This window comes from Streptomyces sp. NPDC050842, from assembly GCF_044456565.1.
In the GTDB taxonomy this organism is placed as follows: Bacteria; Actinomycetota; Actinomycetes; order Streptomycetales; family Streptomycetaceae; genus Streptomyces.
The window spans coordinates 900,369-1,125,741 of the sequence record NZ_JBITGA010000001.1 but is presented as its reverse complement, the minus strand read 5'-3'; the positions used below and the strand labels follow the sequence as shown (position 1 = coordinate 1,125,741).

Genomic DNA, 225,373 nt, shown 5'->3' with positions numbered 1-225,373 from the left:
TGCTCGCAGATGCCGATCGAGGCGGTGCACAGGTTGAACTTGCCGACGTTGACGGTGTTGAGGGCTGCGTCGAAGGCGGCGCGACCGGTGTGCAGGACGTCCTCGGCGGCGACCGGGTACTCCTCCAGACGGAACTCGCTGACGTACTTCGAGGAGTCGACGACGTTCTTGACGAGGTGGTACGCCGGGTGGCGGCTGTCGGCGGCGAAGAAGACGTAGGCGTCGGGACCCTCGACGTCGGTCCGGCGGCCGAAGACGGAGACGAGCCCGGCCGCGTTGCCGTTGCCGATGTAGTACTTGGAGCCGGTGGCGCGGAAGCCGCCCTGGCCGTCCGGCTCCAGGAGCATGTCGGTGGAGTAGATGTCGGCGCCGTGGGACTTCTCGGAGAGCCCGAAGGCGAACACCTCGCCCTGGGAGAGGAGTTCGGCGGCGCGGGCGCGGGCGGCGGCGTTGTCGCTCTGCCAGACCGGGCCGAGACCGAGGATGGTGACCTGCCAGGCGTACCAGTAGTCGAGGCCGTAGAAACCGAGGATCTCGTTGAGGGCGGCGATGCGGGCGGTGTCCCATCGCTTGTCGCCGTCGTGCTCACCGGCGGCGGAGGACGGCGTCAGGAAGGTCGCGAAGAGCCCTTCCTCGGCGGCGAAGGCGAGGAAGTCGCCGAGCCAGGCCCTGGTCCGGTAGTCCTCGATGATCCGGCGCTTTCCGCGCGCCTCGAACCAGTCGACGGTGGCGCGCAGGAGCCGGCGGGTCTCCGCGTCGAAGTGCGCGGGGTCGTAGGTGTGCGGGTTGAACAGCAGCGGGTCGGCCATGACGTCCGCCTTTCCGGCTCGGGATGAGGGTGGTGGTGGGGCTGGGTGTGGTGGTGAGTGCTGGGTGTCGTGCTGGGTGTGGTCGTACAAGGGAGGTCACACAGACCCGGTCGCACAAGAGAGGACATACGGACCTGGTCGTACGGCACGGTTCACTGCCCTGCGTGGAACCGGCCGAGTGTGGCGAGGACGTCGTCGAGCCAGGCGATCATCATTCGCTCGTACGCGATGCCGCCGCGCAGCACGACGTGCTGGAGCTCCCGCTCGGCGTCGAGCGGGCCGCTCTCCGGCGGCTCTCCGAAGTCCCGTGCCTCGCCCGCGAGGTAGTGGGCAAGCCGCTCCGTGTGGGCCTGCCGGTGCCGCTGGACCTCGCTGATCAGGGCGGCCGGGTCGTCGAAGGCGGCGCCCCGGATCTTCACCGCGAGGTCGTGCCGCACGCTCTCGGGCTCGATGGGTTCGTGCAGCCACCTGGAGAGCGCGTCCCGTCCGGGCCCGGTGACGGAGTACTCCTTCTTGTCCGGGCGCCCCTGCTGCGGCACGTCCCGGACGTCCACCCAGCCGTCGCTCTCCATGCGCTTGAGCACGCGGTAGATCTGCTGGTGGGTGGCGGTCCAGAAGTATCCGATGGACCGCTCGAAGCGCCGGGCCAGCTCGTAGCCGGACCCGGGCTTCTCGAGCAGGGACACGAGGATCGCGTGGTCGAGCGCCATGCACCCGATCCTGCTATGCACTTCGTTGCATAGCAAGCGCGCCCCGGTGAGACGCGGCTCACCTCGCGGGAGCGTTCATACACCCCGACGGCTACGGTCTCCACCACGTCGTCGGCAACGTCCGGGGATGGTGCGGCGGCCGGTTCACACCTGGGGGCCGGCCGGGTGATGCGCGGAGGCTCGTGCGCCCTGCGCCGCTTCCGGGACCGTTCGCTGTCACCGGCCTAGCTGATGACCGCTGGCATCGCACGCGCCGAAGCCGTCGAGTCCAAGGTCGACGCCTTCGCCGAGCAGACCTTCGAGCACGCGCTCGCCGCCGCGCGCGAGGCTGAGGCACGGTACGGGGGCAAGGGGGCGGCGCCCCGTGCGCTGGAAGGGTTCCCGGTCGCGACGAAGGAGGAACAGCCCCTCAAGGGCCGCCGCAGCACGGGTGGTTCGCTGGCCTTCCGGGACGAGATGGCCGACGAGACGCACCCGGTCGTCGAGCGGCTCCAGGCCGCGGGCGGCATCGTGCACGCACGGACCGCCACGACGGAGTTCAGCTGCGCGGCCTTCACGCAGTCGCGACTGTGGGGTGTGACGCGCAACCCGTCGAACCTGGAGTTCAGCCCGGGCGGTTCGTCGAGCGGCGCCGGCGACGCCCTCGCGGCCGGGGAGACGACGCGCGCGACCGGCTCCGACATCGGCGGCTCCCTCCGCATTCCCGCCTTGGGAAGCACGCCTGCGGGTCCCGGTCTTCCGCCCGATCGGGCCCCCCGTCAGCCGACCGCCGTGCGTGCATCAGCACACGGTCGGTGGCCGAGTCCCGGTACGCGTCCCGTCGCCCGCAGACGTTTCAGCTCGGCGTGCCCCACGAAGGCCGTAAAAGGTGACGCGGCGTAGGCCGCAAGCCCGACACGAGCCTGTCGCCCCCGGGCGTGACGCAGGCGGTGACCCGATCGTTCCGGGCACGGATCATCGGGTCCTGGGAGGGTGATGATTCCTACGGTGAAGACATCAGAAGGAAGGACACGCCCCCGTGCTGGAGGAGCTCAACCAGGCGCTCGACCACATCGAGCGCTGCCTTGAGGCGGAGGCCGGCCGTGAGGTCGACGTCGCCGAGGTCGCCCGGATCGCGATGACGTCGGAGTACCACTTCCGGCGTCTGTTCTCGGCGCTCGCCGGGATGCCGCTCTCCGTGTACATACGGCGCCGGCGCATGACACTTGCCGGGGCCGAGGTGCTGGGCGGGGAGCGGACGCTGCTCGACGTGGCCGTGCGGTACGGATACGGCTCGGGCGAGGCGTTCGCCCGGGCGTTCCGGTCGGTGCACGGCATCGGGCCGGGCGAGGCCCGGCGCACGGGTGCGACGCTCACGGCGCAGCCGCGCATGTCCTTCCGCGTCATCGTCGAAGGGAGTACGACCATGCGGTATCGCATCGTCGAGAAGGAAGCGTTTCGGGTCGTTGGCAAGAAGGCGCGGGTCCCTCTCGTGCACGAAGGGGTCAACACGGCGGCCGCGGCGCATGTGGAGAGCCTGGACGGACAGGCGATCGTACGGATGAAGGAGCTGGCCGACGGGGAGCCGAGCGGGGTCCTGTCGGCAGTGATGCACCTGACGGACAGCCGGGAGGAAGGCGCCGAGGTGGACTACTGGATCGGAGTAGCCACCGGCCCCGAGACGGCCGCGGAAAATCTCGACGCCCTCGACGTGGCGGCCGGGACGTGGGCGGTTTTCGACAACCACGGGCCATATCCGAGCGCCCTCCAGGAGCTGTGGCGAGACGTGTTCACGCAGTGGTTCCCCTCGAACCCGTACGCAAGTCGGCCGGGTCCTGAGCTGCTGCTCACCCAGCCGGTGGAGATCGGCACGGAGACGGACTCCCAGCTGTGGATCCCCGTCGAGCGGGTCAGCGGGAGCGCCGGGGCGTGAAGACCGGGGCCTGGATGTCGCCTCCCGCCCGGGAAGACGACATCCAGGCCCTTGCCGATGCGTAGGTCGGACTCCGGAGCGGTCTTCGACGACGCCCGAGCTCCGTGGCAGTGTCAGGCCGGGGGACGGCGGCGAGATCCCGTTCGAGGCCGTTGACGAACGCGTGGAGGCTGGGCAGGTTGTCGGCGCGGACCGCGTTGCTCCGCTGCCGGAGCTGGTCGCCCCTGGAGCTGAGTGAAAGTCTCCCGAACGTACCGACGAGCCCGGCGAGGGCATCCAATTCGGGGCAGTCGGCGAGGACGGATGTGAGCTTGGACGCACCGCGCGCTCGACCGCACCCCCGTCGCGCTGCCCGCCCCCGTACCAGCGCTCTGGTTACCCGGTTGGGTGCCACGGGCGGGCAGGGTTGGCGAGAAGTCCTCGAAGCCGGCAGCGAGCGGTCCAGGTGGGGGACGGGTTCGGCCAGCTCGGCGGCCAGGTCCGAGGCCGCGATGTCGACGGCGCCCTGGGTCAGGTCACGGTACGGAGCAGGGTGCGCCAGCCGTGGTCGGCGAGTCGGGTGCAGGCGTCGGCGACCGGGTCGATGAGGGGGTTGGAGGGCGGCGCCGCGACGGCCTCGTACCGGACGGTGACCCCGGGGAATCCGAGGAGGAGACCACCGGCGGCGGCTCCCTTCACAAGTCCGCGCCGAGAGGGCACCACGATCGCCTCCTGGGATGTGCAGAATCCACCTCACCGATCGTTGATTGTGGCGGCTGGGGCACGGTGGGCGACCGACCGACGCGGGCTTGGCTCCGAACGGCATGCAGGATGCCGTTTAGGGCTCGGTGCGAGGTGTGTCCGGAGGACGAACGGGACACCCGCTGCCCGCTCCCCTTCTACACCGGGGCTGATCCCGCGAAGACTGCCGCGTGCTCCGCGGCCCACTCGGAGAAGGTGCGGGCCGGTCGCCCTGTGACCTTCTCCACCGTGTCGACGACCGTTCGGCCGACCTCCGGGGTGTTCCCGTACGCCTCGAGCAGAAAGCCGATCACGTCCTCCGGGTGACCCTCCGCCCGCCACCGGGCAACAGCCTCCTCCCCCGTCAGTTCGACCAAGGAAACCTCCCGGCCCCGGGCAGCGGCGATCGCCGCCACCTTGCCGCCGACAGTCAGCAGTTCGGGACCGGTGATCACGTACTCGCGACCCCCGTGGCCCTCCTCGGTCAGAGCGACCGCGGCGACCGCGCCGATGTCCCCCTCGTGGACCATGGCGCTGAGCCGCGAGACGAACGGCTCGCACACCTCGCCCCGGGCCGAGATCCCGGCCGCCCATTCCAGGGCGTTGGCCATGAACTCGACGGGCATGAGCACGGTCCAGGCCAACGATTCTTCGGCCCGCACGGAGGCCTCCAGCAGGGACGGTCCGCCGCCGTGCAGCACAGTGACCCGGCGTACCCCAGCCGCACGGGCCAGCTCCAGGATCCGCGGGCCTGTCTCCAGAGGGGCGAAGTAGGGCCCCGCGAAAGTGATGAGGTGAAGGCCGGTCACTCCCTCCAGTGCCTGGGCCAGACCCTCGGGTTCGGTCAGATCACCCTGGACGACCTCGACACCGACCGGAAGACCGGCGCGGGACGCGTCCCGCGTGAGAGCGCGGACCTGATGACCACGGTCGAGGAGTGCGGCGACGACCTGACGGCCGACGGTGCCGGTGGCTCCGGTGACAAGAACCCTCTGGGCCTGGAACCCGTCCCCCGTTTCGTTCCGCCCCTGCGTAGGCGTATGCGTCTGTGCGTGTGTCTGCGTCATGGAATGACCGTAGGAAGACTTGCGGTCAGCTTCTGTCCGTAAGGAGCAAGGGACAATCGACGAGTGCCCTGACCGGCCCGGAGTCGGTAACCGCTCGGCAGCAGACCGAGGCAATCGCGGAAGCACTGGGTCGGGACGTGTCCTTCGCCGAGATCAGCAGCCAGGAGGCCCTCGCACTGATGGCCGCGGTCTTCGGGGAGGAGGCCGCGGACGCGGTGCTCGACGTCACGGGCGGAGACGTCAACGACGAGCTGCTGACGGTGCGTGACACGGATTCACAGATCACCGGAACCCCGGCCCGGCCCGGCCGTTCCGGCAGTGGGCTTCGGAGAACGCCGCCGCCTTCCACTGAAGCGTCACTCGGGCCGCGCGACGCCGGGGGACGACGCGGCGGGCTCGCCGGTAACAACAAGCGTGAGGCCCGAATCCACAGGATTCAGGCCTCACGTCATTCAGTAGCGGGGACAGGATTTGAACCTGCGACCTCTGGGTTATGAGCCCAGCGAGCTACCGAGCTGCTCCACCCCGCGTCGGTGGACACAACACTACGTCACCCACGGGACCCCCATGACCAGACCACTGCTCAGTAGCGGAGCAGACCCGCGTCGATCCGCTCCCAAGCGGTCCGAAGCTCGGCGAGGCGTGCCTGTTCGAAGGGGGCCCGGTCCGCCTGCTCGCGGGAGTCCTCGGACAGGCGGAAGAGCTGGTCGCGACCGGTCTTGCCCCGGTAGTACTTCCAGTCGCCGCGGCGCAGCGCCCGCTCGCCCCGGACCCGCCAGAACAGGTCGCGCTCGGGTACCTCGGCGCCGCGCAGCAGGTGCCCGGCGAGGCTGGTGCCGTCGAGCGGGTACGCGGGGCGGGGGCGGGCGCCGGCCAGGTCGAGGAGCGTCGCCGTCCAGTCGGGGGTGAACACGGGCAGGTCGCTGACCTGGCCGCCGTCGATCCGGGCGGGCCAGCGCAGGATCGAGGGGACGCGGATGCCGCCCTCCTGGAGGGAGCCCTTGTTACCGGCGAGCGGCCAGTTGTAGGAGAAGCGCTCGCCGCCGTTGTCGCTCGCGAAGAAGACGAGCGTGTCCTGCTCCTGGCCGGATCGCTTGAGCGCCTTGAGGACCTGACCGATCGAGCGGTCGAGGTCCTCGACCATGTCCTTGTACTTCTCGACGGAGCCGCCGTCCTGGTGCCAGAGGGCGGAGCGGTCGCCGGACTTGATGCGGCGGACGATCTCGTCGCTCGCCTCCTTGTCGCCGTCGGCTATCCAGGGCCAGTGCGGGGTGGTGAAGTTGAGGTTGAGCAACCAGGGCTTGTCGTGGTCCCGGCTGACGTACTCGCTCGCCCGCTCGGTGAGAATCCGGGTGTAGTAGCGCAGGTCCTTGTACTCGGCGTCGCCCTCGTAGAGGTCGTACTCGCCGCCGAGGCCGAGCTTGGAGTAGTACTCCAGCGCGCCGCCGAAGTTGCCGAAGAATTCGTCCCAGCCGGAGCGGGTCGGGGAGTAGTCGGGCAGATAGCCGCAATGCCACTTGCCGATGAGGGCGGTGGCGTAGCCGGAGTCCCGGAGCAGCGAGGCGAGCGTGGGGTGGGTGGGTTCCAGGCCTACGGACTTGTCCGCGATCGGCTCGGCGAGCCCGCCCTTCGTACGGCCCGGGTAGCGGCCGGTGTAGAGGCTGAAACGGGTGGGCGAGCACGTCGCCGAGCCGGAGTAGGCGTCGGTGAAGCGGACGCCTCCGCGGGCGAGGCGGTCCAGGTGGGGCGTGCGGATGTGCGGGGAGCCGTAGGAGGAGAGGTCCGCCCAGCCGAGGTCATCACCCAGGATGAAGAGGATGTTGGGCCGGCGGGAGTGGCGGCGCGGATGCGCGGCGCGGAAGGGACGCTCCTGCGTGTCGGTCGCGGGGGCCGCTTGCACGGCGGGCGCGGTGGCGCCGAGAGCGGCCGCGGCAGCGGCACCGGCGGCGACCCCGCCGAGGGCACGGCGGGACAGGGGCGTGGGCATACAGGACTCCAGGAGTACGTGAGCGCATGCCTCCGGGACCGCCCATCGGGCAGCGCGAGCGGAGGAGCTCAGGGGTGCGAGGCGAGTGGGAAGACAGTCGGTCAGCGGCAGCGACAGACAGCGCTCGCGACACGGACGAGGTCCACGTGTCGGCGCTGTACGAGGGTGACCGAGCGGTCACGCGGGGGCTGCATGAGCCAGGAGTCTCGCCGAGACTGCGCGAAGGCGTCAACGTTGTACGGCAGGTCGACGCGCGTAGTTCGCATGATCGAAATCCTGGCGAACCCCCGGGAACCGCGTTCTGCGGGCGACATCGCGCGGGGATCCACCCCTGTTGAAGAAGCGGGCGCTTGGGGCTGCCGGTCTTGTCGGTGGGGAGCGACTGGGTGAGTTCCCATGCGCCGAGTAGCTCTTGCCGGTTGGCCTTGATCTTGTTGTTGACGATCGTATGGAGGCGGCGAGCTCGTTCTTCTTCGGGCGACGGCAGCCAGTCCTCGGGGCGGGCACGACCAGTCGGTGCCCTTGAGGACGTACTGCCATGGCACGCCGCCGGCGTTCTTGGTGGTTCATGGGAGAAGGGAAGGCTTCCGCGCGGGCCTGCCGGGGCCCGGTGTGGGGTACCCACAGCCACTGATTGGCCGGAACCCGCGCCTATCTACTCAATGCCAACCGGTGTACCCGTCGGGGTGCCCTCCGCCGCCCTCGCCCCGCGTGAGGCCGTACAGGAACAGCCCCAGCACGATCAGCGCGAGCAGCACGGTCCAGAATCTGTCTGGGAAATCTGGGGAACTCGGGCCCCGTGGGGAAACGTCGCCCTGGCTCTCGGTGTCGCGTTCCTTGTCGCTCATCCCGCCCCCTGTCCATCCATGCTCATGGCACTGCGTCATGCGGCCGGAGTCAAGCCTCCCGGCGCCCCGGCTGACTGACGCCGACCGCGACACCTACCCGGCCAGCCTGGTGCCCGGCGCCGACATCGACCGCCGAAGCACCCACTTCACCGAACCACTCCTCGCCTCGCTCCTTCACTCCCTGCGCAACCCCGCTACCCGAAACCCTCGTGCTGTCGTGGTTCGGGCCGGTCGTATCCGGGCATGCGGTTGACCTGTCCGGTGCGGTTCTCGAGGTGCCGGTGACGCTGGAGACCGCGGCGCCTGAAGTGCTCTGCGTGCGGACCTGGTGGGAATCGACGGCGACGATGCGACTGCGTTACGCCACGGTGGACCTCAGCCATGCGGTGCTGCCCTTCCTTGTAGCGGGTATCCGCCCATTCCACCTGCTTCACTTCGGGCCACGGGCCGATCGGCACTCCCGCCCGGCTACTCCACCGGATTCCCCGTCGCGTGCAGCTGCCTTCATGGAGCAGCGGCCCGGTGGAGCGCCGCCGTTACGGGTCGAGCACCCGGACGCGCGCCGCGTCTGCGGCTGGGCGGCTCTCCCCGGCGGACTCGCTCGGCAGAATGCAATGAAGGGTCACCAGTCAGCTGGTGACCCTTCACAGAAACGCAGGTTATGGCCCGTCACGCTTGATCGAGCAGGATCCTAGCCCGTCCTCTTGGGCTTCCGGACGAGGACGGGGCCGGGATCACGCGCGCACCCGGGTCAGCACCTCCGGTGCCAGGCGGTAGGTGCCGAGGCCCACCACCAGCCGGTGATGACGTAGGTGTAGAGCCCAACGCACTTACCCTTCCATCGCGCAGTCCTGGCCACGTAGAAGAGATAGAAGGAGTACGCCCGGAAGATTTCGAGCGCCACCTTCATCCATCCCGAGAATGCGGGCAGGATGGCGGAGAAGAACCCGGTTGCAGCTCCTGCACCCGTGGAAAGTCGTGAGGTCTCACGGCTGTTGAGGTAGAGCCACAGGTGCTTGTACGGGGACCACCATCGGCTCCAGGTGCTGTACGACCACATTCCGCTCAGGTCGGTGCAGTTGATCGGCTCCCCGAAGCAGTAGTCGTACGCGTTGGCGTTTCCGCCGTACATACGGTCCTTGGACAGGAACCGTCCGGTGGTGGAGTCGTAGAGACGTACGCCCATCAGCGTCAGCCCACTGAGGGTTTCGGCGGAGCGCTGTTTGCCGCCGAGCCAGCTGTAGCGGACGGCGGGCTGGCCGGTGCGGGGGTTGCCGTACTCGTCACTGTCCAGGACCAGAGGGGCGTCGGCCGGGTCCAGCGGGAGCTGGAGGGCAATGCTTCCGTGGATGGTGGTGAGTTGGAGAACGGTGCCGCCACTGATGCCGGTGATGGCTGCGAAACCGCCGCCGGCGGAGTCGACGTTGCGGCTGATGACGCCCGTGCCGGCGTCTTCGGTGATCCAGCGGGGGTTGTCGCCGTCGCTGTCGTAGTGGTTGACCTTGGACGCGGTCCGGGCCCAGGTGCCGTCGGTGTTCTCTTCGACGGTCCAGGAGCGCAGGCGCTGGTTGGCGTCGAGGTTCCAGGTCTGGCGCTGGCCGTTGGCGGTCTGCTGGTGGACCAGGTCGTTGGCGTAGTAGCCGATCTGGCTGCCGGGCAGGGCGGTGGTGCGGCCGAAGACGTCGTAGACGTAGCCGCCGGCGATGAGGCGGTCGGCGCTGTCGTAGGTGTGGGTGGTGGTGGTTCCTCCGGTGATGGGGCAGGCAGCGCCCGCGGCGCCTGCCGCAGTGGTCAGGGAGGTGCGGTTGGTGCGCTGGTCGAAGCCGTAGGTCCGCTTCGTGCAGACGTCACCGCTGGTGTCGGCGACAGCGGTCAGGCGGCCGGTGTTGTCGTAGGTGTAGTTCTGCGAGGACCAGCCGGCGTGTTCGGTGACCTGGCTGTGGACGGACTCCTCGACGGTGTCGGAGTAGACGACCTGGCCGTCGCTGTCACGGGTGTAGACGCGAGAGCGTGGGGCGCCGATGCTGTCCGTGTTGATCTTGAGCGTGTATCCGCCGGGGAGTTTCTCGGTGGCGACGGAGCCGTCGGCGTCGTACGTGGCGGCGAAGGCGCCGGCGACCGAGTCCGTGGTGGACGTCAGCATGCCACGCGGTTCAAGGGCGGTGTCGTAGGTGTAGGTGACGCTGGACGGGGCCGAGTCGGTGGTCTTGACCGGGCGGTTCAGCAGGTCGTACTCGGTCCGGGTCACGCCGCCGTCGGCGTCGGTGTACGAGGTGCGGCGGCCGAGCTTGTCGAACTCCTTCGTGATCGTCCCGCCCGTCGGTGAGACCATCTTCACGGCCTGGCCGGTGGCCGGGTCGTACTCGGTCGTCGACTCCGGAACCGCCTGTCCGAGCCCGCCGGTCATGACGTTCTTCACCGGACGGCCCGAGTTGTCGTAGGTGGTCGTGGTGGTGCGGGTGACGCCGTTGGCGGTCTCCGTGACCTTGGCCGGGTTGCCCCACCAGTCGTACTCGGTGGTGGTGACCGGAAGGCCGGTCGGGTTCGTACCGCCGCCGGTGATCGCACCGGCCGCGCCGGTGGAGCAGGGCTGGTCCGCCCACTCCGGGCGTCCCTGGCAGGTACCGGTGCCGGTCGCGGACCAGTAGGTGGTCACGCGGGTCGCGGAGTCGGTGCCGGTGGCACCGGGAAGCAGCTGCTTGGTGACGCGGCCCCGGTCGTCGTACTCGGTGGTCTCCGTGATCGCGAGACCGGCCGGGTCCTTGACCGTCTTGACCGGCAGGCCCTTGACCCAGTCGTAGACCGTCTGCACCACCCGTGCGTCGGTGAGCGTGGTGGTACCGAGCACACGGGCTCCGACCGTGACCTTGGTGACCTGGTGCTCGACCTTCGCGGTGCCGTCGGTGGGCCGTCCCGCGTCGTACTCGTTGGCCATCCAGGTGCGCGCCACCGCGGACGCGCCCGTGCCGGTCAGCGTGATGCGCCGCAGCGGGCCGGACTTCTCCACCTCGCGGATGCCGTTGGAGTCGTAGACGGACTTCATGGAGAGCAGGTCGGCGCGGTCCTGGGTGGACAGGCCGATGATGCCGAGGTCGGTCAGAGTCGCCTGGTCGGCCGCCGTAAGGCCCAAGGCGAGAGCCCGGTTGCCGGCGGTCAGCTCACGCACCGTGTTGCCGAACCGGTCGTACTCGGCCGTCGTGATGTTCCCGCCCGGCGTGGCCAGATTCACCTGGCGCCCGGAGGCGTTGGTGTAGGTGACCCACGCGCGGCGGTAGTCCGCGGCAGACAGGCCGGCGCCCCCGTGCGCGGCAGGGACCGCGTCCGGGGGGAACACCGCTGTGGCGTCGGTGGGAATGTCGCTCTGCCCCCACGCCTGCACGTCCGTGGCGCCCATCTTGTACGGGGCGTCGGTGCCGGTCAGCGGCACGTCGTAGACGATGCTCGTCGACGCGGTGCCGGACTCGACGTCCTTGGTGCCCTGCTGCAGACCGGAACGGTTGGCCTTCAGGAGCATGCCGTCACCCGCGGTGGCGGAGTTGCCCGCCTTACCGTAGGTGAACCCCCACGGCAGCTCGCCGGGCGGGGTCAGGCCGGTGACCCGGCCCGCCGCGTCGTAGCCATAGGCGGTCCGGACGTCGTAGCCGATCTGCGGGTTCCAGGTCTCGCGCAGTCGCCCTGAGCCGTCGTACAGATAGTTCTGCACCGGCTTGGACGTCGCCTCGGCCGCACCGGGCTCGGTGGACCAGGCGCGGATCTCCTTGACCTGACCCGTGACATCGCCGAAGGCCGAGCTCGTCGCGGTGGTGGCGGTGGCGTAGACGAACTCCAGCGCGCGGCAGCCCTTCGTGGACGGCGTCGCCGTGCACGTGGTGGCCGAGGCGGCCGAGGTGGGTGCGACGATCCGCTTCGGGCGGGCCAGCTTCTTGCCGTCCGCCGCCGTCACGGTCTCGGAGACGACGGTGGTCGTCGACTGGGCCAGGCCGTCCACGGCGCTGGAGGCGACCTGCCACGAGGTGGAGTCGGGGTCCGGCTTGGTGAAGACGGTGAGCGTGCCCTCGGTGTCCTTCAGCGTGAACGAGCCGGTCAGCGAACCGGTGAGCGTCAGGTCCTCGGCGCCCGGCTCCGGGTTCCAGCCACCGGTCGTGGTGGCGGTGAAGCCGAGCTCCTCACCGTCGACGCCGACCAGGGCGACGGAGGTCGCCGAGGTCGTCCGCAGATGGGACCAGTCGGACTGGGTGATCTCCGCGACGGTGCCGGAGATCCACTGCGGACCGAAGATCGGAGCCTGACCGTCCTGCTTCGCCCCCGCGTCCGCGCGCCGCGAGGACGCCGTACGGGAGACCGACAGGCCGAACAGTGACGCATCGCTCTCGGACAGCGTGTAGTCACCGGTCAGCAGGTTCACGGCACCCGGCCCGGCCTCCTCCGAGGGAGCCGTACCCGCGTTGCGGTCCACGGTGATCTCGTTCGCCGGGGAGAACGCCGAGGCGGTGCCGTCGGTGAAGGAGGCACGGACCTCGATCGGGCCGTCCTCGGCCAGCGTGTCCGTGATGTTCCACGTCAGACCGGCGGGCTTGCCTCCGGTGACCGGCACGGGCCAGCCCGAGACCGTGCTCGAGCCCTGCCGGACGTCGGCGACCGGCACGTCCTTCCAGCTGTCGGTCTCACCACGGCGGTACTGGTACGTCACACCCGTGTAGGACGTGAGCCCCTCCGCCGCCAGACCCACGCGCCTCGCCGGGCGCTGCCCCTGGCCGGGGGTGAGCAGCGCCGCACCCGAACCCGCGTAGAACACGTACGAGGTCTCCGCCGAGGCATTGCCCGCCGGGTCGACGGTGCGGGCGGTCACGGTGTGCTTGCCCGCGGGGAACGACAGCGTTCTGGTGACCGCCGCTCCCGTCGTGACGGCCGGCGTCCAGGCGCCGGAGTCCAGCTTGTACTCCACCGTCTTCACGTCGCTGGTGGGCGGGGTGAGGGTGAACGAGCCGGAGAAATTGCCGTCCGCGTCCGGCGTCCCCGACCAGGTGTTCGCCGGGAAGACACCGGAGGACACCGTCGTCGTCGCGGGGACGGTGGTGTCGATCGTCAGGGTCCGGAAAGCGGAGAACGCGCTGTGCGCGGCGCCGTCATAGGACCGGGATCGCCACTTGTAGGTACCTGAGGGCAGCGGGTTCGGGGGCGACCAGGTCACCACTGTGCCCGACGGGTGGTGTGGGGAGGCCGCGGCCTGCAGCCACGCCGTACCGTTCGCGGCCCAGATCTCGATGTCGAGGCTCATCGAGTTGCCGTCGGCGTCCACCGCCTTCGCCGACAACGCCGGCGTCGTGTCGTTGGTCGCCCCGCTCGCCGCCGGGCTCACCTGCGTCGGCACACCCGGAACGGTGTTGTACGTCACCGAGATGTACGGCGTGTTGGAGGCCGCGTTTCCGGAGTTGAAACGCTTCCAGCCGTACGGGTCGCTCTCATCAGTGGCCCGGATGCCCAGGGTGTTGGTGCCGTTGCCGTTGGAGGCCCAGGCGGCGGCCAGGGTGGTGATGTCCTGGTTGACCCAGCCGTCCGCGCACGAGGACGAGAAGCCCTTCGTTGCGGTCGACGTGGCCCACTTCCTGTTCCAGTTCGGCTGTGCGGTCCACCGTGTGGCGGTGGAGGCGGAGCTGGTGTCCCACACCTCCCAGCTCTTGGCCGTGCAAGACCAGGAGTGGTGGTTCCACAGGTTCAGCTTCGCGCTCTGGATCTGCTTGCCGGAGATCTGGGCCATCGGGAAGGCCAGGAACGAACGCGCGACCTGGCTCGAACCGTTGTTGCCCAGCTTCAGTTCCGTCTGGGCCGACACGTCGGTCGCGTAGCCCTGCTGGACGAAGGTGTCGAAGCTCGACCCGATGTTGACCGCGGGGTCGACGGTGACGGGGTACTTCGTCGCCGGGTCGGCGAGGAACTTCGCGTCCGGCGTCAGCGTCAGGTCGACGGAGCTGCCGCGCTGCGTCACCTTCAGTCCGACATCAGCCCGGCGCGTATGCTCGCCGGACCGGGGGTCCACGGTCGCGTCCCACATGATGGGCGCGGGCAGGATGCCGACCTGCTTGCCCGACTTCGCCTCGAGGAACGTGACCGAACGGTCCGCGTTGGCCCGCGCTTTGACGCCCTTGGCGTCCAGCGTCAGCGTGACCGAACCGTTCGCCTCGACGGCGGAACGGTTCTTCAGCTCCAGGAACTGCTCGAACCCGGTACGGGTCGACTCGATGATCAGGTCGGTCGCCGTCAGGACGTCTGCGTAGCGTGCCGTGGTGCCTGACACCGACGGCTCCGGCAGAACGCCCCGCCACGACAGCGTCATCGCCTTGTCGTCGCCGGCCTGCAGCGTCACCAGCGGCACTGCCGAGGTCTTCGCCTCGCCCGCCGCACCCGACGCCTTCACCTTCGCCGCCCGCGCCGTCGGGGTCTTCCCCGCCAGCTTCAGACCCAGCGGATGCGACCGCGCCGCCGCCCCCTGGTCCGTCTTCGTCAGGTCGACGTCGATGTCCCGCCACTCGTCGGTGGCCTCGTCGCGGAATCGGATCGGACCCGACGCCGCATCAAGCGTCACACTGCCGTTCGGGTTCGCCCACGTCGTCGACGACTCCGTGCGCTCCGACAGCGCCTCCACCCGCTTGCCCGACAGCCGGGCCGCGACCTGAGCCGACGCCAGATCCGCAGCCTGCGTCGGATAGCGGGTCTGCTCGGCAGCGGGCACGGACGTCTGGTGAGACGACAAGGCGACTGCCTGGCCCGTCGTAGCGACGACCAGAGCCGCCTCGGCTGCCATCACACCGGCTATCGCCAGGGCTATGCGGGGCAGCGCTCCAGGTCTCGGCCACCCGCCCGCCGCACGGCTCTGCGACGTTCTTCGGTCACTCATTCTGTTGGGTTCCTCCCCTTGAAACAGCTGCCTGCCGCAGCTGCCGTCGGTGATCATAAGTGCGGCGCACGCATCGGTGCGGAGGTCGTGCAGATCTTCAACTCATGTTCTTCCGCTTGGTGTTCATTGGTCTGACATGATCGGGTTGGAACAGCGACGGGCGGTACCGGCAGCAAAGCCCAGGGGATTTCGCCTCGCGTCGGCGAGCGGCAGCGTCGCTGTCTTCGACCATCAGAACCGGCTCCACCAGAGGCCTCGTGCGAGCAATCAGCGCGTTCAGCCGCCTCCGGGCCGTCAGGCCGGGGGCGGCGAAGACGCCCGCCAGTTCGCCGGCGCCGAGCCGCGGGACACGCGCGTGCCACGGGCTTCCGCGGCAACCTCGACAGGGGGTTCGGCGTACCGCAGGACGTGGCCGGGTGGGCGACGATCCGGCACCACCCGCGTAGCGCCTCACCGGCCCGCCGGCCTGGCCTACCAATCCTGGAGGCACCGAAGGCGCAAGACCAGCCGGCAGCCACCAAGACGACCTCTCAGCTGTGGGCAAGCCACCTGAGCCGGCATTCCGCGACCGAGGCAAGCCTCACCGCCCCTTGGCCAAGCCCTGGGTGCACCGGCCAGGGCAAGCCTGTGCACACCATGGGCAAGCCCTATCACGCCTCCCGGCCCGCTCCGGTGGTGGGCAAGCCGGTGCTCGGGGTGGCTTGCCCAGGCCCCCCTGGGGCTTGCCCGGCGTGCGTCGCGGTCAGCCGCGGCGGCGGAAGAGCGCGGCCGGGCCTGGCCGGCTCCCGGTCGTCGTCCCTGCGACGTCGTCGGCGTGGCAGGTGCCGCACACGGTCAGGTCCCCGGCCGTCCAGGCGCAGCCGCGCGCGGTGATCTCCGCCCAGCGCTCGTCGGTGAACTTCTGCCGGCACCGCGTGCATACCGGCCGCTGCGCCTCCCGTTCGACGGCCCGGCACTTGTGCCACCCGCTCGTCGGCGCGGGCCATCTGGTCTCGGTGGAGGGCATCGCCGTCGGGGTCGTCGAGCGCGGCCGTCAGCGTCTGCTCGCCGGTCCGGCCCAGCCGCCGCCACACCGCCCCGTCGGCGCCGTGCTCCTGGAGCTGCTCCTGGGTGGTCACGAGAACGGGCACCGCCTGCCCGTAGTGGTGGTCCGCCAGGGCCGCGCACCAGGCTCCCACCCGCCCCTACTTCCGGGCGAGCCTTGCGATGTGTCCGGGGCTCACCGTGCTCAGATGGAGCGGGGACCGAACGGTACGGGAGAGGCGTCGGGGATGTCCGAGGGCACTATGAGGGCGATGGCGTATGAGACGTACGGTGGGACGGAGGTGCTCCGTGAGACCCGGTTGCCGCTGCCGAAGGTCGCCCCTGGCGAGGTTCTCGTCAAGGTCCGATGTGCCGGGGTGAACCCGGTCGATTGGAAGATCATGGCGGGCGGGCTCGACAGCCTGATGGATGTCTTTCACCCGGTCGTTCCTGGTTGGGACGTGAGCGGCACCGTGGAGCGGGTCGGCATCGACGTGCCCGAGTTCGCGGTCGGCGACGAGGTGATGGCCTACGCCCGCAAGGACTACGTGCACGGCGGTACCTTCGCCGAGTACGTCAGCGTGCCCGTACGTGCTCTCGCCGCCAAGCCGGCCTCGTTGAACTGGGCGCAGGCCGCCGGACTGCCGCTGGCCGGCCTGACTGCCTACCAGCTCCTCACCCGTCTGGGGACGAGCTCCGACGACATCGTTCTCGTGCACGGCGCGGCCGGCGGCGTCGGGTCCCTCGGCGTGCAGCTGGCCCGGGCACGGGGAGCGAGGGTCATCGGCACCGCCTCCCCGCGCAACCACGATCGGTTGCGAGGGTTCGGCTGCGAGCCCGTCACCTACGGGGACGGACTGGCCGAACGCGTTCGTGCCCTGGCTCCGGACGGGGTCACGGTTGTCGCCGACTTCGTGGGCGGGGTTCTGGACACCACCCTGGCTGTTCTGGCCGAGGGCGGGCGGCATGCTTCCATCGCCGACCACACCGTCCTCGGTGCGGGTGGCCAGTGGATGTGGGTCCGCCCGGACAGCGCGGACCTCGCGGCTCTGGGCAGGCTCGCGGACCAGGGCCGGCTCACGGTCGATGTCGCCGCAATGTTCCCTCTCTCCGAACTTGCTGCGGCCTTCACCCTCAGCCAGGAGGGCCACACCTCGGGGAAGATCGTCATCGAGGTCTGACCCCGGACCGAGAACCCGGGTCGACGGGCCCGAAAGCAGACGCCTATTCCAAGGCGCGATGGTCGCGGCCCGGCCCTGGTCGAAGGCTCCATCAGCACATGGCCCCGCAGCTCGTCGCCTACGCCGGGCAGTACCTGATCGCGGTCTCCAACGACGGAGTGACCCACTCCGAGGAGAACAGCGCGTCCCCTGGCCAAGACGCACAGCACGCGAAGCTCCTGGCGGACACGGGTGATCTTGGTCGAGAACCCGTCTACCAGGAGCTTCGTCGTTCCGTACAGCCCTTACTCGTCAACACCCCGACATAGGCGTCAGGTTGGACCGTCTGGCCGTCACCCCCGGAGGCGCAGGGAACTCCGGCGCCTCGGGCCAAGGATGCGCTTCACCCCCGCCCTGAAGGGCGGAGCACTGCGCAAGATCAGAGGTAGATCCGACCCGGGTCGTCGCCGGCGGCAAGCTCAGCACCCCAGGCGGCGGCGTCCAGGGTCTCGGTGACACAGACGTGGCGGGACACCCGCCCTGCCTCGAAGTTCGACGCGTGGCCTGCTCTCACCAGGTCCCCGGGGAACGAGGTCCGCCTTCGTCCCATGGAGGAGGTGTCCTGCCTGGTAGACCTGGAAGGGAGCGGGTTCACTGCTCATGGGTACGCCGTCGGTCGTCGAGCGCGGAGGCCGGGTGTGCCCGCGACACCGCCGCTGTCGCTGTCAATTCGGCTTCGGTCGCGGTTTCCGCAGCGAGCCGTTCCAGATCTGTGGCCAGTGAGGCCAGCCAGGACATGGTCGCGTAGTACACGCGCGGCGCTGCGCCGGGCGGGTCGGCGGCCATGGTGGCGGAGGCCGTCGGGGCGTGGAGCGGTGCCGGTGTCTCCGCGGTGTCCTCGGTCGGGTCCGTGTGGGCGGAGGTCAGCAGCATGCCCGCCGCGACCCGGTCGCCGGTGCGGATGAGGGATTCCGAGGCTTCCCGGCCCAGCGGCGGCATCACGACCGGCTCAGCCGGTACGAGAAGCCGGTCGGCGCCCCACAGGGTGTGGTGTCCGGCGATCAGCGCGGCCTGCCAGTCTCGGCGGACCGTCGGCGGGCCGATGCTCTGGGGTTCACTCTGGTACTGCGCGTACGCCGACTCGGCCATGACCAGGGCGTGTTGCAGGCTGCGGTGCCCCTGCGCCGTGGGCACCGGCACGCGCCGCCCGCCCGCCGCGATCTGCGCCGTCGTGGCCACCACGATCTCTGCGGCGATCCGCAGCAGCACCGCGACCGACCGCCGCAATTCGTCATGGGCGCCCCGCGGCCAGGCGAGCAGTCCGAAGACGGCGCCGATCGCGCTGCCGGCCAGCACGTCGAGCAGGCGGAACTCGGCGAGCTGCCAGGTGGCCGGTGCCAGCTGCGCGAAGACGAGCGCCACCACCACCGTGAACAGCGCCTGCGCCCAGCCGACGCCCTTGACCGGCCCCAGCGTGAACGTGACCAGCATCAGCGGCGGGAGTGCCACCGCGTACACCTCGATGTCGGTGCCGACGATTGCCAGCAGCGTCGCTGCGACCAGAGCGCCGACGAGGGTGCCGGTCAGCGCCTTCCGTTCCGTCGTCCGGGTCTCCCGCACCGTCGTCCGCGTCAGAGTGAGCGTCGCGAGGAGCACCCAGAAGCCGTGCGGGAGCGTGTCGATGCCCGCGATCAGCCGGGCTGCCGCCAGGGCCAGACTGATGCGTACGGCGTTCTGGAAGAACACCGACCGACCGCCCGCGTGGCCCGAAAGGCGTCGCCACCACAACCGAGGTGCCCGTTGCCGTGCATACCAGAACCGGCCCGGCTCCGGTACGTCGGCCGCTCGGCCCCGTACGGCGATGTCGGCCGCCGTGGACATCGCGAGTGCCGCGTCCGCCACCTCCAGGAGCGCCGCGTTACGGCGCAGCGTGGCGGGAGAGCTGTCCTCGGTCGCCGCAAGCGCCTGACGCGCTTGCTGCAAGGTGGTGTGCGCCCGCCCGTCAGGCACACGGCCCCGCAGCCGGGCGGCCGTTTCCCGCGCCACCTCCATGACCGCCCGCAAGGGGTCCGGTCCCCTCGTCGCCCCGGCCTGCTCACCCCCTGCACCGCCCGCGTCGGCTGCGTCCGCCGGCGGTACCGCGCCCTGAGGGGGCGGCGGCAGCACCGTCAGTCTGCCGAGCAAAGTACGCGTCGCGAGGCCCGTGTGGGCCAGTGCCCGCTGCCGTACCCCCGCTCCGGCCGGTCGGTCCGCCTCCGGTACCCGGGAGGAGCGGAGCCCCGTGCTCAGGGCCCGGGCGGTGTGCAGTGTGGCCTCCGGAAGTGTGTACGGGGCGGTGTGCAGCCGATCCGCGCACCGCGCGGCGCAGTCGGCGGCCCGGGCGGCCCGTTCTCGGTAGGGCAGGGCAGGCGGCTCGGGCAGCAGCGTCATCTCCGCGATGATCAGCACGGCGAGCCCGAACGTCGCGCCCGCGAGCCGTTCACCCAGCGAGCCGGGGTCGTAAGGGGGGAAGGACGGCAGGATGTACATCAGCTGCAGCCCCGTGGCCGCGCCCGCGAATCGCGGTCCGCCGACGGCCATGAACGCCAGCGCGAACCCGACGACCAGCATCCCGAGCACCGCGCTCCACGTCCGCACGGACAGGTAGGTGCCGAGCGTGATCAGCACCCAGCACACCGGCGCCACGCCCACCAGCAGCATGGCCCGCTGTCGCCCGGAGCCGGGGAGACGGGACAGCCCGGCCATCGCGATGGCGCCGAACAGCGCGTAGGTCGCGCCGACCGGCAGGTCGAAGCCGTAGAGCAGCACGTAGAACCCGGTCCCGGCAGCGATCGTGACGCGCAGCGCCCTTCGCGCCGCCGCCCGGTAGGCGGGCGGCAGCCGTCGCGGGAACGGGCCACCCATGCCCCCAGGATCGCCCGCACGGCGGCACCCGGCACGACGGGGGCCGGCATGACGGGGGCAGCCGGGACCCGGTGACCAGGGCGTCGGCGTCGCCTCGCGCAGATCGCCGAACGGCCCGGTCGATCGCCGCACCCGGGTAGCCCACCGGGCGGCCCCCGGGGCAGGCTGGTGCGCATGAACGAGTTGCGCGGTGCGGGCGTCGTCCTACGCCCTTCCGGACCCGGGGACATCCCAGCCCTGACGGCCATCCGGACCACCCCGGAAGTCCGGGCACGGTGGCGTGGCGGGGACGACATGGCGGCGGAGGTGGCGTCCGACCTCGCGGATCCTGCCACGCACTGCCTGACGGTGCTCCACCACGACCGGATCGTCGGAATGATCCAGTGGTACGCAGAGGAGGACCCGGAGTACCGGCACGCGGGGATCGACCTGTTCCTCGATCCCTCGGTACACGGCGAGGGTCTCGGCACCGACGCCGTCCGCACCCTCGCCCGCCATCTGGTCGACGACGTCGGCCACCACCGGCTCGTCATCGACCCGGCCGCCGACAACGTCGCTGCGATCCGTTGCTATGAGAAGGCGGGCTTCCGGCCAGTCGGCGTGATGCGGCAGTACGAGCGGGACGCGGACGGCAGCTGGCACGACGGGCTGCTCATGGACCTGCTGGCGTCCGAGCTGGTGCGGTGATCTCGGCTCGTCCGGCTCGGTCAGCCCGGCCCTGAGGTGTCCAGGGTGAGGATCAGGAGGGTGACGTCGTCCTGGATCTTGGGGGCGAAGCGGCTCAGGTCGGCCCAGATCTCGTCTGGCAGCTGATCCAGGCCGACACCGGTCATATGGGTCAGACGCTCGACGAAGGGGTAGAAGGCGCCGGAGGCGTCCCGTGCCTCCAGGACGCCGTCCGACGCCAGGAGCAGCCGGTCCCCGGGCAGCAGCGCCACCGTGGCGGCGGTTCCGGGCGTGACGTCGGCGAGGCCCAGCCCCAGGGGCGGTCCGGGGGCGAGTTCCAGGGTGCTCACGGCTCCGCCGCGCAGCAGGATCGGAGGCGGGTGGCCGCAGGCCAGGACACGGACCTCCCGCCCCTGCGGAGCGATGTCCAGAAAGACTGCCGTGGCGAAGAGTTCCGCGTGCTCCGTCCACGCCGAGTCGACCACGAGCCTGCGGTCAAGGCGTGCCGCGATCGCCTCCGCGTCCACGTCGTCCAGCACGGCCTCTCGGAACGCCCCCAGGACGGAGGCGACCGTCGCGACGGCCGACAGGCCGTGCCCTTGCACGTCGCCGAGGACCGCCCGCACTCCGTGGGGTCCGGTCCGGACGTCGAAGAAGTCGCCTCCCACCAGCGTGCCGCGCTCGGCGGCACGGTACAGGCTCGCGCAGCGCACGGGCCCGACCCGCCGCCGTACGTCCGGGACGATGGCCCGCTGGGCTGTCTCGGCGACGGTACGTTCCAGGTCGAGCTGCTCGTCCCGGCGGCCACGGACGAAGGAGACGAAGACGCTCAGGGTCGCGACGAAGCCAAGGGTGAAGAGGTCGGTGTTGCCTGGCTGGTCGAGATGGAAGAAGGGAATGGTCAGCAGCCCGATCGTCGCGGCGCAGAGGAAGGCCGTGGCCCACGGTCCGTAGGCCAGGACGGCCAGCGGAGGCACCGCGCCGAGCAGGAATCCGATGTCCAGCGGGAAGGAGTCGGTGAGGGAGGCCGCTCCGACCCCGACGAGCAGCAGCACGGGCAGGACCCGCACCCAGCGGGGCGGCGGAGCGCCGCGCAGCCAGCTTCGCCGGTACGCACCGGTCGCCGCCTTCGTTGCCTTGGCCACACCACCAGGCTCCTACGCCGGAGTGCGCCGTGCACCTCACGGCCGCCGCCCACCGGGACCAGGGGGTGACGTGGCCGTCACTCATTGCCCGGGGAAGCCGTGCGCCGGGAGCGCGGCGAGGATCAGCCCTACGCCGGGAGTCCGGCGAGGAGCACTCGACGCCGCGCCGAAAATCCTACTAAGCTGCCTGGCGACATCGCGTGCCGGTCACCGACTGGGTGAGGCATGGAGGTGTCAGGAGATGCCTTCGGAGGCATTCCTTGCCAGTCGAGTTGAACCACACGATCGTTCATGCCCGGGACAACCGGGAGTCCGCGGAGTTCTTCGCGAATCTGTTGTCCCTTGAGATCACCGCGGAATGGGGACCGTTCATCGCGGTCGAACTGAGCAACGGCGTCACGCTGGACTTCGCCGCCATCCCCGCGGACGAAATCACCCCGCAGCACTACGCCTTCCTGGTCTCCGAGGCGGAGTTCGACGCGGCCTACGCGCGCATCACACAGGGCGGCATCGAGCACTACGCCGACCCTCACCGGCAGCACCCCGGCGCCATCAATCACAACGACGGCGGACGCGGCGTGTACTTCATGGACCCGGTCGGCCACGCCATGGAGCTCATCACCGTGCCGTACGGTGGCTGGCCGGCGTAGTCCCGCCGCCGGGAGGCGCTCCCTGACCGCGCACCCGGCGTCGGCCGCCGCCTCACTCAGGCCCGCTACGACGAGGGGTGCGCGGAGGACTCCTGGGGGGCGGCGGCCACAGCGACGATCGCCCGCACCTGGGCGATGATGTCGAGCCGGTTCCGTACGAACTCCGGGTCGGTGACCCCGCCCGTCGCCGGGTCGGCGTTTCCCGGGCCGAACTGGAGGACCGGCGTGTGCACATGACCACCGGGCAGCGTGGTCAGGCCGAGGCGATCGCGCAGCAGGGTGGCCCGGTAGGCGATCTCGTTGGACAGGTAGTCGCCGCCGCCGCCCGCCCGGGCGACGGAGCCGGGCGTCGGCCCGTCGGGGCGGACGACGGGAGTGTCGGCCCCGGCCGGCAGCTCGGTCACCGACGTGTTGTCGTACACCGGGAACCGGCCGGTGGACGCCGCCGTGATCGCCGCGTACGGGAGGCTCGTCGACGTCCACTGGGGCTGTGTGGCCGGATCGGCGACGGGTACGGTCTCCGTACGGGACAGGTTCTCGTTGTCGGGGAAGCCTCCGCGCCAGGCTCCGTTGGTCCGTTCGATGTCGAACCGACCGGGCCGGCCCTGGCTCACCGTGGTGAAGAGGTCCACCTTCGGAAGGTGCCGCCGCAGCGTCCGCTCGACCGTGCCGTCGGCGAAGTCCGCCCAGCGGACGGGGAAGACGGCCGTCTCGACGCGGGCGAGGGAACCGTCGGCGGTACGCAGCCAGGTGCCGTCCAGGGCGAGGGCGGCGGCCCCGGAGGGGTTGCTGATCCGGACGTCCCGGTCGAGCGTGAACGGGTCGAATCCGGTCAGCAGGATGCGCTTCACGCCCTTCCCGGCCGGGTAGCGGATCGAGTCCTGGCCGCGCGAGGAGCGCTCGAGCCGATCGAGCAGCCGGGCCCGTCCCTCCTCGGTGATCCCGAAACCGGGCTTCCAGGACCGGAGTTCACGGGTGAGCGCGGTCCGCGACCAGTACAGCGGACGGTCGTCGTCCGGCGAGAGGTCTCCTCCCGCGTTCCCCCGACCCTGAGCCCGGTCCACAGCCCGCCGCCAGAGCCCCGATCCGTACCGGACGACCGTCCGCTCCGCCTCGACGAAGGAGTCGGCGCCGGCGAGGGCGTCGGCCAACTCCGGTGCCAGGGAGTCGAATCCACTACGCCTCAGTATCTCCTGAGGCGCGACCCGGTCGAGCCGGGCCTCCTCGACGGAGGCCGTGGTCGTCCCGGCCGCCGAGGCGGGTGGGGTCGCCAGGGTCAGGGAGACGGCCACGAGGGGGAGGGCGAGGGCGCTACGTATCGAGGTCACTGGAGTCCTTTCACACGAACATGATGTTCCGTCAGAAGTGGACCTTCACAAAGGAACTCATGCTACGGCGCACTCACCACGCCCGCCGTGAAATCCACCGGGCCCGCACCATTCCGTCCGACGGATCACCGCGGAGCCCGAGGGACATGGGTGACAGCCGCGGCAGAATCCTTTCCCGGCATGACGGCATGACGGTATGGGCGAGCGATCACCCGACGCGCGCGGCGAGCTCGGCCGTTTCCGAGCGGAAGCCGTGGCCTACCTCCGGAGCGAGCCCGTGGTAGTGGCGGAAGTTGTAGATGAGCGGGCTCCACACTCCGGGGTCGACGTGGTCCGTGCCGGGAACGACGATGCGCTCGTGGGCGTGGACCCGGACCACCTCGCACTCGACGGAGAAGAAGCGGCCCTCTCCGCCAGGGTTCAGCGCGACGGCCCTCGCCTCCAGCTGGAGGGGCGATTCGACAACCCGGGGCGGCCGTACGAGGTCGGAGGGTTGCGGGGTCAGTCCTGCGGCGGCGAACTTGTCGGGCTCGTACCGGTACACCGCCCGCTTGCTCTCCGGCACCGGATGGGCACCGGTCAGCGGCGCCAGGCGCTCGATCTGCTCCCACAGATCGGGAGAGGCGAGGTTGATCACCACGTCCGGCCGCTCGGCCAGGTTGCGCACCGTCTGGTTCTCGCCGCCCAGTCCCAGGACCACGTTCTGCCCCAGCGCCCAGGCGGACGAGATGGGAACGAGGTTGAAGGTGCCGTCCTCGTTCTCCGTGGTGAGCAGGACCACCGGCGTTCCGAAGTACAGGATGCTCGGACGTATCACTCGATGCGTGTCAGTCGTCATGCGGGATAACGCTAGGCGCGCGACCCTTCGATGGGCGCCGAAGCGTCGTCCCCTGGTGGCAGGCGGCCTGTTGGCGGAGGAGCGGAAAGGCCGCAACCGCTACGTCCGGCTCGCCGACCCCGGCATCGCCGAGATGATCGAGGCACTTGCCGCACGGGCTCCCCGGCATCCGGTACCCGTACGCTCCCTCACCGCGGCCCGCAGTCACCGGGAGCTGGCCTTCGCCCGCATCTGCCACGACCACCTGGCCGGCTCCCTGGCGGTTGCGATCACCGACGCGATGACCACAGAAGGGTTCCTGACCTGGGACTACGGGCCGACGCTCACCGCTGCGGGAGCCCGCTGGATGAGGGAGCTCGGCATCGTCGACGAACCCGCCGCCTCGTTGCCCCGACCGCGTGTGCGGACGTGCCTCGACTGGACCGAGCAACGGCCCCACCTGGCGGGCGGTGTCGGAGCCGCCGTCTTCCGCCACGCCGTCGAGGAATCCTGGCTCGTCCACACGCGCGACACGCGGATCGTGAGACTGACCGACCACGGCCGGAGCGCGCTTCGCCTGCACCTGCGGCTGCACCTGTCGGCACGGTCCTGCCGGCCACAACAGAGGAACGGTGACCTGCCGGGCCTCCTCGCGCTGGGCGCAGGGCACGAAACCCCCGGCGGAGGTCGGCGCGAGTCTGCTCTTCGGCGGCGGAACGGGGCCGGTCACCGCACCCGGCGGCGTCGATGGTGGCCGGCGCTCAGCCGTACGCCTCGGAGTGCCGGGCCCGGGCCACCAGCCGGGACTGATTCTCGGGCAGGCCGTTGGTGTGGGCCATCAGGATCAGCGGGGCCGACACCCTCGCCGTCACCGTCGTGTCGGGCCGCTGGGCCGGCTGACGGTGCCCACCGGGGTCTACACCTGCTCTGCCTTGGCGGAGGTGGCGGTGGTGTCGTCGAGGAAGCCGCCGGACTGGTGCTGCCACAGCTTCGCGTAGGCACCCTCCGTGGCGAGCAGCTCGTGATGCGTGCCCTGCTCGACGATGCGACCGCTGTCGAGGACCACGAGCCGGTCCATGGTGGCGACCGTGCTGAGCCGGTGCGCCACCACGAGCGCCGTCCGCCCTTCCATGAGGCGCCAGAGCGCGTCCTGCACCAGGATCTCGCTCTCGGAGTCCAGGGCGCTGGTCGCCTCGTCGAGCAGCAGGATCGGCGCGTCGCGCAGGATCGCCCGTGCGAGGGCGACCCGCTGGCGCTGGCCGCCGGACAGCTTCACTCCGCGCTCCCCCACCATCGTGTCGAAGCCTTCGGGCAACGTGTCGACGAACTCCGTGACGTGCGCTGCCTCGGCCGCACGGCGGATCTCGGCGTCGGTGGCGTCCGGCCGGGCGAACGCGATGTTCTCCCGCAGCGTGCGGTGGAACATCGCCGGGTCCTGCGGCACATAGGCGATCAGGCTGCGCAGTTCGGCCTGCCGCAGCCGGCTGATGTCCTGTCCGCCGATCGTGATCCGACCGCCGTCGATGTCCGTCATCCGCAGCAGCAAGCGGGTGAGCGTGGTCTTGCCGCCGCCGGATCGGCCGACGAAACCCACCTTCGCCCCGCTGGGCACGGCCAGCTCGAGGCCCTCGAAGAGCGGCTTCGCGCCCGCGTGGGCGAACGTCACCTGCTCGAAGTGCACATCGGCGCCCTCGGAGAGGAGCGGCTCCGGCACCTCCGGGTCCCGTACGGCCGGCGGGGTCAGCAGCAGTTCGGTGAACTGCGCGGCCTCGGTCATCGAGCTTTCCAGGCGGCGGTAGATCTGGTTGAACTCGAACATGATCCGTGTGGCGTTGGAGTAGTAGGTGAAGGCGACGACGACGGCCTCGACCCCGTGCTCCCCCGCGCCGAGCGAGAGGGCGAGAAGCAGGCCGAGGACATTGGTCAGCACAGACATCGGTGCGATCAGAGTGTCGATGCGCAGGTTGCCGTAGTCCCAGGAACGCAGCATGAGGCGGCGCGATTCGGCGACACGGGAGCGGTGCTCGGCGGCCTCGCGTTCTTCGGCGGCGAACGACCGGACCGTGTCCATGTTCATCAGGCTGTCGGCGACGTGGCCCGACACACGGGCGATCGCCTCCTCCCGCTGGTCGACGAGCGCCTGGCGGCGACGGATCAGGGGGCACACGCACAGGCTCGTGACCGCGATCATCGTCAGGAGCCCGACGACGAGCAGGGGTTCGTACGTCCACAGCACCACCGACGCGAAGATCAAGGGCACGAACTTGCCCATCACCGAGAAGGTGAGCGTGTCGACGAACTCCTCGAACCGCGAAGCGAAGCTCAGGACCCGCTTGGTCAGTGAACCGGCGAAGTTGTCGTGGAAGAAGGCGGCGTCCTTGGCGAACAGCGCGTCCATGCCGATCACGTACAGGTGCTCGATACCGAGGGCGTCGAGACGGTTCAGGGAGTGCAGCCCGACGCGCCACAGCGCCTCGGCGAGCAGCAGCACGCCGGCGAAGCCGAGGACGTAGGGCAGCATCGGGCCGACACCGACACCGACGTCGGTGTCCCCCGCGATGCTGCCGACGAGCTTGGCGACGATGAGCGGCACGATGTAGAAGATTCCGATGTTGCCCAGTGCCGGAAGCAGCATCGCGGGCACCGCCCACGATTTGAGGCGGGTCAGCTCCCGTCCATAGAAACGAAGCGCGAGGAGTACCGAGCCTCTGCTTGGCGAACTCTTGCGCGATTCAGGCTTTCCCATCCGAATCCTGCCTTTCGTATCGAAGCGGGACAGGATTGACAGTTTTCCGTGTGGAGACTCGCGCCGTCCAAAGGTTTTCCCGACGTTCCTCCAGCGAAGCCCATGAAGCCCCACAAACCCAACTCGGCTCAATTGCCCCGTCAGTTGACTGGTCATCATTTCAGAGGTCTTATTCTCCGCCGCAACGCCGAGCCGGAACGCATGAACGAATCGGACGGACGTGAGAGCGAGATACGGGGGATTTGAACGAAGCGGGCGAGGCCGCGGCCGGTGCTCTTACTCCGAGGCTCACCCACCACCGTCTGGTCGGCGGTCCGCCTGGACGGGGACGGCGCTCGTGCACGACAACGCTCCCCGTCGGCGCCGGCCACGAACGCGCGCGCCCTTGGGTTCCGGACGTCCTTCTCGGTCAGGCCTCCCGAGCGGCACTCATGCCCGTTTCCCCCACTCCGGACGCCCTCGGCGTGCCCCCGGAGCACGACGGCCCGCCGGGCGGAAGCTCGGCAACTCGCCTACTGCGGAGGATTGTTGAACGATGCCCATGTGGATGCAACCCCGTCGGATGGTTCGGCTTCCCCTCGGGATCGACCGCGCGGACGGTGGCCGCGAGCGCCCGGCGCAGTGCTGTGCTGCGCCGGGGCCGTGCCGTTCAGGAGGCCGACGTGGACGAGGAGGATCGGCCACTGCAAAGTGGCCGACCGTACTTACTGATCGGACCAGCGATCTCCTACGAGACGGGGGAACAGCGCGAGATGGACAGTACACAGCTCGTCGCGGCGGTTCGGCGAGGGGACTCGGAAGCCGTGACCGCGTTGCTTGAGGCCGGAGCGGTCCCGAACGCTCAGCTGAGGCACCCCTCCCCCTCCTCTCGGCGCGGCAGCTCGCGCCGCCTGCCGGTGCTCGCCGGGGACGAGGACCGGACAGTAAGGGCCGAAGCCGGCCGGGCACTGCCAGGGCCGCCCCGAGCGGGCCGACCAGGTCTGCTCCACCTCCGCGGCCGGCGCGATCACCAGCGGCGGCAGCAACCCGTCCCAGCTGCCGATACGGCCCGGCCACCGGCCAGGCCGTCAAGACGACCTCGCCCGCCGGCGGCACGCTGACGGAGGAGTACGACAAGCTCGGCCGGTAGGTCTCCTACACCTACGACACCGCCCTCGAGCCCCGTGACCTGGCAACCTCCACCACGGACTCGGTCGGCGGTACCTTCGCCGCCACCTACGACGCCGACGCTTCCCTCGCCACCGAGAAGCTCCCCGGCGGCTACGCCCTGACGGTCGCCGAGGACACCACCGGAGCTGCGACGTCCGGGGTCTACACCGTGACATCGACGGACAGGTCGTCTACTCCGACACCGTCGAGGAATCCGTCCACGGCCAGGTCACCGAGCACGCCGGCCGGTCCGCACAGGACTACACCAACGACCAGGACCCTGGCGTCACCAGGTGCGGTCGAGCAAGTGGGTGAACAGCACGTCCAGTTCCTGTGCTGCGGGGTGCGTGAGGGACGCCTCTCGCAGTGTGCAGTGAGCTGCGTCCAGGTGTCGGCGTGCTTCCCTGCGGGTCCCGGACCGGCCGCCGGCCTCCTCCACGAGCGCCGCAGCGTATGCGGCGGTCTCGCCGTCGATCCGCTCTCCGGAGTCGAGCAGCACCGCGAGTTCGTGCGCAGCCTTGCCTCCGCCGACCAGTGCGATGAGCACCGGGTAGGTCTTCTTGCCCTGCCGGAGGTCGGCGTGGACGGGTTTGCCCGTCACTCTCGAGTCGCCCCAGATACCGAGGATGTCATCCACCGCCTGAAATGCGAGGCCGAGATGGCGACCGGCTCGGTCGAGTGTGGTGACAGTCCTGTCTGGGGCGCCGCCGAGGGTCGCGCCGAGCGCGAGCGCGCAGCCCAGCAGGGCTCCGGTCTTGCGTTCGGCCATGGACCGGTACTGTTCCGGCTCGACCGCCCCCGGTCCGTGCCAAGGGCGGTCCTCGAAGCGCAGATCCTCCGCCTGGCCGGACACCAGCGCGTTCAGGGTGCGGCAGAGGTGCCGTACCGCGGCAGCCGTGTGGTGGCCCGGGGTCTCGGCCAGCCTCGTCACGGCCTGGGCCAGGAGCGCGTCGCCGGCCAGGACGCCCGGGCCGGTCCCGTAGGCCTTCCAGACCGCCGGGCGCTGCCGGCGCAGGGCGTCGGCATCCATGATGTCGTCGTGGAGGAGCGAGAAGGTGTGGACGAGTTCGACGGCGACGGCGCCCGGGACGGCGACGGCTCCGTCCGCGCCGACGGCCTCGGCCCCGAGCACGGCGAGCGTCTGCCGCACCCCCTTGCCCTCGGATCCGTCCGGGTCCGGTTCTCCGGTCACATCGGCCCAGCCCAGTGCGTACGCCGCCATCTCACCGGTCCAGGGGTGCAACCGGCCCACCGCCTCCACCAGCGCGGGCCGGACCCGATCACGGCACCGCCCCAGGAGAACGGCCGCCGAGGCCTCGTGCACACGAGAGATACTCACCGCGGTCACGGTCGTGGCGCCCGGCGCGCTGTCCAGCGAGCAGACCGGGGCGGACGTCGGGAGAGCAGACGTCGGTCGAGCAGGCGTCGGGAGAGCAGGCGTCGGGAGGGCGCTCACCGCAGCCCCTCCACGTCGACCTTCCGCAGGGCTTCCGTCCCGACCGCCGGCAGCGCCGGTGCGGCTGCCCCCGGTCCGTCTCCGGTGTGATCCGGCAGTGGGCCGACCCCCAGCTCGGCCGCGGCCTTGTCCACCATGTCCCGGGCGTGCCGCAGCCCGATGCGGTCCAGCGTCGTGCGGAGTCCGGTGAGTTCCGCGGCGGTGTCCGCGCCGTCGCGGCCCAGGCGGGCGTCGGCCTTGACCAGTCCGAGCCGCGACAGTGCCGTCCCCCGCGGCTCCTCCATCTCGCGGAACTCCTCCAGTGCCTGCGCGTACAACTCACGGGCCTGCTCGTAGCGTCCCGCCCGGTACAGCACGTTGCCCCGCATCTTGTGGTTGTAGGCGAGCGCGCTGGCCAGCCGTATCTCTCGGCATGCCTCCTCCGCCTGCGACAGCAGGGACAGGGCCCGATCCACGTCCCCGTCCCGCACGGACACCACGTCGGCGATGCCCCGCATGGCCCATGCCCATCCGCGTCGGTCCTCCGCGCGCGACGCCGTATCGGCCGCCTCCTCGAAGAGGGCCAGGGCCCGGTCGTAGGAGCCCGTGTTGCGGTGCATCTGCGCTATGCCCTCCAGCGCCCAGACCGTGTGCCGGGCCTCACCGCGGCGGCGGGCCTCGGCCAGCAGCTGTTCGTGCAGCCTCCCGACCGCCTTGTAATCGCCCTGGATTCGCCCGGTCTCGGCGAGCCCCGCCAGCGAGTACCCCCGCACGACGACGTCCCCGCCCCGCTCCCCCATCTCGGCCGCGAGCCCCAGCAGCCGGTACGCCAGCCTGAGCGCACCGCGCTGGCGGGCCAGGGTGCCGCCGCTCCACAGCGCCCACGCCATGGCCCCTTCGTGACCGGCCGAACGCGCCGCCCGGTAGCTCGCCTTCCACGCCCGGTCGGCCTCCTCGATCCGCCCGAGCCTGCGGCATGCTTCTGCCACGGCCAGCCCGCAGCGCGCCGCCTCCCGCCGGTCCCCGGCCTCCTCGGCCGCCCGGAGTTCCTGGACGCCCCGGGCGAGCACCTCGGGCAGTGAAGCGTTCACCGACAGCGAACCCAGCGCCCCTTGGTACTCCGGCGCCGACGCCATCGCCGGCCTCTCCGTCACCTGACCTGCCATCAGAACCTCCTCCGGTCGACTCGACGATCAAGCCGACGCGAAGCTCAAGACGGCTGTCCCGGGCCCGGGTTCCCCATCGGTCGCAATGTCCGTCTCCGTGCGGGCACCGGCTCATCCTCAAGTACTACGCGGTGGTCGGAGCTCCTCAGCGAGACGTACACCTGCGAGGTCCGTGTGAGGGAGATCCCTCTGGCGGCGACAGGGCGGCCGGGTGGGCGGCCGGGCGCGTCGGTGCGCCACGGCCGCCGCGTGCGTCAGCCGGCCGGGCACTCCTTCCACGCCAGGTGGTAGACCGTGCTGATGTCACCGTCCGTGGAGTCCATGGTCATGTAGCTGGTGGCGCCCGGGCTCGACGTGCCGGCGTTCACCCGGAGTTCGGTATTGATGTTGAAGTTGCGCTGCACGCCGCAGGGCGCCCAGACCAGTTGTGCCCAGTCGGTGTCGTCGGTCGCCTGCCAGTTGTCCTCGTACGGGCCCCGGAAGGTGTGCGTGCGGGAGGCGGTGTTCGGCGAGCCCTGGAAGTAGTACGAGGCCTTCTCCGTGCTGCTCGCTCCGCGCTGAAGCGAGGCGTAGCCCCGGTAGTCGGCGCTGGCGACCGCGTACGTGAATCCCTGCGGCACGTGCACCAGAAGGTTCAGCTGACAGTTCCTGCGGGCCGCCGTGGGTGAGGAACCGCCGCCCACCTGCGCGAGGTACTCACTGTAGGTGACGGTGAAGGCGGTGTTGTCCTCGGAGACGGCGATGGCGGCGGTGCCCAGGGGGCAGCCGGATCCGTTCACCGTGGCGATGTCGATGACGATCCTGTCCGGCGGCGGGTCGACGATCGACGACGGGCCGGCTTTGACGGGCAGGGCCGAGGCGAACAGCGCGGCGACCGCCGCGCTCACGAGCAGGGGAAATCTCATGCTTCTCCCATCCAGTGCTTCGGTTGCCATGGACGCGGACGCACGGGTACGTCCGCGCCACGGACTGGGATGCGGTGCGCCACGCTGAAGTGCGGTGGCCGTCACGGACCTACCGCGGTGGAGGCCTGGCGCGCGGAATCGGAAGGGCCGGAAGTACTCAATGGGGTAGTCCAACTGGCAATGGTTGAACTATCATGAGAATGAGTTCTTTCCGACCACCCCGCCTGTATAAGCGGGGATGGTCGAATGCTAGGGGCCCGCGCACGTCGAGGCAGGGTGGCGCCCAGCCATTAACTACCTCCCGGATCACCTCTTTTTGGCGTGGATGGGCGCATGGCGCCTCTCGAAGTCGATGGGCCAGGGCTCGACTGGGCCGATGCGGCAGGGCTACGAACACCAGGCGCCGACCGGTGCGTACCCCGGCCGGCGATTTGGGTGGGGGCAGCGATCGGTCGCGATCCGTCTGGATCAGTCGACCGGATGGACGAGTTGGTGGTCGATCGCGGGCTTGATGTGATCAACGATGAGCTCAGGCACGATGCGGGAGTCGATGCAACCGAGTACGACGGCGAACGGATGCTGTCCCGAGGCCACTTCCCTCCTGACGGCGAGCGTCTCGTGAGGGTGTCGCTCGTGGTGGGTGCGCCAGCGCCGGTTGCCCACGTTCAGCTCGCCTAAGGCCTCTGCGGGGGGGGGCGGGCCGCGGCTCCTCGTTCACCAGAGGCGTGGCCGAAGCTGCGGGAAGATCCCATGCCCAGGACCCTGCGGTCAGCGCCGCTCCGGTGAGGGCGGTGCGCAGAAGTGCCCAGCCGTGCGGGGCGCCAGAAGGGCGGGCCGCGGCGAGGACACCCGCCGGCCCGACCGGCCACGCCCGTTCCGCTCCCCGGCCGCCGAGTAGCGACTGCGAGTTCTCCCGCTCCGGCCGCGACCTGCGCCGGACTATTCGCTCGGCTCCACATGCGCGTTGTCGATGTACAGATGCAGTTCGCCGTGCTCCGAGCATCTCAAGCCGACAGAGATACGCCGCACGGCATCGTCCTGGCCGAGCACCATGGCGACAGCCACCTGATACACCATGCTTCCGCCGGAGCATCTGAAATAGTCCCCGGACGACAGAGAAGGAAGCGGGGTCACGGACGGTATGAGTCTCCATGGGAAGACAAGTGTCGGTGAGGGAAACGTCGCAGGGTCGTCCCCGTGCCACACCCCGATCGCTATAAGGCAGCCCACGCAGTAGCAGTCCCCCGCCCACACCTCGAACTCGTCCACACCGTCCGAGCCGCACAGCCGGCAGGCCACCGGCACGGCCACGACCCGCTCACCCGTCTCTGCCCGCACAGACGCCTCTACCAGCGACATCAAGCCGGCGTACTCCGTACCCGCCGTACCCGCTTCGATCGACTCCGCGTCACATCCGTGGCCATGATCCATCTTTTGATCTTCGCACCACCCATCGCTCGGGTTGGCCGCCGGCCGTGCGGCGCATCATCCCGAATGTGCCGCATCCATCCCGATCCCCGATCCCCGATCCTTAGAGACCATCCCGGCGGCCTGCAGTCCTCAGAATTCTGTGGCGTTCCGAATTCGCCAGAGACTCGAAGGGGACGCTGACCGTCGTGCGTTTCGGTGATGCCGTGCGGCGTCGGTCACTCGTGGCTTTCCGCGAGCACGTACCCCGAGGCAAGCAGCTCGTCCGGACACGTCGAGGCCGCACCGCCACGGCCTTAACCTGAACACGAAGTCCGGAAATGCCGTGACGTCTGCGCGGCCCGGCCGGGGTACGAGATGCCGGCGAAGTAGGCGCGGGCGGCCTGCTCCAGGTGTCGGATCCTGCTGGCGCGGGGCGCGGAAGTCATCTCGGTGGACGCCAGCGTGAGAGAGGCACCTACCCGTCGCGGCCGGTCGTCGGGGGGACTCGCGACCACAGCCGGAACGCGTCTTGACATGCCAGGACCACCGACGACACCCGGCCGGACAGCCTCGATGAGATGGACGTGCCAGCATCTCGGATGCACCTCCCACAGCAGCGCCGCGAGGAGATCTCGGCCTACTACCGTACGGGCGGCCCCTTCTCCGGCGGTGCGGGCGCCATGTGACGTCCGTCGGGCTGCCGTCGCCCCGCTGTGGTTCCCTCCTGTCGAGCCCCGCTCGTTCCGCGGCGTGGCCGGACGGCGTCCGATATCGCCCCGGGTGGGCCGTTCAGGCGCCTTCGTCGAAACGGCCCGCCTCCACCTGGAGGGCGAGAGTCTGCAGCACCTCGGCCGAGGAGATGTCCGTCCGTCCGTCGTCATGTGTCACGGCGAGGCTGGTGAAGGCGAGGGTGAAGCCGGAGATCATGGTGTGCAGCACGGGACCGAGAGCTACGGCGAGGAGCCGGGCGACGTCCTGTGGAGCGGCGTCGGCCGGCACTCTGATGTGGGGCAGCATCTCGTTCAGCATCTGCGTGACCACCCGCGGTTCGATTTCGGACGCGCGCTCGAAGTCGTCTTCGTCCTCCACGGCCCGGCGGATCTCCTGAGCCTCCGTCAGGATGGCGATCACGCGCTTCAGAACCTCAGCTCGCTCCATCCCCGGAGCCTAGCCTCGCGTGGCCCGCCGCGCGTGAGGTCTGTGTTCACCGAGGTGTTTCAGGGGTGGCTCTCCCGCTTCCGCTCCCGCCGCTGGGCATCGTCAGACGGCAGGCCGTACCGAGAGCGCGGCCGTCTGAGGCTTGTGCCCGGACGTATGCCCGGATCCGGGGCGTGGTGTTTCAGTCGGCCCACATGCGGACCAGGCATCGGGAGAGCAGTGGGTCGTGCGGGTCGGTGAAGGCAGTCCGTCCGTGCAGGACCTGCCTGTTGTTGACCAGGAGGAAATCGCCCCGGAGCAGAGTGAACCGGAGTGCTGTCCGTGGATCGGTCAGGATCTCGTCGAACGCGTCCAGTGCTGCCAGGTATGCGCCCGAGACAGGATGGCCCGTCTCGTACTGACCGCGTTCGATGTGGTGGCGGTTGTAGAGGGTCTCCAGCCTTCCCGACCCGGGTGGACGGCGAAACACGGGGAAGAGCCGTTCGAACCCGTCGCCCCGCCCGAAGTGGACCTGCTGGTACAGGCAGCGGAGCAGGCCGGGTTGTTCGGTCAGCAGGCGGTTGTGCACGGTGGCTCCGCTGACCAGTACCGACTCACCGCCGCTCATCGCCGGCCGGACGCACAGCAGGCCGAGCACCCGCGGTGGTCGCCGTTGTGGCGACCGGTCGGTGTGGGGCGGCAGCGCGCCGTCGCCCCGCTCCTCCCCCACGGATTGCGTTCCGGCGGTCACCAGCCGGTCCGCCGAGGCGCCGCTCGGTCGTACCTCTCCCAGGGACCGGCCGAGCCGTCTGGCCGCATCGGTGCATTCCCCGTCGGATGATCCGTCCAGTGCCAGGCCTCGTACGACGGCGAAGCCGGGCCCTTCGCGAAGGCGTCGATCGACATGCCCGGCCGCGGTCGTCCAGGCATGCCGGAGGGCTTCCGCGTCGGACGTGTCGGTCCCGGTCGGGGCGTGCAGCTGGACCAGCCAGTCGTCCTGCCGCAGCGAGTCCCGATCCCACACCAGGGGTCCCTCAGCAGCGACCCGCCTTGTCACGTACTACCTCCCGTCTCGTCCTCGGCCCGTGCGGGGCGCAGGATCTCTGCTCGGGAACTTCGCCATGCAGGCTGTCCGTCGGAGCGCGGTCGATCGTCAGGTGCGGGTCGGCACGGGACCGCACAGGTGGTTGCCGGGTTCGGTCGGGTCGGCGCCGGTCCAGAACTGGATCCACAGTTCCGTGAACTCGGGGCGGCTGAGGTAGCCGTCCCCGTCCTGGGCGAGGTGCTCGAAGATGTCGGCGATGTCGACGCTCCCGGCGTGCCACGTGTCGACCAGCCGTTGGTGCCCGGCGGGAGCGATCCGGCCGTCACCGTTCTCGTCGGCGGCGTCGAAGATGGTCTCGACGGTCGCGGCGACGACCTCGCGCATCGCGGGGAGCCGGTCCGCCATGGCGAGGATCTCGTCCAGGTCGACCTTGCCGTCCTTGTTCGTGTCCACGTGGGCGGCGAGGTGATCCCATCATCCCAGCATGACCGTGTCCACGCGTGCGGCGAGTTCGGATCCCGGGCGTACACGGGGCAGTCCTTTCCAGCGTTCTGCGAGGGCCTGCAAGTGGCGCCGGTCGAGATAGCCGTTGTCGTCGGCGTCCATCGCGCGGAACATGTCGAGGAGCTTGTCGCGCTGGAACTCGTTCGCCACTGTCCGCCCTTCTGTCGGGATCTCCGCGATCCTGCCCTGGAGCGGCCGCGCCCCAACGGCGCCCAGTGGCGCGGAAGGGCGCGCCCGAGTCCCGCTCGTGTGCTTGATGCGTCGCGCGCCCTGTTTGGCTGTCCGCGATCACGCGCAGGGGTGTCCCTCGCCCTGAGACCTCTCCGGTGGGCGATTCGGGCGCCCCGGGCGCCGCTTGATCCGAATCGACGGCCCAGCGCCCTCCCCGTCCCGGGGCTTGGACCGCATGCCGTTCGGTCAGGTCCTCGGCGTCGCCGCGGCTGCTCGGCGGGCAGTGATCTCGTGGAGTTCCTCCTGTGTGAGGCCGATCCCGAAGACCTTGCGCAGGATTCCGTCGAGGGCCTCGGGGGCGATCTCCTGGGTGGTGCTCGTCCCGTCGGGGCGCGTGGTGACGAGCGTCAGGTCGTCCAGGCTGTAGTGGGCGGTCGGGGTCATGCGCTGCGCGAAGAGCCGGCGGACGAACGGGGAGCGCGGGTTCGTGCCCACGTAGTGGCTGCCGACGGCGTAGTCGATCGGGTACTGGGCAGTGAGGGTGAAGGTGTGCCGGTCGATCCAGGGGGTCGGGAGCCGCTCAGGGTCGTTGTCCGGCCCGGAGGGGCCGGGGGCGGTCTGGTGCAGCCACCATTGACCGATGCCATGGGCGCCGGGCCGCCGCTCCAGCCGATGGTGCCAGCCGTCGTACGCGACGTGGGCGCCGTCGGCGAGTTCGATCGGTCCGAGCGGGCCGGCCCCGAAGCCGACGTCACACAGCCACTCGCGGTCGTCGTCGCGGGCGGTCACGGCGAGCAGGGCATGGGTGGCGGGGAGAACCTTGGGCGCGCCGAGGCTGACCCGTCCGATCATGCCGGTGACGTGGAACCCGAGGCGTTCGAGGGCGGCGGCGAAGAGGAGAACGTGCTCGAAGCAGTATCCGCCGCGACGGTCGCGAACGAGGCGGGCCTCGATGGAGGGCAGGTCGAGTGGCAGGTCCCGGCCCAGAACGGCGTGGACGTTCTCGAAGGGGATGCCGGTGGTGTGGGCGCGCTGGAGGCCGTACAGGGCGGCGAGGGTGGGTTCGCGGGGGCCGTCGTAGCCGATGCGGGCCAGATATGCGTCGAGGTCGAGCAGCTCGCCGGACCACCGGTCGGGTCGGTGGTCGGTCGGGCTGGGGTCGGGGGTGGAGGTGGAGGTCGGGTCGGTGGTCGGGGCGTCCCCGGTGTCGATCGGCCGGATGTTCATGATTTCAGCCTCCTACCTCGACCTACCTTGAGGTCAAGCGTGGACGCGCCGTCCTGATCGGCGAGTCGGGACCGTGCCCATCGGCGAACGCGGCCTCGAGTGCGTGCGCCCACGCTCCGGCTGCATCCGGCTACAACCGATGCCGGCTTGACCCTCACGTTGCGTGAGGCCGGAGGGTGGGACCCATGAGCGATTACTACAACGCGTTCGACATGAGTCCCGTGCCCACGCCTGGCCCGGATGCGGTTCCGCCGGAGCTGTTCCGTGGCATTTACGGAATGCCCGCGTTCGCGACGATCCCCACCAGCGACCTGTCGGCGTCGGTGGACTTCTGGGTTCGTGGCCTCGGGTTCTTCGAGCTGTTCAGCATCCCCGGCAGGCTTGTGCATCTGCGCCGGTGGGCGTTCCAGGACGTACTTCTCGTCTCGGAGGGAAGGATTGCGGAGCAGGTACCAGCGATGACCTTCAGTTTCGCGTGCGTGCTCAGCCAGGTCGATCCCGTCGTCGATGCGTGTCGTGCGTTGCGCCCGCACTCGGTCGACGGTCCACGGGACACGCCCTGGAACACCCGCGATGTGGAGGTGACCACCCCCGAGAACGTACGGATCGTCTTCACCGCGGCGAAGCCCTTTGATCCGGCCAGTCAGGAGGCGCGGAACCTTGAAGCCATCGGGATCACCCCACCGGACGCCGGGCGCCGGTCGCGGCGACAATGAGCAGCATGCCTGATACCACTGACGCCGATGGCCTGCCTGTCGGCCAGGTCTCGGCACGCCTGGGCGTGACAGTCCGCGCGCTGCATCACTGGGACGAGATCGGTCTGGCGCGACCGTCGCTACGCACGGCTGCCGGGTACCGGCTCTACACCGGTGGCGATCTGGAACGCCTGCACCGCATCGTCGTCTACCGTGAGCTCGGTCTCGGCCTGGACAGGATCCAGGCCGTCCTGGACGACACGACCGCGGGCGCGACCGACGCATTGCGTATGCAGCGCACCCAGGTTGCTGAACGGATCGACCGCCTCCAGCGGCGCATGTCCGGACTGGATCGGATGATCGACGCCCACGAGCGCGGCCTGCTGCTGACCGTCGAGCAGCAGGCCGCGATCTTCGGCCCGCAGTGGATCCCGGACTGGCCCGCCCAAGCCCGTCAGCGCTACGGAGACACGACGCAATGGCGGCAGTACGCCGAACACTCGGCCTCTCGCGGTCCGGAGGAATGGCAGACCATCGCCGACGCCGTTGCCCGCCTCGACCGCGCCCTCGGGGACGCTATGGACGCCGGCGTCGCACCTGGTAGCCCAGAAGCGAATCGACTCGTCGAGCGGCACCGCGAAGTCTTTGCCTCGTACTTTCCCCTCACCAGGGAAATGCAGGTCTGTCTCGGCCGCATGTACGAGGCCGATCCGGGATTCGCTGCCCACTACGACGGCATCCGCGCCGGCCTTTCCACGTGGTTCCGTCACATCACCGACGCCAGCGCCCGCGCCCACGGCATCGACCCCGACACCGCGACCTGGCAGTAGCAAGCGGGCCCGGAAACGCCGTTGGGCACCCGACGCCTTCACGAACTCGGCTGCGCCCCCGGATGCAGGCGCGGCTACGCCGGACAGCCTCGCGACGGTCTCGGGCGTCAAGCAGATCGATGTGGCCAACCCCGACGGAGGATTCGGTGCATCCCGGGGGGCGTCTGCGCCACACGGCGCTGCTGCACGACGGCTGGCGAGACTCCATGATCTCCAGCAGCCTCGAAGGGGAATGGTGCTCGCCAGGCGGGGTCGCCCCGCTTGGCCCGTAGCCTCGCGCGGGACGGGTGCCGGGCTCGGGCCGGTAGATCACGACGGCCTGCTGCCGGTTAGGGTGGGCGGGCTCCGGAAGCCCGGGGCCGATGTCGGATGGGGTGGGGAATGTCGAAGCACAGGCTGTCCAGAAGGGGCCGCTACATAGCCCTGGCGACGACCGGTGTCGTCGTCGTAGCCGGTGCCGGGGTCGCGGCGCAGACCTCGATGGCGGCCACGGCGTGGCCGGCCCAGAAGACGTACACGGGCCGTGCGTTCGACGCCTGCACGGCGCCGTCGCTCACCGCGATGAAGGCGTGGAAGAAGGACGGCTACTACGGCGGTGTCGCCGTCTACGTCGGCGGCAAGAACCGCGGTTGCGCCCAGCCCAACTTGACCAAGTCCTGGGTGAAGTCGGTCGACACGCTCGGCTGGCGAGTGGTCCCGCTCTACGTCGGCGCGCAGCCGCCCTGCCAGAAGAGCAGGAACAAGGAGAGGTTCACCGCGGCCACCGCGGCCTCGGTCGGGGTGAGCAACGCCAACGACGCGATTGCCAAGGCCTCGGCGCTCGGCATGAAGGCCGGCAGCCCGATCTACCTCAACATGGAGTCGTACGACATCGCCGACAAGGCGTGCAACGACGCCACCCTCACCTATGTGCGGGCCTTCACCAAGACCCTGCGCGCCAAGACCTACCGCGCCGGGCTCTACGGCTTCAGCAGCTCCAGCGCCAAGGCGATCGCCACCGCCAAGAACCGCACGGACCTGCCGGGCAACCTCTGGTACGCCCTGTGGAACGGCCAGGAGACCACCACCAAGGACTGGCCCTGGGACCCGAAGCTGTACACCGACCACAGCCGCGCCCACCAGTACAAGGCCAACAGCAAGGAAACCCGCGGCGGCCACACCATCACCGTCGACCGCAACTCCTGGGATGCCCCGGTCGCCATCATCGGCTGACCGACGACGCGCGGATCGCCCCGGACGATGAGACTGGCCTGGCCGCCCTCGGCGCGTGGTCGGCGCAGCCCTCGGTGCGACGGTGGCATGCCACGCAGCGCGTGGGCACGGCTCTACCGCCGTCGGCGAGCAGCCGGGCGGGACGCGGCCGTTCTGGGCGAGACTCGCTCGTACCACTACGTGACGGTGCGGGTGAGCTCCTTCATCTACGAACGCCGCCGCCGTGGTCGGCCGACGGCACCTGGGAGCGGCTACTCCAGCAGGTGCGGGCCGCGGCCGGTGAGATCGACTGGGACATTCGTCGTCCGGGAGCACGTCCTCAAGGACCCCGGGGCAGCGTGCACACGCACACCCGAGCCGTCGGCCTGCTCGGCGACCGCCGTACCGTCACCGGTGTACGGGTCCGGGACGCCGACGGCAGGGAGTCCGAGATGCGTGCCGATCTGGTCGTCGACGCCTCCGGTCGCGCCACCCGGACACCCCAGTGAGTCGCCCGGCTGGGCGTCACCGGTTTCACACGGTCCCGCATCCACCGGGCCTGGCCTACGCGAGCCGGATCTACCGCGCCCCCGGTCCCCACCCGCGGATGGCCCGTGGTCGGCGTACAGGCCGACCCGCGTCTGCCCGGGCCCGGCAACGCGGGCGGCGACGGGCTCGTGGTGCTCGGGGACTGGACGGCGGCCTTCAACCCCCGTGTACGGACAAGGCATTCGGTGGCGGCCCAAGGCGCCCTCGGCCTGCGCGAGGTACTCGCGGCCGCCCCGGGCCCGAACCCCGCCCACCTCGCTCGTCACGCCGAAGGTGCTGATGTCGGCCCTCCTGGGAGCCCTTCGGCCGCCGCTCGACCAGCCCCACCGTGGCTCTTCAGCTCGAACGTCGCCGGCGTCTGCGCTCGAGGTCAGCCCGGGATGCGCAGACCAGCCAGGAGCCGGTCGAGTGCCTGCTGTCCGGCCTGCGGGTCCCCGCCCCGTGCGATCCAGAGCGCGGCCTCGTTCATCGCCCCCGAGAGCAGCCGGGCCAGGGGCTCCACCGGCTGATCCGCGATGGTCCCGGCCGCGGCGAGTGCTGTCAGGGCCTCTGTGAGGTGCCGGGCGGAGGACTCCTCGTCCAGCGTCCGCCATTCGTCCCAGCCCAGCACGGTCGGCGCGTCGACCAGCAGGATCCGTCGCACCGCCGGGTCGGTCCCCGCGGCCAGGAACGCCTGGCAGCCGGCCCGCAGTTGCTCCCAGAGGTCCTCGTGCCGATCGGCCACGGTCGCGACCCGCTCGCCCAGTTCCTGCTGGACCTCGGCGACGACAGCCCTGAAGAGTCCTGCCTTGCTGTCGAAGTGGTGGTAGGCGGCTCCCTTGGTGACCCCGGCTGCGCGCGCCACGTCGGCCAGGACCACTTGGTGGTACCCGTCGGCGGCGAACCGCCGCCGCCCTTCGGCCAGCAGCGCCTGCCGCGTGGCCTCCCGCTGCTCTGCCCGGTTGACCGCCATCACGCGTACCACCCTTTCCATTTCACATACCCAGGGTATGCTAACGCCACCATTCACATACCCGGGGTATGTGAAATGAATCCGACAGGAACCTCTGCCATGACGAATGAACCCATGACCAAGCTCGGCGCCTTCTACCCGGTACTCGCCACCCGGGACGTGGCCGCCTCCCGCGACTTCTACACCCGCCACCTCGGGTTCGAGGTGACCTTCGAAGCGGACTGGTACGTGAGCCTGCGCCGCTCCGACGCCCCGCAGTACGAGCTGGCCCTGCTCGACCACACCCACCCGACCCTCCCCGAGGGCCACCGGGCCGCGCTCGGCGGCGGCCTGCTGCTGAACTTCGAGGTGGACGACGTGGACGCCGAGCACCAGCGGCTCGTGGTCGAAGCCGAACTGCCCGAGGTACTGCCCCTGCGTACGGAGGAGTTCGGCCAGCGACATTTCATCCTCGCTGCCCCCGACGGCGTGCTCATCGACGTCATCACCGTCGTCCCACCCAGCGAGGAGTACGCCGCCCAGTACACCGGCGCCTGATCCCCCACGTCGGGCCGGCCCACCTGATCTCCTACGGGACTCCGCACCACCGCCCCGACCGAGTGTCGGCGTTTCGGCCACCACCCGCTCCGGCCACTGCCCGGGCAGGGCAAGGGTCGGTGTACGTCACACGAACGCACATTCGCCTACCCGCGGGGTTCGCACCACGTCCGAAAGACGTGTGTTCGACCGGCCCGGCATCGTCGTTGAGCCCGACGACACCCCAACTCCCCCTTCCGGCGGCCGCCATGCACCTCCTGCCCGCTCCTCGGATCCCTCTGCCTGCTGCGGCTCAGACCATGCAGTTCCCCCGCCGCGCCATGCGTCCCTCGAGCCGCCGCCCCAGACTGTGCCCGCCGACCCTGACGGCGCGGGCAGCCTGCGAGGCGCCCCCTGTCGTTTCTGCCGCTGCCGCTGCCGCTGCGCCAGCGACTGCTGACGGTCTTCCGTTGGGCCGCCCCCTGACCTCGTGAGGTTCTGACATGCCGCCGTCCCCCGTCGACATTCGTGCCCTGCTCACCGCCTACCTCGACCGGCACCCCGCCGAGCGCGGCGCCCTGGCCGGTCTGCTCGCCGCCCTGGACGCTCCCGGCGCCCCGACCAGCCGCACCACCCTGCCCGGGCACATCACGTGCAGCGTTGCGGTGATCAACCGCGACCGTCGGGTCCTGCACGTGCTGCACAGAGGCACCGGGCTGCTGCTCCTCCCGGGCGGCCACGTCGAGGCCGCCGATGAAACCCTGCTGGCCGCGGCCCTGCGCGAGGTCGCCGAGGCGGCCGGGATCCCGGCCGCCGCCCTTGCCCTCACGCCGGAGTTCCGGGACGGGCCGATCGACATCGACGCCCACGACATCGGCGCCCGCCCCGCCAGGGGCGAACCGGCTCACCAGCACTACGACTTCCGCTTCGTTCTCCACGTCGCGGACGACGCCCCTGACGTCACCCTCCAGGCCGAGGAAGTCGACGACGCGGCCTGGCTCCCCTTCGACGAGGTCTCCTCCCCCACTCTCCGCGCCAAGCTCATCGCCTCCGGGTTGACCGGCGTGGTCAGGCCGGTGAGCGCCTCCGCGGTCATCCACGACGGCCACGGCCGCTACCTCCTGCATCTCAGGGACGCGAACGAACCGATCTGGGCCCCGGGCACGTGGGACCTGCTCGGGGGCGGCCGAGAGCCACAGGACAGCACTCTCCGCGACACGGTCATCCGCGAGGTACGCGAGGAAGCCGGCCTGGACCTGGCCGACCTGACGTCGTACGCGGTCGACCACGTCATCGGCACCGACGGAACCCGGGTATCGATCAAGCTGTTCACCGGCCTCTGGCGCGGCGACCCGTCCGCTCTGTCTCTGGCCGAGGGCGTAATGGTCGCCTGGGTCCGCCCCGAGAAATTCCCCTTCCTGACCATGGTGCCGTCGACCAGGAAGCTCCTCGAACGACACGCCGCCGAGCACCCCGCCCCCGCTGCCGGCGCCGGCGCCGCAGTGGGTACGCGCGCGCCGGCGACGTCCCCGCCCGGGACCGTGCCGAACATCATCGGCGTCCACCTCTACCTGGAGCGCGACGGCAAAGTCCTGCTGGGCCGGCGGCATCCGGATTCGGCGTACGCGGGTGGAGCGTGGCATGCGCTGGCGGGCCATCTGGAGGCGGAATCCGCGACGGCGGGCCTGGTCCGGGAGGCGTTCGAGGAGGCCGGGCTTGTCATCGACCCGGCCGACCTCGACCTCGTCCACACCGTGCACCTGGTGGACCGGCCCGGGGGCCGGCCCCGTATCGGATTCTTCTTCCGGCCCCGCCAGTGGGAGGGCGTACCTCAGGTGCGTGAGCCGGAGAAGTGCGTCGGCTGGCAGTGGCACGGCGTCAAGGACTTGCCCGAGCCGATCGTCGCCTATACGCGCGCCGCGATCGAAGGCATCCAGGCCGGCCGCGTCTACACGGAGTTGGGGTGGGCGCGTTGACGGACTTCGCCGCCGTAGGCGCCTCGTACGCCGCTCACTCCCGCACGGCGCGGGGCCGCCTGCGTCACGACCTCGTCGAACTCCGCCTCCGGGCCGAACTGCGCGCCGGACCCGTGCGCGTGCTGGACGCCGGCTGTGGCGACGGTGAGATGACGATCCGGCTCGCCGCGGCCGGACACCACGTGACCGCGGCCGATCCGTCGGCCGAGATGCTCGCCGTCGCGGCCCGGCGTCTGGCCTCCCGACCCGAACTCGCCGAGCGGGTCCGGCTTCTCGAAGCCCGCATCGACGACCTGCCCTTCGGCCGGGAGGCGTTCGACGCGGTGTGCTGCCACGGCGTTCTGATGTACCTGGACGAATCATCGGGTGCGGTCGCCCGCCTGGCCGGTCTGGTCGCACCGGGCGGACTGCTGAGCGTGCTCACGAAGAACCGGGCCGCCCTCGGCGTCCGCGAGGCCCTGCGCGGCGAGTACCCGCTGGCGCGCCGGCTCATCGAGAACGGCTCCGACACGAGCGTCGGCAACCTCGGTCTGGCAACACGAGGAGACACAGCCGAAGGCCTCGACCGGCTCGCGACCCGGAACGGCCTGACGCCCCTGCCGTGGCAGGGCATCCGCGTCTTCCACGACCACCGCGACGACGACTGGGACCCGGGTCCAGACGAGTACGCGCAGGCGCTGGAGACGGAGTGGGCCGCCTCGACACGGGATCCCTACCGACAGCTCGGACGTCTCGTGCACGCGCTGGCCCGCCGCCGACCCGACGACCCGCCCACACACCGGCCCCCGAAGTCGAAGCCGAAGCCGGGGACGCGGCCAACGGAAGGAGAGCTGTGAGCCTGCTCAGCGGCGGAGGGCGGCACACGGTGCCACTGGACGTGCACCTGATCGCGATCCGCGACGGATCGGCGGGTCCGGAGGTGCTGTTGTCCCGCCGCGCCGGTGCCGTCTACGCGGCCGGCCTGTGGCACGCCGTCTCCGGACATGTCGACCACGCGCACGAGGACGTCGTCACCGCCCTCGTACGGGAGACACGCGAGGAGACGGGCCTTGTGGTGGATCCGGCGGACGTCCGTGCGGCACTGACCGTGCACCATCGCCCTCCGGCCGGGGGTAAGGGGCCGAGGGTCGGGTTCTTCTTCGAGGTCCGCCGTTGGCAGGGCACGCCGAGGGTCATGGAACCGGAGAAGTGCGACGCCATGGGCTGGTTCCCGCTCGACGCGCTGCCGGAGCCGATGGTCGCGTACTGCCGGGCCGGACTCGACGCCTACCGGGCCGGGGCCCGGATCGCGCTCCATTTCCAGGAGCCCGACGACCCGATCTCCTACGACCCGGAGGCCGACAGACTCCACATCGTCCCTGCCTCGCACGCCACTGCTCAGCAACCCGAAGACCGAGTACGGGACTTCGCCGAGCGGGCGGTGGGCCGGATCACCGACTGGACCGACGTGTCCTGGGCCCGGGAGAACAGCCGGGTGTGGCGGGCCCACGGCGCGGCGGGCGGTGTCTGGTTCGTCAAGGTCCATCAGAACGACAGGTTCCACGCCCGGGAGACCCGCGCCCTGCGGAGCTGGGTTCCAGGGCTGGGTGCTGCCGGACCCCGGCTCGTCGCCGCTGATCCGGAGCTGCGGGCGGCCGTGCTGACCGCCGTCGACGGCAGGTCGCTGCACGGGGCGGTACTGGCGCCGGACGAGGAGCGCGAGGTGTTCCGGGCGATCGGCGAGCTCGCGGCCCGCATCCACGCCTGCGCCCTGCCCCCGACCGAACCCACGGCCGCACCGACCGACCCGTACGCCAAGCTCGAACGCCACCTGGAAGCCGCACGACCTCATCTGGAGCCCGGCGACGAGGAGTACGTGCGGTGGGTCGCGGAACACGCCAGGCTCCTCCCGCCGCTCGAAGCGGTGGTGACCCACGGCGACCTCCAGCTTCGTAACCTCCTCCTCGCCGGCGACGGCACCCTCCGCGTCATCGACTTCGAACGCAGCGAACCGCAGCCCGCCGTACGGGACTTCGTACGACTGATCGACACCTTGGGCATCCGGGACGACCTCTTCGAGGCATTCTTCAACGGCTACGGCCGACCCCTCACTGAGGTCGAGGAGGCGCAGCTCGCCGCCGTCGCGGTCCTGGACGCGGTGTCCGGCATCGGCTTCGGGTCGAGGCTCGGTGATCCGGAGCTCGTCGAGCGTGGACGCCGCACCCTCGCCCGCCGCAACGACACGACCCGCCCCCATCCTCTCCCCCCCCAGTCATGAAGGAGGTAATTCACGATGACTCCCACCACAGACACGCCTGCCGGAGCGGCGCCTTCCCCACGGTTGGCCACCCCGGACGACGCCGGTGAAATCATCCGGATGCGCTCGGACTTCATCCTGTCGGAGCCTCTCGACAAGGAGTGGCTCGGCCGCTGCCGCGATCACCTCGCCTCGCGGCTGGAGCCCGGGGGCGATGCACGCTCCTACGTCGTCGACGCGCCGTCCGGTGGACTCGTCTCGTGCGCGCTCGGCCTCATCCACCCCGTCCTGCCGGCACCGAAGTACCCGAAGGGGCTCGCCGGTCGGATCCACGCGGTGGCGACCGATCCCTCCTACCGCCGCCGCGGCCATGCCCGAGCGGTGCTGACCGCCCTCCTGGCGCACCTGGAGCGGGACGGGGTCACGCTCTACGAGCTGCACGCGAGCGCGGAGGCGGCGCCGCTGTACGAGGAGTTCGGGTTCGCGAGCGACGCGGCGCTGATGCGGATGACGAAGATCCGCATGCCGTCGGCTGAGGAATCCTCCTGAGCCGGCCGTGGTCAGCGGTCACCTGCTGGGCGTGCCGACCGGGCTCCGGGGCGTGGGCGAAGCCTCGCGTGAACGGATTCGACACACCGTCAGACAAGGAGAGGCTTCTTGGAGTACGTCGATCGATCCCAGTGGATTCGGCACTACGCCGAAGGCAGGGGGTTCCGGCCGCTCGGTTGCAGCGAGCAGGCGCTGCTCGCCGCGCACACTCCTCCACCGGATGGCGGCGGGCAGGCGCTGGAGGTGGGGTGCGGGACGGGCGCCCTCTCGCTCTACCTCGCCTCTCTCGGCTATGAGGTGGACGCGGTCGACTTCGCCGACAGTGCGCTCGCCCGCGCCCAGGAAGAGCGTCCGGACACCGCGGGGGTGCGGTGGATCTGCAGCGACGTCGAGCGTGACGATCCGGTGGACCTGCGCGAGGACGGGTACGACCTGGTCGTCCTGCGCCTGGTGGTGCCGTTCTTCTCGGACCGCACCCGGGTCCTCCACGCTCTCGGTGAACGGCTTCGGCCCGGCGGCGCGCTGGTGGTCATCACCCCTACCGCCGACGCAACGCCTGATGCGCGGCGTGGCATCGCGCTCGACGAGGCCGAGATCGCCCTGATCACCGACGGCTGGGAGACCTGCGAGCGTCGGGACGCGGGCGGCCTTGCCTTTCTCGTCCTACGCGGACCCTGTCATCGCAGCATCCACGCGGTGGAGCGGCAAGGTCCTCCGTCCGGGCCTGCGGTGAGCGCGGCTCTGGCCGTGGTCACCGACGCGGCCGGGCGCGTCCTCCTCGGCTACTCGCGGCGTGGGATGGCTGAGCTCCCGGGTGGGAAGACAGACGGCGGGGAGTCGTTCGAGGCTGCCGCGGTCCGCGAGCTCGCCGAGGAGACCGGGCTCGTCGCCCGCGCCGAGGACGCCCACGTGGTGACGATGCTTGCCGACGACAGCCATGGCGTTCCCCGGCTGACCGCTGTCGTGCGCATCACCGGCTGGACCGGGACGCTCACCAACCCCGAGCCGGACAAGTTCGTCCGGTGGGAGTTCCACGACCTGCACGCCCTCCCCTGCCTCGGCGACGTCTTCACCCCGGCTGCCCAGGCGCTGGACGCGGTCTGGCCCGGGATCATCCCCGGCCTGCCGCCGGTCCACGCGTACCCGCTCGGCACCGTCCAGCCGCCGGTTCCGGGCGAGCCCGCCGAAGCCGTCCGGCGCCGTCACGCCATGGCCGACAGGGTGATCGCCGGCGGCTGGGCCCCTTCCCCCGCCGTACAGGAGGCGCTGCGGTCGGTTCCCCGCCATCGCTTCGCCCCCGAGCAGGACCTGAGGTCCGCGTACGACGGTGATCTCGCCGTCGTCACCCATCGTAACGAGGCCGGGCGCGCGACGAGTTCGGTGTCCGCAGCATGGCTGCAGGCCGACATGATCGAGGGCCTCGACCTCGAGCCCGGTGCGCTCGTGTGGGAGGCGGGCTCCGGTGGATACAACGCCGAACTGCTCGCCCAGGTCGTCGGCCCGAGTGGCCGGGTGGTCTCGAGCGACATCGACGAGTACGTCGTACGCCGCGCTCGCAGGTTCCTCGTGGAGGCCGGCAGCGGACGCGTCGCCGTCTTCCGCGGCGACGCCGCTCTGGGCGTGCCCGCGCACTTGGCCCCGCGCGGCGGCTTCGACGCGATCGTGATCACGTACAACTGCTGGGATGTGGCCCCGCCGTGGCGCGAGCTGCTTGCCGAAGGTGGCCGCCTCGTCCTGCCGCTGGAGATCGGGGGTTACACCCGGGCGATCACCTTCCAGCGGGACGGCGACGTGCTGGTCGCCCGGAGGTTCACGCACTGCGGGTTCGTCCCCGCCCAGGGCGCGCACGCCCGAACCACCCCTGTTGCCGATCTCCTGGGCGGACAGCTGCAGATCCGTTTCGAGGACGGACGGCCCCGTCCCGTCGACGGGCTGGAGGTGGCGTTGCGCGGACCGCGGTGTGAGGTCGCTACCGGGGTCACCATGGGACCTGGCGTGTATTTCGGCTCGCTCCAGCTGTACGCGGCCACGACGCTGCCCGGCTTCTGCCGTCTGACAGTTGCTGCCGGCGAGGACTCCTCCGTCGCGGGGATCGCGGCCGGGTCGGACGCTCCCGCGCTCCTGGGAGAAGGCGCTCTCGCCTACCTCACGCACGTCCGAAAGCGGGACGGCGCGACGTCGTCGGAGCGCGAATGGGAGTGGTTCGTATACGCCTTCGGAGACCAGGGCCCCGTCCTCGCAGAGCGGCTGAAGGAGACGGTCAGGTCCTGGGACCGGGACGTGCGCGGTCAGGCAGAGGGTGCCGTGCCTGCCCTGACCGTATACCCGACCACAACGCCCGCTCACTGCCTGCCGCCCGGCGCCGATGTCGTGGACAAGGCTCATTGCCGCATGGTGGTCCAGTGGCCCGGGCGTGACGGACCGCAGCCCTCTCCCGTTGAACGGGGTGAAGCTCGCGTCGATTCCGGGGAGGGCCAGTGACGGTCGAACGCGCGCAGTTCAGGGCGGCGCCCGCGGCTCCGTCGGCGCGCGCCGGCCCGTCCCTATCTGCGCGTCTGGTCCGGAATCACCCTCGCTCCCTCGCCCGGACCGTACATGGCGGCGGGCAGGGCGAGCCGCCACGCGCAGGTGCGCCGACACGCCACCGCCGGACGCCCACCCATCACCTGACCTGTACCGACTCACTTGAGGAACCTTGCCGATGGAAACCGACCCGTGGGGCACGATCAACGATCTCGCCCGCCTGTTCAACCAGTTCGACGCCGAACACGACATCTCGGACGAGGAGCAGTGGACCCTGCAGGTCCTCAAGATGTCGGAGGAAGTCGGGGAGGCGGCCCAGGCCGTCATCGGCGCCCGTGGCACCAATCCGAGGAAGGAGCCGACCCATGCCTGGCAGGACGTGCACAAGGAAGTCGGGGATGCGGCGATCGCCTGTCTGGTCGCTCTGGCCCGGATGCGCCCCGACGCCGACGTCTTCCTCACGCGGCTGCTGGAGGAGAAGGCCGCGGGCTTCCTCCCCACCGAACGCGACACCGACCACGCGTAGTCACCGCACAACAGGCCTCACGTCTGCAAGGACGATCCGTTCGCCGTGAACCCCATCCCTCCCCTCACTGTTGGGAGTGTTCATGCATCGGACGACGAGTCGCTGCTCGCCGGCGAGACGGCAAGCGATCGGAGAGATATGAATGCGACCGGTACCTCTGACGAGCAGCCAGGGCCGTCGATGACCGACGAGGAGTACGGGGTCCTGCGCGCCACGGCGGCCCTGTGGGCCGGGACCTCGGTGCTGATCACCGATGGACGGGGAAGGGTGCTGGTCCAACGCGTCGACTACCGCGACACCTTTCTCCTGCCGGGTGGCGCCGTCGACAAGGGCGAGTCCCCCTCGCAGGCCGCCGCCCGCGAACTGGAGGAGGAGCTCGGCGTCACCACGACCGTCGATCGCGGTCTCGCTGTCGACTGGGTCTCCGCGAGCGCGGTCGACGCGCCGCCGGTCATGCGATTCAACGGCGAGGTCCTGCACGTCTACGACGGCGGGACGTGGGACGACGACCAGATCGCGGCCATCCGGCTCCCCACCCACGAGATCGAGGCCGTCGAGTTCGCCGAGCCCGCCCGCCTATCCGACCTCATGTCCCCCAGCGACGCGCGCCGCGCCCTTTCCGCGCTCCGCGCCCGCGTCAACGCCGCGGGCACCGTGCTCCTGGAGAACGGCCGCCCGATCGCCCCTACCGTCCTCGACACCGCCGGGATCCTGCGCACCGCCCGGGCTCTCCATCACTACCCCTTCCACCCCTCCCCCGCCCCGGGCGGTCTCCCGGTCCGGCAGTCCTGGGGCTACTTGCTCGCCCCGGACGGCCGCGTCGTCGTGCTTCTCGACCCCGCCACCGGCGCCGCGTGCCTCCCTGGCGGCAGACCCGAATCCGGCGACCACGGCGACCCCGTGGCCACGCTGCGCCGTGAGTCGCGCAAGGAGGCGAACACCGAGTTCGGCGATCCGCTGTTTCTCGGGTACCTCTCAGACCCGGACGAGCCGTGCGCCCGCGTCCGCTTCGCCGCCGCCCTCACGAGCGTCGGCTCGGCCACAGCCGATCCGTCCACCGGTCGCGCGTACACCCGGATCCTGGCCACGCCGGAACAGGCCTTGGAGCTCTTCGACTGGGGTCCGCCGGCCACCGCACAGCTCGCCGCAGTACACCGGGCCCGCGAGCGACTCGGCATCCCCAAGGCCGCCCGCCAGGCCGTCACCGAGCTCACCGTCCCGACCACCTGGTAGCCCCCCCCACCCCGGTCCCATGGCCGGGCCGCCACCTGCGTCGAATCGAGGATCCACATGCTCAGCCCGGCCCACGACCTACCGGCCGATGGCACCTCCGAGCCTCCGGAGCCGGTCCGGGAGGGGCATTGCCCATGCGGAAACCTGACCTACCAGGTGAGCGGTGACCCGATCGATCCGCACCTGTGTTCGTGTGCGCACGAAACGCGGATCTCCGGCGGGCCCGCCGTGCCTATCCCACGCTCCATCGGGGCTTCTGCCCGCGCTGCGGAACGCACCTCGTGTCCACCGCCGACGACTCGGATCTGATCATGGTGACCGGGTTCAGCCTCACCGACCAGCGCGGCATCGAACCGGTGGGGCATTCGTACCGCGAGAGCGCCGCGCCCTGGATGACCGTGGCCCTCGCGCCGGACCCGACGCACGGATGCCCGGCGCCTCGGCCGTGACTCTCGGGGCGACCGGCCCACCCGTGACCGGTTGGTGGTGCGTTGAGCTCCGACGGCGTACCGGTACCGGCCCCTGCGTCGGCCCCGGTCTCTGCTGCCTCAATCCAAGAACTCGCGGGCGCCACGCAGCCGGGTAGCGAGCTTCAGCTGGGTGACGCGGCTGTCGAGACGCACGTCAAGCCCGCCGATCAGACCTGCGGCTGAACGCCGGCCCGTTGGCAAGCGGGTGGCGTCGATGCCGTCCCGCCGTGCGATGAGTACGCCTATGTCATGCCGTGAAACGGCATCCGACCCGGCGAGATGGAAGGTGCCGGCCATGTCGGACCGCGCGACTTCCCACAGGGCTGCGGCTAGGTCCTCGACGTGGACTGGGCAACGGATGTCGTCGGTGAACAGGACACCCTCCCGTTCGCCGGAGGCCAGTTCGTGCACCATGCGCTCGTGCGAGGACCGGCCGTCGCCGAGGATGAGTGAGGTCCGGGCGACCGCCGCGTCAGCGCAGAGGAGACGCACGGTGGTCTCGGCGGCGGCCTTCGCGGCGCCGTACGGGGTGACCGGGTCCGGAAGGCAGGTCTCGTCGTAGTGGTGGCGGCTGCCGGAGAAGACGGCGTCACTGGAGACGTGAACCAGACGGATGCCCCGCCGGGTGGCGGCCAGCGCGAGACGGATGCTGCCTTCAGCGGTCACCGCCCAGTCGGCGTTTCCGCTCGTGGCGTTGATCACGGCGCTCGGTGTCACCACGTCGAGCACCTCCTCCACACGGACGGGATCCCTGAGGTCGAGGTGGTGCCACGCCGGATCGGCAGGAGTGCTGGGGTGGGAGTTGTACGTCGCGGCCGCGTCCCAGCCCGAGTATCGCGCCTGGCGCACGAGCTCGGCGCCCAGGAACCCGCTGCCGCCGACGATCAGCACAGTCATGACGCCCCACGTTAGCTACAGGAACCACCTTATGTGGCTGCTGTTGAGCTCGCCGGGCCTCGGCGCAGCGGCCTATGGGGTGTCTGACAAATGATCACCTGGCTGGTTCGCGGAGCCAGGGGATCAGCGAGACCAGGACTCATCGGTGCGGAGGCATCGCCTCTACGCTGGCCCTATGGGGGATCTGATCGCGATGTGGCTGGTCACCGTCGTCGGCGTCACCGGGTGTGTGGTGGGGGTGCTGTGGATACGGTCCGGGATCGGCTTCAAGCGCCGGGGCATACGCATCGACGCGGAGGTCATCGGAGTGCGGGAGCACGAGGACGGTGACGGCGACGTGCACTTCTTCCCGGTCGTCCGCTTCACACCCCCGGGCGGCACCACGGTCCAAGGCGAGTCGCACGCCCGCATCAACGAGTACACGCCCCCGAACACCATCAGCGTGTTCTACGACCCCCTCGATCCCGAGACCTTCGGCGAGGACCCCGGCATCGGGATCTTCGGCGGCCTCATCCTGCTGGCCTTCTCCGGCCCCCCGGCCGTCATTGGCCTGTGGTGCCACCTCCGCTGACCCCGGACCCGTCCCGTTTCACCGTGGACTCAGGCAGTCTCCGGCTGCCAAGACCTGTCTCGTACCCAGGTCGCGATCAGGACCCGTTGACTAGTTCATGAAACGTAATGAACCTGCCATCTTCGCCGAGCACCCCGACACTACGCCCCGGGCCAGGGGCATCACCGAAGAACCCCGCTCGCCCCCATGAGCCCCTACGCACGCACGAAGGCGCACTTCGAGAGCGCTCTGGAGAACACGACCGCCGGTACGGACCTGCGGGCGGTGTCCTTGCGTAGGCCCCGGCGTTGCCGCCCGGCCTGCGCGCGGCGACCGTGGTGGGCAGCGGCTTGCCGGTGACGTTCTCGAAGGCGTTGATCAGTTCGAGCACGGTGGTGCCAGTTTGCCGGTGACGGGGTACGGCTCGCCGGCGTGGTACTTGTCGATCATCACGCCAAGCGCATGGGGCGGGCGGCGCACCTGGAGGCCCGTCCGGCCTTCGACCCCGACATCGCGCTCGCCGCGCATCTGCTGGGATGGAAGCCGTCCCTGACCGTCGAGGAGGGCATTGCCCACGCCCTGGCCTGGTACGAACGTCGCGACACAGTCCTGCAGCGGCGTCCTTGAGTGCTCCGTCGACTGTTCCCTGCGCTCGCGGACCCGTCAGTCTGGTCCACGGCCGGGAGGGCGGCCAGAGGGGCGTGTGTCAGTGGTCGCCCGTAGGGTTAGTGCATGTCATCGCCTACCGCTGTCACTCTTCTTGCACTCGAAGCGTCCTGGATCAACGCCAGGATTCGGGAACTGATGGACGAGCCGTGCAGCGACGAGCGCGCGGCCGAGTACCGGCGGCTGCTCGCGCTGTGGGACGAGGCGACCAGTCAGGTTTCCGGTGGGCGTAACCCGGAGTTCGTGACCGCGGCTTGAGTCTCCGTCGTGGTGCTTGTCAGTTGTGTGGTGAGAGCTGGCTATGGGCGGTTAGTTGTTCGGCGACGCTGCCCGTGTCGTGCCCTATGGAGAGTCGAGTGAAGCAGCCCCGCCGCAGGCCCCTGGATCTGTCCGCATACGAGGAGCGGACCCGTCGCGGGCCGTGCTTCGTCTGTGCCTTTCTTGACGGGCACCCCGGCTACGAGCACGAGCTGATCTATGAGGACGCCGACCACGTGGCGTTCCTCGACCGCTGGCCCACCCTTCCGGGCAAGGTCCTGGTCGCCCCCAGGGAGCATGTCGAGCACGTCGTCAGCGGATTCTCCGAGGACGGCTACATCCGGATGATGGGTGTGGTCCGTCGGATCGCCCTGGCCGTGGAGAGCGTGTTCGCCACCGAGCGAATCTATCTCCTCTCCCTCGGTGCGAAGGAGGGCAACTCCCATGTGCACTGGCACGTCGCCGCGTTGCCGCCAGGGGTGCCCTACGAGCAGCAGCAGTTCCACAGTCTGATGTCGGAGAACGGGGTGCTCGACGTCCCTCCGGCCGATGCGGGGCGCATCGCTGCGGAGCTCCGAGCGGCACTTGCCTGACCGATCGAGCGTCAGAGGCTGCGCCTCCTGGCAGTCGTCATGGTCTGAGGTTGGCCGCCGGGACCGTCGCGCCTCGGGTCGGAGGTGCGCGCTGCTGCGGGCTTGGTGATCGTGGTCGCCCAGATCGCCAGGGCGCAGGCTGCGAATCCGGCGCCGAGGAGGCTGGAGCCTGACCAGCCGTGGGTGGTGAAGATGGTGGTGGTCGCGGCTGCGCCGAGGGCGGAGCCCAGCGAGTAGAAGACCATGTAGCTGCCGATGACGCTGCTGACGCGGTGCGGATGTGTCGCGGTGAGCAGGTGCTGGTTGCTCACGTGCACGGCCTGGACCGCGAAGTCGAGGACCACGATGCCGAGGGCGAGGAGCCATAGCGACCGCGGTAGCTGGGCTATCGCCGCCCATGAGAGGATGAGCAGGGTGAGGGCCACTCCGGTGACCGGGACGGTCCGTCCCGCGTCCGCCCACCGTCCCGCGCGTACCGCGCCGAGTGCGCCGGCGAGTCCGGCGATGCCGAACAGTCCGATCTGGCTCTCGCTCAGCTTCCATGGTGCGTCCGCCAGCGGCAGGGCCAGTCCGCTCCAGAGGGTTCCGAACGATGCGAAGAGGAAGAACGCGATGAGTCCGCGTGTCAGGAACGCGTGCTCTCTGAACAGTTCGGTTTGTGAGGCGACGGCGCGGCTGTACCTCGCGGGCGGGTTGGGGTGCCGCTCCGGCGGGAGCGCGGCGAGGACGAGGGCGGCGAGTCCGAGCGAGAGCGCGGCGAGCAGGGCGTAGACGCTTCGCCAGCCCCAGAGTTCGGCGAGTGCGCCGGTGACGGCCCGCGCTCCGAGGATGCCGACCACGACGCCTGAGGTCACGATGCCGATGTTCCGTCCGCGTTCGGCGGGCGGTGAGGCCGATGCGGCATAGGCCACCGTGGTCTGCACCACGACCGCGAACACCCCGGCCGTCGCGAGCCCCGCGAACGCCGCCCATGCGGTGGACGCCGAGGCCGTCATGCCCATGCCCGCCGCGGTGATCGCCAGGTGCGCGGCGATGAGCCGGCGCCTGTCTGCGACGTCACCGAGCGGCACCAGCAGGAGAAGGCCTGCCAGGTAGCCGAGCTGGCCGGTCGCGACGATCCACCCGGTGAGGTGCGGCGGGACACCGAGGTCGCGCCCCATCGGTTCCAGGATCGGCTGGGCGGCGTAGACGCTCGCCACAGCGACACCGCACACCACCGCCAGCAGGAGCCGTCGCCATGCGTTCATTGCACCCAACCTTAATCAGTAGCGAATTGCAACCGATTTGACCGTAAGGCATGATGGTTTCAATTCGCAACTCATTGGGAGGTGTCATGCCGCGCAGCACAGCGCATGCCCCGGAAGCCGACTGGACCGACCCCGACTGCCCCGTCGCTCGCACGCTCGACCTCGTCGGCGACAGGTGGAGCCTTCTCGTCATCCGAGACGCGATGGACGGGGCACGGTCGTTCACCGAGTTCCAGCGACGGACCGGCATCGCCCGCAACATCCTCACCGACCGCCTCCGCAAGCTCACCGCTCACGGGCTCCTCGCCCAGCGCACCGCGCCATCGGGCCGTCGCCAGGAGTACGTGCTCACCGATGCCGGGCGCGCCCTCTTCCCCGTCATCGTCACCCTGCGGCAGTGGGGGGAACGGCACGCCTTCTCCCCCGGCGAGGCACATTCCGTCCTCGTCGACGAGCACGGCACCCCTGTGCCGGAGCTTTCACCGGCCGGCGCCGACGGCAGTCCCCTCGACGCCGACACCACCCATGTGCGGAAGGTCCCCCAGTAGACGGAGTGCGGGCCTGCTCGACGTCAGGAGGTGGGGGACGAGGGGGCGCAGATGACTTCCTTGTAGAGGCGTTCCCCGTGGGCGTCCGTGATGTCGATGACAGGGCCGGTGCCGCCCTCGGCCAGGTCGAAACCGACCTCGCGCAAACGGGGACCAGCTCGTCGGGGGTTCTGCCGTCCCTGGCTGTGGGCCATTCGAAAGCGGTCCGGAGCTCCCCGTCCTCGTACCAGGAGAACGGGTGGATGGGCTTGCCCCCGTTGCTGGAATGCGTCACGGCCCGCCCGACCCCGGACAGGGTCTCCAGGAAGTCCGGTCGCATCCCCACACCGCCGTCGGAGTGCAGGACGAGTGTCCAGTCCCCGCCCGCGCGGTCACCGAATCCATAGCCGGGTGTGTTGGACGAGGTCATGGGTTTCGGTTCGGGGCGCCGAGGCCGGTCCTCGCAACGAGTCTCACAACTGGTGTGTCCAGGCGATCACCAGCACGACCGCGACTGCGCACGACACCACTGTGGCGAGAACCGGACCCGGCCCGACCTTGCGGCCCCACATCCCGCCCGCCAGACGGCCATGCAGCCGGCTCAACTGCCACAGGGCACCCAGCCCGGCGGCCGCGAAGGGCAGGGCCACGATGAAGTGCACGGCCCATGCCCCTCCCATGGTCGGACCACCCCAGGAATGGTCGTACGGGCCCTGGTCGACCAGCGGATAGAGGACGCCGCGCAGCACGAAGAGGATCTCGACGCCCAACGGGACGAGCGCCAGCAGTCCGAGCGGTACACACAGCAGCGCATGGGCCAGCAGGCGCCCCGCGCCGGGCCGCCGGCTCGATGTCTGTGCGGCCAGGCCCTGTTCCGCGGCCCGGGCCCACCAGGCGGCTGCCCTGTCGGAACGCCCCGCCGCGACCGCGCCGACCGTCGCGACCGCTGCCGGGAGCAGGACCAGGGCGTACCCGACCCGGCGTGCGAGTCGCGTGGGGAAGGCGTCCGATCGCGGGGACTCGGTGACATCGTCGCCCGCGCGCCTCGATGCAAGGAACGGCATGATTTGCCCCCGTCTCCTGGTGATCGGCCCGCTGCCGACGACCGGAAGGGTAGGGGCGTGGTTCCGTCGACCACCTCACACTGCGGTGCCAAAACCGACCCCCTACCTCAGTAGGGGGTCAGCACGCGCTTCCGATCCACCTCGTCAGGCGTGCCGGCCGCACGGGGTCAGCGCCTGGGACGGGCGGCTTCACCCTTGGGCTTCAAGGAGACGATCAGGAACGAAACAGCGCTGGTCCCAGCCCAGCCAGGCAGCCCACGCCGCCACGGACACTCCCGCCAGCACCACCGCAGCCCACACCTGGAGATTCGATCTCTGCTGTCCTTTGCTCATGACCTCAGTGTTCCGGCCTGCCCGAACACGCGTCAGAGCTCGGATACTCAGTTCCCCCCGAGTAGGTAGGCCGTCGCACCTCGATGCTCCAGCACATCGACATCGACACGGCGCGCCCCCATCGGGCGCCCGAACTCCAGCTCCCACCCAACTGGCAGACACGCGATCTGGGCTGATGTGCCGCCAGGTAAGTATGATCAAGCGATGTCTGACATGACTGAGACCACGCCCGGCTGGCTGACCACGGACGAGCTGGAAACGGCCCGCTCCCAGATGCCGATCCTTTACGTCGAGGCCGTGCCCGTGCGCGTGGACGACAGCGGTGAGGTCACCAGCATCGGTCTGCTCCTGCGGATCGGCGCGGACGGAACCATCAGCCGGACCTTGGTGTCCGGCCGGGTGATGCAGCACGAGAGAGTCCGTGACGCGCTGCTACGCCACCTGGAGAAGGACCTCGGCCCCGTGGCGCTGCCGCGTGTGCCCGCCTCCCTGCAGCCCTTCACCGTCGCCGAGTACTTCCCCACGGCCGGCATCACGGCGTACCACGACCCTCGCCAGCACGCGGTGTCCCTGGCCTACATCGTGCCGGTGACCGGCGACTGCCGGCCCCGGCAGGACGCGCTGGACCTGGTCTGGTTCAGCCCGCAGGAGGCGGCCTCTCCGGCTGTGCAGAGCGATATGCCAGGCGGTCGCGGGGTACTCCTGAAGCAGGCCCTCGCGTACGTGGGACACACGTACTGAGATCAAGCCGTCGGACGGCTCAGCGCAGGCGGCGTGCGCGCAGCACCACGTCGTCGGTGTGGTGCGCGCCTGCGCCGCCCTCGGGTGCGACGCGTGGCCGCTGTTCGTCCACCTCCACCACCCAGTCGTCGCCGAGCAGGGCGGCGACCATCGAGGGCCAGACGTAGTCGGCAGGGTCGAAGCCGCTGTCGTCCGCTTGCTGGGTGTCCATCCCCGCGTGGTGGACGAGCAGCAGCACGCCACCGGGCGCGACGGCGGCGATCAGGGCACGCTCGGCTGCGGCGTCGGAGGTCCGCAGCAGCGCCGGGTACTGAGCGGAGACCAGGTCGAAGGAGGCCGGCGGGAGCCCCGCGTCCGTCAGGGTGGCGTGGACCCAGCCCACGTCGACGCCCGCGTCCCGCGCGTGCCCGGCCGCCCGCTCCAGTGCCACACCGGAGACCTCGAGCGCGGTCACGTCCCAGCCGCCGCGCGCCAGCCAGACGGCGTCCGCGCCCTCCCCACACCCGACGTCGAGCACCCGTCCGGGTGCGAGATCGGCGATCTCGGCCACGAGTGCGCCGTTGGGCCGGCCACTCCACAGCTGGTGGCGATCGGCGTACCGGCTGTCCCATTCCGCCCGTACCACGGGGTCTCCGAGGTACCCGTCACCCGGCGAAGAGATGTCGGACGCGGGCGTTCCTGATGCGATGTCGTCGGTCATGAGCCCACCGTCGCCGATCGCTTCCCGATCCCGCCACTCCTGTTGCCGGACCGGCAAAGCGGTGCTCAGGGGGCCGGAGGGCTACGGGACCCAAGGCACCGCCCGGCGGGTCATGACGGTCATCCGGGCCGCATCGGTGTCCGCCGATGACCGCCGATGACCGCCGCAAGGGTCAAGGGCCCAACCTCAGGTACGGCTCGGCTGGATCATCTTCCGGCCCGTCGTGCTTCCGCCGTCCACGGTGACCGACGCACCCGTCATGTAGGGGAAGTCGTCGGACGCGAGCCCGAGCACCGCGCGCGCGATCTCCTCGGCATCGGCCATCCGTTCGAGACCGTCGACGTTGAGCGGCCCCCATGCCTGCTTGTACGTGGCCCAATCCGCGTCCGGGATTCCCGGCGGGCGGACGAAGGGGGTGTCGGTGGTGCCGGGCAGCAGGGCGTTGAGCCTGATTCCCTTGGGTCCGTACGCGAGCGCCGCGGCCTTCACTATTCCCTGCACCGCCCGCTTGCTCGCGGTGTATGCGGCACCGTTCGGCCGCGCCTGTTCGGCCGCTGACGACGAGGTGCAGATGATGACGCCGCGCTGCGCCCTGAGCATGTGCGGGATCTCGTACTTGATCGCGAGGAACACGCCTCGGGCGTTGGTGGCCTGGACGTCGTCCCACTCCTCGACGCTCATCTCGTGGGGTAGCTTGCCGCCGCCGATGCCGGCGTTGTTGAAGGCCACGTCGATGCCGCCGTAACGGCTCGCGACCCGGTCCACGAAGGTCTGCACCTGGGCGGCTATCCGGACATCGGCCTGGATGTACGTGGCTTCGCCGCCCGCGTCCCGGATCTCCCTTTCCACCTGGCGCCCCAAGTCGGCTCGCCTGCCACAGAATCCGACATGGGCACCCTCCCCGGCGAACGCCTTCGCCGCCGCCCTGCCGATGCCCGATGTGGCACCCGTGATGAGCACCGACTTCCCCGCGAAGCGGCCGGCCCCTTTGCGGGACCTGGACGGGGCGCCGGCCGCATGGGCGGTGGTGCCGAAGGCCGCGCTCGCCAGGCCCAGAGCAGCTGCACCACCGAGGACGGCCCGCCGCCCCGTCGCCTCGGACTTCGCGTTCGTGTCGGTACTCATATCCGTGGTCGCATTCGTTTCCATACCGAGCACACTGGCAGCCCGTACCGGGCACACGACTCCCTCCTCGGGCCGGACATCGCGGCCGGTAGGAGGAGTTGCCCTCCTCCCATGGCAGGACCCCTGGAGCACGGGCGCCCGCCTATCGTGGGCCGCGTGAACAGATCTTGGATCGAGCTCGCCTTCGACAGGAGATTCGCCCTCACACGGGTCTGTGCGCTCGCCTGCGTACTGATCGGCGACTTCCTGCTGCTGCAGCGGCCGTCCGGCGCACAGGACTGGGGCCTTGCGGCAGCCGGCCTCGTGCTGTGCCTGGCCGCGGGCAAGTGGGCGTTCGGCGCGCTCCTGGCGCAGTCGGGTCTGCTCGTTGTCGCACACGCGCTGAGCGCGAGCACCGTTTCCTCGTTGAAGGTGCTGGCCGCCGTGACTCTCTTCGAGTTGGCGGTTCGGCAGTCCGGGCGCCGCCTGGCCGCCGGAACGACGGCACTGGCGCTTGCCGTCGCCGTGAACCGTCTTGAGGACCTGCCCGGCGAACTTCTCCCGGTGCTCTACAAGATGGGCATCGTCGCAGGCCTGCCCCTGCTCCTGGGCGCGTACGTACGCGTGACCCGCGACGCCGCAGCGCACGCCCGCCAGTACGCGGAACAGCAGGAACTGCGCGCCGAACAACAGCTGTTGGCCGCCCGCGCAGCGGAGCGCACCACCATCGCGCGCGAGTTGCACGACCTCGTGGCCCACCACGTCTCCTCCATGGTGCTGCGCGTCGGTGTCGCCCGCCATGTCGTCGCCGCCACCAGCACCACGGACCCGCGGATCATCGAAGTCCTCGACGACCTGCACTCCAGTGCCGGCGCGGCACTGACCGATCTGCGGCGCCTGGTGGCTGTACTGCGTGCCCCGGACCGTACCGGTTCCGACACCGGTTCCCTGGTCTCGCCCGGGGCACTGTCGGCGGCATTGGAGTCGGTGGTGCACCACAGCCGCCAGAGCGGCCTGGCCGTAACCGCTTCCCTGGATCCCCGTGTCGCACGGCTCGACGCGGTCCGCGGCCTCGCGGTCCTCCGCCTGGCCCAGGAGGGCTTGGCCAACGCGGCCAAGCACGCCGGGCCCGGCGCGCACGCCGAGCTGGCCGTGCGGGTGGCCGATGACGCCGCCGTACACGTGACGATCCACGACGACGGGGCCGGAAGGACCCGGCCACCGGCCCCGGGCCCATCCGGACACGGCTTGATCGGCATGCGCGAACGCGTGGACCTGCTCGGCGGCCGGCTGGACGCGGGCCCCGCGGCTCGAGGCTGGCGGCTCACGGCCGAACTGCCCGCCTTCGCACCCGACATGGAGCCCAAGCTGTGATCCGCATCCTCGTTGTCGACGACCAGCAGCTTGTCCGCATGGGGCTGCGCATGCTCTTCGAGCAGGCTCAGGACATCGAGATCCAGGGCGAGGCGGACAACGGGGCGGAGGCGGTACGACTGGCTGAACGCCTCACTCCCGACGTCGTCCTCATGGACCTGAGAATGCCCGGCATGGACGGCATCACGGCCACCCGCCGCATCCTGGCGGCGCGCCCCGCCACCCGGGTCGTCGCCCTCACCACGTTCGACGATGACGACCATCTGTATCCGGTGCTCGCGGCCGGCGCCTGCGGTTTCCTCGTCAAGGACACCCCACCGGCCGAACTCCTGGATGCCGTACGCCGGTCCGCCAGCGGAGAGGCCTCCTTCAGCCGGGCCATCCTCGACCGCCTCGTCGCCCAGGCGCTCCACGCCCGTTCCTCCTCCGACACCCCTACGGACCTCCCGGTACCGGCCATCACCCCGCGCGAGCGGGAGGTACTCGGTCTGCTCGGCGTGGGCCTGTCCAATAAGGAGATCGCCGACCGGCTGCATCTCGGGGTCACCACGGTGAAGACGCACGTGGCGAGCCTGATGGCGAAGACAGGCCGAGACAACCGCATCCGTCTCGCCGTTCTCGCTGTACTCACCGGCATCACTCCGGACTGAGCCGCTTTATGTCCTTCCGGGCCGACGAGGGGGCTGGGGGGCGGGTCTGTGATGGTCGGCCTTGCCGTTCCCTCTCCCCCTCGCCACGCCCTGGGCCCGCTACGACCGTGTCGCCGTCCCGCAGCCTTCGTGGCCCTCCCCTATCGGCGTACTGCGGTCGTAGGGATCCTCTGTCCGGCCGTCCGTCACCGTGTCCGACCCGCCTCCGCCGAACTCCGGCCTGAGGTACCCGGTGGCGTTGCCGCAACCGCCGTTGGTCATGTCGGTCTTGTACGAGAGGAGCGTGAAGGTGCCCTTCTTCGTGATGATCTTTGCCGGATCGTCCCAGCTCACCACCGTCTCCCGTCGCACGATCGTGCGCACGACCTCGTCCCCGCCGCCCGCCGGTGCGGCCGGGTACACGAAGGTGACATCGGCGGTCACCTCAAGGGCCCCGCGCTTCCCTTCCCGGTACGTGAGCCGTCCGCGGGTCTTGACGGCGTCCCCGACCAGACGCGCCTGCGCCGGGTCGAAACGGCTGAAGAGCAGCCGCGCGTCGTTTTCCTCGCTCGGTGTGCGCAGCGCCGTCGCCACGAAGGTCGTGACGTCCTGCTGATGCGGGTTCATCAAGGCGATCGCCTTGTCCGGACGTCCTCCGCGGAGCAAGGTCGCGTCCAGGCTGGACGCGGCGAGGAAGTCGCGCGTCCGCGCGAGCGCTTGCCGCACCTCGGCCTTCGTCATCCACCCGGTCGCCTTGGCGGCGGGCACGGTGATCCCGGCCGTGCCGTTCGCCCAACGCGCCGCCGGGGACCCGCGGAACGGGTCGTCGAGTGTGGCGCGCCCCGCCGGCTCGGCGTCGGGCGCGCCCTCCGGGCGTTGCGACTCCTGCGCCAGGGGCTCCCGCGTCGGGCCGTCGTCACCGGACCATCCGACGATGCCTGCCGGGTCCACCGCCACCGCCAGCAGGGCCAGCGAGGCCAGCAGACCGGCCACGTACCAGCCCTTCTTCCGTCGTGGCCGGGCGGATGCGGCGGGTGTGTGCGCACGCCACGGCGTCGGCTCCGCGGGCTCCGTCCGCAGCCGGTCCCCCACCTCGCGGGCCCGCGCGGACGGTTCCTTCGGCGCGTCCCCCGCGCCGTCGCCCGCGGTGCGCAGGAACTCCTCCCACACCTCGTCCGGTATGGACGAATCGCCGCGATCCCCACCCTTGTTCACGCCTGCTCCTCACCCCGTGTGCGTTCCCGGCCCCTCCCCGGGGCCACCGCATGATCGCACACCCCCGTCGAGCCGATCCGTCCAGCTCAGAGCCCGCTCCGGGGGTGGATCCGGCGCTTCACGCGGGCAGTTCGACACTCGATGTTCGATATTCGATGGGGCTACGGCGCGTCGTCGGGCACAATGCCCGCGATGATCTCCACCGCTGACAAGTTGCTCGCCGTTCTCGACCCCCTGCCGCACGCCGCCCGGCTCCGGTACACCGCCGTCACCGCGCACCGGCTCGCCGCCCACGGCGGCCTGCGGCCCCTGCTGGCCGCTCTCGACGTGCGCGGCCCGTACGAGCGCCGCCTCGCCGCGCTGGCGGCCCTGGCAGCCGGGGACTCGGCGTATCTGGCGGCCCGGATCGGCGATCCGGACCCGGTGGTACGCCGGTACGCGCTGCGCGGTGCCCGGCGGCTCCCCGTCCCGGACTCCGCCGTCGAGGCCGCGTACGACGACGCGCCCGCCGTGGTCCGCGCCGACCTCGCGCGGCTGCTGCGCGACGGGCGGCGGCCCGGACTCGCCGAGCGGCTGGTGCTCCGGGCGCGTACCGCGTACGGCGACCAGGACGCGGCCCGCCTGCTGCCGGGCTGCACGCCGGAGTTCACCGCGCGGCTGCTGCCCGAACTCGCCGGGGCGCTGGCGTTCGAGGACTGGAGCACGCTGGCCGTACGCCATCCCGTAGCCGTCCTCGACCACGCGGAACAGGAACTCGCCGATCTCCCCAAGCGGTTGCGCAACCGCTGGTGGGCGCTGCACGCCGTCGGAATCGCCGCCGCCCTGCCCGCCGTGCCGGGACGCGTGCTGGACCTGCTGGAGCGGTACGGCCCCGACAACCTCCCCGGTCCGGTGCACGACCGGCTGGGCGCCCTCGTCGCGGAGGACGGCGAGCGCGTCGCGCGCTGGCTCGCCGACCCGAGCCGGGCGGCCGCGCGGTGGGAACGGACACCCGGCCGGGCGGTCATGCGGCAGCTGGTGGCGGCGGATCCGCCGGCCTTGCCCGCGCTCGGGGCGCGCTGGTTCCATCGGCAGGCCTTCGTTGTTCTGCTGCGGTCGGTACCACCGGCGCGCCGGTCCGGCTTCCTGGACGCCGTCGTCGCCGCGGGCGATCCACGCCGCAATGTCCGCGCGCACGAAGGGGTGCTCGCCCTCCTGCCCGCCACCGAGCGGCACACGCGGGCCCGTGCCGCGGTGGAGGCGCTCCGTGCCGAGCGCGGCAGCACGGTCTGGGACCTCTGGGGTCTGCTCGCTCTGCTGCCGCCCTCCGAGGCCCGTCCCGAACTCCTGGCCGCCCTCGGCAGAGGTGACGCCGAGGAGCGCGGGACGGTCTGGGATCGGCTGGCCGTCAACGCCGGCCTGACCCGTGATCCGGAGCAGGTCGCGGAGGTCCTCGCGCTGGCCGCCCGCAGGCTCGCCAACGAACGCGACCCCGTGCGTGGGGAGGCCCTGTCCGCCTTCGTGGGTCTTCCGGCACCCCTGATCGTGGCAGCGCTCGCGGCCGGCGCCACCGCTGGGGGCCGCGTCGGGTCCGACTCCTGGGAACGGCTGTGCCTGGATGCCCTGCGGGCCCGGGACTGTTCGTCCGGGACCCGGGACACGATCCGGAACCTGGTCTCGACCCTCCTCAACGCCGTGGACGCGGAAGGGGTGGGGGTGGGGGTGGGGGCCATGGTCGGCGGTGTGGAGGCAGCCGCCGGCGTCCGTGGTGGTGCCGCCCTGCTTACCGCCGTACGCCTCGTCGAGGCGTTGACCGCTCACACCGGCACTGTGGAGTTCCGCCGGCCGGGCACTCCGCCGCGCGACCGCGGGGTACGTGCCGTGGTCGACGCCCTCGGCCCGTGGCTGGATCGAGCCGCCGCCCGTGGGGACGTCGCGCCCCTGCTCGCGCTGGTCACGTCCTGCGGGCACCACGCGTACCGGATCCCGGGCCTTCAGGACCGCCTCGAACACGCCCTGCGCACCTGCCCGGACCGGGTCTTCGGTGAGGTCGCCGCGGCTTGGCTGGCCGACCCCGCGACGCGCGGCGACCGTGTGGCCGGGCTGCTGGCGAGGGAGCCCTCCGCGGCCTTCCTGCCCCCGGTGCTCGCCGTACTCGCCTCGGAGCGCACCGACCTGCTGGACCTCGCGCTGCCCGCGATCCCGCCCACGGGCGGCCGGTTCCCGATGGACGGCACGCCCCGGCCGCTGCCTCCCTTCCGGTACGCCGACCGGTGGCTGCCCCGACAGCAGCGGGCCGCGGTCCTGCTGGCCGCGGACGCCGTCGCCGACCCCGGCCGACCCCTCGACGAACGCGCCGCGCTGCTCCGTGCGGTGGCCCCGGTGCCGGAGCACGGGCGGGCCCTGCTCCAGCGGTACACCTCCTCGACGTCGGACGCCGCCGGGCCCGACGATGCCGCGGGGTCCGCGGCCGACCTCGCCGAGTCCGCTCTGACGGCGGCGGCGCTGGACGCGGCCGCCCACACGGACGATCCGGCCTCGGCCCTCGGCGCACTCCTCGACCACGCCGGCGACGACCGGGCCGCGGCCGCCTGGTCCGCGGCCGGCCGCGCCGCCGCCCACACGCGGCCCACCCGGCTCGCGGACCTGCTCCGTGACGTCCTGACCCGCGAGAGCGGAGTGAAGGTCACCGTCCGGAAGGCGGCCGCCCGGCTCGCCGCCCGCCATCTGCCCCCGGTCGCCGCCACCGCGCTCCTGTCCAACGTGGACCGCACCCCGGGCATCCATCCGGACGTGCACGCCACGGTCGTCGGCCTGGCCACGACGCTGCTGCCGGCGGAGGAGATGTGGGCCCTGCTGGAGGCGGCGGCCGCCGACGGTCCGGATGCCGTCTGGCGAGCCCTCCTGGATCCGGGCCCGGCGGATCTGGCCCCCGCCCACCGGGCACGGTACGGGGAGCTCGTCGCCCGGCTGCCGTTCGTCGCCGGGGAACAGGCGGCGGACCGGGCCCTGTTCAGCCTCCGCGACTGGGCGCGGTACACGCCCTCGGCCGGCAGGGCGCTGGCCGACGTCTACACCGACCTCACCTCGCCGCTGAGCCCCTGGCGGGCGAGCCACGGGCTCACGGAACTGGCCCAGTCCGAACTGCCCCACCCGATCGGTGGCGTGGAGCCCGGCAGCCTGCTGCACGACGTCGTCGACCGGCTTCTGGCGCTCGTCGCGGCCGGCGAACCGGAGGGTGGCGGGACCGGTGGGGATCTACCGGCCCTCCGTCGCCTCCACTCGCTTCTCGGCACGTCGATCCGCGACCCTCGGATGTGCGCGGAGCTGGCCCGGCGACTGCCGGCCGAACCGGCGGTCACCGCCACCCGCACCGCCCTCCTCGTACGGGCGATCGACCTGGCGGCAGCCGAGCCGGAACTACTGCTCTCGCTGCGCGAGTTGACTGACGCCATCGAGGGCCGCCCCGTCCTCGCGAGGCGGGTGGGTGAGGATCTGGAGGAAGCACACGCGTACGGCGACCCGCTCGCCGACCCCGCCGCCGCCCTCGCCGCGGTCCACGCCCTGAGCAGCGAGGGCGGCGCTGTGGAAGGCCTCCTCGCCGTCGGCCTCGCCACGGCCCTCGGGGCCCGCCAGAACTGGCCGGACACCTGCCGCGCCGCCGTCGTCGCTCTGCGCCGCCACCCGGATCAGGACGTTCGGGAAGCGGCGTACGCCATTGCCCTGGGCGGAAGATGAGCTCGCCCGGCGGAAAACCGTTCGATCGGCCGTGGTCCCCCGCACTAAGGTCGGCGACGTGGCAACGAAACTCAATCAGATCATCGCAGTGGAGAAGGGCGTCAAGTCCCGGGCGCACCAGGACCTGACGACGGCTCATCATGGGCTGCAGAAGCCCGCGTTGCTCGCCGGGATCTCTCGTACCTATCAGCCGAAGGACGAGGAGGGCGAGCAGCTGCCGCCCGAGTCGACGCTGGTGCAGGTGAAGGCCGAGGACGTACTGCGCGACACCGCGCGGGCGTTGACCCGTCTCTTCGATGTGACGGCCACCAAGGACTGGGCGAACTGCGAGGCGCGCGCCGACGTCACGGTCGACGGGCGCGTGCTCGTGGGGCAGGTGCCCGTCGCGTATCTGCTGTTCCTGGAGAAGCAGTTGACGGACATCAACACCTTCGTCCGCAAGCTTCCCGTCCTGGACGCCGCCGAGTCGTGGACGCAGGACCCGTCGACCGACGCGTGGAAGACCGAGGTCGTCCGCACGGTCCGGACGAAGAAGGTGCCGCGCAACCACGTCAAGGCGGAGGCGACGGACAAGCACCCGGCGCAGGTCGACGTCTACTACGAGGACGTGCCGGTCGGTTACTGGACCACGGTGAAGTTCTCGGGCGCGCTGCCGGCCCGGCGGGTCAACGAGCTGCTGGAGCGGGTGGAGAAGCTCCAGCAGGCGGTGAAGTTCGCCCGCGAGGAGGCGAACAGCGCCGAGGTCACCGACCAGCGGGTCGGCGACGCCGTCTTCGGCTACCTCTTCGGGTAGCCGGGACACCACAGACTCCCCGGCCACAGAACACGGCCGGGGTGCGCGAGGAGCGCAAAGCTGAAGCTGAGCCTTGTCGTGACATCCGCGGTTCCAGTGGAGGTTCGAGTCCTCCTCCCGGCACTTCCCGCCGGGATGGCCCAACCAGGCAGAGGCAGACCGCGGTCAATCTCAGACTATTGCTCCAGACTCAGCATTCGCCGCTCATCGCCGGATCGACCGGGCCCGGGCCCTGGTGCGTCGAAATGCCAGTTCGAATCTGGTCCGCCGAGCTCGATCGGCGGTGGTCCAACGGCAGGACGCGACGCCATGACGAATGACCCGGGTCCTCAAGCGTGCCGGCGTGTGATGTGAGCGGCATCGACAGGGTCCGGGGGCAGGCTACGCCCTCGGACCCGCTCCTTTCCGCCTGAGACCTCTCCTCCGGCGAGTCCCGCCCCTCAGGCCGGTTCCGTCGCTCCGGCGAGTTCCGCGAGGACTTCCTCCAGCCAGTGCACGTGGGCGACGAGCGCTCTGTCCTTGCTCTCGTGGACGTGGTCCAGGATGCGGGCCATGCGCTTCGGGTCGACGCCGGGCAGCCAGGGCTCCTCGCGCATGTCGCGGGCGCGGAAGCGGTCGAGCTGAGCTCGGCGTGCTTCCAGCTCGGTGCGGACGAGCGCGGTCCGCTCCTCCTCCGTCACGAAGACGGAGAGGACGTACCGCATCAGGAACTCGGGGTCGCCGAAGTCCACCGGCGGCACGTATGGCTCGGCGAGCCGGGCGCGCAGGACGCGCTCTCCGGTGTCGGTGACGCGATAGATCTTGGAGTCCGGGCGGCCCTCGTGCCGCTCCACGTCGTAGGCCAGCCAGTCGTCGGCGGTCATCCGGGCGAGGGTGCGGTAGATCTGGCTCTGCTGGCTGGGCAGCCGGCTCATGCGGCCCATCTCGCTTCCCAGCCAGCGCTTCAGGTCGTACCCCGTACAGGGTCGCATCGCCACGAATCCGAGCAGAACGTGCTCGAACTTCATCTCTCTCCCGTCACCTTCCTGTCACCTTTCGACCTCCGTCCATAGGTGACTAGGCACCCATGGCACTTGGCATCTATGCTCGCGGCGCCCACCTCTGGGCATACCTCTGCCCCAGGAGACCCTATGACGACCCCGCCCACCGGCCGACTGCCCGCCCTGCTGCGTCGCGCGCGCCGCATCGCCCTGCCCCTGGCCGTCGCCGCCTCCCTCGTACCCGTCGGGGCCGCCCAGGCACACGACACCTCCGGCTCCACCCTGGTCCGCACCGACAACGGATGGGTGCGCGGAGCCGCCACGGCCGAGGGGCGTCAGTTCCTCGGCATTCCGTACGCCGAAGCCCCTACCGGCTCCCTGCGCTGGCGCGCCCCGAAGCCCTCCGCCGACTGGGCGGGGGTCAGAGATGCCACCCGCTACGGCGCGTACTGCGCCCAGAACACCTACTGGGCTCCCGGCTTCGAGCAGCAGCGGATCACCGAGGACTGCCTCGACGTCAACGTCTACACCCCACCCACCGGTCGCCACTCCGCAGCCAAGCGCCCCGTCATGGTCTGGATCCACGGCGGCGGGAACGTCGGCGGCACCGCCCGCGACATCGTTCCCGACGCCTTCGCCCGCCGCACCGGCAGCGTGGTCGTCACCCTCAACTACCGCCTCGGCGCTCTCGGCTTCCTCACACTGCCCGGCGCCGGCGGCAACTTCGCCCTGCTCGACCAGCAGCAGGCCCTGCGCTGGGTCCGGGCGAACATCGGCGCCTTCGGCGGCGACCCGGGCCGCGTCACCCTCGCCGGCGAGTCCGCGGGCGGCAGCGCCGTCTGCAACCAGCTCGCCTCCCCCGCGAGCGGCGGCCTCTACCGTGCCGCGATCATCCAGAGCGGCACCTTCGGCAACTGCGCCGGGACCCCGCGCGAGCAGGCCGTCGCCTCCTCCCTCGCCTTCGCCGCCGGACTCGGTTGTACGGAACCGGCGACGGCCGCCGACTGTCTACGCGCGAAGAGCGCCAAGGAGGTCCTCGACGCGCAGGCCTCCGCGGGGCGCTCCTGGGGCTACACGATCGGCACCCCCCAGCTGCCCGTGCAGCCGGCCGACGCGTTCGCCTCGGGCCGCTCCTCCCGCGTCCCGGTGATGAACGGCGCCACCAGCAAGGAGGGGCTGGTCTTCGCGTACGACTCCTTCGACCGCTGGGGCAACCCCCTCACCGCCGAGGCCTACCCGGCGGCCCTCTCCGCCGCCTTCGGCCCGGAGGCGGGCGCCCGGGCGCTCGCCCGCTACCCGCTGAGCGCGTACGAGCGGCCCTCGTACGCCTACGGCACGGCTTTCGGCGACCGGCTCTTCGCCTGCCCGGCCCTGGCCGTCGACCCGCTCCTCGCCAAGCGGGGCAAGGTGTACGCGTTCGAGTTCGCCGACCGCACCTCGCCCCTGTTCGCCTCACTCCCCCAGAACACCGACTTCGACTTCGGCGCCACGCACGCCGCCGAGCTGAACTACCTCTTCAAGCCGTACGGCATCGCCGCACCCTTCAACGCCGAACAGCGGGCGCTCGCCGACCAGATGACCGAGTACTGGGGCTCGTTCATCCACGGCACCCCGCCCCGCGCCCGCGGACAGCAGGCCATGCCCGAGCACGGCTCGCGGCCGGGCCAGGTACTCCAGCTCCGCACCGCGTCCGCCGGCGGCAACGTCTCCACCGGCACGCTGAGCCGGCAGCACCAGTGCGACCTCTGGAACGCCGCGCGCTGACGAGACACGGACGACGGGGTGGGCGTCCGCACACGGACGCCCACCCCGTCGTCGTCGATTCAATGGTTCAACGCGCCGTCCTGCCCGCCCCCTGCGCCCCGAACGCATGTGCGGCACGCGACCTTAGACGCCGAGACATCAGAGTGAGCCTCAGAGCCATGGATCGTCTCGCGAGGAGCGTCTTGACTGGCTTCATGACCAAGCATCCGATTCTGGTGACCGGCGGCACGGGCACGTCCGGCAGCCGCGTCGTCTCCCGTCTCCGGGCCCAGGAAGCACCGGTCCGCGTGGGATCGCGCACCGGTGAACCGCCCTTCGACTGGCACGACCGCACTACCTGGGACGCCGCGTTGGACGGCGTGAAGGCGGTGTACCTCGTGCCGCTCGACGGCCGACTCCTCACCCGCCCCTTCGTCGAGCGTGCCGCGGAGCTCGGTGTCGAACGCGTCGTGCTGCTGTCGGGGCGCGGCGTGGACGTGCCGGGCTACTCCGGCGAGGCCAACCTCGCCGGCGCGACGCACGTGGACGGGGAGAGCGCGGTACGCGACAGCGGCATCTCGTGGACGATTCTGCGGCCCGCCTGGTTCGCGCAGAACTTCAGCGAGGGCATCTTCCGGGACGCGGTCGTCGCCGGTGAGCTGCGGCTGCCGGCCGGGGACGGCGCGGCCTCCTTCACCGATGCCGACGACATCGCCGCGGTCGCGGTCGCGGCGCTCACCGAGGACGGCCACGGCGGGCAGACGTACGAACTCTCCGGGCCCCGCGCCCTGACCATCGCCGAGGCGGTCGCCGAGATCTCCGAGGCCACCGGCCGTGCCGTGCGGTATGTCCCGCTGTCCCACGACGAGTTCGTCACCGAACTCGTCGGAGCGGGCTGGTCGGCCGCCGAGGCCGAGGACTACGCGGAGGCGGTGGGCCCCATCCGGCGGGGTATGGACAGCGCCGTTTCCGACGGCGTCCAGCGCGCACTCGGCCGCGCGCCGCGCGACTTCACCGAGTACGTCGCGGCGGCAGGGAACGCGTGGCGTTGACTGAGTACTGCCGTCGCCTGTCGTTGCCTGCCGTTGCCTGTCGTCGTGTGCTGCCGGGCGCCGTCGCCCGCCGTAGCCGTTCAGGCCGGCGTGGACAGGGCCGCCAGGTAGTCGGGCAGGACCGTCGCGAGGGCGGCGAGCGGGAAGCGGGCGCCCAGCTGCCCGTCCGGGCGGACGACGAAGCCGGTCGGGCCGTCGGTGCGGTAGAGCCGGGCGAACTCCCCCTCGGCGTCGTGGTATCCGGCCACCGCCGTCAGGAAGTCCAGTCCGGTCGGCGGCGCTTCACGGGCGAGGATGGCGAGTGTCTGCGGGCGGTGCTCCGCCTGCGGGCCGCCGTCGGGCCACGGCACCATCCCGCAGGCGACCGAGGCCGCGGCCAGCTGGGCCGGATCGGCGGCGTAGAAGAGCACGACGTGCTCCGTACGGCCGCGGAGGACGTCGAGCAGGCGCAGCGGGTACGTGGCGATGGGCGCGGTCAGGCCGCCGCAGTCCGGGGCCCGGTCGCCGGGCTGGGGCGCGTCGGCCGGTCCGTGCGCACCGCGGGCGAGTGGACCGCCCCGGTAGCTGACGAGCAGTTGGGCCTCGCGGAGCGTCGTCGTCCGCGGGTCGGCGGGCTCGGCTTCCATGCCCTGCGTGGCGTGGCGCACGGTGCGGCCGACGACCTCCTCGCCGACCGGGCGGCGCTCGGCGTCGTAACTGGCGAGGAGGACGGGGCCCGCCTCGCCGCGGCAGACGAGGGCGAGCTTCCAGGCCAGGTTGCAGGCGTCCTGGATGCCGGTGTTCATGCCCTGGGCGCCGGTCGGCGGGTGAATGTGGGCGGCGTCGCCCGCGACGAACACCCGACCGTCGGCGTAGCGGTCGACGATCCGGTGGCTGATGCGGAAGACGGAGGACCAGCGCATCCGGGACAGGGTGGCCGGCCAGGGGGCGAGGCGATCCACGACAGCCTGGATGTGGGACAGCTCCGGGGCCCTGCCGCCCTCCAGGCCGTGCGCCACGCCGTCGCCCCTCGCCCGGCCGGCCGGCGCCACGGTCCCCGTGGCCTCCGCCGAGAGTTCGGGCGGGACCAGCATCGACATGCGGTAGCGCCCCTGCCCGGGCAGGGGGATGCAGACCAGCAGGTCGTCGGTGGAGCCGTCGTCGGCGAGGTGAGTGGACCGTATTCCGTATCCGTACGGCAGGTCCCAGTCTGCCTCGACGTCGGCCAGCATGTACTCCTCCGGGAAGGCCCCGCCCTCGAAGGCGAGGCCCAGCTGCTTGCGGACGGTGCTGTGGGCTCCGTCGCAGCCGATCACATAGCCGACCCGTACCTCCTCCTCGGCGCCGGCGGCGGTGCGCAGGAGGGCGGTGACCCCTTCCTGGTCCTGCGTGAACGACAGCAGTTCGGTGCCGCGCTCGACGGTCGTGCCCAGGCCGGTGACGTACTCGTCGAGGAGGCGCTCGGTCTCGTACTGCGGGAGCGCGGCGAAGCCGTACGGCACCTCGGGCGGCAGCGCGAGCTCGATCCGCTTCCGCTCCAGGCCGTCGACGTAGACCAGCTGGCCGCGCAGTTCGGCGGCGGCTTCCAGGGCAGCCCGGGCCAGGCCCATCCGGTCCCAGAGCTCCAGAGTGCGCGGCTGGATCCCGACTGCCTTGGCGTACGGGAGAGGAGCTGCGAGCCGGTCGATCAGGCGGCAGCGCACGCGCCGGCGGCGGAGTTCGGCGGCCGCGCTCAGTCCTACCGGACCGGCGCCCACGACAAGTACGTCGGTCATGCGGGTACGCGCCACGGCTGCCTCCCAGCGCCTGGCCCCCGGATCGGTCCCGTACTCCATCGTCGCCCGCCGATGCGTGGGCGGCGACCCGAGTACCCGGACGGTCACCGTTCCGCGTCGTCGTCGGCGTTGTCACTTCCACTCGTAGATCTTGGCCGTGGCCTTCCCGCTCTCCTCCACATGGAACTCGAACAGACCGGCGATGCCGGTAAGCCGGGCGAACTTCGCGGCGGCGGTTTCGAAGAACAGGGCACCGCGCCAGTCGATCGCGCCGGATGCGTCGAAGCTGCCCACGCCGGAGCCGTGCCAGGTGATCGTCTCGCCGTCCTGGGTCATCAAGACACCCTGGCCTTCTCCGAAGAGGGTGCCGTCGGCTCGTACGACCGACTCGTACGTGCCCATGTCCTTGACCGCGACGCCCAGAAGCGTGCCGGCCGCTTGGAAGGACGCCTCCATGACGGGGTGACCGCCGTCGGTGGACAGCACCCGGATTCCCGTGGTGTCTCCCTGCTCCTCGCCGATCAGGTCGCCGAGCATGATGGAACTCCTCTCCGCTTCCCTCGCTTCGCTCCGGGCGAACCGGACCGACCAGGGGAAACGACGGATGGGTCCCCTCTTCCGGACTACGCCCGGCCCCGAGAGCTGTCAACCGGAGCTGCCCCAGCTTCCGGGGGCGGGGGTTTCCGATCTTGACGGGTGCGGCGTGCCCGGAGTCAGATGCGGTGTCGAGGTGGCGACCCACTCGGGACGGCCCTGCTCCAGGAGGAATGGCGTGTTCATCGCGGTAGAGGATGCTTTCGATGCCGAGGAGATGCTGAACCTCTACGAGTCGGTCGGGTGGGGTGGCTACACCAGCGACGTCGGCAGGCTCTGTCGCGGCCTGGCCAACTCCCATCTCGTCATCACGGCCCGAGACGGATCGGGGACGCTCCTCGGACTTGCGCGGACCATCTCCGATGACGAGCACATCTGTTACGTCCAGGACGTCGTGGTCGACCCGGCCCATCATCGGCGGGGCGTGGGCCGGGCCCTGGTCGAACACCTCATGCGGCGCTACTCGCACTGCCGCTTCTTCCTCCTGTCCACGGACCACGAGTCGTCCGAGGAAGGCAAGCGCAACCACGCGTTCTACCGGAGTCTCGGCTTTCTGTCCTACGAGGAGAAGGAGATGGCCGGCTTCGGGCTGCCCAGGAACCGCCCGGACCTGCGTGACGTGACGTCATGAAGACGCGGCGCGGGCACGACCTTAGTATCGGAGCCTCGAAGGACGGACGGGGGCGGGGTCATGGGGACGTCGAGGGTGGTCAGTCGGCGTGGGTGGATGAAGTTCGGCGGGCTCTTCGTTCTGGGTGGGGGCGGTGCCGTCGCATGCGGGTCCGCCGCTGACAGCTCCGGACCGGACCTCCGGGAAGTGGACACCGACGTCGCTCCCCTTCAGCGCCGGTTCGGCGCGATCGGCCGGCTGTCCGACGCCCACTGGCTCGGGTACAACCCGAACGACTCGGGGCGCGAGTGGCTTCCGGATCAGGATCCGCAGATCCGTGTGGTCGGGGTCGCACGCCTGCCCGCCGGGGCCGTCCAGTCCATCGTCGGCAAGCCGGTGTACGCCTTCAAGCCGTCCAGCCCCGCTCACGCTCCGGAGGAGCTGACCGAGTTCCTGCCCGAGGGCGCCGGATGGGTGGGGAGCGTCCGCTACGACCGGCACATCACCAAGTCGCTCTACGTCGGCCGGTTCCATCTCTCCCCGACGACGGACCACGTGTACTTCGACACCGTGAACCCCGAGATCGTGGCGAGCTCGACGCCGCCTCAGCAAGGGTGACGGCCCGGCCCCACGCCGAGCTCGGCATGGGGCAGAGTGGATGTCATGCTTGCTGATCATCATGAGTACGACGTGGTCGTCACCGCCGTGGCTCCGGTCGGGGCCGCCGTGCGCGTGGACGGGTACGAGGGCTTCATCGACCAGGCCAAACATCCCTCCTGGTGGTCGGACACACCCGGTGCCGCCGTCGGCGACCGCATGCGGGCCGTGGTGCTGGACGCCGGCGGGAACCCGCCTCGGCTCAGTGCCCTGCCGAGCGACATCCGGATCGCCCGGAGTCTGCGCCACACCGGACCGCTGGAACGGCTCTGCCCGCCGCCGCCCGGCAGCGGCAGGGACGTGGAGTGGGACGCCGTCGAGGAGGCGTTGGGCGTCGTCCTGCCGGGCGACTACAAGCGGCTCGTCGAGAGGTACGGCTGTGGCGTCTTCGGGGAGGTGCTCTGGCTCCTGGAACCGGGCTGCCCCGATGCGATGTACGACCTGGTCGCCCAGACCGCGGAGCGCGCGGAGGACCTCGCCGGTTTCTGGGCCATGGGCGAGGCGAAGCCGTCGGAACTCGACCAGGACGGCGTGAGGTTGGTGCCCTGGGGGTACGTGGAAGGCGCCGGACACGTTCTGTACTGGCTCGTCCGGCCCGGCGTCGAGCCGGAGGAATGGACCGTCATCCTCAATGAGGGGCGCGGCCCCCTCTGGGAGGCCCATCAGGCGTCGTGCAGCCGGTTCGTCCTCGATGTCGTGGCCGGTACGTCGACGTCGTTCTACTTCACCGACATCGACGACATCGTCGCCCCGGAGGACAGAGCCCAGTTCCGGCCCATCACGCAGATCCTCAACCAGTAGGACGCAGCACGACCGGAGCCTACGGACCCCTCGACATCGGGGGTGGCGCGGATGGAATGGGAGTTCACGCCAGGGGATTCCACGCCACGCCATGGGGGCAGCGTGTCACTGTTCATGCGGGCGAACGGCAGGCAGCACGGTGGCAGCGGTGGAACCAGGGGCTGGCTGAGGTACGTGGCCGCCGTGGGCGTCGGTGGCACCACCCGGACCGCGGCGCGGAGGCCCGGGTCGAGCTGACGGAGATCCTCGACGACGCGCGGCGCGTCCTCGAACCCGGGCACCGCCATCTCGTCCTCGCACGCTCCCTGCTCGACCAGTCCCGGCAGTAGGCCGGGGCAGGGGGGCTACTGCATGTTCAGCCGGAACGGGTGGGTGAGGTCCTCGGGGCAGGCGAAGACCCGGAGTTCGCCGGAGCGGCCCAGGACGAGCTTCGGGTCGTGCCCGCTGTCCAGCGTCAGGAGGAGCCGCATCCTGGCTCCGCAGGAGCAGTCGAGCGTCACGAGGTCCGTGAGGTGCCAGCTGGGCCAGCCTCCCGCCTTCCAGCCCGGCAGGCAGGCCAGGTGGCGGGCGTAGCGAACGCCCCGGGCCTCGGCCCACGCGCCCGCCGCGGCCACGAGGCCTTCCGGGAGCTCGCTCTCCTCGGGCAGGTCGACGACCGGGACCGGGTCGAGGACGCAGGGCCGCGGGACGTAGCCGTGCTGGGCATGCTCCGGCCGGGGAGGGCAGGCGACCGTGCCGACCGACTCCGCGGCCCGGTAGCGCAGTTCGACGTTCGGTCCCCAGTAGCGCGGCTGGCCGGGCGGCTCGGGGTGCTCGTCGGGGCACCAGAGCAGCTGGAGCAGGTCCGTGCCCTCCGGCATGGGCAGGCCGGGGACGTCCTGGGCGCGGAGCTGGAGGACCGGGATCATGGGGGTGGGGGCGGCCGGGTACTCCGAGAGCGTTCGGACCCGTTCCCACGTCTTCATGTCGATGCCGTTCGCCCCGTCCATGATCCGTGTCCTGGCCTCGTCCTCCTCCTTGGGCATCACGGACGCGCCGGGGGTCCGCGCCCGCCTGCGGGCCTTCATGCGGCGGTCGTACTCCTGCAAGATTTCGCGGTCCGGGTCCGACAGCTTCTCCCGCTTGCTCACGACGTGCGACGCCCGGCACACCGGCCACGGTTCGTCCGCCGGCCACAGCAGCGGGCCGCCGACGGAGCTGTCACGCGGGCCGGGGTCGCCCGCCGTGGGGCGGAGCAGCGTGGCCTGCCTGGTGGAGGCGGCGAGGGCGGGTACGTCCTCGGTCAGCGTCCGCTGAACAGGGTCGGGGCCGGGGCGAGGGCCGGGGTTCTCTGTGGTCATGTTCGGGGTTCCTTCAGCCCTGCCTGGGCGGTGTCGATCATCCAGTGCATCACGGACTCGGGCAGCGCCGGGTTCATGACGGCCTCCCTCCCGAGCTCGCGGTCACGGAGGGCGCGGACGACGTACCGGGCGGGCAGCGCGGGATGACGGGCCGCCGCGCACCGGACCGCGGCGCTCCCGTCGTCGAGCAGCCGGACCGCCGAGGCCGCCGAGAGCCGGGGGTCGGTAGCGGCCCGGAGCCGGACCTCGCCGTCCTCGTCCCGGCTGAACCGTTCCACCAGCTCGGGGGTGGATTCGGGGTCGTCCAGGGCCAGTTGACGCAGCCGTGGGTGCGGGTCGGTCGCGTACGGGAGCAGGCCGGTGCGCGGGAAGTTGGGGTGGGTGCGCGGGCGGCCGGGTGCGCTGAAGCTGCCGTTCCACCACTGCCAGACCTCCAGGAGCATGTCGGCCGGCGCGTCGTCGCAGGACTCGGCCAGGAAGAGGCGTACGACCCTGTCCTCGTCCCGCGCCAGGCGTTCGACGACGTCCGGCGGGAGGTGCCGGGCTCGGGCGACGGTGCAGCGCAGCAGCGGGTGGCAGGAGGCGGCGATCCGGCGCATCGCCTCCGGGTCGCCGTGGAGGTCGCGTACCCAGGGCACGTCGTGCCGCATGCCGTCGAGGTCGAGGCCCACCAGGCTTTCCGCCCGCTGCGCCTCGGAGAGCTCGGGGTGGACGGATGCCGCCCGGCGTACCGCCTCGCTCTCGTCCGCCGCGAGCGCGGCGAGGACGTCGGCCGGCAGGCGGGGGTGGGCGGCGAGGGTCCGCCGTACGTCCTCGTTCTCGTCGGCGGCGAGGAGGGCGAGTACGTCGGGGTGCGCGAGCGGGTCGGCGGCCAGGGCCAGGCGGGTGTGCGGGTCCTCGTGCGCGGCGAGGGCCTCGTAGGAGGCGAGGTCCATCGGGCGGGCGGCGTCGCACGTATCGCCGCCGTCGCCGTCGTGACGCTCGTGGCTCCCTTGACTCCCGATACTCCCGATACTCCCGTCGCTCCCGTCGCTCCCGTCGCTCCCGTCGCCGCGGTCGTCCTGCTGTCCCGCGGCCCTCCGTACCTCCTCGACGCCGGCCTCCGTCAGGCCCCCGCGCGTGGCGGCGGTCTCGGCGAGCAGGGCGCGCCTGGCCGGGCTCTCCTCGCCCAGGACCAGGGCGGTCCACTGCTCCGGGGTCAGGGTGCGCTGGTGCTTGGCGACCTCGGCACGGAGCTGTCGGTCGGGGTGGGCGATCGCGGCGTCGACGACGGTGGCGGAGACCGCGCGGTGCAGGAAGTAGCCGGCTCCCATGTCGAGCAGCCGGATCAGCACCGCATCGCTCGCGGCGTCATTGAAGCCCAGCCAGTCCACCCACGTCGCCCACAGCCGCTTCGTGGGCCTGAGTCGGGCGCCGCGCAGTCCCTCCCATTCGGCTTCGCGCTGCTCAGGGGATTCCTGTGCCGCCGCCCGTGCTGCCTCCTCGCGTCGTTCCCGGACGCCCGTGACGGCGACGAGCCAGACCTCGTACTCCTCGCAGGTCACGCCCAGCAGCGCGTCCCCGTCCACCGAGAGGGTGACGAACTCGGGCTGTCCGGGACGGTCGCCGAGGACGCCCGCGAGGTCCCAGGCGGGGGCGAGGCGGACCCTGACCCAGGCGTCGTCGTGCCCGTTGTGGATGAGGAACTCGCCCTTCTCGTCGATGACTCCGTGCTCGCGCGCGAGACGGTGCCACTGGGCGTTGAGTGCGGGGACGAGGTCGGGCCGGTCGTCCCGGACGGTGGCGGTCGGCACGGTCTCGTACGAGATGAGGGGACGCCAGGCGGCCGCGGGTGTCAGGACGTTCTCCGGGCCCCACGGCCCCACGACCTCCAGGCCGGCCCGGTCCAGCAGTGCGACCAGTTCCGCCCTCGTACGCTCTCTCCTCGGCCTCATGGGTGACATCCTGCCGGAGCGCGCGGGTGGGGTGCCGGGGCGGGGGCATCCCCGTACGCGTGCCTCACCCCGTCACTCCACCGTCCCCCACCACGCCCCGGCACGCGCGGCGTCCGCCGCCGGGTGGTCGGCCGCGCCGTCGCGGAGGGCGAGCCGGGAGACGATGCGGTAGCGGTCGCCCCGGTAGAGGGAGCGCACGTACTCGACGGGCCTGCCGCCCGTGTCGGACGTGATCCGGTCGAAGAGCAGCGCGGGCGAGAGGACCGGTACGTCGAGCAGGGCCGCCTCCTCCTCGCTCAGCACCGTCGGTTCGATGGACTGGACCGCGTGGGCCGTCCGGATGCCGCGCTTCTCGCGCAGGTGGGCGTAGAAGCCGCCTTCCATGTCGGCGACGGTGAGGCCGGGGACCAGGTCGGCCGGGACGTGCAGGTGCTCCAGGGCGATCGGGTCGCCGTCGACGTACCGGAGGCGGGTCACGTGCACCAGTTCCGCCGCCGGGGAGATCGTGAGCTTGCGGCCGATCCGCGCGCCGGCTCGTACGGTACGGAGTTCGAGCACCGTGCTCGTCCAGCTGCCCCGGCTGCGAGGCACGCCGGCCGCGTGGGGCTCGGCGACCAGCTCCTGGGTGATCTTGTCCGGCGCGACGAACATGCCCCGTCCGTGCTCCCGCACCAGCAGGCCCGTGGCCACGAGTTCGTCGGCGGCGGCCCGCAGGGTGGGGCGGGAGACGCCGAGGGCGGCGCAGAGGGTGCGCTCGGAGGGGATGGCGTCGCCGGGGCGGCGGGCGTCGATGACGGTGAGCAGATGTTCCCGGACGCGCTCGCGCTTGAGCCCTGTCCGGCCGGCCACTTCCGGCTGCGCCCTGCCCCCTCCGTGCGGCTGCGGCTCCATCCCGGTCCTTCCCCGTCGTTCGGTCGGTTGCGCGTCAGTATGCATCTCCCTCGGTGGAGGAGGTCACGAGGCCGTCGCGCGTGAAGTCGAGGCGGGAGACGATGCGGTAGCGGTCCCCCCGGTACACCGAGTGGACGTACTCGACGGGACGGCCCGCGGTGTCGAGGGTGAGGCGTTCGATCAGCAGGGCGGGCGAGAGGACGGGGACGTCGAGGAGCGCGGCCTCGTCCTCGCTGACGACGGTGGGTTCGATCGACTGCGTGGCCTCCTGGACGTGGACCCTGTGGTGCTCCCGCAGGTGGTCGTAGAGGTCGCCCGCTTCGAGCTCCTCCGGGGTGAGCGCGGCGCCGACCAGGTCCGCCGGGATGTGTAGGTGCTCGATGGCCATGGGTGCGCCGTCGACCAGGCGGAGGCGGGCGATGTAGAGCAGTTCGGCGGCTGGCGAGAGGCGGAGCCTGCGGCCGATGCGGGCGCCCGCCCTGACGGTGGCGGATTCCAGGACGGCACTGGACCAGTTGCCGGAGGCCCGGGGGACGGCGAAGGCCGCGTCGTCCGGGGCGAGGCGCTGGGTGATCTTGGCGGGTGCGACGAACATGCCGCGGCCGTGTTCCCGTACCAGTGCGCCCGTGGCGACGAGTTCGTCGACGGCGGCGCGGAGGGTGGGGCGGGATACGCCGAGGGCTGCGCAGAGGGTGCGCTCGGACGGGATCGGGTCGCCGGGGCCGCCGGCTTCGATCAGGCCCAGCAGGTGTTCCCGTACGCGCTCCCGCTTCAGCACCCCGCTGGAGGAGTCGTCCTTCATGCCATGCCGTCCTTCATGCCGCGGCCCCCTACTGGTCAACTGGTAAGCCGGATACTAACGCGGTCTGTTGACCTGTCGACGACTGAACAGCACATCTTTTCCCGGGGATTGACGGCACGAATGGTCCATGCCACCTTCTGCTCACACACCTGACCACTTGACCAATTGGTCAACTACCCATCGAGGTGCCCGTGCAGACTCTCCCCCGTACCGTCGCCCTCGCGGCGGTCGTCGTGTTCGCCGCCACGGCCTGTGGCGGGCCGAGCGGCCCGGCCGCCTCCGGCGGAGCGGAGAAGGTGACCGTCTGGATCATGAAGGACAGCGTCACCGACTCGTTCCTCACCCGCTTCCGCACCGGCTTCGAGGCGGAGCACAAGGACATCGACCTCGACATCCAGATCCAGGAGTGGGACGGCATCGGCGAGAAGGTCACGGCCGCCCTCGCCAGCAAGGACGCACCCGACGTCATCGAGGTCGGCAACACCCAGGTGGCGCAGTACGCGGCGAGCGGCGGCGTCCGCGATCTCAGCGACAAGGTGACCGAGCTCAACGGCGCCGACTGGCTCCCGGGGCTCGCCGAGCCGGGGAAGGTCGACGGCAAGCAGTACGGCATCCCCTGGTACGCGGCCAGTCGCGTCGTGATCTACCACAAGGACCTCTTCTCCCGGGCGGGCGTCGCCACGCCCCCGAAGACGCAGGCCGAGTGGCTCGCCGTCACCGCGAAGCTGAACCGGGCCGGGACCCAGGGCATCTACCTCCCCGGCCAGAACTGGTTCACGCTGTCCGGCTTCGTCTGGGAGGAGGGCGGCGACCTCGCCGTCAAGGACGGCGCGACGTGGAAGGGCGCGCTCGACACCCCGCAGGCCATCGCCGGCATGGACTTCTACCGCCGGCTCCAAGCCCTGGGCAAGGGGCCGAAGGACGCCGACGAGGCGAAGCCCCCGCAGGCCGAGGTCTTCGCCAAGGGCGACGTCGCCCAGATCATCGCGGTGCCGGGAGGCGCGAAGATCGTCGAGGAGCTCAACCCCGCGCTCAAGGGCAAGCTCGGCTTCTTCCCCGTACCCGGGAAGACGGCGGCGCGGCCCGGTGCGGTCTTCACCGGAGGCTCCGACTTCATCGTCCCGGAGGCCTCGACCCACCCGGAGGCCGCGTACCGGGTCGTGGCGGCACTCGCGGGCGAGAAGTGGCAGACGGACATGGCGAGAACGATGAGCTACGTCCCCAACCGCACCTCTCTCGCCCGTGTCATCCAGGACGACGCGGGCACGGCCGCGATGGCCGCCGGGGCGGCGCAGGGCCGGGCCACGCCCAACTCCCCGCAGTGGGCGGCCGTCGAGGCCACCAACCCGATCAAGCAGTACATGACCGCCGTGCTGACCGGCGGCGATCCGGCGACTGCGGCCGCGACGGCGTCCCGGAGCATCACGAAGACCCTCGGCTCGTGAGCCGACCAGGACCGACTCCCCGCCCGCGGCGCCCCCGGAGCCGGCGCCCGCCTCGCCTCCCCCGTCTCCCCCGTCTCCCCCGTCTCCCCCGTCTCCCCCAAGGCTCGGCCCTGTGGCCGTACCTCCTCGTCGCCCCCACCGTCCTCGGCGGAGCGCTCCTCCTCGGATACCCCCTCGTCCGCAATCTGCTGATCTCCTTCCAGGAGTACGGCATGGGCGAACTCATCCGCGGCGGCGCCGGTTTCGTGGGGTTCCGGAACTACCGGACCGTCCTGACCGACCCCGAGTTCTGGGAGGTCGTACGGCGCACGTTCTGGTGGACGTTCGTCAACGTCGTCCTGATCATGGTGATCGGCACGCTCATCGCCCTCATGATGCGCAAGCTCGGCCGGCGGATGCGGATCCTGGTGACGAGCGGGCTCGTCCTCGCCTGGGCCAGCCCCGTCATCGCCACCACCACCGTCTTCCAGTGGCTCTTCGCCTCCCGCCTGGGCGTGGTCAACTGGCTCCTCGTCCGGCTCGGGTTCGAGTCCTTCGAGGGGTACTCCTGGCTGGCCGACGGTCCCGCCGCGTTCACCGTCCTCGTCCTGCTCGTGGTCTGGCAGTCGGTCCCCTTCGCCGCGATCACCCTGCACTCGGCGCTGCTGACCGTCCCCGCCGAGCTGTACGAGTCGGCCCGGCTCGACGGGGCCGGCGGCTGGCGCATCTTCCGCTCGATCACACTCCCCATCCTCCGGCCGCTCTTCGGCCTCGTCCTCTGTCTCGAAGTCATCTGGGTCTTCCGCTGCTTCGCCCAGATCTGGGCCGTCACCAAGGGCGGTCCCGGCGAGGCGACGACCACCCTGCCCGTCTACGCCTACCGCGTGGCCCAGTCCCTGCACCGCTACGACCTCGGGGCGGCCGTCTCCACGCTCACCGTCCTGCTCCTCGTGGCCGTGCTCATCGCGTACTTCCGCCAACTGCTCCGACAGGAGGCCGACCGGTGACACCGCGCTCCCTGCGCCGAGTCCCCCTGAACACGGCGGCGGCAGTCGTCTTCGTCGTCGCCGTCTTCCCGGTGTACTGGATGCTCCTCACCGCTTTCCGGCCCACCCCCGACATCCAGTCCGAGACCCCCCAGTTCCTTCCGGTGTCCGTGACCCTGGAGCACTTCGGGAAGGCCGTTGCCGCGGACGGCTTCTGGGTCTTCTGGCGCAACAGTCTGCTCGTGACCGCCGGGTGCGTCCTGCTCGCGCTCGTGGTGGCGCTCGCGTCCGCCTTCGCCGTCGCCCGGATGCGCTGGCGCGGCCGGCGCGGCTTCATCCTCATGGTCTTCCTCGCGCAAGTCGCGCCCTGGGAGGCGCTGTTGATCCCGATGTACGTCATCGCCCGGGACGCCGACCTCCTCGACCGGCTGGCGACCCTCAGCCTGATCTACTTCATGATCACCCTGCCTTTCACCATCGTCACCCTCCGCTCCTTCCTCGCCGCCGTCCCGGCCGAGCTGGAAGAGGCCGCGCAGGTCGACGGCTGCACGCGCGCCGTCGCCTTCCGCCGCGTGACCCTCCCCCTGCTGGCCCCCGGGCTGCTCGCGACCTCGCTCTTCGGCTTCATCACCGCCTGGAACGAGTTCGCCTTCGCCAACATGCTCATCATCAAGAACCAGGACGACCGCACCCTGCCCGTGTGGCTCTCGTCCTTCTCCAACGTCTTCGGCACCGACTGGGGCGCCACCATGGCCGCCTCCACCCTCTTCGCCCTGCCCGTACTCGTCCTCTTCCTGGTCCTGCAGGGCCGGGTCGCCGCCGGAATGACCGGCGGAGCCGTGAAGGGATAACGCACCTCGATGCCCCTGCCCCGACTCGTCCCCGAACCCACCCATCTCTCCGCCCTGCCCGGCCGGTTCACCTTCGACGCGACGACCGCCCTGAAGGTCTCGCCCGGCGCCGACTCCGCCGCCCGACTGCTCCGCACCCTGCTCGGGCCGGCCACCGGCCTTCCGCTGCCCACCGGCCCGGACGGCTCCGTCGTCCTCGTCCTCGACAGCGCCCTCACCGGGCTCGGCGAGGAGGGGTACGGCCTCACCGTCGGCGCCGAAGCGATCCTGCTGCGGGCCGCCCACCCCCGAGGGCTCCTCGCCGGAGTCCAGACCCTGCGCCAGCTCCTGCCCGTCGAGGCGCTCGGCGGCGAGCCCGCGCCCGGCGTCGTGTGGTCCGTCCCCTGCGTACAGATCACCGACACCCCGCGCTTCCCCTGGCGCGGCTCGATGCTCGACGTCGCCCGCCGCTTCCGCCCCGTCTCCTTCCTGCGCCGGTACGTCGACCTGCTCGCCCTCCACAAGCTCAACGTCCTCCACCTCCACCTGACCGACGACCAGGGCTGGCGCATGCCGGTCGCCGCCCTCCCGCGACTCACCGAGATCGGCGGCGTGCCGCACGGTGGCGCCTACACCCGCGCCGAACTCACCGAGCTCGTCGCCTACGCGGCGGAGCGCGGCGTCACCGTCGTGCCCGAGATCGAGATGCCAGGCCACGTCCGCGCCGCCCTCGCCGCCTACCCCGAAGTCGGCAACCACCCGGGCCGCACCTATGACGTCTGGGACCGGTGGGGCGTCTGCGACACGATCCTCGGCGTCCACGACGAGGCCCTCGACTTCTGCCGCACGGTCCTGGACGAGGTGATGGACGTCTTCCCTTCCTCGTACGTCCACATCGGCGGCGAGGAGTGCCCCACCACCGAGTGGCACACCTCGCCGGCCGCGCGCCGGCGGGCCGCCGAGGAGGGCCTCCCTGGTCCCGACGCCCTGCACGGCTGGTTCATGGAGCGGATCGGCCGGCACCTCCTCGACGCGGGGCGGCAGCCGCTGAGCTGGACCGAGAACGGCGCCGACCTCCCGCCGTACTTCACCGTCATGCCCTGGCGCGACTCCGACCACGGCCGTGTCGCCGTCCGGCGCGGACACCGCGTCGTCATGGCTCCCCACCGCACGACGTACCTCGACTACCCCCAGTCCACGAGCCCGACCGAGCCGCCGGGCCAGGCCGGGGAGGTCGTCGACCTCCGCACGGTCCACGGCAACGACCCGGCGCCGGCGGAGTGGAGCCCCGAGGAGTCTGCGCGGGTGCTCGGCTCCCAGGTCCAGCTGTGGACCGAGTACGTGCCCACCGCGGCGCACGCCGAGTACCTGACGTTCCCCCGGCTCTGCGCCCTCGCCGAGGTCGTCTGGACCGGCCGCCACGACTGGCCCGGCTTCCAGGAACGCCTCCGCCACCACAGGACCCGGCTCGACGCCCTCGGGGTGCCGCGCCGTCTCTCACCCACGTCCGTCCCCACCTGAGGAGAGGAACCACCACCATGAACGACCCCACGAAGACCAAGGGCCGCCTGCGGATCCGTGCCGCGCTCGCCGTCGCCGCGGTGACCGGGCTCGGCGCCACCGCGCTGACCGCGCTCCCGGCGGCCGCGGCGGGTGAGGCCGTCACCGTCCAGTACCGGCAGAGCGCCACCGGCGGCGACCAGGTCGAACCCTGGCTCAAGGTCGTCAACACGGGTACGTCGAGCGTCCCGTTGAGCCAGGTCAAGGTGCGGTACTACTTCAAGGCCGACGCGGGGGCCTCGTACACGTACGCCTGCTCCTGGGCGGTGAAGGGCTGCGCGAACCTCACCGGCACCTTCGGGACCCTGGCCGCCCCCACCGCGACCGCCGACCGGTATCTGGAGGTCGGCTTCACCGCCGGCGCCGGCTCGCTCGCCCCCGGCGCGGACACCGGCGACATGCAGCTGCGCTTCCACCGCTCCAACTGGCAGCCGCTGAACCAGAACGACGACTACTCCTTCGGTCCGAACCAGACGACGTACGCCAACTGGTCGACGGTCACCGCGACGGTCGGCGGCGTCCCGGTCTGGGGCACGGCCCCCGAGGGCAACCACCCCACCCCGACGCCCACACCCACCGACCCGACGACTCCCCCTCCCGCCGGGGCAGCGCTCTTCGACGACTTCGACTACACCGGCCACACCGACCCGGCGATCGCGGCCCACGGCTGGAGCGTACGGTCCAACTCCGGCGGCCCCGGAGTGCCCGGCGCCACCTGGGCCCCCGAGAACGTCACTTTCGCCAAGGAGGGCACGAACTCCCTGATGAACCTGCGGAGTTCGACGGCCGGGACGGGCGAATCCACCAAGCACACCGAGATCCTCACCCGGGCCTCGAAGTTCCGGAACGGCACCTACGCGGCGCGCGTGCGCTTCTCCGACGCACCGCTGTCCGGCCCGGACGGCGACCGCGTCGTCCAGACCTTCTTCACGATCAACGACCTCAAGGCCCCGATGGCCGACGACTACGCCGAGTACGACTTCGAGTACCTGCCCAACGGCGGCTGGGGCGAGCCCGCCAACATCCTCTACACCACGTCGTGGGAGACGTACCGGCCCGACCCGTGGGAGGCGGTCAACCAGCACTCGGAGGTCCGGGCGAGCTACGCCGGCTGGCACGACCTCGTCATGACGATCGACGACAACGCGATCGTCTACTACGTCGACGGCCAGGAGTTCGGCCGCCACGACGCCCGCTACCTGCCCGAGCGGCCCATGTCCATCAACTTCAACCAGTGGCTGATCGACCTGGCCGGCCAGACCTCGACGACACCGCGTGCCTACGACCAGAAGGTCGACTACGTCCTGCACGTCAAGGACCAGGTCCTGACCCCGGCGCAGGTGGCCGCCAAGGTGGGCGCGTACCGATCGGCGGGCACGACCCTCGAGGACTCGGTACCGGCCGCGTAGCAGTCGCAGGCACAGCCGCAGCCGCAGCCGCTTGAGGAAGGACGGTCCGGACCGGTCACGCACCGGACCGGACCGTCCTTCGTAGCGAATGCGGACGATCGCGGTCGATGTCGCGAACCCGGCCTATTGATTCGCAGCGCCGGGTGCCGTCGCTCCCGGCCGTCGTCGACGGCGGGTCACCACTGGGCGACGAGCGGCGTGTCCGGTCCGTGCTCCCGCCAGGCTTCGGTGAGGCGGACGAGGCGGGCGGGGGCGGCGATGCCGCGCACGGTCGCGATCCTGCCGCCCGCGATGTCGAACGTCACGGCGCCGATGACCTGGTCGACGAGGACGAACAGGAGGGCGGGGGCGCCGTTGACGACCGCGTAGTGGATGGCCGGTGTGCCGCCGGCCAGTCGCCGCTTCGCCGCTGTGGGCTTGAAGCCGGCCCGTACGACAGCGGCGATGCGCTGCGGAGTGTCGAACCGCAGCAGCTTCTCGGCCGTGCCGCCTGCGCCGTCCGAGATCGCGGTCGCGTCGTCGGTGAGCAGCGCCACCAGCCGCTCGGTGCGCCCCGAGGCGGCGGCGGCGAGGAACTCCTCGACGATCCTGCGGGCGGATGCCGGGTCGACTTCGCTGTCGCCGCGGCGTGCGGCGGTGATGCGGCGCCGGGCCCGGTGCAGGTGCTGCTGGCTTGCCGACTCAGCGATGTCGAGGATCTCGGCGATCTCGGCATGACCGTAGGAGAACGCTTCGCGCAGGACGTAGACGGCCCGCTCGAGGGGGGACAGCCGCTCCATGAGCGTCAGCAGGGCCAGGGAGACCGATTCACGCTGCTCGAACGTGTCGGCCGGGCCGAGCAGCACATCTCCGTCGAGGAGCGGTTCGGGCATCCAGGCGCCGGCGGTGCGTTCGCGACGAGCCTGTGCCGAGCGGAGCCGGTCCAGGCACAGGTTGGTGACGACCTTGGTCAGCCACGCTTCCGGCACCTTGATGCGCTGCCGGTCCGCGGCCTGCCAGTGCAGGAACGCGTCCTGCACAGCGTCTTCGGCGTCGGTGGCGGAGCCCAGCAGCCGGTACGCCAGCGAGGCCAGTCGGTTCCGGCTCGCTTCGAACCGGCTGGTGTCGAAGCGATCAATGGCGGTGCTGTCCATGCGGACCACCCTATGTGGTGTGGCTGAAGGCTCGCCTCGGGGCATCCGCCCTGCGGGGGTGGGGTGTTGCGCGCCGAGTGGTGGGCGAGGAGGGTCAGACCGTCGCGTGCGTGGCCGGCTGTGCGGCCGGCTGTGCGGCCGAACCTTCGACGGTGGCGGTAGGGCGTCGGCGCAGTTTGCCGGCCAGGCACATCACCGTACCGAGCGTGAGCCACGCCGCCAGGACGGTGGCGGGTTGGGTGGCGCCGTGACCGTCGAAGAAGGCGGTGGAGCGCAGCAGCCGGCCACCGGCCCCGGGCGGCAGCAGTTGGCCGAGGATGCCGGACCAGCCGGGCAGCATCTCGGGTGCGGTCGCGGTGCCCGACAGGGGGTTGCCGATGAGCATCATGGTGGCGGCACCGAGGCCGAAGCCGACGTACCCGAGCAGCGACTCGAGACCGAGGATGGTCAGGGCGATGGCCGCGATGGTCAGGGCGATGGCCCCGGTGTTGGCGGCGTACGAGCCGTCCAGCGAGCCGAACCAGAACTGCAGGATCGCCGCCACGGCAAGTCCGCCGGTGACGGCGAAAGCGAGCGCTCCGGTGACGCGGCGGACGCCGCCGCGGACGAGCCTGGTCAACAGCAGGGCGGCGAGCAGGCCGCCCATGACCAACGGCAGGGCTCCGGCGGCCAGTCCGGCGCCCCGTGGGTCGTCGGCCGGCAGCGGGACGAGGTCGCGGGCGGCGACCGCGGTGCCGGCTCCCCGCGTCTGGCCGAGGCCGGTCGCGATGCTGTCCAGCGTCTGGGCCACGGCGGCGCTTCCGGCGGATGCGGTGATGACCTGGGGGGTGCCGGCGCTGAGGTCGATCGCCCCGTACACCTCACGGTCGCGGATCAGCCGTTCGGCGGCGGCGGTGTCGGCGACCCCGACGACCTCGAAGCCGTCGGGAAGCCGTTGGTCGAGTACGGACGTGATCCGCTCGACGGCGGGGGCGGGCCCGGCGACGGCGATCGGCACGTCATGTACCGATGAGCGTACCGACGGCCAGGCGAAGGCGGTGAGCAGCAGGCTGATGCTCACCGTGAGCAAGGCGACTGCCCGGGCGACGGTCGGCCAGGGTGAGGGGGTGGGTGAGGGGGACGTATCGGCTGCGGGCGCGGCCTGAGTGGGCATGCCTTCTCCTTGAGAGGAGGGAGTTCCTTGCCGAGTGGCTCAAGATCGTGAAGCGTGACCCGGCGGCTACGCGACCGCCTTCTCGACGGCGGACGTCTTCGGCGCGGCGGCCAGGTGGTGCTTGCGCTTGGGCAGGCCGAAGGTCGGGTGCGAGGTGGCCCACAGCGACATCCTGACGATGCCCGCCTTGATCCGGGCGGCCTTCCGGCCGCCCATGTACGTCGGCTTCGCCTGTCCTTCGTCGTCGACCATCTGCAGGATGCCGTCCTGCCGCCCGAGGCTGATGTGGTTGCCCGGGTACTCCAGCTTGGTGTTCGCGATCTTGCCGCCGGTCAGGCGTCCGATGATCGCGTCCACGGCCTGCCGGCCGGTGTAGCCGGCCGAGGCGCAGGACATCGGCAGCGGCCGGCCGTTGTCGCCGATGACGTAGCCGCTGTCGCCGACGGCGTAGACGTCGGGGTGCGAGACCGACCGCATGGTGCGGTCGACCACGATCCGACCGTTCTCGGTGACCTCGAGCCCGCCGGCCGCGGCGATGGAGCTGACCGCGAACCCGGCCGTCCACACGGTCGCGTCGGCCGCGAGGGCGGTGCCGTCGGCGCACAGCACCCGCGTCGCTTCGACGGCTTCCACACTGGTGTGCTCCAGGACGGTGACGCCCAGCCGGTCACACACCTGGCGCAGGTGGCCGCGGGCTCCGGCGGAGAGCTGGGCGCCCAGCTCTCCGCGGGCGACCAGCGCCACCGACAGACGGGGCCGGGATTCGGCGATCTCGGTGGCGGTCTCGATCCCGGTCAGCCCGTCGCCGACGACCAGAACGTTCACGCCTCCGCCCCGCTTCTCCAGGCTGTCCAGACGCTCACGCAGGCGCAGCGCGGAGGGCCGGGCGGCGACGTCGAAGGCGTGCTCGGCCACGCCGGGGACGCCGCGGTCGTCACCGTGGCTGCCGAGCGCGTAGACAAGCGTGTCGTAACCGAGTTCGCCGCCGCCGTCGGCGTCGGCCACGGCGACGATCCGTCGCTCGGGGTCGACGGCCGTGACACGTGCGAGGCGCAACCGTATCCCCGTGCCGGCGAAGACGTCGGTGAGCGGGGGAGCGTCGATCTCCTGGCCGGCCGCGAGCTGGTGCAGGCGCAGCCGCTGGACGAAGTCCGGCTCGGCGTTGACCACGGTGACCTCGGCGCCCTCCGGGGACAGTCGACGGGCCAGGGTCCCGGCCGCGTAGGCTCCGGCGTAGCCGGCGCCGAGGACGACGATGCGGTGCTTCATGGTGTTGCTCCTGTCGGTTAGCTTGGCTCTCGGTGACTTGAGCGGGACAGCGCCCCGATTCCTGACAGGTACGGGATGTGACGTGGGTCACATCCGCCGTTGAATGGTTCGAGCGACCGCAATGTCGGCCCGGGCCATCAGCGGGTGGACGGTGGCGAGTGACGGCGGGCGCGTACAAGCAACCACCGAGCGCTTGGCCACTCCGCGGCGGAGAGATCATCATGTGGGGATGCCTCAGAACCCATCCCCTGCAGCACCGGCCGTAGTACGGCTCCCCCGGTACACGAAAGCGGACCAGGACGAGATTCTCGGCGGCGGCGACGACCCCTTCGGTGTTGCCGCGACCGGCCTGACCTGGCTGCCCAAGGAAGAGCACTTCGGTGTCAGGCGCGGCGACCGGCTTGTGGCCCACGCCGGCCTGCTACGGCTGCCCGTGGCGATCGGCGCCGCAGAGACGGAGGTGGTGGGCGTCGGCGGAGTGGCCGTCGCACCCGACATGCGAGGTCATGGTCTGGCTCGACTCGTCGTGGCAGCGGCACTCGACCACGCGCGCACGATGGGCCCTCACCATGCGCTCCTGTTCTGCCGGCCTCCCCTCGTACCGCTGTACCAGCGCCTCGGGTGGCATCCGCTCGACCAGGACGTACTCGTCGAACAACCCGAGAGCCGCGTGGTGACCATGCCGCTGCGGACCATGGTGACGCCCCTGCGCGACGACGCGTACTGGCCTACAGAGCCCGTACGACTCCGCTCCCTCCCGATGTGACGGCCCCGCACGACCCGAACCGGCGCTGGAGCGCTAGGCGATGAGCAGCGTCTCGCTCCGCCGGCGGTGGCCCACACGCGCACGCCGTCACGGCGCTTGCGCGCCCCTCACCACCCGTGGATGGTCCGGGTCGGCAATTTCCTTGAGGTCCAGCGGCGGCGCGCCCGGCAGCGGGGTGGGGACCGTGAATGCGAACGCCGGTGATTCTGCCGATGCCCGTGGGGCGTGACGACCCGACAGTGGCCGAGCCAGTTCACGGCGCGTCCGCCACTCCGCTCCCCCGGTGGCGGCCGCCCCACGACACGAGAGGACGACTCCGTCGTGACACGACACTTCGCCGCGGCCCTGGCCGCCACCTGCCTCACCCTGCTCTTCGCCCCCGGCGTCCAGGCCGCGGACACCGCCGCGGGCGCCACCGCCGCCAACCCGTACGAGCGCGGTCCCGCGCCGACCAATTCGAGCATCGAGGCGCTGCGCGGCTCGTACTCCGTCGCCGAGACCGGCGTCTCCTCCCTCGCCGTCACCGGTTTCGGCGGCGGCACCATCTACTACCCGACGTCCACGAGCGACGGCACGTTCGGCGCCATCGCGATCTCCCCGGGGTTCACCGCCCTCCAGTCCTCCATCGCCTGGCTCGGGCCGCGCCTGGCGTCGCAGGGCTTCGTCGTCTTCACCATCGACACCCTCACCACCCTCGACCAGCCCGACAGCCGCGGACGCCAGCTCCTGGCCGCGCTCGACTACCTGACCCAGCGCAGCGCCGTACGAGGCCGCGTCGACGCGACGCGCCTCGGCGTGATGGGGCACTCCATGGGCGGCGGCGGAACCCTCGAAGCCGCCAAGAGCCGGCCGTCCCTCAAGGCCGCCGTTCCGCTCACCGGCTGGAACACGGACAAGAGCTGGCCTGAGATCACCACCCCGACCCTCGTCATCGGCGCGGACGGCGACACGGTCGCCCCCGTCGCCACCCACTCCGAGCCCTTCTACGAGAGCCTGCCCGGTTCGCTCGACAAGGCGTACCTGGAGCTCAACGGCGCCACGCACTTCACCCCGAACTCCTCGAACACGACGATCGCGAAGTACAGCCTGTCGTGGCTCAAGCGGTTCATCGACAACGACACCCGCTACGACCAGTTCCTCTGCCCGCTGCCGCGGCCCAGCCTGACGATCGACGAGTACCGGGGCACCTGCCCCCTCGGTTCCTGACACTCTGTGCACCATCACAGAACGGTGGTCCCGGGTCTGGGCCCTCGCCCAGGCCCGGGAGCCTTCCGCCGTCACGTACGGGTCGGTAACGTGACCGCCGTGAGCGGAGCGAGCCCAGCCGCCGCCCCGGGCCTGCGGCTGTACGACCGCACGACCGAACTCGCCGCCGTGGCCCGTCTGGTGGCCCGTGTCGATGCCGGGACCGGAGGCGTCCTGTTCCTCACCGGCGATCCCGGCGAGGGGCGCACCGTGCTGCTCGACCGGGCAGCCGCCGACTTCCCCGGCAGGGCGTACCGGATCGCCGCGCCCGGGCATCGCGCCCCGTGGAGCGGAGCGCGTGCCCTGTTCGCCGCCCTGGCCGCCACCCCGTCGGCCGGGCGCAGGGCGCTGCGGCGCGCGCGGGTCGGGGACGGGCTGGGTGCGGCCGTCGCCGACCTCGTAGCCGGCACCGGTGGTACGGGCACCGGTCCTGGGTCCGGATCGCGGCGCTCGGTGCTGATCTGTCTGGACGACCTGCATCTGTGGGACGCCCATTCGCGGGCCGCTCTCACCGCGTCCTGGCAGGAGCCCGACCGTCGAGGTCTCGGCTGGCTGCTGTCGGCCGTCCGGCACCATCGTTTCCCCGATGTGCCGGGGGCGGAGACCGTCCGCCTCGGACGGCTGACCCCGGCCGGTGGCCGGGCCCTCCTGAGCGACATGTGCCCAGTGGCCCCGGCCCCGTGGGTGGAGGGGCGGTTGCTCGACGAGGCTGCTGGGCACCCGGGTGTGCTGACCGCGACCGTACGGCGCCTCTCCCCCGCCCACCTCGCGGGAACCACGCCCTTGCCGCGGCCGGCGGCCGACGGCGCCGTGCTCGCCGAGGTGTACGGAGGCCTCATGGGCCGCCTCCCCGCGGACTCCCGCCGCCTCCTCGCCGTGGTGGCCCTGGCGGCCCACACGGGATCCGGAGGACCGGACGCGCCGACGGACGGGATCGGCATCGACGCCGTCCTCGCCGGGGCGCGGGCCGCACGCACCTCGGTCGAGCCGCTCGACGGCCTGATCGCGGACGGGCTGCTGCACAGGAGCGGCGCCACGCTCCGTTTCGAGGACTCGTTCCTCGGCCGGGCCCTGCTCGCCTCGGCTCCGGGGCCGGGGTCGGGGCCGGGAGCCGACCCGGCACCGGGCCGGACCACGACCACGGTGCTCGCCCGGAGCGAGGGCCACCGCGCCGACCGCCTGGGCCCGCCCGCCGCCGTACGCGCCCTCACACCGCTGGCCCGCGGCCGCTCCCAACTCGTACGCGGTCTGGCCGCCCTCGCGGGCGGTCCGGTCATGGACGCGCACGAGGCGTTCCTGGAAGCGGCGGAGCTGTTGCGGGAGCGGGCACCCGTGGAGGCGTCCGACGCCCGGTTCCTCGCGATGGAGGCGGCCTGGGCCGGGGGTGACGTCGCCGGGTGCCTGGCCGCCCTGCACGGCGGAAGGGAAGTCCGGGGTACGGAGCGGGACTTCGCCGACGGGCTGAGCGCGGCCCTCGACGTACGGCTGGACGAGGCCCGTGCCGCGCTGACGCGCGTGGTGGCGCGGGACGGCGCCGCGGACGATCCCCGGCTGCTGCTCCGGGCCGGTTCGGCCGCGCTGGTCCTCGGCGACACCACCGCCGCGGCCAGGGTCCACACCCGGGCGCTCGCCCGCGCCCGGGCCGAGGACCGTACCGCCCTCCTGCCCCGGGCGCTGGAGCACCTCGCCTACGCCGAACTCCGGGCCGGCCGGTACAGCCGGGCCGCGCGCACCGCCCGGGAGGGGCTGCGGGCGGCGGAAGTGACGGGCCAGGACAACGTGGCCGCGCACCAGCACGCCGTCCTGGCGCTGGTGGCCTCGGTGGCGGGTGACGGGAAGGCGGTGCGGGAGCATGCCGGGCGCGCCCTCGCGACGGCGCGCCCCCACGGTCTCGTCCAGGCCGCCACCCTCGCCGAGTGGGCGCTCGCCAGGGACGAACTGGGCAGGGGGCTGGCCGCGCAGGCCACCGCACGACTCGTTCCCCTCGTCCGGCCCGGCCCCCGGGGCGGCCACTTCGCGCTGCGGATGCTGGCCGTCCCCTGCTTCGTGGAGGCGGCCGTCGCGTCGGGCCGGAGCGCGGAGGCCCGTGCGGCGGCCGAGGAGTACGCGGTCTGGGCCGCGCAGGGCATCGACCGCCCTGCGCCTGCTCAGCTGGCCCGCTGCCGGGCACTGCTCGCGAAGGACGAGGAATCGGCGTACTGGTTCGGTGAGGCCGTCCGTCGCCACGACAGCTGTGGCAACGACTTCGAGCGCGCCCGCACCCTCCTCGCCTACGGCACGTGGCTCAGGCGCCGCCGTCGCCCGGGCGACGCGCGCGGCCCGCTGCGCGACGCCCTCGTCACCTTCGAGCGGGCGGCGGCGGAGGGCTGGGCCGAGCACGCCCGGTCCGAGTTGCGCGCGACCGGTGGCGCCACCGGTGGCGCTGCGGATCCTTCGGTGGCGCGGGAGCTGACCCCCCAGCAGCAGCGCATCGCGCGCCTCGTCGCCCAGGGCGCCACCAACCGCGAGGTGGCCGACCGCCTCGCGCTGAGTCCCCGCACGGTCGACCATCACCTCCGTAGCGTCTTCGCCCGGCTGGGCATCCGCTCCCGCGTCGAACTCCCGGGCGTGGTGGGCGGGTGGGGCGCCGCGACCGGGAGCTCGCCACGGGAGGGCCTGTCCTGACCCTTCCGTACCGGTCTCAGCGCAGGACGGAGGAGAAGTTGTCCAGCTGGATCCAGGTCACCTTGTTCGTCGCCTGGGGGCCGAAGACGTTGACGGCGCCGGCCGTGTTCGCCTCGATGCGGATCGCGTTGATGCCCTGGCTGTTGTTGCGGGGGCAGACGCCGCGGGTCAGCTTGGGCGGGCGGATCGTGGCCGGGAGCATCCCGAGGCGGCCGTCGGCGGTGAACGCGCAGGTGACGGTGCCGCGCAGCTGGAGGTACTCCGTGCCCGCGAGGCGGATGACGCGGGCCTGGGCCGGTGCGCCGGCCTCGTTCTCCACGGTCGACTCCAGGGCGATCGCCGTCCAGTCGACGACGACCTGGCAGCCGTCCACGGGGTCCGCGGCGGCGGCCGGGGTGGCCGCGAGGAGCGGGGCGCCGACGGCGACGGCGGGGGCGGCCAGCGCCGCGGCGAGCAGGGAGCGGCGGCTGGTCGTGGGCTGGGTCATGCTCGATCCTCCGGATCGGGTGCGGCGGGCGGACGCCTGAACGGGTGTGATGGGTACGCGGGATTCGGCGGGTGGGGCGGGACGGCGGGCGTTCATCGCCAGGCGACCGAGACGCCGTCGAGGTCGATCCAGGTGATGGCGTTGTCGCCGGCGGCGCCGTACGCCCAAAGCGCGCCGTGTACGTCCGCCTCGATCTGGCACACACAGCGACCGGTGTTGTTGTTGCGGGGTACGTTCTGGCGGGTCAGGCGGGTGGGGCGCAGTCGGTGCGGCAGGGTCGCGATCCTGCTGTCCGCGGTGAGGCCGGGGGTGCAGGTGAGGGTGCCGCGCAGCTGGAGGTAGGTGGTGCCGGCGAGGGCGATCAGCCGTCCGCGCGGGGGCTGGGCTCCGGGGGTGACACCGGGCTCCAGGGTCAGGTCCTCCCAGTCCGCCAGCACCTTGATCCCGTCGACCGCGGGCTTCGTCGGGTACCAGCCGATGGTGACGTCACGCGAACCGGTGGTGCCGGGCACGGTGTTGCTGAAGCCGAACAGCAGCCGGGTCTCCGCGGTCGCGGGATCGACCTCCACCGCGACGCCCTCGGGCTCGCGCCGGGTGAGGCCGTCGGCGTTGGTGACCACCTGCCGGTCGAGGCGCGCGCCGGTGGCCCAGTCGTACGAGGTGAGGAACGCGATCCCGGGGAACTCGCTGGGGACCGTCGTCGGGTTGGCGGCCTTGTCGTACGGGGCCCACTGGTACGCGTAGAGGACGTCCCCGAGCACGGTGAAGCCCTGGGACACGAGCGTCTGCTGCAGCGGGTAGGGCGACGGCACGTCGGGAGTGACGTCCTCACCGGCCGGCATGACGAAGGTGGTGCCCACCGGGACCCAGGAGCCCGCGGCGGCCGCGGCCGGGTCGTACCGGGTGAAGTGGCGCTTGCCGCTCTTGTGGTACATCACGTAGAGCCGGTTGTTCACCGGGTCGAGGAAGGGCCCGGTGCCCGCGGTGCTGCCGGGCGGCGTGAACTTCCGCTCCTGCGGTATGAGGTTCCCGTCGAGAACGGTGCCGGGCTCGAACAGGAACCGGGTGACGGCCTTGCCGAAGGTGGACGAGACCTCGCCGCCCTTCATGGTGACGTGCAGCGGACCGACCTCGGTCCAGAGGTACGTGTCGGTGCCCGCGGGCTCCGCGCCCATCGAGAGGCCGTGCCCGAAGCCCTTCAGCTGCATCGAACCGGTCACCGCGCCGGTCAGGCGGTCGATGCGGTTGAGGTACATGTTCCCCTCGGGAACCGTGGCCGAGCTCTCCACCTGGAGCACGAAGACGTGTCCGTTGACCGTGTCGGTGGCGATGGCCTGCGGTGCCGGGCTCTTCACCAGGTCGACCGTCTGGATGAGACGGCCGGTGACGCCGGACAGATCGACGCCGTTGGCGTCCGTGTATGCCATGTTCTCTCCCCCGGGGATCGCCTACGGATCCCTATGTGAAGAAAAGATCATCACACGAGATGGCGGCGCGGACATGGCTTCCCGGCGTCCTCGTCGGATGGCCTGAACTGGACGCGTCCGCCGCTCGGCGCCGGGGAACGATCACCGACGTGCGTCGACGGAGGGGTGCGGGTACGTGAGCGAGTCGAGGGCCGCCGAAGCCTGGGGCGGTGCGGAGGAGTTCGTCGCGCTGTCCTCGGCGCTCAGCGGATTCAGCGTGACCGAGCTGGAGAAGACGGGCATGGCCGGGGAGTACGCGGAGTTCGTCGCGGCGCGGGTCGGCACCGGGCCGTGCCGTGCGCTGCGGGCGGGCCTGGCCGGGCTCTCCCACGACCCGGACTCCGCCGACGCGGCCGTCGGGGAGCTGTCGGCGGGGCTGGCCGAGGAGCCGCTCGCCCTTGCCAGATCGCTCACCCACCTCTGGTACACGGGGTGTTGGCCGGGCCCGCCGGGCTCGGCGCCCACCGTCGTCTCCGCCCGAGCCTACGCCGAGGGGCTGGTGTGGCGGGCCCTCGGCGGACACGCGCCCGGCACCGGCCGGCCCGGGTTCGGGAGCTGGTCCGAAGCGCCCGAGGGAGCCGCCCGATGAGCGCCGGGCTCGGGCCCACGGGCACGCACGCTCACTACGACGTCATCGTCGTCGGCGCGGGCATCGCCGGTTCGCTCGTCGCGCGGCGGCTCGGCGATCTGAGGCGGCGGGTTCTCGTCCTGGAGGCCGGGCCCGCGGTCGCCGACCCCGAGGCCGGCCACCAGGCCGCGCTGCACACGTACCTCACGGCGGGAGCCAAGGTCCCCGGCTCCCCGTACGTCCCGGAACCCGAGGCGCCCTGGCCGGAGGTGACCGACCTGGCCGGCCTGCCCTCGGGCGGGTTCACGGCCGACGGCCACCTGCTCCAGCGGGGCCCCCTCCCGTACGCCAGCGGTTACGTACGGGTCAACGGCGGCACCGGGAACGTGTGGACGGGGCTGACGCCGAGGATGCACCCGGAGGACTTCCGCACGGCCGAGTTCGGCTACGGCCGCAGCTGGCCGATCGGCTACGACGAGCTGGAGCCCCACTACCGGGCGGCGGAGTACGAGATCGGGGTCGCCGCCGACGTCGACGAACAGCGCGAGCACGTCGGGCTGCCCTTCCCCGACGACTACACCTTCCCCATGAAGGCCCTGCCCGTCAGCCACCTCGACCGGCTGCTCGCCGCCCGGCTCGACGGCCGTACGCTCCCCGACCCGGCCACCGGCGACCCGGTCGTCCTCCGCGTCACCGGCACCCCGCACGGCCGCAACAGCACACCCGACCCCCGCTACGACGGCGGCGCCGGATACGTCCCCGCGGGCGCGCACGGCCGGCCCGACCCCGACAGCCGGTGCCTCGGCAGCGCCAGCTGCATCCCTCTCTGCCCCAGCCACGCCAAGTACACGCCGCTCAAGACCCAGGCCCGCTGGAGCGAGTCGGTGACGCTGGTCGACCGGGCCGTCGTCCACCGGGTCCTGACCGACGGCGACGGCCGTGCCACGGGGGTCTCGTATCTGCGCTGGAACCCCGGGACCGGCCCGGCGATCCCGGGCACGGCCTCCGCCGACGTCGTGGTCCTCGCCGCGCACGCCGTCGAGAACGCCCGGCTGCTGCTCCTGTCCGGCCTCGGCAATCGCAGCGACCAGGTCGGCCGGAACCTGATGGACCATCCGGTGCTGCTCACCTGGGGGCTGATGCCCGAGCAGGTCGGCCCGTACCGCGGCCCGGGATCCACCTCGGGCCTGGAAGGGTTCCGCTTCGGGCCCGCCCGCCGCACCCGCGCGCCCTTCCGCGTCGAGATCGGCAACTGGGGGTGGGTGTGGGCGAGAGGTCCCGTCGACGGGGACGTCGCCGCGCTCCTGCACACCGGCGGCGCGGGCGGCCGGGGCCTGTTCGGCACGGAACTGCGGACCGCCGTGCGCGAACGCGCGGGGCGCCAGTTCACCCTCCAGTTCGAGATGGAGCAGGAGGCCGACCCGGCCAACCGCGTCACCCTCGACCCCCGCCACCGTGACGCGCTGGGGCTCCCCCGGCCGGCCGTCGCGTACGACCTGTCCGGCCACGTCAAAGAGGGCATGGCCGCGGCGCGGCAGGTCTCCGACCGGATCTTCGGCCTGCTCGGTGCCGAGGACCACACCGACGATCCGGCCGGTCCGGTCTGGCCGGGCCGCTTCGAGCACCGGGGCAGGACCTACTCCTACCGGGGAGCCGGCCACGCGGCGGGCACCCACATCATGGGCGACGACCCCGCGACCTCCGTCGTCGACTCCGACCAGCGCTGCTGGGACCATCCCGGCCTGTACGCCGTGGGCTGCGGCAGCATGCCCTCGGTCGCCACCTCCAACCCGACCCTGACCATGGCCGCCCTCGCGCTGCGCAGCGCCGGGGCCATCGCCCGCGAGCTCACCGCTCGCGACCGGCCCGCCGTCATCTCTCCAGGAGCCGCCCCGTGACCCCCCTGCCGCTGCCGCCCGTCCACGCGCCGTACCAACTGCCGTTCCACTACGGGGCACTGCACCAGATCGGCGTCGACTTCCTCGTGGAGCCCGAGCCGGTGCGGGATCTGCTGGCCAAGTGCCATCCGGCCCTGAGCGCGGCCGAGTTCGACGGGCGGGCCGTCGTGTCCCTCAACTACCAGCTCTACTTCGCGCAGTACGCCTTCGGTGGTGGCATCACCCAGGAGATCGAGTTCAACGTCATCGCCCACCCGACGTCGGAGGCCCACCGGCTGCCCCGCCTCTCCTACGAGGAGTACGCCCACGGCGTCGACCAGACCCGGCTGCTCGGCATCGCCCGCATCCACGTCCTGTGCGACAACCCGCTGGCCATCGACGCGGGGCGCCGCCTCTTCGCCGAGCCCAAGCATCCGGGCTGGTTCGAGACGACGATGCCCTCGCCCAACGGCCCGGCGGGTGACGCCTGGTCCGTGCGCTGCCGCAAGGCCACGGCGGCGGCCGACGGCTCGGCCACGGTGGTGCGCCACGACGTGGACGTCTTCACCCTCACCGCCGACCTCACCGGTCTGCCGTCGGTCCCGGCGAACAACGCTCCGGTCACCGGCTACGGCACCGACGCCGAAGGGCGTGCGCTGGCCGGACCGATGAACCTCTACCAGCCCTACCGGCACCACGCCCTCGACCCCGTCGCCGACGCCGGCCGGATCCGCCTGACCGTCCACGACGGGACGACGGAGCTCGGACAGGACCTCACGACCCTCGTGGGCCCCCGCCCCGCGGCGGGCGCCTGGACGTTCCAGTCCCCGCCGGTGGCCGCCCACAACCGCCCTTACTACCTGCCCGAACCGCGCTGAGACGTCAGGTCAGCAGGCTGTTGGGGTGCGAGGACCGGCGGGCCGCGGCGAAGAGGGCGTGGATCCGCGAGCCGGCCTCGTCCATGACGGTGACGGGGGTCGGGAAGGGCAGTCGGACGTCCTGGTGGCCCACGGCGTACTCCAGGCGCAGGGTGACGCCGTAGCGGTCCATCGCGACCGGCAGGGCGCGGACCATGCGCCGGTCGGGGCGCGGGCGGACGAGGCGCAGGAGCAGCGGCACGAGTTCGGCGTGACCGTCGACAAGGTGGGTCAGCATGGACGCCTCGGAGGAGGCGATGGGGTCGACGTCCGCCGCGTGGATCTCGTCCAGGGTGAGGTAGGTGCGCCCCTCGGCGTCTTCGAGGAGCGCCTGGCCGAATTCCATGCACGTGCTCTCGGTCGCGTCGTGCGTGTAGTCCGCGCCGAGCAGTCCGGTCAGGGTGACGCGCGCCCGCAGCCGCTCGCGTACGGCGGTGGGGGCGATGTCCGTGAACTCCAGGCGTACGGGGATGCGCCCAGCCTTGCCTCCGTGGACGCCCTCGGACGGGTCGTGGAGGTGGATGTGGCCCATCGGCCCCGTGCCGTCCAGGAGGTGGACCTCCTGGCGGCGCCCGTCGGTCACGACCGTCATCGAGTGCGCCGAGGCCAGGAGCGAACGCACGCGCTCCGCGGGGGTGGGCTGGGTGACGTGGGGAGTGAAGGGGCGCATCCGAGCTCTCCAGGGACGAGGGAGGAGATACCCAAGTCGTTACTTAGGCAAGCCTAACCTAACCCATGCGGGGAGTTGTCGGAAGACGAAGGGCCGGGCCCGTCGAGTGACGGGCCCGGCCTTCTTCATGCGGCGGTCGGTCGGATTCGGCCGGTCAGACCCGGTCGGCCGCGATCAGCAGGTACTGGAAGGAGCCGTCCTTGTACGACTCGATGAACGCCTCCTCGATCCCGGTGACCAGCGACGACGTCGCCCGCAGCTCCCAGTAGGGCAGGGTCTCGGCCGTCAGGTCGACGACCGCCTGCGGGACGAGACGGTTGTCGGCCATGGCGCGGAGGTACTCGCGGCGGGAGTGGATGTTGCACTCGAAGTGCGCGTTGATCTGCGAGACCCACTTCGAGGGCTGGCCGTAGCGCGGGTTCCAGCAGCCGGTGATGGTCACGTAACGCCCGCCGACCTTGAGGAAGCGGGAGTGCTCGGCGAAGAGGTCGTCGAGGTCGACGTACATGGTCGACTCGTTGTTCCACGAGCCGGCGACACTGCCCTTCTCGAACGGGGTGTCGAGCATGTTGCAGACCTGGGCGCGGACGTGGTCGTCGATGCCCAGCTCCTTCGCGCGCCGGTTGCCGAACTCGGCCTGCGTGGAGGAGAGGGTGACGCCCTCGACCTTGCAGCCGAAGCGCTGGTGGGCCATGACGCTCGAACCGCCGCGGCCGCAGCCGGCGTCGACCAGCGTGTCGTCCCGCCCGATGGCACCGAGGTGGTCCAGGAGGACTTCGGCCTGCGCCGATTCGAGGCGGTGCAGCTCGGCGATCAGCTTCTTCTCGTACTCGCTGTCCTCGGTGTCACCGAGGGAGGCGTGGTCGACGTCGCCGATGCCGTAGTGGTGGTGGTAGAGCCCGTCGACGTCGCCGAGGCGCAGGTTCACGGGCCTGGCCTCCTGGTTCCAGTAACGGGCGATGTCGCTCTGGTAGGGCGACGCCGGAGCCGGAACGAACGCGGAAGTGGCGATGGCGGAGGTGAGCTCGGTGCTGGTCACAGAGAGATCCATTTCTTACCAGAAATCGGGCAGGCTGTAGCGGAAGGTGTTGGTCTGGTGCCAGTAGTGGTTTCCGTCGACCCACACGGCGACTCCCCGCAGGAAGCGCAGCACGCTGGGGACGGGACAGGCCGCGGCCAGGGCGGCGGCTTCGGCCTCGAAGTCGCGCATGAGGTCGTTGTGGACCTCGACCGCCTTCAGATAGGCGTCCCGCTCCGAGAGGTTCTCCCGGTCGGCGATCACCACGGGCAGGTTCAAGTGCCGGCCGGGGCTGGCGAGTTCCTTGGTGTACGAGTACAGGTCGTTGACGATGGTCGTCGCGTTGCCGGCGAGGGCGATGACCCGTTGCATGTCCGGCTGCGCGTGCAGGTCCGCCGGCAGCTCGTAGCCGCCGACGGTGTCCGTGATGGTGGGGCAGGGGCGGAAGTTGTTGAACTGCCGCATCGCCAGGTACTCCCACACCTCCGGTACGTGGTCCGTCTCGGCCCAGGAGGCCTCGGCGAGGTAGCCGAGGTGCAGCCGGGCCATGTCGTGCCGGAACCGGTCGGCCTGGGAGGGGGTGGACTGCCGGACGAAGTACTCCATGGCGGACCGGTAGGCCCGCCGCGGGGCGTCCGCGTGGAGCGACTCCGACCACGGCGGCGCGTACTCCCGCGTCGTGTGGAAGGAGTCGAGCGCGGTGTGCGCGAGGAGGAGCCGGCCGCCGAGGCCGATGGGCGAGCCGCCGTGGTCCTCGCAGTAGCAGTCGTCGACCGCGTTCTCGGCGACCATCAGCCGCGTCGCGATCATGAGGTGGTCGACGGTCGGGGCGTCCGGGTGGCAGGCCACCATGTAGCGCCCGACGGAGAATCCGTCGAACTCCCCCTCCCACTCCTCGGGGAACAGGTCGACCTCGTCCACCGCCCAGTCCTTGATGCGGCGGCTGACCTCCTCCACCCGCGCCGGGTCGGGCTCCGGCACCGGGTGGTAGTAGAGGCCGGGGATGTGCAAGGCGTCCACCGGCGCCTCGGGTGCCGCCGGCAGAGGCTGCTCCGGGAGGGGCGGCTCCGCGCGCCGGGCCAGGCTCAGACCCGCCGTGCCGAGGCCGCTGGGGCCGCGCAGGATCCGGCCGAGGTCGGGCCCCCCCGGCTCCTCCCCCACCGCGGCGGGAACGGGGACGGTGGACGGCGCGGTGTCGGCGGCTTCGACGCCGACGGCGCCGGCCTGGGCGAGGACGTGGGCCCCGAAGTGGGCCGCTGCGGTGGGCAGGCTCGACTGCAGAGGGGAAAGCCCGGGCTCGGGCATCCGTGGCTCCTTGAAGGGGGTGGGGTGGTACGTCCCGGATCCCGGGCGCGCTCGCCCGGCCCGGAGGCGTCCGGGCCGTCGTGTCGGCCGGACGGGTGCGGCTTACGGCTTCGGCTCCGGTGCGAGTCAGCCGCGCCTGCGGGCGATCTGGACGTTCTCCAGGACGCCGAGCGCGTTGGGCACGAGGATCGCGGCGGAGTAGTACGTCGTGACCAGGTACGACATGATCGCCTGCTCGCCGATGCCCATGAACCGCACGGACAGGCCCGGCTCGTACTCCTCCGGCAGACCGGTCTGGCGGAGGCCGATGACGCCCTGGTTGTCCTCGCCGAGGCGCATGGCGAGGATCGAGCTGGTGTTCTCCTTGCTGATGGGGATCTTGTTGCAGGGCAGGATCGGGACCCCGCGCCACGACGGCACCTGGTGCCCGTCGAGCTCGACCGTGTCCGGGTAGAGCCCGGCGGCGTTCCACTCGCGGCCGATCGCCGCGATCGTCCGGGGGTGGGCGAGGAAGATCTTGGTGCCGCGACGGCGGGTCAGCAGCTCGTCGAGGTCGTCCGGGGTGGGCGGACCCGAGTGGGTCTGGATCCGCTGCTTGAAGTCGGCGTTGTGGAGGAGGCCGAACTCCGGGTGGTTGATGAGCTCGTGCTCCTGGCGCTCGCGCAGCGCCTCGATGGTGAGCCTGAGCTGCTCCTCCGTCTGGTTCATCGGCCCGTTGTAGAGGTCGGCGACCCGGGTGTGGACCTTGAGGACGGTCTGGGCGACGGAGAGTTCGTACTCGCGCGGCTTGAGCTCGTAGTCCACGAAGGCGCCCGGGAGGGTGACCTCGCCGGTGTGGCCGGCCGACATCGCGATCTCGGCCTCGCCGTGACGGTTCTGCCGCTGGAGCGGGAGCGAGCTGAACTCGTGGAGGTGCGCCTGGAGCGTCGGCGCCGAGGACACGATCGAGGCGAAGTCGGCGCGGGACAGCGTGAGCAGGGTGCCGGAGGTCTCGGCGGTGGCGGTGTAGTCCCACCTGGCGTCGGCGTCCAGGAGGGCGTTCTCGCCGAGGTGGTCGCCGTCGGCGAGGACGGAGACCGCGACCTCGTCGCCGTACTTGCCGACGGAGGTCTGGTTGATCCGGCCGTGGGCGATCAGGTGGATCTGCTCGGCGGGGTTGCCGCGCTCGGTCAGCACCTCGCCGGCGCGGAAGTCGCGCTGGATGCACCGGTCGGCGATCGCGGTGAGCACCTCGACGTCCTCGAAGCCGCGCAGCAGGGCCAGTTCGCCGAGTTCCCGGGGGATCACCCGGACGCGCGAGCCGTCCTGGACGAACTCGATGCGGCCGTCGCCGACGGTGTAGCTCAGCCGGCGGTTCACCCGGTAGGCGCCGCCCTTCGTCTCCACCCAGGGGAGCATCCGGAGCAGCCAGCGGGAGGAGATCTCCTGCATCTGCGGGGTGGACTTGGTCGTGGTGGCGAGGTTGCGGGCTGCCGCGGTGCTCAGGCTGGACTGCCGGGGCGGCTCCACCTGCGCTTCCGGGCCGGTGTCGACGGTCATCGGGGCGACTTCTCCTTCGGGTGGACGACGGTCGGCATACGGGCGCAGACCGCTGAAAGAGGAAAAAGGGGGTCAATCTCTGGGAATTCGTCCAGATCCCGGGGAACAGTAACGGCCGGTAAGCCCCGCTCGCCCCATCAGTTCGGAGGCATTACCTCAAAACAGTGATCTTGCTTCGCGTGAGGTTTATCCGGGAGATCGACGGTATCCGGCCACCCTTGCCGGGGAACGCGAAAGCCCTCCGGCTCCGTGTGGCGGGAGGGAGCCGGAGGGCGAGGAGGGGAGTCGGGATCTACGCGCGGCCGGTGGCCAGATCCATCAGGCGGGCGAGGACGCGGCCGCCGGAGGCGGCGACGCCGTCGTGCTCCCATTCGTTGGTGACCCAGACGCGGGAGGCGCCGATCCCGCGCGCGGTGGCGAGGGAGATGCCGGCGTCGACGTACATGTCGTCGTGGTAGACGATCGCGGCGAGCGGGACCTCGTTGGCGGCGAGGCGGCTCGGGTCGTAGAGGGGCGGCCAGTCGACGCGCGCGGCCAGCAGGTCGGCGGCGTCCGCGAAGGGGCGCAGGCCCGCGATCTCCCGGAACATCCAGGGGTACATCATCTCACCGGTGAGCAGGAGCGGGTCGGCGTCCTCGGCGAACTCGGGGAAGTCGGCGAGGGCGCGGGAGGCCGCCCAGCCGGTCGGGCCGGCACCCTGTCCGTACAGCGACTCCTGCATGACGGCGAAGAGCGGGTTGTCGGTGAATCCGGTCTGGGTCATCACCTGGTGGAGGAAGGTGTCGCTCAACTCGCCGTCGGCGTCGAGGGCTTCGTCGAGGAGCCAGTGGACGCGCTCGAAGCCGTCGCCCATGCCGAGGGAGAGCCCGAGGGTGCGCAGGCGGTGCGGGGTGAGGCGGTCGCCGTTCGGGAGGCGGACGTCGTCGGTCGCGAGGAGGCCGGCGATCTTCCGGAGGCGGGGCTCGTCCTCGGGGTAGCGGGCGTAGAAGTCGAGGACGCGGTCGCGGACGCGGGGGTAGGTGCGGGCGTACACGTCGTCGGCGGTGGCGGTGAGGCCGGGGAGGCCGCCGGTGACGTAGCAGGCCTTCAGCCCTTCGGGCGCCTGGGAGAGGTAGGTGAGGGTGAGGAAGCCGCCGTAGCTCTGGCCGAGGGTCTCCCAGGGGGCGTCGCCGCACAGTTCGCGGCGGATCAGCTCCGCGTCGGCGACGATCGCGTCGGCCCGGAAGTGGGCGAGGTAGCCGGCGAGCCGTTCCGGGGAGGCGAACCGGGCGGCGGAGCGCGCGGTGACCGGGGTGGAGCGGCCGGTGCCGCGCTGGTCGAGGAGGAGCACGCGGTGGGTCTTCAGCGCGTGGACCAGCCAGCCGGGCGAACCGGTCGACGGGCGGGGCGACTTGCCGCCGGGGCCGCCCTGGAGGTAGAGCAGCCAGGGGAGTTCCTCGCCGGCGCGGGCCGGGTCGGCGACCTCCCGGGCGAAGACCTCGATGGTGGGTCCGTCGGGCGCCCCGTGGTCCAGGGGGACGGTGAAAGTGTGGTCGACGGTCGCGTACGCGGGGTTCATGGCTTCCTTCCACGGCCGCGGGCGGCCGGTCAGATGTGACATTGCATCGATGGGTGGCCGTCGTCCGCCCGTCGAGAGGAGCCTCCATCCGACCGTCGGCCGGTACCGCTACCGGGTCGGCCGGTCGCCCTTGGCCCAGAGGGAGCGGACGTGTCCCAGGTGCCGGGTCATGCACTTCTCCGCGCCCTTGGCGTCGCCGGCGAGCATCAGGTCGAGCAGCTCCAGGTGCTCCTCGGCCGACGGGATGAGGTTGCCGCTCTCGTCCAGGGCGGTGAGTCCGTACAGCCGGGAGCGCTTGCGCAGGTCGCCGGCGGTCTCGACGAGCCGGTCGTTGCCCGCGAGGCCGAGCAGCGTGAGGTGGAACAGACGGTCCGCCTCCAGATAGCCGATGAGGTCGTGCTCGCGGGCCGCGCGCACGATGTCCTCGGCGACCGGCCGCAGCGCCTCCAGGTCCTCGCGGGCGGCGATCCGGGTGATCCTGCCGACCATCGGGATCTCGATGAGCGCGCGGATCTCGGTGTACTGGTCGAGGTCGCGCTCGTCGACCTCGGTGACCCGGAAGCCCTTGTTGCGGACGGGCTCGACGAGTCCCTCTCGGGCCAGGTCGAGCATCGCCTCGCGGACCGGGGTGGCGGAGATCCCGAAGTCCTCGGCGAGGGTCGGCGCCGAGTACACCACCCCGGGGCGGAGCTCGCCCGAGATCAGGGCGGCTCGCAGGGCATGGGCGACCTGGTCGCGCAGCCGCTCCCGGGAGGCGTTGAGGTCGCGGTGGGTCAGGTGCCCCATGACGGTGGTGATCCCTTCGTTCCGGTTGACATCACCACCGTACGATGTCACGCCGCGGGGCCCGCGGGTGCCAGGGTGTACGTCCGGCTCGACGTGTAGAAGTCGAGGGCCGCCCCGCCCTGCTCGCGCGGCCCGTGGCTGGACGCCTTGGAGCCGCCGAACGGCAGGTGGAAGTCGACACCGGTGGAGGGGGCGTTGAGCCGGATCATCCCGGTGTCGAGGAGGTCGAGGCCGGTCAGCGCCGTGTTCAGGTCGGCGGTGTGGACCGAGGTGACCAGACCGTACGGTACGGAGTTGGTGATCCGGATCGCGTGGGCGAGGTCGTCCGCCGCGAGCAGCGACGCGACGGGGCCGAAGACCTCTTCGCGCAGCAGCCGGTGTCCCGGCGAGACCTTCTCGACCAGCGTCGGGGCCGCGTACCAGCCGGTGCGGTCGGGCGCGGTGCCGCCGGCGAGCACGGAGAGCCCCCGGCCGGCCTCGCCGACCTGGTCGCGGGCGTACTCGTGGATGAGCGGCCCGCACACGGTGGCCGGGTCGGCGGGGTCGCCGACGGGGACGGCCCGCAGCGCCTCGGAGAGCGCCTCCCGCAGCGGGTCGAGCGCGGCGCCGACCGCGATGACCCGGCTGGTGGCGGTGCACTTCTGGCCTGCGTACCCGGCGATGGCGGCGGCGATGTGGGCGGCCGCCTGCTCGATGTCGGCGTCCGGCAGGACGAGCGCCGCGTTCAGGCCGCCCATCTCCGCCTGCACCGGGATGCCCCGGGAGGTCGCGGCGCGGGCGACGGCCTGGCCGACGGGGGTGGAGCCGGTGAAGGAGACGACGTCGGCGGCGGAGACGAGCGCGTTGCCCTCGGTCGCACCGCCGGGCAGGACCGTGAACACCGCCTCGGGCAGGACCCCCTGGATGATCTCGCCCAGGCGCTGGGCGCACGCCGTGGCCTCGGGGGCGGGCTTGAGGACGACCGTGTTCCCGGTGGCGAGCGCCGGGGCGGCCTTCCAGGTCGGGATCGCGAAGGGGAAGTTCCAGGGCGTGATGAGCCCTGCCACCCCGTGCGGGCGGCGGCGGGTCAGCAGCAGCCCGGGGCCCGCCGCGGTCTCGTGGACCGCTCCGGCGGGCTGGTAGGGCGCCTGGGCGTAGTAGCGCCAGATGGCGGCGGTCCGGGCGACCTCGGCCCTGGCCTCGGCCAGCGGCTTGCCCACCTCGCGTACGGCGAGCGCGGCCAGCTCGTCGGCGGCGGCCTCGACGGCGGCGGCGACGGCGCCCAGGGCGGCCGAGCGGGCGGCGGCCCCGGCGAGGAGCCAGCCGGGCTGGGCGGCGCGCGACCGCTCGACGGTGTCGACGGCCGTGAAGGCGCCGGGGGCCGGGATCCGCAGGAGCACGTCGGCCGGGTCGGCCGGGTTGTGCGAGATGACGGTGGGGACTGTGTCGGTCACAGGAGGAAGCCTCCGGGGAAGGGGTCGTCCGGGTCGAGGAAGTACTGCGCGGTGCCGGTGATCCAGGCGCGGCCGGTGACCGTCGGGACGACGGCGGGGAGGCCGCCGACCTCCGTCTCGGCGGTGAGCCGGCCGGTGAACTCCGTACCGATGAAGGATTCGTTGACGAAGTCGGTGCCGAGCGGGAGCTCGCCGCGGGCGTGGAGTTGGGCCATGCGCGCCGAGGTGCCGGTGCCGCACGGCGAGCGGTCGAACCAGCCGGGGTGGATCGCCATCGCGTGCCGCGAGCGGCGGGCGTCGGAGCCCGGCGCCGCGAGGTACACGTGCTTGAGCCCGGCGATCTCCGGCTGCGTGGGGTGCACGGGCCGGTCGGGTGAGGCGTTGACGGCGGCCATGACGGCGAGTCCGGCGGCGAGGAGGTCGTCCTTGCGGTCGCGGTCGAACGGCAGGCCCAGGGAGTCGAGTTCGACGAACGCGTAGAAGTTGCCGCCGAACGCGAGGTCGTACGTGACCGTTCCGTAGCCGGGGATGTCGACCTTGCGGTCGAGGGCCACGCTGAAGGCGGGCACGTTGGTGAGCGTGACCGCCTTCGCGGCGCCGTCCTCCACCTGGACGTCGACGCTGACGAGCCCGGCGGGGGTGTCGAGGCGGACGGTGGTGACGGGCTCGACGACCGGCACCATGCCCGTCTCGACGAGGACGGTGGCGACACCGATCGTGCCGTGACCGCACATCGGAAGGAGTCCGGACACCTCGATGTAGAGGACGCCGTAGTCCGCGTCCGGCCGCGTGGGCGGCTGGAGGATCGCGCCGCTCATCGCCGCGTGACCGCGCGGCTCGAACATGAGCAGCGTACGGAGATGGTCCAGGTGCTCGATGAAGTGCAGCCGGCGCTCGGCCATCGTGGCACCGGGAATGACCCCGACACCACCGGTGATCACGCGCGTGGGCATGCCCTCGGTGTGCGAGTCGACCGCGTGGAAGACATGACGGGTGCGCACGGGGTTCCTTTCGACGGACAGCGGGGACGGAATGCGGTGGCGGACGCGGGACGGATCGCGGAGGCGGGCGGCGGAGGCCGTCAGCGGTCACGGTCGGCCGTGACGGTCAGCGGTGGCCGTCGGCGACGGCCTTCTCGGTGGCGATCCGGACCCCGGCCTCGATCGCGCCCGTGAGCGGGTGCCGCGGCGGACGGGTCGGTCCGCCCTGGCGGCCGGCGATGTCCATGGAGAGCTTGATGGACTGGACGAACTCCGTCTTCGAGTCCCAGCGCAGGAGGGAGTGCAGGGACTTGTAGAGCGGTACGGCGGTGGTCAGGTCGCCCGCGACCGCCGCGTGGTAGAGCTCGGCACAGCTCGTGGGGAAGGCGTTGGGGTAGCCGGCGATCCAGCCGACCGCACCGGCGACGGCCAGCTCCAGGAGGACGTCGTCGGCGCCGATCAGGAGGTCGAGTTCCGGGGCGAGTTCGGCGATCTCGTACGCCCTGCGGACGTCACCGCTGAACTCCTTGACGGCGACGATGCTGCCGTCGCGGTGGAGGCGGGCCAGCAGGTCGGGGGTGAGGTCGACCTTGGTGTCGATCGGGTTGTTGTACGCGACGATCGGGATCCCGGCCTTGGCGACCTCGCTGTAGTGGGCGCGCACGGCGGCCGGTTCGGCGCGGTACGTGTTGGGCGGCAGGAGCAGGACCGAACCGGCCCCGGCCTCGGCGGCCTGCTCGGCCCAGCGGCGGGACTCGGCGCTGCCGTAGGCGGCGACGCCCGGCATGACCCGCGCCCCGTCGCCGGCGGCCGCGACGGCGGTACGGACGACCTGGGCGCGCTCCGCGTCGGTGAGGGTCTGGTACTCGCCGAGGGAGCCGTTGGGGACGACGCCGTCGCAGCCGTTGGCGATCAGCCAGGCCACGTGCTCCGCGTACGCGTCGTAGTCGACCGTGAGGTCCTCGCGGAAGGGGAGGGTGGTGGCGACCATGATGCCGCGCCAGGGTCGGTCGGTGTTCCAGGTGGTGGCGGTCATGTCGACGGCCTTTCTGTAGTGTGTGACATTTTACAGGAAGGGAAGGGGAGCCCGTAGGCCTCTCTCCCCCTGGGTCTATTCGGACGGCTCGTCGAGGGCGGCGAGCGTCGCGAGGGGCACGGGGACGGCGAACGGGCGTCGTTCCGCGGGCGGTTCGGGAGCGACGCCGCGCGCCGCGAGGCAGGCCACGGCCGTCCCGCACATCCGGCCCTGGCACCAGCCCATGCCGGCTCGCGTGAGGAGCTTGACGGTCCGCGCGTCCCGCGCCCCGAGGTCGGTGACCGCCTCGCGCACACGCCCCGCGGTCACCTCCTCGCAGCGGCACACGTCCGTCTCGTCCTCCAGCCACGCGGGCCAGCCGGGGCCCGGCGCGTGCGCCGCGGACATGACGTCCGCGAAGGCCCGCATCCGGTCCCGGCGGCGCCGGAGTTCGCCGACCCGGCCGCCGCCCGCGCCCGCACGGCGGCCGCGCAGCCGGGCGGCGATCGCCCGTCCCGCCAGCTCGCCCTCGGTGCGGGCGAGTTCGGCGCCTCCCACACCGCCGGTCTCACCCGCCGCCCACATCCCGGCCACCGAGGTCTCCTGGAGGTCGTCCAGGACGAGCCCCAGGGTGCCGTCGGGCAGCGCGCGGGTGGCGCAGCCGACCGTCGTGGCCAGCTCGATCTGGGGCACGAGGCCGTGCCCGACGGCGAGCGCGTCGCAGGCGATCCTGCGACCGGTCCCCGGCACGGGTGTCCAGTCGGCGTCCAGGCGGCTGACGGTGACGGCCTCCACCCGGTCGGTGCCGTGCACCTCGGTGACCGCGCTGCCCGGCAGCACCCGCACGCGGTGCCTGAGCAGTGCGGCCCCGTGCACCAGGGCTTCGGCGGCCTTCGCCGGATTGGTCACGAGCGCACGGGGGTTACGGGCGTACCGCAGGTATCCCGCCGCCTCGACCACCGCCGGGACCCGCGCGCCCGCCGCGGCGAGCGACGAGGCGACGGCGAGCAGCAGCGGGCCGCTGCCGGCCACGACGATGCGCCGTCCGGGCAGCACGAGCCCGGACTTGAGCATGGCCTGCGCACCTCCGGCACCCACCACACCGGGCAGGGTCCAGCCGGGGAAAGGCAGTTGGCGCTCGTACGCCCCGGTGGCGAGGAGCAGCGCCCGGGCCCTGATCCGAACGGGCCGCTCCTCGGTGCCGTCCGCGCCGGTGACCGCGTGGAGCGTCCAGTTCTCGCGGGCATCGCCGGCATCGCGGGCCTCGTCGGTCTCGCCGGGCGCCTCGTCGGCCTCGCCGGGCTCGTCGGCCTCGTCGGGCTCCCGTACCGCGGACCACACGTGGTGCCCGGTCAGGTGGTCGACCGTGCTCGCGCCCAGTCGTCGCCGCAGGTCGGAGAAGGCCGACCAGTCGTGGTGCAGGGCCTCGGGGCGCACCGCGCCCAGGGCGGGCGCCGGGTGCCGGTAGAACTGACCGCCGGACTGGGTGGAGGAGTCCAGCAGGGCGACGGAGAGCCCGAGTTCGGAGGCGATGACGGCACCGGCGAGCCCTGCGGAACCCGCGCCGACGACCGCGAGGTCGTAGGGTTCAGACGGCGAGGCGGTCATGGCCGTGCCCTTCCTGGGTGGTGATCGCGTCGCCGGGGCGGGCGGGGACCAGACATGCGCGCCGGTTCGGTTCGCCGTTGACGGTGGCGAGGCAGTCGTAGCACTGGCCGATGCCGCAGAACGCGCCGCGCGGCCGCCCCCCTTCCCGGGTGGTGCGCCAGGCCAGGATGCCGGCGCCCCAGAGGGCGGCGGCGACGGTCTGGCCGGGCAGGACGGGGATGCTCCGGCCGTCGAAGGTGATCTCGAACGGCGGATCGGGCTGTGCCCCGACCAGGTCGGCGGGCGTGCGGGCCACGGGCCCTCCTCTCATGACGGTGCCGGTGGATGCGGGCATCAGGGCGTGGACGTACCGAACCGGTCGGGGCGGAACGGGTCGATGTCGAGGGGCGGTTCGCCGCCGGTCAGGCAGGCGGCGACGATCCGTCCGGTCACCGGCGCGAGACCGATCCCCGCCCCTTCGTGGCCACAGGCGTGCAGCAGCCCGTGGACGCGCGGGTCGGGCCCGATCGCGGGCAGGTGGTCCGGCAGGTACGGGCGGAAGCCGAGGTAGGTCCGCATGGCCCGTACGGTGCCGAGGACGGGGAAGAGGCCGACGGCCCCGGCGGCGAGGCGGCGCAGGACCTCGGTGGAGAGCGTCCGGTCGAAGCCGACCCGTTCCCGGCTGGCGCCGATGAGGACCGGTCCGGCCGGGGTGCCCTCGACGACCGCCGACGTCTGGAGGGCGGCCGAGCCACTGGCCACGTCGGCCACGTAGTCGGCGGCGTACACCTTGTGGCGCACCACGCGCGGCAGCGGTTCGGTGACGAGGACGAAGCCCCGGCGGGGCAGCACGGGGAGGTGGACGCCCGCGAGTTCGGCGAGGGCGCCGCCCCACGTGCCGGCGGCGTTCACCACGTACGGGGCGTGGAGCTCGCCGGTCGCGGTCCGCACCCCGCGGATCTCTCCGGCGGCGCCGGTGAGGAGGCCGGTGACCTCCTCCCCCAGCCGCAGCCGGACGCGGTCGCCCGCGGCGCGCAGCAGCTGGGCGGCGGCGTGGGCGGGCATCACCTGGGAGTCCTGTGGATAGAGGAAGCCTCCTGCGAGGCCAGGAGCGAGGTGGGGCTCCAGATCATGGAGCCGGTCCCCGGGGACCTCCTGGGCGGTGACGCCCGCCTTCTCCTGACGGGCCGCGAAGTCGCGCAGGGCGCTCATCCCCGACTCGCCGGAGGCGACCACGAGGCCCCCCTTGGCCTCGTACTCGACGTGCGGCGGGAGCACGTCCGCCAGCTCCCGCCACAGGGTGTTGGCGAGGAGGGCGAGCTCGAGCTCCGGTCCCGGCTCCTTGTCGGAGACCAGGAGGTTTCCCTCACCGGCTCCCGTCGTCCCGCCCGCGACGGATCCGCGGTCGACGACAGTGACGGAGAGGCCGGCTTGGGCGGCATAGTAGGCGCAGGCCGCGCCGACGACGCCGGCGCCGACGACGATGACATCCGAGGGTTTTCTCGTGGGCACGTCAGTAATATTTCACATTGCACTGGCGTTGCCAAGACCCCGAAACGGAGCATTCCAGTCGCGGGTCGCTCTCCCGAGCATCGCCCGGACACGGATGCGTAACGGACTTCCCGATACCTTGTCAGTGCAATTTCACATTACTATGTTACAGGTCACATTCCAGCCATCGGGCTGTCCTGCTCTCTCGGAGTGACCTTCATGAACAAGCGCACGTACACCCTCGCCACCGCTCTGGTGACAGCCCTCGCCCTCGGTACGACCGGCTGTTCCGACGGCAAGAAGTCCGACGGCACGCGGGACCGCGGCAAGAACCCGGCGCTCTCCAACAGCGGCGCGACGGTGGGCGGGACGCCGCAGAAGGGCGGCACGCTGAACGTCCTGTCGAACCAGGACTTCACCCACCTCGACCCTGCCCGCAACTGGGTGGTGGGCGACATGGACTTCGGCTCGCGTCTGCTCTACCGCACGCTCCTCACGTACAAGGCCGAGCCCGGCGCGAAGGGCGGGGAGCTCACGACCGACCTCGCCGAGAACCTCGGGGTCTCCTCCGACGGCGCCAAGACCTGGACCTTCAAGCTGAAGCCCGGCCTGAAGTACGAGGACGGCACCCCGATCACCGCCCAGGACGTCAAGTACAACGTGGAGCGGTCCTTCTCCCCCGACCTGCCGGGCGGCCCCGACTACGCGGCCCGCTACCTCGTCGGCGCCGAGGGCTACCAGGGCCCCGCGCAGGGCAAGCACCTCGACTCCGTGAAGACCCCGGACGACCGCACGATCGTCTTCGAGCTCCGCAAGCCCTTCGCCGAGTTCCCGTACGCGACCGTGCTGCCCACCTTCAGCCCCGTGCCCAAGTCCCAGGACAAGGGACCGCAGTACGACAACCGGCCCTTCTCCTCCGGCCCGTACAAGATCGAGTCGTACGCCCGGGACAAGCAGATGGTCCTCGTGCGCAACACCCACTGGAGCGCCGCCACGGACACCGTGCGCAAGGCGTACCCGGACCGGATCGTCGTCACGATGGGCCTCAAGGCCAACCAGGTCGACGACCGCCTCATCGCCTCCGCCGGCGGCGACGCCTCCTCCGTCGCCTGGGCCCCGCTGCGCCCCGAGTCCACGCCCAAGGTGCTCACCAAGCCGGACGTCAGGGCGCGTCTCCTCGCCGAGTCGACCAGCTGCACCGAGATGGTCCAGATGCACACCGGCCGCGCGCCGTTCGACAACGTCAAGGTGCGCCAGGCCGTGCAGTACGCCCTCGACCGCGAGGCTCTCGTCACCGCCACCGGCGGCCCCGCGCTCAACGACCCGGCCACCGCGCTCATGCCCGGCCTGCTCTTCCCCGGCGGCAAGCAGCCCGACACCCTGAAGATCCCGCTCACCGGCGACGTCGAGAAGGCGAAGCAGCTCCTCAAGGAGGCGGGCAAGGCCGACGGCTTCTCCACCAGCGTCACCGTCTCCACCGGCGACAAGGCCATCGGTGAGGCGATCCAGCAGTCCCTGGGCCGCGCCGGGATCAAGGTCACCGTCGAGACCGTCGACCCGGCCGCCTTCTACGACACGATCGGCGACACCAAGAACCGCACGGACCTCGCCTACACCGGCTGGTGCCCGGACTTCCCCTCCGGCTCGACCTTCCTGCCCTTCGTCTTCGACGGCCGCTACATCAAGGAGAAGGGCAACTCCGGCAACCACTCCCTCTTCCGTGACGACGCCACGATGAAGCGCATGGACGAGATCGCCGCGATGACCGACGCCCAGCAGGCCAACAAGGCCTGGCAGGCCCTCGACGCCCAGATCCTCACCAAGGCCCCCACCGCTCCCGCGGTCGTCGAGCGCAAGCCGCTGCTGGTCGGCACCAACATCGCGGGCGCCTACGGCCATACCTCCTTCGGCGGGCAGATCGACTACGCGACGGTCGGCCTCAAGGACCCCGCGAAGAGCGCGAACTGAAGGACGTCGCCCCGATGACCACCACGCCCACCACCTCCGCCACGTCCCCACCGAGTGGCACCCCTCCTCCGGCCACCGCCTCCCCCGCCGTACGGGCGGGCAGCGGCCCCTGGCAGCTCGCCCGCGCGGAACTGCGCCGCCGTACCTCCGTGAAGCTCTCGCTCGCCGTGGTCGCGTTCTTCGCGCTCATGACCGTGGCCGCCCCGCTGATCGGCTCGCTCGGCGGCTGGGGCCCCGAGGAATTCGACAAGAGCGCCGTCGATCCGTACCTGGGCGGCCTGCCCATCGGACCGCTCGGCGGCGTCTCCGCCGAGCACTGGCTCGGCGTCGAACCCATCACCGGCCGCGACCTGTTCGCCCGCGTCGTGCACGGCGCCCAGGTCTCGCTGCTCATCGCCTTCTCGGCGACGGCGATCGTCGTCGTCGCCGGGACTGCGGCCGGTATCGCCGCCGGCTACTTCGGCGGCCGTGTCGACACCGTGCTGTCCCGGCTGATGGACCTCACGATGTCCTTCCCGTCCCTCATCTTCATGATCGCGATGATGTCGGTGGCCCGGGACGTCAACCGGATCGTCCTGATGACCGCCGTCATCGGCCTCTTCGGCTGGCCCGGCATCGCCCGGGTCGTCCGCGGCCAGACCCTGTCGCTCAAGCACCGCGAGTACGTCGACGCCGCCCGCGTCGGCGGCTCCGGCCCCTGGCGGATCCTCGCCCGCGACATCCTGCCGGGCGTCGCCGGGCCGGTCATCGCGTACACCACGCTGATCGTCCCCGGGATGATCGCCACCGAGGCGGCGCTCAGCTACCTCGGCGTGGGCGTCCGCCCGCCGACCCCGTCCTGGGGCCAGATGATCGCCGAGAGCGTCGCGTACTACGACACGGACCCGATGTACTTCCTCGTCCCGAGCCTCTGCCTCTTCCTCACCGTGCTCGCGTTCACCCTGCTCGGCGACGCGCTGCGCGACATCCTCGACCCGAGAGGCAGCGGCACGTGATCCTCTACCTCGGCCGCCGGCTCCTGGGCGTCCTCGGCGTCCTCCTCGCCATCGCCGCCGTCACCTTCACCATCTTCTACGTCCTCCCCTCCGACCCGGCCGCCGCCGCCTGCGGAAAGTCGTGCAGCGCCGACCGCCTGGAGGCGATCCGCGCCAACATGGGCCTCGACGCCCCGCTGTGGCGGCAGTTCACCGACTTCGTCACCGGCATCTTCACCGGCCGGACGATGGGCACCGGCCAGTACGCCCTGGAGTGCGACTTCCCGTGCCTGGGCTACTCGTACGAGAACAGCCAGAGCGTGTGGGACCTGCTCGTCGACCGGCTGCCCGTCTCGGCCTCACTCGCCCTGGGCGCCGCCGCGCTGTGGCTGGTCCTCGGGCTCACCGCCGGCGTCACCGCCGCCCTGCACAAGGACACGCTCACCGACCGGGCCCTGATGGTCGGCGCCGTCGCCGCGGCCTCGCTGCCGGTCTACTTCACCTCGGTGCTGCTGATCTTCGGACTCATCCGGGTCCTGGGACTCCTGCCCTACCCGCAGTACGTGGCCTTCGGCGACGACCCGCTGTCCTGGGCCACCAACCTGCTGCTCCCCTGGCTGGCACTCGCGATCCTGTACGCCGCGATGTACGCGCGGCAGAGCCGCAGTTCGATGATCGAGTCCATGGCGGAGCCGTACATCCGCACCGCCCGCGCCAAGGGCCTCCCGCGCCGCACGGTCGTCGTCAAGCACGGGCTGCGCGCGGGCATGACGCCCATCCTGACCATCTTCGGCATGGACCTGGGCGGTCTCCTCGCAGGGGCCGTGATCACCGAGTCCATCTTCGGACTGCCCGGCGTCGGCCGTCTCTTCTACGGCGCCCTGTCCAGCGGCGACCAGCCGGTCATCCTCGGGGTCACCCTGCTCGCCGCCACCTTCATCGTCGTCGCCAATCTGGCCGTCGACCTGCTGTACGCCGTCGTCGACCCGCGAGTGAGGTACTGATGGCCGCCCACACCCCCGGCCCCGCCTCCCTGCTGTCGGTACGGGACCTCACGGTCACCTTCCCGACGAAGCGCGGCCCCGTCCGGGCCGTCGACTCCCTCGCCTTCGACGTGCTGCCCGGCCGGACCCTCGGCATCGTCGGCGAGTCCGGCTCCGGGAAGTCCGTGACCTCGCTCGCCGTCATGGGCCTGCACACGGGCGCCGAGGTCACCGGCTCCGTCCGGCTCGACGGACGCGAGCTGATCGGCCTCTCCGACCGCGAGCTCAACGGGCTGCGCGGCCGGCGGATGGCCATGATCTTCCAGGACCCGCTGTCGAGCCTGCACCCCTACTACACGGTCGGGGAGCAGATCGCCGAGCACCACCGGGTCCACTTCGGTTCCCGCCGCGCGGCCGCCCGCGAGCGGGCCGTCGAGGCGCTCGGCGAGGTCGGCATCCCCGAACCGCGCCGCCGGGCCGGCGAGTACCCCCACCAGTTCTCGGGCGGCATGCGCCAGCGTGTGATGATCGCGATGGCCCTGTCCTGCGAACCGGACCTGCTGATCGCCGACGAGCCGACGACCGCTCTGGACGTCACCGTCCAGGCCCAGATCCTGGAGCTGATCGCCCGGATCCAGCAGGAGCGGGGACTCGCCGTCGTCATGATCACGCACGATCTGGGCGTGGTCGCCCGGGTGGCCCACGACGTCCTGGTGATGTACGGCGGCCGTGCCGCCGAACACGCCCCGGTGGACTCCCTCTTCGCCTCCCCCGCCCACCCCTACACCCGCGGCCTGCTCGACTCGCTGCCCCGGCTCGACGACGAGGACGACGCCCCGCTGCGCGCGATACCGGGCAGCCCGCCGTCCCTGCTCGATCCCGCGCCGGGCTGCGCGTTCGCGCCCCGCTGCTCCCGGGCGTCCGCCGGCTCCGAGGAGGAGCGGGCGCGCTGCGCGGGCGAACGCCCGCTGCTCGTCGGCCCGGAGGGGCATCCGGCCGCCTGCCACTTCCCCGCGTACGAAGGCGTCGCCTCATGACCACGACCACCACCGCGACCTCGGGCGCGGGCACGAGCACGAGCACGACCACCACGCCGCTGCTCAGCGTGCGGGACCTGACGATGACCTTCCCGGGTCGACGGGCCCGCTCGGCCCCCGTCCGGGCCGTCGACGGCATCGGCTTCGACGTGGCGGCGGGCGAGACCCTGGGTCTCGTCGGCGAGTCCGGCTGCGGCAAGTCCACGACCGGCCGCATGATCGTGCGGCTCCTGGAGCCGACCGCCGGCTCCGTCTCGTACGACGGCCGCGACATCACGCATCTCTCACAGCGGGAACTCAAGCCGCTGCGCCGCGACCTCCAGATGGTCTTCCAGGACCCGCACTCCTCCCTCAACCCCCGCCAGACCGTGGCCCGGATCATCTCGGACCCCCTGATGGTGCAGGGGAGTTCGGCGGCCGACGCCCGCAAGCGGGCCGTGGAGCTGATGGATCTGGTCGGGCTCATCCCGGAGCACATCGACCGCTATCCGCACGAGTTCTCCGGCGGTCAGGCGCAGCGCATCGGCATCGCCCGGTCCCTGGCGACCAGCCCGCGGCTCGTCGTCGCCGACGAACCCGTCTCCGCGCTCGACGTCTCCGTCCAGGCGCAGATCGTCAACCTGATGGAGCGGCTCCAGCGCGAACTGGGGCTCGCCTACCTCTTCATCGCCCACGACCTCTCGGTCGTCAAGCGGGTCTGCGACCGGGTGGCGGTGATGTACCTGGGCCGGATCGTGGAGATCGGGGTGAAGGAGCGGGTGTACGCGGCTCCCGCGCACCCGTACACGCGGGCGCTGCTGTCCGCCGTACCGCTGCCCGACCCGGCGGCCGAGCGGGCCAGGGAGCGGATCACGCTGCTCGGCGACCCGCCGAGCCCGGCCGCTCCGCCGCCCGGCTGCACCTTCCACCCGCGCTGCCCCAAGGCGCAGGACATCTGCCGGACGGAGGCGCCGCTGCTGCGGATCGCCTCCCCCGGCGAGGCGCGGCAGGTCGCCTGCCACTTCCCGGAGGCCGCCTGAGCATGCCGAACGCCCCGGCCCCGCGTGTGCGGGGCCGGGGCGTTCGGCGTGACCGGGCCGTCCGGCGGCCGGGGGTCGGCTGCCGGCTGCCGGCTGCCGGGCTAGGACGCGGCGAGTGCCGCCTCGTACAGGGCGCCGGCCACGGCGAGGTCCTCCCAGGCCATGCCGACGCTCTTGAAGAACCGCGGGCTCTCGGTCGTGGGGGTGCGGCGGCCGGTCACCAGGTCGGCGATGTTGCCGACGACATGGTCCTCCTCGATCGCCCCTTCGGCCGTGGGGACGAGCAGGTCCCCGGCCTCGCGCAGCGCCGCGGAGCGCGCCTCGACGTACACCTCGGAGCGGGCCACGAGCCCGGTGTCGGTCTCCCGGGCGTCCGGCTCGTGCGAGCCGACGGCGACGACGGTGGCGCCGGGGGCCACGAGGGTTCCGTCGAAGAGGGGCGTGCGGGCGGTGGTGCAGCAGATGACGAGGTCGGCCTTGGCCACGTCGTCGGGCGTGCCGGTACGGGCGAGGACGCCGAGGGTCCGCGCGTAGCCGGCGAGGGCCCGCGCGCCGATCTGGTTGCGCCCGAAGACGATCACCTCGGAGACCTGGCGTACGGCGAGGACGGCCTCCAGGTGCCCGTACGCCTGCGGGCCCGTGCCGAAGAGGACGAGGAGCAGGGGCCGGCCGGCTGGGGTCAGATGGCGTACGGCGAGGGCGGAGACGGCCGGTGTGCGCAGCTCGGTGAGGGCGGCGCCGTCGAGGAGGGCGAGCGGCCGCAGGTTCGCGCCGTCGAGGAGCAGGTAGGAGCCGGTGATGCGGGGCAGGCCCGCGGCGGCGTTGCCGGGGGCCACGCCGGCGATCTTCACTCCGGCGTACGGGCCGAAGGCGGCTGGCATGAGGAGGAGTTCGCCGGCGGGGACGGGGACGGCGGTGCGGGCCGGTCCTTCCTCCGGGTCGAGTCCGGAGCGCAGGACGTCGGCCAGGACGTCGACCGCCGCGGCGGGGCCCATCAGGCGGGCCATCGTCGCGGCGTCGATCTGGGTCAGGTGCGTCACAGCAGGAACCCCGTCCCGAGGTCGTCGTGCGGTTCGAGGAGGAAGGTGTGGGTGCCGGTGCGGTGCGCGGTTCCGGTGACCTCGGTGATGCCCCCGGGCAGCAGGCGGCCGGTGAACACGGTGCCCGCCACGGATTCGTGCCTGAGGGTCTCGCCGGGGGCGAGGCGCCCGTCGGCGGCGAGCAGGGCGAGGCGGGCGGAGGTGCCGGATCCGCAGGGCGAGCGGTCGATCTGGCCGTCGGCGAAGACGGTGACGTTGCGCTGGCGCGGGCCGTCGGCCCCGGGGGCTTCCGGGAGGTCCTCGTACAGGATGACGCCGTACACGCCGGAGAGGAGCGGGTCGGCGGCGTGCCGGGTCGCCGGGTGGTCGGCGAGCGCGGCGCGGATCTCCTGGCCGGCGCGGACGAGCGCGGGCAGCGCCGCCTTGGTGGTGTCGAGGCCCAGGTCGGCGGCGGCGACGGAGGCGTAGCAGGCGCCGGAGTGGGCGAGGTCGACCTCGACGGATCCGAACGAGGTCGTGACGGCGGCCTTGCGCGCGGTGACGAAGGTCGGGATGTTGCGGAAGGTGACGCCGGTGGTGCGGCCGGCCGCGCGGTGCACGGTCGCGGTGACGCGGCCCGAGGGCACGTCGATCCGGACGGCGACATCGCCGTCGTCGGGGGCCGGGACGCGGCCGGTGTCGACGGCCCAGGCGCCGAGCGCCATGGTGCCGTGGCCGCACGCCGTGGAGTAGCCGTCCTTGTGCCAGAACAACACGCCGAAGTGGGCGCCGTCGTCGTCGGCCGGGACGACGAAGCCGCCGTACATGCCGGCGTGTCCGCGGGGTTCCTGGACGAGGAGACGGCGCACGTCGTCGAGCGGACCCGGGCGCGGGTCCGTGGCCGTGCCGCCGGGGCCGAGGGCGGTGGCGCGACGTTCGGCGACGGTGTCGCCGGGGATCGGTGGGAGATCCCGGTCGACGATCCTGAAGGGTTCGCCTGCGGCGTGGTAGTCGGTGGTGCGCACGGAGTGCGGGGTGGTGCTCACGAGGTACGGCCTCCGGAAAACGGGTTCGGGGGAACGTGCGGGTGGTTCGGGAGAACGGAAGCCGGGCCGGCCCCTCCCCCGTGGGTGAGGCCGGCCCGGACAGATGAGGTCAGCTGCGCAGGGGGCCCTCACAGCTGAAGCTCGACGTGCCCGCGACCTTCGTGGACCAGATGTCGATCGGTCCGAAGGAGCAGTTCATGTCGGCGAGGTTGTTCGACGCGGCGCCGGCGCGGTCGAGGATGAAGTAGTCGACCGTCTCGGACATGTCCTTGAAGTTCTGGTCCTCGCTGCCCCAGTTGGACAGGTTGGCGGTGATCCGGCCGGTACAGGTGAACCGGCGCTTGCCCGGGTCGCCGTTCTCGACGCAGTCGGGGTTGTTCTGGGTGGCGGCGGCGAACGTGGACTTCACGTTCGCGAGCGCGGAGTCGCGGAGCTGGGCGTTGGGCGTGTAGGTGGTGTTGGGGACGAACAGCTCGTCGACCTTGGCGATCTGCTTGTCGAGGAAGGCGTTGTACTCGCGCTGGATGTTGGCGTCCGAGGCCATCCGGTTGCGCCACGAGTCGTACGCCTGGACGTCGTTGGCCCGCAGGTGCCGGTACATCTCGCGGAGGAAGGAGGGCCGCTCGGTCCAGAGGTACTCGAAGAAGGTGCCGGCGTAGCTGTAGAAGCGGAAGCCGTCTCCGGCGTAGGTGGCGTTGACGATCTGGCTCACGTTCATGCGCGGGCCGCCGTTGGCGGTGTCGCTGATGACGCTCTTGACGAGCGACTTGCGGACGGCGATGCCGTTGTCTCGGGTGGCTCCGTCGAAGAACTCGGCCGTGCCCTCGTCCATGAAGGTGGTGCGGTCGTTCTTGTACCAGTCGCCCTCGCCGAAGGAGCCGTGGACGGCGAAGCGGCCGTTGAGGTAGTGGACGTACTCGTGGCGGAAGAGCTCCTCGAGGGTGAGGGAGGAGTCCTGCGGGACGCGCCGCTGGTACGTGTAGAAGGTGGCGCCGCGCTCGATGTAGATGCCGCCGTTGTTGGTGTCCATGCCGGTCAGGACGGGGTGGTAGTTCTCGTAGTCCGCGCGGGAGGCGTAGAGCACGATGTTCAGGGTGGTGTTGGTGTCGCCGGTGACGGGCACCTCGCTGCCGACGACGCGGTGGAACTGCGCCTTGACCAGCTTGCTGGCGTAGTAGAGCTGGTCGACGGTGGCCCGGTCGAGCCCGGTGCGGACCTTGAGGGCCCCGTTGTCGTAGGAGTACGTGTACGGGAAGATCTGCTTCTCGATGTCCTCCTTGCACACGTTGTACGGCTTGCAGGCCTCGTAGAAGTTGAGCCACGAGACGATCTTGGCCCACTGCGGGCTGCCGCTGCCGAACGTGCTCACGACCGTGCCGAACACGCCGCCGAGTGCGCCGACGATCTCCGTCTTGAGGACCTCGACCTGTCCGAAGCGGCCGTACTCGCTGAGGGCGTCCCGGGCCACCCAGGCGTTGACGGTGCCCTTCAGGTGCCCGTAGGACGCGAAGGCCTTGAACGCGGCGCGGTACGACGGGTCGGCGGCGACGGCGGCGTGGAAGCCGGAGTCCTTGTTGCCCGGGTAGACGCCGAGGTAGTTGACGGAGAGCGCGCCCAGCGCGGCACCCGCCCAGGCGGGGTCCTGGTTGGTGGCGGTGTGGGACGGGTCCATGGTGGCCAGGACCCGCTTGACCAGGCCGAGCTGGTGCTGGCGCAGGCCGGGGCCGCTCGCGGCGTTGAGGGCCTCGCGCAGGGTGTTGGCATTGCTCTTCGTGACGTCGAAGGTGCGCGCGGCGTTGCCGAAGGCGGTGACGGCCTGGGTGATCGCGTTCACGGTGGGCGCGTCGGTGGTGTCGATCTCACCGCGCGAGAAGTCGTGGTACACGACGGCGTGCAGGTACGTGAACATCTCCTCCAGGTGCGAGGAGTTCTTGCCGTCGTGGGAGGCGGCCAGGCTCGATATACGACGGGCGACGGCCTGGACGTGGGCGTCGGACATCACGGGGGTGAGCCGGGAGTCCCACCTCCAGATGAGGCCGTTGAGACAGCCCTCGGAGGTGACCGCCGGGTCGGCGAGGAAGTCGGCGAACTGCTCCGGGGAGAGGCCGGTGATGCCGTCGAGCGTGCAGGGGACGCCCGCGGCGGTGGTGCCGGCGGCCGCGGCGGTCGTCCGCGCGGCGGAGGCGGTGGCGGTTGCCTTGGCCTTGGCCGTCGTCTTGGTGGCGGACTCGGTGGCGGTCTCGGCGGTGGACTTGGCCTTTCCGGGGACGCGGCCGGCGGCGAGACCGCCCGGGGCGGGCGCGGGCCCGAAGGTGTTGCCGGGGGCGGTGGCGCGGTGCTCGACCTCGTCGAAGGGGTTGGCCGCGGGCGTGGCCTGCGGCGCAGCCGGGCCGGCCACCGGGGCCACCGGGGCGGGCTGCCTCTCGGTGTCGGCCGCGGACACGACGGACTGGCCGGCGGAAGCCAGGAGGGTGACCGTGATGGCGGAGGCGAGCAGAGACGAGCGCACACGTGTCTGGAGGGACAACAGAACTCCTGCTGTTGAGGGGGGTAAGTGCGGGGATGCGGTGTTCGACAAGCAAGAACGGCTCTGGTTCGCACGGTGTATGACAGCGGTTCATGACTCCGTGTGCGCTGTAACATAGTAATGTGAAATTGCACTGACAACCCCTCTGGCAGCACCACTTCTCCGGGGGCTCCCGAGTCCTTCCCCCCGAGCCGGGCCAATCCCCCGCATACCAGGGCGGCGGCGCGATCACATAGCCTGATGTCACGACGAGACGGCGGGGTACGCGGCGCCGGCCGCAGCACGAGCGGGGAACGGAAGATGACTGAGCCATCGGGTGGGGACGCCCACCCCGATCCCACGACCGTGCGCGTGTTCATCGCCCTCGCACCGCCCGACGAGGCGAAGGACGAACTGGCCCACGCGCTGCGCCCCGCGTACGACGCGTACCCGCGCATGCGGTGGAACCGCATCGAGGACTGGCACATCACGCTGGCGTTCCTCGGGGAGCTACCCGTCACGGCCGTACCGCTCCTGCGACCCCCGCTCGCGCACCTCGCGGCGACCCGAAGCCCTCTGGAGCTGGGGCTGGTCGGTGGCGGGCACTTCGACGAGCGGGTGCTGTGGAGCGGGATCGACGGGGACGTCGACGGACTGCAGCAGCTCGCCGCCGAGGTACGTGCCGTGGTGCGGGAGTGCGGTGTCACCTTCCAGGAACGGCCGCTCCGCCCCCATCTGACGCTGGCCCGCGCGCGCCGCGACGATCCCGCGAGTGTGGTGAAGACCGCCGCCCACCTGGCCGGCTTCACCGGCCGCAGATGGTGGTCGGAACGCCTCCATCTCGTCGGGAGCAACTTCGGCCGCGGCCCGGCACCGATCCGCTACCGCGACATCGAGGCCTGGACGTTCGACGGGTCAGGACCCGCCCACGTTCGGCTGTGAGAGCCTGCATCCGACGAACGTGAGGTGGGGGCCATGCGGAGCCACGCCGGTGTGATGGTCGCCCGGCCCGTTCGGCCTCCTGCTCGGCTGCGTCGCCTGGGACCAAGGGGAGGACTGGGCCTGGATTCCGCTCCTCGCCGGCCTGGCCTGCTCGGTCCCCATGCCCCTTCCTGGCCGTCAATGACGCGCGGAGGCAGTTCCCCCGCATCACCCGCGGTGACCGCCGGAAGTCCCCGGAGATCCCCTACGGCGACGCCACCTTCGTCTTGTGAGCGCCACGGTCCCCGGAGCGGCATCCGCGAGCGCGGCCGGCGCGGGCGGACGTCCTGGAGGCCTCGCTCGTGCGGTACAACCCCGAAGGCGAGGCGAGCTATACGGCGTACCCGGGCACGTACACCCCCGACGAGTTCACGCCACTGGTCAGGCTGAAGCTGCGGATACACGGCACAGAGGCGACCGCCGGGACCGACGGGACCGAGAGGGTCGCCGGGTTCGAGGTCACGGACGAGTGGCGGGTACCGTCCCTCTGCCTGTCGGCGGTCACGGCGGGCCGCCTGGCCGTCCTCGTCGACCCGGTCGATTCGCCCGATTCCGCCGATCCGCGGACGCTCGGCAGGGTCACCCCTCTCTGGCCCCGCAGCACCCTGCTGGCAGACACGAGAACCAGCCGGATCGTCGACCTCGAAGGCCGGCTGACCGAGGTGACCCGATATCCCGGCCGCCTGCTGCGGCACATGCGGATCTCCCTGGACGCCGGAGGCATCGACATGGTCGGGGACACGATCGACGGTGAGCCCGCGGCGTCCGGCTCCGTCGCCGGGCGGTGGTCGCGCCGCGGTGGTGTCCTGGTGCGTGCGCGGTTCCTGCAGATGAGCCCCACACTGCCCGCACCAACCTGCTCGCCGGGACGGCCGCGGCCACGGTCATCACCCCCGACGGCCGGGAACTCCCCGTGGCGGGGCGCCCCGACGTGATCTGGGCGCTGATGAACCTGCTGGCGTCCCACGGCCTCTCGAACCGGTCCCCCGTCCTGGACCTCCGCAAGCGTCGCATGAGCGTGCTCGCGGGCACGGTCATGGGCGTCGTACGACACGGCGGGACGGACGCGCTCGCGGCCCGGCACACCTTCTAGGAGACGAATCCCACGACGCCGAACCCGGGGCGCGACTCCACATGGCGGAGCCAGCCCATGACGTCCATGACGGCGTCGACGACCTCCGAGTCCAGGGGTGGGGCGTGGCCCGCCTGCTTGGTCTGTTCGAACTGGGCCAGGGCCTCCAGGCATCGGTCGTGCGTCCACTCGCCGCAGCGCGGCAGGTCGGAGGACGGGACACCGGCGGGGAAGCCGCCGTAGGAGCCGAAGTCCGCCACCGAGACGGCCGTGATCCGCAGGGCGCGCAGCCCCTCGTCCACCAGCTCCAGCCAGTCGCCGCGGAACGGGCTGAAGCAGGAGTTGTCGAGGAAGGAGCCGGTCAGGGAGCAGAGGCGCTTGTAGGCGTAGCCGTACTGGAAGGCGTACCGGCCGTCCTCGGGGAAGGGCCCGCCGTGCACCACCGTCCGCAGTGCCTCGTAGGCGGTGGGGGCGCCGTCCGCTATCTGGGAGGAGAACCAGCTGTCGTCGGACGCCATGTCGTCGCCGAAGCTGTCGCGGATGACCTGGAGCAGCTGGTCGTCTCGGGAGCCGACGAAGGCGCGCGCGGCCTTCGGGTCGATCAGGTACACGCTCAGGGAGGAACTCATGTGATCACGTTAGCCACCGCCACTGACAACGGGATCACGGGCTAGGTGTATTGCCTCGTGAGGTTGGGGACGCGGCTTGCGGGTGGTTTGCCTGCGAGTGCGGCGTGTCCGCGGTGGTGATTGTAGGAGTGGAGCCAGCCGGGGAACGCTTCGCGGCGTTCGATGTCTGACCGGTAGGGGCGGGCGTAGGCCCATTCGTCGAGCAGGGTCCGGTTGAAGCGTTCGACCTTGCCGCTGGTCTGGGGCCGGTAGGGCCGGGTTCGTTCGTGGGTGATCCCGGCCGCCGCCAGGCTGTCGCGCCAGTCGCGTGAGCGGTAGCAGGAGCCGTTGTCGGTCAGAACCCGTTCGACGGTGATCCCAGCGCCGGTGAAGAAGGCGTGGGCCCGTTGCCAGAAGGCGGTGGCGGTCTCCTTCTTCTCGTCCGCGTGGATCTCGCTGTAGGCGAGGCGGGAGTGGTCGTCGACGGCGGTGCGCAGGTAGCTGTAGCCGGCGTTCCTGCGGGTCTTGCGGCCCGTTTGCCGGCCCAGGACCTTGTGTCCGCCGCCGTCGGGGATGTTGCCGAGCTTGTCGACGTGCACGAGCTCGCCGGGTTTCTCGCGTGGCAAAGCAGGCGTCTCAGCTCTCGGCGGGGGCGGCGGGCTGGTCTGCTTGCCGGGAATCGGATCGCCATCAACGGGGTTGGTGGGGGATGAGCCGTTTATTGGAGGGTCATGCGAGCGATTCAGGTGTACGAAGTGGGCGGTCCCGAGGTGCTGCAGGAGGCCGAGGTGGACCAGCCGCGGCCGGGTCCGGGCGAGGCGATCGTGGAGGTCGCCGCATCCGGGGTCAACTTCCTCGACGTCTACCACCGCGAAGGCCGGTACAGCCTCCCGCTGCCCTTCACCCCGGGCGCTGAGGGCGCCGGCACGGTCGTCGAAGTTGGACCCGGCGTCGTTGACGTCGCAGTCGGGGACCGGGTCGGTTGGGTGGAGATTCCCGGCACGTATGCCGAGCGGGCCGTCGTGGACTCCTCCCGGCTGGTGCCGCTGCCCGACGATATCGGCTTCGAGACAGCCGCCGCCGTGCTCCTCCAAGGCATGACCGCGCACTATCTCGTCAAGGACGCCTTCCCGGTTCAGGGGGGCGACACGGTGCTCGTGCATGCGGCTGCTGGTGGCATGGGGCTGCTGTTGACCCAGCTCATCACCCATCTCGGCGGCAGGGTGATCGGCACGACGTCGACCACGGCGAAGGCCGAGCTGGCGAAGCGTGCCGGGGCCGCTGAGGTGATCCTTTCCTCCGCAGTCGACGATCTCGCAGCCGAGGTGAGGCGGCTCAACGGCGGTCAGGGACTGCCGGTTGTCTTCGACGGCGTCGGCGCGCACACCTTCGATGCGAGCCTCGCCAGCCTGCGAACCCGCGGCCATCTCGTGCTCTTCGGCGCGGCAAGTGGTGCCGTGCCGCCGTTTGATCCGATTCGGCTCGCCCACGGCGGTTCGCTGACCCTGATCCGGCCCAGCCTCGGGGACTTCATCGCCGATCGGTCCGAACTGCTCCGACGGGCCGCCGATGTGTTCGAGTGGGTGCGCTCCAAGGCGCTTGAGGTCACCGTAACGGGCCGCTACGCATTGTCCGAGGCCGCCCAGGCCCACAGCGATCTGGAGGCTCGGCGTACCACCGGCAAGCTGCTCGTCATACCCGATGCGGCCGCTATTGGACGCCGCGAGGAGACGCGGAGCTGATCGCGGGTGACGAGGTCGGGGATCTTGGAGACTGAGATGTCGAGGGCATGGCCGACCGTCATCGCCAAGATCCCCGACAGCGTCAGGCACTCAGCAGGCCAAGATCAAGTTCTGGCGGGTTTCTGGCGTATCTGGGTCACACCCCTTCAAGATCCCTCAGCCGAGACCTGGCTCACCCGTCCACAACCTCCCGGGACAGAACAGCTAGGGCCGGTCACGGCGCGCGGGGGATCGGCTCGGCGGGCGGACGGCCGAAACGGTCGGCGCGCTCGTCGACGAGGACCGCGTCGCCATGTCGGGCATTCGGCGGTCGGGTTCAGCACGATCCCGGCGATGCTGCGCGACGCCCGCAACATCGCCGGGGTCGACATGGACGGCAACTTCCGCTTCCCCAACGACACTCCGTTGGACCGGCCCGTGCTGACGCTCGGCAAGCCCGGTCACGTACCGGGCGGGCAGGCCGACGTGGGACGAGACCTGGCGCGAACTCACCGGCTGGAAGCGCTGGCTGAGCGTCGACGGTACCGAGCACCTGCCCTTCACCGATCTCGCTCCGCTCGCCCAGCAGCTCGGCACACCCCTCCAGGACCTCGACGGCACCCGCGCCGACGCCGTCACGCGCGCGTACGCGTCGCGTTCGTCGACGCGCACCTTCGGGGCCGGTACGTGCCGCTGCTCGACGGGCCGTCCGCGCGGTTCCCGGGAGTCCGGCGCCGTCGAGCCGGACGACCATGCCATCGGCCGGTCCCGCGACGGTCCGAGCACGAAGATCCACCTCGCAGCCGACCCCCGTTGCCGGCCTCTGGCCTACCTTCTGACCGCCGGACCGGCCGGTGACGCGCCCGCCTTCGGGGGCGTGACGGCCCGACCGCGGGTTCCCCGCCAGCGGGGGCAGCCCCGCACCCGGTGCCTCGCGGGAATCCACATCGCAGGCATCTTCATCTGGTCCGCCCGGTGATCCGAAAGGAATGGTCTAACTCACGGCCGTGGCGGCCGTGACGGCGGTGATCACGACCATCGCCGCCTGCATGTCACGGATGGCAGCACGGACCCTCTCGGCCGCCCATTGCCCGGCGGCCACCTCCTCCATCCGCGCGACGACCTGCTTGCCCGGGCTGTCGGGGAAGGCCAGGCGGTGCAGCTTGGCGGAGTGGATCAACGCGATCAGGCCCGCCGTCCGCGTGTCCGGCTCGGCGCCGCCCAGTACAACGGCACGGAGCCGTTCCCGCAGCTCAGCCTCAACGGCGCCATCGGCCTCGGGATAGCGTCGAATGGGGAACACGCCGAGTGCCTTGCGCTTCTCCTCCACGACCACTCCGCGCTTGCACAAGCTTTCCAGAGCCGCACCGACGGCCTTGGCCTGGTCCTTGGTCAGCCACTCCGTCACCCGTCGCTTTCTGCGACCGCGCAGCCACGTCTCGATCAGTGCCGTCCGGCTGTCGAGCAACTGGTCCCCGGTCGGCGTCGTGTCTGTCAGTTCGAGGTACTTGCCCGTAACGGACACCCGCCCGGCCAGGACCAGTTCGAGCAGGATCCCTCCCGACACCGCCCACCCGGCGGCCTGCCGCTGCTTCGCCGACCCGGACTCATCGTCCAGAGACAGCAGCATGATCTCCTCGGCCAGTGTGATCGCCATACCCACTACCCCCGTATACGCTCCGTGATCACCGTCTCATGATCAGACGCCCGGAGCCGCTGAGAGGTTCCCGCGTTGATTCCGGCCCTGGCCCGTCCTCTCGCCTCAGGCCCGGTCCACTGACCGATCCGAACGAAACAGCCTGGGGGCGTGTGACGCGACGGGCGCTCGCGCTTCCTCAGGCGTACGGGTCGAAGGGGATGCCGGACGGTTTGGCCTTCGCCAGGTGGGCGGCGAAGTTGCCGTCCTTGAGCCCGAAGACCGCGCTGCCGAAGTCGGCCTGGGTGAGCTTGTCGCGCAGTCCCGCGGGGTAGCCGTTCCAGCCGACCAGGCTCGGGAACTGCCAGCTGTGCTGATGGTTCTCGGGCGGCTCGTCGTTGGAGTTCGCGGGGCGGAAGCAGTGGGTGCTGATGCCGTCCTTGTGGTAGACGATCTTGGGGTGGGTGCCGTCCCAGCGGATCCGGTCACGGCCGTACATCGAGAAGCCTCCGTGGGCGGAGGTCGACACGTACTGCGCCTGGTTGTCCCGTACCCACACCACGACGTGCTCCCAGTCGTGGCGGTGTCCCCCGAGCCCGCTGCCCGCCACGGCCTGGTCCTTCTCGAAGTACAGGCCGTAGATGATCGCGCACCAGCCGTTGTTGCACTTGGACCGCGCGTACCCGTTGGTGTTGGCGAGGTCCCAGGAGTCGCGGCACTGGCCGTTGAGGGCACCTGAGGGGTTGAGCCCGCCGTTGATCGTCCCGTCGGCCCCGATGGCGGGGGTGGGGTAACAGCCGTCCGTGTCGTAGTCGTACGCCGGCTGGAACGTCTGCTCCAGTCCGTCCGCGTTCGCGGGGAGGGCCGGGGGCGGGGCGGCGAAGGCGCTGCCCGGCAGGGCGATCAGCAACGCGAGCGAACTGCTGAGGGTGAGTGCTCCCTTGACGAGGTGGCGCGTGATCCTCACTCCGACTCCCTGACATGGACTCGACGGCGCGCGAGGCACGTGGGTGCGAAGCGCGTGGGCGCGAGTGGCATGCCCATTTCAAGAGACGGGGAATCATGCGCGTACGAAGCGGATCGGCGATCGGCGGCACGCCGTCGCTCAGGCCACGCCCCGCGTGCGGAACTGGACGCTGATACGGGGTCCGACGGCGCGGGCCGTCTTCGGGACGGCGTGCTCCCAGGTGCGCTGGCACGAGCCGCCCATCACGACGAGGTCGCCGTGCCCCAACGGGAGGCGCAGCGCGACGGGCCCGCCGCCGCGCGGGCGGAGCGCGAGGTCGCGCGGGTCGCCGAGGGAGAGGATCGCGACCATCGTGTCCTGCGTGGCGGAGCGGCCGCTGCGGTCGCCGTGCCAGGCGACGCTGTCGCGCCCGTCGCGGTAGAGACAGAGACCGGCGGTGACGAACGGCTCGCCCAGCTCGGTCGCGTAGTGGCCGCTGAGAGCCTCCCGCGCGTCGACGAGTGCGGGGTGCGGGAGGGGGACGCCCTCGCGGTAGTGCGCGAGGAGGCGCGGTACGGCGACGACGCGGTCGTACATCTCGCGCTCCTCGGCCTGCCACGGCACGCACCCCGCCAGCTCCTCGAACAGCGCGTCGGCGCCGTGGAACCAGCCGGGCAGGTGGTCCACCCACGCGCCGCCATCGAGCACGGTCCGCCGGAGGCCGCCCAGCGAGCCGGGCCCCATGTCCGACCCCTGGTCGAAGAGGGAGCCCTGGAGGCCCGGAAGGCCGGGGAGGTCAGGAAGGGCGGGTCGTGGTGCGGTCGTCATGACTCCAGCATAGACCTAGGATCGAACATCTGAGCGAATTCGGGAGGGTGGCGGATCCACGACAGTCGCCGGCCGGATGGCGAAGAAGGCGAGCGTCGCGAGGGCCGACACGCTCGCCGCGACGGCCAGGGAGCCCGGCAGGGACCTGGTCGCGAGCGGCCCGCCGACCGCTGCCCCCAGGGCGAATCCGGTGATCTTCAGGCTGGCGCCGGTGGTGAAGATCTGGCCGCGCAGGCGTTCCGGGGATTCCCGGTGGCGGACCGCGAACAAGGCGGCCAGCTGGGGCCCATCAGCGATCCCCGCGAGGAGTACGGCCACGATGAGCACGACGGGCTGACCCCACGCGGCCGAGGCCAGCGCGACGGCCTGGACGAGGGCACTGGCCCAGATGATCGTGTCGGGGGCGACCGAACGCGGAAACCGGGCGAGTACGGCGGTGGCCACCAGTGCGGAGACAGCCGCGCAGGAGAGCAGCACCGCGCCGCGGCCCGCTCCACCCAGGACGCGCTCGCCCAGGAGGGGGAGGCACACCGTCAGCATGCCCTGGGCCATGCAGAAGACGACGGAGGTGAGGGTCGCCCGGGCCAAGGCCGGCCTTCCGACGATGATGCGCATGCCGGCGCCGAGGTCGCCGATCACCGAGGCCGTCCGAGCGCCCGGCGTTCGCCCGCCGCGGGCCGGCAGCGTCCACGCGGCGGGGAGCGCCAGGGCGATGAGCACCACGGCGACCACCACGGCCGTCGGGGCTCCCAGCACCTCCGCCACGAGACCGGCAAGCGCCGGACCGGCCAGACTCGCCACACCGAACGTCATGGCATCGAGCGCGTTCGCCCGGGGCAACCGACCGCCCAGCACCACATGGGGCAGCTGAGCCGTCCATCCGCCCGACAGGGCCGGTCCCAGCAGCCCCGCCAGTACGGCGATCAGGAGGGTGACGGCGAACGGCAACCGGCCGAGCCCGGCGAGGATCGCACCAAGACCCGTCGCGTACAGGACGAGGGCCCCGGCCAGCAGGCGTCCCGGCCGTCCCGCCCTGTCGAGGAGCGCTCCGAGCACCGGCCCCCCTACGGCGGCGGAGATCGTCGTGCCCGCGAGCAGGGCCGAGGCCTCGACGGTCGAGCCGGCCAGGGCGAATCCCGCCAGCATCAAGGCCGGTCCCGACATCTCGTCCCCGGCACGAGCCAGCACGGCTCCGGCGAGATAGGAGGGGAGCGCGTAACGCTTCTTCATCGGTGAGACGTTACGGAGGTAACTCAAAACCATGCAAGATGCGTTACATTCCTCCTGTGTCCTCCATGCCCTCCGTCTCCTCCCCCAGTGACGACTGGTCCACCCGGCACTCGGTGCTCACCACGGCCCGGCGAACCGCCGCCCTGCTCAACGCCCTGGCCGAGGAGCGCCCCGACCCGGCCGACGTCGCCGCCGTGCTCCGTGCGTACGGCGAGACGGATCCTCTCGACCTCACCGCCCGCGACGTCGCCGGGATGCGAGCCGCCGCCGACCTGCTCCGGCAGGTCTTCGCCGCCGAGGACGTCGACGACGCCGCCGCCACCCTCAACCGCCTGCTCCAGGAACACACCGGCCGCCTCCGTCTGACCTCGCACGGCGGCAGCACCCCCTGGCACCCTCACCTCGACCACGACGACGACGCCCCCTGGGACGAGTGGCTTCTCGCCTCGTCCTGCATGGCCCTGACCGTCCTCGTCTGGGACCGTCAGCGCCCGCCCGGCAGGATCTGCGCGTCCCCCGGCTGCCGGAACGTCTTCATCGCCCAGGGCAGCGGTCCGGAACGCCGCTACTGCTCCCGCCGCTGCGCGACCCGCGAACGCGTCGCCGCCCATCGGCGCTCCCGCTCCGCCGAGCAGCCGGGCGACCTCGCGTAGGACGCCGCGGCGACGTCCCTGTCACTGGCGTGTCAGTGGCGTGTCAGGGGCGTGCGACAGACTGGCGATCATGTTCACGGGGATCGACGACGTCGACTGGGCGTCCATGAGTCATGCGTACGGCGACGCCTCCGACGTGCCGGGGCTCCTGCGGGGGCTGGCCTCGTCGGACGGGGGCGAGCGGGAGATCGCGCTCGACGGGATGTACGGCGCGGTGCACCATCAAGGGGACGTGTACGACAGCACGGTGGCGTGTGTCCCGTTCCTGTTCGAGCTGGTCGCGACGGCCGGACTGCCGGGGCGGGGCGAGATCGTCGAGCTGCTGTGCGGCATCGACGGCGACGGCCGCGACCCCGAGGAGATGGACTTCTGGTCCGACGACGAGGACGAGTACGCGGCCTGGGCGGAGACCCTGGCGCGGGCGGAGTCGGACACCCGGGCGCGCAGTGGAGTGCTCCTCGACGTCCTCGCGGATCCCGACGCGGGGCTGCGGCGGGCGGTGCCCGGTGCGCTGGTGCAGTTGCACGGCGACCCGGAGGACGTCCTGACGGTGCTACGGCGACGGCTGGCGGTGGAGCGGGACGCGGGCGTCCTGCGGGCCCTGGCGACGGCGGTGGGGGAACTGGGCATCCGGCACGAGGAGTTCACGGAGGAGTCGGGTGCGGTGCTGGCCTCCCTGCTCACCCGTGGGGGCGGACCGCGCGACCCGGGGCTGCGGCTGTCGGCTCTCGTCCAGCTCGCGCGCTGCGCGCCCGGACAGCTTCCGGAGCGGGCGGTCGAGATCGCCCTCGACGTGATGCGGGAGGCGCGGGAGGAGGCGGAGGAGGGCGCCGCGGATGCGGAGGGCGACGACGCCGGGCCGGTGCCCGCGCCGGCGACTCCGACGATGATCTCGTACCTCCGCCGCCTCAAGGCGTCTGGGCGCGGCTCGGCGAAGGCCCCGTGGGCGACGGAGCTGCTCGGGCGGCTGCACCGCGCCCTGGACGACCGGGTCGCCGAGCGATTCGCGCTCCTGGAGGACCAGTTGCGCAGTCCCGACTGGGGTCAGCGGCGCGAGGCGATCGACATGGCCGGCCTGCTCCTGACGGGCTGGCGGGGCCCTCACGAGGAGTGCGTGCGGCTCCTCGGCGAGCAGCTCCAGGAGGCGGACCACCGGATCGTCCGACGGGCGTCCCGCGAGCTGGAGTGGTTGTACGCGATCGGGGGCCCGGCGGCAGACGAGCTGGCCGCGCGGGTGGCGGTGGGACCGGAGTTCCTCCCTCAGGCCCGGTGGACCGGGACGTCCTACGGAGCGGCGCTGTGCGCGCTCGCCGCGCAGGGCGACGCTCGCGCGGTTCCCGCGCTCGTCGACGTGCTGCGGTGCGGCGAGGTGCCGGAGGACCTCGGCGACTGGATCGGCAGAATGACCCCCGAGGCGGCCGCGACGCTGGCACCCGTACTGCTCGGGAGGCTGTCCCGGATCGCGCCCGGGAAACAGCCTCGTCGTACGGAGCACCTCCTGAAGGCCGCGGCTGCCACCGGGGTCGCCGAGGCGGTCGGACCCGCCGTGCGGATCCTGCGCGCGCCCGATGACGTGACCCGCCCGGTCCTCGGCGATGCCCTGCGGGCGCTCGCCGAGCTCGGCGAGCCGGCGCTGGCGGCCTTGCCGGAGCTGCGACGACTGGCCCGGGACGGCGACACGCACCTCCGTGTCCGCGCGGCCACGGCGCTCTGGTCGGCCGGGGCCGGGACGGAGGCCGTCCTGCCCGCCTTGTCCTCGGGTCTCGCCGCCGACCGCCGGCCCGAACGGGTCGACGCCCTGCGGCTGGTCGCCCGTATGGGGACCGAGGCCGAGGGGCTGCTGCCCGAGCTGCGCCGGCTCGCCGCGTCACCCGAGGAGAACGGCGGCTGGGTCGCGGGCGCCCTCGCGACGGCCCTGTGGGAGGCCGGCCGCGATGCGGAGGAGTCCCTGCCGGTGCTGCTGCACGCCTGGTCCGCGCACATCGACAACAGGCCGGACGTGGCGGGCGTGTGGGCGCGGATGGGTCCCGCGGCCCGGTCCGCCGTCCCGGTCGTCCGCGAGGAGCTCGCCGCCGTCCGCCGCCACAACAACACGGGCGGGACGGGCCGGATCCGCTACCGCTGCGCCGACGACGAACGGCTGCTCGGGCACGCCCTCGCGCTCCTGACGGCCTGCGCCACCTGACGCGACGCGACGAACCCCGGGCGACGGGTTATCGCGTGGCGCCTGGCCCGACGGCGCGGCTAGCCTGCGGGCGTGTATCAGCTCCGTGGGCGCGGTCGCCGCCCGGCTCGCCGGGTGGGACGGGTCGTCCCGAATGGCCGCCCGGGTTCCCCCGTGGTGGTGGCGGGGGCGCGCGTCGTCATCGTCGGCTACTTCTCCGCGAAGGAGAAGACGTACGTGGCGCTCATGGATGCGGCGGACGCGGAGCTGACGGCGCGCGGTGCCCGGGTCGTGGGGCGGATCGTGCAGCGGCGTGGCGTCTCCTCCGGCGGGGTCGGGAAGATGACCTTGCCGTACTCCTCGCGCACGCTGCTGAGCAGCGGGAAGATCCGTGAGGTCGCCGAGACCTGCGCGGAAACCGACGCGGACGCGGTGGTATTCGTCGCGGCTCTGACGGAGCACCAGCAGCGGGTGCTGACCGGCATGTTGGGCCGCCCTGTCATGCGTCTCGTCGAGGCCCTGGCCACGCACCAGTATCATCTGGCATGGCCTATGTGATCACCGCCGCTCACCCTGACGACGCCGCGATATTGGGGCCCTTGCACCTGCGGAACTGGCTGGAGAACTACCTCAACCCAGACGCGGGCGTCGATGAGGCCTGGATCCGGGAGCACCGCGGTTCGTCCTCCACGGCGGAAGGCATCACTCAGTGGCGAGAGTTCATCGAGGTAGCGAACCAGGACCCCGCCCCGCACTTCTGCCGTGTCGTCCGGTCCGAGACGGAGATCGTCGGCTATCTCTGCGGCCAAGGGGAAGACTCGGTCACCCTCGGACCGATGTATCTGCTGGGCCATGCCCAGGGCCATGGCATCGGTGGACGTCTCATGGCCGAGTTCCTCACTTGGGCGGGACCTGCACGCATCCGCCTGGGCGTCGCCGACTACAACGAAGGGGCGATCCGGTTCTATCTGCGCCACGGATTCGAGATCACAGGTGAGCGCTATCTCTGGCGAGGAAGAATGCCGACCCTGCCCATGACCCGCGAAGCCCCATCAGCCGGCTGACTGAGAAGCGCTGTCCCTGGGATGAACCAAACCGCTCAGCCGCGCGCGGATGAGGGTGACCGCCTCAGCGCGGCCCGTCCCCCGCCGCCGGCTCCGACCGGATCGCGGATCCGCCCGGGGGGCCGGCGGGGCCGGCGGCCAGGACCACCGACGGCGTGGGCGGCGCGGCTTCCTTCCCCTTCGTACGGCGCGTCATGCCCACACCCACGAGCACGATCACCATGCCCGCCGCCGCCCGCGGGCTGAACGGCTCGTCGAGCACCACGAATCCCAGGACCAGCGACACCACGGGGAGCAGATAGCCGACGGTCGCGGCGTTGGTGGCGCCTTCGTCGGCGATGATCCGGTAGGTGAGGTGGAAGGTGATCCCCGTGGCGAAGATCCCCAGGATCACGACCGCGATCAGGCCCGACGGCGCGATGTGGGCCGGCGGCCGGCCGCCGAGCGGCAGGCTGAGGCCGGTGAGCACGGTCGCGGCGACGAGCTGGGCCGAGGAGAGCGAGAGCGTCGCGTGGCCCCGCCCCACGAGGTTGCGTCCCATGTAGGCGAAGCCGACCGCGTAACTCGCCGCCGCCGCGACGATGGCCAGGGCGCCCCAGCCGAGCTCGCCCGTTCCCTGCCAGGGGGCGAAGATCACCACCACCCCGGCGAAGCCGAGCAGCAGGCCGCCCGCGCGGACGGGGCGGAGTCCGCGTTCCGTGCCGAGCGCGAGGCCGAGCAGGAGGGACCAGAGCGGGGTCGTCGCGTTCAGCACTCCGGCAAGGCCCGAGCCGACGGTCCGCTGGCCGAGGCTGAACAGCGCGAAGGGCAGGGCGTTGCACCAGAAGGCCGCCACGAAGACATGGCCCCAGACGGCCCGGCCGCGCGGGAGGCGCCGCCGGGTCGCCAGGCACAGGACGAGGAGGGTGCTCGCGCCGAGGAGGCAGCGGGCCACGGTGACCTGGAGCGGGGACAGGGCCCGCAGGGCCAGCTCGATCCAGAGGAACGTCGACCCCCACAGCAGGGCGAGTACGCCCATCCGGACCCCGGACCGCACTCCGCCCTCGGCACTCTTCACGCTCGTTCTCCTCCGTGGGACGCGGCTGGGAGAACCACCATGACGTCCCACCACCCTTCAGCACCATCACAAGATGCTTCATCACCCTTAAGCTGAGCTACATGCTCGATGTGAGGCGGATGCAGATCCTGCGGGCCGTGGTCACCAGCGGATCGGTGACGGCCGCCGCGGTGGCGCTGGGGTACACGCCGTCCGCGGTGAGCCAGCAGGTGGCGGCCCTGGAGAGGGAGGCCGGCATCGCCCTGCTCGAACGGGCCGGCCGCGGAGTGCGTCCGACGGCGGCGGGCCTGCTCCTGACCCAGTACACCGCGGCCATCAGCCGGAACCTCGCCGAGGCCGAAGCCGCACTGGCCGATCTACGGGCCGGGCGGACCGGAAGTCTCGCCGTCCGCTACTTCGGCTCGGTCGGTCCCGCGCTGGTGGCCCCCGCACTGGCCCGGCTGCGCCGGGACCATCCGGGGGTCCGGCTCGATCTCACGCTGCTCGATCCCCAGGAGGCGCTCCCCGAGGTCGCCCGGGGGGACGCGGACGTCGCGGTCGTGGTCCGCCCGCGCGAGGACACGGTCCCGGGCCTCCGCCTCGTCCACCTCCTCGACGACGAGTACCTCGCCGCGCTGCCGCCGGGGCACCCGCTGGCCGCGCGGCGCGTGCTCGACCTGGCCGATCTCGCCGCCGAGCCGTGGGTCGGGAGCGAGCCTCAGGGTCCGTGCCTCGACGTGGTGCTCGGGGCGTGCGCCGAGGCGGGTTTCAGCCCGGACTTCGTGGCGGGAAGCGAGGACTACGCGACCGCGCTGGGGTTCGTCGCGGCCGGTCTCGGCGTCGGCCTGGTCCCCCGGCTCGGCGCGGGTGGCCGCCGTACGGACGTCGTCCTGCGCAGGGTACGGAGGCCGCGCCCGGTCCGGACCGTACAGGCGGCCGTCCGGGAGGGCGCACCCGGCCACCCCGCCCTCACCACGCTGCTCGAAGCGCTCGGGGAGGCGGCGCGGCAGTCCGTGTCGGGACGGGAGGGGGCGGGGTCCGGGCCGTGAGGGCGCGGCCTGCCTCCGGTCAACGCTCCGGGGTGAGACCCCCGGCGGTGAGGTCGCCCGGGCGGTCGATCCGGTAGACGTAGTGGGAGCGGTCGTCGATCGGGTTGTCGGGTTCGAGGGAGGCCTCGGCGACACGGCGGAGGCCCGCCTTCTCCAGGACGCGCCAGGACGGACGGTTGGCCGTGTGGACGGGGACGATGATCGCGGTGGCCTCGGGGTGGTCGGTCCAGGTCGCGCCGACGATCGCCTGGATCAGCCGTACGCCGTGGCCCCGGCCGACCAGGCGCGGATCGCCGATCAGGTAGTCGATGCTCATCGCGCCGTCCGGTACGTCGACCTCGGCCGCCAACTCGGCCTCGTAGTCCGGGAAGTCGGCGAGGCGGCAGCGCTGGACGAGGCCGAGCGGCCGGCCGTCGAGGAGGACGAACAGGTCCTCCGACGCGTCCTCGCCCCGGGTGGCGGGGCCGAAATCGCGTGCGACGGCCTCGGGGGACGTCTCGTGGTTCCACCAGCGTGCGACATGCGGCTGGGACAGCCACTCCGCCAGCCGCGGAAAGTCGGGTTCGCCGAGCCGGCGCCAGGTGATCATCAGGGCTGCTCTCCGCGGGTGGACGGTGACGGTCGTCGTACCCGACGAAGAGTAGGGGCGGGCGGGGAGCGTTTGCGGCGAGAAACTCGTTTCGCGCCGCGCGTCCGACGCCCTACTGTGGCGCGGTGACGACGCGGATGATCATTCTCAACGGTGGTTCCAGCTCGGGGAAGTCCGGGATCGTGCGGTGCCTGCAGGCCGTGCTGCCCGATCCGTGGCTGGCGCTCGGATGCGACTCGTTCGTCGACACCCTGCCCGCGAGGATGCAGGCCTCGGACCGGGGAATCGCTTTCGCGGCGGACGGCGAGGTCACCGTCGGGGCGGACTTCCTCGAACTGGAGGCGGCCTGGCGGGAAGGCGTCGCGACGATGGCCCGCGCGGGCGCGCGGATCGTCATCGACGACGTCTTCCTGAGCGGAGCGGCGTCCCAGCGGCGGTGGCGGACGGCGCTCGGCGACGTGCCGGCGCTGTGGGTGGGCGTGCGGTGCGCGAGCGCGATCGCCGCGGGCCGTGAGGTGGCGCGGGGAGACCGCGTCCAGGGCATGGCGGCGGCGCAGGCGCTGTCGGTGCACGAGGACGTGTTCTACGACCTGGAGGTGGACACGACGCACACCGAGTCCCTCGACTGCGCGCGCACCATCGCCGCCCGCGTCGCCTGACGACCCGTCACAGGGGTCAACCAGCCAGATGCCACTTCTGGTTGGCAGCGCCCGTGCAGGACCAGATCTGCGCACGGGTGCCGTTCGCCGAGGTGTTGCCGGTGGCGTCGAGGCACTTGTCCGCGGGGACGTTGACCAGATCCCCCGACGCGGACTCGTGGCGCCAGCGCTGCGCGCCGGATCCATTGCACGTGTAGAGCTGGACCTTGGCGCCGTCTGCCGTCGCGCCGGCGCTCACGTCCAGGCACTTGCCGAGCGCCTGGACCGACCCGTCGGCCTTGAGGGTCCAGCGCTGCGCCGCGGAGCCGTTGCACTCCCAGAGCTGGACCGGGGTGCCGTCCGCGGTGGCGCCGCCCGCCACGTCGAGGCACGCGCCGTCGAGGCCCCGCAGGGTGCCCGTGCGGTCCTGGCCTCCGGTCGGGGCGCCCGCCCAGGTGAAGGTGGCGGAGGTCCTGCCGGGCAGGGAGTACGTGTAGCGCTGTCCGCCCCAGTTCACGGTCATCGTCTGCGCGCTCGCCGAACCGTTGTAGGCGATCAGGGCCTTGGAGCCGTCGGGGTTGCGCCAGGCCACGTTGGGCACGGCCGTACTGGCGGTGGAGGCGATCCGGTGGGCCCCGGGCTTCACGAACTTCGTGAGGTGGCCCATCGTGTAGTACTCGACGGTGTAGTCGACCTGGCCGTGGCGGGCGTCGCCGTTGTGCACGGTGATCAGGCCGTCGCAGGTGCCGCAGCCGCCGTTGTGCGGGCCGCGGTTCTGGTCGACCGCGAGGGACCACTTGGTCACCGACTTCGCCCAGTTCCGGGTGTAGTCGATGATGTTCATCATGTCCTCGCGCTGCTGGTCGGCGATCCAGGTGCCGCCGGAGTGCTCCGTCTGGAAGGCGTCGAGCTGCGGGTACCGGTCATGGATCCGGGTCTGCTGGGCGATGTCCCCGCCGTAGCCGTGCCAGGCGACGCCGCCGAAGTTCGGGTGGGTGCGGACCGCAGCGTCGTCGACGGTCGGGGCGGCGTAGGCGTCGTACGTGTCCCAGTTCCAGTCGTGGGCCAGCACCTTGGTGGTCAGGCCCGCGGACTGGAGTCCGGGGAGCAGTTCGTTCTTGGTGAAGTACGCGAGGCCCGAGCCGTTCCAGCTCATGGAGGGGTAGCCGGAGCAGCAGGTCGGCTCGTTCTGGGCGGTGACGTAGTCGACGGGGACGCCCTGGTCGCGCCAGGCCTGGAGGTACTTCACGAAGTAGGCGGCGTACGTGCCGTAGTGCTCGGCCTTGAGCCAGCCGCCGTTGAGCTGCCCGCCGTCCTTCATCCAGGCGGGGGCGGTCCAGGGTGAGGCGACCAGTGTGACCTGCGGGTTCAGCTGCCTGGCCTGCCGGGTCAGGGGCAGGACGTCCTGGAGGTCGTGCGCGAGGGAGAACTTCGCGAGGGTCGGGTCGGTCTGGCCCGCGGGAAGGTCGTCGTACGTGTAGCCGAACCGGGCCAGGTCTGAGCCGCCCATGGGATTGCGGACGAAGGAGAGGCCGATGCCCTCGGTCGGCGAGAAGAGCTTCTTCATCGTGGCGTCCCGGGTCGCCTGGGTGAGGGCCCCGGAGCCCTTCATGAGCCAGGCGGCGGTGTCGGTGAAGGACGCTCCGCCGCCGGTGAAGGTCTGGTAGCGGATGTTCTCGTCGACGGTGATGTTCGTGCCGCCACCGCCGTTCCCGTCCTGGAAGGCGAGCGGGGTCTGCTGCTGGAGTCCACGTGTGACGTGCCGGCCGCCGGCGTCGTCCGTGGTGGTGAGCCAGATGTTCACCTGCTCACCGGCTGCCTGGGCGGGGGCGGCGGAGAGTCCTGTGAGGCCGGCGGTCGTGAGAGCACCGGCGACCAGTGCTCTCGTGAGCCGGCCGGCGAGCGGTGTCCTGTGCGTCGAACGGAGCATGGTGATGCCCTTCTCGGCGGGTGTGGGTGGGGGGTCCGCGGACCGAGGTGCGTTCCGAGGCGTGAGTGAACTGCCCGAGGGGCGTCCCGTCAAGGCTTCGCGTCTTCATCTTCTGAACGGACAACACCCCTACGTCCCCGCCGACTTGGGCATCGCGGGGATTCCGTCGTGAAGTCTTGACGCCTGTCCCGTCCGGCTGTTGACTCTGCGGGTGGCGCCGGAACCGGTTCCGGAAGCGGCTCCGACAGCGATGTCGTCCCCGGACGCGGAGGCTCCCTATGCGTGTCACGATCGCCGACGTCGCACGTGAGGCGGGGGTCGGCAAGACGACCGTCTCCCGGGTCCTCAACAGCGGCGCCGAGGTGGACTCGACCACCGCCGCCCGTGTTCGTGAAGTGATCGACCGTCTGGGCTATGTGCCGAGCGCCGGCGCCGTCGGTCTGGCCCGTGGCGCGAGCCGTACGGTCGGCATGCTGACGCCCTCGCTGACCTGGCCCTGGATGGGCGAGGTCCTCCAGGGCGTCGCCGACACGGTCGAGTCCGCCGGATACGGGCTCCTCCTGTACACCTGTCACCGGGGGCCCGACTCGGTGCGCCACTTCATCGGCCAGGTCTCCGCCCGTGCCTTCGACGGATTGCTCGTCGTCGAGCCGGAGAACACCCTCGACACCCTCACGGATCTGCACCGCCGCGGGCTGCCCGTGGTGCTCGTCGACGACCGCGGGCACCGCCCGGACTTCCCCTCGGTCGCGACCACGAACCGCGCGGGCGGCGCGTCGGCCGCGGGCCATCTGCTGGCCTCCGGCCGCTCCCGGCCGCTCGTCGTCACCGGCCGCCGGGACTTCGGCTGCGTACGGGAGAGACTCGCCGGGTTCGCGGACGTCCTGCCCACGGACCTCGTCGTCGAGGGCGAGTTCACCGAGGCGACGGGCCGGGAGGCCGTCGAGCGGACGCTCGCGTCGCGGCGGGCCTTCGACTGCGTCTTCGCGCACAACGACCTGATCGCCGCGGGAGCGATGCGCGCCCTGCGCGAGGCGGGCCTGCGCGTCCCCGACGACGTCGCCGTCGTCGGCTTCGACGACCTCCCCGTGGCCCGGCACACCGAACCGCCGCTGACCACGGTCCGCCAGCCCATGCGGGAGATGGGCCGAGCGGCGGCCCGCATGCTGCTGGCCGGCCTCGCGGGTGCGCCGATCCCCGACGAACCCCTGGTCCTCCCCACGGAGTTGATCGTCCGCGGCTCCGCGCCCCTGACAGGTCCTCATTCCTGAGCTCGTAGGATCGCGTCATGACGGCTCTGGAATCCTTCGTCTTCGTTCGCCATGTCGACGGGCTCCGCTACCGCTTCGCGCGCGACGGCGAACGCCACGGGCGGCCCGCCTACCGCCGGACGGACGGGCAGGTGTGGTGTGTCTGGGGACCGGACGACGGCTGGCACTGCCGTCTCCCGGACGGCCTCGTCACGGCCCACCCCGTTAACGGGGTCGGCGACGAACCGGAACCTCCTGCCACCGTCTGGCGCAGCTTCAAAGGCGACCGGTCCTACCTCTACGACCTCCGCGCCCCGGGATCCGGAATCGAGGAGGACGCCCCGGCCGGCGGGGCGTAGGCTTCGGGCGGAATCGATGCGGCGGGGGGCGGAGCACATGGCGGCTGGGGAAGTACCGAGGTGGGGGTCGACCCTCGACTCGGTCGTCGTGTACGCGCAAGGAGCGGTGTGTCTCCGGCTCGCCCGGGGTGCCGTGCCCTCCGACGGCCGGGTACGGGTGACGGGGCTGCCCCGCTCGCTGGACCCCGGCTCGCTGCGGGCCCGTGTCCGGGGTGCTGGCGGGGTGCGCGTCACCGAGGCGCGGGTGGAGGTCGAGGCCGAGCCGCTCGCGACCGGGACGTCCCACGAGTTGCGGCGCGAGGTCAAGCGGCTGCGCGACGCGTACGAGGCGGCGCGAGGACGCCGGGACCGGCAGCAGGACCGCGTCAAGGAGGTCCAGGCCCTCCGCCCCGTGGTACCCGGCCGCAAGCGTGAGGATCCGCACCGCCGTACGCCGGTCGACGCCTGGCTGGAGCTCGCCGACTTCGTCGACGACCGGCTGACGGGGCTGCACGCGCGCCTCGTCGAGCTGGAGGAGGAACTGCGCCTCGCGGAGCACGAGCTCACCGTCGCCGCGGACCGGCTCGAGCGTGCCTCCACCGACGCCCCGCCGGCGCACGTGGAGACCTCGGTCTGCGCGGTCCTGACCCTCGACGTCGCCGACTCCGACGCCGAGGCCGTCGAGGTGGAGGTGGAGTACGGGGTGCCAGGTGCCGTCTGGGTCCCTGCCTATCGCCTCCGGCACCGTCAGGGTGACGGCACCGGACGTCTGGTGCTGCGCGCCTCGGTCGCCCAGCGCACCGGCGAGGACTGGACCGGCGTACGCGTCGCCCTGGCCACCGCCGATCTCCGTCGCCGTACCGACCTGCCGCGGCTCCGCTCGATCCGGGTCGGACGCCGTCAGGCCGACCCCGCGCCGTCCGGCTGGCGCGAGCCTCCGTCCGGACTCGCCGACCTGTTCTCCGGTTACGACGCGGCCGGCCCGCGGCCGCGTACCGGCGGGGCCTGGGCCGGGGCGGGCGGCGCCGCGCCCGGGTCCCCTCCGCCACCGCCACCACCCGCTCCGTCGGCGCCGCAGGGTTACGGCAGTGCTCCAGGCGCGTTCCCGGTCCCCGGCAGCGCGGCCGACGGTCTCCCGGAGGCCTACGGCGGTGGGATGCCGCCCGCCGCCACCGGGCTGCCGACCGGTGCACTGTCGGAGGCCCGACGGCGCTCCGTCGACAGGTCCTTGGCGGGTGCTCCCGCCCCCCTGGCACGCATGGCTCCCGCGGCACCGGGGGCCCCCGGCTCAACCCCGCCGCCTCCGCCTCCGGCGCCGGTGGCCGGCCCTCCGCAGCCGAGCGGCGCCGAGCTCGACTACGCCTCCCTCGCCCTGTCCGGCGCCGACGAAAAGGGCGCGCGCAGGGGCCGACTGTTCGCCGATGCCCCCTCCGATCCGGTGGCGGCCGAGTACCGGCGCCGCGCCGAGACGGTGGCCTGGCTGCCGCTGCCCGGGCACGCCGTGCGGCCCCGCGCGTCGGCCGGCTCCTTCGACCACCGCTTCGACGCCACCGCCCGCGCCGACATCCCGTCGGACGGCACCTGGCACACCGTCACCGTCGGTGAGATCCCGGTCGGTCTGCGCACCGAGTACCTCTGCGTGCCGTCCGTGGAGCAGACGGTGTACGCGACGCTGGTCCTCGACAACGCCACCGGGCAGGCCCTCCTGGCGGGGCCGGTGGAGGTCACCGTCGACGACGACTACCTGCTGACCGCCGCGCTTCCCACGCTCGCCCCGGGCGGCGTCAGCCGGGTGGGGCTCGGGCCTGCCGAGGGCATCCGGGTCACGCGGCGTACGAACGTCCACGAGTCCACCTCGGGCATGCGCAACCAGACCACCGTCCTCGACCACCGCGTCCATGTGGAGCTGGCCAACGGGCTCGCGAGGCCCGTCACCGTCGAGGTCCGCGAGCGCGTGCCGGTCACCTCCGAACCGGACGTCCGGATCGAGGAACGCGCCGACTGGACGGCACCCGCCGCGGACACGGGGGCCGATCGCCATGCGCCGGGCACCCGTGTCTGGCGGGTGGACCTGCCCGCAGGTGCCACCACCGCCCTCGACGGCGGTTACGAGATCCGTATCCCGACCGGCAAGGCCCTGGTCGGCGGCAACCGCAGGAGCTGACACCCGCCATGTCCACGGCCCCGAACCCGATCGCCCTCCCCGTCACCGCCGTCACGTGCCTCGAGGATCGCGCCCATGTCGAACGCTCCACCGTGCTCGACCTCGTGGCCGGGGTCCAACGGCTGCGTCTCGGACCGGTCAGCGCGCTGGCCGTCGACCGCACCCTCCACGCGGAGCTGACCGCCGATCACCCCGCGACCGTGCTCGACGTGCGGATCGTCCGTGACTGGACGCCGCGCGGACCGCTGCCGTCGGCCGACGACGACTCGGCCCTGCGCCTCCGCGTCCACGCCCTGGAAGAGGAGCAGGTCACCCTGGAGCAGCGGCGCGACCGGCTCCGTGCCCGTCTCGACCTGCTGGGGAAGCTCGCCGTCGACGTGCTGCGGGAGATCGGCGAGGGCACCGGCTTCGGGGAGAGCGAACGACCGCGCTGGGGCCGGGAGCTGGACCGGGTGGACGAGGAGCGCGACGAGCACGGTGAGCGACTCCGTACCGTGGAGGCGCGGTTGTCCGTGGTCGCCGCCGCACTCGCCGCTTCCCGGCGGGCGATGGAACTCGCCGAGGAGGAGCCCGCCGAGCTGCTCGGCCATGTGGAGCTGACCGTGGAGGCCTCGGCCGCCGGGCCGGCCACTCTGCGCCTGAGTCATCTCACCCCCTGTGCGCTGTGGCGGCCCGCCTACCGGGCCGTGCTCGACGGGAAGTCCCTGACGCTGGAGACCGAGGCGATGGTCTGGCAGCGCACGGGCGAGGACTGGTCGGACGTACGGCTGACCTTGTCGACGGCCCGCTCGGCGCTGGCCACCGATCCGCCGCGGCTGGGCGAGGACCGGCTGACGCTGAGGGACCGCTCGTCGGCGGAGCGTCGTACCGTCGACGTCGAGCTGCGCGAGGAGGAGATCGGGAGCCTCGGCCCGGTCCCGGTACTCGGCCTGCCGGGAGTGGACGACGGCGGCGAGGCGCGGGTGCTGAGGGCCCCCGCGCCGGTCTCGGTGCCCGGTGACGGGCGCGCCCACCGCGTGCCGCTCTCCGCGTACACGACGGCCGCTCACCGGGAGTACGCCTGCTCCCCCGAGCTGTCTCCCCTGGTCACCGAGGTGGTGCGGTTCGACAACCAGTCCGGGCACGTCCTGCTCGCCGGCCCGGTGGATCTGGTCCGCGACAACGGCTTCGGCGGTCGCGGCACGCTGGACTTCACCGCTCCCGGCGCTCCCGTCGAGCTGGCCTTCGGCAGCCGCGACGACTATCGGGTCGTCCGGGAGGCCGAGGAGTCCCGCGACACCACCGGGATCACCCAGAAGACGGTGGTCACCCGCACGGTCCGGCTGCATCTGTCCCGGTTCTCCGCTCCCGGGGAGAGCGGCGAGCGGCTGGTCGCCCTGCGCGAGCGGATCCCGGTCTCCGAGGTCTCGGCGGTGGAGGTGCGCCTGCGCGGAGACGCCTGCTCCCCGGCGCCCGAGGGGGTGGACGCCGAGGGCATCGTCCGCTGGGACGTCGCCCTCCCGCCCGGCGGCCGCCGCACGGTCACCCTGGTCTACGAGCTGTCGGCGAGCGGCAAGGTCACGGGGCTCTGACCGCGGCGGCGCCGCGGGATCAGCCGACGTCGCCCGGTCCGTCTGCCAGTTCCGCCCGGAGGACGTGCTTGGTGATCTTCCCCGAGGCCGTGCGCGGCAGATCCACCCGCAGGAGCAGCTCGCGCGGGACCTCGTAGCGGGCCATCCGCGTCCCGAGCCAGGCGCGTACGTCTTCCAGGTCGGGTGCCGTGCCGGCGCGCGGCACGACGACGGCGGTCACGGTCTCACCCCACTGCGCGTGGGGTCGGCCGATCACGGCGACGTCGAGCACGTCCGGTGACCGCGGAGGACGCCTTCCACCTCCTGTGAGGCGACGTTCTCGCCGCCGGTGACGATGACCTCCTTCATCCGGTCCACGATCGTGACGAAGCCGTCCTCGTCCGTCCGTCCCAGGTCGCCGCTGCGGTACCAGTCCCCGGCGAAGGCCTCGGCGGTGGCCTGCGGATCGTCGAGGTAGCCGACCATCCGGGTGTCGCAGCGCGGCCAGATCTCGCCCGGCTCTCCCGGCGCCGCGTCGGTCCCGTCCGGCCGTACGACCCTGAGGTCCACGCCCGGCATGCCGCCGCGTCCGATCGCGGGCACTGAGACGCATCACGTTCTCCTGACGAGCCGCGCCGGTCCGGGACCGGCCATGGCGGGAAGCTCTGAATGATGCTTCACTTCTTCCATGGCCTACCGCAAGACCCCAGCTGAGATTCGTCGGCTCGAAACCGTCCGCGACCACCTCGTCACCCGGGCGACCGAGGTCGTCGCCGAGGTCGGCTGGGCGCAGGCGTCCGTGACGGCGGTCGCCGACGCCGCCGGGATCGCCGCCGGCTCGGTCTACCAGCACTTCCCGTCCAAGGCGGCTCTCGCCGTCGAGGTGTTCCGGCGTGCCTCCGGGCACGAGGTGGAGGTCCTCGGCGAGGTGCTGCGCGGCGACGGCGACCCCGTCGAGCGGCTCGCCGGCGGCGTCGAGACCTTCGCCCGCCGCGCTTTGGAGAACCGCGGTCTCGCCTACGCGCTCCTCGCCGCGCCGGCCGAACCGGCCGTCGGCGCCGAGCGGCTCGCCTACCGCCTCCGCTACCGCGCCCTGTTCGCCGAGACGGTCGAGCAGGGCATGGCGGCGGGGCTGCTGCCGCCGCAGAACGGGCGGGTCACCGCCGCCGCTCTCACCGGGGCGATCGGCGAGGTCCTCGTGGACCCGCTCGGCACGCCCGGCACCCCCGGCGAGGGCGGCACAGAGGAGCTCCTCGCCGAACTCGTCGCCATGGCCCTGCGCTGCGCGGGCGCCACGCCGGCACCGACGCCGTGACCTCTGTTCGACCCCTTCCGCCACTCGCCACCTGGAGGAATCCGATGACCGCCACCGTCCCCCGCACCGCCCCGAGCGCCGTGACGCACGAGGTGACCAACCAGCCCCCGCCGCTCTCGGGCCACGACGTCGCCGACGACCCGGTGCTGATCGAGGGTGTACGCCGGGAGGGCGCGGAGTGGTACCTCGACGACCTGCACCGGGTCGGCCGGCTGGCGGGCAGCGAGGAGACGCAGCGCTGGGCGGACGAGGCCAACCGGTACGAGCCCGTGCTGCGCACCCACGACCGCTACGGCCACCGGGTCGACGAGGTCGACTTCCACCCCTCGTACCACGCCCTGATGGACGTGGCCGTCAGCGAGGGGCTCGCGGGCAGCGCCTGGGCCGACCCGCGGCCCGGCGCCCATGTGGCGCGCGCCGCCGGGTTCATGGTGTGGAGCAGCGCCGAGTCCGGGCACGGATGCCCGGTCTCCATGACGTACGCGGTCGTCCCGGCCCTGCGCCGCTCCCCCGAACTCGCCGCCGTCTACGAGCCGTTGCTCACGAGTCGGGTGTACGACCCGGGTCTGCGGGCCCCCGGCGGGAAGCGCGGCCTGCTCGCCGGTATGGGCATGACGGAGAAGCAGGGCGGGACCGACGTCCGCTCCAACACCACCACGGCGGAGGAGCAGCCGGACGGGACCTGGCGGCTGCGGGGGCACAAGTGGTTCACCAGCGCCCCGATGAACGACCTCTTCCTCGTCCTCGCCCAGGCGCCCGGCGGTCTGTCCTGTTTCCTCGTGCCGCGGGTGCTGCCCGACGGCAGCCGCAACACGTTCCGCATCCAGCGGCTCAAGGACAAACTCGGCAACCGCTCCAACGCCAGCAGCGAGCCCGAGTTCGACGACACCGTCGCCTGGCTCGTCGGCGACGAGGGCAAGGGCGTGCGCACGATCATCGACATGGTGACCATGACGCGGCTGGACTGTGTGCTCGGCTCCGCGTCCGGTACCCGTGCCGCGCTCGCCCAGGCCGCCCACCACGCGCGCCACCGGTCCGTCTTCGGCGCGCGTCTCGTCGAACAGCCGCTGATGCGCAACGTCCTGGCCGACCTCGGCCTGGAGTCGGAGGCCGCCACCGCTCTCGCGCTGCGCCTGGCCGGGGCGGCGGACCGCGCCCAACGCGGCGACGCCGGGGAGCGGGCGTTCCTGCGGCTGGCGACGGCGGTCGGCAAGTACTGGGTCTGCAAGCGGCAGCCGGCCGCGGTCGCCGAGGCCCTGGAGTGCCTCGGCGGCAACGGCTACGACGAGGCGTCCGGCCTGCCCCGCCTCTACCGCGACGCCCCGCTGAACGGCATCTGGGAAGGCTCGGGAAACGTCAACGCGCTCGACATGCTGCGCGCGCTGGCCCGTGAGCCGGAGTCCCTCGAAGCCTTCGGCGGGGAGATCGAGGCCGCCGTCGGAGCGGACCGGCGGCTCGACGCCGCGTGGCGCGAGCTGCGCGCGGAGCTCGTCCTCACCGAGGACGCGCCGCTGCGCGCCCGGCGGCTCATCGAGCGGGCCGCCCTCGTCCTGCAGGGTTCACTGCTGGTCCGCCACGCCCCGGCCGCCGTCGCCGACGCGTTCTGCGCGTCCCGCCTCGCAGGTGACCGGGGATTGGCCTTCGGCACGCTCCCGGCCGGCACCGACTTCGCGGGCCTGCTGGACCGCCTGCCCCGGTAGCGACCGCCCGCCCCGGTAGCGACGGTCCGCCCGGGACCGGCCGTCCGCCGCCCTGATCGCGACCGCCTGCCCGGACGGCCGGCACCCGCCCGTCAGTCCGCCGTTTCCGAGTGGCTCCACCGAACGGCAGTCCCGGCGCCCGCCCCTCTCGTACGGGGGCGGGCGCCGGACGCGTACCGCGCGGCACGACCCGGACTTCGCGGCGGTTAACGGCATGTATCGCCGTACCTAGGGTGTCCGCCATGACCCCCACTCCCCCCGCCCACCTCGCCATGTTCTCCATCGCCGCCCACGGACACGTGAACCCGAGCCTGGACGTCATCCGCGAGCTCGTCGCGCGCGGACACCGCGTCAGCTACGCCATCCCGGCCCCCCTCGCGGAGAAGGTCGCGGCGACCGGGGCCACGCCCGTCGTCTACGCCTCGACGCTGCCGACCGACGACGACCCGGACGCCTGGGGCACGGAGCTGATCGACCAGGTCGAACCGTTCCTGACCGACGCCGTGCAGGCGTTGCCGCAGCTCGCCAAGGCCTTCGAGGAGGACGTCCCCGACCTCGTGCTCCACGACATCACGGCCTACCCGGCCCCGGTCCTCGCCCACACGTGGGGCGTTCCGTCGCTCTCGCTGTGGCCGAACCTCGTGCCGTGGGAGGGGTACGAGGAGGAGGTCGCCGAGCCGATGTTCGCCGAGCTCAAGGCGTCCCCGCGCGGCCAGGCCTACTACGCGCGGTTCGCGGCGTGGCTGGCCGAGCACGGGGTCGACACCCACCCGGACCGGCTGATCGCCCGGCCGCGGCGCGCGCTCGTGCTGATTCCCCGGGCGCTCCAGCCGCACGCCGACCGGGTCGACGAGTCCGTCTACACCTTCGTCGGCGCCTGCCAGGGCACGCGGACCGACCAAGGGGAGTGGCGGCGGCCGGCGGGCGCGGAGAAGGTGGCCCTGGTCTCGCTGGGTTCGTCGTTCACCAAGCAGCCGGAGTTCTACCGCGCCTGCGTGGAGGCGTTCCGCACGCTTCCGGAGTGGCACGTCGTCCTGCAGATCGGACGGTTCGTCGACCGGGCGGAGCTCGGCGAGCTGCCGGAGAACGTCGAAGTACATTCCTGGGTACCGCAGTTGGCGATCCTGAGGCAGGCCGACGTCTTCGTCACCCACGCGGGCGCGGGCGGCAGCCAGGAAGGCCTGGCCACCGCCACCCCGATGGTCGCCGTCCCGCAGGCCGTCGACCAGTTCGGGAACGCCGACATGCTCCAGGCGCTGGGCGTCGCCCGGCACCTGCCGAGGGAGGACGTCACTCCCGAGCGGCTGCGCGAGGCCGTGCTCGCCCTCGTCGGCGACCCGGAGGTGACCCGTCGGGCCGCGCGGATCCAGGAGGCCATGGCGCGGGAGGGCGGCACGCGCCGCGCCGCCGACCTGATCGAGGCCGAGCTCGGCCGAGGCCCGCGCCACGGCTGAGTTCCTTGGACTCCGCGCCCGGCCTCAGACCACCGCGCCCGAGCGGTCGCGGTCCGCGCCCGCCCGCTGTCGCGGGGCGGCCCCGTCACGGGGTGCGGGGGCCGGGTGGCGGGACTCCAGGATGACCGCCAGCGGCATCGCGGTGAAGATGGTGGACGCCATGCCGCACACCACTCCGGCGAGCACGGCGACGGAGAAGTCCGTGAGCGAGTCGCCGCCCAGGACGGCGAGGGCCACCAGGACGAAGAGGGCCCCCATGCCGGTGTTGACCGTGCGCGGGAGGGTCTGGGCGACGGCCCGGTCGGCGAGGTCGGCGAGCGGGATGCCGCCGCCCCGGCGCCGCAGTTCGCGCAACCGGTCGAGGACGACCACGGAGTCGTTGACCGAGTAGCCGACGACGGTCAGCAGCGCGGCGAGGAACACGCTGTCGACCGGCTTGCCCAGCCAGGCGAACAGGCCGACGACGAGCAGGACGTCCTGGGCCATCGCCGCGACCGTGGCCGCCGCGTACGTCCAGCGGAACCGCACGGTCAGGTAGAGGAGCTGCGCCGCCACCGCGAGACCGAGGGCGATGAGCGCGTGGGTGCGCAGCTCCCCGCCGAGGCTCGGGCCGATCAGGTCGTCGCGCTCCACGGCCACCGGTCCCGCGACGCGGGTGAGCGCCTCCCGGATCTCCCGCTGCTCGTCGTCACCGGTCTCCCTGGTGCGCACGGAGACGTCCTCGTCATCGGTCGTCTGGACGACGGCGTCGGGGAAGCCCGCGCGGACGACCGCCGCGCGGGCCGTGTCGGCGTCCACCGGGCGTTCGGCCGTGTACTGGACGACCCGGCCGCCGGTGAACTCGACGCCGAGCTCCACGCCCCGGACGCCGATCCCGGCCAGGGCGACCATCAGGAGCGCGGCGCAGCCGGTCAGCCACCGTCGGCGCCGGGCCATCAGCCGGGGCACGCGGCGGTTCAGCCGTGTGCGCAGCCGGCCGAGGCCGGCGATGCCGGTCATCGCCGGCCGTCGGCGGACCGCGGGCAGCCGGAGCGCCCACTCGGCGAACAGCCGGGTGATGACCATCGCGGTGAGCATCGAGGCGACGACGCCGATAGCGAGCGTCACGCCGAAGCCCTTGACGGGGCCCGAGGCGAAGACGAAGAGCAGGCCGGCGGCGAGCAGGGTGGTGACGTTGGAGTCGGCGACGGCGCTCCACGCCTTGCCGAAGGCCGTCGCCACGGGGCGGCGTGGATCGCGCTCGGCAGCGGGGCGGCCCAGGGCCGCGTACTCCTCCCTGGCCCGTTCGAAGACCAGGACGTTGGCGTCGACGGCGATGCCGACGGCCAGGACGAAGCCCGCGAGTCCGGGAAGCGTGAGGGTGGCGCCGAGGGCGACGACGGAGGCGTACGAGATCAGCCCGTACAGCAGGAGGGCGGCGGTGGCGAGGAGGCCGAGGAGCCGGTAGACGACGATGACGAAGACGCCGGTGCAGGTCAGGCCGATGACGGCGGCGAGGGCGCTGGCCCGGATCGCGTCGGCGCCGAGCGTCGGGCCCACGGTGCTCTGTTCGACGGTCGTCACCGGGACGGGCAGCGCGCCGCCCTGGACGAGCGCCGCGAGGTCGCGTGCCTCCTGCGCGGAGAACCCGCCGGTGATCTGCGCGGAGCCGCCGCCGATGCCCGCCCCGCACGGGACGCCGGACTGCATGCCGGGGGCGGAGACGATCCGGTCGTCGAGCACGATCGCGACCCTGCGGGCCGGATCGCCGGGCGCCGCGCAGGCGGCGTCGCCGGTGAGCTGCGCCCAGGTGTCCGCGGCCCCGTCGCGGAAGGAGAGGTCGACGGTCCAGCCGCGGCCGTTCACCGTGTCGAGCACGGCCTCGGCCTCCTCGACGCCCTCGCCGGTGAGCGCGGGTGCGGCCAGGGCGAGGAAGCGGCCCGGGGCGTCCGGGTCAGCGAGGACGCGCGTCCCGTCGGCGGCCGCCGGTCCGGCCGGTCCTCCGGCGGCTCCGGTGACGGCGTGGAGGGTGAGCTGCGCCGTGCGGCCGATGACCTCGGCGGCCTGACGCGGGTCCCGCAGGCCGGGGAGTTCGACGACGATGCGCCGCTCGCCGGAGCGCGCGAGCGAGGGTTCGGCGACGCCGAGGCCGTCGACGCGTTTCCGGAGCACTTCCAGGGCGCGGTCGGTGGCCGCCGCGTCGGCGCGTACGGAGGGCGCGTCCTGTGTCTCCAGGACGATGCGGGTCCCGCCGCGGAGGTCGAGTCCGAGGCGGGGCGGGGTGGTCAGGGTGATCCAGACGGACAGCGCGACGACGGCGAGCGCGAGGAGCGCGCGCCAGAGGACGGCACGAGAGGACATGGGTGACTCCACAGGCGGCGCACGGATCGGCGGGCCGCCACCTGGTGGGGCCACTGCTGTCCGTGCCGGACGAACGGTCGGATACGCGCCGTTGACGGACCGGTCCGGGACATGCCGAGGGCCCGGACGGCGGGCGCGGGAGAACGTCAGCTGTGCCGGGGAGAGGGAGGACCGCGGGAGTCACGCGGCTCGTGGCGGTCGCCGGGCGGCGCGCGCTCACGGTGGGGACTGCCCGCGAGGACGCCACGGGCGGGTACGGAGAGGTCGGCCACCGCGGCGGCCGGCGTGGCGGGTGGTGCCGGGAACCGTACGGAGTGCTCGACGGCGGCCGGGAGTTCGGCGACGGCGTCGGGCGCGAGATGGGTCTCCGGCGACGTGGCGAGGTGCCCGGCTTCGGAGCGCGCGGTGAGGTGCCCGGCTCCGTCGGGCGCCGTGTGGTGTACGGCTCCGTCGGGCGCCGTGTGGTGTACGGCTCCGTCGGGCGCCGTGTGGTGTACGGCTCCGGAGTACGCGGTGACGGGTACGGGCGCCGCCTGGGCGCTCGGCGTCTGGAGCAGCAGCAGGGACCACAACGCGCAGAGGATCGCGGGCAGGAGGGCCGTGAGCTGTCGCGCGGTACGTGCCACCGGTTCCGCCCCCTCCCCCGTACTCCGCTGTCCCGACGTCATGTGTGTGCTGGGGCCTCAGCCTAGACCGGACGCGCGACGCCCCGGCCACCGGCCCGCGCCACAAGGGTGCTGCCGCGTCCGGCGGATGAGTACGACGGATGAGTACGTGTGCTCATCCCCGCGCCGCGCGGCCGCCGGACGATGGTCCTGTACCCGCTCGTCCACGGATCCAGGGGGCCCCGCCCGTGCTCAGCCGCATCGCAGCGAACCTCGTCCCGTTCTTCGGGCGTCTCACCGTCACGACCGACCCCGGGGCCCGCCTCGCACCCGGCAGCATCCTCGTCGTCAACCACACCTCGCTGGCCGACCCGGCGCTCGTGCTCGCCGCGCTGCGCGGGCGGCTGGCCGTCGAGCCCGTCCTGCTGGCCGCCGCGGGCCTCTGGCGGATCCCGGTGCTCGGCCGGGCGCTGGCCCGAGAGGGTCACGTGCCCGTCCACCGGAACTCGGCGCGGGCCGCCGTCGCCCTGGACCACGCGGCGGTCGCGCTCGCGTCGGGGCGGCACGTGATGCTGTACGCGGAAGGCCGCATCCCGCCCCGCAGTGACGCCGCGGAGAACCCGCCGGAGCTGTTCCGCACGGGGCTCGCACGCCTTGCAGGAGCGACGGGGGCGCCGGTCGTCCCGATCGGGCAGGCCGGTGCCCGACGGATCACGTCCGGCGGACGGACGAAGCAGATCGCCGGGGTGCTCACGGCGCCCGTCCGCAGACCCGGCCTGCATGTGCACATCGGTGCGCCGATCCGGCTGCCGGAGGACGTGGCCGAGGCGACGGCCCTGGCCCACGGCGCCGTCACCGCCGCCTGGCGGACGGCGGCCGGGGCCCTCGGCGAGCCCGCGGCCCTCGACCGGGAGGCGGGTGCGGCCATGCCGTCGCATCGGATGCGGCGCCGGACCGACCGGCGCCGGGGCTGAGCGGTGCACCGCCCGTCAGGCGGTCCCGCTCGGGGCGCGCTGCGCCGGGCTCGCCTTCTCCTCCGCGTCGGCCAGCCAGAACAGCAGCGGGGAAAGGGCGAGTTCGAGGGCGGCGAGCGCCACCTGGAACCCGTGGGGCCACCCCTCCACGAGGAGCGACAGGAGCCGTCCCAGGGCGCCCAGCAGGAACACAACGGTGAGCCATCGGACGGCCGTGGCCGGGATCGGCCGCTGCCTCGCCGCCCAGAGCCAGGCGAGGCCGTACCCGGCGAAGATCGCGCCGAAGAAGCGGCCCAGGCTGTCGATCGTCGGGCCGGCCGACTCGCCGCCCGGGATCGAGGCGTTGCCGAGCAGGACGTGGGCGATCCCGATCGCCACGCAGGCGTACCCCATCGTCAGGACGAGCCCTCGCAGCGTCTTGGCTCTGGTCATGTCGACAACCCCCAGCTAGTAGACACACGTCCAGTAGGGACGTTCCCGTAGAGTACGACCGCCTACTAGACGCATGTCAAGTAAAGTGGCGGGGTGCCTCCCCGCAGACGCCTCAGCCCCGCCGACCGCCGTGCCCAGCTCCTGGGGGTCGCCGCGCGGCTCTTCGCGGCGCAGCCGTACGACCTCGTCCTGATGGAGGACGTGGCCGAGCAGGCCGGGGTCTCCCGCGCGCTGCTCTACCAGCACTTCCCCGGCAAGCGCGACCTCTTCGCGGCCCTCTATCAGGAGGTCTCCGAGGAGCTGCTCGCCAAGGCGCGGTTCGATCCCGCCGACACGCTCGTCGAACAGCTCGTCGAGGGGCTGGACGCCCACATCGAGTACTTCGCGGAGAACCGCAACACCGTCCTCGCGGCGAACCGCGTCCTGGCCGGGGACCTGCTCGTCCAGACGATCATGTCCGACGAACTCGACGCCCTGCGCGAGCGCCTGCTCGGCGTGCTGCCGCTCGCCGACGAGCCGTCCAGGGAGGCCGTGTCGGCCGTGGTGAAGAGCTGGCTGGTCTTCGTCCAGGTGTTGTGCGTCGACTGGCTGACGCACGAGACGTGCACCCGCGTCGAACTGCGCGACGCGTGCGTCGGCGCGCTCGTCGGCGCCCTGCGGCCCCTGCTCGACGAGGACCCGGCCCCCGACTGGCCCCGCTGAGGTCTGTCGGGGGCCTCGTCCTCGCGGGCGGAGGAGCGGCTGTTACGCGCGAGGGAGAGCGGCCGCCAGGCCGAGGTCGCCGCCGGGCGGGGGTGTGAAGAAGCGGGCGACGTCCGCGTCCGTGACCTCGGGGAGCGTCGGGGGGGTCCAGTGGGGGTCGCGGTCCTTGTCGACGACCTGGGCGCGGATGCCCTCGACGAGGTCGGGGGTGGTCAGCGCCGTGCAGGAGACGCGGAACTCCAGGTCCAGGACCTCTTCGAGGGTCGCGAGCGCGCGGGAGCGGCGGAGGGTGGCCAGAGTGGCCTTGAGCGCGGTCGGGGACTTCGCGAGCAGAGTGGTGGCGGCTTCCTTGGCATCCGGGACGCCGGTCTCGAAGAGGCGCTCGACGATCTCCTCGACCGTTCCGGCGCGGTAGCAGCCGTCGATCCACTCCCGCTGGTGGGCCAGGACGCCGGGCGGGGCCGTCACCGCGTGCCGGGCGACGGCCTCGTCGGCCGGCAGGCGGGTCAGGTCCCGGGCCAGGGCGGGAAGAGCGGCGAAGGGGACGACGTGGTCGGCGAGGCCGGCGAGGAGGGCGTCGGCGGCGCCGATGTGGGCGCCGGTGAGGGCGAGGTGGGTGCCGAGTTCGCCGGGGGCACGACCGAGGAGGTACGTACCGCCGACGTCGGGGACGAGGCCGATGCCGGTCTCCGGCATGGCCACCCGCGAGCGTTCGGTGACGACGCGGACGGAGCCGTGGGCGGAGACACCGACGCCGCCGCCCATGACGATGCCGTCCATGAAGGCGACGTAGGGCTTCGGGTAGCGGGCGATGCGGGCATTGAGCCGGTACTCGTCCCGCCAGAAGGCCGCGGACGCCGTGCCGCCGGCGCGGGCGTCGTCGTGGATGGCGCGGATGTCGCCGCCCGCGCAGAGGCCCCGCTCCCCCGCGCCTTCGATGACGACGGTGGTGACGGCCGGGTCGTGTTCCCACGCGGTGAGCGCCCGGTCGACGGCGAGGACCATGTCGTGGGTCAGCGCGTTGATGGCGCGGGGGCGGTCGAGGGTGATGAACCCGGCCCGGCCCTCCGTCCGGAGGAGTACGTCGGGCGTTCCGGTCGGCACGATCACTCGGCCCTTTCCCTTGGCGGCTCGCTTTCCCGATCACCGTACCGGGCGCCCGGGGCGCGGCTCGATCTGATCGAACACCAGGGCCGGGCTGTTGTACTGCGGGCATGGCAGATCAAAGACAGTGCACGGTGGTCCGGACCGGAGCGTACGAAGGGATCCAAGGGGGTGTGTTCGGTGCGGGTGTCAGTGCGCAGTCGGCGGGGGCGGAGCGGCTGTGCCTGCACCGGCTGGTGATGGCGGCGGGGACGCGGGGGCGTCCGCACCTGCACGAGGACCATGAATCGGCCATCTACATCGAGTCCGGGCAGGTCGAGGTCTGGCACGGACCGGGGCTCGCCGAGCATGTGGTGCTCACGGCGGGCGACTACCTCCACATCCCGGCGGACACGCCGCACCTGCCGGTGAACAGTGGCGAGAGCGACATGGTGTGCCTGGTCGCACGGACCGACCCGGACGAGCAGGAAGGCGTACGGCTCCTGGACCTGCCGGTCTGGCTGGAGGCACGGCTGGGGCCACTGCCCGTCGGGGCGGGCTGAGGCCCGGGCGTGCGGAGGTGGAGGCCGTACGGAGGTGGGGGCCGTACGGAAGTGAGGGCGGGAAGGACTCATCCGCTTCTCGCGGATCCTGATTGCACGGTGCACGGTCATCGATCAACCGCTACCCCGCGTCCTCTATGGCGAGTCCTTCCCGTCTCCTCCATGGAACCACCGCTCCGGTGAGGGCGCGAGCGCCCGTCGGAGCGGCCCTTCGGGGGGCTCGGTCGGATCAGGCCGGGAGCAGGTCCTGGGGGACGCGCACCTGGCGGGGGCTCGCCATACGCAGCTCGACGATGTCGCGGACCGTGGGCCACTCCTCGTCGAGGATCGAGTAGAAGGCCGTGTCGCGGACCGCGCCGTCGAGGCCGCGGGAATGGGCTCGGCGGACACCTTCGCAGGTGGCGCCGAGGCGTTCGATCGCGATCCGGGAGCGGGTGTTACGGGCGTCCGCACGCATCGTGATCCGGCGGACGCCCCAGGTTTCGAAGGCGTGCCGGAACATCAGGTACTTGGCCTCGGTGTTCATCCCGGTGCCCCGGGCGTCGCCGCCGATCCAGGTGTTCCCGATCTCGGCCGCGTCCGGGACGGCGGTCAGGGGATCGCCGTGGGGCAGCCCGGGCAGGGGCGGCCAGATCAGGGGGCCTCGCCAGTAGTCGAGTTCGAGGAAGCGGGTCGATCCGATGACCCGTTCGTCGGCCGTACTGATCAGGGCGAAAGGCAGGCACCGGCCTGCCGCCTGATCCGCGAGGGCGCGGGCGATGTAGTCGAGGGCCGATTCCAGGCCGTCGGGCACGGGGGTGAAGGCGTAGGCCGATCGGTCCGCCCCGCCGGCCCGGGCGAGGGCTTCGGCGTGCCGCATCGCCAGCGGCTCCAGGCGCACGGTGCGCCCGGTCAGGAGAACAGGTACTGGCACGGAACCTCGGGTCTTTCACGGGCAGGGAGAGCTCCCGCCGCGGGTGGGCCGCAGCGGCAGCTAGGAGGGAGGTTCTCGCCGGTGCCGATCACGTCAAGCAAGCGACAAACGAGCAGGTAAAACGGTTCGTCACCGGTGCGAGGAGGACAGTATGCAGCCACAATCGCTCGGAGAACAGAACCCGGAACGAACCCGGATACACGCGTGGGTGAAGCCTCTCGGACACCCGGGTTCGCCGGTCTCACGGGACGGACGGAGGCGCCCGCCAGTCGGACGCCGATCCGGCTCAGACGCAGGTGGGATGGCCCCAGCCCTCGTCGTTCTTCGCGATGGTCTCGCCCTTGTCGTACGCCTTGCCGCAGCGGCATCGGCCGGAGAATCGGGCCTTGAGCGTGCCGCCGTTCGGGCGACTCTTACGGGCGCCGGACGAGGAGGAACGGGCCGAGGACGACCCGGCCGAGCCGGACGAACCGGAAGGCGCGGAGGAGCGCGCACGGGGCGCGGAGGCGCGCGTCGCGGGTTCGGGCGGGGGCAGCGGGGCGCCGGTGACGGAGCCGATGGGCTCCTGCGTACGGGCGCTGTGGCTGGCCGCACGGTCGGCGGCGTCGTTCAGGGGGTCTCCGTCGACCTGGTGCGCCGGGACATAGACGAAGTCGACGTCCCGGCCGGTGAGGAGCGCGTCGATCCGGACGACAAGGTCCTTGTTGGCGACGGGCGTGCCCGCCGCGGTCTTCCAGCCCTTGCGGCGCCAGCCGGGGAGCCAGGTCGTGACGGCCTTCATGGCGTACTGCGAGTCCATGCGGACCTCGGCGGGCACCGCCGGGTCGAGGGTTTCGAGCAGTCGTTCCAGGGCCGTGAGTTCGGCGACGTTGTTCGTGGCCCTGCCGAGGGGGCCGGCCTCCCAGCGGTCTAGTGTTCCGTCGGCGCCGCCGATGACCCAGGCCCAGGCCGCGGGTCCGGGGTTTCCCTTGGACGCGCCGTCGCACGCCGCGATGATCTTTTCTGCCATCCCACGATCCTGACACGGCGGCGGGGGTGGGTGGTCCCACCCCCGCCGCCGGTCGGAGGGCGCCGGTCGGAGGGCGCCGGTCGGAGGGCGCCGGCCGGAGGGCACCGGTCAGACGGTTGCCGGTCAGAAGTTGCCGTAGTTGACCTGCCAGGTGGGCAGGCCCATGCGGCGCCACAGGGCGACGACGCGGTCGCGGTCGTCGAGGGAGACGCGGACGGCGTAGCGGTGGCGGATGTGGGCGTCGAAGAGCTCCGCCTTCACGAGGTCGTCGCCGCGGCCGTCGCCGGAGGCCCGCATCCACAGCTCGTCGTAGGGCACCCCGTGGCGGGCGAGCCACTCCTCGGTCATCGGCCGGTCGTCCTCGCTGCGCCCCGACAGCAGGACGATCCGGTCGCTCTCGGCCTGCCGGAAGGCGCGCAGGGCATCGCGTACGGAGACGTTGAGCAGGTCGAGGTCGCAGCGCGTGAAATCGAACGGGCCGCGGTCGCCGCGCAGCGCGAGGGTGCCGTCGATGTCGCACATGACGGCCGACGGGAGGGCCGGGTCGGGGACGTACGGCGTGCCCGCCCCGGGCCCGCCGTCCAGCCACTCCGCGGTGAGACGCCAGCCGCCCCGGGTGGCCTTGGCGTGCTTGTCGGCGAGGATCCGGATGATCTCCTCGCCGACGGGCCGCTCGCGGGCCGCGTCGCGGCGGACGCACTCGTCGACGGGCACGTCGGTGAAGTCGTGGACGACGAAGGTCACGGCCCGGCCGACGACGGCGGCCTTGAGCCGCTTGGGGATGTGCGGGGTCAGGTGGGTGTTGTCGACGACGACGTCGAACCCGTCGTCGACGGCGGCCCGGACGGCCGCGTCCTGGATGTCGAGGACGGTCCGCTCGTGGGCGTGCGAGCGCCCCCGCTCGGGGGCGGGCACGTCGAGCATGGTCCGGAGGTCGTCGAGGTTGACGCGGCGTACGCGTCCCTCGGCGGCTGCCTGGAGGGCGCGGGCGGCCGTCGTCTTCCCGGAGGCCGGGAGGCCGGTCATGACGTGGACGACAGGCACGGTCAGTTCTCCTCGTCGCGAGTGAAGGGGTCGGTGGCCTCGGGGCGCAGCTGACGCCAGACGAGGAGGTCGGTGCGGCGCCCGTCGAGGCGCAGGAACAGCAGGGCGCGCAGGGCCCGGTCGGACTCGCCCGCGGCGGCGCGGGCGAAGGCGGCACGGTCGCCCGCCAGGTGGGCGAGCCGATCGTACGCCTCGTCCAGCGCACGCTCGCGGCGGGTCGCGGCCGCTTCGAGGCCGGTGATGACCTCGCGTACCCAGGCGTCGAACTCGTCGGGGACCTGCTCCAGGAGGGCGTCGAGCGGCTTGCCGCCGGAGGCCTCGACGTCGGTGACGGAGCAGCCGAGGCCCTTGGCCAGCTGTCCGGCGGGCACGGCCGCGAAGCGCTGGATGCCGTGGCCGCGCCAGATGTCACGCTCGGTGACGCCGGTGAGCACCTTGTGGAGGCGTACGTACTCGGCGATCTTGGCCTTGGCGCGCACGCCGGAGGCGAAGCGGAGCACGAAGCCCTCGGCGTCGGTGCCGGTGGCGGGGGCGCCGCCCGGGAGGGTGTTGGACTCGGTCAGGGCGACGAGCTCGGCGACGGTCATGGCGGGCCAGACGCGGACGACGGACCCGATGGGGCCCCAGGAGCCCGCGGCGTCGGCGAGGGGCGCCTCGGTGCCGTCCGGGCCGAAGGCGGCGAGCAGGACGAGGTCGCGGCGGTCGCCGTAGTTCACGACGATGCGGTTCTGCGGGTAGAGGATCTCGGCGAGGTACGTCACGCCGGGGGTCAGGCCCGTGGTGTCGGCGGCGTCGAGCCGGCGCTGCGCCCAGGTGGCCTGGGTGCTGGTGAAGGAGCCCTTGGAGGCGGCACGCCAGCGGCCGTCGTAGTGGAAGACGACGGCGAGGCTGCCGTCGACCTTGTCGTAGACCTCGAAGGGCTCGTCGGGCAGCGGCGGCGCGTAGGGGCGGCCCGCGGCGTGCTCGGAGACGTTGAAGAACTTGGGGAGGGGCAGCGCGACGATCCGCCCGGTGGTGTCGTCGGCGACGAGGCCGCGGCAGCGGGTGGTGGCGCGGTTCCAGCGCTGTTCGTACTGGCACGCGCGCGTGTAGGTGTAGATCGACAGCGGCAGCTCCGGGTGGCTCTTGCGGGCGATGTGCCCGGCCGCGAGGGCTTCGTCGAGCTCCTCGGGCGCCATCAGGTCGTGCAGAGTCAGGGTCGCCTGGCTCATGGGGTCCCTCCCATTGGTCCGGTGATCCATTCTCGGTGCGGGACGGCCCGGAGGACACCGAATTTTCCCTGCCGGGGCCCGGGATCGGGCAGGGGGGCGGGCTCCCCGAGCCCGGGCGTGTCGGTGGTGCCCCGTAGACTCGCCGTCGCCCCCGCCGGTGACGGAACCGGCGCAGTCGAAGGAAGCGAGCCCCATGAACCACGCGGATGGCACGGCACCGATCTACGCCGAGCTCATACGGGAGCGGGGGGATGTTCCGGCTGACGTCCGCCAGGTCGCCGAGGAGGTGCTGCGGGACCTCAGTCGAGTGATCCAGCTGCCGCCGCAGGGGATGCCGGGCCAGCAGGGCGGCGTCGCGCACGCCGGTGTCGGGGCGCACATGGGCGTCGGCGGGCACCCGGGTCCGATGGGCCAGGGTCCGATGGGGCAGGGCGGTCCGATGGGCCAGGGCCCGGCGATGGGCCAGGGCGCCGCGATGGTGCAGGCCGGCGGCGCCGTCGTTCCTCACCGGCCGATGCGCTAGAAGCTGATCCGCCCCTGTGGTCCGGCCCTTTGGCCCGGGCGTTGTCAGTGCCGTGGGTCACTCTGGATCCCGTAAGGCCTGCGCCGTGATCGGGCGGGCTTCGTACGGTGATCAGGGGATGACGACATGGCCGAGGTTCTGCTCTTCCATCACTCGCTCGGGCTGACGGAAGGGGTCGGCGCGTTCGCCGACGCGCTGCGGCGGGCCGGGCACACGGTGCACGTGCCCGACCTGTACGAGGGGCGCACGTTCGACGACCTGGAGGCCGGGGTCGCGTACGCCCAGGAGGTCGGGTTCGACGTCCTCACGGAGCGCGGGGAGAAGGCGGCCGAGGGGCTGCCGGAGGAGCTGGTGTACGCCGGGTTGTCGCTCGGCGTGCTGCCCGCGCAGAAGCTGGCGCAGACCCGGGCGGGGGCTCTCGGTGCCCTGCTGCTGAGCGCCTGTGTGCCGGAGAGCGCCTTCGCCCCGGCCTGGCCGGAGGGCGTGCCCGTACAGGTGCACGCGATGGACGCGGATCCGTTCTTCGTCGGTGACGGGGACCTGGAGGCGGCGCGCGAGCTGGTCGCCGGCGCCGGAGACCGCGAGCTGTTCCTGTACCCGGGGAGCTCGCACCTGTTCGTGGAGCGCGGTGCGGCGTCGTACGCGCCGGAGGCGGCCGACGCGTGTCTCGAGCGCGTCCTCGGCTTCCTGGCCGGCCTCACGACGTAGCACGACACCGCCGTGGGGCCGGGTCAGCCGATCGGTCGACCCCGGGGTCGACCGTCCGGCCGTCGGCCCGGGGCCGGGCGGCGGACCGTGCGGGGCGCGGTGCGGGCGGAGGATCGGGGCAGGCGCGGAAACCGCTCCCGGGTGGTGCCGTCCGCGTGTGTCCCGTACCGAGGAGTCCCCATGACGAAGTTCCGCCGTGCGTCCCGCTCCGCCCGGGTCCTCGTGCCCGGTGCGGTGGCCGTCGCCCTGCTCGCGGGCTGCGCGCAGGGGTCCGGCGCGGTGGAGAGCGCCTCGCCCGCCAGCGGTGCGTCCGGCGCCGTCACACCGGCGCCCTCCGCTGCCGCTCCCCTGCCCGACGCCCCGACCACGTCGCCCGCTCCGGGCACGCTGCTCGTGACGGACTTCGGCTCGGACACCGTCACGTTCGTCGACCCCGAGCGCGGGGCCACGGGCTCCGTGAAGGTCGGCACCGCTCCGTACGGTCTCGTCCTCGGCGGCGACGGGCGGGCCTGGGTGGCGACGGCCGAGGGCGTGGCGGTCGTGGACACGGCGACCAGGGAGCGGCTGGCTCTCGTCCCGTACCGGACGGACAGCGGCCCCGTGACCACGGGCGAGTACCGGGGCGGCGGCATGGGCATCGCGCTCTCGCCGGACGGGCGGCGGGTGTACGTCGGGGTGAACGTCCCCGGCGGGAACGGCACGCTGGAGGTCCTCGACACGGCGGCCCTGCGGTTCACGGACACGGTGCCGGTGGGGCGGCGCCCCTTCGACGTCGACGTGTCGCGGGACGGTGCGGAGGTGTACGTGACGAACCACGACTCGTTCGACGTCACGGTCGTCGCCGCGGGGTCTCTGAGCCCGCGGCGCGTGGAGGTCGCCCCGTACGGGACGGAGGGCGGGCTCGGTTCGTGGCTCAAGCCGCACTACGCGGCCGTGCGGCCCTCGGACGGCAAGCTGCTGCTGCCCTTCGAGGGTGAGCGGCTCGCGGTCGTCGATCCCCGGACGGGCCGGACGACGATCGAGCCGATGACGGCGAACACGCACCAGCACGGTGCCGCGGTGACCGCCGACGGGACGCTCCTGACGGTGGGCACGGGGCCGATCGACCCGGACGTGGACGAGGGGCCCTCGCTCACCGTGCGGACGCCCGGCGGCACCGAGCGGGTCTACCCGCTGGAGGGGCCCCACGAGAGTGTGGCCGTGTCCCGGGACGGGCACACGGCCTATGTGACCGGCGGATTCACCCGGGACGGGTACTGGGACGGGCTGACCGTCGTCGACCTCGATTCGGGTGACACGCGCCGGCTGCCCGCGGGTTCGCGGCCGCTGGGGATCGTCGTCCTCTGATCCGCCGGTCCACCGGGCGCCCGGCGGCCCTACCTCTGGGGCAGGACGGTGAGGACCCGCGCGATGAACGTCTTGAAGTCGGCCATGAAGTCGCCCAGGAACTGCTGGGTCGTCGGGTCGGTGACCTCACCGTCCTCGGTGAAGAGCCCGGGAATGAACTGGATGTACGCCTCCGGGGCGTTCATCTGCGGGGAGTTGCAGAAGCTGAGCACCGAGCGGAGGCTCTGCTGGGCCACGGCCGTGCCGATCTTGCCGGGCGAGGCACCGATCACCGCGGACGGCTTGTGGGTGAACGAGTTGGTGCCCCAGGGGCGGCTGGCCCAGTCGATGGCGTTCTTCAGGCCGCCGGGGATGGAGCGGTTGTACTCGGGGGTCACGAAGAGGACGGCGTCGACGGAGGCGATGGCCTCCTTGAGCGCCTTTCCCTCGCGGGGGTAGTCGGCGTCGAAGTCGTGGTTGTAGAGGGGGAGGTCCTTGATGGGGATCTCCCGGAACTCCAGACCCGGAGGCGCGACGCGGATGAGGGCCCTGGAGAGGATCCGGTTGATGGACTTCTCCGACAGGCTGCCGACGAAGTAGCCGACCTGGTACGTGCTCATGCGCGCTGTTCCGCCTTCCGTGAGGCCGTGAGGACTGGTCCCCGGGCAACGTAACCCCGCCGCCTCCCACCAGCGACCGGAGCCGTCCGGCCCGGGTCGGATGCCCACGATCGGCGTCGGGCTCGACCGGGCCGCAGCGGACCATGCCGAAGAGCGATCCTGCTGCAATGGCGATAAAAAGGGTGAACAACGGATAGTCAGCGAAAAATTGCCACATGGGCTTACTCAGTCAAACCTGAGGGCATTTTGCACGCTCATACGAAAGGGCGGACAGCGTGACTCGACCGAGGATTCTCGTGGTGGGCGCCGGATTCGCCGGAGTGGCCTGCGTGCGGCGGCTCGAACGGCGGCTGACGGACCGGGAGGCGCTGATCACGCTCCTCTCGCCGTTCTCGTACCAGCTGTATCTGCCGCTGCTCCCCCAGGTGGCTTCGGGGGTGCTCACCCCGCAGTCGGTCGCGCTGTCGCTGCGGCGCAGCGAGCGGCACCGGACACGGATCGTCCCGGGCGGGGCGGTCGGGGTGGACACGGCGGCGAAGGCCGTCGTGGTGCGGACGATCTCCGGCGAGTTCGTGACCGAGCCGTACGACCATCTCGTCCTCGCGCCCGGCAGCGTGACCCGCAGCTTCGACATCCCCGGTCTCGCCGAGCACGCCCGCGGCATGAAGACGCTCGCGGAGGCGGTGTACATCCGGGACCACGTCATCGCCCAGCTGGACCTCGCGGACGCGAGCAACGACGAGGCCGAGCGGGCCGCGCGACTGTGCTTCGTGGTGGTCGGCGGCGGTTACGCGGGGACGGAGACGGCTGCCTGTCTGCAGCTGCTCACCCACAACGCGGTCAAGCGGTATCCGCGGATCGATCCGCGGCTGATCAAGTGGCACCTGGTGGACATCGCGCCGAAGCTCATGCCCGAGCTGGGCGACAAGCTGGGCACCGCCGCGATGGACATCCTGACCGGCCGGGGCATCGAGGTGTCGCTCGGTGTGTCGGTGGCCTCGGTCGACGAGGAGGCGGTCACCCTCACGGACGGGCGCGTCCTGCCCAGCCGGACGCTGATCTGGACGGCCGGGGTGGCGGCGAGCCCGCTGATCGGGACGCTGGCCGCGGAGACCCTCCGCGGGCGGCTCGTGGTCGACCCCGACATGGCCGTACCGGGTCTCGACGGGGTGTGGGGGCTCGGCGACGCGGCGGCGGTGCCCGACCTCGCCAAGGGCGAGGAGGGGGCGATCTGCCCGCCGACGGCGCAGCACGCGATGCGGCAGGGCAAGGCGCTCGCCGACAACGTGGTGGCGACGCTGCGCGGCGGGAAGACCCGCCCGTACGTCCACAAGGACCTGGGCCTGGTGGTCGACCTCGGCGGGAGGGACGGGGTGTCGAAGCCGCTCGGGGTGGAGCTGCACGGGATGCCGGCGCAGGCCGTGGCCCGCGCCTACCACTGGTCCGCGCTGCGGACGAACGTGGCCAAGACCCGGGTCATGACGAACTGGCTGCTCAACGCAGCCGCCGGCGACGACTTCGTACGGACCGGCTTCCTCGCGTCGAAGGCGGGGACGCTGCGGGACTTCGAGTACACGGACGCCTATCTGACACCGGAGCAGGTACGGCTCCACACGGCCTCGTTCCGCGGCGGCGCGGTGGGGGCCGGCTGAGGGGCCGACTGAGGCGTGCGCCGGCCTGCGCCGGGAGGTTTCCCGGTGCCGGGTACGCCGTCACCCCGGGTCGCGCGCGGTCGCCTCAGCGCGCGAGCTCGGGGGCCGGGCCCATGACGACGACGGGTTCGCGGGCGGGGTCGAGGGCGACGAGGAGTTCGCGCAGCGTGCCGCGTTCCAGTGCGACGCAGGCCTGTGTGGGGCCGCCGTGGTCGACGTGGATCCAGACGCCGCCGCCCTTCGCGGCGCCGAGCGGCCGCTCCTTGTCGAGGGGCGTGCGGCCGGGCACGCGGTTGTAGTCGATGGCGATGACGTGGTCGAAGGAGCCTTCGAGGGACTCGCCCGAGAAGCCGGTGCCGCTGATGGCGAACTCCTCGTCCTGGTCGTACGGGAGGCGGGCGCCCGGGTCGGGGAGCCGGCCGCCCGCGTCGCCGAGGCGGAAGACGCCGATCGGGGTGCGCAGGTCCCCCGCGTCATGGTCGGCGGTCCAGCCGCGGAGCGCGTTGTGGGCGGCCCACGGTCCCGCGGCCTCGCTCCACCGGCCGGCCGCGTTCCGCTCGTACAGCACGGCCATGGCGGTGTTGCTGTCCGCCGTGGCTCCGCTGACGACGAAGGCCTGGGTGGTGCCGTCGGGGATACGGGCCTGGGTGGCAGGACCGATGCCGGGGATCCGGGGGGCGCGGTCGGGGCGGGCGTCACCGGCGGTGGGTGCCGGGGCGGCCGAGGCCGCCGGGGGCTTGGGCGTGGACGGCGCGGGGGCGGGCGGCGCGGCGGGCGCGCAGCCCGCGAACAGCAGGGCCGTGCACAGAGCGCCGGCGCTCAGCAGGGCGGGGGCGCCCTTGCGGACGGGCATGGGGGCATCCTCCTGGCCGGGGGCAGTGCAGCGATCCGTACCCGTTCGGCGGTCGGGGCTGCCGCCGAAACCACGCCCCCACCCGTATGGCGTACTACTGCCGCGGAGGAAAGAGATTGACCTGCCGTGCAGGGCGCGGTTTCCTGCCCGGATGAACGATCTTCGTATCGAACGGGCGTGGAGCGAGGAGCAGCTCGCGGACTGGCGGGCCGTCCACAACACGATCATCCCCACGGCCGTCCTCTCCCCCGACGAGGTCAGGGAGCGGGCGGGCCGCAACGTGCTGGACGTCGCGTACCTCGGGGACGTCGCGGTGGGCTGTTCGACGGTACGTCCGCCGGACGAGGAGACGGCGGCGGCGACCGTCATCGCCCGGACCCTGCCCGGTTTCCGCGGGCGGGGGTTCGGGACGGCGCTGTACGAGCGGGGGCTCGCGCACGCGCGGACACTGAGCGACGAGGGGGTCGAGACGGTGGTCCTCGCCTCGAACGGGGAGGGGCTGCGGTTCGCGCTGGCGCGCGGCTTCCTGGAGGTGGAGCGGTACGTCCTGCCGGGCGACACGGTGCCGTTCGTGACGCTCCGTCTGACCTGAGGAACGGCCCGCGAAACGGCCTGAGGAATCGCCACCTGACGATTCGTCAGATCGCTCTGTCGCGGGTATGGGAACCTTCGCGGCCCGACGCTACCCTCCGCGCATGATTCGGACAGTGGTGTGGGGTACCGGAAATGTCGGGCGCGCGGCCATCCGTGCCGTGGACGCCCACCCGGGTCTCGAACTCGCGGCGGTCCTCGTGTCCGACCCGGCGAAGGTCGGCCGCGACGCGGGCCGGCTCGCGGGGCTCGGATGCGACCTCGGGGTGGTGGCCGACGACGACGTCGGCGCGGTGCTCGGCGGGCGACCGGGGGCGGTGGTCTACGCGGCCTCCGGCGACACCCGGCCCGACGGGGCGCTCGCCGACGTGGCGCGGGCGGTGGCGGCGGGCGCGGTGGTGGTCACACCCGCGCTGTACCCGTTGTACGACCAGCGCAACGCGCCGCCCGAGTTCCGGGATCCGGTGCTCGCGGCGGTCGCCGAGGGCGGTGGTTCGCTCTTCGTGTCGGGTGTGGACCCGGGCTGGGGCAACGACGTGCTGCCGCTGCTCGCGAGCGGGCTCGCGGCGACGGTGGACGTGATCCGCTGTCAGGAGATCTTCGACTACTCGACGTACGAGCAGGAGGAGTCGGTCCGGGAGCTGGTGGGTATGGGCCGGCCGATGGAGTACGAGCCGCCGATGCTGTGGCCCTCGGTGCCGACCATGATCTGGGGTGGGCAGGTGCGCCTGATGGCCCGCGCGCTGGGCGCCGAGCTCGACGAGATCCGCGAGACGATGGAGCGCCGTCCGCTGGAGACCACCGTGAAGACGCGGACGATGGGCGTCTTCGAGGCGGGGACGCAGGGCGCGATCCGCTTCGAGGTGCAGGGGATCGTCGACGGTGAGCCCCGGATCGTCATCGAGCACGTCACCCGCATCCACCCGTCGTGCGCGCCGGACTGGCCGGTGCCGCCGGACGGGGCCGGGGCGCACCGGGTGATCGTCGAGGGGAGCCCGCGGATCGAGGTGACGGTGGCGGCGACCGACGAGGGAGAGAACCGCTCGGCGGGCGGCAACGCCACGGCGGTGGGCCGTCTCGTCGGGGCGATCGACTGGCTGGTGGCGGCAGAGCCGGGACTGTACGACGCGTTGGACGTACCGCTGAGGCCGGCGGTCGGGAAGCTCGGAAGGAGACCACGGTGATCATCGACATTCCCGAGGGCCAGGAGCCGATCGGGTACGTGTGGGGCGACATGGTTCCGGAGATCGGGACGGCGGCGGCGAACTTCTCGCTGTCGGTGTACGCCCATACGACCCTGGGGCTGCGCGAGTTCGAGGCGGCGCGGCTGCGGATCGCACAGATCAACGGCTGCGGGTTCTGCCTGGACTGGCGCACCGACCGGGACGGCGAGAAGGTCGAGGACGGATTCGACGACGTCGTCGCGGCCTGGCGCGAGACGGAGGTCTCGGATGCCTTCGACGAGCGGACGCGACTGGCGGCCGAGTACGCGGAGCGGTACGCGCTGGACCACCACGGCCTGGACGAGGAGTTCTGGGCGCGGATGACGGCGCGGTACAGCCAGGCGGAGATCGTGGAGCTGACGATGAGTCTGGGTTCGTGGCTGGCGTTCGGGCGGCTCAACCGGGTGCTCGGTCTCGACACGGTGTGCGTGCTGCCGACGCACTGAGCGCACGGGGAAGGGCCGGCCGGGGTCTCCGGCCGGCCCTTCCCCGTACTCCCGTCAGAAGTCCTCGGCGACGATCCGTTCGATGTTGCGTTCGGCGAGGGCCGTGATGGTGACGAACGGGTTGACGCTCGCGTTGCCGGGGATCAGGGCGCCGTCGATGACGTACAGGCCCTGGTAGCCGTGGAGCCGGCCGTGGTTGTCGGTGGCCTTGCCCAGGACGGCGCCGCCGAGCGGGTGGTAGGTGAGGTGGTCGCCCCAGATCTTGTACACACCGAACAGGTCGGTGCGGTAGATCGTGCCCTCCTTGGCGTTGATCTTGTCGAAGATCGTCTTCGCCGCGTCGATGGAGGTCTGCTTCCAGGCCTGCTGCCAGGAGAGGTCGACCTTGCCGGTGGCCGGGTTCCAGGTGAACTCGGCGCGGTGGGGGGTCTTGGTGATGGAGAGGTAGAAGGAGGCGTAGGTCTCGATGCCGGTCGGCAGCGGGGCGACCTCGGCGAAGGCACCGCCCGCGTCCCAGTTGTCGATGCCCGCGGTGGGCATGGCCGACTGGAGCTTGCCGGTGGGGTCCCACATGTGGTTGGCGCGACCGCACATGACGTTGCCGTTGTCGCCCCAGCCCTTGCCGATCTGGTCATTGAGCGCGGGCAGGGCGCCGGTGGCCTTGAGCCGGGTGAGGAGCTTGCTCGTGCCGACGCTGCCGGCGGCGAAGAAGACCTTGTCGGCGGTGACGGTCTTGCTCGCGAGCGTGGCGCCGGTGGTGTCGATCTGGTCGATGGCGACGGTGTAGCCGCCGCCGGGCGCCGGGGTCACGGAGGTGACCTTGTGGAGGGCGGAGACGGTGACCCGGCCCGTGGCCGCGGCCTGGGAGAGGTAGGTCTTCTGGAGGGTCTTCTTGCCGTTGTTGTTGCCGTAGATGACCTCGCCGTCGAGGGCCGACCTCGGCACGGAGCCCGCGAGCTCCTGCTTCATGTACTCCCAGTCGTAGACGTTCGGCACGAAGACGAAGGGGAAGCCGGAGCGCTGGGCGTGCTTGCGGCCGACGCGGGCGTACTGGTAGCAGGAGGCGCTCTCCCACCAGGCCTGGTCCACGTTCGTGACGCCGAGTCCGGCGTTGGCGCGCGGGTAGTAGGTGGCGTACATCTCCTGCGCGTCGACGGTCGGGAGGATCGCGGCGAAGTTCTCCCGGCGCGGGGTGACGGCCATGCCGCCGTTGACGAGGGAGCCGCCGCCGACGCCGCGGCCCTGGTAGACGGTGATGCCGGCGAAGTCCTCGGCGTCGAGGATGCCGGTGTGGCAGGGGACGTCCTTGTCGAGCGGGAAGCCGAGGAAGTTGCTCAGGGGCTGCTTGGTGCGGCTGCGCAGCCAGAAGGAGCGGTAGTCGGGCTTCGTGGTGTTGGCGAAGATCTTTCCGTCGGGACCGGGGGTGTCCCAGGCCATCCCCATCTCGACCATGTGGACGTTCACGCCCGCACGGGCGAGGCGCAGGGCGGCGACGGAGCCGCCGTAGCCGGTGCCGACGACGAGGGCCGGGACGTGGGCGCCGGTGGGAATGGGGGTGTTGACGAGGCGGGTCTCCGCGTGGGCGGGGGCGGCGTGACCGACGAGGGCCGCGGCGCCGAGAAGGGAACCTGTTCCCGCGAGGAATCGACGGCGACTGACCCCGTCGATTCCCTTGGCGGACAGGGGATATCCACTCATGTGAAGTTCCTCACTCGGGAGCGAATGGGAACATGTTCTACTGGCGACCATCGGGGAAGTCACGAGAAACCGACGGGTAACTTACGTCCGGATCTTCCGAAACCTCCGGATCTTCCCTCCGAGCACTCCGGGGCCGGGTCAGAGCACGGCGGGGCCCGGGGCGCCCGTGAGCCGCTCGGGCGTGAGGAGTTCGGCGAGCCGGTGCGCGGGCAGCAGGCCCTTCTCCAGGGTGAGTTCGGCGACTCCCCGGCCGGTGGCGAGCGCCTCTTGGGCGATGGCCGTGGCGGCGGTGTAGCCGAGGTGCGGGTTGAGGGCGGTGGCGAGGCCGATGGAGTTCTCCACGGCGGCGCGGAGGGCCTCGGTGTTGGCCGTGATGCCGCTGACGCAGCGCTCGGCGAGGGTGAGGCAGGCGGCGCGGAGCGACAGGAGGCTCTTCGAGAGGGCGTGGAAGATGACGGGCTCGAAGGCGTTGAGCTGGAGCTGTCCGCCCTCGGCGGCCATGGTGATCGTGATGTCGTTGCCGATCACCTCGAAGGCGACCTGGTTGACGACCTCGGGGATCACCGGGTTGACCTTGCCGGGCATGATGCTCGAACCCGCCTGGACCGCGGGCAGGTTGATCTCGCCGAGGCCCGCGCGCGGCCCGGAGGAGAGCAGGCGCAGATCGTTGCAGGTCTTGGAGAGCTTGACCGCGATGCGCTTGAGGACTCCGGAGAGCTGGACGAAGGCGCCGCAGTCCTGGGTGGCCTCGATGAGGTTGACGGAGGTCACGAGGGGCAGGCCGGTCAGCTCGGCGAGGTTGCGGCGGGCGGTCTCCGCGTAGCCGGGTGCGGCGTTGAGGCCGGTGCCGATGGCGGTGGCGCCGAGGTTGATCTCGTGGATGAGCTCGACCGCCTCGGCGAGGCGCCCGCGGTCCTCCTCCAGCATCACGGCGTACGTGGAGAACTCCTGGCCCAGGGTCATGGGCACCGCGTCCTGGAGCTGGGTGCGGCCCATCTTGACGACCTCGCGGAACTCCAGGGCCTTGGCGGCGAAGGCGTCCTGGAGCACGGCCATCGCGAGCAGGAGCTCACGGGCCGCGCCGATCGCCGCGATGCGGATGGCGGTCGGGTAGACGTCGTTGGTGGACTGGCCGAGGTTGACGTCCTCGTTGGGGTGGAGCCGGGCGTAGTCGCCCTTGGCGTGGCCGAGGAGCTCCAGGGCGCGGTTGGCCACGACCTCGTTGGCGTTCATGTTGGTCGACGTACCGGCCCCGCCCTGGACGACGTCGACGACGAACTGGTCGTGGAGCCGTCCGGACCGGATCTCGCGGCAGGCGCCGGCGATGGCGTCGGCCTTGTCGGCGGAGAGCAGACCGAGCTCCTCGTTGGCGCGGGCCGCGGCCTCCTTGACGGCGGCGAGCGCGTCGATCAGCAGGGGGTAGACGGAGATCGGCGTGCCGGTGATGGCGAAGTTCTCGGTGGCGCGCAGGGTGTGCACGCCCCAGTAGGCGTCGGCCGGCACGTGCCGGTCGCCGAGCAGGTCGTGCTCGCTGCGGACGGGAGAGGAGTGCGGGGCGGGTGCGGGAACCATGGGAGCCGTCCTTGAGGGAAGGGGAAGCGGGGTACGGGGCGGGGGCCGCGGGCAGCGTGAGGGGCCCAGCGCGAGGGCGCAGCTGCGCCACGAACGGGGGCGAGCACGGCTCCGCCGCGGCCCGGCAGACAATCGCGGGGCCGTACGTCAGGAACGGAGAGAGGGCGCGCGGGCGGTCCGTAGGTCGACCGCGGAGGTTGGCGCCGGCTCGCGGGCGGAGGGTGGGGAACACTCCGCCCGCGGGCCGGGGTTTCGGGGCCCGGTCAACGGGCCGTGAGACGGCGTCGATCGACCGGTGGTCGGTCGACCGGTGGTCGGTCGACCGGCGTGTCGGCCGGGGGCGCCGTCCGGGTCAGGCGCGCGTGGCGACGGCCGAGGCCGACCGGGAGTGGCCGGTGGCGAGGGCCGGCTCCGCGCGGACCGGTCCCTCCAGGAGGCGGCGCAGGAGAGCCGTGCGGCGCGCCGGGTCCGTGGCGCCGTCGCCCTCCGCCAGGAGCGCGGCGAGGACGGCGATCCGCGCCTGGGCGGCCCGGAGCGTACCGGTGAGCAGCGCTCCGGCGGCGACGAGGTCGACCGCTCCGCCGCCGGTGTAGATCTCGGCGAGCGGGCCGGACGGGACGCGGGTGCTCACGGCGACGAGGACGCCCTGGGCGACAGCGTCCGCGACGGCATCGGCGATCTCGGGGGTGGCGTTGCCCGCGCCGGTCGCTTCGAGGACGAGTCCCCGGGCACCGGCGGCCACGGCCGCCCGGATGAAGAGCGGGTCGCCGTCGGCGTGGTGCGTGACGATGTCGACCCGCGGCAGCGGCGCCGCGCCGGTGGCGCCGGGGGTCGCGGTCAGGGCGGCGTCGGGGAACGGCAGCGGGGCGGGGCGCTCCGGGAGGCGCTCGACGTCGACGCGGGAGAAGCCGACGCGGCCGAGGCGCTCGGCGGAGGGGTCGGAGAAGGCGTCGGCGGCGAGGGTCTGGGTCTTGACGGTGCCGCGGGCCGCGTGGACGCGCCCGTCGAAGACGACGAGGACGCCCAGCTCGCGGACGGAGGCGGCGACCTGGAGGGCGTCGTACAGGTTCCCGGGGCCGTCGCCGTCACCCGTACCGAAGGGGCGCTGGGCGCCGGTGAGGACGACCGGGCGGGCGTCGGCGTGGTGGAGGTCCAGGAGGAAGGCCGTCTCCTCCAGGGTGTCGGTGCCGTGGGTGACCACGATGCCGTCGACGCCGGGGTCGGCGAAGGTCTCGTGGACGGTCCGCAGGAGGGCCAGCTGGTGGGCCGAGGTCATGCGCGAGCTGTTGACGTTGAACAGGTCGACGACCTCGACGGTGACACCCTCGGGGAGGGGGGCGGTGGCCAGGACGTCGTCGCCGGAGGCGTCGGCCGCGTAGCCCGTGCCCTGCCAGCGGCTGGCGATCGTGCCGCCGGTGCTGATGACGACGATCCGGCGCGGTCCTCCGTCGTTCGTCCGCTGCATGCCTGCCGTCCTTACTCCGTACCGGAACTCCACCGAAATCACCCTGCGCCGCAACGATAGGTCAGGAGGCACGCAAGGCGATTGCGAAATCCGCCGCCGGATCGTTTCAGCGTGGTAGATAATTGCGCCATGGACCGAATCGATCTCCACATCTTGCGCGAGCTCCAGAACGACGGCCGGCTGAGCAACCAGGAGCTGGCCCAGCGGGTCGGGCTCAGCCCCTCCCCCTGTCTGCGCCGGGTGCGTCAGCTGGAGCAGGACGGGGTGATCCAGGGCTACCGGGCGATCATCGACCCGGATGCGGTGGGGCGGGGCTTCGAGGTGCTCGTCTCGGTGGAGGTGCGGCGGGACCGCGAGACCGTGGAGGCCTTCGAGGAGGCGCTCCAGGACGTGCCGGACGTCATCGAGGCGTACCGGTTGTTCGGGAGCCCGGGCTGTCTGCTGCGGATCGCGGTGGCCGATCTCGCGGCGTACGAGCGGTTGTGGATCGAGCGGCTGACGACGCTGGCCGGGGTCACCGAGGTCAATTCGCAGATCATCATGAAGCGGATCAAGGAGCCGAAGGGGATGCCGGTGGACGTCCGCGGCGCCTGAGGCCGCCGCCGGCTGTGCGGTCTCTCCATATGCGAGAACGTCACGGAACAGCCTCCTCCCCGTTACATGACAGGTACCTGACGTGTGTCACCCTCCCGATGACACGAAGTCAACACGCGTAGACAGCGAGGACCTTGAGCCGGCCCCCGCCGTTCCGCGCGTACCGTCCCCGGGAAAGGGCCCCCCATGTCCGTTGTGCGGATCGGCAGATGGAAGGCGTGGGCAGCGGCCGTCGCCGCCACCCTCTTCAGCGTCACGCTCCCCGCGGTCACCGCGACTCCCGCCGGCGCCACGACCACCGCGTACGACACGACGTACTACAAGAACGCGGTCGGCAAGACCGGCACGAGCCTCAAGTCGTCGTTGCACACCATCATCAGCAGCCAGACGAAGATCTCGTACGACGCCGTCTGGAACGCACTGAAGGTCACCGACCAGGATCCCGCCAACACCAACAACGTGATCCTGCTCTACAGCGGCCTCTCGCGCAGCAAGTCGCTCAACGGCGGCGCCGTGGGCGACTGGAACCGCGAGCACGTGTGGGCGCAGTCCCACGGCAGCTTCGGCACCTCCGCCGGACCCGGCACGGACCTGCACCACCTGCGGGCGTGCGACGTCCAGGTCAACAGCACCCGCGGGAACAAGGACTGGGACACCGGCGGCAGCCCCGTCAGCGGCGCCTCCGGCAGCTACACGGACGCGAACTCCTTCGAGCCGCGCAACGCCGACAAGGGCGACGTCGCCCGGATGATCCTCTACATGGCCGTCCGCTACGAGGGCGACGACGCCTGGGCCGACCTGGAGCCCAACGAGTCGACGTCCAACGGCAGCGTCCCCTACCACGGCCGGCTCGCGATCCTGAAGCAGTGGAACGAGCAGGACCCGCCGAGCGCCTTCGAGGAGCGCCGCAACGAGCTCATCTACGGCACCTACCAGGGCAACCGCAATCCGTTCATCGACCACCCCGAGTGGGTCGAGGCGATCTGGTAGACGAGCACGACCGTACGAACAGAGCCGGGCCGGGGTCACCAACCCCGGCCCGGCTCCGTCGTGTTCCGAGGACGGCCGACCACTACGCCTGACCGCTCCCGCCGCCTTCAAACGCGAAATCGCAGATCTTCCCACGCTCTTCGCGCAACCGTTAGGGGCACCCCAGAGGCGTTACCCATCCGTTATAAACGGTGATTTCGCCCCTTTTTGACCCTGTTTGCCGTGGGCCGGAGCCCGCATTCCCGCCACGGCGGCCGTCGGCGCACCTATCACGTCCCCCACACCCCGAACAAGACCTCCGGACCAGGAAGTTCCGAGATCCACTGGGTAACTTCGGCGCCCATGACCACTGCCACCACGACACCCCCGACGATCGCGGACGGCGCCGAGCTCTGGCGGATCGCCCACGGCTCGGGGGAACTGGACCTCAACTCGCCGTACAGCTATCTGCTGTGGTGCCGCGACTTCGCCGACACGACCTCCGTCGCCCGTGACGCCTCCGGACGCCCGATCGGTTTCGTCACCGGCTACCTGCGGCCCGAGGCACCGGACACCCTCTTCGTCTGGCAGATCGCCGTCGAGGGTTCGCACCGCGGAGGCGGGGTAGCCGGAACACTGCTCGACTCCCTGTCCGCACGGGTGGCGACCGAGCACGGCATCGACCGGGTCGAGGCGACCGTCACCCCGGGGAACGTGGCCTCCGACCGGCTGTTCCGGTCCTACGCGCGCCGACACGGCGCGGACGTGACACGGGAGGTCCTCTTCCCGTCGGCCGCCTTCCCGGCGACGGGACACGACTCCGAGGTGCTGTACCGCATCGGCCCGATCGGCCCGGCGGCGTCCTGAGCCGTCGTCCACACGACGACGCGCCCCGCCGGGCGCCGAGACCGCCACGCCCCGAACCACATTCTGGAGAAGAGACTTCGTGACCCTGACCGACATCGCCACGACCGACGTCGCCGCCGCCCCCTCCGTCTTCGAGACCCTCGAATCGGAGGTCCGCAGCTACTGCCGCGCCTGGCCCGTCGTCTTCGAACGCGCCACCGGGAGCCGGCTGTACGACGAGCAGGGGCGCCCGTATCTCGACTTCTTCGCCGGTGCCGGCTCCCTGAACTACGGCCACAACAATCCCGCACTCAAGCGTGCCCTCCTCGACTACCTCGCCGACGACGGCATCACCCACGGCCTCGACATGTCGACGACCGCCAAACGCGACTTCCTGGAGACCTTCCACGCGACGGTCCTGGAGCCCCGCGCCCTGCCCTACAAGGTGATGTTCCCCGGCCCCACGGGCACCAACGCCGTGGAGGCCGCCCTGAAGCTCGCCCGGAAGGTCACCGGGCGGCAGACGGTCGTCTCCTTCACCAACGCCTTCCACGGGATGTCGCTCGGCTCGCTCGCCGTCACCGGCAACGCCGTCAAGCGCGCCGGTGCCGGCGTCCCGCTGAACCACGCCATCCGCATGCCGTTCGACGACTACCTCGACGGGCACCTCCCCGACTTCCTCTGGTTCGAGCGGCTCCTGGAAGACGCCGGCTCCGGTCTCGACCACCCGGCGGCCGTGATCGTCGAGACGGTCCAGGGAGAAGGCGGCATCAACGTCGCCCGCGCCGAGTGGCTGCGCGCCCTCGCGGACCTCTGCCGCCGGCACGACATGCTCCTCATCGCGGACGACATCCAGATGGGCTGCGGACGCACCGGCGACTTCTTCTCCTTCGAGGAGGCGGGCATCACGCCCGACATCGTCACCCTGTCCAAGTCCATCAGCGGCTACGGCCTGCCCATGGCCCTCTGCCTCTTCCGGCCCGAGCTCGACGTGTGGCAGCCCGGCGAGCACAACGGCACCTTCCGCGGCAACAACCCCGCCTTCGTCACCGCCACGGCGGCCCTCGACGCCTACTGGCGCGACGGCGCCCTGCGCGAGCGCACCCTGAGCCGGGCGGACCGGGTCGAGCGCGCCCTGCTCGACCTGTGCGCCGACGACGGGCGCACCGGCCTCGGGGTCCGCGGCCGCGGACTGGTCTGGGGCCTGGAGTTCGCCGACGGGGAGCGCGCCGACGAGGTGTGCCGTCGTGCCTTCGAGACCGGTCTGCTCGTGGAGACCTCCGGGCCGCGCGGCGAGGTGGTCAAGCTGCTGCCGCCGCTGACCGCGACGGACGACGAACTCGACGAAGGCCTCGGCATCCTGGCCCGCTCCGTCCGCCACACCGCCTGATCCCCCTCCCGACCCGATGACCGGAAAGGCAACACCCCATGATCGTCCGTTCCTTCGACGAGCTGGAGAACACCGAGCGGCACGTGAGGGCCGCCTCGGGCACCTGGGAGAGCAAGCGCATCGTCCTGGCCCGTGAGCGGGTGGGCTTCTCCCTCCACGAGACGGTGCTGTACGCCGGCACCGAGACCGCCATGTGGTACGCGAACCACGTCGAGGCCGTGGTCTGCACGGCCGGCGAGGCCGAACTCACCGACCACGAGACGGGCCGCACGTACACGATCGTGCCCGGAACGATGTACCTGCTCGACGGCCACGAGCGCCACACCCTCAAGGTCAAGGCGGACTTCCGCTGCCTGTGCGTCTTCAACCCGCCCGTCACGGGCCGCGAGGACCACGACGAGAACGGCGTCTACCCGCTGCTGACCGAACCCGAGCCCGCGTCCGACGACGTCTGAGCACGGCACGGCACCGACACCCCTACGCGAAAGGAAGCACGCTCCCCCATGCCCTCCGCACCCACCCGCCCCGTCGACCTGTACCCCACCCGCGGCCCCAAGGAGGAACTCATCGGCCGCAAGGACCCCGTCGTATGGTCCGAGCCCGGCACCGCGGGCCCCTTCTGGGCCCGTGAACTGGAGGAGTACGACCGCGACGGCTTCGTCACGGTGGACGAGATCGTCACCCCGGACGAGGTCGACGAGCTCCGGGCGGAGCTGGCGCGGCTCGTCTCCGACCCCGCCGTGCGGGCGGACGAACGCAGCATCGTCGAGCCCCGCTCCCAGGAGATCCGGTCCGTCTTCGAGGTGCACCGGATGAGCGAGGTCTTCGGCCGGCTGGCCGAGGATCCGCGGGTCGTCGGGCGCGCCCGCCAGATCCTCGGCTCCGACGTGTACATCCACCAGTCCCGGGTCAACGTCAAGCCCGGCTTCGGCGCCAGCGGCTTCTACTGGCACTCCGACTTCGAGACCTGGCACGCGGAGGACGGTCTGCCGAGGATGCGGACCGTCTCGGTCTCGATCGCGCTCACCCCGAACCACACCACCAACGGCAGTCTGATGATCATGCCGGGTTCGCACCGCACCTTCCTGGGCTGCGCGGGTGCCACGCCGCAGGACAACTACAAGAAGTCGCTCCAGATGCAGGACGCCGGTACGCCGTCCCACGAGGCGCTGACCACCTTCGCCGACGCCTGCGGCATCCGCCACTTCACGGGTCCGGCGGGCTCGGCGACCTGGTTCGACTGCAACGCCCTGCACGGGTCGGGCGACAACATCACCCCGTACCCCCGGAGCAATGTGTTCCTCGTCTTCAACAGCGTCGAGAACCAGCCGGAGGCGCCCTTCGCCGCCCCGGTCCGGCGGCCCTCCTTCATCGCGGCGCGCACCGGGGACCGCTCATGACCGGTCCCGCGCCACTCGACCGCCCTCGCCTGCTCGACCGCCGCCGCTTCCTCGGCAGAACGGCGCTCCTCGGCGGACTCGCCCTGACGCCCGGGCTGCTCGCGGCCTGCACCCGCACCCAGGTCGGGACGGGGGCGCCCGAGGACGACGGCGCGCTCCTGGCGCGCCTGCGGAAGCAGGGCTTCGTACGGGTCGGCTTCGCCGGTGAGGCGCCGTACGGCTTCCAGGACGGCTCCGAGCTCGCGGGCGAGGCGCCGACGCTGCACCGCGAGATCTTCACGGCCCTCGGCGTGCGCGAACTGCGCCCGACGCTCACCGAGTTCGGGGCGCTGATACCCGGGCTCCTCGCCGACCGGTTCGACGTGGTGAGCGCGGGCATGTCGATCACGCCCGAGCGCTGCGCCAAGGTGATCTTCTCCGAGCCCGAGTTCGTCTCCCCCACCGCCCTGATGGTCCGCAAGGGCAACCCGAAGGGCGTGACGGACCTGAAGTCCTGCGCGGCGAAGGGCGCCACGGTCGGTGTGCTGTCCGCCGCGGTGGAGGCGTCCTACACCACGGCGGCGGGCGTCCCCGAGGACGCGGTGAAGACGCTGGCCAAGCAGCAGGACGGTCTCGACGCCCTCCTGGCCGGCCGGATCGACGCCTTCGCGCTGACCGCCATCTCCCTGCGCTGGCTGGCGCGGACGAACCAGGGTGCCGCGGTGGAGGTGGCCGAGCCGTTCGTCCCGGTGGTCGACGGCGTACGGCAGCTCGGGGCGGGCGGAGCCGTGTTCCGGCCGGGCGCGAAGGGCCTTCGGGACGCCTTCGACGTCGAGCTCCGGAAGATCACCGGTCGTCCGGACCGGTTCGTGGAGCTGATCGGGCGCTACGGATTCACCGAGCGCGAGGTACCGCCCCGTTCCCTGCGGACCGCCGACCTGTGCGTTGGCTGAGGGGGGCCGGCGTGGCTGACGTCCTGTCCGTCGGGGCCGGCTCGCAGTCCGTCGGGTCTGGTGTGCCTGTCGCGGCCGACTTCCTGCCCGAGTTCCGGCGCGCGCTGCCCCGGCTCGCCGACGGGCTGATCGTCACGGTGGAGGCCACGGTGCTCGGCGCGGCGCTCGCCCTGGTCCTGGCCTACACGCTTGGGCTGCTGTCCCGGTCGGCGCGGCTGCCGGTGCGCGGAGCGACGCGCCTCGTCGTGGAGTTCTTCCGGGGCACCTCGCTGTACGTGCAGCTCTTCTGGCTGTTCTTCGCGCTGCCGATGCTCGGATTCCGGCTGGAGCCGCTGGCCTGCGGCGTGCTCGCGCTGGGGCTCAACTTCGGGGCGTACGGCTCCGAGGTGGTGCGGGGCGCCGTGGCCGCGGTGCCCCGCGCCCAGACCGAGGCGGCGATCGCGCTGTCCATGGGGCCCGCGCTGCGCCTGCGGCGGGTCGTGCTGCCGCAGGCGCACGCCCTGATGGTCGCGCCGTTCAAGAACCTGCTCGTCCAGCTGCTGAAGGCGACGCCGTTGCTGTCCCTGGTCACGGTCCCGGATCTCACCTTCCAGCTCGACCAGTTGCGCTCGGCGACGGGCTCGACGGCCGCCTCGTACCTGCTGCTCCTGGGGCTCTACTTCGGCATGGCCGTCGTACTGAGCCTCCTCATGAACGCCCTGGAGCGGGCCGCGAAGGCCCGCGCCGGGCAGGAAGGAGGCGTGTGATGTGGGACGGGGAGGCGGCCCGGGCCGCTCTGCCGACCGTTCTCGAAGGGTTCGGCATCACCCTGGTCGCGACCGTACTGGCGTTCGCGGTCGCCGCGGTCCTGGGTCTGGCGCTCGCCCTGGCGCGGCGCGCGGGTCCGCCGTGGCTGGCCCTGGCCGTGCGCGGGGCGGCCGGCTTCATCCGGTCGACTCCGCTCCTGGTGCAGTTGTTCGCGGCCTGGGTGCTGATGCCGGGGCTCGACGCGCCGACGATCGGCGTCCTGGTCCTCGGTGTGCACTACGCCACGTACCTCTCCGAGGTGTACAGGACGGGCATCGACGCCGTACCGAAGGGGCAGTGGGAGGCCTGTACGGCCCTGTCGCTGCCGCGCCGGCGGGTGTGGCGGGCCGTGGTGCTGCCACAGGCCGTCCGCAACGTGCTACCGCCGCTGGGCAACTACGCGGTCTCCCTGTTCAAGGAGACTCCGCTGCTTTCGGTGATCACGGTGCACGAGATGGTCCACGAGGCGAACGCGTTCGGCAGCACCCACTTCGCCTATCTGGAGAGCTTCACCCTGGCCGCCGTGGTGTTCCTGCTCGCGAGCTGGCCGACGTCCGTACTGATACGACGAATGGAGGCACGCCTTGCCCACTGAGCACCCGGCGGTCCGCTTCGAGCGGGTCACGAAGCGGTACGGCGACCACACCGTGCTCGACGGCCTCGACCTGGAGGTCGCCCGCGGGGAGCGGGTGACACTGATCGGCCCGAGCGGCTCCGGGAAGACCACGATCCTCCGGCTGCTCATGACGCTGGAACGGGTGACGGACGGGGTCATCCACGTGGACGGGGCGCCCTTCTCCCACATGCCGGGCGGATCCGCCGGGAAGCTGGTGCCCGCGAGCGAACGTCATCTCGCCGCACGACGGCGGCGGATCGGCATGGTCTTCCAGCAGTTCAACCTCTTCCCGCACATGAGCGTCCTCGAGAACGTCGTCGAGGCCCCCGTGCACGTGCTCGGCGAGGACCGGGAGGAGGCCGGCCGCAGGGCCCGCGAGCTGCTCGACCTGGTGGGGCTCGCCGACAAGGTCGACGCGCGGCCGACCCGGCTCTCCGGAGGCCAGCAGCAGCGGGTGGCCATCGCCCGCGCGCTCGCGATGCGCCCCGAGATCCTGCTCCTGGACGAGGTGACGTCCGCGCTGGACCCGGAGCTGGTGGCGGAGGTGCTCGACGTGCTGCGGGACGTCGCCCACCGCACCGACATCACCCTGCTGTGCGTGACGCACGAGATGGGATTCGCCCGGGACGTCTCGGACCGGATCCTGATGTTCGACCGCGGCCGGATCATCGAGTCGGGCCCCGCCGACGAACTCCTGGACGCCCCCGCCGAGGAACGCACCCGCGCGTTCCTCGGCTCCGTCCGCTGAGGGGATGCGCGGCCCCGCGGGGGGCCGGCCGCGTACGCCCTCGGCGGCCGGCTCCCCGCGTACCCCCTCGGTTCAGCCGTCGGTTCCCGGCTCGACCATGCCTTCCCGCAGCCGCTTCAGGCTCCGGGCCAGGAGTCGGGAGACGTGCATCTGGGTGACACCGAGCCGCTCACCGATCTGCGTCTGGGTCAGCTCCTCGACGAAGCGCAGGTGCAGCAGCAGCCGGTCGCGCGGTTCGAGGGCCTCCACGAGCGGGGCAAGGGTGTGGAACTCCTCGAACAGTTCGAGCGCTGGGTCCTCCTGGCCCATGAGGTCGGCCAGGGCGGCGTCGTCGTCCTCGCTGTCGCCGCCGGCGATCGTGGCGTCCAGGGACGTCGAGGTGTAGCCGTTGGCGGCGACCTGGGCCTCGACGACCTCCTCCTCGGACAGGTCCATGACCGGCGCGAGTTCGGCGGTCCGAGGGGCCCGGCCGAGCCGCGCGCTCAGTTCGTCGGTCGCCTTCGCCAGCTCCACCCGCGCCTCCTGGAGCCGGCGCGGAACGTGCACCGCCCAGGTGGTGTCACGGAAGAACCGCTTGATCTCGCCCACGATGTAGGGCACGGCGAAGGTGGCGAACTCCACCTCGCGCGACAGGTCGAAGCGGTCGATCGCCTTGATCAGACCGACCATGCCGACCTGGAGGATGTCCTCCCTCTCCTCGCCGCGCGAGCGGAACCGGCCGGCCGCGTACACGACCAGCGACATGTTCATCTCGATCAGGGTGTTCCGGACGTACTGGTGCCCCTCCGTCCCCTCCTCCCGCGCCGCCAGTTCGCGGAAGAACACCTTCGACAGCGCACGCGCGTCCCGGGGTGGGATCGCGTGAGGTGCGTCGAGCACGGGCAGGTCCTCACACGTGCCGTTCGTCACGCACGTCGTCATCGCCTCGGCCGTTTCGGTCCGCACGGGGACAACCTCCTCCTGCTCGCGGTCCGTTCAGCGGTCCCGGTTCTCGTACCCCGGCTTCCCGGAGGCACTCCTCCTCCGTGGACGGCGGCTCCGGACTCTTCCGCCACGGGCGGCACGCATCACCCCGGTAGGGACGGGCAGGCGAAACCCATCGACTGTCGACCGACCAGGAAGAGAGGGACCCGTCATGACGACCCGGAACGGCACCCGGTCCCGGGCACCCGGGGCGGACGGGCACGACCCCGGGAAGCGCGGACCGTCCCCGGTGCGTACCCCGGCCGAGGCGCGGCGGATCGTCCGCCACGCGCTCGCCGCCCTCGGCCCCCTGCCGCCCTCCCAGGTCGAGGACCTGCTCCTCGTCACCTCGGAACTGGTCACGAACGCGCACCGCCACGGAGGCGGCATCACCGGCTTCGGCCTGAAGGTCGGGCACGACCGGGTGACCGTGTCCGTGTCCGACGCCAGCGGGAACTCCCCCGTCTACGAGCTCCGCGAGGAACTGCGTCCCGGCGGCTACGGCTGGCCGATCGTGCTGCGGCTCTGCCGTGAGGTGACCGTGGACACCCGCCCCGACGGCAAGACCATCCACGCGGCGGTGACGTTCGACCGCTGAGCGACGCCGGACCTCCGACGGCGACGGCTACGGGACCCGCGACACCGGTTCCTCATGCGTTCGGTCCCGCCGAGTGGCCCGGGGGCGCGGGGCGCACAGGCTGGGAGGTGGTCCCGGGAGGGGTTGCCCCCGTGTGCGAGGAGACCGCTGATGGCCGTGCCCGAATCCCCCCCAGTACCGGTACGACGACCTCAGCGCGCTCCACCTCAACTGCACGCTCAAGCTTTCCCCCGAGGTGAGCAACACCGAGGGCCTGATCGAGCGCGGCCGGTCGGTGATGGAGGGCCAGGGAGTGACGACCTCCCTGGTGCGGGCCGATCTGATTCCTGCACCCTCAAGCGTTCGCCGGAGCGCAGCCACACGCCAGCAGCAGGGACAGGCCGTACGCGCCGACGGTCAGTGCGGCACCGAGCGCGGCAGGCGCCGCTGGACGGAGACGGCCGACAGGTCGAGGCGGGCCAGCGCCATGCCGGCGACGACGACGAACGACATCCACGTGATCGTCGGAGCCCGGCCGCGGTGATCGCCAGTGCCTTGGCGGACAGCCGCAGCAGGGGCAGGGCGAGGAGGAAGTAGACACGGTAGAAACCGAGGATGATCACTCCGCCGTACTCCATCGCCAGCACGGTGCCCAGCGCCGGCAGGACCACGGCGCGGATCGCGATCCGGGCCTTCGCCTGCCGGCCCGCCAGGCCGGTCCTCGGCTCACGGCGCCCGGCGATCAGCATCAGCGAGAACCCGGCGAGGGTGGCGAACAGAACCGACGAGTGGCCGTCGGCAAGGTACCGGACCCATCTGGCGACGCCGTCCGTGGCCGACAGCGGCGGGCCATGTGCACGATGTAGATGCCGAACACCGCCAGCGCGCGGGCCAGATCCACCCCGACCAGGCGCCCCGTCGAGGGACCTCCGGAGAGCTTCCTGGCGGACTCGGTCGAAGTGCGGGACAGCGGAGGCGTTTTCTCCTGCGGCGGCTGTATCTATGTCATACGGACAATCGCCGGGCGCCGCCAGGAAGCGGACCATCCGACGGGCTTCGGTGAGATCCCCGCCGACCGGCCGAGACCAGCCCCGCCGAGTGGCGGAACAGCGCCGAGAACCGTTCGCGGTCCCGGACGGCCCACCGTCCTACTTGATGACGGCGTTGGCCACCACGACCACGAGGCCGAGCAACGCGTCCACCGTGCCGATCCTCACGGCGGAGCCCCAGGTGCGACCGGCGGCGCGGGCCGCGGACAGACCCCAGGCGAACAGCAGCACCACGTTCACGGCGAAGACCACGCACTCGACGTCCGCCGTGGGCCACCATCCCCAGGCGGCGCCGAGCAGCACGCCCAGCGTCGGCACCGTCGCCACCACCAACGGCCACTCGGACAGCAACAGCCGCACCCCGGCGCGCACACCGTGATGGGTCCGGTCGCCACGCAGGGCCATCAGATGCGCGTAGCCGTGGGCCAAGGCCGAGGCGAAAGCCGTCACCAGGAGCCATTGGGCGCTGTTGAACCGGTCGGCGGGCGCCCTCTCCCCCTGTTCCGTCAGGGCGGCCACCATGGAACTGGCCAGCACCGCCCCGTACACACCCCCGAAGAGCACACGGGGTCGCGCCGCACAGCGACGCAGAGCGCGGACGGGCGGATGCAGGAACGAGCGGGGCATGACGGGGTCGTCCTCGAACGGTAGGGAAACGGCTGCGGCCCGCGGACTCGTGCGGGCCCATGCACCGACTCCAGCGGACGAGGACGACGGACACCATCCGCCGTCCTTCGTGCACCTGCCCGCCGACGGACGGGATCGTCCCCCCGAACGGCTGGAGCCGACCCGCCGGATGTCCACACTCCACGGTCATCGCGCCACCGCCTACCCTGCCGGACGTACTGTCGACGGCAGGCGATCACCGTACGAGAGCGTGGACGCCCCGGTGCGGGTGCCGTCACGGATCGCCGAGAGGCCGGACGGAGCAGACGAGTGTGAGGCGGGACGCCGGTGATCCGGGTAGTGGTGGTGGATGACGAGGCCCTGGTGCGGTCCGGTTTCCAGATGATCCTGAACGCGTCCGACGGCATCGAGGTCGTCGCGACCGCGGAGGGGGCACAGGCGGCCGACGTCATCCGGCGCGAGCGGCCGGACGTCGTGCTCCTCGACATCCGCATGCCGGACGTGGACGGCCTGGCCGTCCTGCGGCAGATCCAGACGCTGCCCGACGCCCCGCACGTGGCCATGCTGACCACCTTCGACACCGACGAGTACATCCTCACCGCGCTGCGGTCGGGTGCCGCCGGCTTCCTGCTCAAGGACACCGAGCCCGAGCAGCTCGCCCAGCTCGTGCGCACCCTGGCCGCCGGCGGGGTGGTGATGTCCCCGAAAGCCTCACGCGCGCTGCTGCGCGGTCACCCCGGGGCGGGAGCACCCCAGGACGCGGAGGTGGCACGCGTGAACCTGCTCAGCGACCGGGAGCGCACCGTCCTCGTCCTGGTCGCGGAAGGACTGTCCAACGCCGAGATCGGCACCCGCATCCATCTGAGCGCGGGCACCGTCAAGGACCACGTCAGCTCGATCCTGAACAAACTGCGGGTCGCCAGCCGTGTCCAGGCCGCACTGCTCGCCGAGCGCGCCGGACTGCTCGGCAGGAACGGCGACAACCCGTCGCGGGACAACGGGCGATGAGCACGGGCCGGGCACCGTGGCGGCGCGTACCCACCTGGGCCGTCGACGGGGGTCTCGTCGTCCTCGCCGTGCTCGACGCCTGGATCAACCTCTACGGCGAGGGGACCCCTTTCGTCTGGGCCTGCGTCGCCCTCGGCAGCACGGCGTTGTTCCTGCGCAGGCGCTTCCCGCTTGCCGTCTTCCTGTTCACCCTGCCCATGACCCTGTTCATGGACGTCGCGGTCGCGCCGATCACCGCCCTGTACACGCTGGCCGCGTCCACCCGCAACCGCCCGCTGCTGGCCGGCTGTGCCCTGCTGAACGCGGGGGTGGACACCCTCGTCTGGCCGTTGTCCGACGCGTTCGCCGGCGACCGGACGTGGACGCTCGTGCAGTTCGTCTACACGCTGGCCACGGCCGTCGCCCCCGTGCTGTTCGGCCAGCTCGTGCAGGCCAGGCACGACGTGGCCCGACAGCTCGTCGAGGTCGAGGAGGCCCGGGAGCACGAACGTGCCCTGCACGCCCAGACCGTCCTCGCCAGCGAGCGCGCCCAGCTGGCCCGCGAGATGCACGACGTCGTCTCCCACCAGGTCAGCCTCATCGCCGTACAGGCCGGAGCGATGCAGGTGGCCGCCAAGGACCTCGACGCCCGCGAGGCGGCTCGCACCATCCGCACCCTGAGCGCGAACACCCTGGACGAACTCCGCCACATGGTCACCCTGCTCCGCGCCTCCGGCGGCAGGGAAACCGCACTCGCCCCCCAGCCCACCCTCGCCGATCTCCAGCAGCTCATCGCCAACAGCGGCATCGAGACCGCCCTGGCCGGGGAGCTCCCGGCCGGCATCAGTACCACCGCTCAGCGCACCGTCTACCGTACGGTCCAGGAAGCACTCACCAACGTGCGCAAACACGCCCCCGGCGCCCGCGCCGAGGTACGCCTGTGGCACGACGCACACCACTTCGGCGTCACCGTGACCAACACCGCCCCCACCCGCCCGTCCGTCGCCCTGCCCAGCGCCCACCACGGCCTCATCGGTCTGAAAGAACGCGCCGAACTGCTCGACGGCATCCTCACCGCCGAATCCACCCCACAGGGCGGGTACAAGGTCGAACTACGAGCCCCCGCCCGGTCCGACTGAGCCGGCCGCGCAAGCAGCCCGCGAGGCGTGCCGGCAACGGGTCGCCCCTCCGGGTGGAGGCCGTAGCACCTGCCGGGGCCGCAGGCATCGTGCCTGCGGCCCCGCTCGGGGGGAGGGTCAGGACGGGTCGCCGTACTGGAGGCCGCGTCCGTTGGTGCCGACGTACACGCGGCCGAAGGTGTCGGGGTCACCGGTGATCACGCCGACCCCGCCGATGCTGCCCCACTGATGGGCGTCGTCGTTGACGCGGAGCCAGGTGGCGCCCTTGTCGGTGGAGCGGAAGACGCCGGTGACGTCCTTGACCGTACCGATCAGATAGAGGGCCTGGTAGGAGGCGCCGGGTGCGGCCTTGCCGAAGCCGAGGGCGGACGCGGACCGCAACGTGGCGAGCGTGGTGAAGGTGCGGCCGCCGTCGGTGGAGTGCAGCAGCCCCTGGCCGCCGCCGGCGATCCACAGGTCTCCGGCGACGCCGGGGACGGCCGTGAGCCGGCCGGCGGGCAGGTTCGTGGCGCGGGCGGTGAAAGTCGCGCCTCCGTCCGTGCTGGCGTGGAGCGTGCCGCCGGACAGTGAGTAGAAGGTCCTGGCCGAGGAGCGGTCGGCGACGACGACGGCGTCGGTGCCGAGGCCGTGGGCCTTGGACCAGCTCGCGCCCTTGTCGGTCGAGCGGTACGGGGCCTGGCCGGCCTGGGTCCAGACGATGGTGGAGCCGTCCGCCGCGAGCGCGGCATGACCGTCCTGGGCGCCGGCCACCGGCTCCGCCTTGAAACCGGTCCAGCTTGTGCCGCCATCGGTGGAGTAGGCGCCGTCCTGCGCGCCGCCACGGCCGACACGGACCATCACCGAGGGGTTGGCCTGGGCGAAGTCGATGTCGGTGCTGTTGGTCATCATCGGGTTGTTCAGTCGCCCGGCGGGCACCTTGGTCAGGTCGTCGTGTCGGAAGCCTCCCTGGTCGCCCATGGCGGTGATCACGGTGGCGCCGCCGGGCGGGGCGATCGCGTCCATCAGCGCGGTCTCCTCCAGCCCTCGGGCGCCCATGCTCCAGTGGCTGGTGCCTCCGCTGTCGGAGGCGTCGGCGTCCTTGCTGCGCAGGATGCCGTTGCCTGTGCCGTACAGCACGTGCCCGGAGTTGAAGGGGTCGATGGCCAGGGCGGTCATCCAGTGCCCGGTGTGGGTACCGACGTAAGGGGCAGCGGAGGCGTCCCGTACCGATTTCCCGGCCAGTGCCTTCCAGGTCGTGCCGCCGTCGGTGGTCCGGTAGATCTCATCCTCGGGCCACCAGCGGCCGAGGGTGGTGACCATCACCGTGGACGGCTTCTGCGGGTCGACGGACAGGCCGGAGAACCCGTAGTCGCCCTGGGAGGGGGAGATGTTCTTCCACGTCCCGTCGGCAGGCGTGTGCTTCCAGACCGAGCCCGCCGTCACGCCGTTGGGTCCGAGTGCGTTGGTGTACGTCAGGTAGAGCGAGCCGTCACCGGAGAGCACGCCGTGCTGCGGCAGCTGTCCGGTGGGCTGCCCGGAGACGGCCTGCCAGGTGCTGCCGCCGTCGGTGGACCGGTACAGGGAGGTGGACCTGTCGGCGACGCCGACGTAGATCGTCCTGCTGCCGGCCGGACCGTACGTCACGAAGGAGATGCCAGCGCCGCTGCTCGCCCCGTCCTTGACGGGGAACGAGGAGACCTGCCGCCATGTCACACCGCTGTCCGTGCTGCGCCACAGGCCGTTCTTGCGGGTGCCCAGCAGTAGGGTGCGGTTGTCCGAGGGGTCGATCACGAGCCGTTCGCCCGCCCCGCGGCCGTCCTCGTTGCCGCCCAGCTTGAACGGCAGGTCGGTGCGCCGGAAGGTGCGGCCCCGGTCGGTGGAACGCAGGAGCGCGCCGTTGCCGGCCCACTCGTTGGTGTAAGTGCCGGCCGCGAGGTAGAGCCGGTCGGGGTCGGCGGGGTCGGTGGCCAGCGCGTCGATGCCCAGCAGGTTCCAGTCCTTCTCACCGAGCCAGTCGGTCAGCGGGATCCACTGCTCGGCCGCGCTGTCCCAGCGGTAGGCGCCGCCCATGTCGGTACGCGCGTACAGCAGACCCTTCTCCCGTGGGTTGAACACCAGCCCGGTGACGTAACCGCCGCCGACCACCTGGGCGTTCCGCCACGTGTACGGTCCGGCCGCGGCCGACTGCGCGTCGGCGACCTTCAGCAGCCTCCACTGCTGGTTGGCGCCGCCCCTGCCGGGATACTGGATGATCGCCGCGCCCTGAGCCGTGGAGCCTCCGGAGACGTCCAGGACCTGACCGCTCCTGCGGGAGGTGAAGGTGACGGCGCCGGAACCGCTCACCTCGTCGATCCGCCACTCCTGGGCTGCGGAGGGGCTGTCGGTCTGCTGCTCGGCGGCGGCCCCCTGGGCGGTCGCATCGCCGGCTATGCCCAGCACCTTGCCGCTGTTGCGGTTCACCAGCTCGTAGTAGCCGTCGCCGGTGGGCCGCAGCCGCCACTGCTGGTTGGCGGTGTTCTGGTCGGTCCACTGCTGGATGCGGGTGCCGTCGGCGGTGGAGAAGGCGTTGACGTCCAGGGCCTTGCCGCTGCGCACGGAGAGCAGCCGGTAGTAGGCGTTGGCGTCGACCGTCGCGGCCTGCGAGTCCTCCTGGGTGAACAGGAGGTACGGGACGACGGCGGCAGGCACACCGAGCAGCAGGGCGGTGGCGCTCCAGCGACGACGGTGACGCCCGCGGCGCGCGCCGTTCGTGGGGTTGTTCATGAGGGGGGTGTTCTCCTTGGGTAACCGTGGATCGGGCGGGTCAGCGCTGCAGGGTGAGGACGCCCGGCCGGTACGGCAGTCGGTCGTAGGGGCCACCCGCGGTGCGGGACTTGCCCTGGTAGAGGAACTGCAGGTTGCAGGGGTCGATGGGCATGGTCTGATCGGGGTTGCTGCGGACCAGGTCACCGTGGCTGATGTCGTCGGTCCAGGTGGCTCCGCTGTTGGCCCTGCCCGCGAACGGGTTGCTCTCGGTCGCGGCCTGCGGGGTCCACGCACCGCTCAGGCTGGAGGCCGTGAACGAGCGGAAGTAGCGCTGTTCGTTCACGCCCCGGGCCTCGACGATCATGAGGTACTGGTCCTGGCCCTTGACCTTGTAGACCTGGGGGGCCTCGAACAGGTTCTTCGCCGTGTCGCTCATGACCGTCGTGTACGACGAGCCGAAGCTGCCCGGAAAGTTCCCGATCGGCATGCTCGCCCGGTAGATCTTGCCGTTGTCACCGGCGAAGAACAGGTACATGTTCCGGTCGTCGGCGATGAGCGTCTGGTCGATCGGGCCGGTGCCGGATTCGGTGCGGGGAATGCTGCCGGTGAACAGTGGCTTCGGCGCGGACCAGCCGTCGGGGTCGGTGGGGTCGCTGGACGTGCGGTAGCTGAAGGGCGACGCACCCCACTGGTACGCGAGCACCCAGGTCTTCTTGGGCGCGAAGTAGAAGAGCGTCGGTGCCACCGCGTTCTGGCTCATCTTCATCTGGCCGGCCGACGCCATGTCCGACCAGTTCGTGAAGGGGCTGAACGCCATCGAGCCGTACGAGGTTCCCGACGCGCTCGACGCGTAGACCAGGTGCTTGCCGTTGCGCATGGCGTGGGTGAAGTCCTTCACCGCGGCCCATCCGTTCGCCGGCTGGGCGAGGGCGACCGTCGAGCTCCACTTGTACGTCGAGGGAAGAGCACACGCGCCGCTGCCCGTCGCGGAGGGGGCGGTCCACTTCTGGTTGCCGACCGACGCGCAGGTGTACAGCTGGATCGTGGTGCCGTTCGCGGTGGCCGCGCCGACGGCGTCGAGGCACAGCCCGGCCTGGACGCCGGTGATCGTGCCGTCGGCGTTGATGTCCCACTGCTGGTTGGCGCCGCCGTTGCAGGCCCAGATGATCACCGGGGTGCCATGGGCGGTGCCCTTGCCCTTGGCGTCCAGGCACTTGTCGCCGTGGACCTGCAGCTGCTTGGCGGCGGTGTGGGTCCAGCGCTGGCCGGCCTGTCCGCCGCAGTCCCACAGGCGCGCCCGGGTGCCGTTGGCCGTGGCGGAGCCGGGGATGTCGATACAGCGGCCGGAGGCCACACCCTTGATCTCCCCGGCACGGTCGGTCGGCTTGGTCGGCGTGGTGCCGGAGCCGGACGTGAGAGCGTTCATGACGGCGGTGTAGGCGGGCTTGGGCTTGCCGTTCCGGTCGAACAGCAGGGGGCTTTCGCCGCTCCGCCAGGAGTCGCTGTCACGGACGCCCCACACCGTGATGCCGGTGCACCGGGCCACGGACAGGCAGGTGCTGACCGTGTTCGCGTAGTGGGTGGGTGATGCCTGGGCGATGTCCAGCTCGGTGATCTGGACGTCGGCGCCCAGGGAGGCGAAGGCGGCCAGGGTGGTCCTGAAGCTCGCCGGTGGGCCACCCGCGCCGAAGTGGCTCTGGAACCCGACGCAGTCGATGGGCACGCCGCGGGACTTGAAGTCCTTCACCATGCGGTAGACGCCCTGGGTCTTGGCGTCCGACCAGTTCTCGATGTTGTAGTCGTTGTAGCAGAGCTTGGCCGAGGGGTCGGCCGCTCGGGCGGTGCGGAACGCTTCCTCGATGAAGCCGTCGCCCAGCACCTTCTGGAAGACCGAGTCGCGGAGTCGGCCGCCGCCGCCGTCGGCGAACGCCTCGTTGACCACGTCCCAGGCGTAGATCTTGCCCTTGTAGTGAGTCAGCTGGGTGGTGATGTGGTGGTTCATCACGCCGCGCAGCGTCTTCGCGTCGCGGATGGAGCCCACCCAGGAGGGAAGTTGCGAGTGCCAGACCGTGGTGTGGCCGCGTACGCGTTGACCGCGTGCCAGGGCACGGTCGACGATCCGGTCCGCGGGACCGAAGTCGAAACGGCCGCGGGACGGCTCGATGGCGTCCCACTTCATCTCGTTCTCCGGGGTGATCACGTTGAACTCCCGGTCGGCGATCGCGGTGTACGCCGAGTCGCCGAGCCGGCCTGCGGCCACAGCCGTGCCGAAGTACCGGCCCGAGGGGGCCGCCTCGGTACCCAGGGCCGCGGCTCCGGCGGAGTTGGGGAGGAGCGTAAGGGCACCGGCGACCACCGCTGCGGCCGACAGTCCTATCGCCCAGGTCCGGCGACGGCGGCGGAGCCGGTGCAGGCCCTTCATGCCTTTCCTCGCGGGTCGCGGTTCAGGTGGGGGCGTTGCGTCATGGGAGGCCTCTCTTCAGGGGGATACACCAGTGGGGGAAGGTCACCCCTGAAGTGGAGGCTGCCGAACTCGCGGTCGCGTAACAGAAAAGTCGCGCCGTCCGGAAGTTCGCTCAGTGACGCATGTCGCAGGCAGAAAGCGTTATGCCGAGCCCCGCGGTTCGGTCGTCCCCGCGGAGGCGGCGCGAGGCACCCGACTCACGGCCTGGTGGGAAACGGCATGGCGCAGGAGCGACTCTCAGGACCAGGTCCGGCGCACGATGAAGGATGCCTGCCCGGCGAAGGTCCGTGTTCCGTCGGAGCCGTCGAGCCAGATGCCTCCGTCACGATGACGGAGGACGGAGCCGGGATAGTTGTGCGCGTGCAGGGTCACCGACCCCGCGACCGACCCAGGGCGCGGACAGAAGGTCGCGTCTTCACGGAACAGATCGCTGCCGTCGTCGGCGCTCAGCCGCAGCCGGAGGTAGTAGTGGCGAAGATACCGGCCGTCCGCGGCGCGGAAGGTGACGCACCGTGTGTCGGCCAGCCCCGCGATGACCGTGAAGGTGCCCCGGTTGCGGGTCTGCGCGCCGCTGGACGCGGAGACCCGACCGAGCGTCGCGTGGTCGCCGGTATGGGTGACGAACAGGCCGGGTTCGTCCACGGACTCCAGCGACCGCGCGCCGAGCGGGACAGTGGCTGCGGCGGCGGACGGACTCACGAGGGACGGTTCGTCCGACGTCGTGGCGCGCGACGGGACCGGCGAGGCGGTGCCGGCCGCGGGGGCGGCGATGACGGCGGGCACCCGAGGCGCCGGTTCGGGCCAGGTCACATAGGTGGCGGTTCCGGCGATGAGCACCGCGCCGGTGGCGAGGCTCACCAGCGGGTGAGCGGTGATCGCCGCGAGTTTGCCGGTCAGCGCGACGGGCAGGCCACCTCCCCCCGTCGCGGTGCCGACAGCGAGGTGTGCCGCGGCCGGCCCGGCGGCGATCGCGGCGGTACCCGACAGCAGGCCCTTGGCGGCGAGCGCGGAGACCAGTCCGGCCGGCACGGCCAGTGTCGCGAGGCCGAGGGGGAGCAGCTCGGCCGGAACCCGTTCCGCCGTCGGCGCCGTGCAGACCGGGCAGTCACGGGTGTGCCGCGCCAAGCGCTTGCGCCACACCGATGCGCGCAGGCCGTCCCAGCCGACGACGGCCTCGTCCAGTCGGGGACAGCGCGGGTCGGCCTCCAGCGCGGCGACGATCGTCCTGCACAGTTCCAGCTGCTCACGCATGCGTTGCAGGCGTACTCCGACGTGGGCGACCGTGAGCCCGGTCGCGGCGGCGATGTCGTCACGGCTCAGCGAACCGGCGCATTCCTGCCACCAGAGCGACAGCAGCACCCGATGATCCGGATCGAGCCACCGGCCGGCCTCGACGACGCGACGGCGCTCGTCCGAGACATGCAGCCGCAGGATCGCCGTGTCCACGGGCTCCGCGCCGGCGTCCGGTATCTGGTCCGCCTCGTCGATGACCGTGGTCCGTTCGGCGAAGGCGTGCTTCCGGTGCAGGTGGGTATTGATCTGCCGGAGCGTGATCGACACGAGCCAGGACCGGAAGCTCTCCGGGGAGCGCACGGCGGGCAGGTCGCGCACCACACGCAGCAGGGTCTCCTGGACGACGTCGTCGACGTCGGCATGGCCGCTCAGCGCTCGCCCTACGATGTTGTAGACCAGCGGCAGGTACGCGGCGATCAGCTCCTCGCGCGCACCGTCGTCACCGGCCTGCGCCGCGACGACCAGCCCCGCGTGGTCCACGTCGATGAGCCCCATTCCCACCCTCTCCAGGGAAGCGGTCCACCGGCGGACGGCAACCGGCCTCTGCGTCGGCAAAGAATACGACGTGAGACGGGGTCGGTCCGCCGGCGTCGCCCGGTGGGCGGCCGGCACAGGTGACGCTGGTCCCGGACGCGGCCCTGGCCCGCGACCGTGGCGGGCCCGGGTGACGACCTGGCCCGCCACGTGGTCAGCGCTGGAGCGTCAGCAGACCCGGGCGGTAGGCCCACTGGCCGTAGTCGCCGCCGGAGTTGGGATCACGACCCTGGTAGAGGAACTGCAGGTTGCAGGGGTCGATCGTGAAGGTCTGGTCGGCGCCGGCGCGGATCAGCTCGCCGTGGCTGATGTCGTTGGTCCAGGTGGCGCCGCTGTTGGCCTTGCCGGCGAAGGGGTTGCTCTCGGTCGCGGCCTGCGGCGTCCACGAGCCGTTGAGGCTGGTGGCCGTGAACGAGCGGAAGTAGCGGTGCTCGCTCGCGCCCCGGGCCTCGACGATCATGAGGTACTGGTTCTGGTCCTTGACCTTGTAGACCTGGGGCGCCTCGAAGAGGTTCTTCTCCGTGTCGCTCATGATCGTCGTGTACGACGAGCCGAAGCTGCTCGGGAAGTTCCCGATCGGCATGCTGGCCCGGTAGATCTTGCCGTTGTCACCGGCGAAGAACAGGTACATGTTCGTCCCGTCGCCGATGAGCGTCTGGTCGATGGGGCCCGTTCCCGACCCGGCGATGCTTCCGGAGAAGAGCTCCTGCTCCGCCGACCATCCGTTCGGGTTGGTGGGGTCGGTCGACGTCCGGTAGGAGAAGGCGGTCCTGCCCCACTGGTAGGCGAGCACCCAGATGTTCTTCGGCGCGAAGTAGAAGAGCGTGGGTGCGACGACGGAATTCGACATCTTGTTCTGGCCCGTCGTGGCCATCTGCGACCAGTCGGCGAACGGGGTGAAGTTCATCGAGCCCCAGCCCACTCCCGTCCCCGTGGTGCCGTGGGTCGTCGCGTAGACGAGGTGCTTGCCGTTGTGGGGGGCGACGGTGAAGTCCTTGAGCGAGGCCCATCCGGCCTTGGGCTGCGCCAGCGCGCCCGTCGACGACCAGCGGTACGTCGAGGGAAGGGCACAGGTGCCGGGGGTGCCGCCGCCCACCTTGACGAACTGCCACTGCTGGTTGGCGCCGCCCCAGTCGTCGTACTGGACGACGTTCGCGTTGTCGGCGGTGGAGGCGCCCTGGACTTCGAGGGCCTTGCCGCTGTGGCGCGTGACGAGCCTGACGTGGCCGTCCGCGCTGTCGGCCAGGCGCCACTGCTGGTTGGTGCCGTTCACGTCGGCCCACTGGACGATCGCGGCGCCATTGGCCGTGGAACTGTTCTGGACGTCCAGGACCTTGCCGGAGTGGCGGGACTTGACGCGGTAGTAGCCGTCGCCTGAGGCGACGAACTGCCACTGCTGCTGGTTCTGGTCGTTCCTGGTCCACTGGGTGATGCGGGCGCCGTCACCGGTCGCCAGGTTGTAGACGTCCAGGGCCTTGCCGCTGTTGCGGTTGACCAGCACGTACCAGGCATTGGTGTCGACCGCCGCGGCGGCGGCGGGCGGGGCGGTGAGGAGAGAGGCCCCGAGCAGCAGCGACGACAGGACCGCGAGGACGAGACTCAGGACCAGGGGTGGACGGCGAAATCTCATCAGGAGAGCTCCTTCGGAGGGTGGGGGTGAGGTGACTCCGACGAACCGCGCGGCGGCCGCGTCGGGAGGTCGGGGACGGGATAGGGACGGAGACGGCCGCACATGCCGAAGGCCGGGTCCTCCGGGCGCTCCAGCCGCGACACCACGCCGTGATCGAGGTGGGAGAGGTTTCCGGCCTTCAGCCCTGCCAGTTGGCAGCCGGTCGCGAGGGTCGCCGCCAGCGGGCCGTCACGCCAGCGGAACCACCAGGCGTCGAGCAACTCGCTCTTCAGGCGGTGCGCCGCGCTGTGGAACTCCCGCAGCCCTCCTTCGCGGCGCAGGGTCAGGAATCCCTCCAGTGCCAGGTCACGGCGGCGGCGCGCCGCCGCGGCATGGTCGCCGGTCAGGACGGCCGCCGCCCGGTAGGCGTCGGGATCGGCAAGCACGGGCGCGGGGAAGGTGAAGACGGCGTCGCCGGCCTCGGGGAGGCCGCTGTTCTGCATGAGGACCACGAGACGCAGGCCGCCGGCATTGACGAGGCGGTGGATCGTTCCGGGGGTGAACCAGACGACGTCGCCGAGGCGCAGCGGGGTGTCGGCGAAACCGGAGGTGGTGAGGGTCTGGACGCTGCCCTCGCCGCCGATGACGACGTACGCCTCGGAGCAGACGAGGTGCATGTGCGGGGTACCGCCGCACAGCCCGTCGGCGGCCTCCCAGTCGTACACGGTCAGCCCGGAGATCCCCACCCCGCCGGGAAGCGGGGTCACCACGGGTGTTCCTCGACGTGGCGGGACAGGCGTGAGGGGGTCCACGCGCCGTCGGCCACGACGATCCTGTAGCGGCGCGACAGGGTGTCGCCCGGGGCCAGCGGCAGTTCCTTGTCGAACGCCAGGGACGGGTTGACGGCGGGGAAGGGCTCGCTGCGGACGAACCAGTGGCAGGGGGCGTCCGGATCGTCCAGGAACAGCAGCGTGGAGGAGCGGTCGACCTCGTCGTGCGTGCCGACGAAGGCCAGCCAGTCGCCCTGCTCGCCCATGCCGGGGCCGATCACCCCGCCGCCGGTGAAGTCGCGCGGGCCGCGCCAGAAGAGGCCCGAGTATCCGGCGAGTTCTCTGCCCTGTGTGCCGGGGCTGCCGAACATCAGGGCGGTGCCGAGGACGTTGGTCAGCGAGGTGGTGATCTCCAGGGTCCAGGAGTCGGCCTCGACGTCGCGCGCGGTCAGCGTGCGGCGCTCGTCGAGCCAGTGCTGCCCCGCCGTCGTGTGCCAGGCGAGGTGTTCGGTGACGACGGCGCGGCCGGGGCTCGTTTCGGCGGCCAGGGAGAGGCTGCGCATCGTGCCGAGGTTCGGCAGGTCGACGTAGCCCTGCCCGCGCAGGTAGGTGCCGCCGCCCCAGAAGTTCTGGCCCGACACCCATGACGCCGTGAACTGGACGCCCTTGTGCCAGCGGTGGTCGTGCGGGCGGTACGCGGTGACCACGTCGCCGGCGAGGGTGCGCACCGGATGAAGGTAGGGCTTCGGCGCCTCGAAGGGGTCCATGACCGGCCGGTGCACGTACCGGAAGAGGTCGGTGCCGCGTGCCCGGACGGTCAGCGCGTCCTCGTGCTCCAGGAGCTCGAAACGCTCCGGGAGTCCGACGTGCTCGGGGGGTTCGGACGTCATCGGAACACCTCCGGGTGACCCCCGTCGAGCGATCCGTGGAACGGGTCGGTCCCGTCGATCTCCCCGCGCCGGACCGGCAGGCCGGTGATCGCTGCCTTGTACAGGGCGGTGACCAGTTCCATGGTGGGGCGGCCGAGGTCGGGCCGGATGCCGGCCTCGTAGCCGTCCAGGAACTCCGCGAGCTGGGCGGTGTGCGAGCTGGGCAGGTCGTCCGGCGGCTCCCACTTCGCGTGGGGCGACCTGGCGGTGAACGTCCAGTCCGCGTTGGAGTAGCCGTACAGGTGCCGCAGCTCGACCGTGGCACCGGTGAGGTCGAACCGCAGGTAGCTCTCCTCGCGTGGCGAGAGGACGCTGTTGACGACCGTCGCGAGGGCTCCGTTCTCGAACCGGACCAGCGCCGTGGACACGTCCTCGGTCTGCACGTCGCGTGCGAGGCGGCCGGCCATCGCGCGTACCTCGGCCCATGGGCCGAGCACCGCGAGCATCAGGTCCATCTGGTGGATGCCGTGGCCGAGCGTCGGGCCGCCGCCCTCGCTCCGCCAGGTGCCGCGCCAGGGCACGTCGTAGTAGGCGTCGTCGCGGTACCACGCCGTGACGCACTGCGCGACCAGCGGACGGCCCAGGGTCCCGGCCGCGATCCGGTCGCGCAGGTACCGGGCGCCCGAGCCGTACCTGTGCTGGAACACGGCGCCCGCGGCGGCGGTGCCCTCGGCCGCGTGGATCCGGTCGAGTTCGGCCAGCGACAGGGCCACCGGCTTCTCGCACCACACCCACGCCCCGGACTCCAGGCAGACCACGGCCTGTTCGGCGTGCAGGTACGGCGGCGTGCACAGGTGCACGAGGTCCGGCCACTGCTCGTCGAGCATCGTGCGCAGGTCGGTGTAGACGGCGGGAATGCCGTGCTGGGCCGCGAAGGCCTCGGCGCGTGCGGCGTCCACGTCGACGGCGGCCACGATCTCGGCGCGATGTGCCTGCGCCCGGAGGGCGGGTACGTGGCAGATGCCCGCGATCCCGCCCGCTCCGACGATCGCCGTCCTGATCATCCGCCCAGCACCTTCCTGATCGCGTGGTAGGCGGGCTTGGGCGCCAGGTTCTCGTCGTAGGGCAGCGCGGCGCCCTCACCGGGGAAGACGGAGGGGATCCACGAGTACTTGTCGGTGTAGTCCCAGATGGTGACGCCGACGCACTTCCTGACCTCCAGGCAGGCCTTGACGTAGTCGGCGTACCAGGTGGCCTGGGTGGCGAGCTTTTCCGGGGTCGCGGGGAGGTTCATACGGATGTCGAGCTCGGTGACCGCGACCTCGACGCCGAGGTCGGCGAAGCGCTGCATGTTCTGCTTGACGTCGGCGGGGAAGCCGTACTGGAGCGCCAGGTGCCCCTGGATGCCGAAGCCCTCCACCGGGACGCCGTCGGCCTTCAGCTGCTTGACCAGGTGGTAGTAGGCGTCGCTCTTGGGGCCGATCCCGTCGACGTTGTAGTCGTTGAGGTACAGCTTGGCGTGCGGGTCGACCTCGTGGGCCCAGCGCAGGGCGTCGGCGATGTAGCCGGGGCCGAGCGTCTTGTAGAAGACCGACTCGCGGTAGGTACCGTCCTCGTTGAAGGCCTCGTTGACGACGTCCCAGTGGATGACCTTGCCCTTGTAGTGCCGGGCCACCTTCTGGATGTGGTTCTTGAGGACGGGGCGCAGCTCTTCGGCGGTCCAGTTGCGCTCGGTGAGCCAGGCGGGGAGCTGGCTGTGCCAGACGAGGGTGTGGCCGCGGACCTTCTGGTGGTGGGCCTTGGCGAAGGCCACGACCTCGTCGCCGGCGGTGAAGTCGAAGACGCCGGGCTCGGGTTCGGTGGCGTACCACTTCATGGCGTTGCCGGGGGTGGTCTGCCCGAACTCGCTGCCGAGGAGCTTCAGATAGGCGGCGTCGGTGAACTCGGGGTTGTCGGTGGCCGAGCCGAAGTACTTGTGGTGCTTCCTGGCCAGTTCGCCGAGCGTCCTGGGACGCGGCTCGGCGCTCGCGGGCGCGGCGGCGAGGCCGGCCGCGAGGCAGACGGCGGCGGACAGGGCGATGAGGTGCCGGGACATGGACATGGATGACTCCTCGCAGGGGGTTCGTCGTTTCAGTCGAGGACGATCGTGGTCAGCGCGCGCGGGGCGAGCGTGGCCGTGAGGGTCGTACCGTGCGCGGAGGCGACGTCGGCCGGGGTGATCGAGCGGGTCTCGTCGGTGACGTAGCCCTCGGGGTGCCGGTCGTGGCCGCCGCGGAGGGCGAACTCGGCGGACTTCTCGGTGGTCGCGGTGTTGAGGATCTCGATCACGCGGCTGCCGTCGGTGTTGCGGAAGGCCGTGACGCTCAGGGCCGGGTCGGCGTTCGTGACCGGCACGCGGACGGCGTCGGGGCGGATGAACCGGCTGAAGGCGGCCAGCGCCCAGTACCGCTTGGACACCCGGTAGTCGTCACCGGGGTCGGCGAGCTGGATGAGTCCCCGGGTCGCGTTGAGGGACGCGCCGGTCCAGTAGACGTAGGCGTTGGCGTTGCCGACGGTCAGGGTGTTCTGGATGTCGGCCACGACGGTGAGGCCGTCGTAGCCGCTGCCGTCGTCCCAGTTCTCGTTCCAGGTGGTGCCGTCCGGCGACCACTCGGACATCCACACGTGCTTGTCGGTCGGCTGCGGGACCGTGGTGGGGCCGCTGTAGCGGTGGCCGGTGACGGTCCGCACGGCCTTGTCTGCCTCCGGGTCCGCCTCGATGGCCTCGGTGTAGGCGACCTGGCGGTCCCAGCCCGCGGCGTCGCAGCAGACCACCCCGGTCTTCAGTCCGGAGGCGCGGACGGTCGGCCCGAGCACCTTGAGGAAGTCGACGGCGTGCTGGGGCGTGAAGCGCATCGAGGCGTAGGTCGCCGTCCAGTCGGGTTCGTTGGCGAACCCGAGGTCGGTGATGTCGATGCCTTCGCGCTCGTAGAACTTCGCGTACTGGACGAGGTAGTTCGCGTAGGCCTGACGCCATGCGGGCAGGAGCTCGCCGCCGTCGTTCTCGCTGCCGTTGGTCTTCATGAAGGCCGGCGCGCTCCAGGCGTCGGCGAAGAACCGCTCGACGCCGTACGCCTTGGCCTCCTTGGCGAGCCAGACCTGGCCGCCGTCCCAGCCGTCCCAGACGTACGTCGGTGTGGCGTCCGGGCCGCCCGGGTCGGTCGGCAGGATCGTCGGCATGTGGTCGTAGACCCGGTCGGTCGACGACCCGATGCCCAGGCGCAGGATCGACAGGCCGGCGCCCTTCTCCTTGCTGAGCAGCAGGTCGAGCACCTCGCGCTGCTTGGCGGGGCTGAGGCCGCGCGCGCCGTGCAGCAGGTCGGCCCGCTGGAAGGCCATGGAGAAGCCGAATCCGTCGATGGGCTGGAGTGCGGCCCGGAAGTCGATGGCGGGGCGGGCGGGGCCGGCTGCCGACGGCGCGGGGACGGCGGCGGCGACCTGTGTTGTTAGCGCTAACACTACGACGGCTGTCAGAGCGGTCAGGCGTTTCACGGAGTCTCCTCGGGGGTGGAGGTCGCGCGGACGGGTCAACCCCTGGCCGCGCGGTACGGGTCAGCCCTTGGTCGCGCCGGCGGTGAGGCCGCCGATCAGCTGGCGCTCGGCGACGGCGTAGAAGGCGAGGGCGGGGACCATGGCGAGCACGATGTAGGCGAGGACGAGCGCGAAGTCCGTCGAGTACTGGCCCTGGAACTGCTGGACGCCGACCGGGATCGTCTGCCACTTCGGGTCGCTGAACACCAGCAGTGGCAGGAAGAAGTTGTTCCAGCTCGCGACGACCGCGAGCACCGAGACCGTACCGAGCGCCGGACGCGCCATCGGCAGCAGGATCTTCCAGAAGAAGCGGAACTTGCCGCAGCCGTCCATGGTGGCGGCCTCCTCGATCTCCGCCGGGATGGTCCGGAAGAAACCGCGCAGGATCACGATCGTCATGGGGAGCCCGAAAGCCGCCTGCGGCAGGATCACCCCGAGCGGGTTGTCGAGCAGGCCGAAGGTGCGCAGCATGAGGAAGAGCGGCAGAACGGCCACTGCGAACGGGAACATCAGCCCGATCGTGAAAAGCGTATAGAACAACTCCCTGCCCCGGAAGGCATAACGGGCCAACACGAACGCCGCCATCGCGGAGGCCACCACCGTGCAGACGGTCGTGCCGATCGCGATGCCCGCGCTGTTGGCGATCTGCCGCCAGAACATTCCGTCGCCAAGAATTCCGATGTAGTTGCCGATCTTCCACTGCTGCGGCAGCCCGAACGGATTCGTCGTCAGTTCCGCGGTGCTCTTGAAACCGGAGATCACCGCGTAGAGCAGCGGTACGGCGACGAACGCGGCGATCAGCCAGACCACGGCGTGCAGCGAAAGGCCGCGTACCGTCCGACGGGCGTTCATCGGCCACCTCCCGAGGTGACGGCCCCGCTCAGATCCCGGCGGAGCACGTAACGCTGGTAGAAGAGCGAGAAGACGAGGCTGATCATGAACAGCACCACGCTGATCGCACTGGCGTAGCCGACCTGGTACCGCTTGAACCCGAACTGGAACATCGCGATCGCCATCGTCTCCGAGGAGTGGTTGGGCCCGCCCGCGGTCATGACCCAGACGAGGTCGAAGAGCTGGATGGACCCGATGATCGACAGGAAGACGCTGATCCGGATCGTCGGTCCGAGCAGCGGCAGCGTGATGTGCCGGAAGCGCTGCCAGGCGCCGGCGCCGTCGATGGAGGCGGCCTCGAGGATCTCGGACGGGATGCTCTGCAGTCCGGCGAGGAACAGCATCATGTGGAAACCGAAGTACTTCCAGATCATGACGACGAACAGGGTCGGCATGACGGTCGAGGGATCGGCGAGCCACTTGCCCTGCAAGCCCTCCAGGCCCAGGAGGCCGGCGAGGTGGTCGGCCATGCCGGCGCCGGGCAGGAAGATCATCGTGAAGAGGACCGCCGTGACCACCTCGGACAGGATGTACGGCGCGAAGAACAGCATCCGGTAGACGGCCCGGCCGCGGAGCCTCTGGTTGAGCAGGACCGCGGTGAGCAGCGCGAACGGCAGCTGCACCGTGATCGACAGGACGATCAGGTAGAGCCCGCGCCCCAGGTCGCCGAGGAAGACCTGGTCGTCGAAGAGCTTGGTGTAGTTCGCGAAGCCGACGAAGTCGTCCATGGGGCCGATTCCGCCCCATTTGAAGAAGCCGGTCCAGACGGCGACGACGATCGGGGCGAGGACGAAGACGAGGAAGAGAACCAGGGCAGGGACGAGGAACCACGCGACCGATGCCCAGGCCCCCCACCGGCTCAGGCGTGAACGGGCCGGTGGCGGCGGGGGCACCGCCACGGACTCCTCCGTCCGTTCCTTTGTCAGGGTGGACAGTGCGCTAGGCACTCTTCGCAGCCTCGGTGATCGACGCGGTGACCTGCTCGGGCGTCTTCTTGCCCGCTATGAGGTCGGCGACGCTGTCGTTGACCTCCTGGCCGACCGCGGGCGGGTACGCCTGGTCGAGGAAGAGCTGGAAGCCCGTCGCCTTGACCAGGCTCTCGGCCACCACCTTCTTGTTGGCGTCGGTGAGTTGGCTCTCCGCGCCCTTGACCACCGGGAGGTAGCCGTTGGAGGCCAGCAGCTTGGACTCGTTCTCCAGGACGAAGAACTTCAGGAAGTCCAGCACCTCCTTCGGAGCGCCCTTGCGCAGCGCGAAGCCACCGCCGCCGCCGAACACCTCGGTGGCCTGCCCCACACCGCCGTCGACCGTCGGGAACGGGAAGAAGCCCAGGTCCGCTCCGAGGTCGGCGCCCGCGTCCTTCTGCACCGACGGTCCCCACTGTCCCATCAGCTCCATGGCGGCCTTGCCGTTGCCCACGGTCGCGGCCTGGCCGCCCGGGGTGGCGTAGCCGGCGCCGAGGAAACCCTGCTGGAACGGCTGGAGGTCGACGAGCTCCTTGAGGTGGGCGCCCGCTTGGACGAAGCCGGCGCCCGTGAAGTCCTTGGTGGTCGCGGCCTTCTGCAGGGCGGGGAGGCCGGCGACGCGCATCGCGAGGTAGGCCCAGTAGTAGTGGCCCGGCCACTTCTCCTTGCCGGCGAGGGCGATCGGGGTGATGCCCGCCGCCTTGAGCTTCTTCACGTCGTCGAGGAACGCGGCCCAGGTGGCCGGCGGAGCGGTGATCCCGGCCTTGGCGAAGAGCTTCTTGTTGTACCAGAAGCCGACCATGCCGATGTCGTACGGCACTCCGTAGGTGCGGCCCCCGATCTGGTAGGCCTGGAGCGAGACCGGGGTGAGCTGGGACGACCAGTCGAGGAGGTCGGTGAGGTCCTCGACGAGCCCCGCGTCGACCTGCTGCTGGAGCACGCCGCCGCCCCAGGTCTGGTAGACGTCGGGGAGCTTGCCCGAGGACGTGGTCGCGGTCAGCTTGGACTTGAACGCCTCGTTCTCCAACGAGGTCGTGTTGATCGCGATGTTCGGGTGGGCGGTCGTGAACGCCGTGGAGATCTGCGGGAAGAGGGACTTGCCCGGTTCCGTCGTGGCGATGTTCCACCACTCGAACGTCACCTTGCCGTCGGCCGACAGGTTGCCGCCCGACTCGTCGGCCCCGCAGGCCGCGGTCAGGGCGACGGACAGGGTGGTCAAGCCCGCGAGCGCCAGGAAGCTGCGTCGGCTCGGGGTGGTGCTGGCCATGGGACCTCCGTGAGCGGGATGCCGGGTTCGATGCCGAGCCGTTGCCGGGTTCGTGCCGGTCGTGGTCTCGAAACTTTTTCGAAATACTCTCGAATTCCGTGGTGCCACAAACTAGGAACGTCAGGCGGCACGGTCAAGACTTCTCACCGATTTCTCTGAGAGATCTCCCGGCAATCCGGGCTTGACAAGCCGTCGCGCCGCCCAGAAACTCTTCGAAAGTTTGCGATAACTGTCGTCGACCGACGGCATCCGAGGAGGAGAGAAGTTGAGCGAGCAGCGTGCGACTCTGGCGGTCATCGCCGCGGAGGCAGGGGTCTCCCAGGCCACCGTCTCCAAGGTGATCAACGGCCGTTCCGACGTCGCGCCCGCGACCCGCGAGCGGATCGAGGGCCTGCTGCGGGCCCACAACTACCTCCAGCCCGGCCGGCAGAACAGGGCCCGCAGATCAGGCCTCGTCGACCTGATCATCGGCGGTCTGGACAGTGCCTGGGCGGTGGAGATCCTGCGCGGCGTCGAGGCCGAGTGCGCCCAGCGGGGCGTCGGCACCGTCGTGTCGCTCGTCCCGCCGGGCGAGGCCACACCGTCGAGCTGGTCCGCGCTGCCGGTCATGCACCACAGCGACGGCGTCATCCTCGTCACCGCCTCGGTCACCGAGGCGCAGCGCGCCCAGGTCGAGCGGGGCGGGGTGGCGCTGGTCGTCATCGACCCGATCGACCTGCCGGACAACGGCGTGCCGAGCATCGGCGCGACGAACTGGGCCGGCGGACTCGCGGCCACCGAACACCTGCTGGAGTTGGGGCACCGCCGGATCGCCGCGATCGGCGGGCGCAAGGAGATGCTCTGCAGCCAGGCCCGCATCGACGGCTACCGGGCCGCTCTGGAGCGGGCCGGGATCGAGGTCGACCGCGACCTGATCCGGTTCGGCGACTTCCAGCACGAAGGCGGATTCCGGTGCGCCCAGGAGCTGCTCGCCCTCCCCGATCCGCCGACCGCCGTCTTCGCGGGCAGCGACCAGCAGGCGATGGGCGTCTACGAGGCCGCCCGCCAGGCCGGACTGAGCATCCCTCAGGACCTCAGTGTGGTCGGTTTCGACGACCTGCCGATGTGCGAATGGCTGTCACCGCCGCTGACGACGGTGCGTCAGCCGCTGGAGGAGATGGGTCGGCTCGCCGCCCGCGCCCTGTTCCAGCTTCTGGAGGACCAGCCCCTGGTCAGCCCCCGGATGGAGCTCTCGACCGAACTCAAGGTCCGGGTCTCCACCGCCCCGCCCCGCCTCTAGGAGAACCCCGTGACCGAGCCTTGGCGTGACCCCCTCCTGCCCGCTTCCGTACGAGTCGCCGACCTGCTGGGCCGGATGACGCTGGAGGAGAAGGCGGGGCAACTGGCCGGCTTCTGGGCCCTGCCCTCGAATCCCGGAGCGCCCGTCGCACCGATGGAGGACGATTCCGGCGAACCGGCGCCGGGCCTCGACGACATCATCGAGCACGGTCTCGGCCAGCTCACCCGGGTGTACGGAACCGCGCCGATCACGGCGGAAGCCGGGATGGAGCGGCTCGCCTCACTTCAGCGGCAGGTGACCGAGGCCGGCCGGTTCGGTATCCCGGCCCTCGCTCACGAGGAGTGCCTGACCGGGTTCATGACCCTCGGGGCCACGGTCTTCCCCGGCCCGCTCGCCTGGGGCGCGTCCTTCGATCCCGGGCTGGTGCGGCGGATGGCCGTCGCCATCGGCGAGGGGATGCGGCGGGTCGGCGTCCACCAGGGGCTGGCTCCGGTGCTCGACGTGGTCCGCGACTACCGGTGGGGCAGGACCGAGGAGTGCATCGGTGAGGACCCCTATCTCGTCGGAGCGATCGGCACCGCGTACGTGCAGGGCCTGGAAGGCGCCGGCATCGTGGCGACGCTCAAGCATTTCGCCGGTTACTCGGCCTCGCGCGGCGGCCGGAACATGGCCCCCGTCGCCTCGGGGCCGCGCGAGTTCGCCGACGTGCTGGTCGAGCCCTTCGTACGGGCGCTGCGCGAGGGAGGCGCCCGGTCGGTGATGAACAGCTACACCGACGTGGACGGCGTCCCGGTCGCCGCCGACGAACGCCTGCTGACCGGACTGCTCAGGGACGAGCTCGGTTTCGGCGGCGTCGTCGTCGCCGACTACTACTCCGTCTCCTTCCTGGAGAGCCGGCACGGCGTCGCGGGGTCGCGCGGCGCGGCCGGCGCGCTGGCGTTGACCGCCGGAATCGACGTCGAGCTGCCCACGGCACGCTGCTACGGCGAGCCGCTGACCGCGCTCGTACGGTCGGGAGACGTACCCGAGGAGCTCGTCGACCGGGCCGCGGAGCGGGTCCTGCTACAGAAGGCCGAACTCGGTCTGCTCGACCCCGACTGGGAACCCGTCAAGCCCGAACCGGTCGACCTCGACCCGCCGGAGAACCGGGCACTGGCCAGGCTCCTGGCCGAGCGGTCCACCGTGCTGCTCGCCAACGACGGCATCCTGCCGCTGCGTCCGTGCCGGGTCGCGGTCAGCGGGCCGTACGCCGACGACCCCCACTCGTTCCTCGGCTGCTACTCCTTCCCCAACCACGTGGCGCTGCCCGGCGCCCCAGGGCTGGAGATCCCGACGCTCCACGAGGCACTCACCTCTGCCGGGTTCACGGTCACCGCGGAGGATCCGGAGGTGAACGTGCTGGTACTCGGCGACCGGGCGGGCATGTTCGGCCGGGGCACCTCGGGAGAGGGCTGTGACGCCGAGACCCTCGACCTGCCCGGCGACCAGGCCGCACTCGCCTCCGCCGTGCTGGACTCCGGGGTGCCGACCGTCCTGGTCCTCGTCTCCGGACGCCCCTACGCGCTCGGCTCGCTGGCGGAGCGCGCGGCGGCCGTCGTCCAGGCCTTCTTCCCCGGCGAGGAGGGCGGGACGGCGCTGGCCCGGATCATCAGCGGGGCCGCGGAGCCATCCGGGCGGCTCCCCGTCTCCATCCCCCGCCAGGCCGGGGGACAGCCCGGCACCTACCTGCACTCCACGTTGGGCGGGCACACCGACTGGAGCTCGGTGGACCCGACTCCGCTGTTCCCGTTCGGGCACGGGCTGAGCTGGACCAGCTTCACCTGCTCGGATCTCTCCGTGGATCCCGTCGCCCCGACGGACGGAGCCGTCTCCGTCGCGGTCACCGTACGCAACGTCGGCGAGGTGGCCGGGACCGAGGTGGTCCAGCTCTACCTCTCGGACCCCGAGGCGTCCGTCGTGCGACCGAGGCGGTGGCTCGCCGGATTCGGCAGGGTAGAGCTGCGGCCGGGCGAGGCCGCCCGGATCACCTTCTCCGTCCACGCCGACCGGACTTCCTTCACCGGGGTCGACCTGCGCAGGAGAGTGGAGCCCGGAGAGATCGGCGTGGCCGTCGGACGGTCCAGCGGCGACCTCCCGCTCCAGGGCTCCTTCACCCTGCACGGCCCCGTACGTCACCCGGCGGCCGACCGGGTGCTGTCCGTGCCGGTCGAGATCGTCCCGGTGCCGTGACCACGCCCTTCGGGGATCCCGTGCTGCCCGGGTTCCGGCCCGACCCGTCCGTCTGCCGGGTGGGGGCGGACTACTACCTGGTGACGTCCAGCTTCGAGTGGTTCCCGGGGCTTCCCGTGTTCCACAGCCGCGATCTCGTGAACTGGCGACGTCTCGGCTCCGCGCTGGACCGGCCGTCCCAGCTCGATCTCGACGGGTGCGAGCCCTCCCGCGGCCTGTTCGCGCCGACGATCCGCCACCATGACGGGGTCTTTCACCTCGTCTGCACGCTGATGGACGGCCCCGGACATTTCGCCGTCACGGCGGCCGACCCGGCCGGGCCCTGGTCGGAACCGTACTGGCTGGAAGGAAAGGGCTTCGACCCGTCGCTGTTCTTCGACGACGGGCCGGACGGCGACGGCCGGGCCTGGTTCACCGCCGCCCGTGTGCTGGACGAGGCCGCCGGCCGCACCGAGATCTGGATGCGTGAGTACCTCCCCCGCGAACGACGGCTCACGGGACCCGAGTACGTCCTGTGGTCGGGAAGCCGACCGGGCGCCCGCTGGTCGGAGGCCCCGCACATCTACAAGATCGACGGTACCTATCTCCTGCTCACCGCGGAGGGCGGTACCGACGTGGACCACAGCGTGGTGGCCGCCCTCGCCGACCACGTGACCGGCCCGTACGAGGGCGCCCCCGACAACCCTGTGCTGCCTCCCGCCACGGGCCCCGTGACCTGCACCGGGCACGCCGACCTCGTGCAGACCTCGGACGGCGACTGGCGGGCCGTCCTCCTGGGCGTCCGCCCGGGCTCCGCCATCGGACGCGAGACCTTCCTCAGCAGGGTCACCTGGAACGACGGCTGGCCGGTCTTCTCCCCTGTCGACCACACGAGCCCCCGGCGCCGTCTCCAGGACGACTTCGCCGCGCTCGCCACCGACTGGAGCACCCTGCGCACCCCACGCGCGCCGTTCTGGACCACCGGCGACGGGATACGCCTCCAGCTCCGCCCCGAACGCCTCGGCGAACGCACCGTCCCCTCCCTCCTGGTCCGCCCGCAGGAACAGCCGGACTGCGACGCCTCCACCGAACTGCGCTTCACCCCCGCCGCACCCGATGAACAGGCCGGCCTCGCCGTAGTCCTCGACGACGACACCCACCTCCTCTTCCTTCGCACCGAGGAAGGGCTCGTCCTCCGCCACGGGCCCGAGGTCCTGGCCGGCGCTCCCGTCCCCCCGGGGCCCGTGCGCCTGGGAGTGCGCGTCCGGGGCTTCAGCCACACCTTCGCCCACGCGGCGCCGGACGGCACCTGGCAGGACCTGGCCACCGTCGAAGCCACGTTCCTCACGCCGCTGTTCACCAGCGTCCAGCTCGGCCTCTACGCCACCTCCCACGGCCACCCGTCCACGAACCACGCCCACTTCACGTGGTTCGACATCGCGTACCCGCGTCGGGCCTCCGGGGCGACGGGCATCGACGACCCGGAAATGTGAACCAAAGCAAGAACTCGCTTATGAACGAAGCAGTCCCTATCGAAATACTTTCGATAGGGACTACTTCGTCATGGCGCTCTCGACATTCCTTGAATGACCCTTTCGAGAGGCCTCAAAGGCCCCATTCTCGGGCCGCATTCCCGAAACATCTCCGAAACACTTGACATGTTCCTGAAGTGTTTCCAGACTGAATCCCGAGGACGCCACCGCCCCTTGACCTGCATGTCGCGGCGCCGGCCTCGCATCATTGCGCCCTGATGGTCCGCGTCCTTTTTCCACGCACGCGGACATCACCCTCGCGGAATCTTTCCGCCGCGCTCGCATCCATCCGTGATTTCCGTACTGGAGGTCCAGCCATGCGTTCACATGCCATTCCACCGTCCACCGTCCACCGGAAAATAGGTGGCCTCGGCGCGGCGCTGATCGTCGGCGTCCTCGGTTCCGCCACCGTGCTGGTGGCGCCGCTGACCTCACACGCCGCCGAGAGCACGCTCGGCAGCGCGGCGGCGCAGAGCGGCCGGTACTTCGGCACCGCCATCGCCTCGGGCAGGCTCGGCGACTCGACGTACACGACGATCGCGAACCGCGAGTTCAACTCGGTGACCGCCGAGAACGAGATGAAGATCGACGCCACCGAACCCCAGCAGGGCCGGTTCGACTTCACCGCCGGCGACCGCGTCTACAACTGGGCGGTGCAGAACGGCAAGCGGATACGGGGCCACACCCTGGCCTGGCACTCCCAGCAGCCCGCCTGGATGCAGAACCTCGGCGGCAGCGCGCTGCGCCAGGCCATGAACAACCACATCAACGGCGTGATGGCCCACTACAAGGGCAAGATCGGCCAGTGGGACGTCGTGAACGAGGCCTTCGTCGACGGCACCTCGGGAGCCCGGCGCGACTCCAACCTGCAGCGCACCGGCAACGACTGGATCGAGGTCGCCTTCCGCACCGCACGTGCCGCCGACCCGGCCGCCAAGCTCTGCTACAACGACTACAACGTCGAGAACTGGACGTGGGCCAAGACCCAGGCCATGTACGCCATGGTCAAGGACTTCAAGCAGCGCGGCGTGCCCATCGACTGCGTCGGCTTCCAGTCGCACTTCAACAACGACAGCCCCTACAACAGCAACTTCCGCACCACCCTCCAGAGCTTCGCGGCCCTCGGCGTCGACGTGGCCATCACCGAACTCGACATCCAGGGCGCCTCGGGCACGACCTACGCCAACGTGACCAACGACTGCCTGGCCGTCCCGCGCTGCCTCGGCATCACCGTCTGGGGTGTGCGCGACACCGACTCCTGGCGAGCCGAGCACACGCCGCTGCTCTTCAACGGCGACGGCAGCAAGAAGCCCGCCTACTCCTCCGTCCTCAACGCGCTCAACTCCGTCTCCCCCAACCCCAACCCCACTCCGACCCCCTCCCCCGGCTCCGGACCGATCAAGGGAGTCGCCTCGGGCCGCTGCCTGGACGTACCCGGTGCCGTCACCACCGACGGCACCCAGGTCCAGCTGTGGGACTGCAACAACCGCACCAACCAGCAGTGGACCCACACCGCCGCGGGCGAGATCAGGGTCTACGGCGACAAGTGCCTGGACGCCGCCGGCACAGGCAACGGCGCCAAGGTCCAGATCTACAGCTGCTGGGGCGGCGACAACCAGAAGTGGCGCCTCGACTCCGACGGATCCATCATCGGCGTCCAGTCCGGCCTCTGCCTCGACGCCGCCGCCAACGGCACCGCCAACGGCACGCTGATCCAGCTCTACTCCTGCTGGAACAGCGGCAACCAGCGCTGGACCCGCACCTGACACGCTGCGGCACACCATGGAGGGGAGCCAGGATGATCCTGGCTCCCCTCGGTGCTATCAGGCGGAGGAAGGGTTGCCGTAGTAGGCGTCCGGGCCGTGCTTGCGTGTGAAGTGGCGGTCCAGGAGGTGCTGCGGAGGCTCGACCGTGCCCAGGGCGATGGTGTGGAGGGCCATCTCGGCCACCGCCTCGCAGATGATGGCGTGCTCCAGGGACGCGGTGGCGTCGGCGCCCCAGGTGAAGGGGCCGTGGTGGGCGACCAGGGCACCGGGGACCTCGCGGGCCCGGGAGTCGTCACGGCCCAGCAGGTCCACGATGACCTGGCCGGTGTTGTACTCGTAACCCATGGCGCACTGCTGGGGGGTGAGAGCCGCGGTGACGGGGACGGGACCGTTGAAGGTGTCCGCGTGGGTCGTGCCGAGCACCGGTATCGGACGACGGGCCTGGGCGAAGGCGACGGCATGGGTGGAGTGCGTGTGGGTCACGCCTCCGATGGAGGGGAAGGCCAGGTAGAGGCTCCGGTGCGTCTCCGTGTCGGTGGACGGTCGCAGGTGGCCCTCCACGACGCTTCCGTCGGACAGGGAGACGACGACCAGGTCCTCCTCGCTCAGCACGTCGTAGGCCACACCCGAGGGCTTGATGACGAAGACGCCGGCTTGTCGGTCCACTCCGCTCACGTTGCCCCAGGTGAGGGTGGCCAGACCGGCCCGGGGGATGCGGAGGTTGGCCTCCAGCACCTCCCGGCGCAGTTCCTTGGAGACGGCGGTGCTCACGGAGGGCTCCGTCCTCGTGGGGGTGGATGGGGTGGCGGGGGTGCTCACAAGCTCTGGGCCAGACGGTGGTACGCCTGGTTCCAGCGCAGCTCGCGCGTGAAGGTCCGGACCGTGGTGCCCTCGTCGATGACGGCGAGTTCGGTCCGCAGCATCTCGGCGAGGTCGTCGAGCTCCTCGGCCCCGAGAGCGGTCGTCAGGACTGTGTGGTGCGGTGCTCCGGCCGTCAGCCAGGCCTCGGTGGAAGTGCGCAGGTCGGGACGGGGGCGCCAGACGGCCCGGGCGACGGGGAGCTTGGGCAGCGGCTCGGGCGGGGCGACGACGTCGACGTGGTTGGCGACGAGGCGGAACCGGTCGCCCATGTCGGCGAGACCGACGACGACGGCCGGACCGGGATCCGCGTCGAAGACGAGTCGGACCGGTTCCTCGCGTCCGCCGATCCCGAGCGCGTGGATCTCGCAGCTGGGCGTGGCCGTCGTAAGGGAGGGGCAGACCTCCAGCATATGGGCGCCGAGGATGAGTTCCTGGCCTGGTGTGAGGTCGTAGGTGTAGTCCTCCATGAAGGAGGTGCCGCCGGGCAGGCCGTGGGCCATCGCCTTCAGCGCGCGCAGCAGTGTGGAGGTCTTCCAGTCCCCTTCGCCGCCGAAACCGTAGCCGTCCGCCATCAGGCGCTGCACGGCGAGGCCGGGCAGCTGGCGCAGGCCGCCGAGGTCCTCGAAGTTGGTGGTGAAGGCGCGGAACCCGCCTTCCGTGAGGAAGGTGCGCAGACCGGCTTCGATGCGGGCGGCGTAGCGCAGGGATTCGTGGCGCTCACCGCCGGGGCGCAGCTCGGGCGTGAGGGCGTAGAGGTCCTGGTACTCCTTGACGAGGGCGGTGACGGTGTCCTCGTCTGTGGCGTCGATCACGGCGACGAGGTCGTTGACGCCGTACGTGTTGACCGAGACCCCGAACCGCAGCTGCGCCTCGACCTTGTCGCCCTCGGTGACGGCGACGTCGCGCATGTTGTCGCCGAACCTGGCGAGTTTGAGGGTGGTGAGTTCGGCGCGGCCGACGGCGGCGCGGGCCCAACCGGCGATGCGGTCGACGACCTCGGGGGTGGAGACGTGGCCCGCCACGGTCTTGCGCGGGACACCGAGGCGGGTCTGGACGAAGCCGAACTCGCGGTCGCCGTGGGCGGCCTGGTTCAGGTTCATGAAGTCCATGTCGATGGTGGACCAGGGCAGTTGGCGGTTGGCCTGGGTGTGCAGGTGGAGCAGGGGCTTGCTCAGGGCGTCGAGGCCGGCGATCCACATCTTGGCCGGGGAGAAGGTGTGCATCCAGGCGATAAGGCCGATGCAGCGGTCGTCGGCGTTGGCCTCCAGGCAGATCGCGCGGATGGCGGCCGCGTCGGTGAGGACCGGCTTCCACACCAGGCGGACGGTCATCCGGGGCTGCCCGGCGAGGGTGTCGCAGATGGCGCGGGACTGGTCGGCGACCTGGGCCAGGGTGTCGTCGCCGTAGAGGGCCTGGCTTCCGGTGAGAAACCAGATCTCGCGGTCGGGCTGGGCGAGCGTCATGTCGGGTGTGCTCCTCGGAGGTGCTGGGGCGGAGAGGTCGGGCCGATGGAGGCCGGGGAGGCGCCTCGATCAGCCGGTGGTGACGAGGCGGGCGGTGTTGCGGATCCGTCGCAGGCGGTGCAGGAGGAGGTCCGCTCCGGTACCGAAGTGGTCGTGCAGGGCGCGGTACTCGTCGAACAGCGCGTCGTAGGCGTCCGCCCGTGCGGGGTCTGGCACGTACGCGTGGCGCTGGACGCTGCCCATCACGGAAGCGGCGGAACGGACGTCGGGGTAGGCGCCCGCGGCGACGGCGGCGTGGATGGCCGAGCCGAGCGCCGGACCCTGCTCAGAGGTGCCGACGGACACTGGGCGGCGGAGTACGTCGGCGTAGATCTGCATGAGCAGCGCGTTCTTCCTCAGCCCTCCGGTGACGATGAACTCCTCGACGGGGATCCCGCCGCCCTCGAAGGTCTCGACGATCATCCGGGTGCCGTAGGCGGTGGATTCGAGCAGGGCCCGGTAGACGTCCTCGGGCCGGGTGTCGAGGGTGAGGCCGGCGATGACTCCGGAGAGGTGGTGGTCGACCAGGGTGGAGCGGTTGCCGTTCATCCAGTCAAGGGCGACCAGCCCGTGCGCGCCGACCGGCTGGTCCGCGGCCTTGCGGGTCAGGAGTCGGTGGAGGTCCTCGCCCGATGCCTCGGCCTCGGCGCGATAGTGGTCCGGGACGCCCTGGCGGAGCCACCAGGCGAAGATGTCACCGACCGCGCTCTGGCCGGCCTCGTAGCCGTAGGCGCCCTCGACGATGCCACCGTCGACGACCCCGCAGATGCCGGGGACCTCGGCGAGGGTGGCGCCGTTGAGTACGTGGCAGGTGGAGGTGCCCATGATGGCGAGCATCCGGCCGTTCTCCACGGCGCCCGCCGCGGGTGCGGCGACGTGGGCGTCGACGTTGCCCGCCGCGACGGCGATGCCCTCGAGGAGACCGGTCCAGTGCGCGGCCCGGCTGCTCAGGGTGCCGACGCGGGAGCCCAGCGGGGAGAGGGGGTGCTCCAGGCGGGTGGCGGGGAAGTCGGCGAAGTCCGGGTGGAGTCCGGCGAGGAAGTCGGGCGAGGGGTAGGTCCCGTCCTGGTGGATGCCCTTGTAGCCGGCGGTGCAGGTGTTGCGGGACTCGGTTCCGGTCAGCTGCCAGACGATCCAGTCGGCCGCCTCGATCCAGCGGGCGCAGGCGGCGTAGACGGCCGGGTCCTCTTCCAGGACCTGCAGGGCCTTGGCGTACTGCCACTCGGAGGAGATCTTGCCGCCGTACCGTGCGATCCACTTCTCGCCGCGTGCGTAAGCTAGGGCGTTGATGCGGTCGGCATGGGCCTGGGCCGCGTGGTGCTTCCACAGTTTGGGCCAGGCGTGCGGGCGGTCGGCCCACTCGGGCGTCAGGGCGAGCGGAGTGCCGTCCTGGGCGGTCGGCAGGACCGTGCATGCGGTGAAGTCGGTGGCGATGCCGATGACGCGGGCCGGGTCGACTCCGGCGTCGGCGAGCGCCGCCGGAACGGCGGTACGCAGGACGTCGCGCCAGTCCTCGGGGTGTTGCAGGGCCCAGTCGGGGGGCAGGGGGGCGCCGGTGGAGGGAAGGTGGTCCTCGATGACTGCGTGGCGGTACTCGTGGACCGACGAACCGAGTTCTGCGCCGTCCCGGACCCTGACCACGACGGCGCGCCCGGAGAGGGTGCCGAAGTCGACTCCGATGGTGCATGCCTCGGGATGGTGAGGGGCTGCGGGGCCGGAAAGGGTGTGTGTGGTCACGATGCGGTCTCTCTCGTCATGAGCAGGGCCAGAGGAGCACCCTGATTGTTAACGCTCACAATTGACTTGGACAAGAGTTGCGTGCAGTTCTGTCGAACATTCGGCAAGAAGAAGGGCCTCTGAAGTGAGCGCTCACCTACCGTCCCGGGGGCAACCCCGGCGTCGCGACCGGCCTGCCGGGAGGCGGTAGGGCCGAGCGGACGGAACGGTCGACGGAGCGCTTGCGCGGGCGGACCGACGCGCGTGCGCCGCCGGACGCCGGACATCGGACGGCAGGCCCCAGACAGCAGACACAGCAGACACAGCAGACTGGAGACCTGTCACCGGCCTCCAGGACAGCCGCCAGGAGGTGGTGGGAGAGCCCGGCCCCCCGCGTCAGGATTCGTTCGAGGGGCGCGTGCTCGCGCGCATGATGAGCTGCGGTTCCACCAGGAGGTGCTCGGCCTTCCGGGCGCGACCCTCGATGTGGTCCACCAGGAGCCCGATGCTCCGGCGCCCGATGGCGGCGAAGTCCTGGCGGACCGTCGTCAGCGGCGGAGGGAAGTACTCGGCCTCCGGGATGTCGTCGAAGCCGGCGACGGCCACCTGTCCGGGGGTGCGGATCCCGACCTCGCGCAGGGCCCGCAGGACACCGAGCGCCATCTGGTCGTTGGCGACGAAGACGGCGGTGACTGGTGTCGCCCCGCGGCGGGCCAGGGCGAGACCGGCGAGTTCCTGTCCCGCCCGGTACCCGGACAGCGGGCTCCAGTCCCCCGTCAGTACACGCGGGGGGTGGATGCCGCTCTCCTCCAGGACGGCGCGCCAGCCCGCGGTGCGAGCCTCGCTCTCCAGCCAGTCGTCGGGGCCCGCCACGTGCCAGACGGTGCTGTGCCCGGCGGCGAGCAGGTGCTCGGTGACCATGCGGGCGCCGAGCTCCTGGTCCAGGGAGACGCCGGGCAGGTCGAGCTGGTGACCGCCCTCCACGGTGACGACGGGGAAGGGCGCGTCCAGCTCGGCGAGTGCCTGCACGTGCGAGCGCTGCGGAGTGATGGCGACGACACCCTCCACACCCCAGGACGCGAGGTGGTCGATGGCGTCCTTGAGCCCCTGCCCCTCTCCGGTGCGCAGGCTGACGGTCGAGACGAGGTAGCCCTGCTCCCGGGCGGCCTCCTCCAGGCCGGTCAGGGTGCTGGCAGGGCCGTACAGGGCGGTGTTGACGGCGATGACACCCAGCGTCCTCGTACGGCGCGTCACCAGGGCGCGTGCGGCGGAGTTGCGGCGGTAGCCCAGCCGCTCGATGGCCAGGGTGACCTGTTCCCGGGTGGCCGCGCGCACGTTGGGGTGATCGCTCAGCACCCGGGAGACGGTCTGGTGGGAGACCCCCGCCTCTCGTGCGACGTCGGCCATCGTCGGCGGGCGGACGTCTTCCGCGGGATGCGCCACGTTCGCCTCCCTTCTCCGTGTTCACGGCTGTACATCGATGCGAGAAAAACCTTAGCGCCTCTTGTATCACGCTGTTGTGAGCGCTAACAATCAACCTCGACCGGGGCGCCGACGCCCCGGCCACCCAGCCGGAACGGCGCCGTCCCGGTGGTGCGAGGTCACGCGCCGCCGCCGAACCCGTCCCTCGGCCGGAGCCGCCCTCGACGACGGGATTGCCAGGTAACCCATGAAGAAGTTCCGATCCGCATCCGCCCTCCTGGCCGTGACCACCGGCTGTGCCCTGCTCCTGACAGCCTGCGGGCAGAACAGCGAGGGCGGCAGCCAGGAGTCGAAGGACACGAAGGACCTCACCATCGGCATCGCGATGCCCACCAAATCCTCCGAGCGGTGGATCGCCGACGGCCGCAACATGACCGAAAGCCTGAAGAAGGCCGGCTTCGCCACGACCCTGCAGTACGGCGAGGACGACCCCGACCAGCAGGTCGCCCAGATCGAGAACATGATCACTCAGGGCGTCGATGCCCTGGTCGTGGCCGCCATCAACGGCGAGGCCCTGTCCAACGTCCTGCAGCAGGCGGCCGACGCCCACATCCCGGTCATCTCCTACGACCGACTCATCCTGGGCTCCCCGCACGTCGACTACTACGCCTCCTTCGACAACGAGAAGGTCGGCGAGCTCCAGGCCACGTACATCGTCGAGAAGCTGGGGCTGAAGGCCGGCTCGAAGAAGGGCCCCTTCAACATCGAGCTGTTCGCCGGGTCCAACGACGACAACAACACCAAGTACTTCTTCAACGGCGCCATGAAGGTGCTGAAGCCCTACCTCGACAAGAAGCAGCTGGTCGTACGCTCCCAGCAGACCCAGCTCAACCAGGTCACTACGTTGCGCTGGGACGGAGGGACGGCGCAGAAGCGCATGGACGACCTGCTGACCTCCTCGTACTCCACCGCCCGGGTCGACGCCGTGCTCTCCCCCTACGACGGCATCTCCATCGGCATCCTGTCCGCCCTGAAGTCCGACGACTACGCGAGCGCCGCCAAGCCGCTGCCGGTCGTCACCGGCCAGGACGCGGAGGTCGCCTCCGTGAAGTCGATCATCGCGGGCCAGCAGACGCAGACCGTCTACAAGGACACACGCGCACTCGCGCAGGTCGCCGCAGACATGGTGACCGCCGTCCTCGCCGGCAAGAAGCCCGAGATCAACGACGACGCCACCTACGACAACGGCAAGAAGGTGGTCCCGGCCTTCCTGCTCGATCCGGTCAGCGTCGACAAGTCGAACTACCGGAAGGTCCTGGTCGACTCGGGCTACATCAACGCCGAGGAACTGCGGTGACGCCCGCCCCGGCCCACTCCCCCAAGGCTCCCGTCTCCGCCTCGTCCCCGGCCGGCCCCGTCCTCGAGATGCGGTCCATCGTCAAGACCTTCCCCGGAGTCAGAGCACTGTCCGACGTGACCCTGTCCGTGGAGCGCGGCGAGGTGCACGCCCTGTGCGGAGAGAACGGTGCCGGCAAGTCGACGCTCATGAAGGTCCTGTCCGGCGTCCACCCGCACGGCACCTACGAGGGCGAGATCCTCTTCGAAGGCGTGCCGTGCCGGTTCAAGGACATCAGGGCCAGCGAGCGGCGCGGCATCGTCATCATCCACCAGGAGCTCGCACTCGTTCCCTACCTGTCGATCGCCGAGAACGTCTTCCTCGGCAACGAGCCGTCCCGGCGCGGGATCATCGACTGGCACGAGGCGCTGCGCCGTGCTTCCGAACTGCTCAGGCGGGTCGGGCTCGACGAACACCCCGAGACCCGGGTCGCCGACATCGGTGTCGGCAAGCAGCAGCTCGTGGAGATCGCGAAGGCACTGGCGAAGAACGTCCGCCTACTGATCCTCGACGAGCCCACCGCGGCACTCAACGACGAGGACAGCGCGCAGCTGCTGCGGCTGATGCGGGAGCTGAAGAGCCAGGGCATCACGTCGATCATCATCTCGCACAAGCTGAACGAGATCGCCCAGATCGCCGACTCCGTCACCATCCTGCGCGACGGGCGCTCCATCGAGACCCTCGACGTCAGGGATCCCGCCACCACCGAGGAACGCGTCATCCGCGGCATGGTGGGGCGGGACCTCGACAGCCGGTTCCCCGACCGCACGCCGTACGAGGGCCTGGCAGACGCCGACCCTGTCCTGGAGATCCGTGACTGGACCGTACGTCACCCCCTCGACCGCGGCCGCAAGGCCGTCGACGGGGTCTCGCTCCAGGTCCGCCGCGGGGAGATCGTCGGCGTCGCGGGACTCATGGGTGCCGGCCGGACCGAACTCGCGATGAGCGTCTTCGGCCGTTCCTACGGCCACTACGAGCAGGGCACCGTGCTCAAGGACGGCCGCGAGGTACGGACACGCACGGTCCCCGAGGCGGTCGCCCACGGCATCGCGTACGTCACGGAGGACCGCAAGCACTACGGGCTCAACCTCGGGGACTCCGTGAGCCGGAACATCTCGCTCGCGTCCCTCGGCGCCATCGCCCGCCGCGGCGTCGTCGACGGGCATGAGGAGCGCAAGGTGGCCGAAAGGTACCGGCGGACCATGAACATCAAGGCTCCGAACGTCCTCGAGCCGGTCGGCCGCCTTTCCGGCGGCAACCAGCAGAAGGTCGTTCTCAGCAAGTGGATCCTCGCCGGGCCGGACGTCCTGATCCTCGACGAGCCCACCCGCGGAGTCGACGTGGGAGCCAAGTTCGAGATCTACACCGTGATCGACCGGCTCGCCGCCGAGGGCAAGGCGATTCTCCTCATCTCCTCCGAGCTGCCCGAACTGCTCGGCATGTGCGACCGCGTCTACACCATGGCCGCAGGCCGGCTGACCGGCGAAGTCGCCCGCGAGGACGCCACCCAGGAAGTCCTGATGCGGCACATGACGCAGGACACCCCCGCGCCACCGGCGGTCACCGCAGGCGCCGCCCCCAGCGAAGGACACCAGGCATGAGCACCGACGTCAGCACGACAACGACCACACCGGCGCCCCCGGGCCGCGGGGCTCCGTCCACCGGGGCACCGCTGACCCGGGTACTTCTGGAAGGCGTCCGGCGGAACATGCGCCAGTACGGGATGCTCTTCGCACTCGGCCTAATCGTGCTCCTGTTCCAGATCTGGACGGGCGGTGACCTCCTGCTGCCGCGCAACGTCTCCAATCTGGTGCTGCAGAACAGCTACATCCTCATCCTGGCCATCGGCATGATGATCGTCATCATCTCAGGGCACATCGACCTGTCGGTGGGCTCCCTGATGGCCCTGGTCGGTGGCATCGGGGCAGTGCTCATGGTCGAGCACCATGTGGCCTGGCCCGTCGCGGTGCTCCTCACCCTGCTGCTGGGAGCCGTCGCCGGCGCCCTGCAGGGCTTCTTCATCGCGTACGTCGGCATACCGTCGTTCATCGTGACCCTCGCCGGCATGCTGCTGTTCCGCGGGCTCACGGAGATCTTCCTCAAGGGGCAGACGCTCGGCCCGTTCCCGGACGGACTGCAGAAGATCGCCAACGGCTTCCTGCCGGAGGTGGGACCGCAGACCAACTACCACAACGGGACCCTGCTCCTCGGCCTGGGTCTGGTCGCCTACGTGGTGTTCCAGGAGGTGCGGGACCGTCGTCGCCAGCGCGAATTCGCTCTGGAGCCGCTCCCCACGGGCCTGTTCGCGCTGAAGCTGACGGCACTGGTCGCCGCTGTCCTGGTCACCACCCTGCTGCTCGCAAGCTACAAGGGCGCCCCCGTGGTCCTCCTGATCCTGGCCGTGCTGCTGGTCGGCTTCGGTTACGTGATGCGCAACGCGGTGATCGGCCGCCACGTGTACGCGATCGGGGGGAACCTGCCGGCCGCCAAGCTGTCCGGGGTCAAGGACAAGAAGGTGACCTTCGCCGTGTTCCTCAACATGGGAATGCTCGCGGCGCTCGCCGGGCTCGTCTTCGCCGCGCGCTTCAACGCGGCCTCGCCGAAGGCGGGCGTGAACTTCGAACTGGAGGCCATCGCCGCCGCGTTCATCGGCGGGGCGTCGATGAGCGGTGGAGTCGGGACCGTCCTGGGAGCGATCATCGGCGGCCTGGTCCTCGGCGTGCTCAACAACGGCATGAACCTCGTCGGGGTGGGCACCGACTGGCAGCAGGTCATCAAGGGCCTGGTGCTCCTCGCGGCGGTCGGCTTCGACGTGTGGAACAAGCGCAGGGTGGGTGCCTGACGTCCCTCCGATCATGGCTGTGCCCGCCGGCTCCTCCACCGGCGGGCACGGCCATGTCGGGGTGCTCGTACGCGGTCAGCCGCGCGTGCTGAACCGCAAGACCGTCCTCGACCGGTACTCGTCGCCGGGTCGCAGCACCGCGGAAGGGTCACCGGTGCGGTTCGGCGAGTCGGGGAAGTGCTGGGTCTCCAGCGCGATGCCGGCGCCCGCCCCGTAGGGCGTACCGCTCTTGCCGAGGACCGTGCCGTCGAACTGACCCGCGGTGTAGACCTGGAGCCCGGGCTCCGTGGTCAGCACCTCCATGCGGCGGCCGGTGGCCGGCGCGTACAGGACGGCGGCGGGGCGCAGTGCTGCCTCGTCGCCGTGCGGGCTCAAGACGAAGTTGTGGTCGTACCCGCCGTCCGCGCCGGGGCGGGCCAGGGCGTCGGCGATCCTCAGCGGCCGGCGCAGGTCGAACGCGGTGCCGGACACGGGGCGGTGGTCCCCGTGGGGAAGGAGGTCGTTGTCGACCGGAGTGTAGTGGGAGGCGTGCACGGCGAGTTCGTGTCCGAGGATGTCGCCGGCGCCTTCGCCGTCGAGGTTGAAATACGCGTGGTTGGTCAGGTTGACCAGGGTGGCCGCATCGGTGACCGCCGAGTAGGTGAAGGCGAGTTCGCCGGCGCGGCCGACGAGACAGCTGACGGTGACGTCCAGGTTTCCCGGGAACCCCTGGTCGCCGTCCGGGCTCCGGAGGCGCAGGAGCACACCGGTCCACTCCGGGGTGTGCACGCTCTCGGCTTCCCAGAGGCGGGTGTCGAAGCCGTCGGTGCCGCCGTGCAGGCAGTGGCCGTTCTCCTGCGTGGTCAGCTGGTACGGCTTCCCGTCCAGGGAGAACCGACCGTGTGCGATGCGGTTGGCGTAGCGGCCGACGGTGGCGCCGAAGTACCGGGCGGTGGTGGCCGTCCGGGCCGGGTCGCGAGGAGCGAGGACGATGTCGGCCGGGGTGCCGTCCCGGTCCGGCGCCCACAGCCCGTGGAGGCGGGCGCCGCGAGTGTGCACCTCCGCCGTGAGTCCGCCGGGGAAGCCGAAGGTCCATCGTTGTCCGGCGTACGGATCGGGGCGGCAGACCGGAGGGACCCCGGTGAAGGGGGACGGTGCTGGGTTCATGGAGGTTCCTTGTCGGCGAGAGGGCGCGCCCGGGGCGGGGGCAGGGATGGCCCTGCCCCCGCCCCGGGCGCGTTCGTACGCGGAGGACGGCTCGGGGTTCGCACTCGGCGAGGGGTCTATTCCGCCTGGCGCGATCCTCCGAAGAGGCGTTGGAGGAGGATGAAGACGAACAGCAGACCGCCGATGACGATGCGGGTCCACCACGAACTGAGCGTGCCCTGGAAGCTGATGATGGTCTGGATCAGACCGAGGACCGTCACGCCCAGGGCGGTTCCCAGGACGAAGCCGGAACCACCGGTCAGCAGCGTCCCGCCGATCACGGCGGCGGCGATGGCGTCGAGTTCCATGCCGACGGCGTGCAGGGCGTAGCCGGACAGCATGTAGAAGGTCAGCAGCAGACCGCCGAGGGCGGAACACAGGCCGCTCACGGCGTACACCGCGACCTTGGTGCGCCCTACGGGCAGGCCCATGAGACGGGCTGAGGACTCGTTGCCGCCCAAGGCGTAGACGGTGCGGCCGAACCGGGTGTGGTGGAGGACGACGAAGGCGAGTGCCAGTACGACCAGGGCGATGATCACGGCGGGTGAGACGAACAGGCCCCCGGGCAGGAGCACCCGCG

198 protein-coding genes, 1 tRNA gene and 9 pseudogenes (2 of these 208 only partly in view) are annotated in these 225,373 nt (G+C 71.5%); 102 read left to right on the top strand and 106 right to left on the bottom strand.

Going from position 1 to position 225,373, the window contains the following annotated elements; genetic code table 11:
- Together ACIBG6_RS05050 and ACIBG6_RS05045 are read right to left on the bottom strand one after the other, a co-directional pair.
- Positions 1–809, bottom strand: partial view of an acyl-CoA dehydrogenase family protein gene (locus ACIBG6_RS05050; protein WP_399221097.1) — the start only. 916 nt of this gene lie to the left of the window's left edge; the window shows 809 of its 1,725 coding nt (coding positions 1–809); it begins with the start codon at positions 807–809; its stop codon lies beyond the left edge, outside the window.
- 152 nt (positions 810–961) lie between these two features.
- Positions 962–1,519, bottom strand: coding sequence for a PadR family transcriptional regulator (locus tag ACIBG6_RS05045; RefSeq protein ID WP_399221096.1), 558 nt, complete (start codon positions 1,517–1,519; stop codon positions 962–964).
- Positions 1,520–1,750: 231 nt separating this feature from the next.
- On the opposite strand from ACIBG6_RS05045, the gene ACIBG6_RS05040 reads away from it, so the two are divergent.
- Positions 1,751–2,401, top strand: a complete 651-nt coding sequence (locus ACIBG6_RS05040; RefSeq protein ID WP_399221094.1) for an amidase family protein — start codon at positions 1,751–1,753, stop codon at positions 2,399–2,401.
- A 136-nt stretch (positions 2,402–2,537) separates the two neighbouring features.
- Positions 2,538–3,431 carry a GyrI-like domain-containing protein gene (locus tag ACIBG6_RS05035; protein ID WP_399221093.1) on the top strand — a complete coding sequence of 298 codons (894 nt, stop codon included), beginning with the start codon at positions 2,538–2,540 and terminating at the stop codon, positions 3,429–3,431.
- Between the two features lie 510 nt (positions 3,432–3,941).
- Here ACIBG6_RS05035 and ACIBG6_RS05030 read toward each other — a convergent pair.
- On the bottom strand, positions 3,942–4,133 hold the full coding sequence (locus ACIBG6_RS05030; RefSeq protein WP_399221092.1) for a twin-arginine translocation signal domain-containing protein: 192 nt from the start codon (positions 4,131–4,133) through the stop codon (positions 3,942–3,944).
- Positions 4,134–4,309: 176 nt separating this feature from the next.
- A complete protein-coding gene (locus ACIBG6_RS05025; protein WP_399221091.1) occupies positions 4,310–5,218 on the bottom strand; it encodes an NAD(P)H-binding protein in 909 nt (302 codons plus the stop codon).
- Positions 5,219–5,277: 59 nt separating this feature from the next.
- On the opposite strand from ACIBG6_RS05025, the pseudogene ACIBG6_RS05020 reads away from it, so the two are divergent.
- A pseudogene (locus tag ACIBG6_RS05020) lies at positions 5,278–5,570 on the top strand (capsule biosynthesis protein CapD); the annotation flags it as partial.
- Between the two features lie 104 nt (positions 5,571–5,674).
- Here ACIBG6_RS05020 and ACIBG6_RS05015 read toward each other — a convergent pair.
- From ACIBG6_RS05015 to ACIBG6_RS04990, 6 genes are all read right to left on the bottom strand, one after another.
- Positions 5,675–5,748, bottom strand: a tRNA-Met gene (locus tag ACIBG6_RS05015).
- 53 nt (positions 5,749–5,801) lie between these two features.
- The gene (locus tag ACIBG6_RS05010; protein ID WP_399221090.1) at positions 5,802–7,205 is read right to left on the bottom strand and encodes a sulfatase; all 1,404 of its coding nucleotides are present in this window, start codon (positions 7,203–7,205) and stop codon (positions 5,802–5,804) included.
- A 101-nt stretch (positions 7,206–7,306) separates the two neighbouring features.
- The gene (locus tag ACIBG6_RS05005; RefSeq protein WP_351823287.1) at positions 7,307–7,399 is read right to left on the bottom strand and encodes a putative leader peptide; all 93 of its coding nucleotides are present in this window, start codon (positions 7,397–7,399) and stop codon (positions 7,307–7,309) included.
- 465 nt (positions 7,400–7,864) lie between these two features.
- Positions 7,865–8,053 carry a hypothetical protein gene (locus ACIBG6_RS05000; RefSeq protein WP_399221089.1) on the bottom strand — a complete coding sequence of 63 codons (189 nt, stop codon included), beginning with the start codon at positions 8,051–8,053 and terminating at the stop codon, positions 7,865–7,867.
- 751 nt (positions 8,054–8,804) lie between these two features.
- On the bottom strand, positions 8,805–14,855 hold the full coding sequence (locus tag ACIBG6_RS04995) for a DNRLRE domain-containing protein (RefSeq protein ID WP_399221192.1): 6,051 nt from the start codon (positions 14,853–14,855) through the stop codon (positions 8,805–8,807).
- 835 nt (positions 14,856–15,690) lie between these two features.
- Positions 15,691–15,954 carry a hypothetical protein gene (locus ACIBG6_RS04990; protein ID WP_399221088.1) on the bottom strand — a complete coding sequence of 88 codons (264 nt, stop codon included), beginning with the start codon at positions 15,952–15,954 and terminating at the stop codon, positions 15,691–15,693.
- Between the two features lie 280 nt (positions 15,955–16,234).
- On the opposite strand from ACIBG6_RS04990, the gene ACIBG6_RS04985 reads away from it, so the two are divergent.
- Together ACIBG6_RS04985 and ACIBG6_RS04980 are read left to right on the top strand one after the other, a co-directional pair.
- Positions 16,235–17,152 carry an NADP-dependent oxidoreductase gene (locus tag ACIBG6_RS04985; protein WP_399221191.1) on the top strand — a complete coding sequence of 306 codons (918 nt, stop codon included), beginning with the start codon at positions 16,235–16,237 and terminating at the stop codon, positions 17,150–17,152.
- Between the two features lie 98 nt (positions 17,153–17,250).
- Positions 17,251–17,460: a hypothetical protein gene (locus tag ACIBG6_RS04980; RefSeq protein WP_399221087.1), complete on the top strand. Its 210-nt coding sequence runs from the start codon at positions 17,251–17,253 to the stop codon at positions 17,458–17,460.
- Between the two features lie 110 nt (positions 17,461–17,570).
- On the opposite strand, the gene ACIBG6_RS04975 is transcribed toward ACIBG6_RS04980, so the two are convergent.
- The gene (locus ACIBG6_RS04975; protein ID WP_399221086.1) at positions 17,571–17,741 is read right to left on the bottom strand and encodes an NAD(+)--rifampin ADP-ribosyltransferase; all 171 of its coding nucleotides are present in this window, start codon (positions 17,739–17,741) and stop codon (positions 17,571–17,573) included.
- A 41-nt stretch (positions 17,742–17,782) separates the two neighbouring features.
- Positions 17,783–20,035, bottom strand: a complete 2,253-nt coding sequence (locus tag ACIBG6_RS04970; RefSeq protein WP_399221085.1) for an FUSC family protein — start codon at positions 20,033–20,035, stop codon at positions 17,783–17,785.
- A 174-nt stretch (positions 20,036–20,209) separates the two neighbouring features.
- Between ACIBG6_RS04970 and ACIBG6_RS04965 the strand changes: the two genes are divergently transcribed.
- Positions 20,210–20,722, top strand: coding sequence for a GNAT family N-acetyltransferase (locus ACIBG6_RS04965; protein WP_399221084.1), 513 nt, complete (start codon positions 20,210–20,212; stop codon positions 20,720–20,722).
- Between the two features lie 20 nt (positions 20,723–20,742).
- Here the strand turns inward: ACIBG6_RS04965 and ACIBG6_RS04960 are convergent, their stop codons facing one another.
- The gene (locus ACIBG6_RS04960; RefSeq protein WP_399221083.1) at positions 20,743–21,846 is read right to left on the bottom strand and encodes a PP2C family protein-serine/threonine phosphatase; all 1,104 of its coding nucleotides are present in this window, start codon (positions 21,844–21,846) and stop codon (positions 20,743–20,745) included.
- Between the two features lie 260 nt (positions 21,847–22,106).
- On the opposite strand from ACIBG6_RS04960, the gene ACIBG6_RS04955 reads away from it, so the two are divergent.
- The gene (locus tag ACIBG6_RS04955; RefSeq protein ID WP_399221082.1) at positions 22,107–22,496 is read left to right on the top strand and encodes a VOC family protein; all 390 of its coding nucleotides are present in this window, start codon (positions 22,107–22,109) and stop codon (positions 22,494–22,496) included.
- 65 nt (positions 22,497–22,561) lie between these two features.
- On the opposite strand, the gene ACIBG6_RS04950 is transcribed toward ACIBG6_RS04955, so the two are convergent.
- The 4 genes and pseudogenes from ACIBG6_RS04950 to ACIBG6_RS04935 all read right to left on the bottom strand — a co-directional run bounded on the left by ACIBG6_RS04950 (position 22,562) and on the right by ACIBG6_RS04935 (position 27,387).
- Complete coding sequence (locus tag ACIBG6_RS04950; protein WP_399221190.1) at positions 22,562–23,788, bottom strand: pyroglutamyl peptidase; 1,227 nt, start codon at positions 23,786–23,788, stop codon at positions 22,562–22,564.
- A gap of 244 nt (positions 23,789–24,032) precedes the next feature.
- Positions 24,033–24,662: a flavin reductase family protein gene (locus tag ACIBG6_RS04945; protein WP_399221081.1), complete on the bottom strand. Its 630-nt coding sequence runs from the start codon at positions 24,660–24,662 to the stop codon at positions 24,033–24,035.
- 635 nt (positions 24,663–25,297) lie between these two features.
- Positions 25,298–25,495: pseudogene (locus ACIBG6_RS04940) on the bottom strand (alpha/beta hydrolase); the annotation flags it as partial.
- A gap of 62 nt (positions 25,496–25,557) precedes the next feature.
- Positions 25,558–27,387: an ABC transporter ATP-binding protein gene (locus ACIBG6_RS04935; protein WP_399221080.1), complete on the bottom strand. Its 1,830-nt coding sequence runs from the start codon at positions 27,385–27,387 to the stop codon at positions 25,558–25,560.
- A 942-nt stretch (positions 27,388–28,329) separates the two neighbouring features.
- Here ACIBG6_RS04935 and ACIBG6_RS04930 point away from each other — a divergent pair.
- Positions 28,330–28,809 (top strand): annotated as a pseudogene (locus ACIBG6_RS04930) (hypothetical protein); the annotation flags it as partial.
- A gap of 13 nt (positions 28,810–28,822) precedes the next feature.
- Here ACIBG6_RS04930 and ACIBG6_RS04925 read toward each other — a convergent pair.
- The 3 genes from ACIBG6_RS04925 to ACIBG6_RS04915 all read right to left on the bottom strand — a co-directional run bounded on the left by ACIBG6_RS04925 (position 28,823) and on the right by ACIBG6_RS04915 (position 32,042).
- On the bottom strand, positions 28,823–29,875 hold the full coding sequence (locus tag ACIBG6_RS04925; RefSeq protein ID WP_399221079.1) for a polyprenyl synthetase family protein: 1,053 nt from the start codon (positions 29,873–29,875) through the stop codon (positions 28,823–28,825).
- Between the two features lie 113 nt (positions 29,876–29,988).
- Positions 29,989–31,137, bottom strand: a complete 1,149-nt coding sequence (locus ACIBG6_RS04920) for a tetratricopeptide repeat protein (RefSeq protein ID WP_399221078.1) — start codon at positions 31,135–31,137, stop codon at positions 29,989–29,991.
- A 254-nt stretch (positions 31,138–31,391) separates the two neighbouring features.
- Positions 31,392–32,042 carry a DUF4360 domain-containing protein gene (locus ACIBG6_RS04915; protein WP_399221077.1) on the bottom strand — a complete coding sequence of 217 codons (651 nt, stop codon included), beginning with the start codon at positions 32,040–32,042 and terminating at the stop codon, positions 31,392–31,394.
- Between the two features lie 480 nt (positions 32,043–32,522).
- Here ACIBG6_RS04915 and ACIBG6_RS04910 point away from each other — a divergent pair, with 480 nt between their 5' ends.
- On the top strand, positions 32,523–32,720 hold the full coding sequence (locus tag ACIBG6_RS04910) for a hypothetical protein (RefSeq protein WP_399221076.1): 198 nt from the start codon (positions 32,523–32,525) through the stop codon (positions 32,718–32,720).
- A gap of 261 nt (positions 32,721–32,981) precedes the next feature.
- On the opposite strand, the gene ACIBG6_RS04905 is transcribed toward ACIBG6_RS04910, so the two are convergent.
- The 6 genes from ACIBG6_RS04905 to ACIBG6_RS04880 all read right to left on the bottom strand — a co-directional run bounded on the left by ACIBG6_RS04905 (position 32,982) and on the right by ACIBG6_RS04880 (position 37,536).
- Positions 32,982–33,401, bottom strand: a complete 420-nt coding sequence (locus tag ACIBG6_RS04905; RefSeq protein WP_399221075.1) for a hypothetical protein — start codon at positions 33,399–33,401, stop codon at positions 32,982–32,984.
- Between the two features lie 840 nt (positions 33,402–34,241).
- A complete protein-coding gene (locus ACIBG6_RS04900) occupies positions 34,242–34,610 on the bottom strand; it encodes a hypothetical protein (RefSeq protein WP_399221074.1) in 369 nt (122 codons plus the stop codon).
- A 181-nt stretch (positions 34,611–34,791) separates the two neighbouring features.
- Positions 34,792–35,613, bottom strand: coding sequence for a TauD/TfdA family dioxygenase (locus ACIBG6_RS04895; RefSeq protein ID WP_399221073.1), 822 nt, complete (start codon positions 35,611–35,613; stop codon positions 34,792–34,794).
- Positions 35,614–35,742: 129 nt separating this feature from the next.
- A complete protein-coding gene (locus ACIBG6_RS04890) occupies positions 35,743–36,087 on the bottom strand; it encodes an EF-hand domain-containing protein (RefSeq protein WP_399221072.1) in 345 nt (114 codons plus the stop codon).
- A gap of 21 nt (positions 36,088–36,108) precedes the next feature.
- Positions 36,109–36,288 carry a hypothetical protein gene (locus ACIBG6_RS04885; RefSeq protein WP_399221071.1) on the bottom strand — a complete coding sequence of 60 codons (180 nt, stop codon included), beginning with the start codon at positions 36,286–36,288 and terminating at the stop codon, positions 36,109–36,111.
- Positions 36,289–36,555: 267 nt separating this feature from the next.
- Entirely contained in the window at positions 36,556–37,536 is a 981-nt protein-coding gene (locus ACIBG6_RS04880; RefSeq protein ID WP_399221070.1) for an arylamine N-acetyltransferase, read from the bottom strand.
- Positions 37,537–37,721: 185 nt separating this feature from the next.
- Here ACIBG6_RS04880 and ACIBG6_RS04875 point away from each other — a divergent pair, with 185 nt between their 5' ends.
- The 4 genes from ACIBG6_RS04875 to ACIBG6_RS04860 all read left to right on the top strand — a co-directional run bounded on the left by ACIBG6_RS04875 (position 37,722) and on the right by ACIBG6_RS04860 (position 40,761).
- Positions 37,722–38,252 (top strand): VOC family protein, encoded by a 531-nt coding sequence (locus tag ACIBG6_RS04875; protein WP_399221069.1) that lies wholly within the window; start codon positions 37,722–37,724, stop codon positions 38,250–38,252.
- Between the two features lie 5 nt (positions 38,253–38,257).
- Positions 38,258–39,061 (top strand): MerR family transcriptional regulator, encoded by an 804-nt coding sequence (locus ACIBG6_RS04870; RefSeq protein WP_399221068.1) that lies wholly within the window; start codon positions 38,258–38,260, stop codon positions 39,059–39,061.
- A gap of 381 nt (positions 39,062–39,442) precedes the next feature.
- Positions 39,443–40,273, top strand: coding sequence for a glycoside hydrolase domain-containing protein (locus ACIBG6_RS04865; protein WP_399221067.1), 831 nt, complete (start codon positions 39,443–39,445; stop codon positions 40,271–40,273).
- Positions 40,274–40,611: 338 nt separating this feature from the next.
- Positions 40,612–40,761: a hypothetical protein gene (locus tag ACIBG6_RS04860; protein WP_399221066.1), complete on the top strand. Its 150-nt coding sequence runs from the start codon at positions 40,612–40,614 to the stop codon at positions 40,759–40,761.
- Positions 40,762–41,171: 410 nt separating this feature from the next.
- Here the strand turns inward: ACIBG6_RS04860 and ACIBG6_RS04855 are convergent, their stop codons facing one another.
- Positions 41,172–41,774 carry a TetR/AcrR family transcriptional regulator gene (locus ACIBG6_RS04855; protein WP_399221065.1) on the bottom strand — a complete coding sequence of 201 codons (603 nt, stop codon included), beginning with the start codon at positions 41,772–41,774 and terminating at the stop codon, positions 41,172–41,174.
- A gap of 78 nt (positions 41,775–41,852) precedes the next feature.
- Between ACIBG6_RS04855 and ACIBG6_RS04850 the strand changes: the two genes are divergently transcribed.
- The 9 genes from ACIBG6_RS04850 to ACIBG6_RS04810 all read left to right on the top strand — a co-directional run bounded on the left by ACIBG6_RS04850 (position 41,853) and on the right by ACIBG6_RS04810 (position 51,761).
- Positions 41,853–42,290: a VOC family protein gene (locus tag ACIBG6_RS04850; RefSeq protein ID WP_399221064.1), complete on the top strand. Its 438-nt coding sequence runs from the start codon at positions 41,853–41,855 to the stop codon at positions 42,288–42,290.
- 482 nt (positions 42,291–42,772) lie between these two features.
- The gene (locus tag ACIBG6_RS04845) at positions 42,773–44,245 is read left to right on the top strand and encodes an NUDIX domain-containing protein (RefSeq protein WP_399221063.1); all 1,473 of its coding nucleotides are present in this window, start codon (positions 42,773–42,775) and stop codon (positions 44,243–44,245) included.
- Positions 44,233–45,081, top strand: a complete 849-nt coding sequence (locus tag ACIBG6_RS04840; RefSeq protein WP_399221061.1) for a class I SAM-dependent methyltransferase — start codon at positions 44,233–44,235, stop codon at positions 45,079–45,081. The genes ACIBG6_RS04845 and ACIBG6_RS04840 overlap by 13 nt, the downstream gene beginning before the upstream one ends.
- A complete protein-coding gene (locus ACIBG6_RS04835) occupies positions 45,078–46,502 on the top strand; it encodes a phosphotransferase (RefSeq protein ID WP_399221060.1) in 1,425 nt (474 codons plus the stop codon). The genes ACIBG6_RS04840 and ACIBG6_RS04835 overlap by 4 nt, the downstream gene beginning before the upstream one ends.
- Positions 46,503–46,517: 15 nt before the next feature.
- Positions 46,518–47,030: a GNAT family N-acetyltransferase gene (locus ACIBG6_RS04830; protein WP_399221059.1), complete on the top strand. Its 513-nt coding sequence runs from the start codon at positions 46,518–46,520 to the stop codon at positions 47,028–47,030.
- A gap of 108 nt (positions 47,031–47,138) precedes the next feature.
- Positions 47,139–49,511: a methyltransferase, FxLD system gene (gene fxlM, locus ACIBG6_RS04825; protein WP_399221058.1), complete on the top strand. Its 2,373-nt coding sequence runs from the start codon at positions 47,139–47,141 to the stop codon at positions 49,509–49,511.
- A 220-nt stretch (positions 49,512–49,731) separates the two neighbouring features.
- Positions 49,732–50,079: a MazG-like family protein gene (locus ACIBG6_RS04820; RefSeq protein WP_399221057.1), complete on the top strand. Its 348-nt coding sequence runs from the start codon at positions 49,732–49,734 to the stop codon at positions 50,077–50,079.
- A gap of 180 nt (positions 50,080–50,259) precedes the next feature.
- A complete protein-coding gene (locus ACIBG6_RS04815) occupies positions 50,260–51,312 on the top strand; it encodes an NUDIX domain-containing protein (protein WP_399221056.1) in 1,053 nt (350 codons plus the stop codon).
- A gap of 281 nt (positions 51,313–51,593) precedes the next feature.
- Positions 51,594–51,761 (top strand): hypothetical protein, encoded by a 168-nt coding sequence (locus tag ACIBG6_RS04810; RefSeq protein WP_399221055.1) that lies wholly within the window; start codon positions 51,594–51,596, stop codon positions 51,759–51,761.
- A 99-nt stretch (positions 51,762–51,860) separates the two neighbouring features.
- Here the strand turns inward: ACIBG6_RS04810 and ACIBG6_RS04805 are convergent, their stop codons facing one another.
- The gene (locus tag ACIBG6_RS04805) at positions 51,861–52,679 is read right to left on the bottom strand and encodes an SDR family oxidoreductase (protein ID WP_399221054.1); all 819 of its coding nucleotides are present in this window, start codon (positions 52,677–52,679) and stop codon (positions 51,861–51,863) included.
- A 175-nt stretch (positions 52,680–52,854) separates the two neighbouring features.
- Between ACIBG6_RS04805 and ACIBG6_RS04800 the strand changes: the two genes are divergently transcribed.
- From ACIBG6_RS04800 to ACIBG6_RS04785, 4 genes are all read left to right on the top strand, one after another.
- Positions 52,855–53,250, top strand: coding sequence for a DUF3592 domain-containing protein (locus ACIBG6_RS04800; protein WP_399221052.1), 396 nt, complete (start codon positions 52,855–52,857; stop codon positions 53,248–53,250).
- A 186-nt stretch (positions 53,251–53,436) separates the two neighbouring features.
- Positions 53,437–53,589: a hypothetical protein gene (locus tag ACIBG6_RS04795; RefSeq protein ID WP_399221051.1), complete on the top strand. Its 153-nt coding sequence runs from the start codon at positions 53,437–53,439 to the stop codon at positions 53,587–53,589.
- Positions 53,590–53,661: 72 nt separating this feature from the next.
- Entirely contained in the window at positions 53,662–53,856 is a 195-nt protein-coding gene (locus tag ACIBG6_RS04790; protein ID WP_399221049.1) for a hypothetical protein, read from the top strand.
- Positions 53,857–54,251: 395 nt separating this feature from the next.
- Positions 54,252–54,746, top strand: coding sequence for an HIT family protein (locus ACIBG6_RS04785; RefSeq protein ID WP_399221048.1), 495 nt, complete (start codon positions 54,252–54,254; stop codon positions 54,744–54,746).
- An 11-nt stretch (positions 54,747–54,757) separates the two neighbouring features.
- On the opposite strand, the gene ACIBG6_RS04780 is transcribed toward ACIBG6_RS04785, so the two are convergent.
- Positions 54,758–55,993: an MFS transporter gene (locus ACIBG6_RS04780; protein ID WP_399221047.1), complete on the bottom strand. Its 1,236-nt coding sequence runs from the start codon at positions 55,991–55,993 to the stop codon at positions 54,758–54,760.
- Between the two features lie 86 nt (positions 55,994–56,079).
- Between ACIBG6_RS04780 and ACIBG6_RS04775 the strand changes: the two genes are divergently transcribed.
- Positions 56,080–56,541 (top strand): winged helix-turn-helix transcriptional regulator, encoded by a 462-nt coding sequence (locus tag ACIBG6_RS04775; RefSeq protein ID WP_399221046.1) that lies wholly within the window; start codon positions 56,080–56,082, stop codon positions 56,539–56,541.
- A gap of 23 nt (positions 56,542–56,564) precedes the next feature.
- On the opposite strand, the gene ACIBG6_RS04770 is transcribed toward ACIBG6_RS04775, so the two are convergent.
- From ACIBG6_RS04770 to ACIBG6_RS04760, 3 genes and pseudogenes are all read right to left on the bottom strand, one after another.
- On the bottom strand, positions 56,565–56,687 hold the full coding sequence (locus ACIBG6_RS04770; RefSeq protein WP_399221195.1) for a hypothetical protein: 123 nt from the start codon (positions 56,685–56,687) through the stop codon (positions 56,565–56,567).
- Between the two features lie 56 nt (positions 56,688–56,743).
- Positions 56,744–56,860, bottom strand: a pseudogene (locus ACIBG6_RS04765) (DUF6461 domain-containing protein); the annotation flags it as partial.
- A 133-nt stretch (positions 56,861–56,993) separates the two neighbouring features.
- The gene (locus ACIBG6_RS04760) at positions 56,994–57,584 is read right to left on the bottom strand and encodes a hypothetical protein (RefSeq protein ID WP_399221045.1); all 591 of its coding nucleotides are present in this window, start codon (positions 57,582–57,584) and stop codon (positions 56,994–56,996) included.
- Positions 57,585–58,121: 537 nt separating this feature from the next.
- Between ACIBG6_RS04760 and ACIBG6_RS04755 the strand changes: the two genes are divergently transcribed.
- Entirely contained in the window at positions 58,122–58,658 is a 537-nt protein-coding gene (locus ACIBG6_RS04755) for an NUDIX hydrolase family protein (protein ID WP_399221044.1), read from the top strand.
- A 19-nt stretch (positions 58,659–58,677) separates the two neighbouring features.
- On the opposite strand, the gene ACIBG6_RS04750 is transcribed toward ACIBG6_RS04755, so the two are convergent.
- Positions 58,678–59,358, bottom strand: a complete 681-nt coding sequence (locus ACIBG6_RS04750; protein ID WP_399221043.1) for a class I SAM-dependent methyltransferase — start codon at positions 59,356–59,358, stop codon at positions 58,678–58,680.
- A gap of 186 nt (positions 59,359–59,544) precedes the next feature.
- A complete protein-coding gene (locus ACIBG6_RS04745) occupies positions 59,545–60,483 on the bottom strand; it encodes an SDR family NAD(P)-dependent oxidoreductase (RefSeq protein WP_399221042.1) in 939 nt (312 codons plus the stop codon).
- A 156-nt stretch (positions 60,484–60,639) separates the two neighbouring features.
- On the opposite strand from ACIBG6_RS04745, the gene ACIBG6_RS04740 reads away from it, so the two are divergent.
- Together ACIBG6_RS04740 and ACIBG6_RS04735 are read left to right on the top strand one after the other, a co-directional pair.
- Positions 60,640–61,836, top strand: coding sequence for a sensor histidine kinase (locus tag ACIBG6_RS04740; RefSeq protein WP_399221041.1), 1,197 nt, complete (start codon positions 60,640–60,642; stop codon positions 61,834–61,836).
- Complete coding sequence (locus tag ACIBG6_RS04735) at positions 61,833–62,486, top strand: response regulator (RefSeq protein WP_399221040.1); 654 nt, start codon at positions 61,833–61,835, stop codon at positions 62,484–62,486. Before ACIBG6_RS04740 ends, ACIBG6_RS04735 begins: the two co-directional genes overlap by 4 nt.
- A 99-nt stretch (positions 62,487–62,585) precedes the next feature.
- Here the strand turns inward: ACIBG6_RS04735 and ACIBG6_RS04730 are convergent, their stop codons facing one another.
- Positions 62,586–63,680 carry a hypothetical protein gene (locus tag ACIBG6_RS04730; RefSeq protein ID WP_399221039.1) on the bottom strand — a complete coding sequence of 365 codons (1,095 nt, stop codon included), beginning with the start codon at positions 63,678–63,680 and terminating at the stop codon, positions 62,586–62,588.
- Between the two features lie 192 nt (positions 63,681–63,872).
- Here ACIBG6_RS04730 and ACIBG6_RS04725 point away from each other — a divergent pair, with 192 nt between their 5' ends.
- The 3 genes and pseudogenes from ACIBG6_RS04725 to ACIBG6_RS04715 all read left to right on the top strand — a co-directional run bounded on the left by ACIBG6_RS04725 (position 63,873) and on the right by ACIBG6_RS04715 (position 68,313).
- Positions 63,873–67,397: a hypothetical protein gene (locus ACIBG6_RS04725; protein WP_399221038.1), complete on the top strand. Its 3,525-nt coding sequence runs from the start codon at positions 63,873–63,875 to the stop codon at positions 67,395–67,397.
- 58 nt (positions 67,398–67,455) lie between these two features.
- Complete coding sequence (locus tag ACIBG6_RS04720; protein ID WP_399221037.1) at positions 67,456–68,190, top strand: hypothetical protein; 735 nt, start codon at positions 67,456–67,458, stop codon at positions 68,188–68,190.
- A 35-nt stretch (positions 68,191–68,225) separates the two neighbouring features.
- Positions 68,226–68,313: pseudogene (locus ACIBG6_RS04715) on the top strand.
- A 317-nt stretch (positions 68,314–68,630) separates the two neighbouring features.
- Here the strand turns inward: ACIBG6_RS04715 and ACIBG6_RS04710 are convergent.
- Positions 68,631–69,197: a PadR family transcriptional regulator gene (locus tag ACIBG6_RS04710; protein ID WP_399221036.1), complete on the bottom strand. Its 567-nt coding sequence runs from the start codon at positions 69,195–69,197 to the stop codon at positions 68,631–68,633.
- A 123-nt stretch (positions 69,198–69,320) separates the two neighbouring features.
- Between ACIBG6_RS04710 and ACIBG6_RS04705 the strand changes: the two genes are divergently transcribed.
- Together ACIBG6_RS04705 and ACIBG6_RS04700 are read left to right on the top strand one after the other, a co-directional pair.
- Complete coding sequence (locus tag ACIBG6_RS04705) at positions 69,321–70,934, top strand: carboxylesterase/lipase family protein (RefSeq protein WP_399221034.1); 1,614 nt, start codon at positions 69,321–69,323, stop codon at positions 70,932–70,934.
- 194 nt (positions 70,935–71,128) lie between these two features.
- Positions 71,129–71,965 (top strand): NAD(P)H-binding protein, encoded by an 837-nt coding sequence (locus ACIBG6_RS04700; protein WP_399221033.1) that lies wholly within the window; start codon positions 71,129–71,131, stop codon positions 71,963–71,965.
- An 80-nt stretch (positions 71,966–72,045) separates the two neighbouring features.
- Here the strand turns inward: ACIBG6_RS04700 and ACIBG6_RS04695 are convergent, their stop codons facing one another.
- Together ACIBG6_RS04695 and ACIBG6_RS04690 are read right to left on the bottom strand one after the other, a co-directional pair.
- Complete coding sequence (locus tag ACIBG6_RS04695; protein WP_399221032.1) at positions 72,046–73,719, bottom strand: FAD-dependent monooxygenase; 1,674 nt, start codon at positions 73,717–73,719, stop codon at positions 72,046–72,048.
- Positions 73,720–73,851: 132 nt separating this feature from the next.
- Positions 73,852–74,256 carry a hypothetical protein gene (locus tag ACIBG6_RS04690; RefSeq protein ID WP_399221031.1) on the bottom strand — a complete coding sequence of 135 codons (405 nt, stop codon included), beginning with the start codon at positions 74,254–74,256 and terminating at the stop codon, positions 73,852–73,854.
- A 235-nt stretch (positions 74,257–74,491) separates the two neighbouring features.
- On the opposite strand from ACIBG6_RS04690, the gene ACIBG6_RS04685 reads away from it, so the two are divergent.
- From ACIBG6_RS04685 to ACIBG6_RS04675, 3 genes are all read left to right on the top strand, one after another.
- Positions 74,492–74,944 carry a GNAT family N-acetyltransferase gene (locus ACIBG6_RS04685; protein WP_399221030.1) on the top strand — a complete coding sequence of 151 codons (453 nt, stop codon included), beginning with the start codon at positions 74,492–74,494 and terminating at the stop codon, positions 74,942–74,944.
- Positions 74,945–75,130: 186 nt separating this feature from the next.
- Positions 75,131–75,541 carry a hypothetical protein gene (locus ACIBG6_RS04680; RefSeq protein ID WP_399221029.1) on the top strand — a complete coding sequence of 137 codons (411 nt, stop codon included), beginning with the start codon at positions 75,131–75,133 and terminating at the stop codon, positions 75,539–75,541.
- A gap of 45 nt (positions 75,542–75,586) precedes the next feature.
- A complete protein-coding gene (locus tag ACIBG6_RS04675; RefSeq protein ID WP_399221028.1) occupies positions 75,587–76,381 on the top strand; it encodes a hypothetical protein in 795 nt (264 codons plus the stop codon).
- A gap of 344 nt (positions 76,382–76,725) precedes the next feature.
- On the opposite strand, the gene ACIBG6_RS04670 is transcribed toward ACIBG6_RS04675, so the two are convergent.
- From ACIBG6_RS04670 to ACIBG6_RS04655, 4 genes are all read right to left on the bottom strand, one after another.
- Positions 76,726–77,721, bottom strand: a complete 996-nt coding sequence (locus tag ACIBG6_RS04670; protein WP_399221026.1) for a hypothetical protein — start codon at positions 77,719–77,721, stop codon at positions 76,726–76,728.
- Positions 77,718–79,655, bottom strand: a complete 1,938-nt coding sequence (locus ACIBG6_RS04665; protein ID WP_399221025.1) for a PE-PGRS family protein — start codon at positions 79,653–79,655, stop codon at positions 77,718–77,720. The genes ACIBG6_RS04670 and ACIBG6_RS04665 overlap by 4 nt, the downstream gene beginning before the upstream one ends.
- 72 nt (positions 79,656–79,727) lie before the next feature.
- Positions 79,728–80,546, bottom strand: coding sequence for a GntR family transcriptional regulator (locus ACIBG6_RS04660; protein ID WP_399221024.1), 819 nt, complete (start codon positions 80,544–80,546; stop codon positions 79,728–79,730).
- A 34-nt stretch (positions 80,547–80,580) separates the two neighbouring features.
- Positions 80,581–81,348: a GntR family transcriptional regulator gene (locus ACIBG6_RS04655; protein ID WP_399221023.1), complete on the bottom strand. Its 768-nt coding sequence runs from the start codon at positions 81,346–81,348 to the stop codon at positions 80,581–80,583.
- Between the two features lie 191 nt (positions 81,349–81,539).
- On the opposite strand from ACIBG6_RS04655, the gene ACIBG6_RS04650 reads away from it, so the two are divergent.
- From ACIBG6_RS04650 to ACIBG6_RS04630, 5 genes are read left to right on the top strand one after another with little or no spacing between them, the layout of a single operon-like run.
- The gene (locus ACIBG6_RS04650) at positions 81,540–82,793 is read left to right on the top strand and encodes an extracellular solute-binding protein (protein WP_399221022.1); all 1,254 of its coding nucleotides are present in this window, start codon (positions 81,540–81,542) and stop codon (positions 82,791–82,793) included.
- A complete protein-coding gene (locus ACIBG6_RS04645) occupies positions 82,790–83,779 on the top strand; it encodes a carbohydrate ABC transporter permease (protein ID WP_399221021.1) in 990 nt (329 codons plus the stop codon). The genes ACIBG6_RS04650 and ACIBG6_RS04645 overlap by 4 nt, the downstream gene beginning before the upstream one ends.
- On the top strand, positions 83,776–84,609 hold the full coding sequence (locus tag ACIBG6_RS04640; protein WP_399221020.1) for a carbohydrate ABC transporter permease: 834 nt from the start codon (positions 83,776–83,778) through the stop codon (positions 84,607–84,609). Before ACIBG6_RS04645 ends, ACIBG6_RS04640 begins: the two co-directional genes overlap by 4 nt.
- A 9-nt stretch (positions 84,610–84,618) precedes the next feature.
- Entirely contained in the window at positions 84,619–86,109 is a 1,491-nt protein-coding gene (locus tag ACIBG6_RS04635) for a beta-N-acetylhexosaminidase (protein WP_399221019.1), read from the top strand.
- Between the two features lie 17 nt (positions 86,110–86,126).
- The gene (locus ACIBG6_RS04630) at positions 86,127–87,557 is read left to right on the top strand and encodes a cellulose binding domain-containing protein (RefSeq protein WP_399221018.1); all 1,431 of its coding nucleotides are present in this window, start codon (positions 86,127–86,129) and stop codon (positions 87,555–87,557) included.
- Positions 87,558–87,733: 176 nt separating this feature from the next.
- Here the strand turns inward: ACIBG6_RS04630 and ACIBG6_RS04625 are convergent, their stop codons facing one another.
- From ACIBG6_RS04625 to ACIBG6_RS04615, 3 genes are all read right to left on the bottom strand, one after another.
- The gene (locus tag ACIBG6_RS04625; RefSeq protein WP_399221017.1) at positions 87,734–88,690 is read right to left on the bottom strand and encodes a sigma-70 family RNA polymerase sigma factor; all 957 of its coding nucleotides are present in this window, start codon (positions 88,688–88,690) and stop codon (positions 87,734–87,736) included.
- Positions 88,691–88,784: 94 nt separating this feature from the next.
- Positions 88,785–89,843 (bottom strand): ABC transporter permease, encoded by a 1,059-nt coding sequence (locus ACIBG6_RS04620; protein ID WP_399221016.1) that lies wholly within the window; start codon positions 89,841–89,843, stop codon positions 88,785–88,787.
- A gap of 66 nt (positions 89,844–89,909) precedes the next feature.
- Positions 89,910–91,112, bottom strand: coding sequence for an NAD(P)/FAD-dependent oxidoreductase (locus ACIBG6_RS04615; RefSeq protein ID WP_399221015.1), 1,203 nt, complete (start codon positions 91,110–91,112; stop codon positions 89,910–89,912).
- Positions 91,113–91,341: 229 nt separating this feature from the next.
- Here ACIBG6_RS04615 and ACIBG6_RS04610 point away from each other — a divergent pair, with 229 nt between their 5' ends.
- The 3 genes from ACIBG6_RS04610 (at position 91,342) to ACIBG6_RS04600 (ending at position 95,787) form a co-directional block, all read left to right on the top strand.
- The gene (locus ACIBG6_RS04610) at positions 91,342–91,878 is read left to right on the top strand and encodes a GNAT family N-acetyltransferase (RefSeq protein ID WP_399221014.1); all 537 of its coding nucleotides are present in this window, start codon (positions 91,342–91,344) and stop codon (positions 91,876–91,878) included.
- Between the two features lie 321 nt (positions 91,879–92,199).
- Positions 92,200–93,084: an alpha/beta hydrolase family protein gene (locus ACIBG6_RS04605; protein WP_399221013.1), complete on the top strand. Its 885-nt coding sequence runs from the start codon at positions 92,200–92,202 to the stop codon at positions 93,082–93,084.
- Positions 93,085–93,183: 99 nt separating this feature from the next.
- On the top strand, positions 93,184–95,787 hold the full coding sequence (locus ACIBG6_RS04600) for a LuxR C-terminal-related transcriptional regulator (RefSeq protein ID WP_399221012.1): 2,604 nt from the start codon (positions 93,184–93,186) through the stop codon (positions 95,785–95,787).
- Positions 95,788–95,803: 16 nt separating this feature from the next.
- On the opposite strand, the gene ACIBG6_RS04595 is transcribed toward ACIBG6_RS04600, so the two are convergent.
- Positions 95,804–96,274, bottom strand: coding sequence for a hypothetical protein (locus tag ACIBG6_RS04595; RefSeq protein ID WP_399221011.1), 471 nt, complete (start codon positions 96,272–96,274; stop codon positions 95,804–95,806).
- 92 nt (positions 96,275–96,366) lie between these two features.
- Positions 96,367–97,701: a hypothetical protein gene (locus tag ACIBG6_RS04590; protein WP_399221009.1), complete on the bottom strand. Its 1,335-nt coding sequence runs from the start codon at positions 97,699–97,701 to the stop codon at positions 96,367–96,369.
- A gap of 175 nt (positions 97,702–97,876) precedes the next feature.
- Here ACIBG6_RS04590 and ACIBG6_RS04585 point away from each other — a divergent pair, with 175 nt between their 5' ends.
- From ACIBG6_RS04585 to ACIBG6_RS04575, 3 genes are read left to right on the top strand one after another with little or no spacing between them, the layout of a single operon-like run.
- A complete protein-coding gene (locus ACIBG6_RS04585) occupies positions 97,877–98,329 on the top strand; it encodes a hypothetical protein (protein ID WP_399221008.1) in 453 nt (150 codons plus the stop codon).
- Entirely contained in the window at positions 98,326–100,206 is a 1,881-nt protein-coding gene (locus ACIBG6_RS04580) for a GMC family oxidoreductase (protein ID WP_399221007.1), read from the top strand. The genes ACIBG6_RS04585 and ACIBG6_RS04580 overlap by 4 nt, the downstream gene beginning before the upstream one ends.
- Complete coding sequence (locus tag ACIBG6_RS04575) at positions 100,203–101,063, top strand: hypothetical protein (protein ID WP_399221006.1); 861 nt, start codon at positions 100,203–100,205, stop codon at positions 101,061–101,063. The genes ACIBG6_RS04580 and ACIBG6_RS04575 overlap by 4 nt, the downstream gene beginning before the upstream one ends.
- A gap of 4 nt (positions 101,064–101,067) precedes the next feature.
- Here the strand turns inward: ACIBG6_RS04575 and ACIBG6_RS04570 are convergent, their stop codons facing one another.
- From ACIBG6_RS04570 to ACIBG6_RS04515, 12 genes are all read right to left on the bottom strand, one after another.
- The gene (locus ACIBG6_RS04570) at positions 101,068–101,772 is read right to left on the bottom strand and encodes a DUF2470 domain-containing protein (RefSeq protein ID WP_399221005.1); all 705 of its coding nucleotides are present in this window, start codon (positions 101,770–101,772) and stop codon (positions 101,068–101,070) included.
- A gap of 154 nt (positions 101,773–101,926) precedes the next feature.
- Positions 101,927–102,823 carry a geranyl diphosphate 2-C-methyltransferase gene (locus tag ACIBG6_RS04565; RefSeq protein ID WP_399221004.1) on the bottom strand — a complete coding sequence of 299 codons (897 nt, stop codon included), beginning with the start codon at positions 102,821–102,823 and terminating at the stop codon, positions 101,927–101,929.
- Positions 102,824–102,826: 3 nt separating this feature from the next.
- Positions 102,827–104,095: a family 2 encapsulin nanocompartment cargo protein terpene cyclase gene (locus tag ACIBG6_RS04560; protein ID WP_399221003.1), complete on the bottom strand. Its 1,269-nt coding sequence runs from the start codon at positions 104,093–104,095 to the stop codon at positions 102,827–102,829.
- A 126-nt stretch (positions 104,096–104,221) separates the two neighbouring features.
- Positions 104,222–105,634, bottom strand: a complete 1,413-nt coding sequence (locus ACIBG6_RS04555) for a family 2B encapsulin nanocompartment shell protein (RefSeq protein WP_399221002.1) — start codon at positions 105,632–105,634, stop codon at positions 104,222–104,224.
- A gap of 292 nt (positions 105,635–105,926) precedes the next feature.
- Positions 105,927–107,192, bottom strand: coding sequence for an alpha/beta fold hydrolase (locus ACIBG6_RS04550; RefSeq protein WP_399221001.1), 1,266 nt, complete (start codon positions 107,190–107,192; stop codon positions 105,927–105,929).
- A 108-nt stretch (positions 107,193–107,300) separates the two neighbouring features.
- Entirely contained in the window at positions 107,301–107,978 is a 678-nt protein-coding gene (locus ACIBG6_RS04545; protein WP_399221000.1) for a GntR family transcriptional regulator, read from the bottom strand.
- 47 nt (positions 107,979–108,025) lie between these two features.
- Positions 108,026–109,411: an aldehyde dehydrogenase family protein gene (locus tag ACIBG6_RS04540; RefSeq protein WP_399220998.1), complete on the bottom strand. Its 1,386-nt coding sequence runs from the start codon at positions 109,409–109,411 to the stop codon at positions 108,026–108,028.
- Entirely contained in the window at positions 109,408–110,412 is a 1,005-nt protein-coding gene (locus ACIBG6_RS04535; protein WP_399220997.1) for a proline racemase family protein, read from the bottom strand. The genes ACIBG6_RS04540 and ACIBG6_RS04535 overlap by 4 nt, the downstream gene beginning before the upstream one ends.
- A gap of 106 nt (positions 110,413–110,518) precedes the next feature.
- On the bottom strand, positions 110,519–111,427 hold the full coding sequence (locus ACIBG6_RS04530; RefSeq protein ID WP_399220996.1) for a dihydrodipicolinate synthase family protein: 909 nt from the start codon (positions 111,425–111,427) through the stop codon (positions 110,519–110,521).
- Positions 111,428–111,502: 75 nt separating this feature from the next.
- Positions 111,503–113,014: an FAD-dependent oxidoreductase gene (locus tag ACIBG6_RS04525; protein WP_399220995.1), complete on the bottom strand. Its 1,512-nt coding sequence runs from the start codon at positions 113,012–113,014 to the stop codon at positions 111,503–111,505.
- Positions 112,995–113,309 (bottom strand): (2Fe-2S)-binding protein, encoded by a 315-nt coding sequence (locus tag ACIBG6_RS04520; RefSeq protein WP_317592948.1) that lies wholly within the window; start codon positions 113,307–113,309, stop codon positions 112,995–112,997. Before ACIBG6_RS04520 ends, ACIBG6_RS04525 begins: the two co-directional genes overlap by 20 nt.
- 38 nt (positions 113,310–113,347) lie before the next feature.
- Positions 113,348–114,505, bottom strand: a complete 1,158-nt coding sequence (locus ACIBG6_RS04515) for an NAD(P)/FAD-dependent oxidoreductase (RefSeq protein WP_399220993.1) — start codon at positions 114,503–114,505, stop codon at positions 113,348–113,350.
- Between the two features lie 198 nt (positions 114,506–114,703).
- Here ACIBG6_RS04515 and ACIBG6_RS04510 point away from each other — a divergent pair, with 198 nt between their 5' ends.
- Genes ACIBG6_RS04510 through ACIBG6_RS04490 form a run of 5 tightly spaced genes read left to right on the top strand, consistent with a single transcriptional unit; the run spans position 114,704 to position 120,465 of the window.
- Positions 114,704–116,452 (top strand): ABC transporter substrate-binding protein, encoded by a 1,749-nt coding sequence (locus tag ACIBG6_RS04510; RefSeq protein WP_399220992.1) that lies wholly within the window; start codon positions 114,704–114,706, stop codon positions 116,450–116,452.
- Between the two features lie 14 nt (positions 116,453–116,466).
- Entirely contained in the window at positions 116,467–117,447 is a 981-nt protein-coding gene (locus ACIBG6_RS04505) for an ABC transporter permease (protein ID WP_399220991.1), read from the top strand.
- Positions 117,444–118,430 carry an ABC transporter permease gene (locus ACIBG6_RS04500; protein ID WP_399220990.1) on the top strand — a complete coding sequence of 329 codons (987 nt, stop codon included), beginning with the start codon at positions 117,444–117,446 and terminating at the stop codon, positions 118,428–118,430. The genes ACIBG6_RS04505 and ACIBG6_RS04500 overlap by 4 nt, the downstream gene beginning before the upstream one ends.
- Positions 118,430–119,446 carry an ABC transporter ATP-binding protein gene (locus ACIBG6_RS04495; RefSeq protein WP_399220989.1) on the top strand — a complete coding sequence of 339 codons (1,017 nt, stop codon included), beginning with the start codon at positions 118,430–118,432 and terminating at the stop codon, positions 119,444–119,446. The genes ACIBG6_RS04500 and ACIBG6_RS04495 overlap by 1 nt, the downstream gene beginning before the upstream one ends.
- Entirely contained in the window at positions 119,443–120,465 is a 1,023-nt protein-coding gene (locus ACIBG6_RS04490) for an ABC transporter ATP-binding protein (RefSeq protein ID WP_399220988.1), read from the top strand. Before ACIBG6_RS04495 ends, ACIBG6_RS04490 begins: the two co-directional genes overlap by 4 nt.
- Positions 120,466–120,566: 101 nt before the next feature.
- Here the strand turns inward: ACIBG6_RS04490 and ACIBG6_RS04485 are convergent, their stop codons facing one another.
- The 3 genes from ACIBG6_RS04485 to ACIBG6_RS04475 form a co-directional block, all read right to left on the bottom strand.
- Positions 120,567–121,505 carry an ornithine cyclodeaminase family protein gene (locus ACIBG6_RS04485; protein ID WP_399220987.1) on the bottom strand — a complete coding sequence of 313 codons (939 nt, stop codon included), beginning with the start codon at positions 121,503–121,505 and terminating at the stop codon, positions 120,567–120,569.
- On the bottom strand, positions 121,502–122,530 hold the full coding sequence (locus tag ACIBG6_RS04480) for a proline racemase family protein (protein ID WP_399220986.1): 1,029 nt from the start codon (positions 122,528–122,530) through the stop codon (positions 121,502–121,504). Before ACIBG6_RS04480 ends, ACIBG6_RS04485 begins: the two co-directional genes overlap by 4 nt.
- A gap of 109 nt (positions 122,531–122,639) precedes the next feature.
- A complete protein-coding gene (locus ACIBG6_RS04475; protein WP_399220985.1) occupies positions 122,640–125,057 on the bottom strand; it encodes a collagenase in 2,418 nt (805 codons plus the stop codon).
- Positions 125,058–125,357: 300 nt separating this feature from the next.
- Between ACIBG6_RS04475 and thpR the strand changes: the two genes are divergently transcribed.
- The 3 genes from thpR to ACIBG6_RS04460 all read left to right on the top strand — a co-directional run bounded on the left by thpR (position 125,358) and on the right by ACIBG6_RS04460 (position 127,110).
- Positions 125,358–125,978 carry an RNA 2',3'-cyclic phosphodiesterase gene (gene thpR / locus ACIBG6_RS04470; RefSeq protein ID WP_399220984.1) on the top strand — a complete coding sequence of 207 codons (621 nt, stop codon included), beginning with the start codon at positions 125,358–125,360 and terminating at the stop codon, positions 125,976–125,978.
- A 341-nt stretch (positions 125,979–126,319) separates the two neighbouring features.
- A complete protein-coding gene (locus ACIBG6_RS04465; RefSeq protein ID WP_399220983.1) occupies positions 126,320–126,952 on the top strand; it encodes a hypothetical protein in 633 nt (210 codons plus the stop codon).
- Entirely contained in the window at positions 126,931–127,110 is a 180-nt protein-coding gene (locus ACIBG6_RS04460) for a hypothetical protein (RefSeq protein ID WP_399220982.1), read from the top strand. Before ACIBG6_RS04465 ends, ACIBG6_RS04460 begins: the two co-directional genes overlap by 22 nt.
- Here the strand turns inward: ACIBG6_RS04460 and ACIBG6_RS04455 are convergent.
- Entirely contained in the window at positions 127,107–127,718 is a 612-nt protein-coding gene (locus ACIBG6_RS04455; RefSeq protein ID WP_399220981.1) for a hypothetical protein, read from the bottom strand. The two genes, ACIBG6_RS04460 and ACIBG6_RS04455, sit on opposite strands and share 4 nt — an antisense overlap.
- Positions 127,719–127,759: 41 nt before the next feature.
- Positions 127,760–128,314: pseudogene (locus ACIBG6_RS04450) on the bottom strand (DDE-type integrase/transposase/recombinase); the annotation flags it as partial.
- A gap of 114 nt (positions 128,315–128,428) precedes the next feature.
- Between ACIBG6_RS04450 and ACIBG6_RS04445 the strand changes: the two are divergent.
- Together ACIBG6_RS04445 and ACIBG6_RS04440 are read left to right on the top strand one after the other, a co-directional pair.
- Positions 128,429–129,439, top strand: a complete 1,011-nt coding sequence (locus ACIBG6_RS04445; protein ID WP_399220980.1) for a quinone oxidoreductase family protein — start codon at positions 128,429–128,431, stop codon at positions 129,437–129,439.
- Between the two features lie 736 nt (positions 129,440–130,175).
- Positions 130,176–130,346: pseudogene (locus tag ACIBG6_RS04440) on the top strand (IS5/IS1182 family transposase); the annotation flags it as partial.
- A gap of 66 nt (positions 130,347–130,412) precedes the next feature.
- On the opposite strand, the gene ACIBG6_RS04435 reads toward ACIBG6_RS04440, so the two are convergent.
- From ACIBG6_RS04435 to ACIBG6_RS04420, 4 genes are all read right to left on the bottom strand, one after another.
- On the bottom strand, positions 130,413–131,075 hold the full coding sequence (locus ACIBG6_RS04435) for a GPP34 family phosphoprotein (protein WP_399220978.1): 663 nt from the start codon (positions 131,073–131,075) through the stop codon (positions 130,413–130,415).
- Between the two features lie 178 nt (positions 131,076–131,253).
- On the bottom strand, positions 131,254–132,015 hold the full coding sequence (locus ACIBG6_RS04430; RefSeq protein ID WP_399221189.1) for an NPP1 family protein: 762 nt from the start codon (positions 132,013–132,015) through the stop codon (positions 131,254–131,256).
- A gap of 144 nt (positions 132,016–132,159) precedes the next feature.
- Positions 132,160–132,828 (bottom strand): alpha-ketoglutarate-dependent dioxygenase AlkB, encoded by a 669-nt coding sequence (locus tag ACIBG6_RS04425; protein WP_399220977.1) that lies wholly within the window; start codon positions 132,826–132,828, stop codon positions 132,160–132,162.
- 15 nt (positions 132,829–132,843) lie between these two features.
- The gene (locus tag ACIBG6_RS04420) at positions 132,844–134,058 is read right to left on the bottom strand and encodes an MFS transporter (RefSeq protein ID WP_399220976.1); all 1,215 of its coding nucleotides are present in this window, start codon (positions 134,056–134,058) and stop codon (positions 132,844–132,846) included.
- A gap of 65 nt (positions 134,059–134,123) precedes the next feature.
- Here ACIBG6_RS04420 and ACIBG6_RS04415 point away from each other — a divergent pair, with 65 nt between their 5' ends.
- The 4 genes from ACIBG6_RS04415 (at position 134,124) to ACIBG6_RS04400 (ending at position 137,939) form a co-directional block, all read left to right on the top strand.
- A complete protein-coding gene (locus tag ACIBG6_RS04415) occupies positions 134,124–134,711 on the top strand; it encodes a CGNR zinc finger domain-containing protein (RefSeq protein ID WP_399221188.1) in 588 nt (195 codons plus the stop codon).
- 70 nt (positions 134,712–134,781) lie between these two features.
- On the top strand, positions 134,782–136,896 hold the full coding sequence (locus ACIBG6_RS04410) for a PBS lyase (protein WP_399220975.1): 2,115 nt from the start codon (positions 134,782–134,784) through the stop codon (positions 136,894–136,896).
- A 72-nt stretch (positions 136,897–136,968) separates the two neighbouring features.
- Positions 136,969–137,433, top strand: a complete 465-nt coding sequence (locus ACIBG6_RS04405; protein WP_399220974.1) for a hypothetical protein — start codon at positions 136,969–136,971, stop codon at positions 137,431–137,433.
- The gene (locus tag ACIBG6_RS04400; RefSeq protein ID WP_399220973.1) at positions 137,421–137,939 is read left to right on the top strand and encodes a GNAT family N-acetyltransferase; all 519 of its coding nucleotides are present in this window, start codon (positions 137,421–137,423) and stop codon (positions 137,937–137,939) included. The genes ACIBG6_RS04405 and ACIBG6_RS04400 overlap by 13 nt, the downstream gene beginning before the upstream one ends.
- 64 nt (positions 137,940–138,003) lie before the next feature.
- On the opposite strand, the gene ACIBG6_RS04395 is transcribed toward ACIBG6_RS04400, so the two are convergent.
- Positions 138,004–138,957, bottom strand: coding sequence for a DMT family transporter (locus ACIBG6_RS04395; protein ID WP_399221187.1), 954 nt, complete (start codon positions 138,955–138,957; stop codon positions 138,004–138,006).
- Between the two features lie 140 nt (positions 138,958–139,097).
- Between ACIBG6_RS04395 and ACIBG6_RS04390 the strand changes: the two genes are divergently transcribed.
- A complete protein-coding gene (locus ACIBG6_RS04390; protein WP_399220972.1) occupies positions 139,098–140,024 on the top strand; it encodes a LysR family transcriptional regulator in 927 nt (308 codons plus the stop codon).
- A 19-nt stretch (positions 140,025–140,043) separates the two neighbouring features.
- On the opposite strand, the gene ACIBG6_RS04385 is transcribed toward ACIBG6_RS04390, so the two are convergent.
- Complete coding sequence (locus ACIBG6_RS04385; RefSeq protein WP_399220971.1) at positions 140,044–140,613, bottom strand: GNAT family N-acetyltransferase; 570 nt, start codon at positions 140,611–140,613, stop codon at positions 140,044–140,046.
- A 137-nt stretch (positions 140,614–140,750) separates the two neighbouring features.
- Here ACIBG6_RS04385 and cpt point away from each other — a divergent pair, with 137 nt between their 5' ends.
- On the top strand, positions 140,751–141,272 hold the full coding sequence (cpt, locus tag ACIBG6_RS04380; RefSeq protein WP_399221186.1) for a chloramphenicol phosphotransferase CPT: 522 nt from the start codon (positions 140,751–140,753) through the stop codon (positions 141,270–141,272).
- A 16-nt stretch (positions 141,273–141,288) separates the two neighbouring features.
- Here the strand turns inward: cpt and ACIBG6_RS04375 are convergent, their stop codons facing one another.
- On the bottom strand, positions 141,289–143,181 hold the full coding sequence (locus ACIBG6_RS04375; protein ID WP_399220970.1) for a ricin-type beta-trefoil lectin domain protein: 1,893 nt from the start codon (positions 143,179–143,181) through the stop codon (positions 141,289–141,291).
- Positions 143,182–143,459: 278 nt separating this feature from the next.
- Here ACIBG6_RS04375 and ACIBG6_RS04370 point away from each other — a divergent pair, with 278 nt between their 5' ends.
- The 4 genes from ACIBG6_RS04370 to ACIBG6_RS04355 are packed head-to-tail and all read left to right on the top strand — an operon-like array spanning position 143,460 to position 148,504.
- On the top strand, positions 143,460–144,452 hold the full coding sequence (locus ACIBG6_RS04370) for a LacI family DNA-binding transcriptional regulator (RefSeq protein WP_399220969.1): 993 nt from the start codon (positions 143,460–143,462) through the stop codon (positions 144,450–144,452).
- A gap of 17 nt (positions 144,453–144,469) precedes the next feature.
- Complete coding sequence (locus ACIBG6_RS04365) at positions 144,470–144,790, top strand: hypothetical protein (protein ID WP_399220968.1); 321 nt, start codon at positions 144,470–144,472, stop codon at positions 144,788–144,790.
- A gap of 37 nt (positions 144,791–144,827) precedes the next feature.
- A complete protein-coding gene (locus ACIBG6_RS04360) occupies positions 144,828–146,933 on the top strand; it encodes a DUF4139 domain-containing protein (protein WP_399220967.1) in 2,106 nt (701 codons plus the stop codon).
- 8 nt (positions 146,934–146,941) lie between these two features.
- On the top strand, positions 146,942–148,504 hold the full coding sequence (locus ACIBG6_RS04355; RefSeq protein ID WP_399220966.1) for a DUF4139 domain-containing protein: 1,563 nt from the start codon (positions 146,942–146,944) through the stop codon (positions 148,502–148,504).
- 19 nt (positions 148,505–148,523) lie between these two features.
- On the opposite strand, the pseudogene ACIBG6_RS04350 reads toward ACIBG6_RS04355, so the two are convergent.
- A pseudogene (locus ACIBG6_RS04350) lies at positions 148,524–149,080 on the bottom strand (class I adenylate-forming enzyme family protein); the annotation flags it as partial.
- 91 nt (positions 149,081–149,171) lie between these two features.
- Here ACIBG6_RS04350 and ACIBG6_RS04345 point away from each other — a divergent pair.
- The 3 genes from ACIBG6_RS04345 (at position 149,172) to mgt (ending at position 152,952) form a co-directional block, all read left to right on the top strand.
- Entirely contained in the window at positions 149,172–149,798 is a 627-nt protein-coding gene (locus ACIBG6_RS04345) for a TetR/AcrR family transcriptional regulator (RefSeq protein ID WP_399220965.1), read from the top strand.
- Positions 149,799–149,842: 44 nt separating this feature from the next.
- Positions 149,843–151,498, top strand: coding sequence for an acyl-CoA dehydrogenase family protein (locus tag ACIBG6_RS04340; RefSeq protein WP_399220964.1), 1,656 nt, complete (start codon positions 149,843–149,845; stop codon positions 151,496–151,498).
- A gap of 242 nt (positions 151,499–151,740) precedes the next feature.
- On the top strand, positions 151,741–152,952 hold the full coding sequence (gene mgt, locus ACIBG6_RS04335; protein ID WP_399220963.1) for a macrolide-inactivating glycosyltransferase: 1,212 nt from the start codon (positions 151,741–151,743) through the stop codon (positions 152,950–152,952).
- 24 nt (positions 152,953–152,976) lie between these two features.
- On the opposite strand, the gene secD is transcribed toward mgt, so the two are convergent.
- Complete coding sequence (secD, locus tag ACIBG6_RS04330) at positions 152,977–155,292, bottom strand: protein translocase subunit SecD (RefSeq protein WP_399220962.1); 2,316 nt, start codon at positions 155,290–155,292, stop codon at positions 152,977–152,979.
- A 146-nt stretch (positions 155,293–155,438) separates the two neighbouring features.
- Positions 155,439–155,918, bottom strand: coding sequence for a hypothetical protein (locus tag ACIBG6_RS04325; protein WP_399220961.1), 480 nt, complete (start codon positions 155,916–155,918; stop codon positions 155,439–155,441).
- A 227-nt stretch (positions 155,919–156,145) separates the two neighbouring features.
- On the opposite strand from ACIBG6_RS04325, the gene ACIBG6_RS04320 reads away from it, so the two are divergent.
- Entirely contained in the window at positions 156,146–156,871 is a 726-nt protein-coding gene (locus tag ACIBG6_RS04320) for a lysophospholipid acyltransferase family protein (RefSeq protein WP_399220959.1), read from the top strand.
- Positions 156,872–156,886: 15 nt separating this feature from the next.
- Here ACIBG6_RS04320 and ACIBG6_RS04315 read toward each other — a convergent pair whose 3' ends face one another.
- The gene (locus tag ACIBG6_RS04315) at positions 156,887–157,303 is read right to left on the bottom strand and encodes a DUF4345 domain-containing protein (protein WP_399220958.1); all 417 of its coding nucleotides are present in this window, start codon (positions 157,301–157,303) and stop codon (positions 156,887–156,889) included.
- Between the two features lie 93 nt (positions 157,304–157,396).
- Here ACIBG6_RS04315 and ACIBG6_RS04310 point away from each other — a divergent pair, with 93 nt between their 5' ends.
- Positions 157,397–158,005, top strand: a complete 609-nt coding sequence (locus ACIBG6_RS04310; protein ID WP_399220957.1) for a TetR/AcrR family transcriptional regulator — start codon at positions 157,397–157,399, stop codon at positions 158,003–158,005.
- A gap of 42 nt (positions 158,006–158,047) precedes the next feature.
- Here ACIBG6_RS04310 and ACIBG6_RS04305 read toward each other — a convergent pair whose 3' ends face one another.
- Complete coding sequence (locus tag ACIBG6_RS04305) at positions 158,048–159,109, bottom strand: enoyl-CoA hydratase/isomerase family protein (RefSeq protein WP_399220956.1); 1,062 nt, start codon at positions 159,107–159,109, stop codon at positions 158,048–158,050.
- A gap of 173 nt (positions 159,110–159,282) precedes the next feature.
- Between ACIBG6_RS04305 and ACIBG6_RS04300 the strand changes: the two genes are divergently transcribed.
- On the top strand, positions 159,283–159,651 hold the full coding sequence (locus ACIBG6_RS04300; RefSeq protein WP_399220955.1) for a cupin domain-containing protein: 369 nt from the start codon (positions 159,283–159,285) through the stop codon (positions 159,649–159,651).
- 229 nt (positions 159,652–159,880) lie between these two features.
- Here the strand turns inward: ACIBG6_RS04300 and ACIBG6_RS04295 are convergent, their stop codons facing one another.
- The 4 genes from ACIBG6_RS04295 to ACIBG6_RS04280 all read right to left on the bottom strand — a co-directional run bounded on the left by ACIBG6_RS04295 (position 159,881) and on the right by ACIBG6_RS04280 (position 163,828).
- Complete coding sequence (locus ACIBG6_RS04295) at positions 159,881–160,564, bottom strand: GNAT family N-acetyltransferase (RefSeq protein ID WP_399220954.1); 684 nt, start codon at positions 160,562–160,564, stop codon at positions 159,881–159,883.
- Between the two features lie 286 nt (positions 160,565–160,850).
- Positions 160,851–161,573, bottom strand: a complete 723-nt coding sequence (locus tag ACIBG6_RS04290) for a ribonuclease H (RefSeq protein WP_399220953.1) — start codon at positions 161,571–161,573, stop codon at positions 160,851–160,853.
- Between the two features lie 123 nt (positions 161,574–161,696).
- The gene (locus ACIBG6_RS04285) at positions 161,697–162,617 is read right to left on the bottom strand and encodes an AAA family ATPase (protein ID WP_399220952.1); all 921 of its coding nucleotides are present in this window, start codon (positions 162,615–162,617) and stop codon (positions 161,697–161,699) included.
- Positions 162,618–162,619: 2 nt separating this feature from the next.
- Entirely contained in the window at positions 162,620–163,828 is a 1,209-nt protein-coding gene (locus tag ACIBG6_RS04280) for an RNA ligase (protein ID WP_399220951.1), read from the bottom strand.
- 193 nt (positions 163,829–164,021) lie between these two features.
- Here ACIBG6_RS04280 and ACIBG6_RS04275 point away from each other — a divergent pair, with 193 nt between their 5' ends.
- The 3 genes from ACIBG6_RS04275 (at position 164,022) to ACIBG6_RS04265 (ending at position 166,406) form a co-directional block, all read left to right on the top strand.
- On the top strand, positions 164,022–164,351 hold the full coding sequence (locus ACIBG6_RS04275) for a hypothetical protein (RefSeq protein WP_399220950.1): 330 nt from the start codon (positions 164,022–164,024) through the stop codon (positions 164,349–164,351).
- A gap of 126 nt (positions 164,352–164,477) precedes the next feature.
- Positions 164,478–165,059: a dienelactone hydrolase family protein gene (locus ACIBG6_RS04270; RefSeq protein WP_399220949.1), complete on the top strand. Its 582-nt coding sequence runs from the start codon at positions 164,478–164,480 to the stop codon at positions 165,057–165,059.
- A 180-nt stretch (positions 165,060–165,239) separates the two neighbouring features.
- The gene (locus ACIBG6_RS04265) at positions 165,240–166,406 is read left to right on the top strand and encodes a YncE family protein (RefSeq protein ID WP_399220948.1); all 1,167 of its coding nucleotides are present in this window, start codon (positions 165,240–165,242) and stop codon (positions 166,404–166,406) included.
- A 29-nt stretch (positions 166,407–166,435) separates the two neighbouring features.
- Here the strand turns inward: ACIBG6_RS04265 and ACIBG6_RS04260 are convergent, their stop codons facing one another.
- The gene (locus ACIBG6_RS04260; RefSeq protein ID WP_399220947.1) at positions 166,436–167,005 is read right to left on the bottom strand and encodes an NADPH-dependent FMN reductase; all 570 of its coding nucleotides are present in this window, start codon (positions 167,003–167,005) and stop codon (positions 166,436–166,438) included.
- A 275-nt stretch (positions 167,006–167,280) separates the two neighbouring features.
- Here ACIBG6_RS04260 and ACIBG6_RS04255 point away from each other — a divergent pair, with 275 nt between their 5' ends.
- The gene (locus tag ACIBG6_RS04255; RefSeq protein ID WP_399220945.1) at positions 167,281–168,657 is read left to right on the top strand and encodes an NAD(P)/FAD-dependent oxidoreductase; all 1,377 of its coding nucleotides are present in this window, start codon (positions 167,281–167,283) and stop codon (positions 168,655–168,657) included.
- Positions 168,658–168,742: 85 nt separating this feature from the next.
- On the opposite strand, the gene ACIBG6_RS04250 is transcribed toward ACIBG6_RS04255, so the two are convergent.
- Positions 168,743–169,510, bottom strand: a complete 768-nt coding sequence (locus tag ACIBG6_RS04250; RefSeq protein ID WP_399220944.1) for a hypothetical protein — start codon at positions 169,508–169,510, stop codon at positions 168,743–168,745.
- Positions 169,511–169,661: 151 nt separating this feature from the next.
- On the opposite strand from ACIBG6_RS04250, the gene ACIBG6_RS04245 reads away from it, so the two are divergent.
- The 3 genes from ACIBG6_RS04245 (at position 169,662) to ACIBG6_RS04235 (ending at position 171,770) form a co-directional block, all read left to right on the top strand.
- On the top strand, positions 169,662–170,102 hold the full coding sequence (locus ACIBG6_RS04245; protein WP_399220943.1) for a GNAT family N-acetyltransferase: 441 nt from the start codon (positions 169,662–169,664) through the stop codon (positions 170,100–170,102).
- A 103-nt stretch (positions 170,103–170,205) separates the two neighbouring features.
- Positions 170,206–171,285, top strand: a complete 1,080-nt coding sequence (locus tag ACIBG6_RS04240) for a dihydrodipicolinate reductase (protein WP_399220942.1) — start codon at positions 170,206–170,208, stop codon at positions 171,283–171,285.
- Positions 171,282–171,770, top strand: a complete 489-nt coding sequence (locus tag ACIBG6_RS04235) for a carboxymuconolactone decarboxylase family protein (RefSeq protein WP_399220941.1) — start codon at positions 171,282–171,284, stop codon at positions 171,768–171,770. The genes ACIBG6_RS04240 and ACIBG6_RS04235 overlap by 4 nt, the downstream gene beginning before the upstream one ends.
- A 54-nt stretch (positions 171,771–171,824) precedes the next feature.
- Here the strand turns inward: ACIBG6_RS04235 and ACIBG6_RS04230 are convergent, their stop codons facing one another.
- The 3 genes from ACIBG6_RS04230 to ACIBG6_RS04220 all read right to left on the bottom strand — a co-directional run bounded on the left by ACIBG6_RS04230 (position 171,825) and on the right by ACIBG6_RS04220 (position 176,505).
- Positions 171,825–173,468 carry a GMC oxidoreductase gene (locus tag ACIBG6_RS04230; RefSeq protein WP_399220940.1) on the bottom strand — a complete coding sequence of 548 codons (1,644 nt, stop codon included), beginning with the start codon at positions 173,466–173,468 and terminating at the stop codon, positions 171,825–171,827.
- A gap of 138 nt (positions 173,469–173,606) precedes the next feature.
- A complete protein-coding gene (locus ACIBG6_RS04225) occupies positions 173,607–175,040 on the bottom strand; it encodes an aspartate ammonia-lyase (protein ID WP_399220939.1) in 1,434 nt (477 codons plus the stop codon).
- 352 nt (positions 175,041–175,392) lie between these two features.
- On the bottom strand, positions 175,393–176,505 hold the full coding sequence (locus ACIBG6_RS04220) for an asparaginase (protein ID WP_399220938.1): 1,113 nt from the start codon (positions 176,503–176,505) through the stop codon (positions 175,393–175,395).
- 129 nt (positions 176,506–176,634) lie between these two features.
- On the opposite strand from ACIBG6_RS04220, the gene ACIBG6_RS04215 reads away from it, so the two are divergent.
- The 10 genes from ACIBG6_RS04215 to ehuA all read left to right on the top strand — a co-directional run bounded on the left by ACIBG6_RS04215 (position 176,635) and on the right by ehuA (position 184,786).
- Positions 176,635–177,099: an Lrp/AsnC family transcriptional regulator gene (locus ACIBG6_RS04215; RefSeq protein WP_399220937.1), complete on the top strand. Its 465-nt coding sequence runs from the start codon at positions 176,635–176,637 to the stop codon at positions 177,097–177,099.
- Positions 177,100–177,285: 186 nt separating this feature from the next.
- Positions 177,286–178,089, top strand: a complete 804-nt coding sequence (locus ACIBG6_RS04210) for an endonuclease I family protein (protein ID WP_399220935.1) — start codon at positions 177,286–177,288, stop codon at positions 178,087–178,089.
- Between the two features lie 342 nt (positions 178,090–178,431).
- Positions 178,432–178,935, top strand: coding sequence for a diaminobutyrate acetyltransferase (gene ectA, locus ACIBG6_RS04205; protein ID WP_399220934.1), 504 nt, complete (start codon positions 178,432–178,434; stop codon positions 178,933–178,935).
- Between the two features lie 79 nt (positions 178,936–179,014).
- On the top strand, positions 179,015–180,304 hold the full coding sequence (ectB, locus tag ACIBG6_RS04200) for a diaminobutyrate--2-oxoglutarate transaminase (protein WP_399220933.1): 1,290 nt from the start codon (positions 179,015–179,017) through the stop codon (positions 180,302–180,304).
- Between the two features lie 38 nt (positions 180,305–180,342).
- Positions 180,343–180,759, top strand: a complete 417-nt coding sequence (locus ACIBG6_RS04195; RefSeq protein ID WP_376404073.1) for an ectoine synthase — start codon at positions 180,343–180,345, stop codon at positions 180,757–180,759.
- A 48-nt stretch (positions 180,760–180,807) separates the two neighbouring features.
- Positions 180,808–181,704 (top strand): ectoine hydroxylase, encoded by an 897-nt coding sequence (thpD, locus tag ACIBG6_RS04190; RefSeq protein ID WP_399220931.1) that lies wholly within the window; start codon positions 180,808–180,810, stop codon positions 181,702–181,704.
- A complete protein-coding gene (gene ehuB / locus ACIBG6_RS04185; RefSeq protein ID WP_399220930.1) occupies positions 181,701–182,636 on the top strand; it encodes an ectoine/hydroxyectoine ABC transporter substrate-binding protein EhuB in 936 nt (311 codons plus the stop codon). Before thpD ends, ehuB begins: the two co-directional genes overlap by 4 nt.
- Before the next feature lie 11 nt (positions 182,637–182,647).
- Entirely contained in the window at positions 182,648–183,382 is a 735-nt protein-coding gene (ehuC, locus tag ACIBG6_RS04180) for an ectoine/hydroxyectoine ABC transporter permease subunit EhuC (RefSeq protein ID WP_399220929.1), read from the top strand.
- Positions 183,382–184,017: an ectoine/hydroxyectoine ABC transporter permease subunit EhuD gene (gene ehuD, locus ACIBG6_RS04175; protein ID WP_399220928.1), complete on the top strand. Its 636-nt coding sequence runs from the start codon at positions 183,382–183,384 to the stop codon at positions 184,015–184,017. Before ehuC ends, ehuD begins: the two co-directional genes overlap by 1 nt.
- Positions 184,007–184,786: an ectoine/hydroxyectoine ABC transporter ATP-binding protein EhuA gene (ehuA, locus tag ACIBG6_RS04170; protein ID WP_399220927.1), complete on the top strand. Its 780-nt coding sequence runs from the start codon at positions 184,007–184,009 to the stop codon at positions 184,784–184,786. The genes ehuD and ehuA overlap by 11 nt, the downstream gene beginning before the upstream one ends.
- Before the next feature lie 72 nt (positions 184,787–184,858).
- Here ehuA and ACIBG6_RS04165 read toward each other — a convergent pair whose 3' ends face one another.
- Complete coding sequence (locus ACIBG6_RS04165) at positions 184,859–185,707, bottom strand: RNA polymerase sigma factor SigF (RefSeq protein ID WP_399221185.1); 849 nt, start codon at positions 185,705–185,707, stop codon at positions 184,859–184,861.
- 214 nt (positions 185,708–185,921) lie between these two features.
- Between ACIBG6_RS04165 and ACIBG6_RS04160 the strand changes: the two genes are divergently transcribed.
- Positions 185,922–186,347 (top strand): ATP-binding protein, encoded by a 426-nt coding sequence (locus ACIBG6_RS04160; protein ID WP_399220926.1) that lies wholly within the window; start codon positions 185,922–185,924, stop codon positions 186,345–186,347.
- Between the two features lie 361 nt (positions 186,348–186,708).
- On the opposite strand, the pseudogene ACIBG6_RS04155 reads toward ACIBG6_RS04160, so the two are convergent.
- Positions 186,709–187,221 (bottom strand): annotated as a pseudogene (locus tag ACIBG6_RS04155) (hypothetical protein); the annotation flags it as partial.
- A 253-nt stretch (positions 187,222–187,474) separates the two neighbouring features.
- Complete coding sequence (locus tag ACIBG6_RS04150) at positions 187,475–187,912, bottom strand: hypothetical protein (RefSeq protein ID WP_399220925.1); 438 nt, start codon at positions 187,910–187,912, stop codon at positions 187,475–187,477.
- Between the two features lie 471 nt (positions 187,913–188,383).
- Between ACIBG6_RS04150 and ACIBG6_RS04145 the strand changes: the two genes are divergently transcribed.
- Complete coding sequence (locus ACIBG6_RS04145; RefSeq protein ID WP_399221184.1) at positions 188,384–189,010, top strand: response regulator; 627 nt, start codon at positions 188,384–188,386, stop codon at positions 189,008–189,010.
- Positions 189,007–190,128 (top strand): sensor histidine kinase, encoded by a 1,122-nt coding sequence (locus tag ACIBG6_RS04140; protein ID WP_399220924.1) that lies wholly within the window; start codon positions 189,007–189,009, stop codon positions 190,126–190,128. Before ACIBG6_RS04145 ends, ACIBG6_RS04140 begins: the two co-directional genes overlap by 4 nt.
- A gap of 117 nt (positions 190,129–190,245) precedes the next feature.
- Here ACIBG6_RS04140 and ACIBG6_RS04135 read toward each other — a convergent pair whose 3' ends face one another.
- From ACIBG6_RS04135 to ACIBG6_RS04080, 12 genes are all read right to left on the bottom strand, one after another.
- Positions 190,246–192,870: an RICIN domain-containing protein gene (locus ACIBG6_RS04135; protein ID WP_399220923.1), complete on the bottom strand. Its 2,625-nt coding sequence runs from the start codon at positions 192,868–192,870 to the stop codon at positions 190,246–190,248.
- 40 nt (positions 192,871–192,910) lie between these two features.
- A complete protein-coding gene (locus ACIBG6_RS04130) occupies positions 192,911–195,274 on the bottom strand; it encodes a non-reducing end alpha-L-arabinofuranosidase family hydrolase (protein WP_399220922.1) in 2,364 nt (787 codons plus the stop codon).
- A 279-nt stretch (positions 195,275–195,553) separates the two neighbouring features.
- Positions 195,554–197,104, bottom strand: coding sequence for a sigma-70 family RNA polymerase sigma factor (locus tag ACIBG6_RS04125; RefSeq protein WP_399220921.1), 1,551 nt, complete (start codon positions 197,102–197,104; stop codon positions 195,554–195,556).
- Positions 197,105–197,297: 193 nt separating this feature from the next.
- Positions 197,298–198,773 carry a non-reducing end alpha-L-arabinofuranosidase family hydrolase gene (locus ACIBG6_RS04120; protein ID WP_399220920.1) on the bottom strand — a complete coding sequence of 492 codons (1,476 nt, stop codon included), beginning with the start codon at positions 198,771–198,773 and terminating at the stop codon, positions 197,298–197,300.
- Positions 198,773–199,519, bottom strand: a complete 747-nt coding sequence (locus ACIBG6_RS04115) for a cupin domain-containing protein (RefSeq protein WP_399221183.1) — start codon at positions 199,517–199,519, stop codon at positions 198,773–198,775. The genes ACIBG6_RS04120 and ACIBG6_RS04115 overlap by 1 nt, the downstream gene beginning before the upstream one ends.
- On the bottom strand, positions 199,516–200,412 hold the full coding sequence (locus tag ACIBG6_RS04110) for a PmoA family protein (RefSeq protein ID WP_399220919.1): 897 nt from the start codon (positions 200,410–200,412) through the stop codon (positions 199,516–199,518). Before ACIBG6_RS04110 ends, ACIBG6_RS04115 begins: the two co-directional genes overlap by 4 nt.
- Positions 200,409–201,455 (bottom strand): Gfo/Idh/MocA family protein, encoded by a 1,047-nt coding sequence (locus ACIBG6_RS04105; protein ID WP_399220917.1) that lies wholly within the window; start codon positions 201,453–201,455, stop codon positions 200,409–200,411. Before ACIBG6_RS04105 ends, ACIBG6_RS04110 begins: the two co-directional genes overlap by 4 nt.
- Positions 201,452–202,486 carry an endo-1,4-beta-xylanase gene (locus tag ACIBG6_RS04100; RefSeq protein ID WP_399221182.1) on the bottom strand — a complete coding sequence of 345 codons (1,035 nt, stop codon included), beginning with the start codon at positions 202,484–202,486 and terminating at the stop codon, positions 201,452–201,454. Before ACIBG6_RS04100 ends, ACIBG6_RS04105 begins: the two co-directional genes overlap by 4 nt.
- A gap of 35 nt (positions 202,487–202,521) precedes the next feature.
- A complete protein-coding gene (locus ACIBG6_RS04095) occupies positions 202,522–203,922 on the bottom strand; it encodes a glycoside hydrolase (RefSeq protein WP_399220916.1) in 1,401 nt (466 codons plus the stop codon).
- A gap of 60 nt (positions 203,923–203,982) precedes the next feature.
- Positions 203,983–204,813: a carbohydrate ABC transporter permease gene (locus ACIBG6_RS04090; protein ID WP_399220915.1), complete on the bottom strand. Its 831-nt coding sequence runs from the start codon at positions 204,811–204,813 to the stop codon at positions 203,983–203,985.
- Complete coding sequence (locus ACIBG6_RS04085; protein ID WP_399220914.1) at positions 204,810–205,751, bottom strand: carbohydrate ABC transporter permease; 942 nt, start codon at positions 205,749–205,751, stop codon at positions 204,810–204,812. The genes ACIBG6_RS04090 and ACIBG6_RS04085 overlap by 4 nt, the downstream gene beginning before the upstream one ends.
- A gap of 40 nt (positions 205,752–205,791) precedes the next feature.
- Positions 205,792–207,084 (bottom strand): extracellular solute-binding protein, encoded by a 1,293-nt coding sequence (locus ACIBG6_RS04080; RefSeq protein ID WP_399220913.1) that lies wholly within the window; start codon positions 207,082–207,084, stop codon positions 205,792–205,794.
- Between the two features lie 265 nt (positions 207,085–207,349).
- Here ACIBG6_RS04080 and ACIBG6_RS04075 point away from each other — a divergent pair, with 265 nt between their 5' ends.
- The 4 genes from ACIBG6_RS04075 (at position 207,350) to ACIBG6_RS04060 (ending at position 213,869) form a co-directional block, all read left to right on the top strand.
- Positions 207,350–208,363 carry a LacI family DNA-binding transcriptional regulator gene (locus ACIBG6_RS04075; RefSeq protein WP_314614121.1) on the top strand — a complete coding sequence of 338 codons (1,014 nt, stop codon included), beginning with the start codon at positions 207,350–207,352 and terminating at the stop codon, positions 208,361–208,363.
- A gap of 9 nt (positions 208,364–208,372) precedes the next feature.
- Positions 208,373–210,592 (top strand): glycoside hydrolase family 3 N-terminal domain-containing protein, encoded by a 2,220-nt coding sequence (locus ACIBG6_RS04070; RefSeq protein WP_399220912.1) that lies wholly within the window; start codon positions 208,373–208,375, stop codon positions 210,590–210,592.
- On the top strand, positions 210,589–212,064 hold the full coding sequence (locus ACIBG6_RS04065; protein WP_399220911.1) for a glycoside hydrolase family 43 protein: 1,476 nt from the start codon (positions 210,589–210,591) through the stop codon (positions 212,062–212,064). The genes ACIBG6_RS04070 and ACIBG6_RS04065 overlap by 4 nt, the downstream gene beginning before the upstream one ends.
- Before the next feature lie 356 nt (positions 212,065–212,420).
- The gene (locus ACIBG6_RS04060; RefSeq protein ID WP_399220910.1) at positions 212,421–213,869 is read left to right on the top strand and encodes an endo-1,4-beta-xylanase; all 1,449 of its coding nucleotides are present in this window, start codon (positions 212,421–212,423) and stop codon (positions 213,867–213,869) included.
- Positions 213,870–213,926: 57 nt separating this feature from the next.
- Here ACIBG6_RS04060 and araD read toward each other — a convergent pair whose 3' ends face one another.
- From araD to ACIBG6_RS04040, 4 genes are all read right to left on the bottom strand, one after another.
- Positions 213,927–214,640, bottom strand: coding sequence for an L-ribulose-5-phosphate 4-epimerase AraD (gene araD / locus ACIBG6_RS04055; protein WP_266971532.1), 714 nt, complete (start codon positions 214,638–214,640; stop codon positions 213,927–213,929).
- A gap of 44 nt (positions 214,641–214,684) precedes the next feature.
- A complete protein-coding gene (gene araA, locus ACIBG6_RS04050; RefSeq protein WP_399220909.1) occupies positions 214,685–216,193 on the bottom strand; it encodes an L-arabinose isomerase in 1,509 nt (502 codons plus the stop codon).
- A 69-nt stretch (positions 216,194–216,262) separates the two neighbouring features.
- On the bottom strand, positions 216,263–217,969 hold the full coding sequence (gene araB, locus ACIBG6_RS04045; protein ID WP_399220908.1) for a ribulokinase: 1,707 nt from the start codon (positions 217,967–217,969) through the stop codon (positions 216,263–216,265).
- Positions 217,970–218,344: 375 nt separating this feature from the next.
- A complete protein-coding gene (locus ACIBG6_RS04040; RefSeq protein WP_399220907.1) occupies positions 218,345–219,391 on the bottom strand; it encodes a LacI family DNA-binding transcriptional regulator in 1,047 nt (348 codons plus the stop codon).
- 226 nt (positions 219,392–219,617) lie between these two features.
- On the opposite strand from ACIBG6_RS04040, the gene chvE reads away from it, so the two are divergent.
- Genes chvE through mmsB form a run of 3 tightly spaced genes read left to right on the top strand, consistent with a single transcriptional unit; the run spans position 219,618 to position 223,608 of the window.
- Positions 219,618–220,727, top strand: a complete 1,110-nt coding sequence (gene chvE, locus ACIBG6_RS04035) for a multiple monosaccharide ABC transporter substrate-binding protein (RefSeq protein ID WP_399220906.1) — start codon at positions 219,618–219,620, stop codon at positions 220,725–220,727.
- Positions 220,724–222,367, top strand: a complete 1,644-nt coding sequence (gene mmsA, locus ACIBG6_RS04030; protein ID WP_399220905.1) for a multiple monosaccharide ABC transporter ATP-binding protein — start codon at positions 220,724–220,726, stop codon at positions 222,365–222,367. The genes chvE and mmsA overlap by 4 nt, the downstream gene beginning before the upstream one ends.
- Entirely contained in the window at positions 222,364–223,608 is a 1,245-nt protein-coding gene (gene mmsB, locus ACIBG6_RS04025; RefSeq protein WP_399220904.1) for a multiple monosaccharide ABC transporter permease, read from the top strand. The genes mmsA and mmsB overlap by 4 nt, the downstream gene beginning before the upstream one ends.
- Positions 223,609–223,683: 75 nt before the next feature.
- Here the strand turns inward: mmsB and ACIBG6_RS04020 are convergent, their stop codons facing one another.
- Positions 223,684–224,754: an aldose epimerase family protein gene (locus ACIBG6_RS04020; protein ID WP_399220903.1), complete on the bottom strand. Its 1,071-nt coding sequence runs from the start codon at positions 224,752–224,754 to the stop codon at positions 223,684–223,686.
- Between the two features lie 116 nt (positions 224,755–224,870).
- A protein-coding gene (gene yjfF, locus ACIBG6_RS04015; protein ID WP_329625142.1) for a galactofuranose ABC transporter, permease protein YjfF crosses the window boundary here: on the bottom strand, positions 224,871–225,373 show its 3' portion. The gene runs 496 nt beyond the window's last position; only the last 503 of its 999 coding nucleotides appear in the window; its start codon lies beyond the right edge, outside the window; its stop codon occupies positions 224,871–224,873.

What these genes read in the sequence shown, in the direction of transcription:
- ACIBG6_RS05045 (WP_399221096.1), bottom strand. Translation starts at nt 1,519, where the DNA reads ATGGCGCTCGACCACGCGATCCTCGTGTCCCTGCTCGAGAAGCCCGGG.
- ACIBG6_RS05040 (WP_399221094.1), top strand. Translation starts at nt 1,751, where the DNA reads ATGACCGCTGGCATCGCACGCGCCGAAGCCGTCGAGTCCAAGGTCGAC.
- ACIBG6_RS05025 (WP_399221091.1), bottom strand. Translation starts at nt 5,218, where the DNA reads ATGACGCAGACACACGCACAGACGCATACGCCTACGCAGGGGCGGAAC.
- ACIBG6_RS05010 (WP_399221090.1), bottom strand. Translation starts at nt 7,205, where the DNA reads ATGCCCACGCCCCTGTCCCGCCGTGCCCTCGGCGGGGTCGCCGCCGGT.
- ACIBG6_RS05005 (WP_351823287.1), bottom strand. Translation starts at nt 7,399, where the DNA reads ATGCAGCCCCCGCGTGACCGCTCGGTCACCCTCGTACAGCGCCGACAC.
- ACIBG6_RS05000 (WP_399221089.1), bottom strand. Translation starts at nt 8,053, where the DNA reads ATGAGCGACAAGGAACGCGACACCGAGAGCCAGGGCGACGTTTCCCCA.
- ACIBG6_RS04995 (WP_399221192.1), bottom strand. Translation starts at nt 14,855, where the DNA reads ATGGCAGCCGAGGCGGCTCTGGTCGTCGCTACGACGGGCCAGGCAGTC.
- ACIBG6_RS04990 (WP_399221088.1), bottom strand. Translation starts at nt 15,954, where the DNA reads ATGCCCTCCACCGAGACCAGATGGCCCGCGCCGACGAGCGGGTGGCAC.
- ACIBG6_RS04985 (WP_399221191.1), top strand. Translation starts at nt 16,235, where the DNA reads ATGAGGGCGATGGCGTATGAGACGTACGGTGGGACGGAGGTGCTCCGT.
- ACIBG6_RS04980 (WP_399221087.1), top strand. Translation starts at nt 17,251, where the DNA reads ATGGCCCCGCAGCTCGTCGCCTACGCCGGGCAGTACCTGATCGCGGTC.
- ACIBG6_RS04975 (WP_399221086.1), bottom strand. Translation starts at nt 17,741, where the DNA reads ATGGGACGAAGGCGGACCTCGTTCCCCGGGGACCTGGTGAGAGCAGGC.
- ACIBG6_RS04970 (WP_399221085.1), bottom strand. Translation starts at nt 20,035, where the DNA reads ATGGGTGGCCCGTTCCCGCGACGGCTGCCGCCCGCCTACCGGGCGGCG.
- ACIBG6_RS04965 (WP_399221084.1), top strand. Translation starts at nt 20,210, where the DNA reads ATGAACGAGTTGCGCGGTGCGGGCGTCGTCCTACGCCCTTCCGGACCC.
- ACIBG6_RS04945 (WP_399221081.1), bottom strand. Translation starts at nt 24,662, where the DNA reads ATGACGACTGACACGCATCGAGTGATACGTCCGAGCATCCTGTACTTC.
- ACIBG6_RS04935 (WP_399221080.1), bottom strand. Translation starts at nt 27,387, where the DNA reads ATGGGAAAGCCTGAATCGCGCAAGAGTTCGCCAAGCAGAGGCTCGGTA.
- ACIBG6_RS04920 (WP_399221078.1), bottom strand. Translation starts at nt 31,137, where the DNA reads ATGGCAGGTCAGGTGACGGAGAGGCCGGCGATGGCGTCGGCGCCGGAG.
- ACIBG6_RS04915 (WP_399221077.1), bottom strand. Translation starts at nt 32,042, where the DNA reads ATGAGATTTCCCCTGCTCGTGAGCGCGGCGGTCGCCGCGCTGTTCGCC.
- ACIBG6_RS04910 (WP_399221076.1), top strand. Translation starts at nt 32,523, where the DNA reads ATGGACGAGTTGGTGGTCGATCGCGGGCTTGATGTGATCAACGATGAG.
- ACIBG6_RS04905 (WP_399221075.1), bottom strand. Translation starts at nt 33,401, where the DNA reads ATGTCGCTGGTAGAGGCGTCTGTGCGGGCAGAGACGGGTGAGCGGGTC.
- ACIBG6_RS04900 (WP_399221074.1), bottom strand. Translation starts at nt 34,610, where the DNA reads ATGGAGCGAGCTGAGGTTCTGAAGCGCGTGATCGCCATCCTGACGGAG.
- ACIBG6_RS04880 (WP_399221070.1), bottom strand. Translation starts at nt 37,536, where the DNA reads ATGAACATCCGGCCGATCGACACCGGGGACGCCCCGACCACCGACCCG.
- ACIBG6_RS04875 (WP_399221069.1), top strand. Translation starts at nt 37,722, where the DNA reads ATGAGCGATTACTACAACGCGTTCGACATGAGTCCCGTGCCCACGCCT.
- ACIBG6_RS04870 (WP_399221068.1), top strand. Translation starts at nt 38,258, where the DNA reads ATGCCTGATACCACTGACGCCGATGGCCTGCCTGTCGGCCAGGTCTCG.
- ACIBG6_RS04865 (WP_399221067.1), top strand. Translation starts at nt 39,443, where the DNA reads ATGTCGAAGCACAGGCTGTCCAGAAGGGGCCGCTACATAGCCCTGGCG.
- ACIBG6_RS04855 (WP_399221065.1), bottom strand. Translation starts at nt 41,774, where the DNA reads ATGGAAAGGGTGGTACGCGTGATGGCGGTCAACCGGGCAGAGCAGCGG.
- ACIBG6_RS04850 (WP_399221064.1), top strand. Translation starts at nt 41,853, where the DNA reads ATGACGAATGAACCCATGACCAAGCTCGGCGCCTTCTACCCGGTACTC.
- ACIBG6_RS04845 (WP_399221063.1), top strand. Translation starts at nt 42,773, where the DNA reads ATGCCGCCGTCCCCCGTCGACATTCGTGCCCTGCTCACCGCCTACCTC.
- ACIBG6_RS04830 (WP_399221059.1), top strand. Translation starts at nt 46,518, where the DNA reads ATGACTCCCACCACAGACACGCCTGCCGGAGCGGCGCCTTCCCCACGG.
- ACIBG6_RS04820 (WP_399221057.1), top strand. Translation starts at nt 49,732, where the DNA reads ATGGAAACCGACCCGTGGGGCACGATCAACGATCTCGCCCGCCTGTTC.
- ACIBG6_RS04815 (WP_399221056.1), top strand. Translation starts at nt 50,260, where the DNA reads ATGACCGACGAGGAGTACGGGGTCCTGCGCGCCACGGCGGCCCTGTGG.
- ACIBG6_RS04805 (WP_399221054.1), bottom strand. Translation starts at nt 52,679, where the DNA reads ATGACTGTGCTGATCGTCGGCGGCAGCGGGTTCCTGGGCGCCGAGCTC.
- ACIBG6_RS04800 (WP_399221052.1), top strand. Translation starts at nt 52,855, where the DNA reads ATGGGGGATCTGATCGCGATGTGGCTGGTCACCGTCGTCGGCGTCACC.
- ACIBG6_RS04795 (WP_399221051.1), top strand. Translation starts at nt 53,437, where the DNA reads ATGAGCCCCTACGCACGCACGAAGGCGCACTTCGAGAGCGCTCTGGAG.
- ACIBG6_RS04780 (WP_399221047.1), bottom strand. Translation starts at nt 55,993, where the DNA reads ATGAACGCATGGCGACGGCTCCTGCTGGCGGTGGTGTGCGGTGTCGCT.
- ACIBG6_RS04775 (WP_399221046.1), top strand. Translation starts at nt 56,080, where the DNA reads ATGCCGCGCAGCACAGCGCATGCCCCGGAAGCCGACTGGACCGACCCC.
- ACIBG6_RS04760 (WP_399221045.1), bottom strand. Translation starts at nt 57,584, where the DNA reads ATGCCGTTCCTTGCATCGAGGCGCGCGGGCGACGATGTCACCGAGTCC.
- ACIBG6_RS04755 (WP_399221044.1), top strand. Translation starts at nt 58,122, where the DNA reads ATGTCTGACATGACTGAGACCACGCCCGGCTGGCTGACCACGGACGAG.
- ACIBG6_RS04750 (WP_399221043.1), bottom strand. Translation starts at nt 59,358, where the DNA reads ATGACCGACGACATCGCATCAGGAACGCCCGCGTCCGACATCTCTTCG.
- ACIBG6_RS04745 (WP_399221042.1), bottom strand. Translation starts at nt 60,483, where the DNA reads ATGAGTACCGACACGAACGCGAAGTCCGAGGCGACGGGGCGGCGGGCC.
- ACIBG6_RS04725 (WP_399221038.1), top strand. Translation starts at nt 63,873, where the DNA reads ATGATCTCCACCGCTGACAAGTTGCTCGCCGTTCTCGACCCCCTGCCG.
- ACIBG6_RS04710 (WP_399221036.1), bottom strand. Translation starts at nt 69,197, where the DNA reads ATGAAGTTCGAGCACGTTCTGCTCGGATTCGTGGCGATGCGACCCTGT.
- ACIBG6_RS04705 (WP_399221034.1), top strand. Translation starts at nt 69,321, where the DNA reads ATGACGACCCCGCCCACCGGCCGACTGCCCGCCCTGCTGCGTCGCGCG.
- ACIBG6_RS04700 (WP_399221033.1), top strand. Translation starts at nt 71,129, where the DNA reads ATGACCAAGCATCCGATTCTGGTGACCGGCGGCACGGGCACGTCCGGC.
- ACIBG6_RS04695 (WP_399221032.1), bottom strand. Translation starts at nt 73,719, where the DNA reads ATGACCGACGTACTTGTCGTGGGCGCCGGTCCGGTAGGACTGAGCGCG.
- ACIBG6_RS04690 (WP_399221031.1), bottom strand. Translation starts at nt 74,256, where the DNA reads ATGCTCGGCGACCTGATCGGCGAGGAGCAGGGAGACACCACGGGAATC.
- ACIBG6_RS04675 (WP_399221028.1), top strand. Translation starts at nt 75,587, where the DNA reads ATGCTTGCTGATCATCATGAGTACGACGTGGTCGTCACCGCCGTGGCT.
- ACIBG6_RS04670 (WP_399221026.1), bottom strand. Translation starts at nt 77,721, where the DNA reads ATGACCACAGAGAACCCCGGCCCTCGCCCCGGCCCCGACCCTGTTCAG.
- ACIBG6_RS04665 (WP_399221025.1), bottom strand. Translation starts at nt 79,655, where the DNA reads ATGAGGCCGAGGAGAGAGCGTACGAGGGCGGAACTGGTCGCACTGCTG.
- ACIBG6_RS04660 (WP_399221024.1), bottom strand. Translation starts at nt 80,546, where the DNA reads ATGGAGCCGCAGCCGCACGGAGGGGGCAGGGCGCAGCCGGAAGTGGCC.
- ACIBG6_RS04655 (WP_399221023.1), bottom strand. Translation starts at nt 81,348, where the DNA reads ATGAAGGACGACTCCTCCAGCGGGGTGCTGAAGCGGGAGCGCGTACGG.
- ACIBG6_RS04635 (WP_399221019.1), top strand. Translation starts at nt 84,619, where the DNA reads ATGCCCCTGCCCCGACTCGTCCCCGAACCCACCCATCTCTCCGCCCTG.
- ACIBG6_RS04630 (WP_399221018.1), top strand. Translation starts at nt 86,127, where the DNA reads ATGAACGACCCCACGAAGACCAAGGGCCGCCTGCGGATCCGTGCCGCG.
- ACIBG6_RS04625 (WP_399221017.1), bottom strand. Translation starts at nt 88,690, where the DNA reads ATGGACAGCACCGCCATTGATCGCTTCGACACCAGCCGGTTCGAAGCG.
- ACIBG6_RS04620 (WP_399221016.1), bottom strand. Translation starts at nt 89,843, where the DNA reads ATGCCCACTCAGGCCGCGCCCGCAGCCGATACGTCCCCCTCACCCACC.
- ACIBG6_RS04615 (WP_399221015.1), bottom strand. Translation starts at nt 91,112, where the DNA reads ATGAAGCACCGCATCGTCGTCCTCGGCGCCGGCTACGCCGGAGCCTAC.
- ACIBG6_RS04610 (WP_399221014.1), top strand. Translation starts at nt 91,342, where the DNA reads ATGCCTCAGAACCCATCCCCTGCAGCACCGGCCGTAGTACGGCTCCCC.
- ACIBG6_RS04595 (WP_399221011.1), bottom strand. Translation starts at nt 96,274, where the DNA reads ATGACCCAGCCCACGACCAGCCGCCGCTCCCTGCTCGCCGCGGCGCTG.
- ACIBG6_RS04590 (WP_399221009.1), bottom strand. Translation starts at nt 97,701, where the DNA reads ATGGCATACACGGACGCCAACGGCGTCGATCTGTCCGGCGTCACCGGC.
- ACIBG6_RS04580 (WP_399221007.1), top strand. Translation starts at nt 98,326, where the DNA reads ATGAGCGCCGGGCTCGGGCCCACGGGCACGCACGCTCACTACGACGTC.
- ACIBG6_RS04570 (WP_399221005.1), bottom strand. Translation starts at nt 101,772, where the DNA reads ATGCGCCCCTTCACTCCCCACGTCACCCAGCCCACCCCCGCGGAGCGC.
- ACIBG6_RS04565 (WP_399221004.1), bottom strand. Translation starts at nt 102,823, where the DNA reads ATGGATCTCTCTGTGACCAGCACCGAGCTCACCTCCGCCATCGCCACT.
- ACIBG6_RS04560 (WP_399221003.1), bottom strand. Translation starts at nt 104,095, where the DNA reads ATGCCCGAGCCCGGGCTTTCCCCTCTGCAGTCGAGCCTGCCCACCGCA.
- ACIBG6_RS04555 (WP_399221002.1), bottom strand. Translation starts at nt 105,634, where the DNA reads ATGACCGTCGACACCGGCCCGGAAGCGCAGGTGGAGCCGCCCCGGCAG.
- ACIBG6_RS04550 (WP_399221001.1), bottom strand. Translation starts at nt 107,192, where the DNA reads ATGAACCCCGCGTACGCGACCGTCGACCACACTTTCACCGTCCCCCTG.
- ACIBG6_RS04545 (WP_399221000.1), bottom strand. Translation starts at nt 107,978, where the DNA reads ATGGGGCACCTGACCCACCGCGACCTCAACGCCTCCCGGGAGCGGCTG.
- ACIBG6_RS04530 (WP_399220996.1), bottom strand. Translation starts at nt 111,427, where the DNA reads ATGACCGCCACCACCTGGAACACCGACCGACCCTGGCGCGGCATCATG.
- ACIBG6_RS04525 (WP_399220995.1), bottom strand. Translation starts at nt 113,014, where the DNA reads ATGACCGCCTCGCCGTCTGAACCCTACGACCTCGCGGTCGTCGGCGCG.
- ACIBG6_RS04510 (WP_399220992.1), top strand. Translation starts at nt 114,704, where the DNA reads ATGAACAAGCGCACGTACACCCTCGCCACCGCTCTGGTGACAGCCCTC.
- ACIBG6_RS04505 (WP_399220991.1), top strand. Translation starts at nt 116,467, where the DNA reads ATGACCACCACGCCCACCACCTCCGCCACGTCCCCACCGAGTGGCACC.
- ACIBG6_RS04495 (WP_399220989.1), top strand. Translation starts at nt 118,430, where the DNA reads ATGGCCGCCCACACCCCCGGCCCCGCCTCCCTGCTGTCGGTACGGGAC.
- ACIBG6_RS04490 (WP_399220988.1), top strand. Translation starts at nt 119,443, where the DNA reads ATGACCACGACCACCACCGCGACCTCGGGCGCGGGCACGAGCACGAGC.
- thpR (WP_399220984.1), top strand. Translation starts at nt 125,358, where the DNA reads ATGACTGAGCCATCGGGTGGGGACGCCCACCCCGATCCCACGACCGTG.
- ACIBG6_RS04455 (WP_399220981.1), bottom strand. Translation starts at nt 127,718, where the DNA reads ATGAGTTCCTCCCTGAGCGTGTACCTGATCGACCCGAAGGCCGCGCGC.
- ACIBG6_RS04445 (WP_399220980.1), top strand. Translation starts at nt 128,429, where the DNA reads ATGCGAGCGATTCAGGTGTACGAAGTGGGCGGTCCCGAGGTGCTGCAG.
- ACIBG6_RS04435 (WP_399220978.1), bottom strand. Translation starts at nt 131,075, where the DNA reads ATGGCGATCACACTGGCCGAGGAGATCATGCTGCTGTCTCTGGACGAT.
- ACIBG6_RS04425 (WP_399220977.1), bottom strand. Translation starts at nt 132,828, where the DNA reads ATGACGACCGCACCACGACCCGCCCTTCCTGACCTCCCCGGCCTTCCG.
- ACIBG6_RS04420 (WP_399220976.1), bottom strand. Translation starts at nt 134,058, where the DNA reads ATGAAGAAGCGTTACGCGCTCCCCTCCTATCTCGCCGGAGCCGTGCTG.
- ACIBG6_RS04415 (WP_399221188.1), top strand. Translation starts at nt 134,124, where the DNA reads ATGCCCTCCGTCTCCTCCCCCAGTGACGACTGGTCCACCCGGCACTCG.
- ACIBG6_RS04410 (WP_399220975.1), top strand. Translation starts at nt 134,782, where the DNA reads ATGTTCACGGGGATCGACGACGTCGACTGGGCGTCCATGAGTCATGCG.
- ACIBG6_RS04400 (WP_399220973.1), top strand. Translation starts at nt 137,421, where the DNA reads ATGGCCTATGTGATCACCGCCGCTCACCCTGACGACGCCGCGATATTG.
- ACIBG6_RS04395 (WP_399221187.1), bottom strand. Translation starts at nt 138,957, where the DNA reads ATGGGCGTACTCGCCCTGCTGTGGGGGTCGACGTTCCTCTGGATCGAG.
- ACIBG6_RS04390 (WP_399220972.1), top strand. Translation starts at nt 139,098, where the DNA reads ATGCTCGATGTGAGGCGGATGCAGATCCTGCGGGCCGTGGTCACCAGC.
- ACIBG6_RS04385 (WP_399220971.1), bottom strand. Translation starts at nt 140,613, where the DNA reads ATGATCACCTGGCGCCGGCTCGGCGAACCCGACTTTCCGCGGCTGGCG.
- cpt (WP_399221186.1), top strand. Translation starts at nt 140,751, where the DNA reads ATGATCATTCTCAACGGTGGTTCCAGCTCGGGGAAGTCCGGGATCGTG.
- ACIBG6_RS04375 (WP_399220970.1), bottom strand. Translation starts at nt 143,181, where the DNA reads ATGCTCCGTTCGACGCACAGGACACCGCTCGCCGGCCGGCTCACGAGA.
- ACIBG6_RS04370 (WP_399220969.1), top strand. Translation starts at nt 143,460, where the DNA reads ATGCGTGTCACGATCGCCGACGTCGCACGTGAGGCGGGGGTCGGCAAG.
- ACIBG6_RS04365 (WP_399220968.1), top strand. Translation starts at nt 144,470, where the DNA reads ATGACGGCTCTGGAATCCTTCGTCTTCGTTCGCCATGTCGACGGGCTC.
- ACIBG6_RS04360 (WP_399220967.1), top strand. Translation starts at nt 144,828, where the DNA reads ATGGCGGCTGGGGAAGTACCGAGGTGGGGGTCGACCCTCGACTCGGTC.
- ACIBG6_RS04355 (WP_399220966.1), top strand. Translation starts at nt 146,942, where the DNA reads ATGTCCACGGCCCCGAACCCGATCGCCCTCCCCGTCACCGCCGTCACG.
- ACIBG6_RS04345 (WP_399220965.1), top strand. Translation starts at nt 149,172, where the DNA reads ATGGCCTACCGCAAGACCCCAGCTGAGATTCGTCGGCTCGAAACCGTC.
- ACIBG6_RS04340 (WP_399220964.1), top strand. Translation starts at nt 149,843, where the DNA reads ATGACCGCCACCGTCCCCCGCACCGCCCCGAGCGCCGTGACGCACGAG.
- mgt (WP_399220963.1), top strand. Translation starts at nt 151,741, where the DNA reads ATGACCCCCACTCCCCCCGCCCACCTCGCCATGTTCTCCATCGCCGCC.
- secD (WP_399220962.1), bottom strand. Translation starts at nt 155,292, where the DNA reads ATGTCCTCTCGTGCCGTCCTCTGGCGCGCGCTCCTCGCGCTCGCCGTC.
- ACIBG6_RS04315 (WP_399220958.1), bottom strand. Translation starts at nt 157,303, where the DNA reads ATGACCAGAGCCAAGACGCTGCGAGGGCTCGTCCTGACGATGGGGTAC.
- ACIBG6_RS04290 (WP_399220953.1), bottom strand. Translation starts at nt 161,573, where the DNA reads ATGGCAGAAAAGATCATCGCGGCGTGCGACGGCGCGTCCAAGGGAAAC.
- ACIBG6_RS04280 (WP_399220951.1), bottom strand. Translation starts at nt 163,828, where the DNA reads ATGAGCCAGGCGACCCTGACTCTGCACGACCTGATGGCGCCCGAGGAG.
- ACIBG6_RS04275 (WP_399220950.1), top strand. Translation starts at nt 164,022, where the DNA reads ATGAACCACGCGGATGGCACGGCACCGATCTACGCCGAGCTCATACGG.
- ACIBG6_RS04270 (WP_399220949.1), top strand. Translation starts at nt 164,478, where the DNA reads ATGGCCGAGGTTCTGCTCTTCCATCACTCGCTCGGGCTGACGGAAGGG.
- ACIBG6_RS04265 (WP_399220948.1), top strand. Translation starts at nt 165,240, where the DNA reads ATGACGAAGTTCCGCCGTGCGTCCCGCTCCGCCCGGGTCCTCGTGCCC.
- ACIBG6_RS04260 (WP_399220947.1), bottom strand. Translation starts at nt 167,005, where the DNA reads ATGAGCACGTACCAGGTCGGCTACTTCGTCGGCAGCCTGTCGGAGAAG.
- ACIBG6_RS04250 (WP_399220944.1), bottom strand. Translation starts at nt 169,510, where the DNA reads ATGCCCGTCCGCAAGGGCGCCCCCGCCCTGCTGAGCGCCGGCGCTCTG.
- ACIBG6_RS04245 (WP_399220943.1), top strand. Translation starts at nt 169,662, where the DNA reads ATGAACGATCTTCGTATCGAACGGGCGTGGAGCGAGGAGCAGCTCGCG.
- ACIBG6_RS04240 (WP_399220942.1), top strand. Translation starts at nt 170,206, where the DNA reads ATGATTCGGACAGTGGTGTGGGGTACCGGAAATGTCGGGCGCGCGGCC.
- ACIBG6_RS04230 (WP_399220940.1), bottom strand. Translation starts at nt 173,468, where the DNA reads ATGAGTGGATATCCCCTGTCCGCCAAGGGAATCGACGGGGTCAGTCGC.
- ACIBG6_RS04225 (WP_399220939.1), bottom strand. Translation starts at nt 175,040, where the DNA reads ATGGTTCCCGCACCCGCCCCGCACTCCTCTCCCGTCCGCAGCGAGCAC.
- ACIBG6_RS04220 (WP_399220938.1), bottom strand. Translation starts at nt 176,505, where the DNA reads ATGCAGCGGACGAACGACGGAGGACCGCGCCGGATCGTCGTCATCAGC.
- ACIBG6_RS04215 (WP_399220937.1), top strand. Translation starts at nt 176,635, where the DNA reads ATGGACCGAATCGATCTCCACATCTTGCGCGAGCTCCAGAACGACGGC.
- ACIBG6_RS04210 (WP_399220935.1), top strand. Translation starts at nt 177,286, where the DNA reads ATGTCCGTTGTGCGGATCGGCAGATGGAAGGCGTGGGCAGCGGCCGTC.
- ectA (WP_399220934.1), top strand. Translation starts at nt 178,432, where the DNA reads ATGACCACTGCCACCACGACACCCCCGACGATCGCGGACGGCGCCGAG.
- ACIBG6_RS04195 (WP_376404073.1), top strand. Translation starts at nt 180,343, where the DNA reads ATGATCGTCCGTTCCTTCGACGAGCTGGAGAACACCGAGCGGCACGTG.
- thpD (WP_399220931.1), top strand. Translation starts at nt 180,808, where the DNA reads ATGCCCTCCGCACCCACCCGCCCCGTCGACCTGTACCCCACCCGCGGC.
- ehuB (WP_399220930.1), top strand. Translation starts at nt 181,701, where the DNA reads ATGACCGGTCCCGCGCCACTCGACCGCCCTCGCCTGCTCGACCGCCGC.
- ehuD (WP_399220928.1), top strand. Translation starts at nt 183,382, where the DNA reads ATGTGGGACGGGGAGGCGGCCCGGGCCGCTCTGCCGACCGTTCTCGAA.
- ACIBG6_RS04165 (WP_399221185.1), bottom strand. Translation starts at nt 185,707, where the DNA reads ATGACGACGTGCGTGACGAACGGCACGTGTGAGGACCTGCCCGTGCTC.
- ACIBG6_RS04160 (WP_399220926.1), top strand. Translation starts at nt 185,922, where the DNA reads ATGACGACCCGGAACGGCACCCGGTCCCGGGCACCCGGGGCGGACGGG.
- ACIBG6_RS04145 (WP_399221184.1), top strand. Translation starts at nt 188,384, where the DNA reads ATGATCCTGAACGCGTCCGACGGCATCGAGGTCGTCGCGACCGCGGAG.
- ACIBG6_RS04140 (WP_399220924.1), top strand. Translation starts at nt 189,007, where the DNA reads ATGAGCACGGGCCGGGCACCGTGGCGGCGCGTACCCACCTGGGCCGTC.
- ACIBG6_RS04135 (WP_399220923.1), bottom strand. Translation starts at nt 192,870, where the DNA reads ATGAACAACCCCACGAACGGCGCGCGCCGCGGGCGTCACCGTCGTCGC.
- ACIBG6_RS04130 (WP_399220922.1), bottom strand. Translation starts at nt 195,274, where the DNA reads ATGAAGGGCCTGCACCGGCTCCGCCGCCGTCGCCGGACCTGGGCGATA.
- ACIBG6_RS04125 (WP_399220921.1), bottom strand. Translation starts at nt 197,104, where the DNA reads ATGGGGCTCATCGACGTGGACCACGCGGGGCTGGTCGTCGCGGCGCAG.
- ACIBG6_RS04120 (WP_399220920.1), bottom strand. Translation starts at nt 198,773, where the DNA reads ATGAGATTTCGCCGTCCACCCCTGGTCCTGAGTCTCGTCCTCGCGGTC.
- ACIBG6_RS04110 (WP_399220919.1), bottom strand. Translation starts at nt 200,412, where the DNA reads ATGACGTCCGAACCCCCCGAGCACGTCGGACTCCCGGAGCGTTTCGAG.
- ACIBG6_RS04105 (WP_399220917.1), bottom strand. Translation starts at nt 201,455, where the DNA reads ATGATCAGGACGGCGATCGTCGGAGCGGGCGGGATCGCGGGCATCTGC.
- ACIBG6_RS04100 (WP_399221182.1), bottom strand. Translation starts at nt 202,486, where the DNA reads ATGTCCCGGCACCTCATCGCCCTGTCCGCCGCCGTCTGCCTCGCGGCC.
- ACIBG6_RS04090 (WP_399220915.1), bottom strand. Translation starts at nt 204,813, where the DNA reads ATGAACGCCCGTCGGACGGTACGCGGCCTTTCGCTGCACGCCGTGGTC.
- ACIBG6_RS04080 (WP_399220913.1), bottom strand. Translation starts at nt 207,084, where the DNA reads ATGGCCAGCACCACCCCGAGCCGACGCAGCTTCCTGGCGCTCGCGGGC.
- ACIBG6_RS04060 (WP_399220910.1), top strand. Translation starts at nt 212,421, where the DNA reads ATGCGTTCACATGCCATTCCACCGTCCACCGTCCACCGGAAAATAGGT.
- araA (WP_399220909.1), bottom strand. Translation starts at nt 216,193, where the DNA reads ATGACGCTCGCCCAGCCCGACCGCGAGATCTGGTTTCTCACCGGAAGC.
- chvE (WP_399220906.1), top strand. Translation starts at nt 219,618, where the DNA reads ATGAAGAAGTTCCGATCCGCATCCGCCCTCCTGGCCGTGACCACCGGC.
- mmsB (WP_399220904.1), top strand. Translation starts at nt 222,364, where the DNA reads ATGAGCACCGACGTCAGCACGACAACGACCACACCGGCGCCCCCGGGC.
- ACIBG6_RS04020 (WP_399220903.1), bottom strand. Translation starts at nt 224,754, where the DNA reads ATGAACCCAGCACCGTCCCCCTTCACCGGGGTCCCTCCGGTCTGCCGC.